This is a genomic window from Polynucleobacter sp. AP-RePozz3-80-G7, assembly GCF_018882145.1.
GTDB lineage: Bacteria > Pseudomonadota > Gammaproteobacteria > Burkholderiales > Burkholderiaceae > Polynucleobacter.
This window is the reverse complement of sequence record NZ_JACVPC010000001.1, coordinates 677,370-905,743: the sequence shown is the minus strand read 5'-3', so window position 1 is coordinate 905,743 and position 228,374 is coordinate 677,370. Positions and strand designations below refer to the sequence as shown.

General features: G+C 45.2%; 240 protein-coding genes, 1 tRNA gene and 1 pseudogene (2 of these 242 cut by a window edge). 97 read left to right on the top strand and 145 right to left on the bottom strand.

Going from position 1 to position 228,374, the window contains the following annotated elements:
* On the top strand, nt 1-55 hold the 3' end of the coding sequence (locus tag ICE90_RS04945) for an enoyl-CoA hydratase/isomerase family protein (RefSeq protein ID WP_216191217.1). 725 nt of this gene lie to the left of the window's left edge; 55 of the gene's 780 nt are visible here — the last part of the coding sequence; its start codon lies beyond the left edge, outside the window; the stop codon is at nt 53-55.
* 14 nt (nt 56-69) lie between these two features.
* Here the strand turns inward: ICE90_RS04945 and ICE90_RS04940 are convergent, their stop codons facing one another.
* The 3 genes from ICE90_RS04940 to ICE90_RS04930 are packed head-to-tail and all read right to left on the bottom strand — an operon-like array spanning nt 70 to nt 2,150.
* On the bottom strand, nt 70-1,119 hold the full coding sequence (locus ICE90_RS04940) for an alpha/beta fold hydrolase (RefSeq protein WP_216191215.1): 1,050 nt from the start codon (nt 1,117-1,119) through the stop codon (nt 70-72).
* Between the two features lie 21 nt (nt 1,120-1,140).
* On the bottom strand, nt 1,141-1,833 hold the full coding sequence (locus ICE90_RS04935; protein WP_216191212.1) for a fumarylacetoacetate hydrolase family protein: 693 nt from the start codon (nt 1,831-1,833) through the stop codon (nt 1,141-1,143).
* A 35-nt stretch (nt 1,834-1,868) separates the two neighbouring features.
* The gene (locus ICE90_RS04930) at nt 1,869-2,150 is read right to left on the bottom strand and encodes a SemiSWEET transporter (RefSeq protein ID WP_215321806.1); all 282 of its coding nucleotides are present in this window, start codon (nt 2,148-2,150) and stop codon (nt 1,869-1,871) included.
* A gap of 106 nt (nt 2,151-2,256) precedes the next feature.
* On the opposite strand from ICE90_RS04930, the gene ICE90_RS04925 reads away from it, so the two are divergent.
* Nucleotides 2,257-3,258, top strand: coding sequence for a tripartite tricarboxylate transporter substrate binding protein (locus tag ICE90_RS04925; protein ID WP_215321805.1), 1,002 nt, complete (start codon nt 2,257-2,259; stop codon nt 3,256-3,258).
* Nucleotides 3,259-3,260: 2 nt separating this feature from the next.
* On the opposite strand, the gene ICE90_RS04920 is transcribed toward ICE90_RS04925, so the two are convergent.
* The 3 genes from ICE90_RS04920 to ICE90_RS04910 are packed head-to-tail and all read right to left on the bottom strand — an operon-like array spanning nt 3,261 to nt 5,863.
* Nucleotides 3,261-4,058 (bottom strand): transporter, encoded by a 798-nt coding sequence (locus ICE90_RS04920; RefSeq protein ID WP_215321804.1) that lies wholly within the window; start codon nt 4,056-4,058, stop codon nt 3,261-3,263.
* 21 nt (nt 4,059-4,079) lie between these two features.
* Nucleotides 4,080-4,877, bottom strand: a complete 798-nt coding sequence (locus ICE90_RS04915; RefSeq protein ID WP_216191210.1) for a class II aldolase/adducin family protein — start codon at nt 4,875-4,877, stop codon at nt 4,080-4,082.
* On the bottom strand, nt 4,877-5,863 hold the full coding sequence (locus ICE90_RS04910; RefSeq protein ID WP_216191208.1) for a tripartite tricarboxylate transporter substrate binding protein: 987 nt from the start codon (nt 5,861-5,863) through the stop codon (nt 4,877-4,879). Before ICE90_RS04910 ends, ICE90_RS04915 begins: the two co-directional genes overlap by 1 nt.
* Nucleotides 5,864-5,976: 113 nt before the next feature.
* Here ICE90_RS04910 and ICE90_RS04905 point away from each other — a divergent pair, with 113 nt between their 5' ends.
* Nucleotides 5,977-6,864 (top strand): fumarylacetoacetate hydrolase family protein, encoded by an 888-nt coding sequence (locus ICE90_RS04905; protein WP_216191206.1) that lies wholly within the window; start codon nt 5,977-5,979, stop codon nt 6,862-6,864.
* Nucleotides 6,865-6,957: 93 nt separating this feature from the next.
* Here the strand turns inward: ICE90_RS04905 and ICE90_RS04900 are convergent, their stop codons facing one another.
* The 3 genes from ICE90_RS04900 to ICE90_RS04890 form a co-directional block, all read right to left on the bottom strand.
* Nucleotides 6,958-8,001: a fumarylacetoacetate hydrolase family protein gene (locus tag ICE90_RS04900; RefSeq protein ID WP_216191204.1), complete on the bottom strand. Its 1,044-nt coding sequence runs from the start codon at nt 7,999-8,001 to the stop codon at nt 6,958-6,960.
* A gap of 97 nt (nt 8,002-8,098) precedes the next feature.
* Complete coding sequence (locus ICE90_RS04895) at nt 8,099-10,012, bottom strand: ferrous iron transporter B (RefSeq protein WP_216191203.1); 1,914 nt, start codon at nt 10,010-10,012, stop codon at nt 8,099-8,101.
* A complete protein-coding gene (locus tag ICE90_RS04890; protein WP_215359742.1) occupies nt 10,005-10,250 on the bottom strand; it encodes a FeoA family protein in 246 nt (81 codons plus the stop codon). The genes ICE90_RS04895 and ICE90_RS04890 overlap by 8 nt, the downstream gene beginning before the upstream one ends.
* Nucleotides 10,251-10,341: 91 nt before the next feature.
* Between ICE90_RS04890 and ICE90_RS04885 the strand changes: the two genes are divergently transcribed.
* From ICE90_RS04885 to ICE90_RS04875, 3 genes are all read left to right on the top strand, one after another.
* A complete protein-coding gene (locus ICE90_RS04885) occupies nt 10,342-10,683 on the top strand; it encodes a cupredoxin domain-containing protein (protein ID WP_216191201.1) in 342 nt (113 codons plus the stop codon).
* A 2-nt stretch (nt 10,684-10,685) separates the two neighbouring features.
* Nucleotides 10,686-11,444 carry a hypothetical protein gene (locus tag ICE90_RS04880; protein WP_215321797.1) on the top strand — a complete coding sequence of 253 codons (759 nt, stop codon included), beginning with the start codon at nt 10,686-10,688 and terminating at the stop codon, nt 11,442-11,444.
* Between the two features lie 68 nt (nt 11,445-11,512).
* On the top strand, nt 11,513-12,139 hold the full coding sequence (locus tag ICE90_RS04875; protein WP_216191199.1) for an FMN-binding negative transcriptional regulator: 627 nt from the start codon (nt 11,513-11,515) through the stop codon (nt 12,137-12,139).
* Nucleotides 12,140-12,146: 7 nt separating this feature from the next.
* Here ICE90_RS04875 and modA read toward each other — a convergent pair whose 3' ends face one another.
* The 3 genes from modA to ICE90_RS04860 all read right to left on the bottom strand — a co-directional run bounded on the left by modA (nt 12,147) and on the right by ICE90_RS04860 (nt 15,686).
* Nucleotides 12,147-12,902: a molybdate ABC transporter substrate-binding protein gene (modA, locus tag ICE90_RS04870; RefSeq protein WP_216191197.1), complete on the bottom strand. Its 756-nt coding sequence runs from the start codon at nt 12,900-12,902 to the stop codon at nt 12,147-12,149.
* A gap of 72 nt (nt 12,903-12,974) precedes the next feature.
* Nucleotides 12,975-14,612 carry an OFA family MFS transporter gene (locus tag ICE90_RS04865; protein WP_215321794.1) on the bottom strand — a complete coding sequence of 546 codons (1,638 nt, stop codon included), beginning with the start codon at nt 14,610-14,612 and terminating at the stop codon, nt 12,975-12,977.
* Between the two features lie 51 nt (nt 14,613-14,663).
* On the bottom strand, nt 14,664-15,686 hold the full coding sequence (locus ICE90_RS04860) for a substrate-binding domain-containing protein (protein ID WP_216191195.1): 1,023 nt from the start codon (nt 15,684-15,686) through the stop codon (nt 14,664-14,666).
* Nucleotides 15,687-15,761: 75 nt separating this feature from the next.
* On the opposite strand from ICE90_RS04860, the gene ICE90_RS04855 reads away from it, so the two are divergent.
* On the top strand, nt 15,762-16,586 hold the full coding sequence (locus ICE90_RS04855; RefSeq protein ID WP_216191194.1) for a substrate-binding domain-containing protein: 825 nt from the start codon (nt 15,762-15,764) through the stop codon (nt 16,584-16,586).
* A gap of 84 nt (nt 16,587-16,670) precedes the next feature.
* Here the strand turns inward: ICE90_RS04855 and ICE90_RS04850 are convergent, their stop codons facing one another.
* Entirely contained in the window at nt 16,671-17,252 is a 582-nt protein-coding gene (locus ICE90_RS04850; protein WP_255533292.1) for a hypothetical protein, read from the bottom strand.
* A 162-nt stretch (nt 17,253-17,414) separates the two neighbouring features.
* Between ICE90_RS04850 and ICE90_RS04845 the strand changes: the two genes are divergently transcribed.
* The 4 genes from ICE90_RS04845 (at nt 17,415) to ICE90_RS04830 (ending at nt 20,308) form a co-directional block, all read left to right on the top strand.
* Nucleotides 17,415-17,846: a GNAT family N-acetyltransferase gene (locus ICE90_RS04845; RefSeq protein ID WP_251368530.1), complete on the top strand. Its 432-nt coding sequence runs from the start codon at nt 17,415-17,417 to the stop codon at nt 17,844-17,846.
* Nucleotides 17,847-17,858: 12 nt separating this feature from the next.
* Nucleotides 17,859-18,293 (top strand): YbgC/FadM family acyl-CoA thioesterase, encoded by a 435-nt coding sequence (locus tag ICE90_RS04840; protein ID WP_215321791.1) that lies wholly within the window; start codon nt 17,859-17,861, stop codon nt 18,291-18,293.
* Between the two features lie 20 nt (nt 18,294-18,313).
* The gene (locus ICE90_RS04835; RefSeq protein ID WP_216191192.1) at nt 18,314-18,892 is read left to right on the top strand and encodes a hypothetical protein; all 579 of its coding nucleotides are present in this window, start codon (nt 18,314-18,316) and stop codon (nt 18,890-18,892) included.
* Nucleotides 18,893-19,027: 135 nt separating this feature from the next.
* Nucleotides 19,028-20,308 (top strand): DEAD/DEAH box helicase, encoded by a 1,281-nt coding sequence (locus ICE90_RS04830; RefSeq protein ID WP_216191190.1) that lies wholly within the window; start codon nt 19,028-19,030, stop codon nt 20,306-20,308.
* Between the two features lie 68 nt (nt 20,309-20,376).
* Here ICE90_RS04830 and mmsB read toward each other — a convergent pair whose 3' ends face one another.
* Both mmsB and ICE90_RS04820 read right to left on the bottom strand, forming a co-directional pair.
* On the bottom strand, nt 20,377-21,255 hold the full coding sequence (mmsB, locus tag ICE90_RS04825) for a 3-hydroxyisobutyrate dehydrogenase (RefSeq protein ID WP_216191188.1): 879 nt from the start codon (nt 21,253-21,255) through the stop codon (nt 20,377-20,379).
* Between the two features lie 25 nt (nt 21,256-21,280).
* A complete protein-coding gene (locus ICE90_RS04820) occupies nt 21,281-21,550 on the bottom strand; it encodes a cupin (RefSeq protein ID WP_215321787.1) in 270 nt (89 codons plus the stop codon).
* 57 nt (nt 21,551-21,607) lie between these two features.
* On the opposite strand from ICE90_RS04820, the gene ICE90_RS04815 reads away from it, so the two are divergent.
* On the top strand, nt 21,608-21,901 hold the full coding sequence (locus ICE90_RS04815) for a DUF1330 domain-containing protein (protein WP_251368529.1): 294 nt from the start codon (nt 21,608-21,610) through the stop codon (nt 21,899-21,901).
* Between the two features lie 81 nt (nt 21,902-21,982).
* Here the strand turns inward: ICE90_RS04815 and ICE90_RS04810 are convergent, their stop codons facing one another.
* On the bottom strand, nt 21,983-22,171 hold the full coding sequence (locus ICE90_RS04810) for a hypothetical protein (RefSeq protein WP_028819023.1): 189 nt from the start codon (nt 22,169-22,171) through the stop codon (nt 21,983-21,985).
* A 160-nt stretch (nt 22,172-22,331) separates the two neighbouring features.
* Between ICE90_RS04810 and ICE90_RS04805 the strand changes: the two genes are divergently transcribed.
* Together ICE90_RS04805 and ICE90_RS04800 are read left to right on the top strand one after the other, a co-directional pair.
* Nucleotides 22,332-23,306 carry a tripartite tricarboxylate transporter substrate binding protein gene (locus tag ICE90_RS04805; protein WP_215321786.1) on the top strand — a complete coding sequence of 325 codons (975 nt, stop codon included), beginning with the start codon at nt 22,332-22,334 and terminating at the stop codon, nt 23,304-23,306.
* A gap of 35 nt (nt 23,307-23,341) precedes the next feature.
* Nucleotides 23,342-24,931, top strand: coding sequence for a rhodanese homology domain-containing protein (locus tag ICE90_RS04800; RefSeq protein WP_216191186.1), 1,590 nt, complete (start codon nt 23,342-23,344; stop codon nt 24,929-24,931).
* Nucleotides 24,932-24,970: 39 nt separating this feature from the next.
* On the opposite strand, the gene ICE90_RS04795 is transcribed toward ICE90_RS04800, so the two are convergent.
* On the bottom strand, nt 24,971-26,020 hold the full coding sequence (locus tag ICE90_RS04795; protein ID WP_216191184.1) for a fumarylacetoacetate hydrolase family protein: 1,050 nt from the start codon (nt 26,018-26,020) through the stop codon (nt 24,971-24,973).
* A gap of 143 nt (nt 26,021-26,163) precedes the next feature.
* Here ICE90_RS04795 and ICE90_RS04790 point away from each other — a divergent pair, with 143 nt between their 5' ends.
* A complete protein-coding gene (locus tag ICE90_RS04790; RefSeq protein WP_216191182.1) occupies nt 26,164-26,472 on the top strand; it encodes a hypothetical protein in 309 nt (102 codons plus the stop codon).
* A gap of 23 nt (nt 26,473-26,495) precedes the next feature.
* Entirely contained in the window at nt 26,496-26,717 is a 222-nt protein-coding gene (locus ICE90_RS04785) for a TIGR02450 family Trp-rich protein (RefSeq protein ID WP_215321782.1), read from the top strand.
* Nucleotides 26,718-26,768: 51 nt separating this feature from the next.
* On the opposite strand, the gene ICE90_RS04780 is transcribed toward ICE90_RS04785, so the two are convergent.
* On the bottom strand, nt 26,769-27,296 hold the full coding sequence (locus ICE90_RS04780; protein WP_215321781.1) for a hypothetical protein: 528 nt from the start codon (nt 27,294-27,296) through the stop codon (nt 26,769-26,771).
* 104 nt (nt 27,297-27,400) lie between these two features.
* Between ICE90_RS04780 and ICE90_RS04775 the strand changes: the two genes are divergently transcribed.
* Together ICE90_RS04775 and ICE90_RS04770 are read left to right on the top strand one after the other, a co-directional pair.
* Nucleotides 27,401-27,790: a group II truncated hemoglobin gene (locus tag ICE90_RS04775; protein ID WP_216191180.1), complete on the top strand. Its 390-nt coding sequence runs from the start codon at nt 27,401-27,403 to the stop codon at nt 27,788-27,790.
* 80 nt (nt 27,791-27,870) lie between these two features.
* Complete coding sequence (locus ICE90_RS04770) at nt 27,871-28,632, top strand: TerC family protein (protein WP_216157124.1); 762 nt, start codon at nt 27,871-27,873, stop codon at nt 28,630-28,632.
* 20 nt (nt 28,633-28,652) lie between these two features.
* Here the strand turns inward: ICE90_RS04770 and ICE90_RS04765 are convergent, their stop codons facing one another.
* The 3 genes from ICE90_RS04765 to ICE90_RS04755 are packed head-to-tail and all read right to left on the bottom strand — an operon-like array spanning nt 28,653 to nt 31,270.
* On the bottom strand, nt 28,653-29,870 hold the full coding sequence (locus ICE90_RS04765) for an NAD(P)/FAD-dependent oxidoreductase (RefSeq protein WP_216191179.1): 1,218 nt from the start codon (nt 29,868-29,870) through the stop codon (nt 28,653-28,655).
* Nucleotides 29,871-29,873: 3 nt separating this feature from the next.
* Complete coding sequence (locus ICE90_RS04760; protein WP_216191177.1) at nt 29,874-30,386, bottom strand: hypothetical protein; 513 nt, start codon at nt 30,384-30,386, stop codon at nt 29,874-29,876.
* Between the two features lie 26 nt (nt 30,387-30,412).
* Entirely contained in the window at nt 30,413-31,270 is an 858-nt protein-coding gene (locus ICE90_RS04755) for an LOG family protein (RefSeq protein ID WP_216157133.1), read from the bottom strand.
* 166 nt (nt 31,271-31,436) lie between these two features.
* Here ICE90_RS04755 and ICE90_RS04750 point away from each other — a divergent pair, with 166 nt between their 5' ends.
* Both ICE90_RS04750 and ICE90_RS04745 read left to right on the top strand, forming a co-directional pair.
* Nucleotides 31,437-31,640 carry a hypothetical protein gene (locus tag ICE90_RS04750; RefSeq protein ID WP_072582947.1) on the top strand — a complete coding sequence of 68 codons (204 nt, stop codon included), beginning with the start codon at nt 31,437-31,439 and terminating at the stop codon, nt 31,638-31,640.
* 139 nt (nt 31,641-31,779) lie between these two features.
* Nucleotides 31,780-32,517, top strand: a complete 738-nt coding sequence (locus tag ICE90_RS04745; protein WP_216191175.1) for an ABC transporter substrate-binding protein — start codon at nt 31,780-31,782, stop codon at nt 32,515-32,517.
* Between the two features lie 14 nt (nt 32,518-32,531).
* Here ICE90_RS04745 and ICE90_RS04740 read toward each other — a convergent pair whose 3' ends face one another.
* Nucleotides 32,532-33,947 carry an MBL fold metallo-hydrolase RNA specificity domain-containing protein gene (locus ICE90_RS04740; protein ID WP_215321774.1) on the bottom strand — a complete coding sequence of 472 codons (1,416 nt, stop codon included), beginning with the start codon at nt 33,945-33,947 and terminating at the stop codon, nt 32,532-32,534.
* A gap of 64 nt (nt 33,948-34,011) precedes the next feature.
* On the opposite strand from ICE90_RS04740, the gene ICE90_RS04735 reads away from it, so the two are divergent.
* Nucleotides 34,012-34,896 (top strand): NAD(P)H-hydrate dehydratase, encoded by an 885-nt coding sequence (locus ICE90_RS04735; protein ID WP_216191173.1) that lies wholly within the window; start codon nt 34,012-34,014, stop codon nt 34,894-34,896.
* A 6-nt stretch (nt 34,897-34,902) separates the two neighbouring features.
* Nucleotides 34,903-35,880 carry a DMT family transporter gene (locus ICE90_RS04730; RefSeq protein ID WP_216191171.1) on the top strand — a complete coding sequence of 326 codons (978 nt, stop codon included), beginning with the start codon at nt 34,903-34,905 and terminating at the stop codon, nt 35,878-35,880.
* A gap of 20 nt (nt 35,881-35,900) precedes the next feature.
* Here ICE90_RS04730 and ICE90_RS04725 read toward each other — a convergent pair whose 3' ends face one another.
* The gene (locus tag ICE90_RS04725) at nt 35,901-36,179 is read right to left on the bottom strand and encodes a protein tyrosine phosphatase (RefSeq protein ID WP_215321771.1); all 279 of its coding nucleotides are present in this window, start codon (nt 36,177-36,179) and stop codon (nt 35,901-35,903) included.
* An 81-nt stretch (nt 36,180-36,260) separates the two neighbouring features.
* Here ICE90_RS04725 and ICE90_RS04720 point away from each other — a divergent pair, with 81 nt between their 5' ends.
* Nucleotides 36,261-36,890, top strand: coding sequence for an FABP family protein (locus ICE90_RS04720; RefSeq protein WP_216191169.1), 630 nt, complete (start codon nt 36,261-36,263; stop codon nt 36,888-36,890).
* Nucleotides 36,891-36,975: 85 nt separating this feature from the next.
* Here ICE90_RS04720 and ICE90_RS04715 read toward each other — a convergent pair whose 3' ends face one another.
* The gene (locus ICE90_RS04715) at nt 36,976-38,124 is read right to left on the bottom strand and encodes an aminotransferase class V-fold PLP-dependent enzyme (protein WP_216191167.1); all 1,149 of its coding nucleotides are present in this window, start codon (nt 38,122-38,124) and stop codon (nt 36,976-36,978) included.
* A 115-nt stretch (nt 38,125-38,239) separates the two neighbouring features.
* Nucleotides 38,240-39,142 (bottom strand): DMT family transporter, encoded by a 903-nt coding sequence (locus ICE90_RS04710; protein ID WP_215321768.1) that lies wholly within the window; start codon nt 39,140-39,142, stop codon nt 38,240-38,242.
* 148 nt (nt 39,143-39,290) lie between these two features.
* Here ICE90_RS04710 and ICE90_RS04705 point away from each other — a divergent pair, with 148 nt between their 5' ends.
* The 5 genes from ICE90_RS04705 (at nt 39,291) to ICE90_RS04685 (ending at nt 42,264) form a co-directional block, all read left to right on the top strand.
* Nucleotides 39,291-40,436: an alpha-hydroxy acid oxidase gene (locus ICE90_RS04705; protein WP_215321767.1), complete on the top strand. Its 1,146-nt coding sequence runs from the start codon at nt 39,291-39,293 to the stop codon at nt 40,434-40,436.
* A 51-nt stretch (nt 40,437-40,487) separates the two neighbouring features.
* On the top strand, nt 40,488-41,237 hold the full coding sequence (locus ICE90_RS04700) for a hypothetical protein (RefSeq protein ID WP_370624639.1): 750 nt from the start codon (nt 40,488-40,490) through the stop codon (nt 41,235-41,237).
* A gap of 23 nt (nt 41,238-41,260) precedes the next feature.
* Nucleotides 41,261-41,452 (top strand): hypothetical protein, encoded by a 192-nt coding sequence (locus ICE90_RS04695; RefSeq protein WP_072582957.1) that lies wholly within the window; start codon nt 41,261-41,263, stop codon nt 41,450-41,452.
* 97 nt (nt 41,453-41,549) lie between these two features.
* Nucleotides 41,550-42,086 (top strand): cytochrome b, encoded by a 537-nt coding sequence (locus tag ICE90_RS04690; protein WP_215321766.1) that lies wholly within the window; start codon nt 41,550-41,552, stop codon nt 42,084-42,086.
* A gap of 1 nt (nt 42,087) precedes the next feature.
* The gene (locus ICE90_RS04685; protein ID WP_216191165.1) at nt 42,088-42,264 is read left to right on the top strand and encodes a hypothetical protein; all 177 of its coding nucleotides are present in this window, start codon (nt 42,088-42,090) and stop codon (nt 42,262-42,264) included.
* A 57-nt stretch (nt 42,265-42,321) separates the two neighbouring features.
* Here ICE90_RS04685 and ICE90_RS04680 read toward each other — a convergent pair whose 3' ends face one another.
* Entirely contained in the window at nt 42,322-43,422 is a 1,101-nt protein-coding gene (locus tag ICE90_RS04680) for an alkene reductase (RefSeq protein WP_216191163.1), read from the bottom strand.
* Between the two features lie 71 nt (nt 43,423-43,493).
* Nucleotides 43,494-44,399 carry a hydrogen peroxide-inducible genes activator gene (locus ICE90_RS04675; protein WP_216157161.1) on the bottom strand — a complete coding sequence of 302 codons (906 nt, stop codon included), beginning with the start codon at nt 44,397-44,399 and terminating at the stop codon, nt 43,494-43,496.
* Between the two features lie 144 nt (nt 44,400-44,543).
* On the opposite strand from ICE90_RS04675, the gene ICE90_RS04670 reads away from it, so the two are divergent.
* From ICE90_RS04670 to ICE90_RS04660, 3 genes are all read left to right on the top strand, one after another.
* Entirely contained in the window at nt 44,544-45,029 is a 486-nt protein-coding gene (locus tag ICE90_RS04670; RefSeq protein WP_216191161.1) for a rubrerythrin family protein, read from the top strand.
* Nucleotides 45,030-45,090: 61 nt separating this feature from the next.
* Nucleotides 45,091-45,258, top strand: a complete 168-nt coding sequence (locus ICE90_RS04665) for a rubredoxin (RefSeq protein ID WP_068321654.1) — start codon at nt 45,091-45,093, stop codon at nt 45,256-45,258.
* A 57-nt stretch (nt 45,259-45,315) separates the two neighbouring features.
* Nucleotides 45,316-46,485 carry an NAD(P)/FAD-dependent oxidoreductase gene (locus ICE90_RS04660; protein ID WP_215321762.1) on the top strand — a complete coding sequence of 390 codons (1,170 nt, stop codon included), beginning with the start codon at nt 45,316-45,318 and terminating at the stop codon, nt 46,483-46,485.
* Nucleotides 46,486-46,566: 81 nt separating this feature from the next.
* Here ICE90_RS04660 and ICE90_RS04655 read toward each other — a convergent pair whose 3' ends face one another.
* From ICE90_RS04655 to ICE90_RS04645, 3 genes are all read right to left on the bottom strand, one after another.
* Complete coding sequence (locus ICE90_RS04655; protein WP_215321761.1) at nt 46,567-47,388, bottom strand: hypothetical protein; 822 nt, start codon at nt 47,386-47,388, stop codon at nt 46,567-46,569.
* 107 nt (nt 47,389-47,495) lie between these two features.
* On the bottom strand, nt 47,496-48,278 hold the full coding sequence (locus tag ICE90_RS04650; RefSeq protein WP_216191160.1) for a hypothetical protein: 783 nt from the start codon (nt 48,276-48,278) through the stop codon (nt 47,496-47,498).
* A gap of 70 nt (nt 48,279-48,348) precedes the next feature.
* Nucleotides 48,349-50,613 (bottom strand): type II and III secretion system protein, encoded by a 2,265-nt coding sequence (locus ICE90_RS04645; RefSeq protein WP_216191159.1) that lies wholly within the window; start codon nt 50,611-50,613, stop codon nt 48,349-48,351.
* Nucleotides 50,614-50,852: 239 nt separating this feature from the next.
* On the opposite strand from ICE90_RS04645, the gene ICE90_RS04640 reads away from it, so the two are divergent.
* On the top strand, nt 50,853-51,689 hold the full coding sequence (locus ICE90_RS04640; RefSeq protein WP_216191158.1) for a DsbA family protein: 837 nt from the start codon (nt 50,853-50,855) through the stop codon (nt 51,687-51,689).
* A 23-nt stretch (nt 51,690-51,712) separates the two neighbouring features.
* On the opposite strand, the gene ICE90_RS04635 is transcribed toward ICE90_RS04640, so the two are convergent.
* The 8 genes from ICE90_RS04635 to ICE90_RS04600 all read right to left on the bottom strand — a co-directional run bounded on the left by ICE90_RS04635 (nt 51,713) and on the right by ICE90_RS04600 (nt 59,077).
* Nucleotides 51,713-52,267 carry a DUF1080 domain-containing protein gene (locus ICE90_RS04635; RefSeq protein ID WP_216191157.1) on the bottom strand — a complete coding sequence of 185 codons (555 nt, stop codon included), beginning with the start codon at nt 52,265-52,267 and terminating at the stop codon, nt 51,713-51,715.
* A gap of 188 nt (nt 52,268-52,455) precedes the next feature.
* Nucleotides 52,456-53,049 (bottom strand): urate hydroxylase PuuD, encoded by a 594-nt coding sequence (locus tag ICE90_RS04630; RefSeq protein ID WP_215321756.1) that lies wholly within the window; start codon nt 53,047-53,049, stop codon nt 52,456-52,458.
* A gap of 28 nt (nt 53,050-53,077) precedes the next feature.
* On the bottom strand, nt 53,078-53,656 hold the full coding sequence (locus ICE90_RS04625) for a superoxide dismutase (RefSeq protein ID WP_216157169.1): 579 nt from the start codon (nt 53,654-53,656) through the stop codon (nt 53,078-53,080).
* Between the two features lie 140 nt (nt 53,657-53,796).
* Complete coding sequence (locus ICE90_RS04620; RefSeq protein WP_216191156.1) at nt 53,797-54,573, bottom strand: 3-hydroxybutyrate dehydrogenase; 777 nt, start codon at nt 54,571-54,573, stop codon at nt 53,797-53,799.
* Nucleotides 54,574-54,700: 127 nt separating this feature from the next.
* The gene (locus ICE90_RS04615) at nt 54,701-57,097 is read right to left on the bottom strand and encodes a xanthine dehydrogenase family protein molybdopterin-binding subunit (RefSeq protein ID WP_215321753.1); all 2,397 of its coding nucleotides are present in this window, start codon (nt 57,095-57,097) and stop codon (nt 54,701-54,703) included.
* Nucleotides 57,098-57,117: 20 nt separating this feature from the next.
* Nucleotides 57,118-57,627 (bottom strand): (2Fe-2S)-binding protein, encoded by a 510-nt coding sequence (locus tag ICE90_RS04610; RefSeq protein WP_215359658.1) that lies wholly within the window; start codon nt 57,625-57,627, stop codon nt 57,118-57,120.
* Between the two features lie 42 nt (nt 57,628-57,669).
* Entirely contained in the window at nt 57,670-58,524 is an 855-nt protein-coding gene (locus ICE90_RS04605; RefSeq protein WP_216157175.1) for a xanthine dehydrogenase family protein subunit M, read from the bottom strand.
* A gap of 76 nt (nt 58,525-58,600) precedes the next feature.
* Nucleotides 58,601-59,077, bottom strand: coding sequence for a CoxG family protein (locus tag ICE90_RS04600; RefSeq protein ID WP_072582970.1), 477 nt, complete (start codon nt 59,075-59,077; stop codon nt 58,601-58,603).
* A 112-nt stretch (nt 59,078-59,189) separates the two neighbouring features.
* Here ICE90_RS04600 and ICE90_RS04595 point away from each other — a divergent pair, with 112 nt between their 5' ends.
* The 8 genes from ICE90_RS04595 (at nt 59,190) to ICE90_RS04560 (ending at nt 66,336) form a co-directional block, all read left to right on the top strand.
* Nucleotides 59,190-59,882 (top strand): TetR/AcrR family transcriptional regulator, encoded by a 693-nt coding sequence (locus ICE90_RS04595; RefSeq protein WP_216860970.1) that lies wholly within the window; start codon nt 59,190-59,192, stop codon nt 59,880-59,882.
* 14 nt (nt 59,883-59,896) lie between these two features.
* Nucleotides 59,897-60,355, top strand: coding sequence for a glyoxalase (locus ICE90_RS04590; RefSeq protein ID WP_215321750.1), 459 nt, complete (start codon nt 59,897-59,899; stop codon nt 60,353-60,355).
* A 9-nt stretch (nt 60,356-60,364) separates the two neighbouring features.
* The gene (locus ICE90_RS04585) at nt 60,365-61,606 is read left to right on the top strand and encodes an FAD binding domain-containing protein (RefSeq protein WP_216191154.1); all 1,242 of its coding nucleotides are present in this window, start codon (nt 60,365-60,367) and stop codon (nt 61,604-61,606) included.
* A gap of 75 nt (nt 61,607-61,681) precedes the next feature.
* Nucleotides 61,682-62,917 carry an ABC transporter substrate-binding protein gene (locus tag ICE90_RS04580; RefSeq protein WP_251368527.1) on the top strand — a complete coding sequence of 412 codons (1,236 nt, stop codon included), beginning with the start codon at nt 61,682-61,684 and terminating at the stop codon, nt 62,915-62,917.
* Between the two features lie 86 nt (nt 62,918-63,003).
* Nucleotides 63,004-63,888, top strand: a complete 885-nt coding sequence (locus ICE90_RS04575; RefSeq protein ID WP_215321748.1) for a branched-chain amino acid ABC transporter permease — start codon at nt 63,004-63,006, stop codon at nt 63,886-63,888.
* A 14-nt stretch (nt 63,889-63,902) separates the two neighbouring features.
* The gene (locus ICE90_RS04570; protein WP_215321747.1) at nt 63,903-64,862 is read left to right on the top strand and encodes a branched-chain amino acid ABC transporter permease; all 960 of its coding nucleotides are present in this window, start codon (nt 63,903-63,905) and stop codon (nt 64,860-64,862) included.
* The gene (locus ICE90_RS04565; RefSeq protein WP_216191152.1) at nt 64,862-65,617 is read left to right on the top strand and encodes an ABC transporter ATP-binding protein; all 756 of its coding nucleotides are present in this window, start codon (nt 64,862-64,864) and stop codon (nt 65,615-65,617) included. Before ICE90_RS04570 ends, ICE90_RS04565 begins: the two co-directional genes overlap by 1 nt.
* A gap of 14 nt (nt 65,618-65,631) precedes the next feature.
* The gene (locus tag ICE90_RS04560; protein WP_215321745.1) at nt 65,632-66,336 is read left to right on the top strand and encodes an ABC transporter ATP-binding protein; all 705 of its coding nucleotides are present in this window, start codon (nt 65,632-65,634) and stop codon (nt 66,334-66,336) included.
* Here the strand turns inward: ICE90_RS04560 and ICE90_RS04555 are convergent.
* A complete protein-coding gene (locus ICE90_RS04555) occupies nt 66,333-66,836 on the bottom strand; it encodes a YqaA family protein (protein ID WP_215321744.1) in 504 nt (167 codons plus the stop codon). The two genes, ICE90_RS04560 and ICE90_RS04555, sit on opposite strands and share 4 nt — an antisense overlap.
* Before the next feature lie 160 nt (nt 66,837-66,996).
* On the opposite strand from ICE90_RS04555, the gene ICE90_RS04550 reads away from it, so the two are divergent.
* Both ICE90_RS04550 and ICE90_RS04545 read left to right on the top strand, forming a co-directional pair.
* On the top strand, nt 66,997-68,166 hold the full coding sequence (locus ICE90_RS04550) for an acyl-CoA dehydrogenase family protein (protein WP_215321743.1): 1,170 nt from the start codon (nt 66,997-66,999) through the stop codon (nt 68,164-68,166).
* Between the two features lie 12 nt (nt 68,167-68,178).
* Nucleotides 68,179-69,363: a CaiB/BaiF CoA-transferase family protein gene (locus ICE90_RS04545; protein WP_215321742.1), complete on the top strand. Its 1,185-nt coding sequence runs from the start codon at nt 68,179-68,181 to the stop codon at nt 69,361-69,363.
* Here ICE90_RS04545 and cls read toward each other — a convergent pair.
* The 3 genes from cls to ICE90_RS04530 are packed head-to-tail and all read right to left on the bottom strand — an operon-like array spanning nt 69,360 to nt 71,748.
* Nucleotides 69,360-70,838, bottom strand: coding sequence for a cardiolipin synthase (gene cls, locus ICE90_RS04540; RefSeq protein ID WP_216157189.1), 1,479 nt, complete (start codon nt 70,836-70,838; stop codon nt 69,360-69,362). The two genes, ICE90_RS04545 and cls, sit on opposite strands and share 4 nt — an antisense overlap.
* Entirely contained in the window at nt 70,835-71,587 is a 753-nt protein-coding gene (locus ICE90_RS04535) for an endonuclease/exonuclease/phosphatase family protein (protein ID WP_216191150.1), read from the bottom strand. The genes cls and ICE90_RS04535 overlap by 4 nt, the downstream gene beginning before the upstream one ends.
* Nucleotides 71,587-71,748 carry a hypothetical protein gene (locus tag ICE90_RS04530; protein ID WP_216191148.1) on the bottom strand — a complete coding sequence of 54 codons (162 nt, stop codon included), beginning with the start codon at nt 71,746-71,748 and terminating at the stop codon, nt 71,587-71,589. The genes ICE90_RS04535 and ICE90_RS04530 overlap by 1 nt, the downstream gene beginning before the upstream one ends.
* Before the next feature lie 105 nt (nt 71,749-71,853).
* On the opposite strand from ICE90_RS04530, the gene ICE90_RS04525 reads away from it, so the two are divergent.
* Nucleotides 71,854-72,549: an ABC transporter permease gene (locus ICE90_RS04525; RefSeq protein ID WP_216191146.1), complete on the top strand. Its 696-nt coding sequence runs from the start codon at nt 71,854-71,856 to the stop codon at nt 72,547-72,549.
* A complete protein-coding gene (locus ICE90_RS04520; protein WP_216191144.1) occupies nt 72,542-73,249 on the top strand; it encodes an ATP-binding cassette domain-containing protein in 708 nt (235 codons plus the stop codon). The genes ICE90_RS04525 and ICE90_RS04520 overlap by 8 nt, the downstream gene beginning before the upstream one ends.
* Here ICE90_RS04520 and ICE90_RS04515 read toward each other — a convergent pair whose 3' ends face one another.
* The 14 genes from ICE90_RS04515 to ICE90_RS04450 all read right to left on the bottom strand — a co-directional run bounded on the left by ICE90_RS04515 (nt 73,250) and on the right by ICE90_RS04450 (nt 85,930).
* The gene (locus ICE90_RS04515) at nt 73,250-73,513 is read right to left on the bottom strand and encodes a hypothetical protein (RefSeq protein WP_216191142.1); all 264 of its coding nucleotides are present in this window, start codon (nt 73,511-73,513) and stop codon (nt 73,250-73,252) included.
* A 10-nt stretch (nt 73,514-73,523) separates the two neighbouring features.
* Nucleotides 73,524-74,579 (bottom strand): formate dehydrogenase subunit gamma, encoded by a 1,056-nt coding sequence (locus ICE90_RS04510; protein ID WP_216191140.1) that lies wholly within the window; start codon nt 74,577-74,579, stop codon nt 73,524-73,526.
* 47 nt (nt 74,580-74,626) lie between these two features.
* Entirely contained in the window at nt 74,627-74,863 is a 237-nt protein-coding gene (locus ICE90_RS04505) for a hypothetical protein (protein ID WP_215321734.1), read from the bottom strand.
* Nucleotides 74,863-75,519, bottom strand: coding sequence for a formate dehydrogenase FDH3 subunit beta (fdh3B, locus tag ICE90_RS04500; RefSeq protein WP_215321733.1), 657 nt, complete (start codon nt 75,517-75,519; stop codon nt 74,863-74,865). Before fdh3B ends, ICE90_RS04505 begins: the two co-directional genes overlap by 1 nt.
* 28 nt (nt 75,520-75,547) lie before the next feature.
* Nucleotides 75,548-78,526 carry a formate dehydrogenase subunit alpha gene (locus tag ICE90_RS04495; protein WP_216191138.1) on the bottom strand — a complete coding sequence of 993 codons (2,979 nt, stop codon included), beginning with the start codon at nt 78,524-78,526 and terminating at the stop codon, nt 75,548-75,550.
* Nucleotides 78,527-78,580: 54 nt separating this feature from the next.
* On the bottom strand, nt 78,581-78,802 hold the full coding sequence (locus ICE90_RS04490; RefSeq protein WP_215321731.1) for a formate dehydrogenase: 222 nt from the start codon (nt 78,800-78,802) through the stop codon (nt 78,581-78,583).
* Nucleotides 78,803-78,917: 115 nt separating this feature from the next.
* On the bottom strand, nt 78,918-79,568 hold the full coding sequence (locus ICE90_RS04485; RefSeq protein WP_216191136.1) for a molecular chaperone: 651 nt from the start codon (nt 79,566-79,568) through the stop codon (nt 78,918-78,920).
* Nucleotides 79,565-81,655 (bottom strand): 4Fe-4S binding protein, encoded by a 2,091-nt coding sequence (locus ICE90_RS04480; protein ID WP_216191134.1) that lies wholly within the window; start codon nt 81,653-81,655, stop codon nt 79,565-79,567. The genes ICE90_RS04485 and ICE90_RS04480 overlap by 4 nt, the downstream gene beginning before the upstream one ends.
* Nucleotides 81,656-81,666: 11 nt before the next feature.
* Nucleotides 81,667-82,233, bottom strand: a complete 567-nt coding sequence (locus ICE90_RS04475) for a DUF3306 domain-containing protein (protein WP_216157206.1) — start codon at nt 82,231-82,233, stop codon at nt 81,667-81,669.
* Nucleotides 82,233-82,748, bottom strand: a complete 516-nt coding sequence (locus ICE90_RS04470) for a DUF3305 domain-containing protein (RefSeq protein WP_323483452.1) — start codon at nt 82,746-82,748, stop codon at nt 82,233-82,235. Before ICE90_RS04470 ends, ICE90_RS04475 begins: the two co-directional genes overlap by 1 nt.
* A 32-nt stretch (nt 82,749-82,780) precedes the next feature.
* Nucleotides 82,781-83,869, bottom strand: coding sequence for an iron-sulfur cluster carrier protein ApbC (gene apbC / locus ICE90_RS04465; protein WP_216191132.1), 1,089 nt, complete (start codon nt 83,867-83,869; stop codon nt 82,781-82,783).
* A gap of 130 nt (nt 83,870-83,999) precedes the next feature.
* Nucleotides 84,000-84,941, bottom strand: coding sequence for an inorganic phosphate transporter (locus tag ICE90_RS04460; protein ID WP_255533308.1), 942 nt, complete (start codon nt 84,939-84,941; stop codon nt 84,000-84,002).
* 80 nt (nt 84,942-85,021) lie between these two features.
* Nucleotides 85,022-85,669 carry a DUF47 domain-containing protein gene (locus ICE90_RS04455; RefSeq protein ID WP_215362906.1) on the bottom strand — a complete coding sequence of 216 codons (648 nt, stop codon included), beginning with the start codon at nt 85,667-85,669 and terminating at the stop codon, nt 85,022-85,024.
* Between the two features lie 66 nt (nt 85,670-85,735).
* The gene (locus ICE90_RS04450) at nt 85,736-85,930 is read right to left on the bottom strand and encodes a heavy-metal-associated domain-containing protein (protein WP_215359601.1); all 195 of its coding nucleotides are present in this window, start codon (nt 85,928-85,930) and stop codon (nt 85,736-85,738) included.
* Between the two features lie 51 nt (nt 85,931-85,981).
* On the opposite strand from ICE90_RS04450, the gene ICE90_RS04445 reads away from it, so the two are divergent.
* Nucleotides 85,982-88,249 carry a cation-translocating P-type ATPase gene (locus ICE90_RS04445; protein ID WP_216191129.1) on the top strand — a complete coding sequence of 756 codons (2,268 nt, stop codon included), beginning with the start codon at nt 85,982-85,984 and terminating at the stop codon, nt 88,247-88,249.
* A 50-nt stretch (nt 88,250-88,299) separates the two neighbouring features.
* On the opposite strand, the gene ICE90_RS04440 is transcribed toward ICE90_RS04445, so the two are convergent.
* Nucleotides 88,300-89,097, bottom strand: a complete 798-nt coding sequence (locus tag ICE90_RS04440) for a DUF3047 domain-containing protein (protein ID WP_216191127.1) — start codon at nt 89,095-89,097, stop codon at nt 88,300-88,302.
* Nucleotides 89,098-89,144: 47 nt separating this feature from the next.
* Here ICE90_RS04440 and ICE90_RS04435 point away from each other — a divergent pair, with 47 nt between their 5' ends.
* The 5 genes from ICE90_RS04435 to ICE90_RS04415 are packed head-to-tail and all read left to right on the top strand — an operon-like array spanning nt 89,145 to nt 94,702.
* Nucleotides 89,145-90,641: a glycosyltransferase family 39 protein gene (locus ICE90_RS04435; protein ID WP_216191125.1), complete on the top strand. Its 1,497-nt coding sequence runs from the start codon at nt 89,145-89,147 to the stop codon at nt 90,639-90,641.
* Nucleotides 90,642-90,690: 49 nt separating this feature from the next.
* Nucleotides 90,691-91,734: a lysylphosphatidylglycerol synthase transmembrane domain-containing protein gene (locus tag ICE90_RS04430; protein WP_216191124.1), complete on the top strand. Its 1,044-nt coding sequence runs from the start codon at nt 90,691-90,693 to the stop codon at nt 91,732-91,734.
* Nucleotides 91,735-91,751: 17 nt separating this feature from the next.
* A complete protein-coding gene (locus ICE90_RS04425) occupies nt 91,752-93,011 on the top strand; it encodes a glycosyltransferase family 9 protein (RefSeq protein ID WP_216191122.1) in 1,260 nt (419 codons plus the stop codon).
* A gap of 5 nt (nt 93,012-93,016) precedes the next feature.
* Nucleotides 93,017-93,808: a phosphatase PAP2 family protein gene (locus ICE90_RS04420; protein ID WP_216191120.1), complete on the top strand. Its 792-nt coding sequence runs from the start codon at nt 93,017-93,019 to the stop codon at nt 93,806-93,808.
* Between the two features lie 6 nt (nt 93,809-93,814).
* On the top strand, nt 93,815-94,702 hold the full coding sequence (locus ICE90_RS04415) for a 23S rRNA (adenine(2030)-N(6))-methyltransferase RlmJ (RefSeq protein WP_216191118.1): 888 nt from the start codon (nt 93,815-93,817) through the stop codon (nt 94,700-94,702).
* Here ICE90_RS04415 and ICE90_RS04410 read toward each other — a convergent pair.
* The 13 genes from ICE90_RS04410 to ICE90_RS04350 form a co-directional block, all read right to left on the bottom strand.
* Complete coding sequence (locus ICE90_RS04410; RefSeq protein ID WP_255533290.1) at nt 94,699-95,346, bottom strand: heme-binding protein; 648 nt, start codon at nt 95,344-95,346, stop codon at nt 94,699-94,701. The two genes, ICE90_RS04415 and ICE90_RS04410, sit on opposite strands and share 4 nt — an antisense overlap.
* Nucleotides 95,346-96,290 carry an LD-carboxypeptidase gene (locus ICE90_RS04405; protein WP_216191116.1) on the bottom strand — a complete coding sequence of 315 codons (945 nt, stop codon included), beginning with the start codon at nt 96,288-96,290 and terminating at the stop codon, nt 95,346-95,348. Before ICE90_RS04405 ends, ICE90_RS04410 begins: the two co-directional genes overlap by 1 nt.
* Complete coding sequence (gene tadA, locus ICE90_RS04400; protein ID WP_216157241.1) at nt 96,287-96,745, bottom strand: tRNA adenosine(34) deaminase TadA; 459 nt, start codon at nt 96,743-96,745, stop codon at nt 96,287-96,289. Before tadA ends, ICE90_RS04405 begins: the two co-directional genes overlap by 4 nt.
* Nucleotides 96,746-97,210: a 6-carboxytetrahydropterin synthase QueD gene (queD, locus tag ICE90_RS04395; protein WP_216191115.1), complete on the bottom strand. Its 465-nt coding sequence runs from the start codon at nt 97,208-97,210 to the stop codon at nt 96,746-96,748.
* 35 nt (nt 97,211-97,245) lie between these two features.
* A complete protein-coding gene (queE, locus tag ICE90_RS04390) occupies nt 97,246-97,899 on the bottom strand; it encodes a 7-carboxy-7-deazaguanine synthase (RefSeq protein ID WP_216157247.1) in 654 nt (217 codons plus the stop codon).
* 28 nt (nt 97,900-97,927) lie between these two features.
* Nucleotides 97,928-98,656 (bottom strand): hypothetical protein, encoded by a 729-nt coding sequence (locus ICE90_RS04385; protein WP_216191114.1) that lies wholly within the window; start codon nt 98,654-98,656, stop codon nt 97,928-97,930.
* Nucleotides 98,632-99,333 (bottom strand): hypothetical protein, encoded by a 702-nt coding sequence (locus tag ICE90_RS04380; protein ID WP_216191113.1) that lies wholly within the window; start codon nt 99,331-99,333, stop codon nt 98,632-98,634. Before ICE90_RS04380 ends, ICE90_RS04385 begins: the two co-directional genes overlap by 25 nt.
* 64 nt (nt 99,334-99,397) lie before the next feature.
* On the bottom strand, nt 99,398-101,269 hold the full coding sequence (locus tag ICE90_RS04375; protein WP_255533289.1) for a radical SAM protein: 1,872 nt from the start codon (nt 101,267-101,269) through the stop codon (nt 99,398-99,400).
* Between the two features lie 36 nt (nt 101,270-101,305).
* Nucleotides 101,306-102,103 carry a ferritin-like domain-containing protein gene (locus ICE90_RS04370; protein ID WP_216191112.1) on the bottom strand — a complete coding sequence of 266 codons (798 nt, stop codon included), beginning with the start codon at nt 102,101-102,103 and terminating at the stop codon, nt 101,306-101,308.
* 30 nt (nt 102,104-102,133) lie between these two features.
* A complete protein-coding gene (guaA, locus tag ICE90_RS04365; protein ID WP_216191107.1) occupies nt 102,134-103,741 on the bottom strand; it encodes a glutamine-hydrolyzing GMP synthase in 1,608 nt (535 codons plus the stop codon).
* Between the two features lie 36 nt (nt 103,742-103,777).
* Nucleotides 103,778-105,241 (bottom strand): IMP dehydrogenase, encoded by a 1,464-nt coding sequence (gene guaB, locus ICE90_RS04360; protein WP_215359572.1) that lies wholly within the window; start codon nt 105,239-105,241, stop codon nt 103,778-103,780.
* Between the two features lie 26 nt (nt 105,242-105,267).
* On the bottom strand, nt 105,268-105,633 hold the full coding sequence (locus ICE90_RS04355; protein ID WP_370623839.1) for an RnfH family protein: 366 nt from the start codon (nt 105,631-105,633) through the stop codon (nt 105,268-105,270).
* The gene (locus ICE90_RS04350; protein WP_215359568.1) at nt 105,611-106,042 is read right to left on the bottom strand and encodes a type II toxin-antitoxin system RatA family toxin; all 432 of its coding nucleotides are present in this window, start codon (nt 106,040-106,042) and stop codon (nt 105,611-105,613) included. The genes ICE90_RS04355 and ICE90_RS04350 overlap by 23 nt, the downstream gene beginning before the upstream one ends.
* Nucleotides 106,043-106,067: 25 nt before the next feature.
* Here ICE90_RS04350 and smpB point away from each other — a divergent pair, with 25 nt between their 5' ends.
* From smpB to ICE90_RS04325, 5 genes are all read left to right on the top strand, one after another.
* Nucleotides 106,068-106,520, top strand: coding sequence for an SsrA-binding protein SmpB (gene smpB, locus ICE90_RS04345; protein WP_072583017.1), 453 nt, complete (start codon nt 106,068-106,070; stop codon nt 106,518-106,520).
* Nucleotides 106,521-106,653: 133 nt separating this feature from the next.
* The gene (locus ICE90_RS04340) at nt 106,654-108,066 is read left to right on the top strand and encodes a circularly permuted type 2 ATP-grasp protein (RefSeq protein WP_215322276.1); all 1,413 of its coding nucleotides are present in this window, start codon (nt 106,654-106,656) and stop codon (nt 108,064-108,066) included.
* Between the two features lie 26 nt (nt 108,067-108,092).
* Nucleotides 108,093-109,070, top strand: a complete 978-nt coding sequence (locus ICE90_RS04335) for an alpha-E domain-containing protein (protein WP_215321710.1) — start codon at nt 108,093-108,095, stop codon at nt 109,068-109,070.
* A gap of 17 nt (nt 109,071-109,087) precedes the next feature.
* Nucleotides 109,088-109,885, top strand: coding sequence for a transglutaminase family protein (locus ICE90_RS04330; RefSeq protein ID WP_215321709.1), 798 nt, complete (start codon nt 109,088-109,090; stop codon nt 109,883-109,885).
* 56 nt (nt 109,886-109,941) lie between these two features.
* Nucleotides 109,942-110,826, top strand: coding sequence for a peptidase (locus ICE90_RS04325; RefSeq protein ID WP_216157314.1), 885 nt, complete (start codon nt 109,942-109,944; stop codon nt 110,824-110,826).
* A gap of 89 nt (nt 110,827-110,915) precedes the next feature.
* Here the strand turns inward: ICE90_RS04325 and ppsA are convergent, their stop codons facing one another.
* The gene (ppsA, locus tag ICE90_RS04320) at nt 110,916-113,321 is read right to left on the bottom strand and encodes a phosphoenolpyruvate synthase (RefSeq protein WP_251368523.1); all 2,406 of its coding nucleotides are present in this window, start codon (nt 113,319-113,321) and stop codon (nt 110,916-110,918) included.
* A gap of 106 nt (nt 113,322-113,427) precedes the next feature.
* Between ppsA and ICE90_RS04315 the strand changes: the two genes are divergently transcribed.
* On the top strand, nt 113,428-114,255 hold the full coding sequence (locus tag ICE90_RS04315) for a pyruvate, water dikinase regulatory protein (protein ID WP_215321707.1): 828 nt from the start codon (nt 113,428-113,430) through the stop codon (nt 114,253-114,255).
* A 103-nt stretch (nt 114,256-114,358) separates the two neighbouring features.
* Here the strand turns inward: ICE90_RS04315 and ICE90_RS04310 are convergent, their stop codons facing one another.
* Entirely contained in the window at nt 114,359-115,468 is a 1,110-nt protein-coding gene (locus ICE90_RS04310) for a linear amide C-N hydrolase (RefSeq protein ID WP_216191106.1), read from the bottom strand.
* Between the two features lie 213 nt (nt 115,469-115,681).
* Here ICE90_RS04310 and ICE90_RS04305 point away from each other — a divergent pair, with 213 nt between their 5' ends.
* On the top strand, nt 115,682-116,101 hold the full coding sequence (locus ICE90_RS04305) for a carboxymuconolactone decarboxylase family protein (protein WP_216191105.1): 420 nt from the start codon (nt 115,682-115,684) through the stop codon (nt 116,099-116,101).
* A 128-nt stretch (nt 116,102-116,229) separates the two neighbouring features.
* Here ICE90_RS04305 and ICE90_RS04300 read toward each other — a convergent pair whose 3' ends face one another.
* From ICE90_RS04300 to rpsB, 16 genes are all read right to left on the bottom strand, one after another.
* A complete protein-coding gene (locus ICE90_RS04300) occupies nt 116,230-117,054 on the bottom strand; it encodes an RNA methyltransferase (protein ID WP_216191104.1) in 825 nt (274 codons plus the stop codon).
* Nucleotides 117,055-117,057: 3 nt separating this feature from the next.
* Nucleotides 117,058-117,651 (bottom strand): ribonuclease HII, encoded by a 594-nt coding sequence (gene rnhB, locus ICE90_RS04295; protein WP_215321701.1) that lies wholly within the window; start codon nt 117,649-117,651, stop codon nt 117,058-117,060.
* The gene (gene lpxB / locus ICE90_RS04290) at nt 117,648-118,859 is read right to left on the bottom strand and encodes a lipid-A-disaccharide synthase (protein ID WP_370624649.1); all 1,212 of its coding nucleotides are present in this window, start codon (nt 118,857-118,859) and stop codon (nt 117,648-117,650) included. The genes rnhB and lpxB overlap by 4 nt, the downstream gene beginning before the upstream one ends.
* A 4-nt stretch (nt 118,860-118,863) precedes the next feature.
* Nucleotides 118,864-119,661, bottom strand: coding sequence for an acyl-ACP--UDP-N-acetylglucosamine O-acyltransferase (gene lpxA, locus ICE90_RS04285; protein ID WP_216191102.1), 798 nt, complete (start codon nt 119,659-119,661; stop codon nt 118,864-118,866).
* Nucleotides 119,661-120,110 (bottom strand): 3-hydroxyacyl-ACP dehydratase FabZ, encoded by a 450-nt coding sequence (fabZ, locus tag ICE90_RS04280; RefSeq protein ID WP_216191101.1) that lies wholly within the window; start codon nt 120,108-120,110, stop codon nt 119,661-119,663. Before fabZ ends, lpxA begins: the two co-directional genes overlap by 1 nt.
* A 46-nt stretch (nt 120,111-120,156) precedes the next feature.
* On the bottom strand, nt 120,157-121,224 hold the full coding sequence (lpxD, locus tag ICE90_RS04275; protein ID WP_216191100.1) for a UDP-3-O-(3-hydroxymyristoyl)glucosamine N-acyltransferase: 1,068 nt from the start codon (nt 121,222-121,224) through the stop codon (nt 120,157-120,159).
* Between the two features lie 5 nt (nt 121,225-121,229).
* Complete coding sequence (locus ICE90_RS04270; RefSeq protein ID WP_216157329.1) at nt 121,230-121,757, bottom strand: OmpH family outer membrane protein; 528 nt, start codon at nt 121,755-121,757, stop codon at nt 121,230-121,232.
* A gap of 18 nt (nt 121,758-121,775) precedes the next feature.
* Nucleotides 121,776-124,106, bottom strand: coding sequence for an outer membrane protein assembly factor BamA (gene bamA, locus ICE90_RS04265; protein ID WP_370624648.1), 2,331 nt, complete (start codon nt 124,104-124,106; stop codon nt 121,776-121,778).
* Nucleotides 124,107-124,111: 5 nt separating this feature from the next.
* On the bottom strand, nt 124,112-125,245 hold the full coding sequence (locus ICE90_RS04260; protein ID WP_215321695.1) for an RIP metalloprotease: 1,134 nt from the start codon (nt 125,243-125,245) through the stop codon (nt 124,112-124,114).
* Nucleotides 125,233-126,429: a 1-deoxy-D-xylulose-5-phosphate reductoisomerase gene (gene ispC / locus ICE90_RS04255; RefSeq protein ID WP_215321694.1), complete on the bottom strand. Its 1,197-nt coding sequence runs from the start codon at nt 126,427-126,429 to the stop codon at nt 125,233-125,235. The genes ICE90_RS04260 and ispC overlap by 13 nt, the downstream gene beginning before the upstream one ends.
* Nucleotides 126,429-127,256, bottom strand: a complete 828-nt coding sequence (locus ICE90_RS04250; protein WP_216191098.1) for a phosphatidate cytidylyltransferase — start codon at nt 127,254-127,256, stop codon at nt 126,429-126,431. Before ICE90_RS04250 ends, ispC begins: the two co-directional genes overlap by 1 nt.
* A 28-nt stretch (nt 127,257-127,284) precedes the next feature.
* Complete coding sequence (locus tag ICE90_RS04245) at nt 127,285-128,058, bottom strand: isoprenyl transferase (RefSeq protein WP_215321692.1); 774 nt, start codon at nt 128,056-128,058, stop codon at nt 127,285-127,287.
* Between the two features lie 24 nt (nt 128,059-128,082).
* The gene (frr, locus tag ICE90_RS04240) at nt 128,083-128,643 is read right to left on the bottom strand and encodes a ribosome recycling factor (protein ID WP_215321691.1); all 561 of its coding nucleotides are present in this window, start codon (nt 128,641-128,643) and stop codon (nt 128,083-128,085) included.
* An 11-nt stretch (nt 128,644-128,654) separates the two neighbouring features.
* Complete coding sequence (pyrH, locus tag ICE90_RS04235) at nt 128,655-129,365, bottom strand: UMP kinase (RefSeq protein WP_215321690.1); 711 nt, start codon at nt 129,363-129,365, stop codon at nt 128,655-128,657.
* A gap of 185 nt (nt 129,366-129,550) precedes the next feature.
* Nucleotides 129,551-130,435: a translation elongation factor Ts gene (gene tsf / locus ICE90_RS04230; protein ID WP_215321689.1), complete on the bottom strand. Its 885-nt coding sequence runs from the start codon at nt 130,433-130,435 to the stop codon at nt 129,551-129,553.
* A complete protein-coding gene (gene rpsB, locus ICE90_RS04225; RefSeq protein WP_011903288.1) occupies nt 130,435-131,184 on the bottom strand; it encodes a 30S ribosomal protein S2 in 750 nt (249 codons plus the stop codon). The genes tsf and rpsB overlap by 1 nt, the downstream gene beginning before the upstream one ends.
* 205 nt (nt 131,185-131,389) lie before the next feature.
* Here rpsB and map point away from each other — a divergent pair, with 205 nt between their 5' ends.
* Together map and ICE90_RS04215 are read left to right on the top strand one after the other, a co-directional pair.
* A complete protein-coding gene (gene map, locus ICE90_RS04220; RefSeq protein WP_215322273.1) occupies nt 131,390-132,289 on the top strand; it encodes a type I methionyl aminopeptidase in 900 nt (299 codons plus the stop codon).
* A 4-nt stretch (nt 132,290-132,293) separates the two neighbouring features.
* Complete coding sequence (locus tag ICE90_RS04215; RefSeq protein ID WP_216191096.1) at nt 132,294-134,891, top strand: [protein-PII] uridylyltransferase; 2,598 nt, start codon at nt 132,294-132,296, stop codon at nt 134,889-134,891.
* Here ICE90_RS04215 and ICE90_RS04210 read toward each other — a convergent pair.
* From ICE90_RS04210 to smc, 4 genes are read right to left on the bottom strand one after another with little or no spacing between them, the layout of a single operon-like run.
* Nucleotides 134,888-135,379, bottom strand: coding sequence for an NUDIX hydrolase (locus tag ICE90_RS04210; protein WP_216157340.1), 492 nt, complete (start codon nt 135,377-135,379; stop codon nt 134,888-134,890). The two genes, ICE90_RS04215 and ICE90_RS04210, sit on opposite strands and share 4 nt — an antisense overlap.
* A gap of 11 nt (nt 135,380-135,390) precedes the next feature.
* The gene (ligA, locus tag ICE90_RS04205) at nt 135,391-137,406 is read right to left on the bottom strand and encodes an NAD-dependent DNA ligase LigA (protein ID WP_216191088.1); all 2,016 of its coding nucleotides are present in this window, start codon (nt 137,404-137,406) and stop codon (nt 135,391-135,393) included.
* Nucleotides 137,407-137,415: 9 nt separating this feature from the next.
* Entirely contained in the window at nt 137,416-138,486 is a 1,071-nt protein-coding gene (locus ICE90_RS04200; protein WP_251368522.1) for a cell division protein ZipA C-terminal FtsZ-binding domain-containing protein, read from the bottom strand.
* The gene (gene smc, locus ICE90_RS04195; protein ID WP_216191086.1) at nt 138,487-142,008 is read right to left on the bottom strand and encodes a chromosome segregation protein SMC; all 3,522 of its coding nucleotides are present in this window, start codon (nt 142,006-142,008) and stop codon (nt 138,487-138,489) included.
* A gap of 174 nt (nt 142,009-142,182) precedes the next feature.
* Here smc and dapD point away from each other — a divergent pair, with 174 nt between their 5' ends.
* From dapD to prmB, 3 genes are read left to right on the top strand one after another with little or no spacing between them, the layout of a single operon-like run.
* Complete coding sequence (gene dapD / locus ICE90_RS04190; protein WP_072583047.1) at nt 142,183-143,010, top strand: 2,3,4,5-tetrahydropyridine-2,6-dicarboxylate N-succinyltransferase; 828 nt, start codon at nt 142,183-142,185, stop codon at nt 143,008-143,010.
* A gap of 9 nt (nt 143,011-143,019) precedes the next feature.
* Nucleotides 143,020-144,171 (top strand): succinyl-diaminopimelate desuccinylase, encoded by a 1,152-nt coding sequence (dapE, locus tag ICE90_RS04185; RefSeq protein WP_216191084.1) that lies wholly within the window; start codon nt 143,020-143,022, stop codon nt 144,169-144,171.
* 46 nt (nt 144,172-144,217) lie between these two features.
* Complete coding sequence (prmB, locus tag ICE90_RS04180; RefSeq protein ID WP_215321682.1) at nt 144,218-145,114, top strand: 50S ribosomal protein L3 N(5)-glutamine methyltransferase; 897 nt, start codon at nt 144,218-144,220, stop codon at nt 145,112-145,114.
* A 4-nt stretch (nt 145,115-145,118) separates the two neighbouring features.
* Here the strand turns inward: prmB and radA are convergent, their stop codons facing one another.
* From radA to ICE90_RS04165, 3 genes are read right to left on the bottom strand one after another with little or no spacing between them, the layout of a single operon-like run.
* A complete protein-coding gene (gene radA / locus ICE90_RS04175) occupies nt 145,119-146,483 on the bottom strand; it encodes a DNA repair protein RadA (RefSeq protein WP_215321681.1) in 1,365 nt (454 codons plus the stop codon).
* Between the two features lie 38 nt (nt 146,484-146,521).
* Nucleotides 146,522-147,016: a hypothetical protein gene (locus tag ICE90_RS04170; protein ID WP_255533286.1), complete on the bottom strand. Its 495-nt coding sequence runs from the start codon at nt 147,014-147,016 to the stop codon at nt 146,522-146,524.
* An 11-nt stretch (nt 147,017-147,027) separates the two neighbouring features.
* The gene (locus ICE90_RS04165) at nt 147,028-148,971 is read right to left on the bottom strand and encodes a potassium transporter Kup (protein WP_215321679.1); all 1,944 of its coding nucleotides are present in this window, start codon (nt 148,969-148,971) and stop codon (nt 147,028-147,030) included.
* Nucleotides 148,972-149,126: 155 nt separating this feature from the next.
* On the opposite strand from ICE90_RS04165, the gene ICE90_RS04160 reads away from it, so the two are divergent.
* Nucleotides 149,127-149,203, top strand: a tRNA-Met gene (locus ICE90_RS04160).
* On the opposite strand, the gene ICE90_RS10880 is transcribed toward ICE90_RS04160, so the two are convergent.
* The 4 genes from ICE90_RS10880 to ICE90_RS04135 all read right to left on the bottom strand — a co-directional run bounded on the left by ICE90_RS10880 (nt 149,160) and on the right by ICE90_RS04135 (nt 154,209).
* Nucleotides 149,160-150,872, bottom strand: a complete 1,713-nt coding sequence (locus tag ICE90_RS10880) for a recombinase family protein (protein ID WP_370624647.1) — start codon at nt 150,870-150,872, stop codon at nt 149,160-149,162. The genes ICE90_RS04160 and ICE90_RS10880 overlap by 44 nt on opposite strands.
* Before the next feature lie 244 nt (nt 150,873-151,116).
* On the bottom strand, nt 151,117-153,099 hold the full coding sequence (locus ICE90_RS04145; RefSeq protein WP_216191081.1) for a DUF5906 domain-containing protein: 1,983 nt from the start codon (nt 153,097-153,099) through the stop codon (nt 151,117-151,119).
* A complete protein-coding gene (locus ICE90_RS04140) occupies nt 153,092-153,256 on the bottom strand; it encodes a hypothetical protein (protein WP_216191079.1) in 165 nt (54 codons plus the stop codon). Before ICE90_RS04140 ends, ICE90_RS04145 begins: the two co-directional genes overlap by 8 nt.
* Before the next feature lie 242 nt (nt 153,257-153,498).
* The gene (locus ICE90_RS04135; RefSeq protein WP_216191078.1) at nt 153,499-154,209 is read right to left on the bottom strand and encodes a hypothetical protein; all 711 of its coding nucleotides are present in this window, start codon (nt 154,207-154,209) and stop codon (nt 153,499-153,501) included.
* Nucleotides 154,210-154,343: 134 nt separating this feature from the next.
* On the opposite strand from ICE90_RS04135, the gene ICE90_RS04130 reads away from it, so the two are divergent.
* The gene (locus ICE90_RS04130) at nt 154,344-155,264 is read left to right on the top strand and encodes a DnaB-like helicase C-terminal domain-containing protein (protein ID WP_216191077.1); all 921 of its coding nucleotides are present in this window, start codon (nt 154,344-154,346) and stop codon (nt 155,262-155,264) included.
* Here ICE90_RS04130 and ICE90_RS04125 read toward each other — a convergent pair.
* Nucleotides 155,256-155,501: a helix-turn-helix domain-containing protein gene (locus ICE90_RS04125; RefSeq protein WP_216191076.1), complete on the bottom strand. Its 246-nt coding sequence runs from the start codon at nt 155,499-155,501 to the stop codon at nt 155,256-155,258. The two genes, ICE90_RS04130 and ICE90_RS04125, sit on opposite strands and share 9 nt — an antisense overlap.
* 97 nt (nt 155,502-155,598) lie before the next feature.
* On the opposite strand from ICE90_RS04125, the gene ICE90_RS04120 reads away from it, so the two are divergent.
* The 3 genes from ICE90_RS04120 (at nt 155,599) to ICE90_RS04110 (ending at nt 157,650) form a co-directional block, all read left to right on the top strand.
* On the top strand, nt 155,599-156,048 hold the full coding sequence (locus tag ICE90_RS04120) for a hypothetical protein (RefSeq protein ID WP_216191074.1): 450 nt from the start codon (nt 155,599-155,601) through the stop codon (nt 156,046-156,048).
* A 41-nt stretch (nt 156,049-156,089) separates the two neighbouring features.
* Entirely contained in the window at nt 156,090-156,764 is a 675-nt protein-coding gene (locus tag ICE90_RS04115) for a hypothetical protein (RefSeq protein WP_216191072.1), read from the top strand.
* 292 nt (nt 156,765-157,056) lie between these two features.
* Nucleotides 157,057-157,650 carry a site-specific integrase gene (locus ICE90_RS04110; protein ID WP_216191070.1) on the top strand — a complete coding sequence of 198 codons (594 nt, stop codon included), beginning with the start codon at nt 157,057-157,059 and terminating at the stop codon, nt 157,648-157,650.
* Between the two features lie 226 nt (nt 157,651-157,876).
* On the opposite strand, the gene ICE90_RS04105 is transcribed toward ICE90_RS04110, so the two are convergent.
* The 3 genes from ICE90_RS04105 to ICE90_RS04095 form a co-directional block, all read right to left on the bottom strand.
* Entirely contained in the window at nt 157,877-158,716 is an 840-nt protein-coding gene (locus ICE90_RS04105) for a hypothetical protein (protein ID WP_216191068.1), read from the bottom strand.
* A 103-nt stretch (nt 158,717-158,819) separates the two neighbouring features.
* Nucleotides 158,820-160,136 (bottom strand): alpha/beta fold hydrolase, encoded by a 1,317-nt coding sequence (locus ICE90_RS04100; protein WP_216191066.1) that lies wholly within the window; start codon nt 160,134-160,136, stop codon nt 158,820-158,822.
* A gap of 42 nt (nt 160,137-160,178) precedes the next feature.
* Nucleotides 160,179-161,045 carry a hypothetical protein gene (locus ICE90_RS04095; RefSeq protein WP_216191065.1) on the bottom strand — a complete coding sequence of 289 codons (867 nt, stop codon included), beginning with the start codon at nt 161,043-161,045 and terminating at the stop codon, nt 160,179-160,181.
* Nucleotides 161,046-161,249: 204 nt separating this feature from the next.
* Here ICE90_RS04095 and ICE90_RS04090 point away from each other — a divergent pair, with 204 nt between their 5' ends.
* From ICE90_RS04090 to ICE90_RS04075, 4 genes are all read left to right on the top strand, one after another.
* The gene (locus ICE90_RS04090; RefSeq protein ID WP_216191063.1) at nt 161,250-162,695 is read left to right on the top strand and encodes a sensor histidine kinase; all 1,446 of its coding nucleotides are present in this window, start codon (nt 161,250-161,252) and stop codon (nt 162,693-162,695) included.
* Nucleotides 162,692-163,336 (top strand): response regulator transcription factor, encoded by a 645-nt coding sequence (locus tag ICE90_RS04085; protein WP_216191061.1) that lies wholly within the window; start codon nt 162,692-162,694, stop codon nt 163,334-163,336. Before ICE90_RS04090 ends, ICE90_RS04085 begins: the two co-directional genes overlap by 4 nt.
* 46 nt (nt 163,337-163,382) lie before the next feature.
* Nucleotides 163,383-163,922, top strand: coding sequence for a hypothetical protein (locus ICE90_RS04080; RefSeq protein ID WP_216191059.1), 540 nt, complete (start codon nt 163,383-163,385; stop codon nt 163,920-163,922).
* Between the two features lie 145 nt (nt 163,923-164,067).
* Nucleotides 164,068-164,691 (top strand): DUF4239 domain-containing protein, encoded by a 624-nt coding sequence (locus ICE90_RS04075; RefSeq protein WP_216191057.1) that lies wholly within the window; start codon nt 164,068-164,070, stop codon nt 164,689-164,691.
* Nucleotides 164,692-164,903: 212 nt separating this feature from the next.
* On the opposite strand, the pseudogene ICE90_RS04070 reads toward ICE90_RS04075, so the two are convergent.
* Nucleotides 164,904-165,311 (bottom strand): annotated as a pseudogene (locus ICE90_RS04070) (hypothetical protein); the annotation flags it as partial.
* A 187-nt stretch (nt 165,312-165,498) separates the two neighbouring features.
* Entirely contained in the window at nt 165,499-165,837 is a 339-nt protein-coding gene (locus ICE90_RS04065; RefSeq protein WP_216191054.1) for a helix-turn-helix domain-containing protein, read from the bottom strand.
* A gap of 140 nt (nt 165,838-165,977) precedes the next feature.
* Between ICE90_RS04065 and ICE90_RS04060 the strand changes: the two genes are divergently transcribed.
* From ICE90_RS04060 to ICE90_RS04045, 4 genes are read left to right on the top strand one after another with little or no spacing between them, the layout of a single operon-like run.
* The gene (locus tag ICE90_RS04060; RefSeq protein WP_216191052.1) at nt 165,978-166,427 is read left to right on the top strand and encodes an Rrf2 family transcriptional regulator; all 450 of its coding nucleotides are present in this window, start codon (nt 165,978-165,980) and stop codon (nt 166,425-166,427) included.
* Between the two features lie 9 nt (nt 166,428-166,436).
* Nucleotides 166,437-166,859, top strand: coding sequence for a PAS domain S-box protein (locus ICE90_RS04055; RefSeq protein ID WP_216191050.1), 423 nt, complete (start codon nt 166,437-166,439; stop codon nt 166,857-166,859).
* A gap of 3 nt (nt 166,860-166,862) precedes the next feature.
* Nucleotides 166,863-167,261, top strand: a complete 399-nt coding sequence (locus ICE90_RS04050) for a group III truncated hemoglobin (RefSeq protein ID WP_216191048.1) — start codon at nt 166,863-166,865, stop codon at nt 167,259-167,261.
* Nucleotides 167,254-167,727, top strand: coding sequence for a hypothetical protein (locus ICE90_RS04045; RefSeq protein WP_216191046.1), 474 nt, complete (start codon nt 167,254-167,256; stop codon nt 167,725-167,727). The genes ICE90_RS04050 and ICE90_RS04045 overlap by 8 nt, the downstream gene beginning before the upstream one ends.
* A gap of 67 nt (nt 167,728-167,794) precedes the next feature.
* Here the strand turns inward: ICE90_RS04045 and ICE90_RS04040 are convergent, their stop codons facing one another.
* Nucleotides 167,795-168,691: a LysR family transcriptional regulator gene (locus ICE90_RS04040; RefSeq protein WP_216191044.1), complete on the bottom strand. Its 897-nt coding sequence runs from the start codon at nt 168,689-168,691 to the stop codon at nt 167,795-167,797.
* Between the two features lie 83 nt (nt 168,692-168,774).
* Here ICE90_RS04040 and ICE90_RS04035 point away from each other — a divergent pair, with 83 nt between their 5' ends.
* Both ICE90_RS04035 and ICE90_RS04030 read left to right on the top strand, forming a co-directional pair.
* Nucleotides 168,775-169,734: a sodium-dependent bicarbonate transport family permease gene (locus tag ICE90_RS04035; protein WP_216191042.1), complete on the top strand. Its 960-nt coding sequence runs from the start codon at nt 168,775-168,777 to the stop codon at nt 169,732-169,734.
* 15 nt (nt 169,735-169,749) lie between these two features.
* Entirely contained in the window at nt 169,750-170,604 is an 855-nt protein-coding gene (locus ICE90_RS04030; RefSeq protein WP_216191040.1) for a DUF6671 family protein, read from the top strand.
* Between the two features lie 283 nt (nt 170,605-170,887).
* Here ICE90_RS04030 and ICE90_RS04025 read toward each other — a convergent pair whose 3' ends face one another.
* From ICE90_RS04025 to ICE90_RS04005, 5 genes are all read right to left on the bottom strand, one after another.
* Nucleotides 170,888-171,310, bottom strand: a complete 423-nt coding sequence (locus ICE90_RS04025) for a thioesterase family protein (RefSeq protein WP_216191038.1) — start codon at nt 171,308-171,310, stop codon at nt 170,888-170,890.
* Nucleotides 171,311-171,429: 119 nt separating this feature from the next.
* A complete protein-coding gene (locus tag ICE90_RS04020) occupies nt 171,430-172,032 on the bottom strand; it encodes an FMN-dependent NADH-azoreductase (protein ID WP_216191036.1) in 603 nt (200 codons plus the stop codon).
* Between the two features lie 25 nt (nt 172,033-172,057).
* On the bottom strand, nt 172,058-172,747 hold the full coding sequence (locus ICE90_RS04015; protein ID WP_255533284.1) for an alpha/beta hydrolase: 690 nt from the start codon (nt 172,745-172,747) through the stop codon (nt 172,058-172,060).
* Nucleotides 172,748-172,749: 2 nt separating this feature from the next.
* Nucleotides 172,750-173,595, bottom strand: a complete 846-nt coding sequence (locus ICE90_RS04010; protein ID WP_216191034.1) for a class III extradiol ring-cleavage dioxygenase — start codon at nt 173,593-173,595, stop codon at nt 172,750-172,752.
* A gap of 77 nt (nt 173,596-173,672) precedes the next feature.
* Nucleotides 173,673-174,089, bottom strand: coding sequence for a DoxX family protein (locus ICE90_RS04005; RefSeq protein ID WP_216191025.1), 417 nt, complete (start codon nt 174,087-174,089; stop codon nt 173,673-173,675).
* A gap of 121 nt (nt 174,090-174,210) precedes the next feature.
* Here ICE90_RS04005 and ICE90_RS04000 point away from each other — a divergent pair, with 121 nt between their 5' ends.
* A complete protein-coding gene (locus ICE90_RS04000; protein ID WP_216191023.1) occupies nt 174,211-175,113 on the top strand; it encodes a LysR family transcriptional regulator in 903 nt (300 codons plus the stop codon).
* A 346-nt stretch (nt 175,114-175,459) separates the two neighbouring features.
* On the opposite strand, the gene ICE90_RS03995 is transcribed toward ICE90_RS04000, so the two are convergent.
* The 5 genes from ICE90_RS03995 to ICE90_RS03975 form a co-directional block, all read right to left on the bottom strand.
* Complete coding sequence (locus tag ICE90_RS03995; protein WP_215321678.1) at nt 175,460-175,831, bottom strand: glycine zipper family protein; 372 nt, start codon at nt 175,829-175,831, stop codon at nt 175,460-175,462.
* A gap of 17 nt (nt 175,832-175,848) precedes the next feature.
* Nucleotides 175,849-178,227, bottom strand: coding sequence for a DNA internalization-related competence protein ComEC/Rec2 (locus ICE90_RS03990; RefSeq protein ID WP_370624638.1), 2,379 nt, complete (start codon nt 178,225-178,227; stop codon nt 175,849-175,851).
* Between the two features lie 112 nt (nt 178,228-178,339).
* Entirely contained in the window at nt 178,340-179,185 is an 846-nt protein-coding gene (locus ICE90_RS03985; protein ID WP_216191338.1) for a TatD family hydrolase, read from the bottom strand.
* 11 nt (nt 179,186-179,196) lie between these two features.
* The gene (locus ICE90_RS03980) at nt 179,197-179,907 is read right to left on the bottom strand and encodes an ABC transporter ATP-binding protein (RefSeq protein WP_370624637.1); all 711 of its coding nucleotides are present in this window, start codon (nt 179,905-179,907) and stop codon (nt 179,197-179,199) included.
* Nucleotides 179,900-181,162 (bottom strand): lipoprotein-releasing ABC transporter permease subunit, encoded by a 1,263-nt coding sequence (locus tag ICE90_RS03975; protein WP_216191021.1) that lies wholly within the window; start codon nt 181,160-181,162, stop codon nt 179,900-179,902. The genes ICE90_RS03980 and ICE90_RS03975 overlap by 8 nt, the downstream gene beginning before the upstream one ends.
* 46 nt (nt 181,163-181,208) lie before the next feature.
* On the opposite strand from ICE90_RS03975, the gene ICE90_RS03970 reads away from it, so the two are divergent.
* The 4 genes from ICE90_RS03970 (at nt 181,209) to lysS (ending at nt 186,690) form a co-directional block, all read left to right on the top strand.
* Nucleotides 181,209-182,189 carry a hypothetical protein gene (locus ICE90_RS03970; RefSeq protein WP_216191019.1) on the top strand — a complete coding sequence of 327 codons (981 nt, stop codon included), beginning with the start codon at nt 181,209-181,211 and terminating at the stop codon, nt 182,187-182,189.
* An 18-nt stretch (nt 182,190-182,207) separates the two neighbouring features.
* Nucleotides 182,208-183,968, top strand: coding sequence for a single-stranded-DNA-specific exonuclease RecJ (gene recJ, locus ICE90_RS03965; RefSeq protein WP_216191017.1), 1,761 nt, complete (start codon nt 182,208-182,210; stop codon nt 183,966-183,968).
* A gap of 34 nt (nt 183,969-184,002) precedes the next feature.
* Nucleotides 184,003-185,107, top strand: a protein-coding gene (prfB, locus tag ICE90_RS03960) for a peptide chain release factor 2 (RefSeq protein ID WP_215321673.1) whose coding sequence is annotated in 2 segments (ribosomal slippage) — nt 184,003-184,074 and nt 184,076-185,107 — 1,104 coding nt in all. Because the reading frame shifts where the segments join, the coding sequence is not laid out codon by codon here.
* A gap of 32 nt (nt 185,108-185,139) precedes the next feature.
* Complete coding sequence (gene lysS / locus ICE90_RS03955) at nt 185,140-186,690, top strand: lysine--tRNA ligase (protein ID WP_216191015.1); 1,551 nt, start codon at nt 185,140-185,142, stop codon at nt 186,688-186,690.
* 76 nt (nt 186,691-186,766) lie between these two features.
* On the opposite strand, the gene ICE90_RS03950 is transcribed toward lysS, so the two are convergent.
* The 3 genes from ICE90_RS03950 to ICE90_RS03940 form a co-directional block, all read right to left on the bottom strand.
* The gene (locus tag ICE90_RS03950) at nt 186,767-188,458 is read right to left on the bottom strand and encodes an amidohydrolase (RefSeq protein ID WP_216191013.1); all 1,692 of its coding nucleotides are present in this window, start codon (nt 188,456-188,458) and stop codon (nt 186,767-186,769) included.
* A gap of 60 nt (nt 188,459-188,518) precedes the next feature.
* Nucleotides 188,519-189,490, bottom strand: a complete 972-nt coding sequence (gene cysK, locus ICE90_RS03945) for a cysteine synthase A (protein ID WP_216191011.1) — start codon at nt 189,488-189,490, stop codon at nt 188,519-188,521.
* Nucleotides 189,491-189,599: 109 nt separating this feature from the next.
* Entirely contained in the window at nt 189,600-190,082 is a 483-nt protein-coding gene (locus tag ICE90_RS03940; RefSeq protein ID WP_216191010.1) for a disulfide bond formation protein B, read from the bottom strand.
* Between the two features lie 168 nt (nt 190,083-190,250).
* Here ICE90_RS03940 and ICE90_RS03935 point away from each other — a divergent pair, with 168 nt between their 5' ends.
* The 6 genes from ICE90_RS03935 (at nt 190,251) to ICE90_RS03910 (ending at nt 195,150) form a co-directional block, all read left to right on the top strand.
* Nucleotides 190,251-191,027, top strand: a complete 777-nt coding sequence (locus ICE90_RS03935; protein ID WP_215359491.1) for a ferredoxin--NADP reductase — start codon at nt 190,251-190,253, stop codon at nt 191,025-191,027.
* Between the two features lie 112 nt (nt 191,028-191,139).
* Nucleotides 191,140-191,304, top strand: coding sequence for a hypothetical protein (locus ICE90_RS03930; RefSeq protein WP_192846858.1), 165 nt, complete (start codon nt 191,140-191,142; stop codon nt 191,302-191,304).
* An 18-nt stretch (nt 191,305-191,322) separates the two neighbouring features.
* Nucleotides 191,323-192,117, top strand: a complete 795-nt coding sequence (locus ICE90_RS03925) for a sulfite exporter TauE/SafE family protein (RefSeq protein ID WP_216191009.1) — start codon at nt 191,323-191,325, stop codon at nt 192,115-192,117.
* Nucleotides 192,114-192,842: a phosphoadenylyl-sulfate reductase gene (locus ICE90_RS03920; RefSeq protein ID WP_216191008.1), complete on the top strand. Its 729-nt coding sequence runs from the start codon at nt 192,114-192,116 to the stop codon at nt 192,840-192,842. Before ICE90_RS03925 ends, ICE90_RS03920 begins: the two co-directional genes overlap by 4 nt.
* Nucleotides 192,843-192,883: 41 nt before the next feature.
* A complete protein-coding gene (cysD, locus tag ICE90_RS03915) occupies nt 192,884-193,807 on the top strand; it encodes a sulfate adenylyltransferase subunit CysD (protein ID WP_216191007.1) in 924 nt (307 codons plus the stop codon).
* A complete protein-coding gene (locus tag ICE90_RS03910; RefSeq protein ID WP_216191006.1) occupies nt 193,807-195,150 on the top strand; it encodes a sulfate adenylyltransferase subunit 1 in 1,344 nt (447 codons plus the stop codon). The genes cysD and ICE90_RS03910 overlap by 1 nt, the downstream gene beginning before the upstream one ends.
* 10 nt (nt 195,151-195,160) lie before the next feature.
* Here the strand turns inward: ICE90_RS03910 and ICE90_RS03905 are convergent, their stop codons facing one another.
* From ICE90_RS03905 to ICE90_RS03880, 6 genes are read right to left on the bottom strand one after another with little or no spacing between them, the layout of a single operon-like run.
* The gene (locus ICE90_RS03905; RefSeq protein WP_216191005.1) at nt 195,161-196,231 is read right to left on the bottom strand and encodes a YeiH family protein; all 1,071 of its coding nucleotides are present in this window, start codon (nt 196,229-196,231) and stop codon (nt 195,161-195,163) included.
* 14 nt (nt 196,232-196,245) lie between these two features.
* The gene (locus ICE90_RS03900) at nt 196,246-196,965 is read right to left on the bottom strand and encodes a GntR family transcriptional regulator (RefSeq protein WP_216191004.1); all 720 of its coding nucleotides are present in this window, start codon (nt 196,963-196,965) and stop codon (nt 196,246-196,248) included.
* 10 nt (nt 196,966-196,975) lie between these two features.
* Entirely contained in the window at nt 196,976-198,148 is a 1,173-nt protein-coding gene (locus ICE90_RS03895) for a UxaA family hydrolase (RefSeq protein WP_216863823.1), read from the bottom strand.
* Between the two features lie 41 nt (nt 198,149-198,189).
* Complete coding sequence (locus ICE90_RS03890; RefSeq protein ID WP_215321663.1) at nt 198,190-198,471, bottom strand: flagellar biosynthesis protein FlgA; 282 nt, start codon at nt 198,469-198,471, stop codon at nt 198,190-198,192.
* Between the two features lie 33 nt (nt 198,472-198,504).
* Entirely contained in the window at nt 198,505-199,512 is a 1,008-nt protein-coding gene (locus ICE90_RS03885) for an Ldh family oxidoreductase (RefSeq protein WP_216191002.1), read from the bottom strand.
* A 1-nt stretch (nt 199,513) separates the two neighbouring features.
* A complete protein-coding gene (locus ICE90_RS03880; protein ID WP_216191000.1) occupies nt 199,514-200,443 on the bottom strand; it encodes a hydroxyacid dehydrogenase in 930 nt (309 codons plus the stop codon).
* 203 nt (nt 200,444-200,646) lie between these two features.
* On the opposite strand from ICE90_RS03880, the gene ICE90_RS03875 reads away from it, so the two are divergent.
* Nucleotides 200,647-201,633 (top strand): tripartite tricarboxylate transporter substrate binding protein, encoded by a 987-nt coding sequence (locus tag ICE90_RS03875; protein ID WP_216190998.1) that lies wholly within the window; start codon nt 200,647-200,649, stop codon nt 201,631-201,633.
* 50 nt (nt 201,634-201,683) lie between these two features.
* Here ICE90_RS03875 and ICE90_RS03870 read toward each other — a convergent pair whose 3' ends face one another.
* From ICE90_RS03870 to ICE90_RS03840, 7 genes are read right to left on the bottom strand one after another with little or no spacing between them, the layout of a single operon-like run.
* Nucleotides 201,684-202,394, bottom strand: a complete 711-nt coding sequence (locus ICE90_RS03870; RefSeq protein ID WP_216190996.1) for a sulfite exporter TauE/SafE family protein — start codon at nt 202,392-202,394, stop codon at nt 201,684-201,686.
* Between the two features lie 40 nt (nt 202,395-202,434).
* Nucleotides 202,435-204,156, bottom strand: coding sequence for an L-aspartate oxidase (locus ICE90_RS03865; protein ID WP_216190995.1), 1,722 nt, complete (start codon nt 204,154-204,156; stop codon nt 202,435-202,437).
* Complete coding sequence (locus ICE90_RS03860) at nt 204,153-204,764, bottom strand: fumarate hydratase C-terminal domain-containing protein (protein ID WP_216190994.1); 612 nt, start codon at nt 204,762-204,764, stop codon at nt 204,153-204,155. Before ICE90_RS03860 ends, ICE90_RS03865 begins: the two co-directional genes overlap by 4 nt.
* A gap of 11 nt (nt 204,765-204,775) precedes the next feature.
* Nucleotides 204,776-205,651: a fumarate hydratase gene (locus tag ICE90_RS03855; protein ID WP_216190993.1), complete on the bottom strand. Its 876-nt coding sequence runs from the start codon at nt 205,649-205,651 to the stop codon at nt 204,776-204,778.
* A gap of 10 nt (nt 205,652-205,661) precedes the next feature.
* On the bottom strand, nt 205,662-206,021 hold the full coding sequence (sdhC, locus tag ICE90_RS03850) for a succinate dehydrogenase, cytochrome b556 subunit (RefSeq protein ID WP_216190992.1): 360 nt from the start codon (nt 206,019-206,021) through the stop codon (nt 205,662-205,664).
* Entirely contained in the window at nt 206,018-206,368 is a 351-nt protein-coding gene (locus tag ICE90_RS03845) for a succinate dehydrogenase (RefSeq protein ID WP_216190991.1), read from the bottom strand. The genes sdhC and ICE90_RS03845 overlap by 4 nt, the downstream gene beginning before the upstream one ends.
* Nucleotides 206,365-207,096, bottom strand: a complete 732-nt coding sequence (locus ICE90_RS03840) for a succinate dehydrogenase/fumarate reductase iron-sulfur subunit (RefSeq protein WP_216190990.1) — start codon at nt 207,094-207,096, stop codon at nt 206,365-206,367. Before ICE90_RS03840 ends, ICE90_RS03845 begins: the two co-directional genes overlap by 4 nt.
* An 82-nt stretch (nt 207,097-207,178) precedes the next feature.
* Between ICE90_RS03840 and ICE90_RS03835 the strand changes: the two genes are divergently transcribed.
* Nucleotides 207,179-208,072, top strand: a complete 894-nt coding sequence (locus ICE90_RS03835) for a LysR family transcriptional regulator (protein WP_216190989.1) — start codon at nt 207,179-207,181, stop codon at nt 208,070-208,072.
* Between the two features lie 146 nt (nt 208,073-208,218).
* Here ICE90_RS03835 and fdx read toward each other — a convergent pair whose 3' ends face one another.
* The 8 genes from fdx to uvrB form a co-directional block, all read right to left on the bottom strand.
* Nucleotides 208,219-208,557, bottom strand: coding sequence for an ISC system 2Fe-2S type ferredoxin (fdx, locus tag ICE90_RS03830; RefSeq protein ID WP_215275308.1), 339 nt, complete (start codon nt 208,555-208,557; stop codon nt 208,219-208,221).
* A gap of 39 nt (nt 208,558-208,596) precedes the next feature.
* A complete protein-coding gene (gene hscA / locus ICE90_RS03825) occupies nt 208,597-210,462 on the bottom strand; it encodes a Fe-S protein assembly chaperone HscA (protein ID WP_216190987.1) in 1,866 nt (621 codons plus the stop codon).
* 28 nt (nt 210,463-210,490) lie between these two features.
* On the bottom strand, nt 210,491-211,018 hold the full coding sequence (hscB, locus tag ICE90_RS03820; protein WP_370624636.1) for a Fe-S protein assembly co-chaperone HscB: 528 nt from the start codon (nt 211,016-211,018) through the stop codon (nt 210,491-210,493).
* Nucleotides 210,996-211,319, bottom strand: a complete 324-nt coding sequence (iscA, locus tag ICE90_RS03815; RefSeq protein ID WP_012357505.1) for an iron-sulfur cluster assembly protein IscA — start codon at nt 211,317-211,319, stop codon at nt 210,996-210,998. Before iscA ends, hscB begins: the two co-directional genes overlap by 23 nt.
* A 26-nt stretch (nt 211,320-211,345) precedes the next feature.
* Nucleotides 211,346-211,732 carry a Fe-S cluster assembly scaffold IscU gene (gene iscU / locus ICE90_RS03810; protein WP_216190986.1) on the bottom strand — a complete coding sequence of 129 codons (387 nt, stop codon included), beginning with the start codon at nt 211,730-211,732 and terminating at the stop codon, nt 211,346-211,348.
* 38 nt (nt 211,733-211,770) lie between these two features.
* On the bottom strand, nt 211,771-213,030 hold the full coding sequence (locus ICE90_RS03805; protein ID WP_370624635.1) for an IscS subfamily cysteine desulfurase: 1,260 nt from the start codon (nt 213,028-213,030) through the stop codon (nt 211,771-211,773).
* 28 nt (nt 213,031-213,058) lie between these two features.
* Nucleotides 213,059-213,628 (bottom strand): Fe-S cluster assembly transcription factor, encoded by a 570-nt coding sequence (locus ICE90_RS03800; RefSeq protein WP_215321639.1) that lies wholly within the window; start codon nt 213,626-213,628, stop codon nt 213,059-213,061.
* A 151-nt stretch (nt 213,629-213,779) separates the two neighbouring features.
* On the bottom strand, nt 213,780-215,873 hold the full coding sequence (gene uvrB / locus ICE90_RS03795) for an excinuclease ABC subunit UvrB (RefSeq protein WP_216863822.1): 2,094 nt from the start codon (nt 215,871-215,873) through the stop codon (nt 213,780-213,782).
* Nucleotides 215,874-216,102: 229 nt separating this feature from the next.
* Here uvrB and ICE90_RS03790 point away from each other — a divergent pair, with 229 nt between their 5' ends.
* The 5 genes from ICE90_RS03790 to ICE90_RS03770 are packed head-to-tail and all read left to right on the top strand — an operon-like array spanning nt 216,103 to nt 220,429.
* Entirely contained in the window at nt 216,103-217,305 is a 1,203-nt protein-coding gene (locus ICE90_RS03790; RefSeq protein ID WP_216190984.1) for an amino acid aminotransferase, read from the top strand.
* 28 nt (nt 217,306-217,333) lie between these two features.
* Nucleotides 217,334-218,614, top strand: coding sequence for a polyhydroxyalkanoate depolymerase (locus ICE90_RS03785; protein WP_216190982.1), 1,281 nt, complete (start codon nt 217,334-217,336; stop codon nt 218,612-218,614).
* Between the two features lie 54 nt (nt 218,615-218,668).
* Entirely contained in the window at nt 218,669-219,355 is a 687-nt protein-coding gene (rsxB, locus tag ICE90_RS03780; protein WP_216190980.1) for an electron transport complex subunit RsxB, read from the top strand.
* A complete protein-coding gene (nth, locus tag ICE90_RS03775; protein WP_215322263.1) occupies nt 219,355-220,011 on the top strand; it encodes an endonuclease III in 657 nt (218 codons plus the stop codon). The genes rsxB and nth overlap by 1 nt, the downstream gene beginning before the upstream one ends.
* Nucleotides 220,004-220,429 carry a DUF1841 family protein gene (locus ICE90_RS03770; protein WP_216191332.1) on the top strand — a complete coding sequence of 142 codons (426 nt, stop codon included), beginning with the start codon at nt 220,004-220,006 and terminating at the stop codon, nt 220,427-220,429. The genes nth and ICE90_RS03770 overlap by 8 nt, the downstream gene beginning before the upstream one ends.
* A 72-nt stretch (nt 220,430-220,501) precedes the next feature.
* Here the strand turns inward: ICE90_RS03770 and ICE90_RS03765 are convergent, their stop codons facing one another.
* Nucleotides 220,502-222,106 carry a hypothetical protein gene (locus tag ICE90_RS03765; protein WP_216190978.1) on the bottom strand — a complete coding sequence of 535 codons (1,605 nt, stop codon included), beginning with the start codon at nt 222,104-222,106 and terminating at the stop codon, nt 220,502-220,504.
* Between the two features lie 23 nt (nt 222,107-222,129).
* Here ICE90_RS03765 and ICE90_RS03760 point away from each other — a divergent pair, with 23 nt between their 5' ends.
* Nucleotides 222,130-223,470, top strand: coding sequence for a radical SAM protein (locus ICE90_RS03760; RefSeq protein ID WP_216190970.1), 1,341 nt, complete (start codon nt 222,130-222,132; stop codon nt 223,468-223,470).
* A 2-nt stretch (nt 223,471-223,472) separates the two neighbouring features.
* Nucleotides 223,473-225,194, top strand: coding sequence for a hypothetical protein (locus ICE90_RS03755; RefSeq protein WP_216190962.1), 1,722 nt, complete (start codon nt 223,473-223,475; stop codon nt 225,192-225,194).
* A gap of 48 nt (nt 225,195-225,242) precedes the next feature.
* Here ICE90_RS03755 and ICE90_RS03750 read toward each other — a convergent pair whose 3' ends face one another.
* From ICE90_RS03750 to aceA, 4 genes are all read right to left on the bottom strand, one after another.
* The gene (locus ICE90_RS03750) at nt 225,243-226,205 is read right to left on the bottom strand and encodes a tripartite tricarboxylate transporter substrate binding protein (protein WP_216190960.1); all 963 of its coding nucleotides are present in this window, start codon (nt 226,203-226,205) and stop codon (nt 225,243-225,245) included.
* 19 nt (nt 226,206-226,224) lie between these two features.
* Nucleotides 226,225-227,010, bottom strand: a complete 786-nt coding sequence (locus tag ICE90_RS03745; protein WP_216190957.1) for a substrate-binding domain-containing protein — start codon at nt 227,008-227,010, stop codon at nt 226,225-226,227.
* 7 nt (nt 227,011-227,017) lie between these two features.
* The gene (locus ICE90_RS03740; protein ID WP_215321632.1) at nt 227,018-227,458 is read right to left on the bottom strand and encodes an HIT family protein; all 441 of its coding nucleotides are present in this window, start codon (nt 227,456-227,458) and stop codon (nt 227,018-227,020) included.
* Between the two features lie 103 nt (nt 227,459-227,561).
* A protein-coding gene (gene aceA / locus ICE90_RS03735; protein ID WP_072583092.1) for an isocitrate lyase crosses the window boundary here: on the bottom strand, nt 227,562-228,374 show its 3' portion. It continues 486 nt past the right edge of the window; the window shows 813 of its 1,299 coding nt (coding positions 487-1,299); its start codon lies beyond the right edge, outside the window — the gene reads right to left on this strand; its stop codon occupies nt 227,562-227,564.

The window sequence follows — 228,374 nt, the reverse complement described above, 5'->3', positions numbered from 1 at the left end:
AGAGGGTGTGAACGCCTTCTTGGAAGGTCGTCCACCTCAGTGGATTGGGAAATAAGTAAGACTGTTGGACTAGCCTTTAGAGTTTAAAAACTCCACCACGATTTTCAGGAACTGATCGGGCACCTCAACGTGAGGTACGTGCCCCACATTTTCAACTGGCACTAGCTTTGCATTCGGAATAGCTGCTTGCGCTTTCTTACCTAACTCAGGAAAGTTACCTAATGACTTTACAGCCTCTGGTGGCGCAAAGCGTCGACCAAATACCGTACGGTCATTTTGGCCAATCACCAATAACACTGGCATCTTTAATTGAGGCAAATCATTGACTACTGGTTTTTCAGCAATCATTTGGTATGTCAGCACTGAAGTCTTTGCATAGGCCGGATAGTCTGGACCTTTTTGTACGCGCACATAGACCTCTACAAACTTTTCATAAGCAGGTTGCCAATTTGGGAAATAACTTTGCAGAAAGCGGCGATAGCTCACTTCCGTTTGAGCCATCTCTAGCTTGAGCAAATCATCATTCCTCTGCGGAGGGATGTCTTTGCTGTAGTTCTCAAGTCCTAAAGGGTTCTCCAGCACAAGCTTTTGGACAGTCTGCGGATAAAGTCGGGAAAAACGAATGCCCACCATACCGCCCATTGAGTTGGCTATGACTGAAACCTGCTTGATATTGAGGGACTTCAGTAAGTCTTGCGTATTAGCAGCTAAATCATCAAAGTGGTATGCCACATCTGGCTTAGAAGACTTACCAAAGCCAATCTGATCAGGAGCAATCACACGATAGCCGGCCTTTGAAAGGCCCGCAATAGTGAAGGACCAATAATCACTGGAGAAATTCTTGCCATGAAATAACACCACTACACCCTTTTGCTTACCTAAGGCAGCAACATCCATATACATCATGCTTGCTGCCTCCCCTTGTAAAGAAGTTTTAAATTCTTTGAGTGGGTACGGGTAAGACCATTTGCTGATCCGTAAATCTAAAGGAGCCGCATCGGCATAAAGACTGGCAGGCGGAGTTGACGAGGTCTTCTCAGTACTGGCGCATGAAACCAAAAAAATAGGTGCAGCTAACATTGCACCAATCAGCAAAACTTTCTTGAGAAAACTTGTCATCAATCAGATCTTCTTTTTGATTTAGAGAATTTTTGTTTTTAAGTTTGGTAAACCGGCAACGCTACCCTCGAGCACATCCCCTTTTTTCACTGGGCCAACACCTGCTGGCGTACCGGAGAAAATTAAGTCGCCTGGCTCTAAAGTAAATAGAGTGGATAAATAAGCAATCGTGTCAGGAACGTTCCAAATCAACTGATTGAGATCGCCCTCTTGACGAACTTCACCATTCACCAAGAGCTTAACGGCGCCTTTAGCAGGATGACCACACTGACTAGCTGGCGTGATCTCACCGCAAGGGGCGGATTGATCAAATGCTTTGCCGGTATCCCAAGGGCGCCCCATCTTCTTAGCATCACCTTGAAGATCGCGCCGAGTCATATCCAGACCAACTCCGTAACCATAGACATGCTCTAAAGCTTTTTCTGCGAGAATATTTGCGCCGCCTTTACCAATAGCGACCACCATTTCAATTTCATGGTGAACATCCTTTGATAAATTTGGGTAAGCCATGTCTTTGCCATCAGTCACAATTGAATTAGCAGGCTTCATAAAGAAGAATGGTGGCTCACGATCAGGATCATGACCCATCTCACGCGCATGATCTGCATAGTTTCTACCAACGCAATAAATGCGATTCACGGCAAAGCGACGAGTATCGCCAGTCACAGGCAATGAAATCACTGATGGTGGATCAATCACAAATGCTGAAGACATAAAAACCTTTCTGGGAATTTTGATGAATGGGTGCTTTATTTCTGATGTTTAGAAGTATGACGCAATTTCAATAATAGGATGCTGAGTGCCAAGGCAAAAGTGAGTGCATTGGCTAAGATGAGGGGCCACTTTTCAATAATGAGGCCGTAAACCAGCCACAAACCCACTCCCACCGTAAATAAGGAATACATCCCCAAGGAGATGCCTGATAGGTCTCTGGTGCGCCAAGACTGTATCGCCTGGGGCAAAAAGGCTACGGTAGTCAAGAATGCAGCGCAATATCCAATAATCTCTATTTGGTGAGGCTCTAGGTTCATTTCTTCATTGTAATAAGAGAAATTTACAGTTCATTGACGCAGCGCATGAATTTTTAATCTGTAGATAATAGAAAATCGTAACTCAACCCACCATTAAAAATACAAAATGAGACAACATCTAATTCGAGGCTTTGGCCTACTACTTTGCAGTAGTCTGATCACCGCTCCACTGCTAGCGCAAACTAATAGCTCTGCCATTAAAAATTATCCTGACAAGCCTATTAAGTTGGTCATTCCATATCCACCAGGTGGTGCAACTGATGTGATTGGACGCATCATGGCGCAAGAACTCTCCAAGTCACTCAACCAGCAGGTAGTTCCTGATAATCGCGCAGGCGATAGCGGCAATATTGGTGCGGATATGGTTGCAAAATCTCCTGCTGATGGCTATACGCTCTTAATGGGTGCCCTTACTTCACACTCTATCAACGCGAATCTTGATAAAGATAAGATTCGATACAACCTTGAAAAAGATTTCACACCAGTGGACGTGGTAGGAGTAGTGCCTCTGGTTTTTGTAGTGAACCCTTCAGTCCCCGTCAAGAATATGAAAGAGTTCATTGCCTACGCAAAAGCGAACCCAGGCAAACTCACGTTCGCATCATCTGGAGCTGGTGCACCACAACGTCTTGCGATGGAAATGTTTCGCTATCAACTGGGTTTAGATTTATTACACGTACCCTATAAAGGTAGCGGCCCCGCTATGACTGATCTAGTAGGCGGTCAAGTGCTTACGATGTCTGAAACCGTACCAGCAGCTCTGCAATTTATTCAAGCCGGTCAGTTAAGGCCTTTAGCCGTGACAACCGCTAAACGGATTAGTCAATTGCCGGATGTACCAACCGTCACTGAAGCCACGGGCTTGCCTAACTTTGATGTAGTAAGTATGTTTGGTATTTTGGCTCCAGCAGGAACTCCTAAGCCCATCATCGATAAACTCAGCGCAGACATCAAGGTTATTTTGCAGCGCCCTGAAGTGCAAGATCGTATGTTGGCAGCAGGCGTATACGTGAACTATCTCTCGCCCGCAGATTCCAGCAAGCGCATTACACGGGAAATGACCATGTGGAGCAAGGTTATTAAAGACGCCAATATCAAGCCTGATTAAGGCTAATTTAATGGAATGGAAAAAATCGCTTTCAGCGTTAATGAATCCGTACTGTTAGAGAAGCCCTTACCTACCCCAGCCTGAAAAGAAAGTGGTTTGCCTTCGTAGTACATCATCAAGAAACCCAATTGCTGGGTATTTTGGTAATTGATGGGCTGACCAAGTTGATTCAGGTTGGAGTAATACTCTACCCCAAGCGCTAACTCAGGTGTTACCTCTCTAGATAAGCGAGTTGCCGTGGAAAAATAAGGTGACTGATGTACGTAGGGCTGTGAAAGCGGCATATCCACAATCGGATTAAATGAGAAAAGCCACTCATCAAAATGCTTACCGACAATGAAACGCATTTCACTGTTGTATCTAGATTCATCAAACTGCGGTTGCACGTTAGCTAACTCTAGATTGGCACCTGCGAAAAAAGAGTCGCCCTTATCTTCGCGTATTGGCAACCATTTCATACGCAATTTCGTTGCTGCATATTGAAATTTGTTGTCGTAGTTCACATAAGAGATATATAAGCCTGCCTCTAAATCATGACCTAAGCCATAAGCAAACTCTGGGGTCACCCGCACACCATTGTTGTTCATTACCTCTCCTGGATAGGAAGGGGTTTGAATACCTCGGGGAGTACTGTTTAAATGCACCTCTAGGCTAGCTTCACCCTTGGCATTAATTTCGTCATCGTAGACCTGAATTTCATCCTGCAGAACCGCCATACTGATAGATGGCGAGAGGATTAATGCGGTTAATAGCAACCCCTGAATGAGTGCTTTCTTGAGGGGGTAAGCTTGCATCTGCATGATGCGTGAGTTTAACAAGGATTAGGGTTTTTTGACGCGCTCACTCCAAAGCTGCCATGGGCGTCCAATGGTTTTCTCAATTGTTTCCTGCGAAGCGATAGCCTCACCAGGACTCAGGTACTGCACCTGCCCCATCTTCATTGCTTCAGACTGAATACTCGCATTCTGAATTGCATACACTGTTCTAAAGACCGCTTTCTTAATGGAGTCTGCTCCTGCAGCATATCCGTGGCCACGCATCAAAACAAAATATTGCAAACCCATAGTTTTAGATAAAGCATCACCCAAATCTCCATTGCTAACAAACATATCCGTATCGGGATTGGGCTTAGCAAAATTTCGGATTTCGAAAACCGGTGCACCCTCACCCAAAAAGGCACTCATGTGATAGACGGGCTTGAGTGTTGTGCCTGTTAAGCCGTAAGGTAGGATAGGTGCAGCATGGCCATGAATAACTGAATTAATATCGGGGCGATTTTTCAGAATGCCACTATGAATAAAGCGTTCGCCATAAGCTACTCGCGTATCACCATTTAAGGCCTTGCCATTCATATCAAATTCCATGATGTCTTCAGCTTTGACAACAGATGGCGCAACACTTCTTGCCAAAAAGAAGGTGTTGGGATTGATTGGGCTACGAACACTAATATGCCCATAACCATCTACTGCATTTTGGTCATACAAAATATGATTGGCAAGAACAAGCTCTTCAATCGCCGTTTTCACAGCTGGATTTTGATCCATCTGTTCCTGAACAGTTGCAGCAAGTGCTTGGGAAAAAAGCAGAATCAGAAAAGAAGAAAGGAATTGTTTTTTCATTATTCAACTTTGCCAATTTTTCTCACAACCTCACCCATCTGAGTAGATTCCTTATCCCAGTAGGTCTTAAATTCAGGCGCATCCATATATTGAATTGGACTTCCTGCTCCATTGATCACAGTGCGTACCCGCTCATCATTCGCAGCTTGTTTAGCAGCCTCACGGAGCTTATTGGTGATGTAGTCAGGGGTTGCGCTGGGCACAAATAAACCGGCCCATTGCGAGAACTCCACTTTCACTCCCATCTCTTTAAAGCTAGGCACCTCAGGCATGCTAGCTAATCTGCCATCACCCCAATGGGCCAATGCACGTACTTTGCCCGCCTTAATTTGCTGAACGATTGAAGAAGGTCCAGTAGCAATCGCATCCACTTGGCCGCCCAATAAACCCACAATCGCTGGCCCTGCACCTGTATACGGAATATGCACCATGTAGAACTTCTCTGAAGACTTGAGCATCTCCATTGGTACATGCATCGTGCCGTAATTACCCGACGATCCAAAATTGTATTTACCGGGATTGGCTCGCATTGCTGCCACAAAAGATTTGTAATCTTTCCATGGGCTATCCGCCCTCACTACTAACACTGTTGGGTCCGCTGTAAAGCGAGCGATCGGCTTGAGTTGGTTAAGCTGAAAAGATTGCTCTCTTCCCACTACTTTATCTGCCTCTGGAATAATTGAAATAGACGATAGGGCCATCAAAATCGTGTAGCCGTCAGGCTTTGCTCTGGCTACTGCTGCCATGCCAATGCCACCGCCAGCCCCAGCTTTATTTTCCACAATCACTGGCTGACCCAAGCTACGAGAAAGTGCCTCTGCCACCGGCCTACCAACAGTATCAGCAACGCCACCCGGCGGAAATGGCACAACCATAGTGATGGGCTTTGTAGGCCAGGCTTCTGGTGCTTGAGCAATAGCCCCCTGAGAGGCCAAGCAAGCACATAAAAAGACTAAGGTAGTAGCAAATGAATATTTTTGTCTCATTTTTTGTCTCAAATACGTAAATTAGTTATTATTTATACTCTTTATCCTACTACAAGATTCATCACAATAAACAGGGGTTAACGTAGACAAAACCCCAGCCGGAGACAGTAAACATGAGATATGCCGCATTTGTTTTAGCCAAAGAACCTACAAAAACTCGCGTTGGAATTGTGTCTGCTGATGGCACGACAGTTCAAGAGCTCGATTTGGGCGTTGACGTTAGTGAAGATGGCATTGTTGCCATTCTCAAATCTGACCTCGCAGGCAAGCTCCCAAAACCTATTTCCACGCATGCGTTTAGCGACATCCGTCTACTCGCTCCTGTACCTAGACCGCGTCGCAATATTTTCTGCGTCGGTAAAAATTATCATGAGCACGCTAAAGAATTTTCCAACAGCGGATTTGATGGCAGCGCTAAACCTGGGGAAGATATTCCAAGCCATGCAATCTTCTTCACGAAGCCACCCGAGTCTGTAACCGGACCCAATACTAACGTCATTATCCCCACTGCTGTATCCAGCTGCATCGATTACGAAGCGGAACTCACGATTGTGATTGGCAAAGGCGGCAAGGGCATTAGCGAAGCAGATGCTATGAAACACGTCTGGGGTTATACCGCCATCAATGATGTGACGGCGCGCGATTGGCAGCAAAGACATAAGCAATGGTTTTTAGGAAAAAGCTTTGATACCTTCTGCCCTATGGGTCCTTGGGTCGTTACAGCAGATGAAGTCGATGCTGAAAATATCCCAGTCAAGTGCTGGGTCAATGGTGAATTACGCCAAAACTCCAATACTAAAGATCTGATTTTTGACATCCCCAATATGATCGCTACGGTCTCTGCAGGCATCACCCTCTACCCAGGAGACTTGATCGCCACCGGAACTCCAGTCGGCGTTGGCATTGGCTTTAAACCTCCCAAGTACTTAGTAAACGGAGATGTTGTCGTTGTTGAGATGGGTGGTATTGGAAAGCTTGAGAACACTTTTATTGCTGAATAAAAAAGCATTTATTAGCCCTCTAAACAAGCTACTTGAGCAGAAGAAAAGCCACCCTCGGGTGGCTTTCTTTTAGATAAACAAACTCTGTAGTGATCAAGCCAAAGTGAACTTTAAATCTCCGAGTTTTTCTACTGAACTTACGATCTTATCGCCCTTCTTCAGCCATACCTGCTTGTCTTTTGGCATACCAGCAATAACGCCTTGCGGTGTACCAGTGAAAACAATATCTCCCGGCTCTAATGTCCAGTAGGTGCTGATGTAAGACAATATTTTTTGAGTGTTATGAATGAAGTCGGAAGTATTTGAGTTCTGACGTAACTCGCCATTAACCCAAGTCTTTACCTGAAGCTTATTAGGATCACCTACTAAGTCAGAAGTAACAAAATAAGGTCCAATTGGTGCATATTGGTCTAAGGTCTTGCCAATCATCCATTGCCCACTCGGCAATTCCAGCTGCAAATCACGTGATGAGAAATCATTTGAGGTGCAATAACCTGCCACATAATCCAAAGCAGCCGATTCGGGAACATTGCGCATCTGCTTGCCGACAACAATCAACAGCTCAGTTTCATAATCTAGCTTATAAGAAACTGATGGCGGTGGAATTTGCAATAAACAGTTGTGAGCCGTAAGACTATTGTTGTACTTATTGAATAGCGGCGGTACACGTGGGTGAGCCATACCAACCTCATCCGCATGCGCACGGTAATTTAAGCCAACGCAAACAATCTTTCCAGGGTTTTTAAACAGGCGCCCGAAAGTGATGTCGGATTCCTTTAAGTAAGGCACGCCAGATTTATCGGCGCTTGCTACTACCTTATTAAATCCCGCAGCATTACCCTCTTGCAATAATTGATCCAAGGTAGTCGGTGCTGCAATCCTCATTTTCTTAGCTACAGCACGAATATCGATAACACCTTTTGGGTTAACCACACCCAAGGTTTCTGTTCCATCCGCATTTTGGATCGAGAGAATTTTGCTGTTTTTCACCATCTCACGTGGACCGGTGTAAACCTCCCCTCCCCATACTGAGGTGGGATGAGCTGAAGCCTCCTTCATTACACCCATAGTAGAGGCAGCTACTAAACCGGCCCCAGCAGCTGAAGCAGTCTTCATAAATTGGCGACGTGAACTCATCTATATCTCCTTGTGTTGTTATCTATTTTTTAACTACAAAAGGAATACTACCGCACCCTTTTATGCGGTGCCGCAGCAAATATAAATGTCAGCAGGCTTAACCCAGACCCAGATAAATAGCTAAGTGATAGGTAATAAAGGAGGCGATATAGGCCAAGCCAAATAAGTAGCTCAGCATGATGATCGGAATCTTCCAGCCACCCGTCTCGCGCTTTACTGCAGCAATGGTAGATAAGCACTGGGGGGCAAATACAAACCAAGCCAATAGAGATAAAGCCGTAGCTAAAGACCAGCCATTGGAGATTAAAGGGATTAGTGCATCAGCCGCATCGACGCTCGAGCTCGACAATGCATATACCGTTGCCAACGAACTCACTACAACCTCGCGAGCCGCCATGCCGGGTACTAAAGCAATGCTGATTTGCCAGTTAAATCCAATTGGTGAAAACACATGTGCTAAGGCCTGACCCATCATTCCAGCAAAGCTGTATTGAATCGGCGATCCTGTTGCACCCTCAGACGGGAACGGAAAGCTAGATAACACCCACAAACCAATAGTCATCAGCAAAATAATTCCGCCAACACGGCGCAAAAAGATTTCTGCTCTTTGCCACAAGCTAATAGCTAAATTTCCTAAGCGAGGCAAGTGATAGCTAGGCAACTCCATCATGAGCGCGTTCATCCTAAATTGCTCACTCGTAAAGCGCTTCAGAATCCAGGCAACCGCCATCGCACCCAAAATTCCAGCGAGATAAAGTAAGAATAAAACCAAGCCTTGCAAATCAATACCCGCCCATAGCTTTTGCTCTGGAATGAATGCTGAGATCAATAAGGCATATACCGGCAGACGTGCAGAACAAGTCATCATGGGTGCAATCAGAATCGTCACCATGCGATCGCGCGCATTAGAGATGCTTCGGGTGGCCATAATTCCGGGGATGGCACAAGCAAAGCTGGAAAGGAGTGGAATGAAGGATCTACCTGATAAGCCAACAGAGCCCATTACCCTATCTAGTAGATAGGCAGCCCTTGGAAGATAACCCGACTCTTCTAGCAAAAGAATAAAGAAGAACAAAATTAGAATTTGCGGCAAGAAAATCACCACACCACCTAAACCTGCCAAAATTCCATTGATTAACAAACTACGCAGCCATCCATTGGGCAATACTTCAATGATCTGAGCACCCAGAAAGTCTACTGCGGATTTAATCAGGTCCATGGGTACCGTAGCCCAACTAAATACGGCCTGAAAAATACAAAAGAGTAAGGCCACCAAAATGATGGGGCCAAAAACTGGATGAAGTAATACGGCATCTAAGCGATCGCTCAATTGATCGGGAATGATTTGATCTAGCTTGAGGTTTTGCAGAATTCGTTGAACTTGAATATTGTCAGATTCAGTATGGGCAATATGAGAAGCGACATTCTCTAAGGTCGCATCACTAGTACCTGTGCGCAATCCATTGAGATTACGCCAGTCCAGATTCGATAAGAAATGCTTGATTTCATCAGCGCCATCAGATTGAATACCAATGCTAGTGAGCACCGGCAAACCCAATTCACTTGAAAGTGCAGCAGTGTCTATATGCAAGCCTTGACGCTTAGCAATATCAAGCATATTGAGCACCACGATACAAGGCAGCCCCAAGCGCTTTGCAGCAAGTACCAAGCGCAAGTTGCGACGCAGGTTCATGGCGCTCAACACGCAAATGACAAGGTCGGGACGCTTTTCACCTTCGGCTCGACCAAGGAGAACATTGCAGGTCACGCGCTCATCCAAGGATCTTGGATACAAGCTATAGGCGCCAGGTAAATCCAGTATGCGGATATTTTTGCCAGACTCAAGAGATAGGCGCCCTTCTTTGCGCTCAACAGTAACACCTGAATAGTTCGCTACCTTTTGACGACTGCCAGTCAACAAATTGAATAATGCCGTTTTGCCACAATTGGGATTACCCAATAAAGCTACGAGTGACTCACTCGAGAAAAAGTGAACTTTAGATTCAGACATGTGAAATGGCATCGACCGTGATCATGCGTGCTTCTGCTTGACGTAACGCGAATGTGGAGGCTCCGACGCGAACCATATATGGACCCTTACCAAGCAAACCTTTACGCAGAACAGTCACCTGCTCACCAGGTAAAAACCCAATGTCTTCCAGCTGCCCTTTAATTTGAGGGGCACCCTTAGGCGCGTTAACCGCGCTCACTCGGTAAAGAACTTCCAAATCAACCTGGTCCAAATGCATGGAGGATTGTCACTTTTATCAATAAATAGGAACGATTCTCATTATATACCTTATACTTGAGAATGGTTCTCATTAATATATACCTGAACTTATGAAAAATAACTATTTAAAACATACACTTATCAGTATTTTCTTGTTGTTAAATTTGACAAATATCTCCATTGCAGCAAGCAAAGATATCCAGATTTCAATTAAAAATGGGCGCTTTTCTCCATCAGAAATTGATATCCCCGCCGATACCAAAGTAAAGCTTACTATTGAAAATCTAGATGACACTCCAGAGGAATTTGAAAGTTATGACCTCAACAGAGAGGTGTTAATCAAGGCCAAAAGCAAGGCCTCTTTCTACATCGGACCTTTAAGTCCTGGCATCTATAAATTTGAAGGTGAATTTAGCCCTGAAACCGCTCAAGGCGTAGTAAGGGTTAAATGATAATGAGAAATAATTTAATGCAAGGCTTATGTTGCCTTGCCCTTCTCTCAGCCAGTGCATTGGTTCATGCTGGAGAGTACTTAAGTGGGCCAGCAGATTACATCTACACCCCAAGAGTGGAAGAGGGCGAAAGAGAGATCGATACCAAGTTTGGAACCCAGACTCCCAGAAGCGGTGAAGACAATAGACAATCAGGCGCTTCTATTGGTTTCGGTTATGGCGTGAACTCCTGGTGGTTCACTGAGATTTATGGAAAAGTCACTTGGGATGGTACTAACTCTCAATTTGATGCGGTGGAATGGGAGAATAAATTTCAACTAACAGAAACTGGAAAATACCCAGTAGACATCGGCTTCTTGCTTGAGTTAGAACGTCCTCAAAATCGCAATGAAGGGTATGAGGCCAAATACGGCTTCTTATTTCAAAGTGAATGGAAAAAGTGGGTCGCCAATCTCAACGTCTTGATGCAAGGACACTACACGGGCACTGAAAATCAGGGTACTTATTTCGGCTACCAGGGCCAGGTGAAGTATCGCCTTCAGCCAGAGCTGGAGCTTGGAGCTCAGATCTACTCATGGCTAGGACAGGTTAATAACTGGAACACCAATGAACAGCAACAATCTAGTGCGGGGCCAGCCATTTTTGGGAAAACCAAACTGGGCCGCAAGGAAGCTTTGAAATACAACGTAGCCTACCTCTGGGGAACCACCACCGCATCACCAAAAAACACCATCAGAATGCAGGTGGAGTACGAATTTTAAGAACAAGAGCTCAATCTCTGCTATGTTCTTATTAAATACAACCTTTTACCCATTCTGCCTAGCCTCTTATGTACATACCAAAACATTTTTTAGTTGAAGATCAAGCGGTATTAGCCCAGCTGATTTCTGAATATCCATTGGCGACTATTGTTGCGAATCTGGATAGCCATTTTGAAATCAATCACCTACCCCTCATGTTGAGCCCAGATAAAACCAAGCTTTATGGACATGTCGCCAAAATGAATCCGCTTGTTAGGGTGGCGAGCAGCAGCAACACATCAGTTACAGCAATCTTTAATGGACCGAATGCGTATGTAACCCCATCTTGGTATCCATCAAAACAAGAGAGTGGGAAAGTGGTGCCTACATGGAACTATGCTGCGGTTCATGCAGAAGGTAGCATTAAGTTGATTGAGGATGCACAGTGGCTAAGAAGTCATGTATCGCAAATGACCAACATTCACGAACCAACCTATCAATCTAACTGGAAGTTAGACGACGCCCCAGAAGAATACGTGCAAATGATGCTCAAGGCCATCATTGGCATCGAGATTGAGGTCGGTAGTTTGGTTGGTAAATTCAAGCTAAGCCAGAACCGGCCGGCCGAAGACTATGACGCAGTAGTAGAGCAACTAGAGAAGTCGCCGCAAGAAGCTTTACAAGAGATGCTGAAGTACATGAGAGCACCCAAGTAATTAGCTACTAAGGTGTGATGTATCCATACCTTTGCAAAATGGATTTGGCTTGGGGTCCCTGCATAAAGCGATACATATCCACTGATTCTTGGGGCGCACCTTTTATTAGCACCATGCGCTGCTTAATGGGCTCGTATAACTTAGCGTCGACCAAAAGGAGGCTAGTTTCTTTTGCGACCTCTGGAGATTTGGCCAAAGATAAGGCAGTAAAACCAATATCTGCCGCACCGCTCACCACATATGTTGTAGCTACGCCAATGTTGTCTCCATAGACAAGCTTGTCTTTAGCCAGATCCCATAGGCCTTCTGCCTTGAGATAATCAACCGCAGCTTTACCATAAGGAGCGAGCTCTGGCTTAGCAATTGCCACTTTGTTTGTTTGTGCAATTGCCCGAGCAATTTCTGTCTTGCTGTCAGCCAAACGAATCCCAGATGAGGTTTTGGCAATTAAGGCAAGCTTACCAATCGCATATGTAGCGCCCTCATCTACCGTCTTACCATTCTTAAATAGCTCCAACGGAAAATGCTCATCTGCCGCAATAAAAAGATTGAATGGAGCGCCGCTCATGATTTGCGCCGCGAAGTTACCGGATGAGCCATAGACCACTCTCATCTCTGCTTTACCGCTAGCCTTAAAGGCAACCATAATCTCGTTAAAAGCATCTTTCATATTGGCAGCAACGGCAACAGTTGAGGTCTGCGCAAAGGCAAGATTGGTAAATAAAAGCAGCGATGCGAATAGGGAAATCGGGCGAATAAACATGATTGAGTTAATTCTAGCGGATAGAAATAAAAAACCACCCCGAAGGGTGGTTATCGATGCTTAGAAACCTGATCAACCAAGCAACTTTAAAGCGCTTAAGAAGGTTTTATAGACACCCCAAGCAAGTGGTATGCCTACAAATGCCCACGCCAAAATGACTGTCAAAGTAGAGGTATGCTCATGGCCAGCTTCCCCTTTAACAATCGATCCCATTGCCTTTTCATGGGCAAGACGCTTTTCTTCTGCTAATTCAGCATCAGTCATAAACCACTTATCTGCAACTGGGCGAATCATCAAATTAGCAATCAAGCCGATAACTAACATACCTACAAGGATGTACATCGTCTGGTTGTACACCTGACTCTTCGCAATTCCAAGACTTAGTTGATAGTCACGCATGTAGTTCACAATCACTGGACCCAGGATACCTGCTGTAGACCAAGCAGTTAACAATCGACCATGAATTGCGCCTACGTTTTGAGTACCAAACAAGTCAGCAAGATAAGCAGGGACAGTAGCAAAGGCTCCACCATACATACTTAAGATAATGCAGAAGGCACCAACGAAGAGAACCAAACTACCTGCAGCAGCACTAGAGGGAATGCTGAAATACAACACCCCACCTAATATGAAAAATATGCTGTAAGTTAATTTACGACCCAACTTATCTGACAAGCTGGCCCAGAAGAAACGGCCGACAATATTAAACAAGCTCAGCAGCGCAGTAAAGCCAGCGGCAATACCAGCAATCGCCACTAACTGACCCTTATCGAGCTCGCCAAATTTCAATGCATTACCAATTAAGCTACCAGCAAAAATTTCTTGGAGCATTGGAGATGCCATGCCAATCACACCAATGCCAGCAGAAACGTTCATAGTTAGCACAATCCAAACCAACCAAAATTGAGGAATACCCCAGATTTTCTTAACACTAACGCTGCGTGTAGTGATCATCGCCTTAGATGTATCAGCAACAGGAGGTGTCCAACCAGCAGGCTTCCAATCGCTCGCCGGCACGCGATAGCTCATTGCGCCAATCATCATGTAGATGAAATAGATCACACCCATCACCACGAATGTTTGTGCCACACCGACACTAGTAGGCGTTGCAAAGTTCTTCATGAGCATTGCAGCCAATGGTGAGCCAATCATTGCGCCACCGCCAAAGCCCATAATGGCCATGCCAGTTGCCATTCCGCGACGGTCTGGGAACCACTTAATCAAGGTTGAAACTGGTGAGATGTAGCCCAGCCCCAAGCCGATACCTCCAATCACACCTGAGCCGAGAATCATCATCCAGAATTGATGGAGATAAATACCCCAGGCAGAAAAGAGCATGCCACCAGCCCAACAACAAGCCGCTACAACACCCGCTTTGCGTGGACCCGCGCGCTCTAACCAGCCGCCCCAAATAGCAGCAGAGATACCAAGGAACACGAAAAATAATGTATACATCCAACCTAAGGTCGAAATTTGCCAGTCACAAGTAGTTGTGAAAAGTTGCGCAAAGAAGCCAACATCGGCAGCACATTTAATTGCCTCAGTACCGCCTAGTGAAACACCCAATGCCTTAGATAGCGGTAACCAGAACACTGAGAAGCCATACGCCATACCAATACACAGGTGAATAGCTAACGCCGCCGGTGGCACAAGCCAGCGATTAAAGCCTGGCCCTGCAATCGTTCTTTCTTTATCTAATAGATGAAACATGTTGCCTCCTATTTATAGTTATATTTACTACACAGTAGCTACTTCTTTACGTTACAACCAACCCTCAATTTGTCGATTAAGGCCTACAGCCTTATATCCAGGCGTATCTCCCGAATAGCTTCTTATCTTCCTGATTAATTTGGAGGCCTCTGATTGAGCAACCATCTCCCTATGCATGGCGATGAAAAATAACTCATCTTTAAGCGGTATAAACCCCAAACCATTTTCAATAGCAATATTTTTCACGCCCAAACCTACATCAGCCTTGTCGGCCAAAATAGCATTCGCAACCGCTGAATGAGTGAACTCTTCATGCAGATAGCCATTCACTTCAGAAGGATCAATACCCTCCTCTATCAGCAGACCATCAAGTAGTAGTCTTGTGCCAGAGCCGATCTGACGATTAATAAAGCGAATTTTTGGATTCACCAAATCATAGAGAGCAGAGATGCGGAGGGGGTTTCCTTTTTTTACCAGCAAGCCTTGTGTGCGCTTCATCACAGGATATATTTGAATATCATTTTTTGACAAGCGATGATGAATAGCCTTTGAGCTTCGCTCATCTGATACATGGTATCCGGCAATATGAGCTTCGTTACTCAGAAGCTTTTCAAGGGACTCTCCCGAACCAGCAATCTTCAAATCGAAGCCTTTAATCTCTGCGGCGGCCCTTTGAATGATGGAATCACTGCTAGAGAGAAACTTCCATTTTCTACTATCAGTCTTTTGAATCTTTTTAATTTCTTTAAGTAAGGTATCTTGATATGCGCTTCCATGCTCAACATACCCCGCTTGCATCTCATCAATAAACTCAATTAAAAACTCGCCGAGTTTTGTTAACTTTGAGCCATGTCCTTTAGTCCTCGTAATGAGTGGCATGCCAAGCGCAGCTTCCACATCATTCATCTTGCCCCAGGCGCTTCGATAAGAGGTGCTGGATTTTTTACTTGCTGAAATTAACGAGTTACCGCGACCGATATCCCTTAACAGCTGAGACAGCCAAACCAAATCAATAGGGACCCCGCCTTTGGCTTGATTATTTAATACTAAGGTTGGTCTAACTTCAATTTGCATATGTAATTGATTGCATATTCAAGTGATAATAATTATGCGATGATATTACCTTAATAAATTACTCAGTGCACGCCTATGAAAAAATCAATCCGCAACCTACTTCTAGCGACCCTAACGGCCATTGCCCTCAACGGCTCACAGGCTTTCGCCCAAGAAAAAAGTATTGTGGTCTCATCCACTACCTCCACAGAGCAATCTGGCCTCTTCAATTACATGCTCCCTATCTTTAAGATGAAGACTGGTATTGAAGTTAAGGTTGTGGCTGTTGGAACTGGGCAGGCACTAGATATTGGCCACCGTGGTGATGCAGACGTGGTGTTTGTTCATGACAAACCTGCTGAAGAGAAGTTTGTTGAAGAAGGCTTTTCAACTAAACGCTACGAAGTGATGTACAACGATTTCGTACTCCTTGGACCTAAATCAGATCCAGCAAAAATTGCTGGTGGTAAGGATATTCAAGTTGCACTCCAAAAAATTGCTACTGCACAAGCTCCTTTTGTATCACGTGCAGATAAAAGCGGTACACATGCTGCAGAGCTTCGCTACTGGAAAGGTGCAGGCATCACCCCCTCTTCCAATCAGTCTTGGTACAAAGAAACAGGCTCTGGTATGGGGCCTGCTCTGAATACTGCTTCTGCAATGAATGGCTATATTTTGGCCGATCGCGCTACTTGGCTCAGCTTTAAGAATCGTGGTGACCTCGTGATCCTTGTGCAAGGCGATCCAAAGCTATTCAATCAATATGGTGTGATGTTGGTTAATCCAGCTAAGTTCCCTCATGTGAAAAAAGCACAGGGTCAAGAATTTATTGATTGGCTCATTTCGAAAAATGGTCAAGATGTTATTGCTAGCTACAAGATTGATGGCGAGCAACTTTTCTTTCCGAACGCTAAAAAATAATCTAGCCGCATCAAACAAAAAGCCCGCATTTGCGGGCTTTTTTACAACCGTCCTACTGACCAGTTATAGGCTACTTAGTATTGATTATTTCTTTGGTGTTACGAAGCCAATTGCTGTGTCGTCAACAAACTCAACCATGACGTCATCACCAGCTTTGAATTTCTCAAGGCCCAAAACAGCTGGATCTACTTTAACTTTTTGCTTCTCGCCACTTGGTAATGTGAAGCTTACGATACGTGTCTTTTGATCAATGGTTGAGATCTTTACAGTTGCATAAACAGTTTCTGCTGTCTCCTCAAAAGGCTTAGTAGCGCCTTTGCCGGCGATCACTACAGAACGCACACCTGAGACGCCTGGTTTTTGACCTTTACCAACAGCAGTCAAGCCAACCGCAACCGCTTGAGCATGCTCAACCAAGAATACGTCGCCCTTTTTAACTTTATCTAAATCATTTACTGACTTAGCGACGTTCATCTGCGCCAAATTACCGTTAGCATCTTTCAATACAACAATGCGCTTCTTTGCATCTACTGAATCAACAGTTGCACTCAAAACGACAACGTCCGCAGCTAAAGGCAACATCTTTGCAGGAAGCTGTGCAAAAACAGAGCTTGCAAAGGTAATGCCAACTGCAGCAAATAAACCAGCTAATAAAGATTTCTTCAAGATAACTCCTAATTGAGTAAAAGGTTACGAATGGGCTCAATCCAGAGCCACAATTCATTGTAACCATGGAATGAGGCGCTTTTTGTACAGCTTCGAACTGTGCTCATATTTACCTTTATTTGGTAAATTGGATGGAAACAGCATTTGGAGGCACTGGGCATCTTGGAAATACTAATAAAACCGTGGAAAGAGGCTGAAGTAGACGCCTTTTGGGTGCGCCAAGAGGTCTTTATCCTAGAGCAAAGAGTCCCAGCCGAGCTTGAATTGGATGAATTCGACCCTTCTGCCGCTCATGCCCTAGCCTATCTGGAGTCACATTGTATTGGCACTGGAAGACTGGTGGATCTGGGTGGCGGGCGATCCCAAATTGGACGTATGGCTGTCTTGACGCAATTTAGAAATCAGGGAATTGGAAGGAAGATCCTGGAAAAGCTGATTGACCTCGCTAAATCTCAAAGGGCAGAGTCTATCGTTTTGCACTCCCAAGTAGCCGCCATCCCTTTCTATCAAAAACTAGGCTTTCAGGTACAGGGGCCCACCTATGATGAGGCTGGTATTGCTCATCGTAATATGATTCTTGTATTGTCAAAATAAATTTAATAACCGATGACCTCTAACACCAATCTAAATACCAGCGCCTTTATCTATACCCATCGAGTCTGTTACTCAGATACAGATGCAGCAGGTTTTGTCTATCACGGACGTTATCTAGAGATTTTTGAACGCAGCCGTGCAGAGTGGCTTGCTCAAAAAGGCTTAAGCCCTACCAAACTCGAGAATGAATTTAATATGGTGATGCCGTTGCGCGAACTCACAATGAACTTCTATAAACCAGGGCGTCTAGATGACTTGCTTTACATAGACCAAGTGATTGAACATCGCGGCCGCACCCAGGTGAGCGTTAAACAGACTGCGCAAAGAAAGCTTCATGACAGCGAAGAATTCCAAATTATTGCGAGCGCCTTGCTGCATATCGTTTGCGTTGATACCAACACACTCAAACCTAAGGCATGGCCTGATTGTGTATTCCAAGATGAGTGATGTATGTAATGGAGCAAAAAATGTCTGACGGAAAATTACTGACCTTTATTCAAGAACTCAGTTTGCTACTCGAGAAAAAGCCAAGTGAAGAGATCGTTTTTACTGAAGGCAAGAAAATATTAGAGAAGCTGATTGCAGTGGATGATTGGTTGCCAGAAGAGTTCACTAAACCGCACCCGCAGTACTACCAGCAATATCTTCTCTATGCAGACCCATTGGATCGATTCTCTGTAGTGAGTTTTGTGTGGGGCCCCGGACAAAAAACGCCTTTGCATAATCACACCGTTTGGGGAATGATAGGTCAGTTGCGCGGTCAAGAAACCGGCACACCCTACTATCGCCAAGCAGATTCCAGCTTCAAAGCAGGCAATGCATGTGTCAGCCTGCCCGGGCACGTTGATACCGTATCACCAGATACTCACGACATTCATGTGGTCGAGAATAGTTTGCACGACAAAACTTCAATCAGCATTCACGTGTATGGTGGCAATATCGGCCGCATTCATCGCTCGGTATTTAACCCTGAAACCGGTGCAGAAAAGTCATTCGTCTCCGGTTATGCCAATACTGTCATGCCAAATCTCTGGAATCCAGCGTAATTCTCTAATTACCGAGCTTTTGAGGTTGATGACTTAAAATAGAGATTCTTACTGCAAACGCTCCAGCGTGGCAGCTCACCCCATTGACCGGGATAGTCGTTTAATTGAATACGGGTCAATACTTTATTGGCCCCTATGTTATTTACAGATCTTGGTTTATCAGAACCCATTCTTCGCGCTATTGCTGAAGAAGGCTACACCAGCCCTACCCCAATTCAAGCAAAATCGATTCCTGCCGTCCTAAAAGGTGGCGATCTTTTGGCTGCCGCTCAAACCGGCACAGGAAAAACAGCTGGCTTTACGCTTCCAATTCTGCAACGTTTAAGCAGCACCCCTAAATCTAGCGGCAAAAGATTATTACGAGTTCTCATTTTGACTCCCACTCGCGAGTTAGCCGCCCAAGTCCAAGAGTCTGTTGTGACTTATGGAAAATATACCGGCTTGAAATCCACTGTGATTTTTGGCGGAGTTGGCGCTAATCCGCAAATCAAAGCCATTGCTGGCGGTCTCGATATATTGGTAGCTACGCCAGGTCGACTGCTTGATCTCATGTCACAAAATTGCGTATCACTCAACGATATTGAGATTCTCGTATTAGATGAAGCCGATCGTATGTTAGACATGGGCTTCTTACGAGACATTAAAAAGATCTTGGCTGCCTTACCTAAAAAGCGCCAGAATCTTTTGTTCTCAGCAACATTCTCTACCGAAATTAAGCAATTAGCAGATGGCTTACTCAATTCGCCCGAGTTGATTGAGGTAGCTCGTAGCAATAGCGCCAATGAAGCAATTGCCCAATTGATTCATCCAGTAGATAGAACCAACAAGCATCCCCTGCTAGCCCATCTCATTAAGACTAACGACTGGAAGCAAGTACTAGTTTTTACCCGCACTAAGCATGGCGCGAATAAGTTAGTTACCCAATTAGAAAAGGATGGCATTACGAGTATGGCCATTCATGGCAATAAAAGCCAATCTGCTCGTACTAAAGCCTTAGCTGATTTCAAGGCAGGTAAGTTAACCGCATTGGTTGCCACCGATATTGCTGCACGCGGTATTGATATTGACCAACTCCCTCACGTAGTGAACTATGACCTTCCAAACGTTTCTGAAGATTATGTCCATCGTATTGGGCGTACTGGTCGCGCAGGTTCAAATGGCGTAGCAGTTTCCCTGGTGTGCGTTGATGAGCATCAAATGCTCAGAGATATTGAAAAACTGATTAAGCAAAAGTTGCCTCAAGAAGTGATTGCTGGATTTGAACCAGATCCAAATGCCGTGGCGCAACCGATTCAGCTGCGTAGTCAGCAACACCAGCAATCTCGCAAGCCAAGACCTGCCGGAACAGTTGGAGCTCCAGCGAAGAAGACTCCTGCCAAGCGTAGTGGCCCACCTAAAAGAAGCTTTAACCGCTAAACCAAGCTGCAATTAGGATTTTGAGACCCTCCAGAGTTGATCTGTCTGGGCTACGGAGCGTCTTTAATTTATTTTTTTAAATTAAAGACGCTTGAGAAATCCAGTTGGCCATTACCGGCTTTGCTGTGACTCTCATAGAGTTGTTGCGCTAATTTCCCAAGGGGAACACTAGCATCCAGATCTTCCGCATTCTCAACTGCCAGCCCCATGTCTTTGAGCATGAGATCTACACCAAAACCACCAGCATAACCTTTTGAGGATGGGACATTTTCCATGACGCCTGGACATGGGTTATAAAGCTCCAAAGCCCAGTTTCGCCCTGAACTCTTAGACATGATGTCAGATAGAACTTTGGGGTCTAGGCCATTTGCGATGCCTAATCGCAGCGCCTCACTTGTTCCCAGCATCTGAATGCCCAACATCATGTTGTTACAAACTTTAACGGTCTGCCCCGCCCCATTGCCGCCAGCATGAAAGATATTCTTGCCCATCTTTTCTAATATAGGACGTGCGCACTCCACTGCACTCGTTTCGCCACCGACCATAAACGTTAAAGTACCCGCTTGCGCACCTGCAGTTCCGCCCGAGACTGGCGCATCAATCATGGCAAAGCCTTTTGCTTTGGCGGCAGCGGCAGCTATTTGAGCTACCTTTGGCGAAATCGTTGAGCAATCAATGAGCAATGTTTTAGGATTCGCGCTTGCCAACAAACCGGCATCACCAAGATATAAGCCCTCCACATGACGAGAGGCGGGCAGCATGCTGATCAAAACATCGACATCTTTTGCAGTGTCGTTTGCATTTGCTGCAACGCTACCTCCTGCAGCTGCAAAAACATCAAGCTGATTCTTTACCAAATCGAAACCTGTAACTTGGTGTCCTGCTTTTAATAAGTTCAGGGCCATTGGTAAGCCCATATTGCCAAGTCCAATAAATCCGATTTTCATATCACTCTCAATTTCTTAATATTGTTTATTGTTTTCTAGAGGCTAGGTATTTCACCCCCTCAGGCCCATATGACTCGGAATGCACCTCTTTAAATCCCAACTCAAACACATCACCAGCCTGGTAGGTCCTACTCTTTCCATGAATAGTGATATCGATACTGCCTTGAATCACTAGCGCCCTTACTTCAAATAGATGCTCGTGATTACTAAGCTGACTATTGGGGGCTTGCTCAACCTCTACCGGCTCAGGAAATCCTTCCTGCTCAAGTAACCGTTGAAATTGCTCTGTATTCATGACCTAACTATAGCGTGGATATACTCTCTTAGCATTAGGTAATCTATATGAGGAGTCATGATGGTGAAGGTCATTGGGCTGATGGAGTTAATGGATCAAAGCGCTTTTGAGCAATACCGTTCTCAAGTTGGGCAAACGGTTGAGCTCTACAAGGGCTCTATCAAGAACCGTGGCTCAGTTGTAGAATTATTCTGGAATGAATTAGGAATTGCGTCCTTCAGATCTTTTGTGGAGCTCGAGTTTCCCAACGCGCAAGACGTTCATGCTTGGGCCAATAGCCCCGAATATCAAATGCTCGTTCCTATTCGTAGCAAAGCAATGAAACTAACTTTGTTTAGCATTGCTATTTAAGCAAAGTACTGTAAGTGCAAGTCACTAATAAAAAAGCCTAGCTCGCAAAAGCTAGGCTTATCAATCAGTCCGGAGTGAGAATTACTTCTTAGCTTCCATTGCCTCTTTAGCGGCAGTGATTTCTTTGCGGCGCTCTTTGCAGGCACCGGCGATTTCTTGCAAGGCCTTACGTGCGCGAGCAGCAGATGCCTTAATACCTTTTTCAATGAATTTTTCGTTTTCAGCTTTGTATGTTTCAAAAGCAGCCAACAATGTATCGTGTTGTGACATCTCGTCTCCTATTAACAAATGAATATTTATACCGACAGCCGGCTCAGTATATCCCTATAAAAACCATAGAAAATCGCCCCCTAAATCAGGGATAACTCTTATATTGGCGGCTTCAGCCAAAATAGCCCTACAAATACTATAAATAAACTAGAGACAAAAAATGATTAGAAATTTCCTTCTATTGCTTATTGGCAGCCTAATTGGACTCTCAGCAAATGCCCAAACCAGCTCTTGGCCAAGCCCCAACAAGCCAATTACTTTTATTAACCCCTTCCCACCAGGTGGGGCTGTGGACGCTTTTGGGCGCCCCTTAGCAAAGCAGCTTTCAACCCAACTGAATGACGCCATCGTGGTTGATAACCGAGGTGGTGCAGGTGGAACCCTGGGTGCTGCAGTTGCAGCAAAAATGGCGCCGGACGGCTATACCTGGCTTCTTGGTGCAGTGCATCACTCTATTGCCCCAAGCATGTATACCAACCTCTCATATGACATCACCAAAGATTTTGAGCCAGTCGCGATCATTGGTAGCGTTCCTCATGTCATTGTTGTAAACCCAAACAAGTTTCCAAAAAATGATTTGAAATCTATCATGGAAGAGATTCGTAAGCATCCAGGAAAATATAACTACGCCTCTACAGGCAATGGGACTTCGCAGCATTTAACAGGTGAGCTATTTAAGTTACAGAACAAATTATTTATCACCCACATTCCTTATCGTGGAACTGGGCCAGCCCTTCAAGACCTTGTCGCCGGTCAAGTGGACATGATGTTTGATACCTTGGCAGGTGCAGCACCATTCATTAAGAATGGGCAGCTTATTGCGGTTGCGGTTGCAACCTCCAAAAGAGTGGATGCGTTTCCAAATGTGCCAACCGCTCAAGAACTAGGGATCTCTAATTTCATTGTATCAAGTTGGTATGCTCTGTGGGCAATCAAGGGAACACCCAAAGACATCGTTGACAAGATGAGCGCAGAAACACAAATAGCACTTGCCTCTCCTGATATTAAGGAACGCTGGGCATCTATGGGCGCAAGCGTACCAAAAATGACGCGTCCTGAACTGGCTGCCTATATCAATCAAGAAGTTGTGCGCTGGGGTGAGGTAGTCAAAAAATCTGGCGCCAAGTTAGACTAAAAGATAATCATTCAATTAAAAATACAAAAGACAGTATGGCAATTCAAACTAAAAATCACTCATTCGTTCGCAATAAACTCCTCAACAAAGAAGAAATTGCATTTTTAGATGTGCGCGAAGAAGATCCTCATGCGCAAGAGCATCCCCTCTTTGCCGCAAACCTGCCTCTTTCCAGAGTAGAGATTGATGCTTACGCAAAGCTACCAAAGAAAAATGTACCTATCGTCACCCTTGATGATGGCGAAGGTTTTTCTCAATTAGCTGCGCAACGCTTAATCAATCTTGGGTACACCGATGTATCGGTTTTTGAGGGAGGTGTTCAAGGCTGGAAAGCAGCTGGCGGTGAAGTATTTAAAGATGTGAATGTTCCCAGTAAATCATTTGGTGAGTTTGTAGAATCCAAGGTCCATACCCCCTCTTTATCAGCGCAAGAAGTAAAACAATTAATCGATGACAAAGAAGATGTCGTTGTTGTTGATGTACGCCGCTTTGATGAATACAACACGATGAGCATTCCCACCGGTATTAGCGTTCCAGGTGCAGAGCTGGTTCTGCGCCTTCCAGAGTTAGCACCCAACCCAAAGACGAAGGTCATTGTGAACTGCGCCGGCAGAACTCGCAGCATTATTGGCACTCAGTCGCTGATTAATGCCGGCATTCCAAACAAAGTTAATGCGCTACGTAATGGCACGATTGGCTGGACGCTTGCCGGCCAAGAATTGGATAAGGGACAAAGCAGAAAGTTTCAGGAAGTGAGTGACGACACAAGAAATGAAGCAGCAGTACGCGCTCGCAGTGTTGCTGATCGAGCCGGCGTTAAGCGCGCTAGTCTTGGCGATATACAGACATGGAAAGCACAAGCCGATCGAACGACTTATTTCTTTGATACGCGCACTCCGGAAGAGTATGAAGCAGGTCATCTTCCTGGCTTTAGATCGGTACCAGGCGGACAGCTTGTACAAGAAACGGAGATGGCTGCTCCAGTTCGTGGCGCACGTGTAGTGTTGGTAGACCCAAGTGGTGGTGGCGTGCGCGCTAATATGCCCGCATCTTGGTTGGCGCAAATGGCTTGGGATGTTTATGTTCTTGATGGAGTCAATACCTCCGATCTCAAGGAAAAAGGAATCTGGAAAGCGCCCCTACCCGACCTTCCAAAAATAGAGAGTGTTGATGCTGCTACTGTCTCCAATTGGCTTAAGAGCGATAGCAATACCATTGCAATCGATTTCAGCACACATGCCAACTACGCGAAAGGACACATCCCTGGAAGTTGGTATGCACTCCGTTCTCAACTTACTGAAGCAATGAAAAAAATTCCTCAGGTAGATCGCTATGTTATTACCAGCGCACCAGCTGAATTAAGTCTTTTTGCTGCCCAGGAAGTGCAAGTCTTGACTAAAGCTGAGGTACTCGTTTTGGCAGGTGGTAATGCCGCCTGGGTAAGGGCAGGATTAGATCTAGAAAAAGGTCCGAGTCATTTAGCCTCACCTCCCCTGGATCGCTATAAGCGCCCTTATGAAGGCACTAGTGTAGATCCTGCAGCAATGCAGGCCTATCTTGATTGGGAGTTTGGTTTAGTGGAACAACTGGGCAAGGACGGAACTCATCACTTCTGGGTTCTCTAGGTCCTTGCTGTTGTTCTGAAAGCTTACTGAGTTAATCAGTTAAGCAATCTTGTTGCGGATGATGCCAATGCCAGTGATGTTTGTTTCCATAACATCACCTGGCTTCATAAACTCCTGAGGAGTTCTGCCTGCGCCTACCCCAGAAGGAGTGCCAGTTGCAATAATGTCGCCTGGCAATAATGTTAAGCCACGCGATAGCTCAGCAATAATTGCCGGGATCTTGAAATACATTTGCTTGTAACTAGCGTTTTGCTTTTCAACGCCATTCACACGGCAAATAATGCGAGTGTCATCTAAATTGACACCACCTGCAGTAACAACCCATGGACCCATTGGACCATGACCATCCAAGCTCTTGCCTTTAAACCATTGGCCGGACTGACGCTTTTGCTGAATATCACGCGCCGTAGTATCGTTGAAGGCAGAATAGCCAAAGACATAGTCCATTGCATTCTCTTCAGAAATATTCTTGCCTTTTTTACCAATCACCACTGCTAGCTCAGCCTCCCAATCAATCATGGTGGAGATGCCGGCATCATAAGGAATGTTATCGAATGGGCCATTCATAGTTTGCGTGCCTTTAGTAAAGAGCACAGGAACCTTTGGGTACTCCTTCACAGCAGTATCGGCGCGATGCTTGAGGCCTTCTTCAAAATGGTCTAGATAATTCCAGCCCACGCAATAAATATTGCTTTGTGGCTTAGGAATAGGTGATAGCAAAACCACATTATTCACATTGGCTAAATTACTTCCACGACCTTTAAATAATGTTGCCAACTCACTCAAGCCTTTGTTGCCAGAGGCAGCCAATGAAATCATTGAGGTAGGATCGAATGAGATCTGTACTTTTTGACGAGCCGCTTCCGCAAGGATATCAACCACCATACCGTCATTAGCAACCAATCCCAATCTTGAGGTGGCACCCATTTTTGGCAAATAGTTAGCAATTCTAAGACCTGCTTTACCGGTTAGCGGCTCCACCACAATCGGCGGCTGACCATCAGTAGCAGCAATGGCATTAGAAATAAACATACCGCTAATAGCAGCAGATGCACCTAATTTAAGCGCATCTCTCCGATTTGTATCCACAGCGTCTCCTTCAATATTTTGGTTTTTAAATGTCTTATTAAGACTAAGCGTTGTTTATTAAACAATCTGCAGTAAATATTAATACCAAACCTGATTCTTGGGCGAAATATTGGAAATATCGCTATCCTCTAGGGGTGCAATCCTTGAGAATCCCTCCCCAAATTCGTCTAGCCTTCTACCTTGCGATCCTTCTCGGGCTTAGTGCCTGTGGTCGAGAGACATACACCACTTGGAGTTGTAGCGCCCCTTCCGAGTCTAAAGTTTCCATGGTGCTCCGAAAGTCCCAAATGGAATTTAAGGGGGTGGCACTTGATTATTGCGGAAGTTTGGGCGCCCAAAGCTACTTTGATGAAAAATGCTCAGGTCAAACCGATCAATCGAAGACCGTATTCTCACCCTCCTCAGGTGCGCTCTTGATCAATGGTCAAGAATTCCAGTGCACTGCCTTATAAAAAAGAATGGGAATGTATTACCGATGAATCGACTCAGCCCTAAGAAATTACTCCTCACCAAATGGACCGCAGTTCAACCGATTGCTAAACAAAAGCATTTCTTGGTGAGTAAAGTAATTCTGCCAGAACCACCAAACGAAAAAATTGAGTTTGTGGAAATTGAAGCAGTCTATTCCAAGAAAACCACACAAATCGCATGGCGCGATCTCACTAATAGCGAATTATGGCTACAAGGTTGGAAATAAAAAACCGCCCCAGTTGTGAGGCGGCTTTGTTTTTCCTTGGCTTAATCAGGCCTATTCATCAGCCTTCTTCTTGCCCCCGGATTTTTTAACTAGTTCATCGATATTCTTTTCCGCAGTCTCGGCAACTTGGTTCACAATGCGGCGCCCTTCTTTGAACATATTTTGTCCTGTCGTGGACATTTCATGAACTACCTTGGATAACTTGTCAGCATGTGCTGGCATTTTATTTTCAGCATCCTCAAGCCATGTTACCAAAGAGCTACGAACCTTTTCTAAATGCTTTTCCGTTTCATCAGCAGCACCTTCGCCGAGTTCTTTTAAAACTGCTTTCACCTTCTTTTGGTATGCGGCTGCACGTTTCGCAGTTTCTTTTGTAGCTTCTTCCTGTAAGTCTTTTAATTTAGCTAAATCGTTCTTAGCAGCTGACTTGGCGCTATCGAGGGCATTTTTCATGCCCCACTCAATCTCCGCCATATGATGCTCGCTTAATTTTTTTGCCGCCTCAAGCAAAGTATGCGAGTAATCGAATAATTCTTTTGCTTTTTCACGCTGCCATTTTTGAAGTTCTTTTGCATCCATTTGTACACTCCTATAAACAAGGGTTAATAAAGCTTTGGCATTTAACTCTATACCGAAATAGAAGAACTGCCAATTCCCCGAATTTACCGCATTAAAATGACAAAATGAGTGAAAAAATATCCATTTATGAGTCCATTGGCGGCATGGACCAAATTGACGCGTTAGTAGATCGTTTTTACGATTTAATGGCCCTAGAACCCCATTTTGAGGATCTACGGTCCATGCACCCGCAAGATCTTTCCGGCTCTAGGGAAAAACTCAAGCTCTTCCTCACCGGCTGGATGGGCGGTCCTGATATCTACTCACCCAAATATGGCCACCCCATGCTAAGGGCTCGGCATCTGCCATTCAAGATTGGCTTAAAAGAACGAGATCAATGGCTTGCTTGCATGTATAAGGCCATGGAAGATTGCGGGATTGATGGCAACGTTGCCAAGCAATTAGAAGAATCCTTTTTCAATACTGCCGACTGGATGAGAAATCAACCCAACTAATGATGTGGTCATTAAATTGAAATAGGGGGTTGGTGTTATTCGCTAAACTCTCATCAATAGTTACATTAGTAAAGTAGAAAATGATCGAAAGCACGATGCAGCTCCTGAGTGATCCCAATACTTGGATTGCCTTTCTGACACTCTCTGCCCTTGAAATTATTCTCGGCATTGATAACATCATTTTTATTAGCGTTATCGCCAACAGACTCCCCTCTGAAATTCGGGAGAAGGTGCGCCGCTTTGGTCTTTTGTTTGCGCTTGTCACCCGCATTCTTTTATTGCTAAGTCTATCGTGGGTAATGGGCCTTACCAATCCCCTCTTAAGCATCTCCGACCACCTGATTAGCGGCAGAGATTTAATCTTATTGCTTGGTGGCTTCTTCCTGATCTGGAAGGCTTCTAAAGAAATTTATATTGAAGTAGAGGTGGGTGAACATGGTGATGAACAAATTGACTCTCAGGGGAAAGACCGCGCCAAGTCAATGCTCTCTTTATTTATTGGCTCTGTTTTACAAATTGGCTTGCTAGATATTATTTTTTCCCTAGATAGCGTGATAACAGCAGTAGGTATGGTGGATCAAATTAGCGTCATGATCGCAGCAGTCCTTGCTTCGGTGCTCATCATGCTGATTGCCGCTAAACCCATCGGGGATTTTGTTCAGCGCCACCCCTCTATTAAAGTGCTGGCCCTGTCATTTTTGACTGTTGTTGGTGTGGTATTGATCGCAGAAGGAATGGGCGTTCATATTCCTAAAGGCTATGTTTACGTTGCTATGGCATTTTCTTTATCTGTTGAGCTTTTAAATATCCGCTCGCGTGAAAAGAAGAAAAAACTGAAGTAAGCCCTGGTGCGATGAGAAATTTATAGGGATTGCGCACAAGCATAGCCGCTGGCCCATGCCCATTGGAAATTGTGCCCACCCAAATGACCAGTGACATCAACGCACTCACCTATAAAGAATAGCCCTTGGTGTTTGCGCGACATCATCGTTTGACCGTCCAACTCTTTTGTATCCACCCCACCCAACATGACCTCAGCTTTTTTCCAACCCAAGGTACCCGCTGGCTTTACAGACCAGTTCGTGAGCAGCTCCTTGAGAGCTTGACGATCCTTTTTAGAGACTTCGGCCCATTTTCGACCCATTAGATTGCGCTGCTCTGCAAATACTTTAGCTAAGCGCTGAGGAAGCACAGAAGCCAAAATCGTTTCGGTAAGCTTTAAGCGATTCTCTTCATTATTAAAAAGCTCATCACAGTTAAATCCTCCAGGACGCTCAATTGCGCCAAGCCAATCGATGTGAATCGGTTCGCCCTCTTCCCAATAACTGCTAGCCTGAAGAACTGCGGGACCAGATAAGCCCTTATGGGTCAGAAGTAAGTCCTCATTGAATCTACAGGCGCCATATCGATATCCCTTAGAGCCGGAGGCGATTCTGACTGGGACAGCTAGACCAGCTAATTCACTGAGATCGCCGAAGTTATCTGCAGTAAATGAGAGCGGTACTAAAGCGGGCCTAGGATCAATCACATTCAAGCCAAACTGCTTGGCAATATCCAATGAATAGGCCGTGGCTCCGATGGCGGGAACCGGCAACCCTCCAGTTGCCATAACGACTGACTTAGATTTTTCAGTGCCAGCATTCGTTTGAATGGACCATCGATCACCTTCTTGCTCAATCGCTTGCACTGAGACTGGATGACGAACAGTCACATTCCCCTTGGCGCACTCTGCAAACAATAGATCAATGATTTGTTTGGCAGACTCATCGCAAAATAATTGACCCTGATGTTTCTCATGGTAATTAATACCATAGGATGTCACCAGCTTGATAAATTCTGTTGAGGGGTATCTAGCGAGTGCACTTTTAACAAAATGCTGATTGAGAGATAAAAAGTTAGCTGGGCTACAATGAAGATTGGTGAAATTACAACGGCCGCCACCGCTAATACGAATCTTCTCACCCAATACCTCAGCATGATCCAGTACAAGTACTTTTTTTCCTAACTGGCCAGCAACTCCTGCGCAAAATAAGCCAGCTGCTCCACCACCGATAATGATGGTATCCCAAGTTTTACTCATGCATTACTCAAAACGATCAATGATGTCAGATGAGATATTGAGCTTTCTCATATGAAGCTTGGTATAGGCTTGGCGGAAGTTCTTAGTCATGGAGATCATGACTGATGCAGTCCATGCGAAGGAAAACATTCCAGAAAAAGCGATGATCACTGCCAGCATCTTCCAGCCATCAGGAAGGATATCTTCCATAAATCCCATTGCAGTATAGGTGCTACCACTAAATAGAATACTTTGCCCCAGAGCAGGCAACAACTTGAATGCATACAAAGCAACACCCCAAATCAGTATTTCAGCGATATGGGTTAAGAATAAGCAGAAGATGCTTGCGTAAAAACAGAGAGCTACGGCAGAGTATTTCTTTTCGGCCAAATATAGAAAAGTTTTGACTTCATAGCGCTTCGAAATCTGCAGCAGCACCACTCCATGAAAAATCATAACCAATAAAAGCATGGTGCCACCCAAGAGATAGCCCGGAAGATCTAGAGATGTGGCGATGCTAGTTTGCGCTGGATTCATAGTGGGATTTTACAGGCGAGTACTTGTTAACCCAATTGATACCAATCCTGAATCACCTGCCAAGCCTCCTGGGCAGTCTCTGAGAAGTGAATAGTTTGCATATCCTCTTGATCAATCACACCAAATTCCACCATGTGATCAAAGTTAATCATCTCATTCCAATATTCTTTGCCCACCAGAATCACGGGGATGGGGACGACTTTTTTGGTCTGAATCAGTGTCAACACCTCAAATAACTCGTCACAGGACCCAAATCCGCCAGGAAAGGCAACAATCGCTCTAGCACGCAACATGAAGTGCATCTTGCGCAACGCGAAGTAATGAAAGCGAAAACTTAGGCCGGGGCTGACATAAGGATTGGGGTGCTGCTCCCTAGGTAGACTGATATTAAAACCAATGGTTTTATCGCCCGCTTCAAATGCACCTCGATTAGCAGCCTCCATAATTCCGGGGCCGCCGCCTGTGCAAATATGAAGTTTATTAAAGTTATTCTCTTGAGTAGCGTTGTAATGAGCAACCAATGAGCCGAACTCTCGGGCTGACTCGTAATACTTGCTATGCAGAAGCGCTCTGTTCGCATCTGCAATCTTCTCTGGTGTCTTTGCATTTTCCTTCAGAGTTAATGCTTCAGCATGACTGATAAATCGAGTCGACCCAAATACGGTAATCGTATGTTCGATACCATGCTCCTTGAGTAGGATCTCTGGCTTTAATAACTCCAATTCAAAACGAATGCCAATCGTTTCCCTGCGCGACAAAAAAGCCTCGTCACCAAAAGCAAACTTATAAGAATCCTCGGAATCTTCTTCCGATATTTGATTCTTGTGTAGATTTAAAAACTCAGTAATCGTCTGTGAGTTATTAATGGGGAGTTTTGGACTCATATTGCAACCTTTTGACATCTATTTAGGGTCATCTTACTCTGTGAACTAAATCAGTATTAACACCTAGATTAACCAAGGATATGAGGGCTTAGGGCTTATCAGGATTTACCTAGCACTTAAGCAGAGTTAAGATTGGCTGAATCTCAACTAAATCGAAGGAAAAGCAATGAGCAACCGTTCAATTATCATCATGGTGCTAGTCTTAATTGGTGCCACCGCCTACTTACTCCTCAAAGGCGACGGCAACGTGGATATGGGCGGCGAGAAGCATGGTGCAGAAGCTGCTCATATGGAAGAAGCTAAGAAAGATGCTCCCGCCGCTGCTCCAACAGCACCTGCTGCTGCTCCAGCGGCTGACGCTAAGAAGTAATTCCTTCTTTTGCACAAAAAGCCGCGGTCCGCCGCGGTTTTTTTATCTCCATCTTTTAATGAAGCTGATATTTTCCTCACTCCTATCTCTGACGCTTTTGTGCTTATCACAACTCGCTATAAGTCAATCACCTAAGACTATGAAAACTATTGACCAATCCACCTTAACTTCTTTTGCGCCAAATGGCGTTCTGCGCGTCGGCATTAATTTAGGCAATCCGATTCTGGCCAATCAGGATTCAAACTCCAAAAGCTTATACGGAGTAACCATTGATATTGCCAATGAGATTGGGAAACATATTTCATTACCCGTCCAACTGATCCCATTCAAAACGGCGGGGGCAACAGTCGATGCAGTGAAGACCGGAGAAATTGATTTGGTATTTGTGGCGATCGACCCAGTTCGTGGCGCTGATATTAGCTATACCCCAGCCTATATACAAATTGAAGGCGCCTATATGGTGAAGGCCTCCTCTGCTTTAAAGACGAATGATGAAGTAGATGCTGCCGGCAATGAAATTGTCGTAGGCAAAGGCAGCGCTTATGATCTTTACCTTACGCGTGAGATTAAAAATGCCGCCCTATTAAGAGCCGCTAGCTCACAAGCCGTAGTGGATGACTTTATGTCTGGAACAGGCAATGTTGCAGCAGGTGTCAAACAGCAGCTAGAGAGTGATGCCAAGCGCTATGGGGGCTTACGGATGCTGCCCGGTCGTTTCATGGTGATCAATCAAGCGATTGGCATTCCCAAGGCTAGAGCCAATTATGAAAGTACAAACGCCTATTTAAGCAATGTCATCGCGGAACTCAAGCATTCTGGGTTTGTGGCGGACGCTATGAAACGTCACAATATCCAAGGCGCAAAAGTGGCCGACTAAATAAGATTATTGAGTTAGCACCGATAAGAATGCAAGCGTTCAGGAATAATGACCTTAGTCCAATGCAATTCGTCCCTGATGCATTGAGCTAAAACTGATGATGATTCTGGTTCACCATGCACAACAAAGACAGCACTTGGTTCCCGCTTGAATCCTCTAAGCCAGTCTAGTAAACCCGCCTGATCAGCGTGAGCAGATAAACCACCAATTGTGTGAATCGAGGCCTTAACCGGAATCTCTTCACCAAATAGTCGAACCTTCTCCACCTTATCCACCAATCGTCTACCCAGACTTCCATAAGCCTGAAATCCAGTTATGACAATGGCATTTTGAGCACGTGGCAAATTACTGGCTAAGTGATGAACAATACGACCAGCATCACACATGCCGCTCGCCGAAATAATGATTGCTCCACCTTTAATTTTATTTAAGGCTTTTGACTCTTCCACATCCGCAATAAAGCGAAGATCCACAGCCTCTGGGTTATTTTTGTACCATTCAAAAGTAGCTTGAGACTGGCCATCTAATTGAGAGAAAAAATGCTGTGTGAGATGTGTTGCTGCAGTGGCCATAGGCGAATCAACCCAAATACTTAAATGGGGTAGATGTCCTCTTCTCACTAAGTCGATTAAGAGAAATAAAATCTCTTGAGTGCGCCCTACTGCAAAAGCTGGCATTACTACATTGCCATGGGCGGTCATGGTTGAGGTGATAATCTCAACTAACTCATCCTCAGTGTCTTGCAAACTACGGTGTAAGCGATCTCCGTATGTGGATTCAACCACAACAACATCAGCCTCTTGAATTAAATCAGGGTCAGGCATTAAGACTTTACCCTTCATGCCGATGTCACCTGAAAATACACAACGCTTTTTCTGAAGCTCATCTTCTACAACATCGATAACAGCGATAGCAGAACCCAAAATGTGTCCGGCATTATGAAATTCCAACTGAATTCCAGGCATCAACTCTAATGACTGCCCATATGCCAAAGGCTCAAACTGAGCCAGAGTCATTTCAACTTCCTCCCTGGAATACAGGGCAACAGGGACCTCTCCACGCCACTTTCCAACCTTGATTTTTCTCTCGGCTCTTTCTACGTCTGCGCGCTGCAAATGGGCGCTATCGAGCAATAGAATTTTTATTAATTCAAAGGTGGCATTTGTACAGTAAATGGGCCCAGCAAAACCTTGTGCACATAGACGAGGCAATAAACCACTGTGGTCAATATGCGCGTGCGTTAGCACTACAAAATCGAGATCTTTTGGTGGAAATGGTAAAGGCTCGAGATTCTTATTTGTTGCCTCGCGGCCACCCTGAAACATGCCATAGTCAACCAGGAAACGCCTTGGCATGCCAGATAACATGACCTCAACCGAATGGCGAGAGCCTGTTACCTCACCTGCCGCACCAAGAAATTGGATCTTCATATACTCAGCATACTCTTTCCTGTAATTTGCTCAAGACCTCTTAAATCAGAGCGATACTATTAATATGACCATCAAACCAGACACCCTTGACGCTCTTAAATTGGTTAAATTTCTTGAGCGCGAGGCTTCAGAACATAAAGGCAATGCAGGCAAAGTTGTTTTAATAGGTGGCGCACCAGGAATGGCGGGCGCTCTGATTTTGGCGGGTAATGCTTGCTTACATCTAGGCGCAGGCTGGACTATCTTAGAAATCTTAGATCCTGCTTCAGCACACGCAGATTTCGATCACCCCGAGCTCATGATTCGTCTTGCGACAGACGATATTCGTCAAACACTGAATACCGCTCAGCCCGATGTTATTGCTGTTGGCCCAGGCCTTGGCAAATCTCCTTTAGCTATTCAATGCCTAGGTGCAACACTTTCATACTCCAACATTCCACTAGTAATTGATGCTGATGCTCTCAACTTAATCAGTGAATCTACTGAGCTACTCGAGAAGCTACAAGTTCGTAATCAAGCACTTCCAGGGTTGACTGTTCTCACCCCTCACCCCGGCGAAGCGGCAAAGCTTTTAATGACCACCACAGAAAAAGTGCAATCAGATCGTGTGGACGCCATTCAAAAGTTAGTTGAATTAACCCAATCGATCGTGGTTCTTAAAGGGCAGCACACTCTGATTGCCTCATCCCAACATTCTCCAGTTCAATGCCTTGCCGGTAATGCCGGTATGGGCACTGGAGGCATGGGAGATATTCTAACGGGAAGCATTGCCGCTATCGCTGCTCAAGGTATACGCCATCAACTGGATCTATGGCAAGCCACTGGGATTGCAGTTGAGTTGCACGCCAGCGCGGCAGATAGTCTAGTGAGTAAAGGGATTGGTCCTATAGGTCTAACGCCCTCTGAGACTATTTTAGAAATGCGAGCGCTACTCAATAAGCTGTTATAAATCGTTATGCATTCAGTAAGCGCAGCACATCACCACCGACGCTACCTCTATGGCATTTTGATAGCCGGAGTAGGCTCTATGCTATTTTCCGGCAAAGCTATTTTGGTTAAGCTCGCCTTTGGTTATGGTGCAAATGCGGAGACCCTCCTAGCCTTACGCATGCTCATGGCGCTCCCCTTGTTCTGGGGGATCTTTTGGTGGGAGTCGCGCCGCAAGGCGATGAGCCCCATCACCTGGCTTGATCGCTCCAAATTATTTTTCCTCGGATTTTTAGGTTACTTTTTATCTAGCTACATTGATTTCTTGGGACTTCAATACATCTCGGTTGGCCTGGAGAGAATTGTTCTCTACCTCACGCCAACCATTGTTTTATTAATCTCTTATTTTGTTTTAAAGAAACCGGTCTCTCAACTACAGTGGCTCTCTCTCATCGTTGGCTACATTGGCGTTTTCATTGTCTTTATTCAAGATACTAGCTCCACTGGTATTGGCGCTTGGTTAGGCATGGCTCTCGTATTCGGTAGTGCCTGCTCCTATGCAGCCTACATGATTGGCGCCGGAGAAATGGTGAAGCGTATTGGTAGCGTGCGCTTGGTTGTCTATGCCAGTTCAGCCTCGGCATTTTTGAGCATAGTGCAATCAACCATCCATAACCCAATGGCAATATTTGAACAGCTTCTACCTATTTATTGGTTTAGTCTACTGAATGCCAGCTTATGCACCGTTATTCCAATGTTGCTAATTATGATCGCCATAAACCGCATCGGATCTCCACTCGTAGCTCAAGCTGGAATACTTGGCCCAGTCTCCACTATCTTTATGGGATACCTCATTCTGGCGGAGCCAATCACTTGGACACAAATTGGTGGCATGACTTTGGTGATGGCTGCAATGTGGTTGTTAGTGCGCAATGATGCGCCAACAAAAAAGTCACCAAATCCCAAAGGATCTGATGACTTCGATAGTGCGGAGCCCCTCAACTAAGGGGGACTCATTTATGTGTATTACTGAGCTGCGGCGTCAGCTGCTGCTTTAGCCTTCTTTTTGGACTTCTTTTTCGCTTTTTTCTCAGCTTTCTTTTCTTTCTTTGCTTTTTTCTTTGCTTTTTTCTCAGCAGACTTCTCAGCCGGAGTAGTAGCAGGTGCAACCACTGGAGCGGCAGCAGGCGCAGCGACCGGTGCAGGTGCAGGAGCTGGATCAGCAGCCATCACAGAGATGGGGGCAATACCAATAGCAGCGGAAATCAGGGATGCTAGGCTCAAGCGCGCGATACGAGAAATCATGTAATTCTCCAAGATAGTTTGTGGATAATTTAATAATACTCAAAAATTTGAGAGAAATGCTTCATTTTTAAAAGGTTGCTGATGAGTAATTTTCCAAACGACATTTTTACCGAACCCCAAGGCTACTCCGTCAATACCCTAGAACAGCTTGGGCCCTTGACTGGCATGGCTGGCATCTGGGAAGGAGTTCGTGGCTTAGACGTAAAGCCCAAAGCAGAAGGACCTAAGAAGCAAGCTTATGTTGAGAGAATTGAGCTTCAGCCTATTGACCCCCAAACCAATGGCCCCCAGCTTTTTTATGGCTTGAGGTACCACACCCACATCACCAAGCCCGACCAAGTAAAGACCTATCATGATCAAGTGGGGTATTGGTTATGGGAGCCTGCAACTGGCAACATCATTCACACACTGAGCATTCCTCGAGGCATGATTACGATGGCCTCTGGTAATGCCGCTGAAAATGCAAAGCAATTTGAATTGCATGCAAAAGAAGATGATCGCTGCGCAGGCATCTCCTCTAATCCATTTTTAGATTACGCCTTCAGAACGGTTGAATTTCATATTCAGGTTTCGGTTCACGATGATGGAACTTGGTCTTACGAGCAAGACACGGTGATGAAGATTAAAGATCAAGTAACGTTATTTCATCACGTTGATAACAATATACTTCATAAGATTGGCGATGCCACTCCTAATCCATTAGCTAGATAAGCTACTGATCAATTTAATTTGTCCGATGTAATAAAGGCCATCATCTGATGGCCTTTATTAATTAATGCTGAACTACTTGAGTTGATTACGCAGGCTGCGCTTCAGTCTCGGTAATTTTTTCTAATGCGGTAGCAAGATGTCCAACTGTACGATCAACATTCGCCAACTTCTCTAAACCAAACAATCCAAGGCGGAAGGTGCGGAAATCTGCACGCTCGTCACACTGCAAGGGAACGCCTGCAGCAGTTTGCATACCCAGAGCAATAAACTTCTTACCAGATTGAATATCAGGGTCCTTGGTGTAGCTAACAACTACCCCAGGAGCTTGAAAGCCCTTGGCGGCAACAGAACTATAGCCTTGAGAAACTAATAGGTTGCGCACTTTTGTGCCCAACTCTACTTGCTTATCCTTCAATGCTGCGAAGCCAAGTGACTGAGTCTCTTTCATCACATTACGCAGAATCTTTAAGGCATCAGTCGGCATGGTGGTGTGATACACATGACCACCCTTTTCATATGCTTCCATGATCTGCAGCCACTTTTTGAGATCCATAGAAAAACTGCTGCTTTGGGTTGCATCAATGCGCTCACGTGCACGATCACCTAGAGCGATCAATGCGCAGCATGGGGAACTACTCCAACCTTTTTGAGGTGCAGTAATTAATACATCGACATTACAAGCTTTCATATCAACCCACATTGCACCAGAAGCAATGCAATCCAATACAAACAAACCATTTACAGAATGCACCGCTTCACCGACTGCTTTGAGGTAATCATCCGGAAGAATAATGCCAGCAGAAGTTTCTACGTGCGGCGCAAATACTACCGCTGGTTTTTCTTTCTTGATGAAGGCAACTACTTCTTCGATTGGAGCTGGTGCAAATACGCCCTGCGTTGAATCTTCTAATTGGTGCCCTTTGATAACCGTCACGTCTTTAGTAATGTTGGCCAAATCAAAGATTTGCGTCCAGCGATAGCTAAACCAGCCATTACGTAAGACTAAGCATTTTTCATTGTTAGCGAATTGGCGAGCTACCGCCTCCATACCAAAAGTTCCGCTACCAGGCACGATGACTGCAGAGCTAGCGTTATAAGCATCCTTAAGGACACTCGAAATGTCGACCATCACGCGCTTGAACTCTTCAGACATGTGATTTAAGGAGCGGTCGGTGTAAACAACCGAGAACTCTAATAAACCATCTGGATCAACATTGGGGAGTAAGCCTGGCATAGTAATTTCCTAGGGATTTCTGTGATTAGCCCTAAATGATACTGATTTAAGGCTTTCTTGGGGGCTGTGGTCCAAAACCCTGCTTAAAAGGGCGTTTTTGCCAGTTTTGGCAGTTTTACTTTTCCTTTTTCGAGGAAATAACAATACCCGCCACAATCAGACCAAAGGCGAGCCCATGAAATAGTTGGGGGGGTTCACCCAGAATGGCGGCCGATAACAGCGCAGTAAATAAGGGTATGAAATTAGCAAAAAAGGCGGCAACCGTAGGCCCCGCCCCATTCACACCTAGGCCCCAGCAACGATAAGCAATTAAGGACGGGCCAATTGCCACGAAGACAATTAAAGAGGCGGTCCACCAATTGAGATCCAGAAAAGCATGCCCAGCTGCAATTTCAAAACCATCAAAAAATCCCGTCCACAACAGACCCACTGTTACTTGCGCCATTAAAAATTCAGCCCATGGCCATTGACGCTCTGAACTAGAACCCGGACGACTCAACATCCAGCTATAAAAAGCCCACAAGATTGTGGCCAACATAATTAAAAGATCGCCCACTACCAATTGCATAGACAGTAAGGCCGCTAGATCTCCACGGGTAAGCACAATACCCACACCTAATAAGCTCACCACTGCGCCAATCATCTGCAAGATGCTAGGCTTTACTTGATAAAACACTGCACCAATGAATAGCATCCAGATTGGCATGCTAGCGCCGATCAAGGTGACGTTAATAGCGGTAGATGTTTGAAGAGCGAGATATAACAGTACGTTGTAACTACCTACCCCGAATAAACCCAAGAGAAGGAAACGTTTCTTGTTTTGCCATAAGGCACTTCCCGGCATCAGCACACGCCAACCCAAAGGAAGCAAAAGTAAGGCGGCTAATCCCCAGCGGACCGCACTTAAGGTAATAGGGGAGATACTTCCAACCAATACTCGCCCGGCGATTGCATTACCCGCCCATAAAGCGGTGGCTATGAGCAAGTAGGCAATTGTGGCGAAATTCAGTTGGTACATACAGAGGGGCTTAATGGGGAAGTAGTTATTTGAGGTCCCCAAGCAAGGGATAACCTAGCATTGTAGAAACAAATCCCCGGTATTGCTAAGATAGAGCTTAAATTAAGCTTTTGCTTCTACAAAATAGCATCAAAAAGAAGGATACATTGTGGCAATCATTACCAATATAGAAGACTTGCGGGTCCTCCATCAAAAGCGCACCCCCAAGATGTTCTACGATTATGCAGACTCAGGATCGTGGACTGAGTCAACATACCGCGCCAATGAATCCGATTTTCAAAAGATTAAATTGCGTCAGCGTGTAGCGGTCAATATGACTAACCGCACTACTAAGACAACCATGGTTGGTCAAGAAGTTGCCATGCCGGTGGCACTGGCACCTACAGGCCTTACTGGCATGCAACATGCCGATGGTGAAATTTTGGCAGCCAAGGCTGCTGAAAAGTTTGGTGTGCCATTTTGCTTATCTACTATGAGTATTTGCTCAATTGAAGATGTAGCGGAGCACACTACAAAACCCTTTTGGTTCCAACTTTATGTCATGAAAGATCGCGGCTTTATTGAGCGTTTGATTGAGCGCGCTAAAGCAGCCAAATGTTCAGCACTGGTTTTAACTTTGGATTTGCAAATCTTAGGTCAACGTCATAAGGACCTAAAGAATGGTCTGTCCGCACCTCCTAAGCTGACAATTGCCAATATGATCAATATGGCGACTAAGCCCCGCTGGTGCTTGGGTATGGCTATGACACCACGTAGAACCTTCCGCAATATTGTTGGTCACGCTACTGGTGTCGGTAATATGTCTTCACTGTCCTCTTGGACTGCAGAACAATTTGACCCGGGCCTCAATTGGGGTGATGTGGAATGGATTAAAAAACTCTGGGGCGGAAAATTAATTATCAAAGGTATCCTAGATGAAGGTGATGCGCGCTTAGCGGCAAACTCTGGCGCCGATGCTTTAATTGTTTCTAACCATGGTGGCCGTCAATTAGATGGTGCGATTTCTAGTATTCAGGCTTTACCTGGAATTGTGAATGCCGTTGGCAAAGATATTGAAGTGTGGATGGACGGCGGCATTCGCTCGGGTCAAGATGTTTTAAAAGCATGGGCCTTGGGTGCGCGCGGCACGATGATTGGCCGCCCGTTCCTATATGGCTTAGGCGCCATGGGTGAAGCTGGTGTCACTAAGTGTTTAGAGTTAATTCACAATGAGTTGGATATCACCATGGCATTCACAGGCCATCGCGATATTCAGAATGTGACTAAAGATATTTTGTATCCAGGAACCTTTTAAATTTTCCCCATCCTCAACCACCCTCTTGCTGTCTTTGGCATCTCACTTATAGTGTTTGCCTTTTCTGTTTGGTTTGGATATGCCGCACTGAGTCGCTATCGCACAAAAGATACTGAGACATCCGCAGATCTTGGCATTATTCAGACGGCTACCTTAACCTTGCTAGCCTTAATTATTGGCTTTACCTTCTCAATGGCTATCAATCGCCATGATCAGCGAGAGATCTTTGAGGAAGGCGAGGCAAATGCCATTGGCACCGAATTTTTAAGGGCTGATCTACTGCCACCAAAGGCGGCTGACGCAACGAAGGGTCTCTTGCTTCAATATGTAGATCAACGTATTTTGTTTTACTCCAAGCAGACCCCAGAAAAGATTGAAGAGATTCGCAGTAAAACAGATCAATTGCAAACTGCCCTCTGGAATGAGATTCTTCCAACTGTTCGCACGCATCACACTGCCTCTATTGCACTAGTTGCCGCGGGTATGAATGATGTTTTGAATTCTCAAGGCTATGTACAAGCAGCTTGGTGGAATCGTATCCCCCTTACGGCCTGGGCATTGATGGCAGCAATCGCTATTTGCGCCAATCTCTTAGTCGGATTTGGCGCTCGGAATTTTGAGAAGAACATCGCTCTATTTATGATCTTTCCTTTTGTTATCTCAGTATCTTTCTTTTTGATTGCTGATATTGATAGCCCACGAGGCGGCGTCATTCGCATTGAAGCGAGGAACTTAGTGGCACTAAAAATTAACTTAAGCCAGCAGATGAAGATTACCAGTCCATCTATCGGCAATCAATAAGCTTCAGCGCAAAGGCGGTCTAAATGAAACGAGTAGTCGATGTTTTTAAAAACCGGGGGCGTGAACTGGTGTGGACTTATGTCATCCACCTTCAGAATGACGAGGAATTCCATCCCGGGCAATTAGATTTCGAAGTTGAAGCTCTTAGACTCTCACAAATAGATAAACGCGGCTTAGTAAATGAGCTTAGCGCTAAAGTCAGACTTAATAACTGAGCTTGAATTCCCTTTTTAAGGGGTAAAGTCCCTGGCATTAATGCTGTTAATGAGATTCATTATCATTTGTGATGAGTCCACTTAACATTCTCATGTAATGCCTAAAACCAAATACCACCCAGCCTCCATATTCTTCCATTGGCTTGTCTTCTTCCTAGTTGTCGCTGCTTTTGCAGTGATTGAGCTCAAAGGACAATTTCCCAAAGGCAGCGAGCCTCGTGAGCTGTGCAAATCAATTCATGGCGTTATTGGACAGCTCATTTTTATAGCTATGGCTCTTCGCCTCATCATCCGTTTGACTTATGGTGTTCCCGAGCCCACAAACCCAAAGACTTTGTTCATCTCATTAGCCAAGGTCATGCATTGGCTGCTGTATGCCCTGCTCTTGATATCGCCTATTTTTGGCATCCTGTATTTTCAGTATGGCGGCAAAGAAATCTACTTTTTTGGCCTGGTGTGGCCTCAACTAGTCACCCCTAATCCAGAGATGAAAAAAGTAGTTGAAGGCATCCATGAATTCCTAGGAAACTCGCTCTACTTTTTGATTGGCATTCATGCTTTAGCAGGCTTGTGGCAACATTACGTCGTAAAGGACGATACACTTCGTCGTATGTTGAATAAAGTTGATGCTTAAAATGAAACCTCTCTCTAAAAAAGCCAAGATGGCAATAGGCTGGACAGTCCTAATGACGGTGGTGGGCACCGCAATGCTGCATCAATGGCAATTTTTTGCTATGGGTTGCGCATCTATTGCCTTTTTACTCGCAGCAAACCAATACGGTCTTCTTAAAGACCCTGAAGACAAAAAATAATCCCGCTTTATTAAGAGCGGGATTTATTAGCAACCCTCCCAGAATCTGGGACTTCTATTACAGAGTTGGGTAATCTGTGTAGCCCACTTCCTCGCCACCATAAAAAGTAGCGCGGTTATATGGATTTAGTGCGGCACCCTGCTGAAATCTCTCTGCTAGATCTGGATTAGAGATATAGAGACGGCCATAAGCTACCGCATCAGCCAAGCCATCTTCTAACACCTTTTCACCCATTGCCTGATCATAGCCACCAGCAGTAATAAATTGTCCTTGATAAGCGGCACGGAACATCTCTGAAGTAATCGGGGCATCTTCCAAGACCTGATCGCCACCACCAGCGCTAGTTGAACGTGGCTCAATCATGTGCACGTAAGCTAAGTTATAGCCATTGAGCTTCTTAATTGCAGCAGTGAATAACGCTACTGGATCGCTATCACCCATATCGTTAAAAGTGCCGTATGGTGAAAGGCGAACTCCTACCTTATCGCTCGGGAATACTTTACTTACAACTTCAATGACTTGACCCAATAGGCGTAGACGATTGTCGATCGAACCGCCATATTCATCCGTACGTTGATTGGTTTTGTCTTGCAAGTACTGATCTAACAAGTAGCCATTAGCCGAGTGAATTTCAATACCATCAAAGCCTGCAGATTTTGCATTTTGTGCCGCTAACTCAAACTCTTTGAGCAAGCGAGCGATATCTTCCAAACTCATCGCGGTTGGCATCTCATAATCATGCAACTTCCAGTCTGCGCCATAGGTTTGACCAGCCGCAGCAATTGCGGAAGGCGCCTCAGGTGCACCCTGCTCTGGATGCAAGGAAGAATGGGAGATGCGGCCTACGTGCCATAGCTGCGCAACAATCGCACCACCCTTGGCGTGAACTGCCTCAACAATCTCTTTCCATGCAGCGGTTTGCTCGGGCGAATAAATTCCAGGCGTCGCTGGGTAACCTTTACCCAATGGAGAAATCTGTGTTGCCTCAGTAATAATGAGTCCGGCACTCGCACGTTGTGCGTAATAGGTTTTCGCTAACGGGTTAGGAACATCACCACCAACAGCACGCATCCGCGTGAGCGGTGCCATCACTAAACGATTTTTTAAATGAAGTGCTCCCAGATTTACCGGGGTGAACATAATTTCTTTGCCTGACATTTGCTGCCTTTTAAATGAGTAAAAAGAGGATTGACTGTAACAAGGATTAACAAATTTTGCTGAGCATGTGATTATGCGGTTCCAAATTGTTCGCGTATGCAATCTGCCAGCGCATTAAATTCTTGAGTGTGCGCGGTAGAAGGTCTTGCAACTAAGGCAATCACTCTCTTGGGCGCTGGTGAGGCCAACTCTTTTGCCACTAACTCAGAGTTATTTAATAGACTACTTTTAACTGCCATTCCGGGAAGTAAAGCAATGCCAAGTCCAGACTCCACCATTTGCAACAAGGTCAACAAGCTAGTGGCTTCCATCCCCTCAGCCTTACGAATGTCAGTGCGCCTGCACGCTTGCAAACTATGCTCTCGTAGACAATGCCCTTCTTCAAGTAGCAAGAGGCGTTCGGCCATCTTGGCAGGTAAGGTCACTTCTTTTCCCTTCAAGGCGGGATCACCTTCTTTCGCAACCAACCAAAAATGGTCGTCAAATAATTCCTGAACGAGAAGACCCTCAACATCATATGGAAGTGCTATCAGAGCAAAATCCAATTTATGCTCAGCTAATCTGGAAAGGAGATTGGCAGTGAGATCTTCTCTAAGTGTGATTTTAAGTTCTGGAAAACGGCTACGAATTTCCGGAAGCACTGTTGGCAATAGAAATGGTGCAATAGTGGGTATGACGCCCAAACGAATTGTGGCAGTCATGGGCTTGCCGGTTGCGCCTGCATACTCCACCAAATCCTCAGATGCCGCCAAGATGAGCTTGGCACGCTCAAGAACCTCCAAACCTATTGGAGTGATGGATACATTCTGTCGATCACGCTCCACCAAATGGATTCCCAGCGCATCCTCCAACTCCTTCAGGCCGGCACTTAAAGTGGACTGGCCAACAAAACAAGCCTGTGCTGCGCGCGTGAAATTGAGTTCTTTTGCCAATGCAACGAAATACCCCAGCTGCCTTAAAGACGGTAAATAGGCCATTTTCCCTCCTTCATCGAATAATTAGATAAATACTATCATAATGATTCATTAGACTGATCAATAAATAAGGTGCACACTGCATCCATAGTTGAGAAAGCAGCAAGGAATACTCAACAAACCGTATGTCTTAATAAAGGAATCAAAATGACACGTCCAGAAATCAAAACTATCCAAAACTTAGAGTCCGCCTTCGCCGGCGAATCTATGGCTCATATCAAGTATCGTTATTTTGCAAAATTAGCTCGCGCTGCTGGTGACGAAGAAACCGCAAAGATCTTTGAAGCTACCGCTGACCAAGAAGTGATGCATGCCTTTGGCCACTTAGATTTACTCTACCCCGCTGGCACCATTACTCCTGCACGTGCCTTGGAGATTGCTATTGAAGGCGAAACCTATGAATACACCGAAATGTATCCATCCTTTCGGGAAACAGCAGTTCAAGAAGGCAATGCTGCAGCCATACAAGAAATCGATGAGCAAATTGCGGAATCTAAAGAGCATGCTGAGCAATTTCAGGCGTTATTGGCAAAAGCAGCAAAACGCTTCGCTGCGTTGGCAAACGTTGAAGAACGTCATGCAAACCATTACAAGCAGGCTTTAGAAAAAGCAAAGGTTTTTGCGGCCCAATAAGATGGGCCCAGAAATAATTAGAAATTAAATTTAAAATCAACAGACTATTTAAGGAATCAAAATGAAAACTTACCAATGTATCGTGTGCGGCTATATTTATGACGAAGCCAAAGGAATCCCAGAAGATGGCATTCCAGCTGGCACACTCTGGGCTGATGTACCAGAAGACTGGGAATGCCCTGATTGCGGTGTAGCAAAAGCAGATTTTGAAATGGTTCAGGTAAGCTAAGGCCACTTCAGCACCCCCTCACCCTGTTTACCTTTTCGTTATTTGGAGAGCCTAGCTTTGGATCAAACCACCCCTCAATTCCAATCCACAATTGTCATTATTGGCAGTGGATTGGCTGGCTACACCGTCATTCGTGAAATCCGAAAATTGGATAAAGCAGTTCCAATTACGCTGGTAACGCGTGAGCCTGGATATTTTTATTCCAAACCTATGCTTTCTACCGCTCTGGCAAGCAAGAAAGAAGCGGCGCAATTAATCTCTACGCCAGCTGATGGCATGGCAACGCAACTAGAAATGACTGTCTTGGGTGAGTGTGATGTCATCTCAATTAATCCTAGTGCGCAAACCATTCAAACTAGTAAAGGTGAAGTACCTTATGGAAAACTGGTAATGGCTTTGGGTGCCGATCAAATTCGTCTCCCACTTCAAGGGAGCGCTGCGAACGAAGTCATCACAGTAAATGATTTGGAAGACTACGCACGCTTTCGTAATGCAATCACCGGAAAAAAGAAGATTGCCATTCTGGGTGCGGGCCTGATTGGCTGTGAATTCGCCAATGATCTTGTGCTGGGAGGTTATGAGGTAGATGTGATTGACTTATCTCCACAAGCTCTGGGTCGCCTTTTGCCTGAAGCTGCAGCCCTAGAGCTGCAGGAGAAACTCAGTGCGGCTGGCGTGCATTGGCACCTATCTACAACCGTGCAAGCAATTGATCGTCATGGGGACGCTTTGCAGGTGACACTAGCCAATGGCAACACAATCTCTTGCGACGTATTTTTATCGGCCGTTGGTCTAAAGCCCAGAATTGAATTAGCTAAAGAAAGTGGCATGAATACAGGAGCTGGCATTCAGGTAAACCGCGAACTCGAAACCAACATTAAAAACATATTCGCAATTGGAGATTGCGCAGAGGTGGACGGCTTAGTCCTGCCTTACGTGATGCCCATCATGCAAGCAGCGAGAGCATTGGCGCCCACCTTAATTGGACAAACCACTGCTTTGACCTATCCTGCAATGCCTGTGATGGTTAAAACACCCGCATTGGCCACGATTGTTTCGCCCCCTGCTAAGGGTGCGCAAGGCAAATGGACTACAACACCAGTTGAAGGCGGTCTAGAAGCACGCTTTGAGTCTAACGATGGAAAGTTATTGGGCTTTGCACTCATGGGTGCAGCCACGGCACAACGTGGCTCCTTGACTAAAGAGCTGCCGTCGATATTAGGATAAATTCATTTAGTTAAGAAAAAGAAAACCCGCTACTTTTATAGAGTAGCGGGTTTTTTTGCAAACTGTCACAGCAAAAATAAACTAGTTGCTTGGTTGCGGGATCGCTCCTGAAACGGGGTACATGGAACAAGCACTTGAGGGATCAGAAAAATATCCACCTGCAGCAGTGAAATAAATTTCATTGCCACCAGCCTTATGACCCAAAACACCTTCATTAATTGGACAACGACAAGTCGCTAATTTGACACCATTCGCAGCAGGCTTTGCGTCAATCGTGCATAAGTAATTCCAACAATTGACTGTTTGGCTACCGGCTGGGCATTGCAGGCCTTTCGGAGCTAAAGTTTGGTAATTAGCGCTTTGTTGTGGCCATTCGGGTAAATTCATCTCGGCATATGACCAAATCGTACCTTTTGAAGGCGGCTTACATGAGCCCTTCATATTGCCCTCATTGACGGCTGCTACACCATGCAAAGTAACGCCTTGTTGGGCAGCCATTTCTCTGGTGATGATTGGACATTTGCAAATTGCCTCGTCATACTCTTTAGTCGTTTTTCCGCCATCTTCATTCACTTTGATTTTCTTACCCGTAGGCTTACAGATAGAGGCCCCACAATAAGCAAAATCACCACTACACTCAGTTAATCCTGCTTTAGTAACACCTTTAGAGGTGCGGGAAGCGTAATATCCTGGGCTGGCATTAGCACGATTATCCCGAACGACGTCATTCGGCTTATTCTCAACCCTATCTACTGTATCTCGGACATCACGATCCCTCGTATCGACTTGAGCAAGCATTAAAGAATTAGCGCTAGGATCGATAGAGGCTGCATTGGCAGACCCCCAAAATGATGTGCAAGTAATGCTCAGCAGGATAGCTGCAGCAGATAAAACTTTTTTCATGGGATTCTCCAAACAATTCATTTCTTAAGAGTAATTTAAATTAATACATTCGTAAGGCAACGTGCAGCAAAAAATCTTTTTTATTTAACTAACAATGAGCTGTGCACTTATTGCAGGAGTTGATCCGGGAAGCCGACTGGCAGCATCTTACATGCTGCTTTGGGATTACTCCAGGTGCTACCAGCGTAAGTTATATAACCTCGATCACCCTTAGCCTTTTGGCCAAATAAGCCCTCGCCATAAGGGCAGCGGCAAGAAGCTGTTTTAATCCCATTTGTTTCTTTTGGGTCTACGGTGCAAATATAACTCCAGCAATTAGATCCTTGAGCCGAGCCTTTGGCAGAACAATTCTGTGATTGAGATGCGGTGGGCCCCATAAAATCACCATTAGGCTGCTCCTGAGGGTAGGTAGTAATTGTTGTAGAGAAGTACGACCAAACCTTTCCAGTCCCAGGCGAGCGGCAAGAGCCCTCCATGTTTCCCTCATTTAGACCAGCAACTCCAACCAAGGGTGAGTTATTTTGTTGTGCAATTTGAGAGGTAATAACAGGACACTTGCAAATTGCTTCTGGATACTGTTTGGTAGTTTTTCCGCCATCTTCTTTAACGGTAATTGTTCTGCCGGTAGGCTTGCAAGTGGAAGAAGCGCATAGGGCAAATTCACCAGCGCAAACCGCCATTCCTCCTTTACCGACACCTCTTTTATCGCCACTAGCATTTCCATCATCACTGCTAATACTGCGGTTGCCATCAACCCTTTGCCGCATATCTCCATTAGAACGAATGTCCATGCGCTGGTCTACCCTATCCCTCAAATTAGGATCACTTTGCGCAACAGCGATCAAACTTAGACCAGCCAGAATGATAGAGAGTGTAATTTTTTTCAACATTTTTCTAACCTTTGTACATTAAGCGGCACGTCTAAAAATAAGGATTTAATAAGTCTAAATGGCAGCTTATTTACCTAGTGAAGTAGATCATATTTGCAGCATCATCAAAGAATTTATTGATTTTTGGCTCAGTCACCCAGCTATCTAGATTTTGATTTAAGGCCGAGCTTGCAAAAGTTCTAAAGTAACTACTGTCCCGATCCAGGGCGAGTAAAGTGCTGTCTAGATTCGTATCCGACTCAGAAGAAATTTGTTTATAAAGCTGCAACGCTCTATAAATGCTCTTTTCTTTGGGGGTTTGGGGTTGATCTTTGCCTGTGTTGGTAGCGGCTTTTGAAATCTCCTCTTCCGACTGTACTTTTCTTGGAGTGACCATGACCAAAACATTCTCCGAATAGAGTTGCTGACTTTTTTGACTAAACAAATATTGAATAATTGGAATGTCTTGAAGCACTGGCACCCCATCGGAATTATTGCCCACCTGACGAGAGGAAAGCCCATCTAAAATCAGTGTTTCCCCATATTTAATTTTTACATTAGCCGTAACTGCATGTTGCTCTTGAGATACGCTCGCATTAAATCCTCCGAGATTTGAGCTGGTACCGGTGACATAGGAGCGGGATACTTTAACAGCTAGCATCATGGATTCTTCGTCCACGAATGTAGGGGTTACTGATAAGCTAACGCCAGTTGGAATATTGGTAATTTGCGCCCCAGATACCCCACCACCATTTAAGCCGGCTGTAATTACCGCGCCCGAGTAGAAGGTAGAAGGTATACGGTCAAGAGCCGTCAAAGTAGGTCTCGCAATCACTTGAGAATTACTTGAGGTTGAATTGGCAATATTCAAGCTATAACTAACCAGACCACTCACGCTGTTAATAGTTGCGCTGGTTGCGTTACCAATACCAATGACACTATTTTGCACCACACCACTCACACTACTTCCGCCTGATGAACCAGTACTACGAAAGGATTGGCTTCCAGCAAACATAGTTAAGCCGGTAAGCAAATTAATCCCACTCTGACTGGATTGCGCATCAACCGTTCGAATTAGTACCGCATCAATTGACGCCATCTTTGGAGGCTTCTTAGCATTACAAGGGCTAGGTAATGGCTCTAAATAGAGCGTCTGGTCCCCAGAAGTCCCGCCTACTGGAACACCGTAACTTCCTCCAGGCGCTTTACCTAAACCAGGCTTTGTATCACAATCAAACCAACGCTGCTGCTGATTCGACATTGAAACCGCAGAATAGGTTCCACCGCCACCCCCACTACTAACCGGCGCAGCCGAAGCGTTAGGCTGAGAAGTTGGCATCCCTGGAGCGCTAGAAGAGCCCGATGAACCCGAAGAACCCGAAGACCCATCGTCACTCGAATCGTCGCTATTCTGATTGTTACTATAGGCGCCTGCTACTCCACTCCTAGAGTCGGAGCTTCTGCCCGCTGAACTAGAGCTATTGCCCTTAGCGCCCTTGGCCACGACAACTCCACCAGCGACCTTCATCATCTTGCCCTGTTGAGATGCGGGATCCTTAAGATTCGCGGGGTTTTGAGCAATATCTAAATCCATGGATTTGAGATTACTCAACTGAGTACCTATATAAGTAACTTGTTGCTTTAATTGGGCAATCTCCTTTGGGTTATCGGAATTTTCTTTTGCGTAGGCATCCAAATTGATGTTGGACTCCGTGGTTTTACCAACAGCTGCATACATTAAAGTCATCAATCGCAATTGATCAACATTCGTTGTGTTGAGCTTTTTCAAACTATCACCGGCCCAGAGCGCGGTCTTAAAGTCCTTTTGCCATAGAGATGATTGCAAGAGACCAAACAACGCATCCTGACTTGAAGGGCTTATGGCATAAGCGCTAATGAAATCCCTACTGGCTTTTGAGTATTCTCTGGAATCAATATGAAGCCGGCCTAATTGAATTAGTGGCAAAGTGTCTGTGCTGTCTAAGGAGGCGGCAAGACCATAGGCAGTTTCTGCTAGCTCTTTATTATCACCCGCATTATTCAAGTACTGTAAGTGGTAGCTAATGCCATTCAAAAGGTGGACTGTAGAATTGCTAGGACTCATCTTTACAGCCGCACTAAATACTTTTTGGGCGTTTTCATAATCACCCTCGCGCAAATACACAAGGCCCTGCTTCACCAACTCATGAGTAATATTTTGTTTTGGGGGGGCAATTTTTTGACTCGTTCCATTGCTGCTCATCTGAGTCATCTGGGTACTTCTTCCGCCCGTGCCAGCACAACCCGAAAGTAGTGTCAGGCAAGCCAATATAGCAATGGAGTGGGACGGCTTTAAAAAAGGTATCAACTTACTCATTTATATAAATTCAGTGCAAATAAAAAAAGGGGGCTCTAACCCGCTCCATTCTAGCTTCTTAATACTAAAAACATAACAAAGTTAAATAGCCTGAATTACATTACCGCTTGATGCCGAGTAAAAGATACGAATGAATAGACGACTTCTAGTTAAAAACAGTGTAATTGGAAAATTGTGAATTTGATGAAGAACTTATGCTCAATTAGCAATATATACTCAATATATCTCAAATAAACCACATGATTATGTCCTCAATTACCCTGAAATCCACAATGCATTTGGCGTGCGCACTCGCGACAGGCCTATTTCTCAATGCTGCCCATTCCCAGCCATCCAACCCCACCCCCACTACCGAGCAAATAATTCAAAGCCTTGAAAAATCAGGTGCATTGGATCGCGCTATCGATAGAGGCATTGAACGCTACAGACAAAAACAAATTAATGCCGCCCAAGCCAAACAACAAAAAGAAGAAGCTCAAAAAGCAGCAATGGCAAAAAATGCGCGGCCAGTTGATGCAAATAAAGACTTTATATATGGAAAGCCAGATGCAGTTATCTCCATCATTGAATATTCAGACTTTGAGTGCCCATTTTGCAAACAGTTCGGAGAGATACCAAATAAGGTAGTCGATTCAATGCCTGATCAAGTTAATCTAGTGTGGCGAAATTTTCCACTCTCGTTTCATGACCCGATGGCTACAAAAGAAGCTGTAGCTACCGTTTGCGCTGCTCAGCAAAGTGGCAATGCAGCCTTCTGGAAATACGCTGACAGCATCTTTAAAACTACCCGCTCTAATGGACAAGGCATGCCAAGCGCTAACGGCGTAGATCCTTTGCTAGCATTAGCAAAAGAGCAAGGTTTGAATGTTGAAAAATTTGATATCTGCCTGCGGTCAGAGGCAGTGGCAAAGCAAGTCAGTGATGATTTAGAAGATGGCTTGAATGCGGGCATTAGCGGGACCCCAGGCGTCATCCTTGTTAACCACAAAACAGGCGCCTTTAATGTTTTGGCTGGCGCAGTACCTGAGGATGTTTTAAAGCAAGAAGTTAAAAATCTATTGAAGAATAAAAAATAAATTATTTAACCCGAATATAGGCGTCACCATCTGCCAGGGATGGTGACGTAAATATTTTTTAAACGCAACTCCCCGCCCATATAGTTCATTGCAATTGGTCCTGCGTTGAATCGAGTGTCGCTCACTTGATGCGTTACCCCATTCAAAGTGATTGAAAGCTCTGTTCCAATGGCGCTAATCTGCATGTGATTCCATTGATTAGCCACCTTTGTTGGCTTCACTTTATTGAGCGACAAAATTGAGCCGGCACCAGAACCACCTGCCTGGTTAACTAAGGCTACCTCATAAGCTGTGTCCGTATTTATGTCACCTGGGTTGGCGCAACGAAAAAATACTGTCGCTTGCGCTTTGTCGGAAACCCAATAATCAAATGCCATTTGAAAATCAGGAACGCTTAAACGTGATACCAAAAGGCCCTGACCTTGCGTTACTTGTATCTCTTTATTATCAACCTGCCAACTTGCATTTCCATTCCTACCTCCATTCATTTTCCATGCAGAAAGATCGGAGCCATTAGTCATAGAAAATGCTGACCCAAGAGTAGTAATGATGGCCTGCGAATATACGGGCATAGGCATCCAAACAAGTACGCCTAATAGACTGAGACATGCAAAATAGTTTTTAACGGGGAAAGTATTTTTGAGCATAGAAGACTGAGGTAATGTGAATAAGTGTATAGCATCTCCATGCCCATCAGCAGAGCTTAAAAAGGGAGCAAGAAAAAAGCCCGCATTGCGGGCCTTTTTCTTTACATATCAAGCGGTGATTAAGAAACGATCACGAACCATGTAGTGTTGTGTGATTGAGCAACCATCAAGAACAACATTGGTACGGATAGCAATGTATTCAAACGAGATGTCAACATCGCAACGCGAGCAGATTTTGCCTTAACGTCAGCTTCAACAGCAACGATACCAAGAGCGCGCTTTTGATTTGGCCAAATAATGAACCAAACGTTAATAGCCATTACCAAGGCAATCCACATACCTAAACCGATTGCGCGGAACGGGGCTTGCAATGTGAAGGCTTGATGAAGGTAACCATTTAAAGCGGCCACAATCAAACCCGTTAGCACAGTAAACAAAGCCGCGTAACGAAACCAGAACAATGCTGCTGGAGCAATGACTTTGCCAATCGCTGGCTTTTGCTCATCGGGAATCTTTGGCATTGATGGAATCTGCACAAAGTTAAAGTACCAGAGCAAACCAATCCACATCACACCGCACATCACGTGCAACCAGCGGAAGACAAACGGAAGTTCAGCAGAACTAAAGTTGCCGCCTAAAGCCAAAATAATAAGGGCGAGCAGGACAAAACCGGCAAAAATAGTGCGTCCCAAAGAGGTCAAGATTGATGTCATTAGATTTTCCTAAATGAGATAAATTAAATTAAGCAAAATTTTGGCTAGCAAAATCCCAATTCACTACATTCCAAAAATTTTCTACATATTTTGGACGTGCATTACGTGTATCAATATAGTAGGCATGCTCCCAAACATCACATGTCATTAATGGCTTAGCATCTGTGGTGAGAGGCGTTGCAGCATTACTAGTGGAAGCAAGATCAAGACTACCATCTGCTTTTTTAACCAGCCATGCCCAGCCTGAGCCAAAAGTTCCCACAGCACACTTTGTAAATTCTTCTTTGAATTTATCAAATGAGCCCCACTTGGCATTGATAGCATCAGCCAATGGGCCGCTAGGTGCTCCACCACCATTTGGCTTCATGCTTGACCAATAAAAGGTATGGTTCCAGACCTGTGCAGCGTTATTAAATACACCGCCTGTAGATTTCTTAATGATGTCTTCAAGAGATGAATTTTCAAACTCAGTCCCTTTAATCAAATTATTTAAATTAGTGACATAAGCCTGGTGATGTTTGCCATAGTGATACTCCAAAGTTTCCTTAGAGATATATGGGGCCAAAGCATCGAGTGCATATGGCAACTGAGGTAAGGTATGTTCCATTTGTATTCCTTTTAATTACATTACGCCAAATATAGACAAATTTTGGATAACTATAGACTATTCTGCGGTTTTTGTTTGATCCAAGAAAAAGGCCAGTAAAGCAGCTTACTGGCATTAATTTCAATAGTGTTTACTAAGGATTATTGAGCAGTCCAACCACCATCCATATTCCAAGCTACTCCACGCACTTCAGAGGCATCTGGCCCACATAGGAAAACCGCCAAGGCTGCCAATTGCTCTGGGCTCACAAACTCTCCAGATGGCTGCTTTTCGGATACCAAGGCAATCTTAGCGGCCTCATTGGAAATGCCTTCGCGTTCTGCACGAGCATCTACCTGTTTCTGAACCAATGGAGTAAGAACCCAGCCCGGACAAATTGCATTACAAGTAATACCAGTGCGAGCATTTTCCAAGGCCGTCACTTTGGTTAATCCAACAATGCCATGTTTTGCAGCAACATAGGCAGCCTTCTGAGTAGAAGCTACTAGGCCATGTACTGAGGCGATATTAATAATGCGGCCCCAGTTACGTTTTTTCATACCAGGCAAGGCATGGTGTGTTGTGTGAAATGCTGAACTTAAGTTAATGGCGATGATGGCATCCCACTTATCTGTTGGAAATTCTTCAATGTTTGCAGTGTATTGAATGCCAGCATTATTGATTAAGATATCCAGCGAACCAAAACGCTTCTCTGTTTGCCTAATTAGATCTTCGATCTCAGCGGGCTTGCTCATGTCTGCGCCATGGTAATCAACCTCTACTCCGCAAGCTTTAATTTGAGCAATGGCTTCATCTTTCTCGCCAAAACCATTGACCATGATGTTGACGCCTTGTTTAGCCAGTGCAATAGCCATTCCTAAGCCAATACCGCTAGTGGAACCAGTAACTAGTGCTGTTTTACCTTTTAATGTGGACATATCATTTACCGTATCAAGTTAATTAAAAGGGCTGCAGACTGCTTTATGGCCCCAAAACTTGATGTTACAGGATGTGTTGAACTACCCCTGGAGGCGATGCACCAGGGGTAGTCAGAACCTATAAATATTAGATTTTCTTGAGAGCCCGCAGGATCTTTTCGCAGGTGATGGGCTGATCAAAGACGGATGCATTTAATGGCGCCAAGGCATCATTAATAGCGTTTTGAACTGCACCTGGCGCTCCGGCCGTACCAGCCTCACCCGCCCCTTTAGCACCCAATTTGGAAGATTGGGTAGGCGTCTCAACGTGAGCAACCTCAATATCCGGCATCTCATTAGCCATCGGCACTAAGTAATCTGCCATGCTGCCATTGCGCAACAAACCACTTTCGTCATAGAGGCACTCTTCAAACAGAACGCCGCCAATACCTTGAACGATTGCACCGCGCACTTGTTCATTGACCAACATTGGATTGATAACGCGTCCACAATCCTCTACCGCCCAATGCTTCAATAACTTTACAAAGCCTGTGTCTGGGTCAACCTCAACATAAGATGCTTGGACCCCATTCGTGAAGATAAACGGGTATTCCTTTTGAGTGTAGTGACGTGTCACCATGAGATCTGCAGAAAATCCTGCCGGTAAAGTATCAGTGCGGAAATAACCCACTCTACCCACTTCACCAAACGGCAACAATTGCTCACCAGTCGCTTTATCTAAGATGTATCCACGACGCGCAGTGAGTTCTGCAACAGGCCGATTCAAAATGGCGCCCGCCAGTTTAATAATATTTTCTTGTAGGGCTTGAGAAGCCAAGAGAACCGCTTCACCGCCAACACCTGCTCCACGTGAAGCCCACGTGCCACCGCCGTAAGGAGTCACATCGGTATCACCAGTAATAACGCGCACTTGGTCGATTGAAACACCGACAGCATCAGCCGCAATCTGGGTATAGATACCTTCAGTACCTTGACCTTGTTCACCAACACCAATCAAGACTGAAACCACACCACTAGGATCCATGCGAACGGTAGCGCCATCCTGAGAGGCAATGCGAGCACCTCCTACGCCATAGAAAGCAGGGCTTGGATTGGTTAGCTCAATTAATGTTGCAAACCCAATGCCGCGATAGATCCCTTTTTTGCGCAACTCAGCCTGCTCTTTACGCAATGCAGAATAATCCATCATCTTTTCGATGGTTCGCAAACATTGCTCATGTGATAGAACTTCCAACTTAATTCCAGAAATTCCAGAGCAAGGATAAGCATCATCCGGAATGACGTTACGTTTACGAAACTCGAGCGGATCCATTTGTAATTTTTGCGCAGCCAAATCCACTAAACCTTCGGTCACAGCACAAGCAATCGGATGACCTACCCCACGATACTGACAAGTGGGTGTTTTATTCTGAAAAACGACATTCAGCTTAGCGCGATAGTTTTGATGCTTGTAAGGACCACCGACCAAGTTCACGACTTGATTGCCTTCAATAGCGCTAGTTCTAGGGAACATGGAGTATGGGCCAATTGCAGTCAGATCATCGATCTCAAAAGCCAATATATCGCCTGCCTTATTGGCAGCTATACGTCCTTTAATACGATGCTCACGCGCATGAATATCACTGGTAAATGATTCAAGACGGTCTGCAACAAACTTCACCGGGCGCTCAAGCATCATGGCAAGCCCTACGGTAGCAAAGTCATCTGGATAGGCATGCACCTTAATACCAAATGATCCGCCCACATCCTTACAAATGACATGCACATCTGATTCCGAAAGCCCAAACTGACGACAATATAGATCTTGCATCATGTGTGGCGCTTGTTGCGAATGGTACACAGTGAGGCGACGATCGCCTGGGTTGTAATCTGCAATCTGACAGCGCGGCTCAAGTGTTACGCCGGTATGGCGCCCAAATCCAAAAGTAGCTTCTGCTACCACGTCAGCAGTTGCAAATACTTCTTCCACATTACCGACATCTAAAGTACGGGTGAAGCATAAATTGTCGCCAAGGTCGGGATGAATAACCGGAGTATCTGCATCAAGCGCGGTTTCCATGGAAACGACCGCCGGCAACTCTTCCCACTCAACATCGATATGCTGCAGAGCATCTTCCGCCTGCGCTCTAGTTTCTGCAACTACCGCTACCACCGGCTCACCCTGCCAACAAGCACGATCAATTGCTAAGGCGTGTTGAGGGGCGGACTTCATACCAGCTAGGTGGCCCAAAGTGGCTACCCAAGGCTTGCAAATTTTCGCCATTTGCACGCCATCTACAACTGCAAGAACACCAGGCATCTTACTGGCATGCTCTGTATGAATTTTGCCGATTTTCATGTGTGCTACCGGGGAACGCCAGAACACCACATGCGCCATACGAGGCAATTGAATATCGTCAATGTAAGTGCCCTGACCTTCAAGCAGACGACGAGCCCCATGTCTTGGTTCGCTATGGCCTATGTATCGCTGATCATTTGTTACGGGATCGAGCACCATTCCTTTTAAATCACTTGGCTTATTCATAATGCGTTTTCCTCAATACCTTAGGCGTTAGCAAGGACAGGTTTAATTTTTTGACCCTTGGCACGAGCATCCAATACATCGACGATTGCATCGACGATAGAGTGGTAACCAGTGCAACGACAATAATTACCTGAGATCCATTCGCGCACTTGTTCGCGCGTTGCTTTTGGTTGTTTCTCAATCAACTCTGCTGCAGCTAACAACATGCCAGAGGAGCAGAAGCCACACTGCATAGCGTTGTGGCGCATGAAAGATTCTTGCAGATCAGTCAAAACACCGTTTTTAGTTAGACCTTCCACGGTCTCGACTACGCTGCCATCGGCCTGTACTGCCAGAAATAGGCATCCGCGAATGATTTGTCCATCTACCTTGACGGTACAAGCTCCGCACGCGCCCTGCTCGCAACCCAAGTGAGGGCCTTTTAAATGTAAATCTTCACGTAAGAAATCCACCAAATGTCTGCGTGGCTCAATCTCTGCATTGACGAGTCGACCATTCACGGTCATTGAAATTTTTTTCTTCAAACTCATTTTGATCTCCGAATTCTTGTGCCGATGCTTGCTGTTTGAGTATTAAGCAATCATGTGCTTGAGTCCACGCTCAAGCAATACACCAATTAAATGTTGTTTCGCTTCTGCGCTATTGGTAATGTCTGCAATGGCTTCGATTTCATTACGCGCTTCGGCTACGGCCTTGGTAATTAACTCAACGTTGAGTTTTTGGCCATTGATTAAATCCTGCGCTTTAGTTGCCATTACTGGCGTAGCGCCAACAGAAAAGAATGTAAAGGCGCAATGAGTCAAAACATCACCCTGCTTCTCTGCAACTGCAGCTAAACCAGCAACCGCGTAGTCGCCATGACGTCTAGCCAGCTCATGAAAATAGAAAACTGCTTGCTTGCTTGCCATTGGAATCTCAGTCGCCACGAGAATTTCATCGGGCTCTAATGAGGTCGTATACAAGTCAATGAAAAAATCGTTTGCAGAAATTCGGCGCTCGCCCGCTGGACCATGAATCACCATGGTGGCACGCAGAGTCAAGCTACAAGCGGGCCATTCGGCGGCTGGGTCACCGTATGCCAGTGAGCCTCCCCAAGTGCCAAGATTACGAATAGCGCGATGGGCAATATGTGGAGCGGCAGCTTTTAAAAGTGGTGCATGTTTTGCAACTAATTCTGAATCTTCAATTTCAGTATGGGTCACTAGAGCGCCAATACGCAAACTATCGCCAACAACCGAAATACCTTTGAGCTCAGCGATATCAGTAATATCGATTAACACTTTGGGCTCAGACAAACGCATATTCAACGTGGCCAATAAAGTTTGCCCACCCGCAATTAATTGCGCATCATCGCCGCCCTGCTCAAGCAAAGATAATGCCTCTTGTAATCTTTTGGGCTTTACATAATCGAATGCTGCAGATTTCATTAAGTCTCCTCCACCACCAATGTATTAAGCTTTTCTAGCTTTTTATTTTTTTGCGCTACTTTTTTATTACCGCTCTTTATTTACCGCCAGCGTCTGACTCCAACGCCACTGTCTCCCCGCCTAATTCTTTTGCAAATTTCTGAAAAAAATCATCTGCAATCTTTTTTGCCGATGCGCTAATTAAGCGACCGCCAATTTGACCTAACTTGCCGCCAATCGAGGCTTCCGTCGTATAAGAGACCAAAGTACCTCCTTCGGCTTGCTTTAGCTCCACTCGTGACTTACCTTTGGCAAACCCTGCCGCCCCACCAGACCCTTCAAAGGCCATAGAACAAGACTGGTCCGGGATAATGTCACTTAGGAGCAATTTCCCTGCAAAACGGGCTCTAACGGGTCCAATTTTGAACATCACCTTGGCATGAATCTCTTCTGGGGAGATGCGACTAATCTCCTCGCAGCCAGGAATGGACTTGGCTAACACGTCAATATCGTTCAAACCCTTCCATACTTCAGGGATTGGAGCGGATATGAGTTGCTCGCCATTTAATTCCATTTGATCTCCTTGGGGTTTGTACGAATAGAGTCTTATCTACCAATTGTTCAACAATGTACCATTATTTAACTTTTGGTCAATAAGTCCAAATTCGGATAAACCCTGAGAATCCATGCGTTTTACTGAAGATAGTGTTTCCAGCCCAAATACTGCTGAAAGTTCAGAGGGCTCTTTGGCGCCCATCCGAAAAAGAATGGGTACAGCCGAGCGGAAACGCCAAATATTGGATAGCGCTATTCAGTTCTTTGCCAGAAATGGTATCGATGGCCAATTAAGAAATTTATCCAAAGAGTTGGGTATCACTCACACCCTGCTCTATCACTACTTCCCCACCAAAGATGCGCTGATTCAAGAAGTCTATAAAGAGGTCTTTGAATCTCGCTGGAAGCCAGAGTGGGAAGAACTGCTGGATGATGATTCCCTTACTCCCGAAGAAAAATTCAATGCGTTCTATTTGGACTACTCCAACACAGTCTTAACTTATGACTTTGTGCGCATTTTGATTTTTTCTGGCTTAAGTGATCACTCTATTAGCGATCGCTTCTTCGAGCTCTTGCGCACGCGCTTATTACCAAGACTCATTCGCGAAACTCGCAAGTATTGCGGCAGGTCTGATGCATCAAAGCCCACCCAGCGTGAACTTGAATTTCTCATGGGATTGCATGGTGGCGTTTTCTATATCGGCATGAGACGTTGGATCTACGGGCAAGCCATCTATGCCGCCGAAAGCCCCAATACAGAACAAGAGATCATTCGCGACCGAGTGCAGTCTTACCTTCACTCTGCTAAATCACTGTTTGCTTAATTCAAAAGGTATCTATGTCTAATCTAAGCCTAAATCACTTCTCCATCCGCAGTCTAGAGATTGAAAAAACGACTGAATTTTTTAGCAAGCTCCTTGGCTTAACTGTTGGTCCAAGACCTGAGTTTCCTTTCCCAGGCGTCTGGCTATACAACGGTGATGAGAGTAGTTGGGCTAATGCAGTCTTGCACCTCATTGCTATCGACAAAAATGATCTGAACGGACTGAAAAAATATTTAGGTGAACGCGACCCCAGCACACTCCATGGATCTGGCGCAGTAGATCACATTGCTTTTTTTGCGACCGGCCTAGAAGAAAAAATTGCTCTCCTAAAGAAACTCAATGTTTCTTATCGCGAGCGCACTGTACCTGTCCTGAAGCTCCACCAAATCTTTTTGGATGATCCTAATGGTGTAGTTATTGAACTCAACTACCCAGCTGAAGAAAAAGCAGCCCTGGATGCAAAAGCGGCTTAGGAGTTATTGATGGCAAAAATTCTAGTTGTAGGCGGCTCTCTTGGTGGTTTATTCGTGGCAAATATTTTGCTGCGCCAAGGGCATGACGTTACTTTGCTAGAAAAGACTATTGGATCCTTGGACGGTCGTGGCGCCGGCATTGTCACCCATGATGCTTTGGCTGAAGCACTACGCGCTGCTGGAGTGACTGTTGATGAAACACTCGGCGTACCCGTGACTAAGCGTGTCACTTTGGGTGCTGACGGTCAAAGCCTTGGTGAAATGGAGTTACCTCAAGTATTAACCTCTTGGAGCCGCCTTTATCACATGCTCAAAGAAAGTTTTCCAAGCGAGCGCTACCTTCAAGGCAAGACAGTGAAGTCGGTTACGCAAGATGCGAACGCCGTAAAGGTACTTTGTGAAGATGGCAGTCAGTATGACGCAGAGCTACTCATTGCATCCGATGGCATACGCTCTGCAGTGCGAGCGCAAGTCGCACCAAAGATTCAACCTGAATATGCAGGCTATATAGCTTGGCGTGGCGTGTGTGACGAAGCCTGCCTATCAAGGAACACTCTAGAGACTCTATTCAATCGCTTTGGCTTTTGTTTGCCCAATGGCGAGCAAATGCTGGGTTATCCAGTTGCTGGTTCTGGCAATGACACGCGTCCAGGCAAGCGTCGCTATAACTTTGTTTGGTATCGCCCAGCCTCAGAGCATGAGGAGTTGGTAAGCCTTCTTACAGACGATGATGGTCATCACTACCCTACCGGCATCCCACCACTCAAAGTGTCTTGGAAGCATATCGCTCGCATGCGAAAAGTGGCGCAGGAGATCTTGGCACCCCAATACGCAGAAATATTAGAAAAAACAGCCGCACCATTTTTACAAGCCATTTATGACGTGCGCTCCGAACAAATTGTCTTTGGCAGAATCGCACTCATGGGCGATGCCGCTTTTGTTGGTAGGCCGCACGTAGGTATGGGTGTTACCAAGGCCGCTGATGAGGCAATAGTGATTGCAAAGCATATTGCCGCACATGGCGCTACCCCAGCAGCGCTCAACGCATACAGCGAAGAGCGCTTAGAGCTAGGCCAACAAGTAGTGGCTAGAGCCCAATATTTGGGTCGCTATATGCAAGCCCAAGGAAGTAAGGGCAATAGGGATAACGAGAAGTTAAAAAGAAATGCCGATACTGTGATGGCGGAAACCGCGATTGATATCAGCGATCTATTAGCTCAAGGGAAAGCAGTGCCTGAATCTGCGCATTAAAAGGTGCATTCAGTTAAGATTTAAAACAATAAAAAGTATTCTTATTTAACAAAGTTTTATATGGAGGAGACAACCATGAAACAAAAAGTAACGAATCAAACAAGACGCAAGATGTTAATTGGTGGAGCCGCAGCAGCAAGCACCCCACTTTGGTTAAACGTGGCAAATGCTCAGACTGACACTATTAAGATCGGCTTTCCAACGCCGTTGACAGGACCCTTCTCAGCAGAAGCTCAGGATCAGGTGAAGGCGGCTGAATTAGCCATCAAAGAATTTAACGATGCAGGCGGCCTTAACGGACGTAAGGCAGAGCTTCTAGTGAGAGACACCAAGCTCAACGCTGGAGAAGCCGCAACTCGTACTTTGGAGTTGATTGAAAAAGACAAAGTTAACTTTGTCGTTGGCTCACTTTCAGCGGCAACACAACTTTCTATCAATGCCGTTTGCAAAGAGCGTAAAGTTCTCTTTAACTCCATTAGTCAATCTGATGCAATTAACGAAGCGAAAGACTGGAGTGTTTATACATTCCACGAAGCACTAAACCCAACAATGACTGCTGGCGCTGTAGCACGTTACTCTATTCCACGTTTTGGAAAGAAGATTGTGTTCTTAACAGCTGACTATGCTTACGGCCATGAAATGGTGCGCGCGTTTGAGCGTGCTGGTAAAGAAATGGGTGCTACAACCCTGGCTGATATTCGCCATCCATTGGGCACATCAGATTATTCAGCATTCTTACCGCGTATCAAAGCCTTGAATCCAGATATTTTAGTTTTATGCAACTTTGGACGTGACCTGGTGAATTCAGCAAAGCAGTGTACTGATTTTGGTTTGAAATCCAGCATGAAAATTGTGGCGCCTGTTTTGCTCTACACCTCACGCATTGCCGGTGGAGCAGAAGCATTTGAAGGCATTGCTGGTGGAACCTCCTACTATTGGGGTCTGGAGGATCGTATCCCGCAAGCAAAAGCATTTAACGATGCCTACAGAAAAGCATACAACGGCTCCGTTCCTTCTGATTACGGTGCATTAGGTTATGCAGGCGTTAAAAGCGTACTTGCATCAGTCAAAATTGCAAAATCTAGCGACACTATGAAGGTGGTCGCTGCAATGGAAAATCTCAAGTATGACTGGTACAAGGGTCCCGAATACTATCGTAAATGCGATCATCAAGCAGTTCAATCTGTCATCATCATCGAGTCAAAATCAAAAGATATGAAAGATAAGTATGACGTCTTCAAGATTTTGACGATTGAACCTACTACAGAGAAAAACATGCGTTCTTGTGCAGAGCTAGGTCACAAGGCCTAATCCAAAACTTCAGGGTGAATTTCTAATTCACCCTGATTCACTCCTCAAAACCACTTGGTGGAGGGGAGTTTTTTCTGAGTACATTTATGACCGGTCTTACATTCGAACTTCTCTGCATGCAATTGCTTACAGGTATCGCCTTAGGCAGTATTTATGCACTTCTAGCCCTTGGCCTATGTCTCATTTTTGGCATGCTGAACGTGGTGAACTTTGCACATGGCGCCTTCTTTATGGTGGGTGCATTTTTAGGCGTCTACTTCCTGGGTATCACCGGAAGCTTTTGGTTCAGTCTGGCACTAACACCCCTAATAACAGGCTGTATTGGTCTTGTAACCGAGCGTTTCTTAGTTAGGCCGCTCTATGGTCGCGGTCTCGATTACCCCCTTCTTCTTACCTTTGGTCTTTCTTATGTTTTGATCGAAGTTATACGTATAACCTTTGGCATCGAAGGCCTTCCGTCAGTTACCCCAGAGGGTCTTGGCGGAACAGTGAATGTAGGCATTGGTTATTTCCCTAAATATCGCCTCTTCCTCATTGCGGCTACTGCAGTCGTCATTTTGGGTGTTTGGTTCTTCATTCAAAAGACGCGTTATGGCCTCATCATTAAAGCCGGCGCTGCCGACCAAGAAATTGTGAAGGTCTTAGGCATCGATATTGCTAAGGTTTGGCTTTTGGTTTTTGGGTTGGGTTGCGCAATTGCCGGTCTTTCAGGAATTCTTGCCTCACCAACACGCTCAGTCAATCCAGAGATGGGTATTCCCATTCTGGCGGAATCTTTTGTGGTGACCGTTGTAGGCGGCATGGGCTCTCCAGTCGGCGCAGTGCTGGCTGGCTTGTTAGTGGGTGTGGTCTACAGCATGACCTCCCTCTTCTTCCCCGACTTAGCAGAACTTTCCATTTTTGTACTGATGGCTGTAGTGCTGTTAATTCGCCCACAAGGTTTATTTGGCAAAGCAGGAGCAATGGGCTAAGGCTCCGAATATTTATGAATTCATTTTTCCAACTCATTGCACGTCATCGCGTACTAGCTTGCATGCTGTTCTTAGCAATCTTTCCATTCATCATGCCGTATGAAGCCTTGGCGATCAATATTTTGATCTTTGGTTTATTCGCCATGGGCTTTAACTTGCTGTTTGGTTACATGGGCCTACTATCTTTTGGTCATGCAGCCTTCCTAGGCATTGGTAGCTATATCACCGGCATAGCCATTGTTCACTATGGTTTACCTTGGGGCGCCGCCATTCTGGTTGGCGTCATTGGCGCCGCTCTTGGCGGCCTCATCATGGGCTACCTGGCCATTCGCACTCGTGGCATCTACTTCTCCATGGTGACCTTAGCGCTTGGTCAAATTGTGTACTACATCTTCTATAAGGCAGAGAGCCTTACTGGTGGTGAGAATGGTTTACGAGGTGTCCGCGTAGATGAATTCAACATTTTAGGCATCCCAGTCGACTTCTTAAATCCATTGATCAAGTACTACATTATTCTTTTCTTTGTAGTGATTGCCATTTGGCTTATTTCCCGTATCCTAAGCTCACCTTTAGGTGCCGTAATGGAAGCGATTCGCGAGAATGAGAAGCGCGCAGCAGCTTGTGGATTTGATGTAGCCCGTACCAAACTATTGGTTTTCGTATTGTCAGCGGCGATTTGTGGCTTAGCAGGCTCATTGCGCGCCCTCCACCTCTCTATCGTGCCAATTGATTCTCTGCACTATCTGCAGTCTGGTCAGGCAGTCATGATGAGCATTCTCGGTGGAATGGGCACCTTCTTTGGTCCATTTATCGGCGCAGCAGTCATGCTCTACTTGGAAGACGTGGTCACCACCTTCACCAAGCATTGGATGGCTGTTGTTGGTTTAGTGTTCATGTTCTTTGTGCTGTTCTTCCCTAAAGGCATTTGGGGAACCATTCTGAGCAAGCTACAAATTAATCAGGATTCGAAATAATGAATAGCGCAACTACAACCCCTATTCTTGAAGCACGTCACGTTAGTAAGAGCTTTGGTAAGTTCAAAGCTTTGCAGGATGTGTCTACTTGCTTTATGCCTGGAACACTTACGGCCATTATTGGCCCTAATGGCGCAGGCAAAAGCACCTTCTTCAATGTCTTGAGTGGCGCATTCCCTCCAACAAGCGGTCAAATTCTATTTAATGGCAAAGATATCACTGGTATGCAGCAGCATGAATTTGCTCGAATTGGAATCTCTAAAAGCTTTCAAATTACCAATGTCTTTAAGCAGCTCAGCGTTCACGAGAATGTTCGCGTAGCAGCACAGATGGAAACGGCGCGCTACAACTTCCTCCGTAACGCCCAAAGCTATCCCAAGCCAATTGAGATCGCCGATGAATTACTGCATCGAGTTAATCTAGAGCACTTACGCAATAAGAAGACGGGTGACTTAGCGCATGGCCAACAGCGCGCCCTGGAAATTGCGATGGCATTGGCCTGCAACCCCAGCCTTCTATTGCTAGATGAACCCACTGCCGGCATGTCTCCAGAAGAAACTTTGGTCATGATGGAATTGATTCGTACACTTGCTAGTGAGCGCACGGTTATTTTGGTTGAACACAAGATGAAACTTATCATGGGCCTTTGTAAGCGCATCATCGTACTGCACCATGGCGAGTTCTTGGCAGAAGGCGCTCCAGAAGAAATCCAAAATAATGCAGAGGTACGTCGTGTGTACCTAGGTCAAGGTTAATCAGAAAGCAAACTATGTTGCGTGTAGAAAACTTAAACGCTTGGTATGACCGTAGTCACGTATTGCAAGGCATCTCACTTGAGGTGAACAAAGGTGAGATCGTTACTTTGATGGGCCGCAATGGTGCCGGCAAAACCACTACCCTACGGTCTCTGATGGGCCTGTTATCTAAACGCCAAGGTAAAGCATCCATTGATGGCACTTCATTTTTAGATTTACCTGCTCACGAGCGCTTTCATTTAGGTCTGGCATATGTTCCAGAGGATCGCCGTATCGTTCCCGGGCTGACTGTTAAAGAAAACTTAGAGCTTGGGGTGATCGCCAAGAAGAACTCAGGTGACATGAGTGCATTAGTTGATGAGATTGCTGAAACCTTCCCCAGACTAAAAGAGCGCTTACATCAAGACGGCACATCAATGTCTGGTGGCGAGCAACAAATGTTGGCTATTGCCAGAGCCATGATTGGTAAGCCTAAAGTCATTCTGCTCGACGAACCCTCAGAAGGCATCATGCCGGTCTTGGTTGAAGAGATGTTTGAGCTCTTTGCAAAACTAAAGCAAGAAGGTCTAACCATTCTACTGGTGGAGCAAAACGTACAACAAGCTTTGAAAATTTCTGATCGCGCCTATATTCTTGATCAAGGCGAGATTGTTTTTCATGACACTGCTCAGAACCTCTTAAACAATGACGAGGTTCAGCAGAAGTATTGCGCCGTTTAGATGAGATGAAGCCAGTGACCTAGCTGGTGCCAAAAACTTTCAGGGACCAAAGTAAGTAACCAGGTAATCGTAATAAAGCGCAAGAGCTTACCGATAAACATGTAAATCAGACATGGCTGCCACGGGAGCTTTAACCATCCCGCCGCTAGACATAAGGGGTCACCCAATACAGGCAACCAAGACAGCAACAACAACTTAGGCCCCCACTCTTCAAGCCAACGCTTTAGGCGGGTATTGCGGGGCTCATCCATTACCTTAAAGCTATTGCGTGCTATCACCCCCAGCCACCAATCTAGCATCCCCCCTAATGTATTGCCAACCGTGGCAACTGCAATCGCCGCCCAAAATAAGTGGGGGTTAAGAGTGATATAGCCAAACAGAATAGGTTCGGAACCAGCCGGTATTAATGTTGCGGAAATAAACGCGCTGATAAATACTGCCGGCAAGCCAACAGAAGGCATTTCAAACCACCCAAAAAAATGCTCGAATACCGTGTCCATTAAGTCATGGCCTCTAAGGAGCTGCCATACGAGTGAATTTTTTTAGATCTCATGAAGTCTATTTTGCCTTGTTTTAAGCAATCTCCAAGATTTTCAAATCTTGCTTAAACTAGTACCCAAATCAGCAAATAAACCATAAAACCTATAAATTGAGACTTTTATGAATCACCCTATTCCTAAGCCAGACCAATACCAAGAAATGCGTGAAGCATTGCGAGATCTCTGTGGCTCTTTTGATTCTGCCTATTGGCAAAAGATTGATCACGAACGAGGTTATCCAGAGGCTTTTGTGGATGCGATGACTAAGGCTGGCTGGCTGGCCGCCTTAATTCCGGAAGAATATGGTGGCTCCGGCTTAGGCCTTGCTGAAGCCTCAGTAATTATGGAAGAGATTAATTTTTCTGGGGGTAACTCAGGCTCATGTCACGGGCAGATGTACAACATGGGTACCCTACTTCGCCATGGCTCAGACGCGCAGAAAAAAATGTATCTTCCCAAAATTGCTTCGGGAGAACTTCGCCTTCAAAGCATGGCCGTTACCGAACCAACCACTGGTACCGACACCACTAAACTGAAAACGACGGCAGTTAAAAAAGGTGATAAGTATGTAGTCAATGGTCAAAAGGTGTGGATCTCCAGAATTCAACACTCTGACTTAATGATTTTGCTGGCGCGCACTACTCCACTTAGTGAAGTACAACGCAAGTCAGAAGGCATGTCGATCTTTATCGTCAATCTCGCTGACGCCATTGGCAAAGGCATGGAAGTGCGACCCATTGCTAACATGGTGAACCACGAAACTAACGAAGTGTTCTTCGATAACCTAGAAATCCCCGCAGAGAATCTGATTGGTACCGAAGGCCAAGGATTTAAATACATTTTGGATGGCTTAAATGCCGAGCGAGTCTTGATCGCTGCTGAATGCATTGGTGATGCGTACTGGTTTATTGATCGCGCCCGTCGCTATGCCAATGACCGAGTCGTTTTTGATCGCCCAATAGGTAAAAACCAAGGGATTCAATTTCCGATTGCTGATAGCTATATTGAAACCGAAGCCGCAAATCTCATGCGCTTTAAAGCTTGTGAGTTATTTGACAATCACCAACCCTGTGGCCCAGAAGCTAATATGGCGAAATACCTAGCCGCAAAAGCCTCATGGGAAGCAGCAAATGTCTGCTTGCAAACTCATGGTGGCTTTGGCTTTGCCAATGAATACGATGTTGAACGTAAATTTAGAGAAACTCGCCTTTACCAAGTGGCGCCTATTTCAACGAATTTAATTTACTCCTATATTGCTGAACATGTTCTTGGTCTCCCAAGATCCTTCTAGGAAGACGTTGATATGAGCATTCGCCCACTGGATGGTATTACTGTTGTTTCTTTAGAGCATGCTATTGCCGCACCTTTCTGTACGCGCCAATTAGCGGACTTAGGCGCACGAGTCATTAAAGTTGAGAGGCCTGGCGGCGGTGACTTTGCGAGGGGTTATGACACCCAAGTAGATGGACTCTGCTCTCACTTTGTATGGGTCAATCGCTCTAAGGAAAGTTTGACCCTAGATCTTAAGCAGCCATCAGCAATTGCAGCACTCAAGACTTTGTTGAAGACCGCCGATGTCTTAGTGCAAAACCTGGCGCCAGGTGCTGCTGCACGTATGGGACTCACAGCTGAGATTTTGCAGAAAGATAATCCAAAACTGATTTTGTGCGATATCTCGGGCTATGGTAGTGACGGCCCTTATCGAGATAAGAAAGCCTACGACTTACTTATTCAGAGTGAAGCAGGATTCTTGTCGATTACCGGAACGCCTGAAAACCCTAGCAAGGCTGGAAATTCCATTGCTGACATTGCTGCCGGCATGTATGCCTATACCAATATCTTAGCCGCTCTCTTGCAAAGAGGAAAAACAGGTAAAGGCTCGGTCATCGATATCTCTATGCTCGAGTCTCTTACCGAATGGATGAGCTTTCCTCTGTATTACGCCTACAAAGGTGCAGAACCGCCACCGCGCAATGGCGCCTCTCACGCCACCATCTATCCATACGGCCCCTTTAAGGCAGGCGATGGTAAGACAGTCATGCTCGGCTTACAGAATGAACGTGAGTGGGTGCAGTTTTGCGAAACCGTTTTAGAAAACCCTGCACTTGCCCAAGATGAACGCTTTGATCGTAACTTCAAGCGCAATGAAAAGCGCGCAGAACTTTTAGATATTATTGACACTTGCTTTGGCGGCCTTACTTCCGAGCAATTAATTGCAAGACTAGAAAAAGCGCAGATTGCAAATGCCCACCTTAATGATATGGAGGGTCTTTGGAAGCATGAGCAGTTTAAAGCGCGCAATCGTTGGACCCAGGTGGATACCCCCAACGGTGCGATTGCTGCCTTGCTGCCCCCAGGATTAAATAGCAGCTATGACTATCGTATGGACCCCATCCCTGCGATTGGAGATCATACCGACTCCATTCTTAAAGAATTAGGGTTGGGAGAGTCTGACATTGCTAGCATGAAGGCAAGCGGCGCGATTTAAAGCAGTGGTGAAGTAAGATGCGCTGCGTTTTCGAGATAACGATGCCAGCGCGGGCGCTTTGCCCAGGCCTTAGGATCAACATAATCTGATTGCTCTAAGTAGGACGCAATCAGCTTCCCAAGATTGGCGCAGAAGTCATCGTTATACACAATTAAGCTAATTTCAAAGTTCAGACGCAAACTACGTTGATCAAAATTCACTGAACCAAAGATTGCAATCCGCCTATCAATCAACAAACTCTTGGTATGCAAGAGGCCTCCATGGAACTCTGCGATTTTGACGCCTGCATTCATTAAATCACCATAGAAACTTCTGCTACTCCAGGCGACCAATTTGGAATCATTTAACTTAGGGACGATCAGGGTAACCTTTACTCCACGGGCTGAAGCCGCCATCAATGCCTGAAGCAAGCCATCATCTGGGCCAAAGTATGGCGTAGTAATGGTTAACTCTTGTCTAGCATCCATAATGGCTGACAAGAGCACTTGATAAAGAATATCGTCTCGGTATACCGGGCCAGATGAAAACTCCTGAGCTAAAACGCCACCCTCATGTGGCGATACTGGTAGCTCGCGATCATTGAAGTGGGTAATTTTAGGGTTATCAACACTCCAGTCAAAAGAAAACGTGAGTTCAAACTGAGATGCAACTGGACCTTCAATGCGCACCATGGCATCAACCCACTCTCCCACTCCAGAGTCCTGCTTAAAAGTACGAGGGTCGACCATATTCATACTGCCAGTCCACACCACGGATCCGTCCACCACAAATATTTTTCGATGCAAGCGCAGATCTGCACGGCGGAACTGGAAGCGGCCAATCTGAATCGGCAATGCCTCAGTGACTTGAATGCCAGCCGCTTTAAAACGTTTGGGCCAAGCAGACTTAAACCAATCTTTACTTCCGAGTGAGTCCAACAAAACACGGCATGCAACACCACGCTTGGCTGCGGCTATCAAAGCCTCGCAAACCCGATCCGCATCACCGCCCAATGCCCAGATATAGAACTCTAAATGGAGGCTTTTCTTGGCTGAGTTAATTTCATCAATGAAATTTTGTAGAATTTTTAATGATTCTGTGTGCAATTTAATCTTATTGCCAGCAACCACGGGTGAGCCGTTCTTAGATTCTGCAAGCAGACTCAAGGCCCTACCTTCCATTGGCAATTTCTCTCTATCGCCAATAAATTGCTTCCTCATCAGCTCAGTAGTTTCCTGGTATTCGCGATTCATCCGAATAATTTTTCGAGTCAAGACTCTTCCAACTGGGCGCTCACCAATCAAAATATACAAACTTATTCCCAATAGAGGGAACGTCATCACAATAAATATCCACGCAAAAGCTACGCCAACAGGTCTTCTTACAGAAATAATAAGGAAAATAAAATACGTTACAAATGAGAAATGGATTAATAAAATCAATCTCAAATTAAATGTAGATTGTGTATTAATAAAAAATCCTAAGAAGTCATTCATTCAAGTTCCAATTCAGCAGTAATACCTAGGTGATCTGATAGCTTTAACCATTCATACAAAATTTCCGCTGAATGTACTTTTATTCCTCGAACATAAATCCTATCCATTGAAAGCAATGGCTTCATACTAGGAAACGTTTTTGCTGGAGAGCCAGTCAGCAATTCAAATACTTCATCAAAGCCGGCAGCCTTCATGGGAGCGCTCACACGATTGCGCCAATCATTGAAGTCTCCAGCCACGATCGTAGGTCCATTTTGAGTGAGTTCCTGGATATACCCAATGATAGCCTCCAACTGTCGCTCTCTGCCCCGCTCGAAAAGCGCCAAATGCACACAGAAACAATGAATCGGTTGATCCATGCCATCCAAAGTAGTAACGCTATGTAGCAGGCCACGACTCTCAAAACGATATGCTGAAATATCGTAGTTATTTCCTTTTTGTTGAGGGTGCTTAGAGAGGATGGCATTACCATGATGCCCATCGCGATACTCGACATTTTTCCCATAATGCCAATCGCGCCAAAAGTCTTCCGAAAGAAAGTGGGTCAACTCTGTTAACGGCCATTGGCTAAAGCGACGCACTCTACCCCGATGCTCCTGTTGCAGCTCCTGTAAGAAAAGTAGATCTGGGTGATGACTACGCATTTTTTCTCGCAGCTGGTAAATCGTGGAATGTCTATGTAAGGGAGATACCCCCTTATGGACATTCATACTCAGCACCGTGAAACGAGAAGTTTTATTAGGACTCATTAAAACTGACCTGCGGCACGTTGACGTCGAACGCGCGCCAAGTAGATTTCGCTCTCGACTAAATCTTGACACTGCATGCATTTATTGCAAATGGATGCCCGCTCCCGCAACTCGTCAATCGAGTCTATCGGGTGAGTATCTAAATATTCGCGCAAATCCACGTCGAGGACCTCATTGCAGAGGCACACCACTTCAGCCATAGGTCAAAAATAGGGAAATCAATTTCATTACAGTCATTTTGCCATTGCCTTGATAGAATCAGGCGCATGTTAAAAGCTTTTCAAGATGCCCTTTCCTTGTTAGCCCACCTCGATGGCGGTGTAATGGGGATCGTCTGGGTTTCTCTACAGGTCAGCCTTACCGCCCTTCTGATTGGAACGCTTTTGGGTCTACCGATTGGCGCCCTTCTGGCCACCGAACGTTTTGCGGGCAAAAGGACCATCATTGTGATCCTGAACACCCTCATGGGTGTGCCTACAGTCATAGTTGGCGTATTGGTATATCTCATGCTGTCACGTACAGGGCCCCTTGGCATGTGGGGCTGGCTATTTACAGTAAAGGGTATGACTGTGGCTCAAACATTGCTCACAACCCCTTTAATCGCAGCCCTTAGCCGCCAAATCCTGGAGGACTCCTGGAAAATACATCGCGATTCCTTTCTGAGCCTTAAATTGCCACCCCTTTCCCGCATTAAATGGCTGATATGGGATTGCCGCTTCTCGCTGACCATTGCCGTGCTTGCCGGCCTAGCTAGAGCCATATCCGAGGTTGGAGCGGTCATGATTGTTGGTGGCAATATTGATCATTCCACCAGAACAATGACAACTGCGATTGCGCTGGAGACTAGCAAAGGCGACCTACCTTTAGCCCTTGCCCTTGGCATCGTCTTGCTCGCCATTGTTCTTCTGGCCAATTTATTTACCTTTGCAGTTCGCCAAATTGCGGAGCATCGCTATGGTTAATGCAATGGAAACTTTTGAAAAGTTCATTGAGCTCAAAGACATCATCGTCAAAAGCAATGGCAGAACCATTCTGAATATCCAGCACGCCCTCATTCCAGCAGACAGAATTACTGCTTGTATTGGCCCCAATGGCGCTGGCAAAACTACTCTTCTGAAACTTCTAGATGGGCTCGTTAAGCCAGATGGCGGAACAGTGAGTTACTCGTTTAAAACAAAAACGGCTTTGGTTTTACATCACACCCCGATGATCAAAGCCTCAGCAAAAACAAATATCGCAATGGTTTGTGATGCGGACGCGTCTATTACGAATGCTGATATAGACTCTGTGATTGAGCAAGTAGGCTTAAGCGAGCTAGCTAAGAGCCCAGCGCATAAATTATCCGCAGGCGAAAGACAAAAGGTTTGCCTTGGAAGAGCTATTCTGCAAAAACCCAATTTGGTTCTACTAGATGAGCCTACTGCCAATCTCGACCCCAAGACTACCGAACAGGTTGAAGAGCTGATTCGTCAATTTGACCGTCAGGGGGTAGATGTGATTTTTTCATCCCATCAACTTGCCCAAGTACAAAGACTAGCTGAGTACATTATCTTCATTGACCAAGGGGAAATAAAGGAAAAGGGACCCGTAGGCCCCTTCTTTAGTAATCCTCAAACTCCAGCAGCTAAACGCTACTTACGGCAAGAATTACTTTCCACCTAATTATTTAGCAACAGCTGCAACAGGCGGAGTAAATGGTGGTGGTGCAGTGCACGCTGCTGGCGCTGGAGCTCCAGAGACCTTAAATTGATCTGCCACCTTATTTTGGACTAAACACAATTTATATGCGCCAACCTTGTCCCCATAAGCGGCTTTAGCTTTAGCCAAATTAGCAGCCTCTTGTGCCTCTGGGCTCAATGGTGGCAAAGTCGCCAGTACTGAGGAGGCAGCAAATGCGCAAAACGTAAGAGCAATGATTCTTTTCATGGCCTTATCCTTATTTATTCAGTTTGTCATACCAGAGCTCATGGTGCTCTTTAGCCCAAGTAGCATCTACATAGCCGGTCTTCATGCCATCGATTGAACCTTGCATACCAATGGTGCCGATATAAATATGGCCCATCGCCATGGTAGTCATCAAGATTGCAGCGCTACTGTGAATGATGTTGGCAATTTGCATAGTGCCGCGCAGGTACTCTATCTGCATAAACGGCACAATCATATCGAGCACAAATCCTGAGGCAGAAATTACCAGGCCTAAGAAAGTCATACCGAACCAGAACCAAAACTTCTCACCCATATTGAAAAAGCCAGCAGGCACATGCTTGCCGCTAAACATTCCACCGAAAGTTAACAGCCAATTGAGATCGCCTTTTTCTGGAATATTTTTACCGACAAAGAGCAAGAAGAAAATCACAATGCTTAGGGTAAATAATGGGCCGGAAAAATTATGAATATTCTTGCAAACAAACAAGAAGGATCCATATGCGACACCGCCCATCAATGGCATTACAAAATATTTGCCATACAAAATCATCAAACCAGTAAACGCTAAGGCCAGGAAGCTAAAGGCCATAACCCAGTGAGTGATGCGGTCCAATGCACTAAAGCGCTTTACTTTAATGCCTGACAATGGCTCGTGTAGTTTGATTGAGCCTTTGATGGTGAACATAGCAATAATGCCAAAGAAGGCAATCGCCAACAACCAGCCTCCGTATACAGTAATGATGCCGTTACGAATTACGCGCCATTCTTGACCAGCACGCTGGATTAAAACACCTGCTTGTTTATCCGGAATACTGACGTAGTTTTGTGGATCACTGTTTGGCGCCGTGAAAATGGATGGATTAGCTGGCTGAGCCTGCGCTTGAGTGCCATTGGCCAAAGCGTTTGGATTTGCCGGCACAGATGCAGGAGGCACGTCTACTCCACTAGGAGAAGGCAAAGGCGCCATCGGTGCACGTTCAGCAAAGCTCATACCACTCGCTAGAGTTAGTGACAAACCTACAGCCACCACCAAAGTGCGTAGAACTTTAGAAAATGATCGTTTCATACACATGTCCTTAAACGTTTTCGTTTTATTTATTGTTATTTAGTTGATCACTTAACGCGACTGTATTCGTTTTGACCTTGATTGCGCTTGTCAATTGACTCGGTCCAACTAGCCAGATTGCCTGGCGTCCAATTCTTAGTCATAAATCCATCGTTAGCGCCCATATAAGGAGCTACATCTGGACGCTTAGCAGCTTTAGCAGCAATTTCTGGCGGCTCAGAGCAAGCCCCCAAGAAAGCAGCTACTGCAAAACACAAGCCGAGAGTTTTGAAATTGACTTTCATTATTGAGCTCCTGGAATCTTTGCAGCAGGCGTTGGTGTAGGCGCTGGGACATCTGGCCCACCGTAAGCAGTATTCCAACCAAAGGCTTTGGATCCTGGATACTTGCCATTCTTCTCACGGGTAGCAACGCGATTATTAAAGATGCCGCTAATGACATCACTATCGCCGCCAATCAATGCCTTGGTAGAACACATTTCAGCGCAAAGCGGTAACTTGCCTTCTGCCAAACGATTACGGCCATACTTTTCAAACTCTGCAACGCTGCCGTTCTCTTCTGGGCCACCACTACAGAATGTGCACTTATCCATTTTGCTGCGGGAGCCGAAAGCACCCTTGCTGAGGAACTGAGGCGCGCCAAATGGGCAGGCAAAAGAGCAGTAACCGCAACCGATACAGATATCTTTATCGTGCAGAACAACACCCTCGTCCGTGCGGTAGAAACAATCTACTGGGCATACGGCCATACATGGGGCATCGCTACAGTGCATACAAGCAACTGAAACTGATTTTTCTTGACCAATGATGCCGTCATTCACCGTTACAACGCGACGACGGTTAACACCCCAAGGCACTTCGTTTTCATTCTTACAGGCTGTGACACAACCATTGCACTCAATGCATCGCTCCGTGTCACAAATAAATTTCATTCTTGCCATTGTGTTCTCCTGACCTTATTTTTTTGACTTAGGCAAATTTCTCGATTTGACACATTGTGGTTTTCGTTTCTTGCATCATCGTCACCATGTCATAACCATAAGTAGTTGCAGTATTAACCGCTTCACCCTGAACTACTGGGGCGGCGCCTTCTGGGTAATACTTCCGAATATTTTCGCCCTGCCACCAGCCAGCAAAGTGGAATGGTACAAACGCGGTTCCTTGATCAACACGCTCAGTCACTAATGCGCGCACCTTAATCTTGGCACCCGTTGGCGATTTCACCCAAACGTAATCCCAGTTCTTAATGCCACGATCTGCTGCAGCCTTAGGATTAATCTCCACAAAGTTTTCTTGCTGGAGCTCTGCCAACCATGGATTAGAACGAGTCTCATCACCACCGCCTTCATACTCAACCAAACGACCTGAAGTCAAAATGATTGGGAACTTCTCATATAACTTCTGATTCAAGTTTTGATCTTGAACAGTCTTATAGAGGGTTGGCAAGCGCCAGAAGTTTTTCTTATCAGCAGCTGTTGGGTACTTACGCATCATTGGAGCGTTTGTACTGTAGAGCGCTTCACGGTGAATTGGAACTGGGTCTGGGAAGTTCCAAACCACTGCACGCGCTTTGGCGTTACCAAACGGATGACAGCCATTCTTCATGACTACGCGCTGGATACCACCAGATAGGTCAGTCTTCCAATTCTTACCTTCGGCGAGTTTTTTCTCGTCTTCAGTTAACTGATCCCACCAACCTAATTTCTTCACAAACACGTGGTCAAACTCTGGGTAGCCAGTAGTAATTGCGGCGCCCTTAGAGTGAGATCCATCTGCAGCAAGCAAGCTGACGCCTTCACGCTCAACGCCGAAGTTGGCGCGGAAGTTTCCACCGCCCTCCATAACACTCTTACTTGTGTCATACAGATTTGGTGAGCCTGGATGCTTAATAGCTGCTGTACCGTAGCAAGGCCAAGGCAAGCCATAGTAATCACCAGTAGTGTCATAACCAGTCACTGGATCAACACCACCGCGAGACTTCAAGGTCTTCGGATCAAAGGTTGCCACCATTCTCATATGAGCCTTAAGGCGCTCAGGAGTTTGGCCTGTGTAACCAATAGTCCAGCATGAGCGATTGATCTCACGCAAGATGTCTTCAATTTGCGGCTCTTTCCATTGCTTACCAGCAAATTTAGAATTGAGCATCTTATAGTTCTTAGATAATTCTTCCCCGAAACCTAAGCGGTCTGCAAAAGCTTGCATGATCACGTGGTCAGGAACAGATTCAAACAATGGATCGATGACTTTCTCACGCCACTGTATTGAACGGTTTGAAGCCGTTGCCGAACCGCACGTTTCAAACTGCGTTGCGGCAGGCAATAAATACACATTGCGATTCTTATTAACCGCTTGACCTTCTGCAGCAGGCATTGCTGCCATTGCAGCAGTAGCACTTGGATATGGATCAACGACCACCAAGAGATCCAGCTTGTCCATAGCACGCTTCATGTCGAGGCCGCGAGTTTGTGAGTTCGGAGCATGACCCCAGAAGAACAAGCCTTTTACGTTAGTCTGCTGGTCGATCATGTCATTCTTCTCGAGAACAGCATCAACCCAACGAGACACAGTAGTACCCGATTTCTCCATCATGTCGGGCGCATAACGGCCTTTAATCCACTCATAGTCAACGCCCCAAACCGATGCAAAGTGTTTCCATGAGCCAGCAGCCAAGCCATAGTAGCCAGGCAATGAGTCTGGATTAGGACCCACGTCAGTTGCACCTTGAACGTTATCGTGACCGCGGAAAATATTGGTGCCGCCACCAGACTTACCTACGTTACCTAAAGCTAATTGCAAAATACAAGAGGCGCGCACAATCGCATTACCGATGGTGTGCTGGGTTTGCCCCATACACCACACAACGGTACTAGGGCGATTCATGGCCATGGTTTTTGCGGCTTGATAAACTTGAGCCTCAGGCACACCACAAGCCTCCTCAACTGCAGCTGGAGTCCACTTCTCCATTACTTCCTTACGAATCTCTTCCATGCCATAAACACGGTCGTTTATGTACTTCTTATCTTCCCAGCCATTTTTAAAGATGTGATACAGCATGCCGAATAAGAAAGGAATATCAGTACCAGAACGAATTCGGATGTACTGATCTGACTTAGCAGCGGTACGGGTGTAACGTGGATCAACCACAATTACTTTGCATCCATTTTCTTTTGCATGCAAGAGCATCAACATTGAAACTGGGTGTGCCTCAGCCGCATTTGAGCCAATGTACAAAGCAGCCTTGGAATTCATCATGTCGTTGTAACTATTAGTCATCGCACCATAGCCCCAGGTGTTTGCAACACCGGCTACTGTTGTGGAGTGACAAATACGAGCCTGATGGTCTGTATTGTTTGTGCCAAAGAAAGAAACCCACTTACGGAGTAAGTAAGACTGTTCATTATTGTGCTTAGATGAGCCAATGAAGAACATCGCATCTGGAGAATATTTCTGGCGAATATCCTTCATCTGTGCGGTAATTTCAGTTAAGGCTTGATCCCAAGAAATACGTTGGTACTTTCCATCAACCAACTTCATTGGGTAACGCAAACGGTAATCACCATGTCCGTGCTCACGCAAGGCGGCGCCTTTGGCGCAGTGAGCACCCATATTAATTGGGGAATCAAATACTGGGTTTTGACGGACCCATACACCATTCTCAACGGTGGCATCTACTGCACATCCCACTGAACAGTGAGTACAAATAGATCTTTTAACTTCAATCTTGCCCTTGCCATCCAGCATTGCCTTGCTTTGCTCAGCAGATGCTTTTTGCACAAAGCTCAATTGACTAGCTGCGATACCAGCACCAACTCCCACACCTGAGCGCTTGAGGAAAGTGCGGCGGTCCATCGTTGGTACAGCAGCTTTTAAGCCGCGCGACAGACTACCGATCAGGCGCGATGTAGAACGACTGCTTTGTGGGGTATTGGATTTACGAGTCAGACTCATATGATGTCCCTGAGAAAGTTTTTTTATTTATTTAGAACAGTGAAACGATGATGGTTAAATCAGAGTGGATTCGTAGTACTTGCGCATGTGAGCAGTCATCGTTTGACCAACATCTTGCACTGCTTTAGCGCCAGTAATTTCTTGGATGACTGCTTTGCCAACTGGAGTTTGGCTCGCTACGGCAACGGCCCCAACTGCAGCGCCTGCACCAATAAAGAACTTACGGCGCGATGGCTTGTTTTCTTCGCTTAAAGCAACCTTGGATTTGGTGGTCATTGCATGCTCCTATGGGATTATTCTTGATTTGTATCAAGTGTAATAGGAAATCGCATTTTTGACATATTGGTGTAACCATTAGTTATTACGACAATATTTATATTGCGATGCAACATCAAATCATGTCGAAGCCCTGCCCTTCAATTGCTAGGAATTCTCTAGTGAGCGCGGCGATTGGGTGATAGAGATGCATTTCAGGAATACCTTCTATTGCGTCGCAAAATTCGTCATACCAGGGACGAATATGCTCATTGAAAAAAACCCTTTGATTTGTAAGGTTTGAGATCTCCACGTCATCCCCCGCAATGAGATAACGCATGACCTCACTGAGTGCCGAGATATGGTCTTCAGTTTCAGTCGCCTCTTCTGCGGCCTCAAGCCCAAAACCCTCTAAAGCCTTGCGAATATTCACCAAGGGCTTTTCATTTAGATGGCCTGCCATGTAAAAGGAGCCATTCAAAACGACATTCGGCTTGCCAACGCTGATGAAATTCAAATCAAACTCATCATACCAAGCTTTGGCGGGATTATTTTTAGCGACCTCTACTACATCCATCCAAACCTTAGCTAAAGGCGCCTCATCAGCAACATCTTGTTGATCAGCGGTAGCGGCAATTTGATCCAAAAGCTCTTGATCGGGCGGCATCTGAAAAAAGCGGGCAATCAAGCCATATAAATCGGCCCTAGCCAAATCCTCAGGCAAGCCTACATCGCCTACTTCGGCGGATAGATTCTCTTTTGCTGCTTCTTTCGCAATTTCACTCATGTTTCTTTTTTCACCATATCTACCACTCGACAATCACTACACATCTTCAATCGATCCATTGCAGCCCCAGCAAAAGCACCATGCGCTCCAAGCTTGCTGAGCATCAAATCAACCATCTTAAGTGTTCCAAAAGGCTTGCCGCAGCTGATGCAATGGAATGCCTGGGTTTCATTGAGGGTGGTTCGTTGCTTGCGCTGCTCAACGGTTTGTAAACGAGGCGCAAGAGTTAAAGCCTTCTCGGGACAGGTTTGCACACAGATGCCGCACTGAACACACTGCTTCTCAATAAAAGAAAGAATGGGTTCATCGGGATTGTCTAAAAGCGCGCCTTCAGGGCAACCGCTGACGCAAGACATACACAAGGTGCAAGCATCTTTGTTAATTGCTAGACCACCCAATAGGGAGGACTTTGGAAGTACAACACCCATCTCCGGCAACGGAGTCTTCGCTTGTTTTTGCAAATGCTCTAAAGCTGCCTCAAGCGTTTCGCGTTTCTGATTTGATAAACCAATACTTGCAGGAGTACAGATTGGACTGAGTGATCCACGCTGACGCAATATGCCCATTGCCTTAGAAACAGTCGCTATATCTTCAGCAGAACTAGCCAAGATCAAATGAACGCGATCGTCAAACCCATACGCATTGAGAATGCTGTTTGCTAAAACTACCTGCTCTTCAAGTACTGCACGATATGCGGGATCCTCGTCTCCACTTAACAACAAAGTCACTTCCGCAAAACCATACGTCAGCGCACCCAACCATAAGTCCAAGCCAGTGGAGGCGATATGCTCAATGCCATAAGGAATCACAAATGCTGGGAGACCTTCGAATTGCTTTGGCATGACATGCGCAGACCTACCCAAGCCATCAATCATTTGCGTACCCGCTTTTAGGGTATGCAAAAGTAAGCTGGGAGCCATCGCCTGATTGATCTTTTTAGCTTCGGCGGTAAAGGCGCTCGCTACCGTTTTGAGCTCTTTACCTTGATGAGCAACGCTTGGGTAGTTGTAACGCATTGCACCGGAAGGGCATGCAGTTGCACAAGCTCCGCAACCCATACAAAGATTTGGATTGACCTCTACAGAACCTTGGCCATTTTTAAAGATTGAACCAATAGCGCCTGTTGAACAAACATCAATACAAGCGCTGCAACCTACTTTGCCATTGCGGCCATGAGCACAAATTTTTTCGTTATAGGCAAAATATTTGGGCTTTTCAAACTCCCCCACCATCTCGGAGAGTTGATTAACTGCCAGCGCCTGCTCAAGGGGATCAACACCGGGAGCGAAGTACCCCTGCGGCGTTTGGCTCATGCGCATCTTGGGATCTACACGTAGGTCCAAAATTAAATCGAATTCTGAATTACGTTCACGCTCTTTGCGATCAAACGATATTGCACCAATGCCGGCACATGCAGTAACGCAATCGCGATGGGATTTGCATTTACCTAAATCAATCTGGAAGGAAAGATTAATGGCTCCCTCAGGACATACTTCAACACAGGCCCCACAGCGAGTACACATCTCTGGGTCAATCGGATTTTGCAACTGCCAATCTACTGAAAAGTTCCCTAAATAACCATCCAACTTGGTAACTGCTCCGGTAAAGATTGGGTAGCTTCGGGTCAGCGGTAAGTCACCGGGCTGTGTACATAAGACAGACACATCCAAAGATGGGCTTAATTTTTCAGCCCAAGGAATGGCTTGTGACCCAGCGCCGATAATTAACAACCTACCCTGGCTTTCGTAATTCACAACAGGAACAGGTTCAGCCTCTGGCATATCAGCCAAGGCCAACAGAGCCGCAATTTTAGGGCCGGATGTTTTAGCTTCTTGAGTCCAACCAGCTACTTCACGAATATTGACAAAACGCAGTGGCGCAACCAATGGCTTTTCAGCTTGGTCAGCTAGCTCACTAAAAAGTGCGCCCTCTTGCGTACACGCTATCACCAGAGAATCAGAGCCATCTAGGGCCTTTAAAAAAGAGCCGACCTCCTGCCTGCACAAGGATTGGTGAATCGGAACCCCGATAGTTTTTGCATCCAAAGGCATGGTGCCATTACAGTTGCAGACTAATTTTTGACTCATGCGCTATCTTCTTAGGTTTTTTTCTGTTCAGACTCTATTGAGACCTTATTGGGCACTTCTTCCAACTGATCTGTAGATTTTTGTTGTGTGGATGTTAAATCAGTTTGCTGTTGGGCTGTCACTGTGTCGCCCTCAAGTTGGGGGCTAGGCGCTTTGTTCACGCTTTGTTGTGATTCCTGAGTAAGCTCTTCGCTTGGTTTGCGGAAAAGGTTGAGCATATCGCTCTGCACCATTCTCTCAAGCATTCCAGGTGGCAGCGGATCCGGTTTACTGTAGTCATCAATATAAATATCCAATCCATCCATGATGTTGAAATGGGGATCGGTAAACATTTTCTTTAGGGCAGCCTGCTGAACAGCGGGGTCTACATCTGGCTTCATAAAAGCAGAAAAGTCTGGATCAAAACGATCGATCTTGACTACATCCTCTAGGGTAACTGGCGGAGGTGCGGCCTCTTGAGCGCCCTCAATGGATGTAGTCTGAGAAGCTTCTTTAGGAATCTCTACTTTTTTCTCTAGCGAGACATCTTCTTTACCAGCTTTACGCTTAGACCAACGCCCCAGAAATCCATCGGCCATTATTCCTCCATAGGGCGTTGAGCGCCCTTAAATGAAGCAGGCTTATGGCGTTTTTTAGGTTCCGGCCGATAGTTGTCATTGACATACTCTTGCAACCATGACGCATGCTGCTCACTCAGCGGAATCGTATCAACCGACTCACCGCCATCCAGCAAGCGAGCGGCTTCGTTATAACTAACACAAATACGATGGGGCACTGCAAACGAAGTCTCAGACTTTGCCAAGGAGAGTGATTGCTCATCGATATAGCGCTCAATATCTTCTTCCAAGCGCCACATGACAAACCATGCAGGAGTTGTAGCAGAAACATTGAGATAGTAGCCCTCAGCCTCGTCCGGAAAGAGATCAAGCTCATAACCTGTAAATAACCAGGATTCACCATCGGCATCGCGCCCAAGAAACTGACCCACAATGGATTTACTTTGCTGACTATTGAATTGCCCAAAATCAGGCAACACTTCCTGAGGTACCCAGCGAAACGAGACCCATGGGTTATCGATATTCTGTTTACGCATTAGTACTGCAAAGCGCATAAATGTTCAGAGCCTCAGGTGTTTTGAATCACAATGTTCGGAAATTTACTGCTCATATCCTTAGATAGAGTAGCAACACGGATAGCGACCTGTCTAGCAATGCCTTTATAGATTGCGCTAATCGCGCCGTCTGGGTCAGCCACTACTGTTGGGCGCCCAGCATCAGCCTGCTCACGAATCGAAAGGTTTAAGGGCAAGGAGCCCAAAAAATCTACTGCGTATTCTTTACACATTTTTTCACCACCGCCAGTGCCGAACACGTGCTCTTCGTGTCCGCATTGAGTGCAAACATAAGTGCTCATGTTTTCAATAATGCCAATGATGGGTACGCCCACCTTCTCAAACATCTTCAGGCCTTTACGAGCATCTAGTAGTGCAATGTCTTGAGGCGTGGTCACAATGACTGAGCCTGTGACGGGAACCTTTTGCGCCAAAGTCAATTGAATATCACCTGTGCCAGGTGGCATATCCACAATCAAGTAATCCAGATCACGCCAACGGGTTTGGCGAAGTAACTGCTCTAGCGCTGAAGTCACCATCGGACCACGCCAAACCATCGGGGCATCATCATCAATCAGAAAACCAATTGAGCTTGCCTGCAAACCATAAGCTTCCATAGGCTCAATCGTATTTTCTTCAATAGAGTCTGGTCTACCGGTGATGCCCAGCATCATTGGCTGGCTTGGGCCGTAAATGTCTGCATCCAGGATGCCGACCTGCGCGCCTTCAGCTGCAAGAGCTAAGGCCAGATTCACGGCTGTTGTGGACTTCCCTACCCCACCCTTACCGCTAGCGACTGCAATAATATTTTTTACGCCGGGCAATAACTTCACTCCCCGTTGTACCGCGTGCGCTACGATTTGACTCGAGATATTGACGCTCACATTTTTGACGCCTGATAATTCACGCAAGGCATTAATTACCGATTTACGAATCGAATCAAACTGGCTTTTAGCGGGATATCCCAGCACAATATCTAAAGAAATATCGCCGCCGTCTACGCGGAGATTTTTAATATTCTTTGCCGTAACAAAATCGATCTTCGTATTGGGATCAACTAAGTTTTTTAGCGCTGCTTGTACCAACTCTGGTGTAACCGACACTACATTCTCCTAATATGGATAACCTTAGAATGGACTTCTAGGTTTTTAGTATTTTTCTTAATTAGCGCTAGCTTACTCGTAGCTGCCAATATTTGCTGAAAGCGACCTTGATCACCTTCCGTCTACCGCATTAGAAAATCAGCAAACTCAGGTAATAAACTGCCATCGACATCAAAGCCGTGGCTGGGATGGTGAAGATCCAGGCCCAAACGATGTTTCCAGCGACACCCCAGCGCACCGCGCTGGCTCTCTGAGTTGAACCAACGCCGACAATAGCCCCAGTAATTGTGTGGGTAGTCGAAACAGGAACACCCAAGGCTGTTGCCGCAAACAAAGTGATGGCGCCACCAGTCTCAGCGCAGAAACCACCTACTGGTTTGAGTTTTGTCAGCTTTTGACCCATGGTTTTTACAATGCGCCAACCACCAAACATCGTGCCTAATGCAATCGCAATGTAGCAACAAATAATAGTCCATATCGGCGGCATGCTTGCGCTGGCATCTGTATAGCCAGTAATGATGAGTAGCAGCCAAATAATACCAATCGTTTTTTGTGAGTCATTACCGCCGTGTCCAAGACTATATGCGCCAGCTGAAACTAATTGCAGACGGCGGAACCAGCGATCGGTTTTAGAGAGAGTGACATTTCGGCAAACCCATGACACCAACAACATCATCAAAGAGCCCAAAAGAAATCCAACCAATGGGGAGATAAAGATAAAAGCAACGGTTTTTAAAATACCCGCCCAAACTAAGCCGGCAAGTCCCGCCTTAGGCAACGCCGCTCCTAGCAACCCACCAATCAAGGCATGAGAAGAGCTTGATGGAATGCCATAAAACCAAGTCACTAAGTTCCAGATGATGGCGCCAACCAACGCGCCAAAGATTACGTGGAGATCCACCGCGGCAGGAAGCACAATTCCCTTGCCCACAGTGGCGGCGACACTTAAATGGAAGATGAATATTGCAAGAAAGTTAAAGAAGGCAGCGAACACTACCGCCTGCTGTGGCTTTAAAACGCCAGTGGAAACTACGGTCGCAATTGAGTTAGCGGCATCATGAAAGCCGTTCATGAAATCAAATGCAAGAGCTAGCACTACTAATAGCGCTACAACCCAAAAGGCTACTTCTGTCTCTGGCAACTTAATTCGCCTTAAGAGTTTTCAAGAACGATGCCTTCAACCAAGTTGGCAACGTCTTCACATTTATCGGTAACTTCCTCGAGCAACTCATAAATGCGCTGGCACTTAATCAGCTCACGCACTTCGATGTCTTCACGGAACAACCTAGTAATAGCAGTAGATAGCAAGCGATCAGCCCCAGACTCCAGGTGATCAATTTCATCACATGTCTTTAATGCCGCTTTGGCTACTTCTGGATCAGAAATGTCTTTTAATGTGGCAACGGCATTCTTCATGCTGATGCAGCACTGATTGCAAAGCTCCGCCATTTGCAACATCTCAGGCGTCATTTGCTTCACATCATACAAATGCATTGCTTCAGTACCGTTTTGCAATAAATCAGCTACGTCATCCATCGTATTGATGAGCGAAAAAATTTGGTCGCGATCGATAGGTGTGATGAAGGTCTTATGCAAACGACGATGCACTTCTTTCACAACATCATCACAAGCATGCTCTGCTTTGTCGACCTCTTGAGTGTATTTAGCACGCAATACTTCGTCACTGTAATGCTCGACAAACTTTAAGAAAGATTCGGAGGCAGAAACGATATTGCTAGCGTGCTCATTGAATAGCTCGAAGAAATTACCATCGTGAGGCATTAACTTACTGAAGAACATAAATCACGATCCTTTAGGAGCAAAAACTACGGGTTTTGTTATGTTTGCCGACATTCTAAACAATTGCTATTGAACAACTGGAAAGCCGGCATCTGTGATGAGCTGGCTCGCCTGCGCGGCAGATAGAGTGGTTTCGAGAGTAATGGTCTGGCTTGCCAAATCTGCCTGCACTTTAGCCTGAGGATCCTGAGCCTGCACTGCCCGTGTCACAGCATTAATACAGCCCCCACAGGTCATTCCGGATACTTTTAAACTCAACATATAGGCCCTTTCGGTTTGAATATGGCTTGTATAGAGTAGATTATCTTCTATATGGATCCCCAAAAAGACACTAATTCAGAGCTATTTACTCTTGATATAGGCGGGATGACCTGCGCCTCTTGTGTTGGCAGGGTTGAAAAGGCTCTAGACAAGATTCCAGGGGTAGAGGCAGCCAGCGTGAATTTGGCTACCGATCAGGCCAAAATTCGCATAAATGCGGATTCTGGAGTCAAAATTGATGACATCATCGCTTTAGTACAAAAAACAGGCTATTCAGCCAAAATCAGCGCATCCCATGGCATTCCAGAATTAGCTCCCTCAAAATTGTTCTGGGGAACGGATGGTCTGGGTCGCGTCATTCTAGGCTTTGCCCTTTCAGCCCCACTCTTTTTACCCATGCTCCTCATGCCTTTTGGCATTCATTGGTCGTTATCGCCGATATGGCAACTACTGCTTGCGACTCCTGTGCAATTCTTTTTAGGTTGGCGTTTTTATAAAGCGGGCTTCAAATCTCTGATGTCGGGTGTTGGCAATATGGATTTATTAGTCGCACTCGGCACGAGTGCAGCCTATGGATTAAGCGTGTATCAAATGATTGCATCGCCCCATGCCAGTCACGAGCTCTATTTTGAAGGTTCAGCTGTCATTATCTGCATGGTCATGCTTGGTAAATGGTTGGAGGCCAGAGCCAAGCAGCAAACTAGTGAAGCAATACGCGCATTACAAAAGCTATGGCCGGAGCATGCCAAAGTCATCGATCGTAATATTGTTATCAGCGAGAACTCTGCATTAGACCAATTTCGCGATCTTCCTCTAGATCAAGTATTCCCTAAAGATCGCATCTTAGTGTTGCCAGGTGAACGTATACCGGTAGATGGAATCATCTTACTTGGCAACAGTCATGTTGATGAGTCCCTCCTCACCGGAGAAAGCGACCCCGTCAAAAAGCATCTTGGTGAAAAAGTTATCGGCGGCTCTCTTAATGGGGAGGGCCTGTTGGTGATTGAGGCCCAGGCGGTAGGTATTGAGAGCGTTCTCTCAAAAATTATTTCCTTGGTAGAGGATGCGCAAACTCAAAAAGCGCCTATACAAAAATTAGTTGATCAAGTTAGTGCGATTTTTGTTCCTAGCGTGATTGTGATTGCACTCATTGCCGGATTGGCGAATTGGTTTTATTTGGATTCTGCATCAGTTGCCATATTGCGCGCAGTTTCAGTTCTCGTCATTGCATGCCCATGCGCACTTGGTCTTGCAACACCTGCAGCCATCATGGCAGGGACTGGCGTTGCAGCACGCTTTGGAATACTCATTAAAGATCCGCAGGTATTAGAGTTGGCACATCGCTTAAATGTAGTGGCCTTCGATAAGACTGGCACCCTCACCATTGGCAAACCAAGACTACTAGAAATTATTCCTTTTGGTGATTCATATGCGGTTGATGACATTCTCGCGAGTGCAGCAGGTTTACAGCTTGGTAGTGAGCACCCTCTTGCAAAAGCACTGTTAGATGCTGCTAAACAAAGGGGCTTAAATCCCATCACGCCAACAGACAGCAAAGCCCTGCCCGGCATTGGTATTAGCGGTAGGCCAAGCGCTGGCGTTTTTCTGGGCCTTAGTCTGAACCTACAAAGCATTGCATCGTTAAAAGACAATCCCCATTACTCCGCAATACTTGCAAAGGCGCAAGCCTGTTTTGATGCCGGTCAAACTGTTTCAGTATTAATGAGTCATGAAAATCTTTCATCACCCATTGCAATCATCGCATTTGGTGATGAGTTAAAAGATAACGCTGAACAAGCGGTTGCTTCACTACATCATCTTCATATTCGAGCGGTAATGATCTCTGGTGACAATATTGCCGCTGCCAATCGTGTTGCCAACACGATTGGCATTCAAGAAGTGTTTGCACAAATTATGCCAAGTAATAAAGCGGAAATCATTCGCCAACTCCAATCAAAAGATGGTGAGCGTCAATTTGTTGCAATGGTAGGGGATGGTGTAAATGATGCCCCCGCTTTGGCAACTGCAGATGTGGGTATGGCAATGTCTACTGGCACTGATGTGGCCATGCAAGCTGCCGGCATAACCTTGATGCGAGGCGACCCCACTCTGGTAGCAAATGCTATTGATATCTCCAAGCGGACTTGGAAAAAGATTCAGCAAAATTTATTCTGGGCTTTTATCTTTAATGCTACCGGCATTCCCTTGGCCGCACTAGGATATCTTTCACCGATGCTAGCTGGTAGCGCCATGGCCTTATCGAGCTTTTGCGTTCTTAGCAACGCACTTCTACTCAAGCGTTGGCGCCCTACGCATTAACAAATAAGAAATATCGCTTACTTGCATGTTGTTGCCAACTTGAATGTTATTTATTTTTGAGTCTTGCGAATAAGTTCAATATCACCGTAATAAGCACGCGTTTCTGATTTGGTATTGTCTGTATCAGTCAATAAGGCGATACCGATGATTTGGCCGGGACTTTCACCGTAAGCACGCTTATAGTCAGCCGCTAAATCACGTTGATGCTTGTGCCACTGATCCAAATTATCCCAACCAGAATCCACCACAATCATTTTGATGCGAGAGGTATGCGCATTTGGAATGATGGTATCCACAGGGGATTTTCCAGACCAGATATACATCAATGTGGCATACGGCATTTCTTGCCCGCTAATGAGGTTGGCCATCTCAAAAGTCATTTTTTCTTTTAAAGGTAACTTTGACTTATTGCCATCAAATGCAACCAAGATACGCAGCGGTGCATCGTCCGCATAAGCATCAGCATTATCAGCATTGACGATTGAACTGATTGCCTTCCATTCCCACTGCAGCCACAAATTATTGACCTGACGAGGGCGCAACTTCACAGCCAATCCGGAGGCGGATGTTTTGGAATTAGCGCTCAGTACTGTTTTACCTTGATAGTTTTCCAAGCGATACACCGTGTTCTTTTTAAAGGGTGCAATGCGGTAAAAATTCCAACCATTAGGCATGCCAGCCCGCGCAGTTTCAGCCGAGAACTTTGGCAACTCTTCTTGCGCCGGCAATTGATCCACATTAAATGCCTGTCCTGCCTCGTTTTGTACAGAATCTCCGCCTAGCCCTGCACATCCAGCCAAAAATAGGACCGCACCAAGAACCAAAAGAGTAAGAGCTTGCTTAAACATGTTTCAATTGTCCCAAAGAATGGTCTTTGTAAGTCTAAAATCATCGTATGCGCCAACAATCACCTTCCAGCTGGGCTGCAATCTGCGTCCTTATTGCCGCGGTAGTGCATTTAGCGCTTGGCTTTTCAATAGAGTTTTCAGTTGATGAGGCCCACTATGCGCTCTATGCCCAACATTTAGCCTGGAGTTATTTTGATCACCCACCGTTGGTGGGTTGGATTCAGTGGCCTTTGGTAACACTCACTTCTTCAGAAGGCATTATTCGCCTCATTCCAGAGTTGTTGTGGATTCTCTCTTGTTACTTAGTTTATGAAGTTACGGTTGAAGTGCACCACTTTATTCGTGGGCGCAACGCTGGCTATCTCACCAGTGCACTGCCATCAGCAAACTTATGCGGACTAATGGCGGTCTTAACAGTTATCGCTGCACCCATGTTGCACATTCTGGCAATCGGTTTACTCCCAGATACATTGCTTGCGCCATTAAGCCTTGGTCTGATGTGGATGGCTTTGCGTTGGCTAAGCAAAGAACAATTTAGCATTGGCGATTGGATTATTACTGGCCTCCTATTGGGTCTGGCTGGGTTAAGTAAATACACAGCTGCTTTTACTGCGCTTGCATTGCTATTAGTATTTTTAAGTACACCAAGAAAACCATGGATCACAAAAGTAGGTTTTTGGATTGCCACACTAAGCGCTCTACTCCTGATCACCCCCGTCCTGTATTGGAATTGGGCTAACGATTGGATTTCATTCAAATATCAACTTGCCCATGGTGGCGGTGGAGAATGGCTCTGGCGCAGGCTAGGCGCTTATATCGGCATTCAAATACTGGTCTTTGGTCCTCTTTTTATTTTGGGGTCTGTTGTGTTTTTAAAAGACTGCATGCACGCCACAAAACAGTCATTGCTTGCGCTCTTCGGCTTCTTTTTGATTCCATTTGCAATCTTTGTCAGCCTCTCTGGCGGAGGTGGACTTCCTCACTGGACTTCACCGGCCTGGTTCTGTCTCGCACCATTTGCCGGAATTGGTTTAGCAAAAGCTTGGGCTACACAACATCGTTACTGGATTCGCACTGTATTTTTTATTCAAATTGCTCTTTGTTGTATCGGCTTTGGATACGTATTGTCAGGTGGCATTAGTTCGACCTCAATTAAATCCAATCCGATTGCTGATTTGTATGGCTGGAAAGTGGCGGGTCAAAAAGCAGCGGACCTTGCTAAGGCCACTCAAGCCAATGGCATTGCTGTTCAAAACTGGACCTTAGGAAGTCGAGCTGCTTGGTACGCTTCGCCTATGCCAGTTTATGTTTTAGACCAGAGACAGGATCAGTTTGATCTCTGGTTTGGGGATTTACCAAAAGGGGCAAATGTACTCCTGATTAACTGGTCTGGAATGTCATACCCTCTGCCTATAGGCAATAAATCTGCATTTCAAGCCTGCGAGCCCTTGGATAGCCTAGAAATCGTACGATTTGGCCGAGTTCTATCTAAATTTGACTTTAGCCTTTGCAGTCATTGGCAAGGCCCTGCCCAAGCGGAGTAATTCCCCCAAATTCAAGACCTTAGGCGCCCGAGGCATTATCCTTACGCTTATGAGTTCACAAGCCCAACCCGCCCCTAAATCCCAATCGGGGTGGAAATCCATTCTCAAGAAGGCTTGGCCTACTATTCGCGTGCTACTCTCCGTTGCTTTGCTTTGGAAAGCAACGAGTGGAATTGATTGGCGCTTACTATTTGATGCCCATATTCAGATGCAGCCTCTATGGTTCTTGGCGGCTCTAGCAAGCATGATATTGGCATTTATTTGTGGCGGATATCGCTGGGGCTTGTTTATGCAAAGGGTGGGATTTCCCCGCCGTATTCGCTCTTACATTGGCCTCTACTTTGCAGGCGGTCTCATTAACCAAGGTCTGCCTAGTACCTTGGGTGGCGACAGTTATCGCGCCATTACTGCAACGCATTTGACTAGCACCGGCAATCTCTCCGAAACCAAAAAATTAGACGATGAACTTCATCACTCAGTAGACCTTGAGCACGCCACCCCTAAATTGCGTTTAAGTTTTTCGATGGTGCTTGTCGACCGTCTTCTTGGCTTGGCGGGCAATAATTTACTAGGCGGAATTGGTTTGATATTGGGCGGCGCTACACTCGCAGCTTGGGGTCAAGATTTGGGCTACGCAGTAATGGCAGTCATGCTGCTAGCTGGTGTAGCGATTGCCCTGATACTCGCCTGGGGGCCTAGCAAGGAACTCCTGCAAAAACTCTTAGAGCGTTTCAATATGAACAACGCCATGCCTGGCATCCAGTTAGCATTTGCATGGCCCAATAATATTGCACAAGCATGCCTGGCAATTGGCATTCATTTCCTCACTATTTTGACGCTACTCTTTTGTCTTAAGGCTTACGGTGTGGATGCACCTATCGAAGGTTTAATGATTGGCTTACCTGCGCTCAGCCTGTTGCTCATGTTGCCAATTAGCATTTCGGGATGGGGCTTGCGTGAAGCCACCCTTTCATCGGTTCTGGCCTTATGGGGTGTGAATCCCTCATTAACAGTATTAGCCTCTATTAGCTACGGAGCAATTACTGTTTTATCGGTGCTACCAGGCGCCTATTTCTTATTAAAACGAAAATAATTTTTTAGAGCCAAAATATGACTATTAGTGTCAACACTATGCGCGCGATTGATCATTGGATCGGTGTACCTCTTTGTGCAATCGTTAGCCCATTTATCGCTTTGATCGATCGCATAAAGAATATATTCAATCACGGCCCAGAGACTCCAAAAAAATTACTCTTTATTGAACTCTCGGAAATGGGAAGCGCCATTCTGGTAGATCCCGCAATGCGTAATGCGAAAGCTCGTGGAGCGGAATTGTTTTTCTTGATCTTCAAAAGCAATCGCGCCAGCCTGACTTTGCTGAACACTGTTAAACCGGAAAACATCTTCACAATTGACTCATCTAGCTTAGGTGGCTTAATTAAAGATACGCTGCGCTTTCTGATACTTGCTCGCAAGCACCGCATTGATACCGTTATTGACCTAGAGTTGTTCTCTCGATTTACCGCCCTACTGACTGGCATGTGTGGCGCTCGTCGTCGCGTCGGTTATCACATTTTTCATGGTGAAGGATTGTGGCGCGGCTTCATGCTCACTCGCAAGGTGCATTACAACCCACATATTCACATTACCAAAAATTTCCTATCCTTAATTCATGCAGCATTTGCACAAAAAATAGAGGTTCCATTCAGCAAGATTGAGATTCTGGACTCTGAAGTACGCTTAGAGCAAGCCATCATCGACCCAAGCGCGCTCGAAAAGGTGCGCGAGCGTATTGAAAAAATGGCTAAAGAGGCCCGCATCAATTACACCCCGGGGAAGGATCGCCTTATCCTCATTAATCCGAATGCAAGTGATCTACTTCCACAACGTCGTTGGGCACAACAGCGTTTTTCTGAATTGATTCAAGCAATCCATCAGCAATATCCCTACGACCTCATCTTAATTACTGGCTCACCTGCTGAGTTTGTTTACGTAGAAAAAGTTCGCGCTATTGCCAATGTTAAAAATGCATTGAATTTTGCTGGACAGGTCGGCTTTGCTGAGCTGCCACCGTTGTACACGCTATCAGATGTTATGGTTACGAACGACTCTGGTCCTGGTCACTTTTCAGCCGTGACGCCATTGAGAACTGTTGTTCTCTTTGGGCCTGAGACTCCAGCCCTTTATGGATCAGTTGGTAACTCCATCGCGATCACCGCCAACCTAGCTTGCTCGCCCTGCGTAAGTGCTGCCAATCACCGTAAAACCCCCTGTCAGGACAACGTGTGCATGCAAGCCATCACCGTTCCACAAGTGCTGGATAAAGTGATTAAGCAATTGCAAGACGCTGATAAGGCAAAGGCTCGCTAAGCTAGATGAGCAAAAAAGCAATCCCCACGTTTGCGTGGTTCATTCCATTAGCCCCTCTTGCGCTTGCTTGCGCAATCTTCTTTGGCGAGTTTCAAAGCAGTACTTTTTTATTCATTAACCGCTTTACACAATTACTGCCAGACACCCTTTGGGCTTGGCTTACTTTTTTAGGTAATGGTTGGGGAGTGTTTGCGCTTACCTTTCCATTACTGTTGCTTGCGCCGAGGATGCTGACTGCTGGAATTTTTGCTGGCGGACTAGCTGCATTAGCAAGTACAGCCTTAAAGGGTTTGTTTAATTTACCCCGACCTGCAGGCGTCTTAACTGATGGCAGCTTTCATCGTATTGGTGAAGCGCTACTTTACAAAGCCTTTCCGTCTGGACATACTCTGACCGCATTTGCTATTGCAAGCGCCCTGTACTTTTCCGCAGCTAAAGAAAGGCGCATCCTATTATTGCCGCTATTTTTGCTTGCCACTTTAGTGGGTCTATCACGCAGCGCTGTAGGGGCTCATTGGCTTACTGACGTTTTAGGTGGCGCAGGTGTTGGTATTTGGTGTGGAATGCTCGGGGCCTTAGCGGCTAATCGATTTCCGGAAAATCAACTGGGACCAAGAAAAATCTGGTCGCATCTGATTGCTCTTGGAGGCGTAGTGGCAATTTATGCCCACCTCACCCAAATCATGGATCTAGAGTTAAATCTGCCATTGCAATATGTCTCAATCGTGATTCTAGCTTCTACACTTCTCTTTTATGTGAAGGCGCAATTTACTCAAGCGCCTCCCAAGGCAGAATAATTCAAGATGTTTAGCTATCGACATGCATTTCATGCGGGAAGTCACGCAGATATCCTAAAGCACCTGACCTTAATTCACTTGGTTCAATACCTTCAAGAGAAGCCTGTTGCCATTACCTTTGTTGATACCCATGCAGGTGCGGGCATCTACAGCTTGCAAGATGGCTTTTCTACAGTAAGCAAAGAGGCTGACGGCGGAATCTTTCGCCTCAAGCAATATGTGGAAGCTTGCCATCGCGCAAACACTCCAATCCCCGAGAGCATTCAAGAGTACCTGAAGTGCATTGATGCCGAGAATATTGAAGGGCAATTGAATACCTATCCTGGCTCCCCCTTTATTCTGGCCCGTCTGCTGCGTCCACAAGATCGACTTAAGCTATTTGAGCTGCACCCCAAAGAGATTGATATTCTGCGCCACAATATTGGTGAACTAAAACAGTCTAAACAGATTGATATTTATGCTGAGGATAGCTTTGCCAGACTCAAAGGACTGCTACCCCCTCCCAGTCGACGCGGCCTAGTATTAATAGATCCTTCTTACGAAGACAAGCAAGACTATCGTTATCTTGAGCTCGCCATGGAAGAGGCGTTGCAACGCTTTGCCACTGGCTGCTATGCGATTTGGTATCCGATACTACCCAGAAGAGAATCGGCGGCGCTGCCTGATCGTCTAAAGAAAATTGCCACCGCACATAAACGCTCTTGGTTACATGCAGAATTACGCGTTGAAAATGCGCCTGGCGAACGCCGTTTGCAAGCGAGCGGGATGTTCATCATCAACCCACCATGGACTTTAGAAAAACATTTAGCGCAGGCACTACCAACCTTGACGAAGGCTTTAGGCATCAATGGCGGCGGCCAATTTTTATTGAAGAGCTTCGAAGCTAAGAACTAGTCACGCAAAGTGAGCATGACTTCATTGCGACGCATGAAGGGCAAGGTCCAAGGCGGGTTATAACGTGCGAAATTAGGAGTGCCGGTACTTTGCAAATTACGAGACTTCATCCACTGCTCTAGTTCTAGCGTTTTCTCAGCCACTTTCTGGCTATTATAAAAACCACTAAAACTAATGACTGCCTTTTTCAACGCGGGAATTTGGCGTAATTGCACTTGCGGACTCATAGGCTTGGGTATCGATTCCATAGTATATTCAGCAGGCATCACGAACGACACTGTCCATTTTCCGGATTTAGACTCAATACCCACCGGTGCAGTCATTGCAATCTTTGCGCTCTTAACGGATTGATCTTCGACCGTCACTGGCGCAGTCATTGCAATTTTTTCGCTCACTTGATTCTGACCAAAAATATAAGCGGCAATCAAGCGAAATCCTTGACTCGAGGCCTCATCCAAATCACCTTCAACCTGCACCTCAGCAACAATCATTGGTGCATAAGAGCGGATTTCAAAAGGTGATTCTTTTTCGAGAACAGCATATTTTGGCTCTTCGGTTGCCATGACTGCTCCTGTAAGGGTGAGCGCAATGAAAAATAAAAGACTTTTAAACAAAGAGTTTCCCGCATGGGCCTCGGTAAACATTACCACTGCGCTTTAAGTTCAAATCCATATAAATTGCAATTTAAATCAGCTTGGGCACCAATAGGCAAGGTTAATTTATTGGCCTGATGCCCGAATGGCAGCCCAGTCAAGATTGGAATTGCTTCAGGCAGACGTTTGCGAATCGCCTCAATAGCGCGCTCGAACGAATACCCCTTATCGTTGTCATAAAGACGATAGGCAGAAAATCCACCCAACAATATGGCTGCTTGATTTGAAAGAATGCCTGCATCTAAAAGTTGCATCAACATTCTTTCAATTCGATATGGATGCTCATTCACATCCTCCAAAAATAAAATCCCGCCTTGCGTTTGCTTAGTGCTTGGAAGGTATGGAGTGCCAACTAAAGCTGCCAGAACCGTTAAATTACCGCCCCACAATAAACCCGCGATCGGGCGTGCATCTTTTTTACCTAAGAAAGACTGAGGGGTCGATACTTGGCAATCCAGCTTTCGGTCTAGCACTGCGGCCTGGAAATGCTTCCACATAAACTCATCCGGCACTACCGGTACACCATCATCACCCAACCTTCCAAAGTCATAGTTCAACATCGGACCAGCCAAAGAAATGGCGCCAGTTTTTGCCAGCAATCCCAACTGAAAGACAGTGAAATCACTATGACCACAGACTTGCAAGCCGTTTTTAATAGCCCTTTCAATTGCTTGCCACTCAATACCGGGTAGCAAGCGATGGAGACCATAGCCCCCGCGCATAGACATCACTACAGTCTGAGGCTCTAATTTGGATATGGCATTTAACTCAGTAAGACGTTCATCATCGTTGCCAGCGAAGCGCTCATGGACACGATGTATGCAATCTACGTTTTGGATAGCAATACCTTGACGTCCAAACCAGTCAATACCAGCTAATGGACTTTTACTATCTAAGCTTGCCCCAGAGGGAGCAATGAGGTGAATAGATTTCAACGTCGCCCCTTAAAAAAATCACGCAGCAATTGACCGCACTCTTCACTCATGATGCCACCTTCAACACTGGTCTGGTGATTAATCTGTTTTGAAGAAAATATATCTAGCACGCTACCAGCAGCGCCTGTTTTGGGATCTGGTGCCCCATAAACCACTCGATCAATCCTAGCATGGAGCATAGCACCGGAGCACATTGCACAAGGCTCAAGAGTGACATATATGGTGCTACCTGGGATACGGTAATTCTCTTCGGCTAGCGCCGCTTCTCGCAAGGCCAGCATTTCAGCATGAGCACTAGGATCATGGTTTGCAATCGGCTTGTTAAATGTCCTCGAGATGACTTGGCCATCCCGAACTAGCACTGCGCCTACGGGAACCTCACCTGATTGCGCTGCCAACTGAGCTTGCTCAATTGCCATACGCATATATTGCAGGTCAAGCTCTGTTTGCGTCATTTAGACAGAATGAACGTCAGCCCAGCAATTGGGCGTCTCATAAAGACGAATAGAAGAGAGTTCTAGGCGACCACTAAAAGCTTTGCTAAACACTGGCTTCAATATTGCAAAGGCCGCGTTAGCCAAGTTCTCAACAGTAGGAACGTGCTCCATGATGACGGTTTTGTGGCCAGGCAAAGTCGACAGGAAAGTAACCAAACCTTCATCCTCTTTGGCCACTAAAAATGCATGATCCCAAAGATCTACTACATATTGGTTTGTTAAGCGCTTGATATCGCCAAAGTCGAGTACCATGCCATCATCCGCTTTACCAGGATGATCAGCTACACCACCAGTTAGCGTAACTTCAATTGCATAACGATGTCCGTGCAGATGGCGACATTGACCATCATGATTGGGGATACGATGCCCGGAGTCAAACTCAAGGCGACGGGTAATGGAGATGGCAGGCTGTTTATTTGTCATTCGGTGCTTAATTAATCCTATTTGAGCTTGGTCAACTATCGAATCCCAATCAGCTTATGAGACTGCAGACTCAACCTCCACAAGGGACGCTTTTGACATAAGCTTACTGCTAACTCAGTATTACTTTTGAGGTTATGCCCATCCATGGGCTGCAAGAAACGATTGCGATAATCCATACCCTCAAAGCGGGCCATGAGTTTTTCTAATGCCTTATGGTCATTTTGCGGGATCACTAGCTTTAACTCATCCGCTTGAAGAACAATCAGATCAGAACCAGCTTTAGGACTTACACAAACCCAATCAACTCCTTTAGGAACTTTAATGGTGCCGTTCGTTTCAATCGCCACTTCGAAACCTTTTTGATGAAGTGCTGCAATCAACTCCTCGTCTAATTGCAAGAGCGGCTCTCCACCTGTGAAAACCACATAACGCTGCTGCGGACCAGCCGAAGTGCTACGCCATGAAGCCTCGATTGCATCAGCAAGTGAGGCAGCAGTTTCAAACTTACCGCCGCCAGCACCATCGCTACCTACAAAATCGGTATCGCAAAATTGACAAATAGCAGTGGCGCGATCTTCTTCACGTCCACTCCAAAGATTGCATCCAGCAAAGCGACAAAATACGGCAGCTCTACCAGTGTGGGTGCCTTCGCCTTGAAGTGTGGGAAATAGTTCTTTAACGGTATACATAGCAGTGCACCTATTTTAAGCGCAATGCCTATTTCCAGGAGATTAACTCCCACTCCAGATAATCCTCCCAGTAGGCATTAGCCCAATAGACCCCGGGAGTGATGTAACGGCCCGAAGAACGCCGAATAACCCAGCGCCCGATTTCTGGCGCAAACCACAAGTCCTCTTGCCGCTCATTGCCGACCCTAAATAGGTCGTTGCTGACAAAATTTGGGATTTCATTATGAATCTGAAATACCAAAAATTGCCCTGCAGGAGTCTGAATGTGCTCCCATTGCGATGCAGTCATGCCAAGACCCCAGTAATAACTGCCATCAGGGTATCCCGGCACTTGATATTGGGTTGTAAAGAATTCATTCCAGCCGGCCTGCAATTGTAGGGGCCATATCGGGATAGGCTTTGAGAATTTCTGAGCTGGCTTCCAATGGGGGTCTTGCACAACAAAACCCCAGGGTGATTGGATTTCATCAGGAAGCGATCCCGCCTTAAGACTCGTACGAGCAATACGTACTTCATTACCAACGGAAACTACTCTTTCGGTGACGGTATCTACAATCTCTTGATTAAATACATTTCGAACTTGATAAACCCATTCTTGACCAACCTTGGGTGCCCTTACAACTGGAGCCAGTATGGGCTGAGGCTCAAGAATACCCCGGGGGTAGGGCTGGGATGAGATGCATGCCGCCAGCAAGACGGGCAGCATCAATAAGACAAAGCGACGTAACGTGCTTACTTGTAAGAAGTCAGCTGCCATTGAAAACTATCCTCTAAATTTGGCATGCCTAACTGCCCCTGAATCATGTACGAACCAGAGGACTCTCGTGCTACCCAGCGCCCAATACTCGGCGCAAACCAAATCGTTTCTTTGCGAATGCAATTGACCTTATTGTCATCATTGCTCTCATAGTTAATGAGGTTTTGATAACGCAAGGTTAAGAATGTTCCTGCAGGCACAGTAATCTGCTCCCAGCCATGCGCACCCATAAATTCCTGCCAGCCATAAGCCGTATCGAAATAGCCCGCAATTTTGTATTTAGTGTTGAGTTGTTTATTCCAACTGGAAGTCAGCTCTGTTGGCCATAACGGGATAGCTGGATTAAAACTAATCGTTCGAGACCATTGTGGATCGGTCTGCACAACACCCCATGGGCCCTGCACTTCATTTGGCAGCTTGCCACCGGTTTCGTCCGTACGCTCAATCACAATGGCAGAGCCAACGCTAGCAACGCGCTCAGTAATAATTCCTAAGTTTTTTCCATCAAACACATTACGCTTGATATAAGACCACTCCTGACCTACTTGCGGAGCGCGAACTGTTGGCAGGGGGATTGGTTGAGTAACTGGCGTCCCGCGCTCATAGGAAAGAGGAAGGCCACAAGCTACTGGAGCTAATGCTGCTGACGCAATAAAAGTGCGACGCGATAAATTCATGGATTTCTCCTGCGTTAATTGAGAACTTGACAAAATAATTGTAAGTCTGATTTATAGAGGTGGGTTAGCGGTATAAAGCCTTCTCAATAAAACTCTTAGAAACTGTTGTCTTAGGTACCGCAACGCCCAAACCATCAAACCAAGACTGAGTTTTTATCTCAAATCCTACGCCATGCATATAGTTATAAATGGCCTTTTTTAGCCCCTGACCAAGGATGTCATGATCAACTCCAGTAGGATCAATAAAGGCAACATCATTCTTGGCAAAGGTGATTTCTGGCAAAGGAATGAGTTCAATTCCATACTCTTGTGGATTTTGACCTACAGGAGAATGTACGGTGCAGATAAAACGATGAAAGAATCCGCTTTGTATGCAGCCATTCTCAAATAACTGTCTCACATATTCCAATGCATCCACCGTCTCTTGGGCGGTTTGTGTAGGAAAGCCATACATTAAGTAAGCATGGACCAAAATGCCGGCATCGGAGAAACCCTTGGTAACTTGAGCAACCTGCTCAACCGATACGCCCTTTTTCATGAGATTGAGTAGGCGATCAGAGGCCACTTCGAGACCTCCAGACATCGCAATGCATCCACTCTTGGCTAACAGCTCCGCCAATTCAGGTGTGAAGGTTTTCTCAAAGCGAATATTGCCCCACCAAGAAATTAGCACCTTGCGGCGAATGAGCTCCTCAGCCAGTGCTTTTAATATTTTAGGTGGCGCAGCTTCATCGACAAAATGAAATCCTGTCTGCCCAGTTTCCTCAACAATTTGCTCAATACGATCTACCAATAAACTGGCTGACGCAGTTTCATAACGAGAGATGTAATCAAGAGACACATCGCAGAAGCTACACTTTTTCCAATAACAGCCATGCGCAACAGTCAGCTTATTCCAGCGGCCGTCGCTCCATAGGCGATGCATCGGATTGAGCATATCCAAAAGAGATAAATAAGAATCCAGCGGCAACCCATCCCAAGTGGCAGTACCAACCTCTTCAAAAGGCACATCAAGTTCTTGCCAATTGAGGTATTGCACTTGCTTACTAGCATTCCGCATAAAGGTGCGCACCAATCGTTCGGCGGAGCGTTTGCCACCAATGTGCTCGAGCAAAGCAAGCAGCGGTCTCTCCCCAGAATCTAGCGTAATGAAATCCACATAATCAAAGATACGAGCGTCGGATAACGCTCGAAGCTCAGTATTGACATAACCACCACCCAAAGCAATCTTGATTTCTGGATGTGATTTTTTAATTACCTGAGCTATACGCAAGGCCGCATACATTGCCCCGGGGAAGGGTACGGATAGGAGCACTACATTCGGCTGGTGACGCTCAATCGCTTTACTGGCTAACTCTTGTAAATGCAGGTCCATGAGCGTTGGTTTAGCCTGGAGCGCACCAGCCAAAGGTGTAAAGGTAGGCTGACTACTTGCCAAGGATTCTGCATAACGCACGAATTCAAAGCGGTCATCAACAGCATCACGCAATACATCAGATAAATCATTGAGATAAAGGGTGGCTAAATGACGCGCCCTATCTTGAGACCCTAAAGCGCCAAAGGCCCAAGACAAAGGATCGCCCGCCTCTTCATCATCAAATGCATCAAGAGAAGCAAAGCGTGGGCCCTCCGGTAAAAAATCCCGGGTATTGATGCGATGACTTAAAGTGCTATCGCGCCCCTGTAAGAAGCTAATCGTTGGGGCAATAGTAGATTGATAGGAATCAAAGTAGTCTAGGAAAAAATTGACGCTGGCACTGCGACTCTCCTCAGGAACATTGAGGGCTTGAGCATGAATCTCAGACATGCCCTCTGGAGTAAAGAAACTGAGCACTAAAGCTAAGGCAAGATCCTCTTGAACGGCGTCAACACCACGAGACCTCAAGAATCCCGTGAGATACGCCGTAGAAGGATACGGCGTGTTCAGTTGGGTCATGGGTGGAATGAGGCTCAATACCTTCATGTTCATCTGCTATGCCCCGAGAAGGCTTAACTCTTCGGATGTGAAACCAGCTTGCTTGCGGGCCTCCATATTAAATGGGGGCTTTAAAACAGGCGCACGATATTTGGCAGCCAACTCTCGATAAGTAGTGATTGGAGAAATATTATCTTGAGTACATAAGAAATTAAACCAACGATTGCCAATCAACACATGGCCGATTTCATCATTGAGAATAATTTCCAATATCTCCACCGCACGAACTTCTTTAATTTGTTTGAAGCGATCCCGAATCGCTGGTACCGCATCTAAGCCTCTTGCTTCCATTGTTCTGGGTACCAAGGCCATTCTGGCAATTACAGAATCCGTTGTTCGTTCGACCATCTCCCACAAACTATTGTGGGCGGGGAAATCTCCATAAGAAAACCCCAGCGCATGCAAATACTCATTTACTAAACTGAAGTGATAGGCCTCTTCTTTGGCAACCTTTAACCAGTCCTCATAGTATTCCTTGGGCATATCTGGGAAACGCCAGATTGCATCTAGCGCAAGGTTCATCGCATTAAATTCAATATGGGCGAGTGAGTGCAATAAGCCCGCCCTTCCTTCAGGGGTATCCATTCTTCTTTTAGGAACAAGCTTAGGAAGCACTAATTCTGGCTTTAGCGGACGCCCAGGCAAAGAAAGGCCTTGAGCATCTATCTTATGGGCAACATCCAGAGTAATTTGTTGTTTGTGATAGCTACCAAACAAACTGAATAACTGACTTACTTTGTTTTGTGCATCAGTGCTTACTAGGATTGCGAGTGAAGCTTCGCGTAACTCAAGCATGAATATTGGCAGGCTTAAATCGCCTACCCCTTATTCCCACTCGATCGTTGCGGGTGGTTTTCCACTGATATCGTATACGACACGGTTAATGCCGCGCACTTCATTGATGATGCGATTGGAAACCTTACCCAACAACTCATGTGGCAAGTGCGCCCAATGCGCTGTCATAAAGTCTTGGGTTTGGACTGCTCTGAGAGCAACAACATATTCGTAAGTTCTACCATCACCCATCACACCAACTGACTTCACCGGCAAGAAAACAGCGAACGCTTGGCTAGTAAGGTCATACCAAGATTTTTGACTTGCTTCATCAATCGTATTGCGCAACTCTTCAATGAAAATGGCGTCAGCACGTTGCAGCAAGCTCGCAAACTCTGCTTTGACCTCACCCAAAATCCGCACGCCAAGACCTGGCCCTGGGAATGGATGGCGATACACCATCTCACGAGGAAGACCTAAGGCCACTCCAAGTTCACGGACCTCATCCTTGAAGAGCTCACGCAAGGGCTCAAGCAATTTGAGATGCATGTCTTCAGGTAAGCCACCAACGTTATGGTGACTCTTGATCGTGTGTGCACCCTTCTTGCCCTTACCTGCAGACTCGATGACGTCAGGGTAGATCGTTCCCTGGGCAAGCCACTTAGCATTCTCGATTTTTCCAGACTCAGTCTGGAAAATTTCTACGAATTCTTTACCGATGATCTTCCGCTTAGCTTCTGGATCGGCAACACCAGCCAACTCACCCATGAATTTTTCTTTGGCATCAACGCGGATAACCTTCACACCCAAATTGCGTGCAAACATTTCCATCACCATATCGCCTTCATTTAAGCGAAGTAGGCCATGATCGACAAATACGCAAGTGAGCTGATCTCCAATCGCGCGATGAATTAAAGCTGCCGCAACACTGGAGTCGACACCGCCAGACAAGCCCAGAATGACTTCTTCATTTCCAACTTGCTTGCGAATATTCTCAACTGCTTCTGCAGTGTAGTCACCCATTACCCAGTCAGGTTTGCATTGGCAAATCTCGTGTACAAAGCGCTCAATGATTGCAGTGCCTTGAATGGTATGAGTGACCTCTGGATGAAACTGAAATGCATAGAAGCGACGCTCTTCATCCGCCATGCCAGCAATTGGACAAGACTCAGTAGAGGCCATCAACTTAAACGCAGGCGGCATTGAGGTGACTGAGTCGCCATGACTCATCCACACCTTCAAAATCCCATGACCTTCGCTGGTGGAGAAGTCCTGAATGCCTTTAAGCAAATTTGTGTGCCCACGAGCGCGCACTTCGGAGTAACCAAACTCACGCGCTTTACCTAAGGACTCTGCAGAGGCAACTGCACCACCCAACTGAGTAGCCATGGTTTGCATACCGTAGCAAATTCCTAAAACAGGAACACCAAGCTCAAAAACGATTTGAGGCGCACGGGGGCTACCATCTTCGGTTACCGAACTTGGACCGCCAGAAAGAATGATGCCTTTGCCACCTTGCTCCTGAACAAACTTACGAATGAATTCAGGATCGCAATCGTAAGGATGGATCTCTGAATACACACGTCCATCGCGCACACGTCGAGCAATAAGTTGAGTTACTTGTGAACCAAAGTCGAGAATCAGTATTTTGTCGTGCACGAAAAGATCAGCCTTTATTTCAGCTTTTTTTAGTTGTTAATCAATATGGTAATTTGGCGCTTCTTTAGTGATTTTCACATCATGAACATGCGACTCGCGCACGCCAGCTGAAGTGATTTCTACGAAGTTAGCTTTTTCATGGAGCTCATCAATGGTCTTGCAACCGAGATAGCCCATAGAAGAACGAATGCCGCCAGTGAGCTGATGCAAGATTGCCAATACGCTACCTTTGTATGGCACCTGACCTTCAATACCTTCTGGCACTAGCTTCTCTGCATTCGCAACAATATCGCTTTGGAAGTAACGATCAGCAGAACCATCCGCCATCGCGCCCAAAGAACCCATACCGCGATAGCTCTTGTAAGAACGTCCTTGGTATAAGAATACCTCGCCTGGGGCTTCTTCGGTTCCAGCGAACATACCACCCATCATGACTGAACTGGCGCCAGCAGCTAATGCTTTTGCAACGTCACCTGAGTAACGTATGCCACCATCAGCAATCAATGGAATGCCAGTGCCTTTAAGGGCGGTTGCCACATTCACAATCGCAGTGATTTGTGGAACGCCTACGCCAGCAACAATACGTGTTGTACAAATTGAGCCAGGGCCAATACCAACCTTGACACCATCAGCGCCATGATCAGCTAATGCCTTAGCAGCATCACCAGTAGCAATATTGCCGCCAATCACTTGCACATGTGGATAGTTTTTCTTAACCCACTTCACGCGATCCAATACGCCTTGGCTATGGCCGTGAGCTGTATCAACTACGATCACATCAACACCAGCGCGCACCAATAACTCAATACGCTCATCATTATCAGGACCAACACCTACTGCTGCGCCAACGCGCAACTTACCTTCGCTATCTTTACAAGCATTCGGATGTTCGGTTGCCTTGAGGATGTCTTTAACAGTAATGAGGCCACGCAGTTCAAACTTGTCATTGACAACCAATACACGCTCTAAACGATGATGGCTCATTAAGCGTTTTGCTTCATCCAATGAACAGCCTTCTTTCACGGTAATCAAACGCTCACGTGGAGTCATCTTGGTTTTTACTGGAGCATCTAAGTCTTCTTCGAAACGCAAATCGCGATTCGTAATAATGCCAACAACCTCTTTACCAACGAGCACTGGGAATCCTGAGAAACCATGTTCACGAGAAAGTTGGATCACTTGACGCAAAGTGACATCTGGACTAATCGTGATTGGATCACGCAGAACACCAGATTCATATCGCTTCACTTTAGCCACCTCACGCGCTTGCTCAGCAGGCTTTAAGTTTTTATGAACAATACCAATGCCACCCTCACTAGCCATAGCAATTGCCAAACGACCTTCAGTGACGGTATCCATAGCTGCGGACACCAATGGTGTATTGAGTGAAATATCTCGAGTTAACTTACTTGCCAAGCTGGCATCTCGAGGGAGTACCGATGAATAAGCCGGTACGAGGAGCACATCGTCAAAAGTGAGTGCTTTTTGAATGAGTCGCATGCAAAACCCCTAGTCGCAAAAACAGATTATAGCCTCCTAGCCTTTCTTTTAGCTGCGGCAGCCTGGAATTTGGCATCCTGGTTCTGATTAGCCTTCTTACGCCGAACCGTCTTAGGGTCGATTAATAGCGGGGAATAGAGCTCTAGACGATCTCCAGGATAAATGGGACTATCCCAGTCCTTGCGCTTACCAAAGACCCCGAAGCAGCCTTTTCTGGCTAAAACAGGGTCGTCTGGACCAACTGCGATTCCAGCTCTAATGAGGGCTAGACCAATCGTAGGTGACTCTTTGGCTGATAGAAGGAGCTTGAACGCCTTAAGTTCTGGCTTACCCTGCCTGGCATCACAGAGAATGAGGTCAAGCGAGCGCTCAGCCATAGAGGTCTTCGGCACGCTTTACAAAGCAGTCAACAAAGGTGCCGGCTATATGTCCAAATACTGGGCCAATAATCTTGTCCAGAATGACGCTCTTGAACTCCCAGTGCAGCTTGAACTCCACCTTACAAGCATCTTCCCGCAAAGGGATAAAGTTCCACTGCCCAGAGAAGTGCTTAAACGGGCCGTCTACAAAGACCATATCAATCGTTTCAGGGCGGTGATTCACATTTCGAGTATGAAAATACTGGGTAATGCCCTTGAAATGAATATTAATTTTGGCGTCGAGCACGGTCTCAGTCTGCTCAAAAATTTCTACCCCACCACACCAAGGCAGGAACTCAGGATAGCGGGCGACATCGGTCACTAAGCCGTACATACGGTCGGCTGATTGGCCAATTAAAACGGTCTTGTAGACGTCTGCCATAATCGTTCTTGAGAGCTAAATAAATATGAGTATCGTCGATAACAAAAAAGCCTTCTTTGATTATTTTATCGAGGAGCGCTTTGAGGCAGGGCTTGTGTTGGAAGGCTGGGAAGTGAAAGCCATCCGAGCAGGGCGCGTGCACGTCAAAGAAGCGTATGTCGTCATTCGCAAGGCGGAGCTATTTTTGATCGGCTGCCATATCACCCCCCTACTCTCAGCCTCCACCCATATCGTTCCCGATAGCACCCGCACTAGAAAGCTCCTGCTCAATGCTATCGAAATTAAAAAACTCATCGGCAAAGTAGAGCAAAAGGGCTACACCCTGGTACCGCTCAACCTACATTTCTCCAAAGGAAATGTGAAGTGTGAGATTGGTCTAGCCAGAGGCAAAAAGCAACATGACAAACGCGCAGCCACTAAAGAACGTGAGTGGGAAGTCCAAAAAGGTCGCATTGCCAGAGGCGATTTAAACGCTTAATCCCAGAAAAACTGGGGTAGACTACCCTTAGGAGCGAATATTTGAGCATTTATGCACCTTTATAGTGCAATTCGGCACCAAGCCGCTTCAAATGAGTCATTCCAGCTTTTATAAAGGCATTAGTTTGGTAACTATGAAATTGCCTTTTGACGAAATGCTCGACGCCGCAGGCAAAGCGCGTCCCCACTACCAAATCTTTCACAACTGGCTGAAGCAGCAAAGTGACACCCTCATGGGTCTCAAACGCGCTGAAGCAGATCTGATCTTTAGAAGAGTGGGCATCACCTTCGCCGTCTATGGAGATGACCTAGGTTCAGAAAGAACCATTCCTTTCGATCAAGTACCGCGCATCTTTACTGCCAAAGAGTGGGAGCAATTAGAAGCTGGATTACGCCAACGAGTCAAAGCACTTAATCGCTTTATCTACGACGTGTATCACGATGAAGACATTATTAAGGCAGGCATTGTTCCAGCTGAACAGATTTATAACAATGCGCAATATCGCCCCGAAATGCGCAACGTCAGCATACCGCGCGACATCTACGCACAAATTGCAGGAATAGATATCGTTCGCGCCGGCGAAGGTGAGTTCTACGTTTTAGAAGATAACTTGCGAGTTCCGTCTGGCGTGTCTTATATGGTTGAAGACCGCAAGATGATGATGCGACTCTTCCCTGACCTCTTTCAAAAATATCGCATTGCTCCTGTAGAGCACTACCCCGATCTTTTATTGGAATGCCTCAAGTCAGTTAAACCGGATGACGTTAAAAAACCAAACGTTGTTGTGTTGACTCCAGGCATGTATAACTCCGCTTACTTTGAGCACAGCTACCTCGCGCAGCAGATGGGTGTTGAGTTAGTAGAGGGTAAAGACTTATTTGTGAAAAATGAACAAGTCTTTATGCGAACTACTCAAGGGCCTGAGCGCGTTGATGTAATCTATCGCCGCGTTGATGATGACTTCTTGGATCCGTTGGCATTTCGCTCTGACTCCACCCTGGGTGTTGCAGGACTCTTATCTGCACACCGCGCTGGTAACGTGACACTGGCAAATGCAATTGGCACTGGTATTGCTGATGACAAATCTATCTACCCATATGTACCCGAGATGATCGAGTTTTATCTTGGTGAGAAACCGATTCTTAATAACGTTCCCACTTTCCAGTGCCGTAAGGCAGATGACTTAGCTTATACATTAGCCAATCTGGATAAGTTGGTGGTGAAGCTGACCCATGGTGCCGGTGGATATGGCATGTTAGTTGGTCCGGCATCAACCAAAGCAGAGATTGAAGAATTTAGAACTCATCTCATCGCTAATCCAGATAAATATATTGCGCAACCTACATTGGCACTATCCACCTGCCCTACCTTTGTTGAATCAGGCGTTGCTCCAAGACATATCGACTTAAGACCCTTTGTTCTCTCAGGCAAAACTATCAAGATGGTTCCTGGTGGATTGACTAGGGTTGCACTCAAAGAAGGCTCTTTAGTAGTGAACTCCTCCCAAGGTGGCGGAACTAAAGATACCTGGGTATTGGAAGAGTGAATGAAGAGTATGGGGAATAAGAAAATATGTTGAGTCGTACCGCTGATTGTCTTTATTGGATGGCCCGTTACACCGAGCGCGCAGAGAATACTGCCCGCATGCTCGATGTAAACCATCAAACCTCACTACTTCCACAGCCTGCAGAGTTTTTAGAGCAGAGTTGGAAAAAATTACTCACTATTTCTAAGTTGGAAGAAGCCTTCCTCAGCAAATATGATGTCGTTAATCGTGAGAATGTTTTGGACTTCATGATTTATGAGACCAGTAATCCCTCTAGTATCGTTTCTTGCCTTTTTGCAGCGCGTGAGAACGCACGCGTTATCCGCGGCAAGATTACTTCCGAGGTTTGGGAAACCCAAAACACTACGTGGCTTGAGCTGCAGCGCATCCTAGAGGCAAGACATCAAGCTGATCCTAGTCGCCTTTTGGAGTGGGTCAAGCACCGCTGCCACCTCTTTAGGGGTGTTCTATACGGCACGATGCTGAAGAATGAGGCCTTTTACTTTATCAATGTGGGAACCCTGCTAGAACGCGCCGACAACACCGCACGTATTTTGGAAACTAAGTATGAGGACCCAGCAGCCCTGAGAGTTCTTGGCGCCAAGAAATCCTCGGAAGATGGTACAGACGGTGAATTCTTTGACTTCTATCACTGGGCGGCGTTACTGCGCTCCGTCTCAGCATTTGAGATCTATCGTCAAATTTATTCTGATCAAGTCACACCAAAACAAGTCGCACAACTACTCATCTTCAATAAACAAATGCCACGATCCTTGGTATCCTGCGTCAATGAGTTAATCCCCCTCATTTCCGAAGTTAAGAATCAGCAATCCAAAGAAATTGAACGTTTGCTTGGAAAGCTCAAGGCAAGTTTGGATTACTCTGATATTGATGAGGTATTTGAGCAAGGCCTGGAAGAATTTATTGAGGCTTTCTTAGAGCGCATTAACTTCATAGCCGATGAGTTTAGCAATGCTTATCTCATTCCACTGGCTGTTGCCTAAGAAATCACAAAGACTATATGCATCTTAAAATTCGCCATCGCACGGAATATCGCTATGAAACACCGGTGCGTTATTCCATACAAGAGTTGCGCTTGACGCCTCCTACTCTCGCTGGCCAACAAGTCGACAAATGGAGAATTAGCACGCCAATTAAAGCATCTAGCTCTATAGATACTTTTGGCAATCTTTGCAGTGTATTCGTGCAGGAGAGCCCTTACACCTCAATGATGATTGAGGCTGAAGGTGAAGTGCATACACAAGATGCATATGAGTTTTTAGATGATGCTAAAGCAGTTTCGCCTTACTACTTACTGCAACAAACCAATCTGACTGAGCCTACAGACGAAATGTTGGAATATTTCTCTTATGGCATTCCAAAGAAAAATTCAGTTGATCAAATACTTAAACTTGCTGAGGCAGTTCAAGGCTTGATTGTGTATTCTCCTGGCCAAACGAACTTTGCCACTACTGCAGCTCAATCCTTCGCCATGAAATCTGGTGTTTGCCAAGATCATGCCCACATTATGTTAAGTCTCTGTCGCGCCTCTGGAATTCCCGCTCGATATGTCAGTGGTTATTTCTTTGCAGAAGAATCTCCAAATCTTGCTAGCCATGCTTGGATTGACTTTTGTAGCGATATCGATAAAGGCATCTGGACCGGCGTAGATATCACCCACGCCTGCTTAGTTGACTCACGTCATATTCGCCTTGCTATTGGTCGAGATTATTATTCCGCCGCGCCTGTTAAAGGGGTCCGCTCTGGCGGCGGTGGAGAAGAACTCAGCGCTAACATTTCGATTCAACAGCTGCTATAGCAACCCTCTGGGATATTTAAGAGATAATCCCAGGAAATAATGAAGAGGGTCTGTGTATGACGTATTGCGTTGGGCTTTGCCTAAAAGATGGTCTTGTTTTCTTATCCGATACCCGGACAAATGCTGGCGTCGACCAAATCGGCACCTTTAGAAAGATGACCTTGTTTCAAAACAAGGATCGCTTCTTTACCTTAATGAGTGCGGGCAATCTCGCCATTACCCAATCCGTTAAAGAAATCCTGCTGCAAGGACAGCTTTTTAAGGGCAAGAACCTCTGGACAGCCAAAAACTCCTATGAAGCTGCTGTTGTTGTGGGTGATGCTATTAAACAAGTGTATGAACGTGATCATGCCGCACTTGAAAAATCGGGCCTTGAATTTAACTGCAATATGATTTTTGGTGGTCAAGTAAAAGGTGAGAAACCGCGCCTATTTAATATTTATTCGGCTGGGAACTTTATTGAGGCTACACCCGAGACTTGCTATTTCCAGATTGGTGAATCTAAGTACGGCAAGCCCATCTTAGACCGAGTACTCAATTTCAATACACCGCTTAATCTGGCAACTAAGTGCGCCCTCATCTCCATGGACTCCACCTTGAAAAGTAATATTTCGGTTGGACTACCTCTGGATATGTTGGTTTACGAAATAAATTCTCTGAAAGCCACGAAGCTCGTGACTCTAGATGATGCAAACCCCTATTTCGCAATGATCCATCAAGCCTGGGGCGAGAAACTACGCGAGGCTTTTAACTCCATAGCGGAACCCAGTTGGAGCGGCGCTCATAAATCGAGTGATATCTCCACTCCTGCTAAAAAAATGGGGATTGTTCCTATCAATCATCCACCATCTAAGGCGAGAGCTCAAAAGGCCACAAGAACAACTAAGGCTACCCCCGTAAAGAAGATGGCACCGAAGAAGGTGGCTGCAAAGAGAAAATAATCCTCCATTAATGAAGTGTTGGATGCATTTACAAACAAAAAGGCCTAGAAAAAATCTAGGCCTTTTGCGTTAACGCTATCTGCTTTGGTTTAGGCTTTTAAATTCTTACCCAACATCTCCCAAGTAGCCACTACGCTATCTGGATTTAATGAGATTGAGGTAATTCCCTTTTCAACCAACCAACGGGCAAAGTCTGGGTGATCTGAAGGACCTTGACCGCAAATACCAACATATTTGTTTTGCTTACGGCAAGCATCAATTGAACGAGCAATCATGAACTCTACCGCTGGATCACGCTCATCAAAGTCGATAGCCAACAATTCCATACCGGAGTCACGATCTAGACCCAATGTTAATTGAGTCATATCGTTTGAGCCGATTGAGAAACCATCAAAGTACTCCAGGAACTGATCAGCCAAAATCGCATTAGATGGGATCTCACACATCATGATGAGACGCAAACCATTCACACCACGCTTCAGGCCAAACTTCTCCATCATGTCGATCACGCGCTTAGCCTGATTGATAGTACGTACAAACGGAACCATGATTTCTACGTTATCCAAGCCCATATCTTCACGAACACGCTTCATTGCTGCGCACTCGAGAGCAAAGGCTTCGCCAAAGTCTTCAGAAACGTAACGTGACGCACCACGGAATCCCAACATTGGATTCTCTTCATCAGGCTCGTAACGCGATCCGCCAATTAACTTCTTATATTCATTGGACTTGAAGTCTGACAAACGAACAATCACTGGCTTTGGATAGAAAGCAGCAGCAATAGTTGCTACACCCTCAACCAGCTTGTCTTCGTAAAACTGACGTGGGCTTGCATAGCCACGAGCAACACTCTCAACTGCACGCTTGAGGTCAGGGTCAATATTTGGATATTCCAATACAGCACGTGGATGCACACCAATGTAGTTGTTAATAATGAACTCAAGGCGAGCCAAGCCAACACCAGCATTCGGGATCTGGCAGAAATCAAATGCCAGCTGAGGATTGCCGATATTCATGGTGATCTTCACTGGAATCTCTGGCAATACGCCACGAGATACTTCAGTCACTTCGGTTTCGATCAAGCCATCATAAATATGGCCTTCGTCACCTTCAGCACAAGAAACCGTCACCATCATGCCGTCTTGCAAGTGCTCAGTGGCATCACCGCAACCAACAACCGCAGGTACGCCTAATTCACGGGCAATGATCGCTGCGTGACATGTGCGTCCACCACGATTAGTCACAATCGCTGAAGCACGCTTCATGACTGGTTCCCAGTTCGGGTCAGTCATATCGGCAACCAAGACATCTCCTGGCTGAACACGATCCATCTCGCTTGGGTCACGAATAATGCGTACTGGACCTGCGCCAATCTTTTGACCAATCGCACGACCTTTTGCCAATACCTTTGAGCTACCTTTTAATTTGTAGCGCATCTCCACTTGACCAGCAGCTTGACTCTTTACAGTCTCAGGGCGCGCTTGCAAGATATAGATACGGCCATCTTGACCATCTTTACCCCACTCGATGTCCATTGGACGACCGTAGTGTTTCTCAATGATCACTGCGTACTTAGCCAACTCAGTGATATCCACATCCTCCAAAGAGAAGCGGTTACGCTTTTCTGGAGTGACATCAACAGTTTGTACTTTTTCTGCAGAGCCTTTAGGGGCAAATTGCATCTGAATCAACTTAGAGCCTAAGGAGCGGCGAATGATTGCCTTCTTATCTTGAGCCAAAGTGGTTTTAAAAACATAAAACTCGTCTGGATTTACTGCGCCCTGTACTACGGTCTCGCCCAAGCCATAGCTTGAGGTAATGAAAACTACATCCTCAAATCCTGACTCGGTGTCCAGAGTAAACATCACGCCAGCAGCGCCCAAGTCAGAACGAACCATGCGTTGAATACCAGCAGATAAGGCTACTTCAGCGTGGGCAAAGCCCTTATGAACACGGTAGGAGATCGCGCGATCGTTATACAAAGAAGCAAATACTTCACGAATCTTCTTTAGAACATCATCAATACCTTCGACGTTCAAAAAGGTTTCTTGCTGACCAGCAAAAGAAGCATCTGGCAAGTCTTCGGCAGTAGCTGATGAACGTACCGCAAATGAACCTTTACCAGAGTCATCCAATACAGAAAATGCTTTACGAATTTCTTCGTCCAACTTTGGTTGAAATGGCGCTGTCTCAATCCAGCTACGAATTTCTGCACCAGCTTGCGCCAATGCGCGCACATCATCAATATTCAAGCCTTCCAAGCGCTGTTGAATGCGCTCAGTCAAATTGTTGTGCTTTAGAAAGTCACGGAATGCTAACGAAGTCGTTGCAAAACCCGTAGGAACACGAACCCCAGTAGACGCCAACTGAGAAATCATCTCTCCTAATGACGCATTCTTACCACCAACCGATTCAACATCAGTCATGCGGAGTTGTTCAAAAGGCAAAACGTAGGCATCAGCCATACTGCTATTTTGTTGCTGTTGGTTGGACATAAAATACTCTCAAAAGATAAGGAAACTGGTGTAGCGGCCACCCTAAAGGGGGCGTGCTTTAATATGACTCTATTGTAGTGCTGACCCTGACTTTTAAGCCAAATCCATGTCCAACGAAACCCGCATTGTTTTTATTGTCTCTGACGGCACCGGCATTACTGCCGAGAACTTCAGCCAGTCGATTTTGGCCCAATTTGAGGCTACTTTTAAGCATATTCGAGTGCCTTTTGTGGATAGCGTCGATAAGGCCTACGATGCCGTTAGCAGCGTCAATCAAGCGGCTACTAAATATGGGGTGCAACCCATCGTTTTCACCACTTTGGTGAACTCCGAGCTCAATGCAATCGTGGCCAAGGCAAATGGCCTTATTTTGGACATGTTTCAGACCTTCGTAGCCCCTCTAGAGGAGGCTTTAGGCATGAAATCCACCCATGCCATGAACCGCCTTCACCATAATGCCGATACCGAGGCCTATAAGAACCGGATTGAGGCCATTAACTATTCCTTGGCCCATGATGATGGTCAATCCAATCAAAACCTGGCTGAAGCCGATGTCATTCTGATTGGCATCTCCCGGGTTGGCAAGACGCCAACCAGTCTTTACCTGGCTATGCAGTATGGGCTCAAAGCAGCTAACTACCCACTCATTCCAGAAGACTTTGAACGAGGACAGCTCCCAAAAGATCTGGTGCCTTACCGTCAAAAAATCTTTGGCTTAATGATTGATGCAGAACGACTCTCGGAGATTCGTAATGAGCGCAGACCTGGTAGTAACTACGCCAAGCTCGAAAACTGCCGTTATGAAATTAACGAAGCGACGGCGATGATGAAAAAACAATCTATTCCTTGGGTGCTCACTACAAGCAAATCCATTGAGGAAATTGCTACAACAGTATTGCAAGCAATCAAATCGGATAAAACGATACTAGGGTGAAATAGTATTTTTCAATGTCTGCTTTCGACCCAAAGCAGTCAGTTGCAGCCAATAAAAAAACCCGCCGAAGCGGGTCTCAAGAAGAATATCCAATTAAAGCAATTTAATTAACAGGAATGGCCAATCTAGGTTGGTCTAATTTTGTATATTTAATTGCCTTGGCATTGACATCCATCTTCTTCAAGTCAAAAGTGTAGATATTTGTATTTGCATACATTTTGACGTTATAGACTAGGCTCTTGTTGTTAGCCACAATCGTCCACTCAGAAACCTCATATCCACCAAGACCGCCACCATAAGGATTGCTTGAAGGTAAAGTTACTGCGCCAGGAGGAATATCAAAACTACCAACGATATGCCACGCAGCGGCTTCCATTTCTTGAGTCGTAAAAGTTTTAGGAACTGAGTCGGAAAGAAATATGGCTCGAATGAAACGACTTGGACTTAGATAGTCACCAGGTAGTCCGTGCAACCCACTACCTGAACTAGGTGGAGCATATTTCGCCCCATTAATTACCAGTGGAGCTCTCTCTACTTTAGTGAGATTTGCATAGTTGCCGATATTATTCAGCTGATCTCTAAATGGAGGGTCATTCGTTAAAGCACCAACAGGATTGTCGGTAATAGCCAATTGCCCATTGAGGTACTCAACTACGATACTTTTTCCAGAGGCGTCATGAAATGAATAATGTACAGCAGCAATTTGATTTTTATATGGGCCAACAGGTGAGCGATTAACTTTAATCTTTGATAACCCTACTCTGATTTCATCCACAGTAGCAAAGTTTGTTAACACATAAGTCGGAACCTGTGCGGAGCTGATGCTATTTGCAGAATCTGCTGGAGCAACATCTTGAAATACGGCGCTATTAGGCGCATTAAACATAGCACCAATGAGGCCTTTTTCATTCATGCCATCTATTAATGTGGGCCAACCCAATGCATTCATTCCTACGGTGGCATATTTTGTTGTCCAGTTCAACCCTGTTCCTAGTTTGGCATCAACGCCTATACCTTGCATGGCAATGTTTCTGGGGATAGTCATCAACTCAGAATTCATGGGCATACCAAATTCCATGGTACGTCCCCATGCTAGCCCACCATCGGCACCTTTTAAAATGAAACTTGTACAGGCATTACTAACCAATGGTGCAAACGCCAAAGTCGCAGAGACTGAGGCGGCAATAATCTTTTTAAATATCTTTTGTTTCATAGTCGTCCTGTGTGAGGGTTAAATTAGACCTAAAAATCATAACATTACTATAGGGATGCAAAGTTTCAGTTGCATCTTGACCGTTATTGGCCGATTTGAGTCGCCTGTATCAATTTGAGCAATTGGGCACTATTCGACCTCTTTCAGACTCTCCAAAGCTAAGTAACTCGCCACCAAACAATACTGAAAAATTAGTTTTCTATAATGGGAAATATGATGAACAGCAAACCAATATTAGAAGAGAGCGAGAAATCTGCCCTCTACCAAAAAGGTATGGAAGAGTTGCATAATCAGCTTGGATCTTCGGCGGATGAATACATTAGGCAACTTAAGTCCATTTCCGAGGAGTTTGCATGGGTCAATGTTGCCTTTCCTTTTGGTGAGCTGTACTCCAGAAATATACTCGACTTAAAAACTAGAGAGTTATGTACTATTGCAGCTCTGACGGTTCAAGGTTTCGCCTTGCCACAATTAAAACTTCATATAAGGGCTGCACTTCGATGTGGTGCTTCACGCCCTGAGGTTGCTGAAGTGATCACGCAAATGACTGCTTACTGCGGATTCCCGGCGGCGACCAATGCACTTTTAATCATGAAGGATGTCTTTGATGATGAATCGAAACAGGAAGAATGATTGGGGTATTTAAACTCACTTCTTAAGCTTGTCCATTCAATCTCCTGAAGATAGTCATGACTTATTGATTAACAAAAATAGAAGGTCTCCTACTAGCCGAAAGCAGGCTATCGAGAAAAGACTGTTAATTAACCGCGTCTCATCCGCAGAGTCTCAAATAAGCACACTGCTGCTGCAGTGGATACATTGAGAGATTCCACTCTTGGATCAATCGGGATTGATACCCCCTTGGCTTGAGCCAGAAGGTCTTCAGACACTCCCTGCCCTTCACTACCCATTACCCAAGCAACTGGGTGGAGTAAATCTTTTTTAAGGGAATAAAGGTCTTGCTCTGCATCTGCTGTAGCCGCCAATAAAGGTGCAGTCACGGCACTCAGTAATTGTTGGTTAGACCAGCCCTCATATAAATCTAGAAGTTTGTGAGCGCCCATACCAGCACGCAATACTTTTGTAGACCATAGATGGGCGCAGCCTGATAAAGCAATCACTTGGGTAAAGCCTGCGGCTGCTGCAGTGCGCAGAATAGAGCCTACGTTACCCGCATCTTGTACTCGATCCAATATCACCACATCGCCATTAAAGGTTGCAACGGATTGAGGTGTTGTGAGCGTGGATCTAGGAAGATCGAGTAAGCCTGCAATATGTGGCGCATTCACCAAATCAGAAAGCAAGTCCCAGAGTACGCTATCTAACTGGAATACCTTGGCCTCTGGACAGATCTCGAGATGTTCGTAGACGGCTTGTGCGATCTCTACATTCTTGAGACCGACTTCTGATGTGAGGAGAGCTCTTAAAGCAGGATCACCCACCCAAGTTTGAACTAGATGAATGCCTTCCAATAATGCTTGGCCGCTAGCGAGCCTAGCCTTCTGCCCTTTAGATCCGGTGGCCTGTAGGTTGCGAATCTCCTTAAATAGCGGATTCTCTTTGGAGGTGATGAGATCGAAGTTCATGACTTAATGGTTTTGATTTTCGAGAACTTTGCGCACTGGTGAAAAACTTCTTCTGTGTTGATCGCATGTGCCATATTGTTTAAGTGCAGCAAAATGGGCTTCCGTTGGATAACCCATATGTTGTGCAAATCCATATTCTGGATGACGCTCATGCAATATTTGCATCTGTCGATCACGAGTAACTTTGGCGACTATCGATGCCGCAGATATTGCAGGCTCCTTAGCATCACCCTTAACAATTGCTTCTGCAGCAATTGGCAACTCTGGGCAACGATTGCCATCGATCAACGCTTTATCAGGCCAAGCGCCTAAGCGAGTGGTTAGATCTTCGATTGCCCTGCGCATTGCCAGCATCGTGGCCTGCAAAATGTTAATCTCATCAATCTCGGCTGGACTGGCTTCACCAACACCCCAAGCCTTTGCCTTTTCCATGATCTGCTCATAGAGATATTCACGACGAATAGCAGTTAATTTCTTAGAATCTTTTAAACCTTCAATTGGATTACTGGGATCGAGCACTACGGCACCAGCAACCACCGCACCAACTAATGGTCCTCGCCCTGCTTCATCTACGCCGCAGATCCAAATCAGACTCATATGCTTGTTTTGTTCTTGCGTTGATTGGCAATAGTTTGTGCTATCGCTTGCGCAACTAATAAACCCGTAGGACGACGCAAAGTTTCATGCATCTGGGCAAAGCGTTCTTTGAGCTTAGCAACTTTAGCTGGACGCTCTAACCAAGCCTGTACGGCATGAGCTAGTTTTTCTGGAGTGGCATCATCTTGCAGAAACTCAGGAACAATAAATTCGCCGCACAAGATGTTTGGTAGACCTACATAAGGCATATAGCCTTGGCGCTTCATGATCTGCGCAGTTAACCAAGGCACCTTATAAGAAATCACCATCGGCTTTTTCCACAAAGCCGCTTGTAAGGTAGCTGTGCCGCTTGCAATCAACACTACGTCTGAAGCTTCTAGCACTTCATCGGCCATGCCATCTAGCAGATGAATCTGAATATCTGGATTGCTGTTTTTTGTCTTGAGTAAAAGTTGCTCAAGAGGCTCGCGTAATTGTGGTGTTGCCACCGGAATTAAAAAGTTGAGCCTCTGCCCCTTTAATCTCTTGGCTAATAACTGCATCGTTTCAAAAAAGACGGGGGCTATGAGCTCAATCTCTGATCCACGGCTTCCAGGGAGCACTGCAATAACGAGACCGTCAAGGGATTCTGCCTGTAAATTCAGGTGTTCGCTTATCTTTTCTCGCGCTTGCTGAATATTTGGCTCAAGTGGAATTTCGCTGGCCAAGGGATGCCCCACATAAGTAGATGCCACACCAGCTTTGTCATAAATTTCAGTCTCAAAAGGGAAGATGCAAAGCATGCGTTCCACTGCTTGGGAAATTTTCTTGATGCGCCCTGCTCTCCATGCCCAAATAGAAGGTGAGACCAAATGCAAAGTTGGGATACCTGCTTTACGTAATTGCAACTCGACACCCAAATTAAAATCCGGCGCATCAATTCCCAAATAAACATCTGGGCGACCTTCATTGAGTAGATTTTGAATCAGCTCTTTACGCAGCTTCAGAATGGCTGGAAGCTGCTTAATAGCTTCAACATAACCTCGCACACTTAAGGTTTCCATGGGCCAATTAGAGCGCATGCCTTCAGCCTGCATGCGGGGACCGCCAATACCATACACCTCTAAACCAGACATGTCTGGAATTTGATTTAGCGCACTAAGAACTGGCGCCGCTAAAAGATCGCCAGAAGGTTCGCCAGCTACACAAGCTAACTTTGGCAAAGTAATTCCGTTACCGAATAATGCCGCGAGTAGAGGCGGCAATGAAATCATGGAACTGCGCGAGCTTTTCTGCAGTTTGAGTGTCTGCAGAGTTTGCAGCAACCATTTTCTGGATTTCTACCTTAGCCTCTTCAAAGCTGAGGCCATCTTTATAGAGAATCTTATAAGCTTGACGCAAGGCCGAAATTGTCTCGCTTGAGAAGCCACGACGCTTTAATCCCTCGACGTTAATGCCATGAGGAGAAGCCTTATCTCCAGCAGCAATCACAAATGGAGGAATGTCTTGCACTAAAGCGGATGCACCGCCAAGCATGGCATGTTGACCAATGCGCACAAATTGATGCACACCGGACATGCCACCCATAATCGCCCAATCATCTACTTGCACGTGCCCTGCTATTTGCGCATTGCTTGAAAAGATGGTGTGATTACCAACCTGACAGTCATGCGCAATGTGAACGTAAGCCATGATCCAGTTGTCATTGCCGATGCGAGTAATGCCCTCGTCTTGTGACGTACCCGTATGAATCGTCGTGAACTCACGAACAGTGTTGCGATCACCAATAATCAACTGCGTTGGCTCGCCACGGTATTTCATATCTTGCGGAGGACCACCAATGGCTGCAAAGTGGGCAAAGCTATTATGCGCACCGATTGTGGTGTAGCCCTCAATCACCGTATGAGACCCTACTTTAGTACCAGCGCCAATCTTCACGTTAGGACCAATGACAGAGTATGGGCCAACCTCAACATCACTAGCTAGTTCAGCCTTACTGTCTACTACAGCAGATGCATGAATCCGAGTCATTAAGCGCCTTTCGAACGAACTGCACAAGTAATATTAGCCTCTGCAGCAATCTCACCATCCACAGTAGCCTGAACCGTAAACTTGTATATGCCAGCACGTTCGCGCTCTAACTTGGCAGTCATGATTAACTGATCGCCAGGCAGTACGGGCTTTTTAAAACGTGCCCCATCAATGCCAGCAAAGTAATAGATTGCATCCTCGGCACGCTCTTCAGAGAAAGTAAGCAAAGCAGCTGTTTGAGCTAAAGCCTCAATAATCAACACACCAGGCATGACTGGGAAATCCGGAAAATGACCCTGAAAGAAAGGCTCATTCATGGTGACGTTTTTTAATGCGGTGATACTTTCACGCGGGGTAATTTCTAATACGCGATCTACCAATAGGAATGGGTAGCGATGCGGTAGCAATTGAAGAATCTTATTGATGTCGATTGCGATTGGTGTGCTCATAAATGACCCGCTGAAAAGTAAATATTAATTTTGGTTTTACAGAATCTCAAGATTCAGTAGTTTTGTTTTTATCTAACAAGCGCAAGCGCTGACGTATTTTATCTAGCCCACGCAAAATGGCCGCATTTTTCTCCCAGGCGCCGTGGAGCATTGATGGATAAACGCCTGTGAAATGCTGTCCAGGCTCTGTAATAGATCGAATAATGGAAGTATTACCAGACACCGTCGTTCTGTCGGCAATCGTGAGATGACCTGCAAAGTTTGCTGCGCCGCCAATGATGCAGAAATTGCCAATTTTGGTACTTCCAGATACAGCTGCACACCCAGCGACAACACAGCAATTACCTATTACTACGTTATGCGCTATTTGCACCTGATTATCAATTTTTGTTCCTGCGCCCACAACCGTATCACTCATCGCGCCACGATCAATTGTGGTTGAAGCGCCAATCTCGACATCATTGCCAATGACCACTCGCCCCGTCTGAGGAATCTTGACCCACTCACCGCCCGTAGCAGAAAAGTCTGGGGCAAAACCAAAGCCATCGGCGCCGATGACTGCGCCGCTATGAATAATGCAACGCTCACCAATCTGAGTGTTGTAATAAATAGAAACAGATGGATAGATCAGCGTATCGCTTGCAACAATGCTATCCCTGGCAATGATGGAATTTCCCAGAATAGAAACACGTTCGCCTAACTTTACGCCCTCGCCAATCTGAACAAATGGTCCGATGTGGCAGGAAGATGGAACGCTTGCAGTGGAATCAATAACTGCACTAGGATGTATTCCGGGGGCGTAGATTGGGCTAATCACTTTTGCAAAGTGTTGCGCCATTCTGGCAAAAGTAGCGTATGGATTTTTAGAAACAAAGTACACCCGCTTTGCGGAATGCGCACTAGGATTTGCCTGCAAAAACTCTAAATCAGACTTGCCAACAATCAATGCTCCAGCAGCGCTATCACTAGCTTGCTGTCTATAAAGCGGATTGGAAAGGAAGGAGATTTGATCTGGCTGCGCTCGCTCCAAAGGAGCGAGGCCAGTAAATCCATGGGAAGCCTCCCCCACCAAGCTTGCTTGAAACTGTTCGGCCAGCTCAATGGCGGTCGGCATAAAGCTTACTTCTGGCTATTTAAAGCCTTGATAACGTCATCGGTTACATCGGCCTTAGGGCTGACATAAGCTGCTTCTTGAACAATGACATCAATTTTTCTTTGTTCTGCAATTTGCTTCAACACTGCATTTGCTTTTTCTGCAATCTTGGCGCGCTCCTCAAAAGTGCGCTGATTAAGATCTTCAGTAAATTCGCGTTGCTTGCGTTGTAGTTCACGATCCTGATCAGCCAACTCACGTTGGCGACGCACGCGCTCAGCTTCATTCATAACCGCAGCATCACGATCTAACTTTTCAGCAGCAGATTTAATTTTTTGAGCGCTATCGCGCAAATCGTTCTGGCGCTTAGTAAATTCATTTTGCAAACGAGTTTGCATTGCTTTAGCTAGGTTGGACTCGTTGAAGACTTTCTCAGAATTCACAACCGCAACGCGCGTTCCTGCATCTTGAGCAAAAACTTGAGGGGCTGCGATTGCTGTCATGGCAGCAATCACGCCAACTTGAATCCATTTGGAAGATTGATAAAGCTTCATAAAACTTTCCTTAAACAATTAAAACGCTGTACCCACTTGGAACTGCAAACGCTGAACGTTATCCGTTGGTTGTGACTTATACGGAATACCGTAGCTAAATTTCAGTGGCCCTAAAGGTGATATCCATGATAAACCCAATCCATAGGAATATCTCAGAACTAGATTGATGTTTTCCCCAAACGCATTACCGCCGTCCACGAAGGTAAATAGGCGCAAGGTCTTATCAACGCCCGAACCTGGAACAGGGAAGGTGTATTCCAAATTAGTAACAATTTTCGACTGACCGCCCGTAGGCTGGTAGGAACCAATAATGGTGTTGTAGTACTGAGGGCCCAAAGAGCCAGGAGCATAGCCACGAACAGATCCAATACCACCCACATAGTAGTTTTTAGTAATCGGGAAGGGCTTGCTGCCATAAGCCTCGCCATAGCCAACCTCACCATTAAAGGACAAAATATTGCCTCTTGAGAATGAGTGGTATTTCTGGTACTGGCCATAAATACGATAAAAAGTGAGGTCTCCAACAGGGGTTCCCACTTCAGCAGAGAGCTGCTGCAATGAACCGTCAGAAGGAATCAAAGTGCTATCGCGACCATCACGCGCCCAACCGACTGTTAGGGGTACGTTGTATGTTTGCAAACGGCCTGGCACTGTTCCACCATAGCTAGTTACATAATTCTGATAAGGGATCGGCGTATTGGTGGTGGCATAAATACTGAACACCTCAATACCTGTTCCAAAGAACACGCGATCAACTTCGGTATACGGAACACCAAATTTAATGTTGGAGCCAACTGACTTAATTTGATAATCCGGATCGCCAGCATAGTACAAAGGCTTGGATGAACGATAGTAAAGATCGGTATAACGACTAATGCCATCTTCCGTAAAGTACGGGTCGTAATTTGAGAGCGTTAGATTTTGAGTAATCTTACCTAGCGACGCATTCAAACCAATCGCAGTACCAGTACCAAACGCGTTATCCTGATTAACACCGGCAGACAAAATCAATTTCTCAGTTGAAGAAAAGCCTGCACCAAGGGTGACGGCACCCGTTGGCTTTTCTGTAACCTTCACATTCACATCCACCTGATCAGGGGAACCCGGAACATCTTCCGTGGTGATATCAGTTTCAGTGAAATAACCCAAGCGACCCAAACGCTTTTTAGATAAATCGATTTTGTCGCTATCAAACCAAGAGCTTTCGAACTGACGCATTTCGCGGCGAACCACCATGTCACGAGTTTTTGCATTTCCAGAAATTGCCACTTGGCGTACATAGATACGACGCCCCGGATCAACCACTAATGTAAGGTCAACCTCGGCAACGTCACGACGAATATCTGGTTGCGGATTGATAGTTGCGAATGCATAGCCATAAGAACCCAATATCTCAGCAATTGCCTTGGTGCTCTCGGTTAATTTAGCTGATGAGAAAGTATCCCCAGGCTTCAAAACAACCAACTGCATCAACTCTGCTTCTTTGCCTAAAGTTTCTCCTGCTAAGCGCACATCCTTAACGGTAAATTTTTTACCTTCACGAATACTAATGGTGAGGTAGATGCCCTTTTTATCCGGGGTAATCGACACCTGAGTGGACTCAATTACAAACTCGAGATAACCACGATTAAGGTAATAAGATCGAATGGACTCTAAGTCGGCAGTTAACTTTTGCTTAGAATAAAGATTGTCTTTGCTGTACCAAGACAACCAACCGCCAGTTTTTAACTGCATCTCGCTTTTTAGCGTACCCTCGCTAAAGACTTCATTACCAATAAAGTTAATCTCTTGAATTTTGGCAACAGGGCCTTCATCAATATTAAAGTAAATAGCAACTTGGTTACGCTCAACCGGGGTAACCGTAGCGACTACCTCAGCCGCATACATACCTTTACCAACGTATTGGCGCTTTAATTCTTGCTCGGCCTTATCAATCAGGGCTTTGTCGTAAAAACGCGCTTCAGCAACACCCACTGTTTTTAAGGACTTACGCACGATCTCGGGATCAAACTCTTTCATTCCCGTAAATTCAATACGAGAAATGGTTGGGCGCTCTTCCACGATCACAATCAGAACGTTGCCCTGCTCTTGAATTTGCACATCCCTGAAGAACCCAGTGCTATACAAGGCCTTAATCGATTCGGCACCTTTTTCTTCGGTAAAGGTATCGCCTACTTGAACGGGCAAATAACTAAATACCGTTCCAGCCTCTACGCGCTGCAAACCTTCAACGCGAATATCTTTCACCACAAATGACTCGGCCGCAGAGGCATTCAAACTCAACCCAAGCGCAGAAAATACCAAGATATGGGTAATAAATCGGGCAAAAATACGGAAAGAACGTGTCAGAGGATTCAAGGCGAAATATAGCGTTGTAAATCGTTAAACAAGGCCAGTAATGACATAGAGATCAGCAAAATAAAGCCCACTTTTTGGAGGCGCTCCTGCGTTGATGTCGAAATCTGCTTACCAGCGACCAACTCCCATGCATCATACAGTAGCTGACCCCCATCAAGCATCGGAAAGGGGAGCAAATTCAACAAACCAATGCTAATGCTCATAAGTGCCAAAAAGGCCAAAAATGGCTGCCACCCTACCTGGGCTGATTTCCCAGCCATGTCCGCAATACTGAGGGGTCCACCCAGCTGCTTTAAGGAGGTATTACCGGTAAACAAACCAGCCATTAGCCTTGCAGAAACCTTCGTAATTACCCACACCCTCTTTGTGGCAAAAATGAGGGCGTCTACCGGCCCTAATTTCAGGTCCTGCCATTGCGCCAGCGGTGTTAGTGCAGGCAGAATGCCCAGGGCCAATATCGGATCCTGATGAGGGCTAATTTTGGGTAACTCATTAGCATGAAAGGACTTTATTGAGCTTCCACCAGTAGGCGTTTCTAACTCTAGAGCAAATCCTCCCGCTCCGGTAAGCGCATCCATCAAGCTCCAGCGCAAGGCATTCCAGCTCGGTACGGGGTCAAAATCCCCCAAAAGGGGCGTGCCACCCTCTTCAGACCCCAAATTCTGCCAACCAATTACCCGATCACCCGCTATTACCCCCAGCTTGGCAGCAACAGAATGCTCAGGGGGGTTTTGCAGAACGGCTGGTAATTGTGGGGCGCCAGAAATATAGATCAGGGCAAAAAAGACAATCGCTAAAAAGAAATTGGCTAATGGGCCCGCGGCCACAATCAAAGATCTCTGCCATAAGGACTTTTGATCAAACGCTTCAGATTCATCAGCGGGAGCAATCACTTGCTGACGATCTCGACCATCGAGCAATTTCACATAGCCGCCCAATGGGATTGCAGCCAATACCCACTCTGTTTTATTTTTTGCGCGGTAAGTGAATAACGGTTTACCAAAGCCAACAGCAAAGCGAAGGACTCGAACCCCGCAACAGCGAGCTGCAAAAAAATGGCCGAACTCATGAAAGCTAACCAACACGCCCAGGGTTAACAAAAAAGCTGCAAGAGTAATTAATGCCTGCAAAGAATATCCTTCACTACCACTTGTGCCGCCTGACGAGCACGAGCATCCACATCCAAAATTAATTCTAGCGAGTCTGCATTGACGGAAGAAATAGAGTTCAACACGCTCTCCACTACATGCGGAATTTGTAAATACGGCAGACCTTCATCTAAGAATGCTGCTACTGCAATTTCATTAGCAGCATTCAGAACAGCCGGTGCAGTACCACCAGCCTTAGCAGCAGCAAACGCTAAAGAAAGACAAGGGAAACGTTCTAGCTCTGGATCAGTAAAACTTAAGTTTGCCAACTGCGTCAAACTGAGCGGGGCTACACCTGCTTCGATACGCTCTGGCCATGCTAGACCATAAGCAATAGGGGTTCGCATATCGGGCTGACCCAGTTGAGCAAGCACAGAACCGTCACGATAACGAACCATTGAATGCACAACGCTTTGAGGATGGATTAATACTTTAATTTTTTCTAAAGGCAAACCAAACAACCAAAACGCCTCGATCACTTCAAGGCCTTTGTTCATCATCGTTGCAGAATCAACCGAAATTTTTCTACCCATCACCCAGTTCGGATGTGCGCAAGCTTGCTCGGGAGTAATGCTGGCCAATTGATCAAGTGGCGTATTTCTGAATGGTCCACCGGAGGCAGTCAACCATAGCTCTTCAACCCCCAAACTCGGATTAGGGGCTTTAGAAAATTGATTTGGTAGACACTGAAAGATGGCATTGTGCTCACTATCGATTGGCAGTAATTCTCCGCCCCCCGCCTTCATCGCCTGCATAAACAAATCGCCAGACATCACCAAGGCTTCTTTATTGGCGAGCAACACTCTTTTGCCAGCTTTTGCAGCAGCCAAGGTAGGCACCAATCCTGCGGCACCTACAATCGCAGCCATAACGGTATCGCAATTCGATTCAGTAACAGCGCCAACTAAAGCTTGCGGTCCATGCAAGACCTGGGTATTGATTTTTTTCTCGAGCAAAATCTTACTTAAGCGAGCGGCGCCATCAGCATCCGCTACTACCGCAATATTGGGTCTAAATTCAGCACATTGCTCAGCCAGCAAATCTACCTGCTTTGCTGCGGTAAGTGCGACTACCCTAAAGCGATCTGGGTGGGCACGAATCACATCGAGCGTATTAACGCCGATGGAGCCAGTAGAGCCTAGGATAGCGACCTGCTTGACTGGCATTACACAAATCCCGCCAAGAGCGCTGCGATGGGCATTGCCGGAATCAAAGCATCTACCCGATCCAATACGCCACCATGTCCTGGCAATAAATGACTGGAGTCTTTGACGCCAGCTAAACGCTTTAACTGAGACTCAAATAAGTCCCCAAAAATACTGAAGGCCGTTAATACCGTCACCATGAGGAACATGGGAACCCAACCAAAGCGAATGGCCCAGGCGCCAAACAAAGTCGATTCAAAAGGCAAAAAGTAAACGCACAAGAATGCATAAACATAGCAAAGTATTAAACCGCCGATAGCACCTTCAATCGATTTACCCGGACTAATTTGCACGGCAAGCTTGTGTTTACCAAACGCCTTACCAACAAAGTAAGCACCAATATCGGCAATCCACACTAGAGCCATACTACTAAGCAAAAAGACCAGGCCTAACTCACGTAAGAACACCAATGCAAACCAAGTGGCTGGCAATAAAATGAAGCCGAGCACCACATAAAAAGGTCGCAGCTTTTCCAGCGAAAGATTCATGCCTTTGGCTAATATAAATGGCGCAATAAAGAACCAGAAAATGACAGCTAGAAGTAATAAAGCGAATTGCCAGGAGGCATTCTGCATGCCTAGAAAAAACAAAATAATGGCCAAGCAAAATAATGCGTATAGCCAGGCAGCACGTCCTGCCTCAGGCGCTAATAAGCGACTCCACTCCCAAGCAGCGGCCAACAATGCCACCAAAAAGAATACGCCAATGTACATTGCGGGGAGTAAAAATAGAATAGGCAGCAATACCGCCAATAGAACAAGGGCGGTAATGACTCGGGTTTTTAACATGGGGAATTAAACTTAGTAATTAGCAGCGTCAAACTGCATCGCTCACGGCTTGAGATGCAAGCTGAGCACTGGTACGACCAAAACGGCGCTCGCGCTGGCTAAACCAGTCAAACGCCTTGTGCAATTCTTTTTCATCAAAGTCAGGCCACAAAATATCTGTGAAGTACAGCTCGGTGTATGCAAGCTGCCATAACAAGAAATTGCTTACACGCTGCTCACCACCGGTACGAATAAACAAATCCGGCTCTGGTGCGTAAGCCATTGAAAGATGTGGCTGAAGCAATTCTTCAGTAACCTGTTCTGGCTTTAAATTGGGATTAGCAGAAAGGCATTGGCGCATTGCCTGCAAGATATCCCAGCGACCACCATAGTTAGCAGCAATCGTAAAAGTTAACCCTTTGCACCCAGCAGTCTTTTGTTCTGAGAATTGCACCATCTCCTGGATAGCAGAATCAAAACGGCTCAAGTCGCCAATTAAACGCAAAGCAATATCATTTTCCGCCAAACGAGACACTTCACCCTTCAGTGACTTCAGGAATAACTTCATCAAGAAACCTACCTCTTCTGGTGGGCGTCGCCAGTTCTCTGAACTAAAGGCAAATACAGTAAGGTATTCAACACCAAGCTTGCGGCATTCTTCAACGATTTTTCGCACAGCGCTCAAACCTTCTGAGTGCCCCGCAACGCGAGGCATCATGCGCTTACTAGCCCAACGCCCATTACCATCCATGATGATCGCCACATGGCGAGGTATAGCACTTACCTCTGGGATGGCTAGGGTGGAACTAGAGTGTTGAGTCATGGGGGCTAAAAATACAAAACGGCCTTAAACCGTCATGATTTCTTTTTCTTTTTCAGAAACGATCTTATCGACATCGATCACTGCTTTATCCGTCATCTTCTGTATGTCATCAGTAGCGCGACGCTCTTCATCTTCGGAAATTTCTTTATCCTTAGTGAGACGCTTTAAATGCTCATTCGCGTCGCGACGTAAATTACGAACAGCAATCTTAGTTTCTTCGCCCTCATTCTTCACAACCTTAGTGAGGTCGCGGCGACGCTCTTCAGTCAAAGCAGGCATTGGCACGCGGATTACCGTGCCTTGAGAGGCTGGATTTAGACCCAAGTCTGAATCACGAATCGCTTTTTCAATAACCGCAACCATCGTCTTTTCAAATGGTTGAACATTAATGGTGCGCGCATCCGCTAAGCCTAGGCTGGCAACCTGACTTAATGGTGTTGGATTACCGTAGTAATCCACCTGAATATGCTCCAGAATTCCTGGGTTAGCACGGCCAGAGCGAATCTTGGCTAAATTGGTCTTCAAAGCCTCAAGAGACTTTTGCATCTTTTGATCGGTATTGGTTTTAATTTCTGCTGCGGACATCAGGCCTCCTATTAAACGTGTACTAAAGTACCTTCAGGTTCACCTTGCACTACACGCATTAATGCGCCTGGCTTGAGAATTGAAAATACTTTGATTGGTAATTTGCGATCGCGGCACAATGCAAATGCAGTTGCATCCATGACTTGCAGATTCTTGATTAATGCTTCGTCAAACGTAATGGTTTTATATAAGGTGGCAGTTGGATCTTTTACTGGATCGGCACTGTAAATACCATCCACCTTCGTTGCTTTGAGCATAATCTCGACACCCATCTCAGCCCCACGCAGAGCGGCAGCAGTATCAGTAGTGAAGAATGGATTACCCGTACCCGCTGCGAAAATAACCACTTTCCCTTCACCCATCGCGCGAATTGCGCGTGGACGAATGTAGGGCTCAACCACTTGATCCATACGGAGTGCAGATTGCACGCGCGCTTCAACACCCTTTTGACGCAACGCATCTTGCAATGCTAAAGAATTCATCATGGTTGCCAACATACCCATGTAATCGGCAGTTGCGCGATCCATGCCGGCGGCACCACCTGCAACTCCGCGGAAAATATTTCCGCCGCCAATCACAATCGCTAGCTCCACTCCGATATTCACAATAGCGGCGATTTCCTTAACCATGGAATCGATAGTGATTGGATTGATGCCAAAAGCATCATCGCCCATAAGGGCTTCACCAGATAGTTTTAGGAGGACTCGTTTGTAGGCTGGCATGTTTTTTATTTTCCGTAATTTGCCAAGTAATTTACTTACTTAGCTTATTGATCTTTAAGCACTTTTTAATATCTCTGCCAAATTATAAAGGGCTTGAGAAGGATGAAAGAAAAGGGCACAGAAACTAAGGTTTCTATGCCCTTTTGGGTATTACCAAGCAGTGGGGCAAGCCCCAAACTAGCCTATTAAGCTGTTGCTTTAGAAGCGGCAGCCACTTGTGCGGCTACTTCAGCCGCAAAGTCGTCTTGACGCTTCTCAATGCCCTCACCTACAACAAACATGGTGAAACCCTTGATTGTTGTATTTGCAGCCTTGAGCATTTGCTCTACAGATTGCTTGTCGTTTTTAACGAAAGTCTGATTCAACAAAGAAACCTCTTTGAGGTACTTCTGAATAGAACCTTCAACCATCTTTTCAACGATTTCTGGTGGTTTACCAGATTCAGCAGCTTTTTGAACAGCAACGCTTCGCTCAACAGCAATTGCTTCAGCAGGAACGTCAGCCATAGACAGGGCCACTGGCTTCATTGCAGCAATGTGCATTGCTACATCTTTAGCAGCAGTCTCGTCACCTTCGAACTCAACCATGACACCAATACGAGCGCCATGGAGATAGGAAACCAACTTGTTGCTACCAGAAAAACGCTTAAAGCGACGTGGCATGATGTTCTCGCCGATCTTACCGATCAGTGCGCTACGAACCTCATCAACAGTTTGACCATTCAATGGCAATGCTAACAATGCAGCAACGTCAGCCGGGTTCTTTTCAGCAACCAACTTCACGCAGTCATTTACAAATGCCAAGAAATCGTCGTTCTTAGAAACGAAGTCAGTTTCGCAGTTCACTTCTAACAAGGCACCAGTAGTACCATTGATAGAAGTAGCAACAATACCTTCAGCCGTAACACGAGAAGCTGCTTTACCAGCTTTGCTACCCAGCTTTACACGCAGAATTTCTTCTGCACGAGCCATATCACCATCAGCCTCAGTCAAAGCTTTTTTGCACTCCATCATCGGAGCATCAGTTTTGGCGCGTAAGTCGCCAACCATTGCAGCGGTAATAGCGGCCATTATTCAGCTTTCCCTTCTTCAACAAACTCTTCTTCGCCTTCTTTAACTGCTGTCAAGATTTCTTGAACAGAGTTAGCTTTGCCTTCGAGGATTGCATCTGCAATGCCGCGTGCGTAAAGGAGAACCGCTTTGCTGGAGTCATCGTTACCAGGAATGATGTAATCAACACCTTCTGGTGAGTGGTTGGTATCTACAACAGCGATTACTGGAATACCAAGCTTGTTAGCTTCAGTAATAGCAATCTTGTGATAGCCAACGTCCACTACAAAAATTGCATCAGGAACGCCATTCAAATCTTGAATACCGCCAAGTGCTTTTTGCAATTTGTCGAGATCACGGTCATTAGTCAAAGCTTCTTTCTTGGAGAGCTTTTCCCAGTCACCAGCTTCTTTAGCAACTGCCATGTCTTTCAAACGCTTGAGGGAACCTTTAACAGTTTTGAAGTTGGTGAGTGTGCCACCCAACCAACGGCTGTCGATGTAAGGCATACCAGCACGAGCAGCTTCTTCAGCAATGATCTCGCGTGATTGACGCTTAGTACCAACAAATAAAATAGTGCCACGATTAGAAGCAACTTGTTTTGCAAATTTCAGGGCGTCCTGAAACATTGGCAATGTTTTTTCCAAGTTGATGATGTGGATTTTGTTGCGATGACCGAAAATGAATGGGGCCATCTTTGGGGACCAGAAGCGAGTTTGGTGACCAAAATGGCAACCGGCTTCCAGCATTTGACGCATAGTTACTGACATAACTTCTCCTAAGGGTTGGTTCTAAAGTTGAGTCCTAGCTGCGCTAAAAAACGCCACCCTGGAAGGCTCAACTCGCGATTTCAAGTCCAAAATAGACCCGAGACCAAAATTATAGCTTAAATATCAATGCTCTAGCCACCCTCACCCCCAAGCAATAAAAGGGGTCAACTCTCAAAATAGGCCCTAGAAGCCCCAAAAATGGGATATTTGCCTAAAATTTAGGCAATATGACCAAGCCAAAACTATCCAAGTCGTTGATAATCAAGGCATGAATAGTGTATTTACCGCAGAAAAAGACATCCTTGGGATGCGCGAAGCTGGCCGCTTAGCTAGCGAAGTTTTGGACCATGTGGCTCCCCACGTTAAGGCGGGAGTTACCACGGGAGAATTGGATCGGATTTGTCATGAATACATGCGCGATGTCCAAAAGACCATTCCGGCTCCATTAAATTATCAGCCGCCTGGATACCCTCCCTTTCCAGCATCCATCTGCACTTCCGTGAATGATGTGATCTGCCACGGAATTCCAGGCGACAAGGTTCTCAAAAATGGTGATGTTGTGAACTTAGACATTACCGTTATTACCCCCGATGGTTACTACGGCGACACTAGTCGCATGTTCATGGTGGGCGAAGTTTCTGTCATGGCAAAACGCCTTACACAAATCACATTTGAGTGCATGTGGTTAGGAATTGCTCAAGTGAAACCAGGTGCATCACTTGGCGATATCGGTCACGTAATACAGACCCACGCTGAAAAAGCAGGTTACTCAGTCGTGCGCGAATACTGCGGTCATGGCATTGGCAAAGTATTCCACCAAGACCCACAGATTCTTCACTATGGCAAACCAGGTACTGGTGAAAAGTTAGAAGTCGGCATGACCTTTACGATCGAGCCAATGATCAACGCGGGCAAACGAGATATTCGCACCATGCCTGACCAGTGGACCGTGAAGACAAAAGACCGCAGCTTGTCAGCCCAATGGGAGCATACGCTGTTGGTTACCCCAACAGGCGTTGAAGTGCTGACTTGGTCAGAAGGAAGCAACCCACCTCCTGATTGCGTTAAAGGCCTTTCATTTAGACCGACATTAGTAAGCGCTTAATAGAATGAGTCAGTCGCAAGCAGTTGGCAATGTTATTGATGCAGCTAGTCTACGTGCCGCTCGCGAAATTGCTTACGACGAGTTTAGAAAAACACAGTCTGTTGGTAAATTAACTAAGCAACTCTCTAAATTAAGCGATCAGCTCCTTTCCCATCTTTGGAATAGCTGCGGCTTAAATAATGAAGCCACCTTAATCGCAGTTGGCGGATTCGGTAGGGGCGCACTATTTCCTTACTCCGATATTGATATTCTGATTCTGCTGCCTGCTGATGAAGGACAGGCTAGAGCCCTTTCAAAGCAAGTTGAGCAATTTGTTGCCAGCTGCTGGGATACTGGATTAGAAATTGGCTCCTCAGTCAGAAATGTTGCTGAATGCATCTCTGAGTCAGAACAAGACATCACAGTGCGTACCTCCCTTTTAGAGGCGCGACTCATTTGCGGCAAGAAGCAGCTCTTCAAGGACTTTGCCAAAGCTTTTGAAGCGGCGATGGATCCAAAAGCCTTTTTTCAAGCCAAACAAGCTGAACAAATTCAGCGTCATTACAAATATCAAAACACCCCTTATTCTTTAGAACCTAATTGCAAAGAGAGTCCTGGGGGCTTGCGTGACTTACAGGTCATCACCTGGGTTAGTAAGGCTGCGCTATTGGGGGACACCTTCAAGGACCTCAATGAAGCTGGTCTGGTGACGCAGCGCGAACTCACTGAGCTCAAACGCAATCAACGTTTCTTGGAAACCCTGCGCGCCAACCTCCATTTGTTAGCGGGACGTAGGCAAGACGTTCTTGCATTTGATTTGCAAGCAGCATTAGCAGCATCGATGGGGATTAAAGAGGAATCTTCACGTCAAGCCAGCGAAGCCATCATGCGTCGCTACTACTGGGCAGCTAAAGCAGTAACCCAATTGAATGACGTTCTCTTGCAAAACATTGAAGCCCTGCTCTTTCCGCAAGAGTCCAAAACGATTCTCACCATTCCAGGCGAAGGTAACGAGCACTTTATTGAGCGTCAAGGGGTATTGGATATTACCGATCCCCAGCTTTTTCAAAATCATCCTGAACAGATTCTGAGAACTTTCTTGGTATTTGCCCAAGCATCGAATGTAAAGAGTCTGTCCGCAACTATTTTTAGAGCTCTCTATAACGCTCGTACCAAGATGGATAGCAAGTGGCGTGCCGACCCGATCAATAGAGCCCTCTTTATTGAGTTGCTAAAGCAACCCGAAGGCGTCAGTCGCGCCTTCCATCTCATGAATCGCAGCAGCGTGCTAGGTCGCTACCTCCCAGCCTTCCGCAAGATTGTTGGGCAGATGCAGCATGACTTATTTCACGTGTACACCGTTGATCAACATATCTTGATGGTATTGCGGAATGTACGCCGCTTTATGGTGGTTGAGCATACACATGAGTTCCCTTTCTGCAGCAGCCTTATTGCTCACTTTGAGAAACCTTGGTTACTGGTCATCGCCGCACTCTTTCATGATATTGCCAAAGGACGTGGCGGTGATCACTCTCAATTGGGCAGAGCTGACATGCGCAAGTTCGCCAAGGATCACGGCTTAGATAAAAAAGATACTGAGCTATTAGTTTGGTTGGTCGCTGAGCATCTCAACATGAGTCAAACCGCTCAGAAACAAGACATCACCGACCCAGATGTAGTAAGAGCATTTGCTAAAAAGGTAGGTGATGAGCGCCACCTGACTGCACTCTATTTGCTGACTGTGGCTGACGTGCGTGGAACCAGCCCTAAAGTATGGAATGCCTGGAAAGGCAAGCTCCTGGAAGATCTCTATCGCGCGACCTTAAGAGTGCTCGGCGGAGCCAAGACAGATGCCTCATCAGAATTAGCGCAGCACCAAGAAGAATCCAAAGCTAAATTACGTCTGTATGGCATCAATGACGAATCTTATGAAGATTTATGGAAGCAATTAGATGTAGCCTTCTTCTTAAGGCAGGACTCATCTGACATTGCTTGGCTCACACGTCATCTATACAACAAGGTGAATAGCGACCAACCGATTGTGAGGGCAAGACTGTCCCCCATTGGTGAAGGTTTGCAAGTGGCTGTTTACGTTAAAGACCAAGAAGATTTATTTGCTCGTATCTGCGCCTACTTTGAAAGACATGGTTTCTCCATTTGGGATGCCCGCATTCATACAACACGGCACGGCTATGCTTTGGACACCTTCCAAATCTCAGGCAGTAACCTGGTAGATGAAGGTGGTAGCTATCGCGACATTATTCAACTCGTTGAATTTGAGTTGACCGAGGCTTTAACGAATGCGGAGCCATTACCTAACCCAAGCATGGGTCGCCTTTCAAGACAGTCGCGCACTTTCCCAATTCAGCCACGCGTGCATATGGTTCCGGATGATCGTGGCCGCTATTACACATTGGCACTCTCTGCAAGTGACCGTACCGGCCTGCTCTATACGATCTCCAGAGTGTTAGCGAAACATCAGGTCTCGATTCATACTGCTAGGATTAATACACTGGGAGAAAGAGTGGAAGATATCCTACTCTTGGATGCAGCAAACCTGGGTAAGAATCCAAAGCTGCAGATCCAGCTAGAAACTGAACTACTTGAGGCTTTAGGGGCTTAAGCCAATTTAGCTAAAGCACGTTGGATGCGAATGCTTTCAACCTCGCTAAAAGCAAACCACTTACATTCAATATCTTCTGCAGATTGCTCTTGTCGTAGGGCTCGCAACCTATAAAGTAGATCTATGTGCAAATGAGCGCCCTCACCCTTTTTGGAATTCTCAGGAATCTCGTGAATATCAATGTCAATGGGCTCTTGACTGTTGGCATCTAGCTCGCAGATATAACCAGTTTCCTCATATACCTCCCTAATAGCAGCCTCAATTGGTGAATCCCCTTCATCAATGTGGCCTCCAGGCTGAAACCAACGTTTTATATATGGATGAAAAATTAAGAGCACTTTGTCATCCTTAATTACTAAGCCACTGGCTGTAATGTGGCCCTGGGTTGTTGAGCGAGAAAATGGATTGGACGACTTAAGAACAGCATCACACTGAACATGATGAATAGTTTTGCGGCCCTGAATGGCAATTTCAGAAAAAATATTCATGCTGAAAGAAACTATTTAAGAAGTTTGAGCATTGCTGCTTCATCAATCACTGGCACACCTAGCTCTTCAGCCTTTGTGAGCTTACTTCCAGCATCCGCACCAGCAACAACATAGTCTGTTTTCTTAGAGACGGATCCCGCTACTTTGGCACCAGCTTTTTCCAGGAGATCCTTAGCTTCGTCTCTAGTCATTTTTGGAAATGTACCAGTCAGGACAAATGTCTTACCTGCAACTGCTTCACTAATAACTTTTGCTTCTACAGCGAGCTGCATTCCTGAGGCTAGTAACTGCTCAATGACTTCTCGGTTATGCGCTTCTTGCATAAAGCTCGTGATGGAATCCGCAACAACGGGGCCTACATCTTTAACGGTCAGCAGATCTTCAAGATTTGCATCCATTAAGGCATGCATGGACTGGTAATGATTAGCTAGATCCTTGGCAGTAGTCTCGCCTACGTGACGAATACCTAAAGCAAAGATAAATCTGGCTAAGGTGGTGTTTCTGGATTGATTGATTGCCTGAATGAGGTTATCAGCAGACTTCTCACCCATACGCTCTAGGTTAGCTAGCGCTGTGAATCCTAGTCTGTAAAGATCTGCGGGGGTTCTGACTAGACTGTGGTCGACCAATTGATCAACAATCTTCTCTCCCAAACCCTCAATATCCAGCGCTCTTCTGTGGGCAAAGTGAATTAATGCCTGCTTACGCTGTGCGCCACAGAAAAGACCGCCGCTACAACGGGCCACCGCCTCATCTGCCAAACGCTCGATATGTGAATCGCATACAGGGCAGCGGGTTGGCATTTGAAACTCTTGAGCATTTGCAGGACGACGATCCTTGATAACTAAAACCACTTCTGGAATCACATCGCCCGCTCTTCTTACGGAAACAGTATCGCCAATACGAACATCCTTGCGCCTAACTTCATCTTCATTGTGTAGCGTGGCATTAGTAACGGTTACGCCACCAACCTCTACTGGAGCAAGTCGTGCCACCGGAGTAATTGCTCCTGTTCGTCCTACTTGCACATCGATACCTAATACGGTTGTCAGGGCTTCTTGTGCTGGGTACTTATGAGCTAAGGCAAATCTGGGAGCTCTTGAAACAAATCCTAACTTAGCTTGCTCGGCAAAAGAATTAACTTTGTAGACCACGCCATCAATGTCATAGGGCAATGAATCCCTCTTGGCCCCTACATCGTTATAGAATGCCAAAATCTCCTCTACAGAATGCAATACCTTACGCTCCGAGCAAACCGGTAGACCCAATTCAGCATAAGCATTGAGTAATTCTGCATGGGTTTTAGGCAACCAAGACTGAGGCTCTAGAGCACCTAAGCCATAGGCAAAGAAAGAGAGTGGCCTCTTCGCAGTAATCTTAGAGTCCAATTGACGAAGACTACCTGCTGCTGCATTGCGAGGGTTAGCGAATTCTTTCTCACCCAACTCTGCCGCTTGTCGATTCATTTTCTCGAAGTCTTTGAGATACATAAAGACTTCACCGCGCACCTCTAGGACCTGCGGAATATTTTTTCCAGTGAGCTTGAGAGGAATAGCACGGATCGTTTTAATGTTGGCAGTGACATCTTCGCCGCTAGCGCCATCACCACGAGTGGCAGCAGTTACGAGCAAGCCATTTTCATAGCGAAGTGAGATTGCCAAGCCATCAAACTTCAATTCACCTGCATAGGTCACATGATCAGCATGAAGAGTCTCACGACAACGACGATCAAAGGCAATCAGCTCACTATCTTCAAATGCATTATTTAATGAAAGCATTGGCACTGCATGAGTAACAGAATCAAACTCTTTTAATGCTGCTCCACCTACCCGCTGAGACAAGGATTCTGGGGTAATCCACTCGGGATGAGCAGTCTCAATATCAATTAACTCTCTATAGAGGCGGTCGTATTCAATATCCGGAAGAAGCGGATTATCTAAAACATAATAGGCATGCTCTAGACGAGCAAGCTCTACTTGCAAGAATGCGTAACGCTCCGCTAAATTTGTCGGACTGGTGAACGACAAAGTGATTTCCTAGCTAAATAGTCTGCTAGCTGTAGAAGATCCAGCAGGAACGCCAGATTTCTCAAGATTGGCATAGAGAACATCGAGATGCTGACGAATGCTAATGACCGCAGCCTCACTCAAGTTGATACCATTGTCATCCACCAAGCGCCCATGAGCTGCTTGTGCAATCTCCACACCTTCAGAGAGCATTCGCTCAAATGCACGCTCTTCTTGCGGGACCAAGGGAACTTCAAGCAATAAGGTCACCTGAGTTACCGATTTATTTGGATCAAAATCAGTGCTACTAAAAAGTACTACGCCTTTGCTGAGATATTCATATTGGCGGCCATTACGAGATAACTTAAAGCCACGTTGACGCATGAGCGCATCAAAGTTACCCCATGGACATGGTTCATCAAACAGAACATTGATACTCAACTGAATATCGCTCTCAGCAGCCATGACATCTAATTCATTCGCACTTTCCAACATTGTGCTCACGCTAGGCATATCGATTTGGGAGCCCAAAGTTTCAGCAAGCGCTTGGGTGCGAGAGCAAAAATCAGATAGCTCTAGAACGCCGATAGCACCTTTGCGGCTTGCTAGCTGAATGGCTAGCTGTAAATCAGAATACTTAGAGTCAGGATGGAGTACTTCCCAGTCCTCAGCAACATCTAGATTGGCATTTAAGCCCTCACACATCCAGCGTGCAGTCGATTGCGCCTCAAGATCCGTCCAGGCATTAATTTCTTCTAGAATTTCTGAGCCGCTAATAGCCTCATCAAAGCGCAGTGTGATGACACAATCAATCCGTGGATCAATCGTAAACTTTTCTGGGGCAGAAATGGTTGTGATCACTTCGCCGAAACTAGGCTCAGTGCGCCCTGCATCGCCATCGGCAAAACCTTGACCAAAACTCGGCTCTTTTCCAAAGCGATCATCTACAGAATATTCACTGAGCTCTTTTGCCTTACGACGAGCACGAGCATACTTAATATTCAGAACCGCGACTGCTATCAGAATTAATAGCCCAATAACAGCCAATGCTAATTGCAAATCAGACAAACCCAACATCGTCATGATTTGTTCTATGTACACTTAGGCGGCCTCCACCATTGAAACAGCAGAAGAGATGTCTACCGCAACAATGCGGGATACGCCCTGCTCTTGCATCGTGACACCAATCAATTGATGTGCGATTTCCATAGTGATCTTGTTATGTGAGATAAACAAAAACTGTGTCTTATCTGACATTTTGGCTACTAGCTGTGCATAACGCAAGGTATTTGCATCATCTAATGGAGCGTCCACCTCATCGAGCAAGCAGAATGGGGCTGGATTTAAGAGGAAGAGCGAGAATACCAAGGCAATCGCAGTCAAGGCTTTTTCACCACCAGAGAGGAGGTAAATGGAACTGTTTTTCTTGCCAGGAGGCTGGGCCATTACCTGTACGCCAGAATCCAAAATCTCTTCACCAGTCATTACCAATTCAGCATGACCACCACCGAATAACTCAGGGAAGAGCTTACCGAAGTGGGTATTGACCTGGTCAAAGGTGCCCTGCAATAGATCACGTGTTTCAGCATCGATTTTGGCGATCGCATCTGTCAGAGTCTGCATTGCTTCATTCAAGTCGGCAGACTGCGCATCCAAGAACTGCTTGCGTTCACGAGAGCTTGATAACTCATCCAAAGCAGCCATATTGACTGGGCCTAAAGATTGAATTTCAGTATTCAAGCGATTAACTTCGCTCTGCAAGGCGCCAACTTTTAAGTCAGCACTGAAATTTGCTTCAAGTGCAGTAAGGTCAGCCTCTGCATCAGATAGCAATGTGGCAAATTGCTCAAAGTTCAAACGAGCAGCCTGCTCACGCAATTGCAAGTCCACCACTTTGTCACGCATTGGCTGTAGGCTGCGCTCAACCTGCATACGAGACTCATCGGCTTCACGCAGTTGATGCAATAAAGCATCCTGCTCAGTACGCGCATTTGCCAAAGCTGCTTCACGTGCACTGCGGGCTAGTAATAGACCTTGTAATTTATCTTGCGCCTCTTCGTCGCTCAAAGTTTCTAGTTCATGAGCAGCGGCATCATGCTTATCCTGAATTTCCATGATCTGAGTACGGGCGGTACTTTGGTCACGTTGCAAATCAGTAATGCGCTGTTGCAATGAACGCGTTGCAAAGGCCGCCTCTTGAGCAGCCATTTCAGCAGAACGGAGAGACTCACGCAAACGATCGCGCTCATCAGTGGATTGCTCTAATTTTTCTTGTGCTACCTGCAAAGCTTCTTGCAAGCCTTCTTTAGATTCTTCGGATTCAAGCAACTCAGCAGCAGACTGCTCTTGGGTCTGACTCAATTGCTCCATCTGTTGGCGCAACTCGCTTAACTCACTCTGAATCTGTGCTGCACGTTGACTGTATTGCTCTTCAGCTTGAGTTAATTGCATTCTTTCCACTTCAAAGCCGTGCGATTCCTGAACAGCATGTTCTGCATTCTCACGAGCATGTTCTGCTGCTTGGTGAGCTGCTTGATAGTTAGCAACACATTGATCCAACTCACCCTTGAGCTCACTTTGCATCAGTTGTTGTGCGCGCAATTGCTTCTCGAGACTTTCCATCTCTTGAGCACGCGCCAACATACCGGCTTGCTCAGAATCGGCTGCGTAAAGTTGTACGCCAACACGACTCACTAAATGACCTTGCTGGGTAACGAATGTGCCACCAGCCGGTAATTTTTCACGGCGATGCAAAGCATCCTCAAGACTGCTAGCAATATAGATATTATCTAACCACTCTTGCAATACAGATGTGAGTCTTGGAGCGCCCGCACTTTGCACGCGACTCAATAATAGTGTGAAGTCCGCAGGAGCAGAGGTATGCGCTGGCGTGATTTCTTCTGCAAGCAAAATTGCTAAACGGCTCGGGGGCGCATCATTAGCCAGGGCCAATGTTTCTTGCACACTCTTTGCAGTCACAGCAGCCAAACGCTCACGCAGTACGGATTCCAGCGCAGTTTCCCAGCCACTCTCTACTTTAAGTTCTTGCCAGAGGCGCTTGCTTTCTTTAAGACCCTTGCTTTCAAGCCAAGGTCCAATCTTCCCTTGAGCTTGCACGCTTGCCTGCAAGGCAGTCAATGCCGTCAACTTGGCTTCAGTTTGAGCAAGATCTTGATTGGCCATTTGAATCTGTTGTTGCGCAGTATTACGGGCTTCATCAGCAGCCGGAACGCGTTGTTGGGTTTCAACAGCGCGCTGCTTAGCCTCCTCCACTTTGCGGGCGGCCATGACCTGACGATCTATTGCTGTTTGTAAAGCTTCAGCATCAGGACGACGTAAGCCATCGAATTCACCAACAAGGCGAGTTTCGCGCCCCTTCAATTCATCTGATTGAGCTGACATTGAACGAAGACGTTCACCCAAACTGGCTAAACGTTGCTCAATAGATGCGACTGAATCACGTGCGCTATTGAGTTCGCGTGAGGCATTTTGATAAGCCTCTTCACGACTTGGCATTTGCTCTTGCAAACCATTTAAATCGGCTAAGAGTGTTTGTTCTTTTTCAGCAGCTAAAGACAACTCATGCTCAGTAGTACGCTGCGCTTGTGCTGCATCTGTTTCTTGCACGGTCCAGCGCTGTAACTGCGCTTGTAGATCCTGAGTTTGCTGCTGCAAACGTTGACGCGCCTCTTGCACATAAAGAATCTGTGCCTCAACCTGACTCACATCAGAATTGGTTTGATATAAATCACCTTGCGCTTGAGAAACTTTATCTTGTAATGCGTACTGTTGTGTACGCATAGTTTCTAGTTCAGCCTCGACATGGCGTAGCTTAGCTGTCTGTTCTTCCAGGCCAACTTGCGTATCGCGAATACCGTTAGCATGACGCTCTTGCTCTTTACCCGCCTCGGTCTGGCGCACAAACCAAAGCAATTGTTGCTGGGACTTCATCTGTGTAGAAAGCTCAGCATGACGCTCAGCAACAGTGGCTTGTTTTTCTAAGCGTGTTAACTGTTGATCGAGTTCACGCAAGATATCTTCAACGCGCGTTAAATTTTCTACCGTGTCTTCTAAACGTGAGGCGGTTTCTTTGCGACGCTCTTTATATTTTGAAACACCAGCGGCCTCTTCCAAAAACACACGCAACTCTTCTGGCTTTGCTTCCAAAATGCGGTTGATCGTACCTTGACCAATAATGGCGTAACCTCTTGGACCCATACCGGTGCCCAAGAAAATATCTTGAATATCTTTACGACGTACTACTTGGTTATTCACGTAGTAACTTGAATTTCCATCGCGAGTTAAAACGCGTTTAATACCCAATTCTGTAAAAGCACTCCACTGGCCTTGAGCGCGCCCTTCAGTGTTATCAAAAATGAGTTCAACACTAGCGCGCCCAGATGGCTTACGCAAACCAGAACCATTAAAAATAACGTCCTGCATCGATTCGCCACGCAACTCACTGGCGCGGGACTCTCCCAAAACCCAGCGGACGGCGTCAATAATGTTCGACTTTCCGCAACCGTTAGGACCCACGACACCAATGAGTTGGCCAGGCATTTCAAAATGGGTTGGGTCTACGAAAGACTTAAAGCCGGAAAGTTTGATGGATTTCAGTTGCACGGCGTACTTTGCAGGGAAAAAAGGGGTTCAAATAAAGGGGTAAAAATTAAAGCTAAAGTGGGAAGATGATAGCAAGCTCTTGCCTGCTTGGACGCGTTTTTGCCCCATCTATATAATGATAAATCTACCTCCCGGGACAAAATCCCTTAACAATCTGATAGTTAACTAAAAAGCATGAGCCAATCACCACAAAACATCATTGAACAAGCCTGGGAAAACCGCGCAAACCTCTCCCCAGATAGCGCCCCGGGGGATGTCCGTAATGCCGTAAATGCCGTTTTAGAAGGCCTCAATGCCGGCACTATCCGTGTGGCTGAGCGACGTGACGTCGGTAAATGGGAGGTAAATCAGTGGGTTAAGAAGGCTGTTTTGCTCTCATTCCGCCTAGAAGACAATCAACCTATGAGTGCTGGTGGCTTTACCCAGTTCTACGATAAGGTTCCCAGCAAGTTTGAAAACTACACTGCCGCCGACTTTGCTGCCGGTGGATTCCGCGTGGTTCCCCCTGCCATGGCCCGCCGCGGCTCATTTATTGGCAAAAACGCTGTTTTAATGCCTTCTTACGTCAATATTGGCGCTTATGTAGGCGAAGGCACGATGGTCGATACCTGGGCAACCGTAGGTTCTTGCGCCCAAATTGGCAAAAATGTTCACCTTTCTGGCGGCGTTGGTATTGGCGGTGTTTTGGAGCCAATCCAAGCTGGCCCAGTGATTATTGAAGATAACTGCTTTATTGGCGCTCGCTCTGAGGTGGTTGAAGGCGTTGTGATTGAAGAAAACGCTGTTTTATCCATGGGTGTCTATATTGGCCAAAGCACCAAGATTTATGACCGCGAAACTGGTGAAGTCCACTACGGCCGCGTTCCAGCTGGCTCAGTAGTTGTTCCAGGCTCACTTCCCTCCGCTTGCGGCAAATACAGCTTGTATGCCGCAATCATCGTCAAGAAGGTTGATGCTCAAACAAGAGCAAAGACAGCTATTAACGAATTACTCCGCGACTAAGTAAAATCCATGAGCGCCACACTTGAGCTCACCGAAGCTCTCATCGCCTGCCATTCCGTAACTCCGGCCGATGGTGGCTGCCAAGACTTGATTGCTAAACGCCTCCAAGCGATTGGCTTTCATACTGAAAGCGTGGTGAGTGGTCCTGAAAACTTCCAGGTAACCAACTTGTGGGCCATTAAAAAAGGTAAGTCTGGTGATCAAGGCAAGGTATTAGTATTTGCTGGGCATACCGACGTGGTGCCCACCGGCCCATTGGAGAAGTGGACAAATAATCCTTTTACCCCAACCATTCGCGACGGCATGCTCTATGGCCGTGGTGCAGCGGATATGAAAACATCCCTCGCAGGCTTTGTGGTCGCTACAGAAGAATTTGTCACTACACACCCAGATCATCAGGGCACTATTGCGTTCTTAATTACAAGCGATGAAGAGGGTCCTGCTAACGATGGCACAGTCATTATGTGCGATCGCTTGCAAAAACAAGGTCAGCGTTTGGATTACTGCGTTATTGGTGAGCCTACTTCAGTGGATAAGCTTGGCGACATGATTAAGAATGGTCGCCGTGGATCCCTTTCGGGCAAACTTAAAGTGAAGGGTATTCAGGCGCATATCGCCTACCCTCACCTCGGCAAAAATCCAATTCATCTGTCGGCACCAGCGATTTCTGCATTAGTAGAAACCGAGTGGGACAAAGGTAATGAATACTTCCAACCCACCAGCTTTCAGATTTCGAATGTGCATGCTGGTACTGGCGCTAATAACGTCATCCCAGGCGAACTCGTAGTCGACTTTAACTTCCGCTTCTCTACTGAGAGTAAGCCAGAGCAATTGCGTGAGCGTCTAGAAAAGATTCTGAAAGATGCGGGTCTTGAATTTGAGATTGACTGGGTATTGGGCGGTAGCCCGTTCATCACTGGTGATGGTGACCTGGCTGGAGCATTACGCAAGTCTATCAAAGCAGAAGTGAATATTGATACAGAACTCTCTACTACTGGTGGGACTAGTGACGGCCGCTTTATCGCCAAGATTTGCAAAGAGGTAGTGGAGTTTGGCCCCCTCAATGCGACTAGTCACAAGATCGATGAGTGCGTTATTGTTGATGATGTGGTGCCACTCAAAAATATCTATCGCAAGACACTCGAACAATTAATCGCTTGATCGATTAATTGCGCACCTGCCTTTTCTTCTAAAGAACCCCTCCATCATGGATCCTGAGTCTCAGCAACACGTCACAGTAAACCAGTGCGTTAATCAGATCGCACAAATGCTCGAAGCAGCAAACTTACATTATGGCCACGGGGCAATTGATGCCCAAAGTGAAGCCTTGTGGATTGTGAGCAAGCAGCTCAATCTCAGTCCAGCAGAAGCTTTAGATCATCTAGATGATTCAATCTCTGATGAGCAACAGCAAAAAGCATCCGCTATTGCCGATATCAGAATCTCGACACGCAAACCACTTGCCTACATCTTAGGTGAAGCATGGCTCATGGGTGTGCCTTTTTTCTGCAGCGAGCAAAGTATTGTGCCGCGTTCCTGGATTGCAGAGCTTATCGTAAATGGCTCACTAGAGACCTGGCTGCCAGCTGATGGCAAGGCGCTTGATCTTTGTACTGGCAACGGTTCGCTGGCAATCCTCTTAGCTCTGTCATGCCCGGATATTCATGTAAGTGCATGCGATATCAGCATGCCCGCACTCTCTGTGGCTGCCCGTAACTTAGATCGTCACGGTCTCAGCTCTCAAGTAGAGCTATTAGATGGCGATCTGTGGGATGCCCTACCAGAGCCTAATGAAGATAACCTCTTTGATCTCATTATTTGTAACCCACCATATGTAAACGCCGCTTCGATGAATGCGCTTCCTACTGAATATCACGCGGAACCAGAATTGGCTTTAGCTGGTGGAGAGGATGGGATGGACATCATCAGGCGAATTATTGCTTCAGCACCCGATTACCTATCTGAGCGCGGCGCTATTTTGCTCGAGATTGGTAATGAGTATGAGCATTTCAAAAAAGCTTTCCCACAAATTCCAGCAATCTGGATGGAAGTCTCCGCAGGAGAAGAGCAAGTCTTATTAATTCAAGCGGAAGACTTACGCTAGGGAATTAACTCAGCTCAGCAGCCGCAGCAATGGCTTGATCAATTCGCTCGACTGGAATTACTTTCAATCCCGGAATCTTGGTCTTGGGCATATTTGCTTTTGGAATAATGGCAACAGTGAAGCCTAATTTAGCAGCTTCTTTCAAGCGCTCTTGACCACGAGGACAAGGACGAATCTCACCAGCCAAACCTACTTCACCAAAGACAATCAACTCTTTTGGCAATGCGCGATTGCGAATCGAAGACTGAATCGCCAGAAGAACGGCTAAGTCAGCGGCCGGCTCAGAAATCTTGACGCCACCTACCGCATTTAAGAAAACATCTTGATCAAAACAAGCGACGCCAGCATGACGATGCAGTACCGCCAAGAGCATCGCTAAACGAGCTTGCTCCAAGCCAACCGCTAAACGACGGGGATTAGGCACATGCGCCGTATCTACTAAAGCCTGAATCTCAACCAGCAAAGGTCTACTGCCCTCTTGGGTCACCAATACACAAGCGCCCGGAACCATTTGCTCATGTTGTGACAGAAAAATTGCTGATGGATTAGTTACACCGCGCAGACCTTTTTCAGTCATTGCAAATACGCCCAGCTCATTGACTGCGCCAAAACGATTCTTAATTGAACGCACTAAGCGAAAAGAGGAATGGGTATCACCCTCAAAATACAAAACGGTATCGACAATGTGCTCTAAGACCCTAGGACCAGCAAGATGACCATCCTTGGTAACGTGCCCGACCATCAGCACACAGATACCACTTGATTTAGCGGCCCTAGTGAGCTGCGCCGCACACTCACGAACCTGCGCAACAGAGCCAGGAGCTGAACTTAACACCTCTGAATACAAAGTCTGAATCGAATCCACTACCAATACTTGCGGCTTCACGGTATCCATAATCGAAATCAGTTTTTCCAGCTGAATCTCCGCCAACACTTCAAGCTGAGGTGCATCTAAAGCAATACGCTTTGCACGCAGAGCAATCTGCGCAGCGGATTCTTCGCCGCTGCTATAGAGCACATTCATGCCCGCAGAACTCATCTCTGCTAATGCCTGGAGTAGCAAGGTAGATTTACCAATACCAGGATCGCCACCCAAAAGTACCACGCCACCAGGAACCAAGCCACCACCTAGAACGCGATCAAACTCTTCAACGCCTGTGCTAAATCTCGGCAGGTCTTCAGCACTAATAGCGGATAACTTTTGTCTTGGAAGAGATTGCGCCAAGCCCTGGAAGCGAGAATTAGATGTTGTTTCTGGCAGACCCTCTTCCAAAGTATTCCAAGCCTGGCAAGATGGGCACTGGCCCTGCCACTTAGCAGAGGTACCACCACAAGACTGACAGATATAAACCGATTTGACTTTAGCCAAGAGTTGCCTAATGAAATATAAAAATAATTAAATCGAAATTAATCGAGCTGAGTGCCCGCTTTATTTTCTTGTGCGCGCTTAGGGGCATCCTTACGTCGTTGCTCTAGATCAGCCGCTCTGGCTGCAGCATCTTTTTGCTTTTGCTCAAACTCACGTTGATTGGCTGCTCTTTCAGCCGCATTTTCAGGCGAGGCCCTCTCAGCAGCACGCTTAGCGTCTTCTTGAGTCTTTAAACTATCACGAAGCTTACGTTGCACTTCATGCAAAGCCACCTCTTGCTCACGAATCGGATCGATTTCCTTGCGATAGTCTGCGCGAGCACTTCTCAAGCAAGAGTTAACCCAGTAATTCTGGTAGCACTCAGAGGATGCTTTGCCCCAGCGATATTTAGCCCAGTCACGCTGCACCTCAAGCTCTTGCTCAATCTTATTCAACTGATCGAGGTCAGCCTCTTCTGCAGGAGTGGCCAATACAACACCGTTCAGTGCAGAAGCCAATAAAAATATTGAAATCAATATTTTTGATTGGAGCAAAAGACTCTTTCTCAAATCTCGACCTTCGCACCCATCTCAACCAAACGGTTTGCAGGAATTTTGAAGAAGTCTGACTGGCGACCGGCATTCTGATACATCCAGCAAAATAATCTTTCACGCCACATAGCCATACCCGGTATCTCAGTAGAAACTATCGTGTCACGCGATAAGAAGAATGAGGTATTCATCAAATCAAAATTCAATCCAGAACTCTTCTCGATTAATTCAATGATTTGACCCATGTCTGGAGTTTCATTGAAACCATAAACCGCACGAACAACATAAATGCCATTACCAAGATCGCGCAAGGTAATACGCTCACTGTCTTTTACGTACGGCACATCCCAAATACTGACCTTTAAGAAAAATACTCTCTCATGGAGTACATGGTTATGTTTTAGGTTATGCAGGAAAGAAACTGGTACGTAATCCACGTGCGCCGTCAAGAAAACAGCAGTGCCCTCTACACGATGCGGAGGATGTTTCATCAAAGCCTCAATAAAACTCTTCAGTTCAATACCATTATTCATTGCGTTGTGACGCAAAATCTTGCGACCTTGATACCAAGTCATCAGCAATAAGAAGCATGCGGCACCGAGTAGCAGCGGGAACCAGCCGCCTTCCATAATTTTTAAGAGATTAGCAGTTAAGAAAGCTAAATCCACGACCAAAAAAGCACTAATAACTAAAGTTACCAATAGAGTATTCCAACGCCACACAACACGCATCACAATAGCGGCCAAGAAGGTGGTTACGATCATCGTAGTTGTAACAGCGATACCGTATGCAGCCGCCAAATTTTCAGATTTCTTAAATGCTAAAACCACGGCGATCACTAGAATCAACAAAGCCCAGTTCACCAAGGGCATATAGATCTGACCAATTTCTCTATCAGAGGTGTGACGCACTTTCATACGTGGGACAAAGCCCAAAAGGATTGCTTGGCTGGTCATTGAGAACGCACCAGAAATCACCGCTTGCGAAGCAATCACAGTTGCAGCAGTGGCCAATATCACCAAAGGAAATACCAGGAATTCGGGAACCATCAAAAAGAATGGGTTGGTAATCGTCTCTGGGTTGTTCAAAAACATGGCGCCCTGACCAAAGTAATTCAGGAGCAAGCAAGGCATAACAATGAAGAACCAACCCATACGAATAGGCTTGAGTCCAAAGTGACCCATGTCGGCATATAAAGCTTCAGCACCAGTCAATACCAGGAAGACCGCTCCCAAAACAATAAAGCCTTGCAATGAATGTTCGATCAAGAATCGAATAGCAAAAAGAGGATTAATGGCAGCAAAAATAGCTGGGTTTTGAATAACCTGATGCACCCCCATCAATCCGATAGCAATAAACCAGACCATCATGATCGGGCCAAAAAGTTTGCCAACTAAATCGGTTCCGGTCTTCTGAATAAAAAACAGGACGACTAGAATAAAAATAGTGATCGGTATGACATAACGCGTTAAATCACTGGATATCACCTCAAGACCTTCAACAGCAGAAAGCACAGAAATTGCTGGGGTAATGATGGCATCACCATAAAACATACAGGCCCCAAAGACGCCAGCCATGATGATTACCAAGGAACGCTTTGAGCCAGTCTTTACAGTTCTCAATGCCAAAGCCATAAGCGCCAAAATACCGCCCTCGCCATGATTGTTTGCACGCATCACGAATAAAACATACTTCAGCGAGACCACAATCGCAAAAGCCCAAAATACCATCGAGATCACGCCATACACAGCATCTGCAGAAAACGGAATGCCATGCTCGGGACTAAAACATTCTTTTAACGCATATAAGGGGCTTGTACCAATGTCGCCGAAGACAACGCCGATAGCCGCGAACATAAGGGAGATCGAGGCACCTTTTTTGTGAGGATGATCCTCTCGAGAAATCTCTACAGGCCGCAATAAGGATGATTCTGAAAACTCAGGATTGCTAACTGACATTATTAAACCTTGGCGTGATGTTGCGTGGCAATATGTTACTCCTTGCCGGCAGCGATTAAAACGAGAATTTCTTCGATAAAACGCCTTATTTATGCGTTATTTACAGGAATATCTCGACAGGGACCCCCAAAAAATGGTAGAATTTCAGCTTCAGACGCGGGGTGGAGCAGTCTGGCAGCTCGTCGGGCTCATAACCCGAAGGTCGTAGGTTCAAATCCTGCCCCCGCAACCATCAATACTTTAAGTTTTTCAGCCTCTTCTGAGGCTCCAAGACTTAAGCTTTTAGCCCAATCTATACGCAATTCGGCCTCCAGGCCATGCTTTTCTGGGCTTAACTGAATATCCCCTAATAAATCCCTCAAAATGGTCCTAGAGTGTTCTAGATTTGACCCTAGGACTGTTTCTAGGCCATCAACTGTCTGGCAATAGCGCTCCAGAGCCTTGGGCAACAGATCCATTAATCGTCCGACAGCCCTCTCATCCATTAAAGAGGCGGTCTCTAATCGCTTTTGGGCCTGAGCTTTTCTGCCTTCGGCTGCTAACAACCCCTCTCTTGTGGATTCAGTCAGAACCCCAGCTTTAATAGCCGCCATGATGTTATCGATCTCTCGTTGAGACTTTTTGACCTCAGTCTGAGCTTGTTCCACATCCACATGAAACTCTTTAGCTTTGCTCATCAATTCATTTTTAACTTCAACCGCAAATTGCTGACTAGCCTCAGGAGTTAAAAGCTCCTGCTTAATCACTTCCAATAATCGCTTCTCCACTTTGCGCCTTGGCAACCGATAGTGATTTGAGCAAGCTGCATGACCGCCATTGATATTTTTTGCGCAAGCATAAGAAGTTGCGCTGTGCATTACAAAATTTGCGCCACACTGAAAACATTTCAGCAAGCCTGAAAATAAATATTTAGAGCCTCTACCTGTTGAGCATCCTGAGGCACTTGCACTTGCAGCGCGAAGCCCCAATCTCACTCTTTCACCTTGTTCACTTCTTAGAAAGGCCTGACGAGCTTTGACCTTATCCCATAATTCCGGAGAAATAATTCGTAAATCATCCATTTCCTTAATTACCCACTCTGACTCTGGGCGCTGTACATAAGTGCGCTTACCTGTGTCAGGATTTTTGCGCCACTCACGTCGATTCCAAACACAACGACCGCAATACAACCAGTTATTCAATATTCCCGTTCCCTCATCTTGATCCCCATAAATAGCTGACTGCAACCACTTGCCACCGCGCGGAGAAGGAATGTCCATTTCATTGAGCTCACGCGCAATTGCTCTAGGCGACCAACCCGTAGAAAAGCGTTCATATATATGAACAATAATCTTTGCTTGATCTGGATTAATTTCACGGCGGACTGCCACAACCATCGGTCTTCCATAAGCGTCAGATTTGGACGCATCTTGAATCGGGCGATGCTCATAACCATAGCAACGACCTCCTGTGCTATAGCCACGACCCGCCTGACCCGCCATGCCGCGATGCGTCTTTTCACGTAAGTCATCAAGATATAGCTCATTCATCAAGCCACGCATGGAGGTTTGGATTTTTTCTCCCTTGCCTGAACTGTCGTAGCCATCACTAACGCCAATAATCCTTAAACCCTGATACTTGAAACGTCTAATAACCTGCTTAGTTTCAATATCATCACGACTCAGACGCGACAAGTCATCAACCAATAAAACGTCAAACTCCTTGCTCTGCGCTGCCTTGAGCATTTCCTTAAATCCTGGACGATCTTTAGATGCACCACTAATAGCGCGATCTTCAAAATGATGAACCATCGTCCATTTATTTTTTTGGGCAAAGTTCATGCAATTACGTCTTTGATCCTCAATAGATGAGTCTCTTTGTTTATCGGTAGAAAAACGGGCATAGGTGGCGATGCGGGTCATGATGGAGGCGCTTATATTTAATGATTGAATGTATGGTGCTTTATGGGCTTCGTACATAAATAGGTGGGGAAATTCACAAGATTTATCGCTATGCGGCATAAACCGCTGACCACATTGACCGTAATGACCCCATGTTTTAGATTGTGATTGGAGGCATAGACCACACCCACCACCACAGTCTTCACCAATTTAAAAATGGAGAAAATGTGGTCAGCGCGGTCAGCAATCAACATTTTGACTTACATTAATGAGTGTTTCGATGAGTTGCTTGACGAGATCTTGATTCTCCAATCATATGCCATTCAATTTCAGAATCCATATATTTTGAAAATAAATCTCGACACTTTTCCAATGCAGGAAAGCACCAAACATATTGGCGAATTAGATTACTCATTGGACGCTCACGCCGTAAATCAAAAATTTTGATAAGCCGTTTACCAAATTTATTTTTGTCTGCATGCCAGCGTTCGCCAGTTCTATTGGCCGAATCTATGTAATTCTGATAAAGCCTATCAACCGGGACTTGTAAAGTCCAGGCAGAATCATTATTTGACCCATCCATGAGCGCATCGTAAATAAAACGATCTACAGAGTCCATTGACTCCAATTTTTGATCTAACAAAGCTTTTGTTTTAGGAGGGGATCGTAACTCAATTTTTGATATGTCCAATTTCAATAAATGTTCAGCCCATGCTTGCAAACCCCCACTATCAATGTGAGCTATCAGATTATTAAAATAGGCTTGATCGCCTTTGTATTTACTAATCACATCTAGCACAAAAAAACGACGTGCACCTGGACCCGCAGGGACTACCCACTCATTATTGGAGGCCATTAGGATTCGAGAATAATTAGTCAATCGAATAGGCTCCTTACCCTTATATTCGATAACCAACTCAGATTCAGTAATCATTCCTTTAAGGGTGCCCTCTGATTGTTTATCTCCAGCCCAAAAAGCCTCATCCAAAAAAACTAGAAGCTTACTCTTCAAAATGCTATTAAAACGTCCGATCACTTGATGACCCTGAGTAACCTGAACAGAATGTGGACTTGTCAATCTCAGCAAGGATTGAGCAAAAATCCCCTTACCAATACCCTCTTCTCCGCGAAGAACAATTGCAATGCCTGGGCGATTTGCAGGACTTCTGATTATGTCCGCACACCATGCCTCAAGATATTTAAAAGCAACCTCATCACTCCCGCATATAACTTCACGAATATGCCGGCGTAATAAACTGCAATCCCCCTCTTTAGGGGTGAAGCGCAACCCCTGCCATAAGTTATATTCCCCATCCTTGCATCCAAGAGGTTCAAATACAACGCGACTATATTCACGGCGCTGGGGATGCTTTAGCCAAACAATTGAAGCGTTAACTACCTGTCCGCCAATATCAATTGCGTAGCGATTTCGCATTCGCAAATTAAAATCAGCTAAACGCAAATACATTGTCTCTATGAAATTTTCAGAAGTCTTAATTTCCTCCTGTATCAATGTTTGACCATTTACATTAACTATGCTGAAATTCTCATTCAAGTCACGAACCAATTGATCAGCCTTAGGTAGCAAAGGAATCGGTTCTGCAACCAAACTCTCAAAGGCAGCCTTAGCAGCCTTTAAATCCCCCCTACCCAAACCCCTATCAACCAGGAAATCATCGAGACCCACTTTTTTATCACTTTCACTACTGAGGCGCACGCGGCGAACAACCGCTCCACGTTGGGTGAGCATATTGGCAAGTCGTCGCTCGGCATTTTGTACTGCAGGCTTATTAATAATATCGCTGTCATAAACAATTGAAACATCCCGATCTTTCAGATCAAAATCGCCCCATTGAGCAATGGGCTTTCCTTTTTGAGACCAGCACTCAACACCGCCCAAACCTACACAAATCAGGCCCGTCTTACATGCAGAAGCTGCTTTTTTTTCACCTTCAGTGATTATTAGGGGTATACAAGGGCTTTTCTTTATCTTTTCCCAATCCAAGCCGCCGATGCGAGGCAAATAAAGCTCAGGTGAACTCCCCTTGGGTTGCGAATATCGCATTTCCTTGTTACCAATTTTTTTGGGATGGGTGTAGCGAGTGCGACAAAATCCCGATCCATTTCTATATGGAAGCAATAAATCTCCATTTACCTCCAAAAAGCCCAACTCCACAGCGTCTTCAGGTGATAAACCGCTTTTGAGCAAATCCTCCCTAATCGCCTTCGAAAATAAATTCTTACTCATGATCAAAATCCTTATTTAATTTGATCAAACCCAGGTTATGGATAAATTTTTCCCCAGGATGATCGATTGATTTCAGCTCCCCGTGCAGCTCTGCAGTCATCTCTTCAATAACTGTTTGTGCAATAAGGCGCACCAATTCTTGAAAAGCCAGATTCATAACCGGCCCCAAAAGAAACATGGGTGGCAATAACGGAAAACTCTTAAACAACACGCCACAAACGAAGTAGAGATGACGAATCCACCAAAAGACACTAGTTGATTTATCAACCGCCCTTGAGGTTGGAAACTGGATAGAGAGATTATGAAATTGCTGCCCATTAAGCAGCTTTGTAAACCCCTTAGAGCGATTTCTCCAGGGGTTAATTCTGGGGAAATTACATCCCCGAATTGAAAATATTATTACTTATTTAAAGCAATGCGCTTTGCCATGTTGCAGGCTTGTTCAAATTTCTCATCAAGTAATTTACTTGTTACTGACTCATCTAGTTTTTTATCAAAAATCTTTTGCGCAACGCTCTTTTTCTCGCCGTGATCCCATGATTTTGTCGCACGCATCCCAACTTCATTAAAAGCATCCATAACCCTTAATAGCTTGATGATTTCGGCCCTATTCTCAATGGGGGCCTTAATTAAAGAGGATTGCATTTCACTTAATTTTTTCTCGGCAATTGCGGTTTGACCGCTAACTTTAATATTCGGATCAAATAGAAAAAGTTCATACTTCCTATTGAGCAAAGAAATCACATACTCCCCTATTTTTCTTTCAATTTCCTCTTCTGAAAAATTTTTACTCAATTCGACTAAATACCCACGATCCAACGTTTGACCATCAACTGAAAGGGGCATACCTAAAGCAATACCATCCAAAAAAATAAAGTCTCTAGGAAGCTCATCCCCACGAACTCTCGGGCTATACATTTCTCTCAGCCCAAAATCTAAGTCACTTGAATAATCGCCGGTATCCCAGCTATTGCGATAAAAAAGTGTACGACGCAAGAACTCCCAGCGGATTCTATCTGCCGATAACTTTATAACGTACCCGTATTCATCTAGATTGCGCCAATTAGGGACATTCCAATCTTTTATTTTTATGTTTTCATCCATATCCATGACGCACTCCGTGTTTGTATCCCTTGCGCTCATTTTGCAATGCGAAATTTAAGCGGTCAATAAAACTAAAAATCCATGTATTTAAAGGTTAAGCCACATTAAATTATCAATACGATATCTACCCTGTAAATAAAATGCCGCCAACCCAAACCAATCAACCCAAGCCCCAATTGCTTGTAGATGCGATTAGAAATTTCATGATGCAAGCTAGGCACATGAACAACAATATTGAAATTACAAACTGGCTAAAAACAGGGTTAACAGATTTTGATGAGGCTTTTGGCGGAATTCGATTGGGCGCAATAACCGCCTTAGCTGGACGAGCCTCCTCAGGCAAGTCTTCGCTTGCGCTAAATGTCGCTCTCAATGTGGCCATATCTCAAAACTCTTCATCTCTTTATATAAGCCTGGATACACCAAACCAACAATTGGCGGAAAGAGCATTATTCCAATTGTGCGATATTGGGGAAAATTCACCATCGAAGCATCGAATAAACCTAGATCAGAACGCACTAATAAATCGAGCCATCCAAGAAATTAGTGGCATACCTCTTTCTTTAATTTACCTACCTTACTCCAACATAGCAGACATTTACCGGACTATAAAAGAGTTCTCAGAGGGAAAGTCAACGTCACTAGTCATTGTGGATAACCTCGATCACATGGATATCAAAACGGAGGTACATATAGATACTGCATATGCTTACGAAATCAAACTACTAAAGAAATTAGCCCAAGAACTCAATATTGCCATATTACTAATAGCAACAACTAACAAACGTGGGGAAGAGCGAGAAAACAAGCGCCCTATATTTTCAGATTTACCTAGTATAGAAATAGCTAAAAAATGCGATACGCTTTTATATCTGTATAGGGATGAGGTATACAACCCACAAGGAGAGGATTGCAATCAATCAGAGTTAATTGTTGCCAAAGATATTCTTGGTCGAACTGGGGCCGCCTACTTGTCGGGGTATCCCTCCATCAATCCTGATTCAACAAAAGGCACTCGTGAATTGAAAACGAGCGCATTAAAAGTTAAAAATCTATCTTAATTTAGACTTTTCTATTCTTATTTTTACAACTTCCATTAAGTCAAAAATAGACAATTGAAGCGCCTTTGCTATGACTTCTATCGCATTAATGGTTGGATTTGCGCTTCCATTTTCAATGCGACTTAAATAGGTTTGATAAAAGCCGCACCTTTCTCCAAACTCAATTTGGCTCATACCAGCCTCTTTTCGTAGATCACGGATTGCAGATCCTAGGTGGTGAGAAAGGGTATGGCGCATACCCCTCAATATCAATGATATATTCTAATTCACATAAACACTAATTCATATATTTTTTATCACAGTCATAGGAAATTATTTCTAACTAGGGATTCCAATGAAAAGATTGCTTCCAATTACCCTCTATTTAAGTATTGCAAATGCATCGTCAATGCCTTTCGATAAAACCGGGCTAATAGACTTAAAAAATGAAGGTACGAGAAGAGGTTCGTGCATAAGTATTAGCACTGGCGCCGACCTAGCTTCAAATATGTTGGTTTTAGTAACCACACAGATGTCCGTCAAAACGAACCAAGCAAAGTGGCAGAAAGAAAAGGATATCCAAAAATATACGCAACTTGGCAAGTTAAGCGAATATTTTAGCGACGCCCTAGTTAGAAACGAAGCTGCTGACATTCCCCCAAACCAAATGGAGGATTACACAAAAGCGAGACTAAATCCCAAACCTATGGAATTAGCTAGCAAAAACCCTCAATTAGTTCTCGACGCGTTTGATCAATGCCTAAAAGGTTACAACATAAATAAAGAACGCTTTGTTAGGTACTAATGCAAATACTCTTTTTGTAATTAAAAATCAGGAAATTTAAGATGCGCTATCTCAAATTGATTTTAATATTGCTTATTCTCAATGCCTGCTCAAGCGCAAATGAAATTAGCTCAAAGCTGAATACAATAATGTCACCAAACACTATTGGCATTCAAAAAGAATTTTTTGAAAAAACTTATGGGCCAGCCAAGAGGGTGTTGTTCGATATGACCAATCAGTATGAAATTGGCAAGTGCAAGATTAATATTCAATTTGATCAAAAAAACTCCATCTCTTCAATTGAACTAGAAAATTTATCTAAAGAATGCTCATTTAATTCGAAAAACATTTATCTTGATGGGCAAGCCAATCAACTGACCTATGGGGATCTTGCAAGCAAAGGCATCTGGCAAGCAAAATTTTCCTGCTACGAATCATGCGGTAACGCTTCAGACCCCACGTATGGAATTTTTGTGAAAACCGGTCACGCAACTATATTCATTGAATATGAGGCAACATCAAGCTACTCAAACGAAGATTCCTCAAGATACCAAAAAGCCTCAAAGGGCTCGAATGCTGTTCTAGACTTTTTTAAAAATAAATACCCAAAGATTGAAATGAATGGCTGGACTCCAGTTCCCATGACAGCAGCCGAATACAATCAAATCTGGTTAGAAAAATTTAAAGATGTACCAATTTCATCGTTAAAGTTTGGATATAAACTACAACCTCAGTGAGTAATGTCAAAAGGTGTCATTGGATTTATTACCCGGCTTGTATTTATCTAACAAATTAATACAAATTCATTAGAGTCCACAAATTAATTTGCGCTCGTGATTGACCAGTGAGAACATGAAGAAAAATCAATCACCGCATTACGAAATATCTAACCAAATATGTTTACTAACTGTAATTTGTAAACATTGCCAATAGCTATATGGCTCCAGCGGTGTACGAGAATAATTATGCGCCCTATTATGTTTATAAATCACTATTTACAGGCACTTTATAAACATTTTGGGAGTTTGGATGAAAGAAGGCAAGGCAAAGGTATTCACCGAACAAGAATTACGGCGCACCCTCAGAGTCATTAGTAAGAAATCGCACGCGAAGCGCAATACTGCTTTGCTATGGTGCTCATTTGGCCTTGGTCTGCGAGCCAAAGAATTGGCCAGCCTTCGCGTGGAGAATGTATTAGGCGCAGATGATCAATTGCTGGAAGAGATCAACTTAAGCTCTGCTATGACCAAGGGAGCCAAGCAACGGTTTGTTTACCTGACCAATTCCAGCCTAACAGAGGCCCTTGGGAGCTATCTTGCTGAGCGACAAACTCAAGAGGGCATCTTATTTAACCCCCAAGCAGCATTATTTATATCGCAGAAAGGTGGAGCATTTACACCCAATACCTTGCAGCAGTTATTTCATAGATTATTTACGGAAGCAAAAATTCAAGGGGCCTCAAGCCATTCTGGGCGCAGAACTTTCGCAACCACCTTGATTGAGAAAGGCGCGGATATTAAGGCCGTATCAAGATTAATGGGGCACTCGTCTATATCAATGACAGCTCAATATGTAGAGGATAATCCTTTGCGACTTAAAGAAATTTGCAGAAAATTGTTTTAAGCACTTGTCACCCACTCAAAAAGCCAGCAATTTTTAATAAATGTACACCACCCATTGGTTGCATCGGCAAAATTATTACTGTCACTCCCAGCTTATATTCAAACATTCGCCCAGTTAATATGTGACAGACTGAATACGACCCAAAGTGGACAACCAAAGCATAAACCACTTGAATGAGCTAAAAAGCTAATAATAGATGGGTCATTAAATTAATTAACCATTCAAATCAAAAATGAAAAGTGGCGCCAAGATTTACCCCTTGAAAGGTAATCTTTTGTAACGAACCAGTGCTGTTCATATCGTAGTAAAGGACCCTATAGCCTAGCGTTAAATCGCCCCAACTATATGCCCTACCCACCCCCAACATTGCCTGCCAAGTTAGGTTGGTAGTACCCCCACCAGACCCAATGTCAGCATAGTAAGGAACATACCAAGCGCTATCAGCAATTCGATATCTACCTTTTAATCCAATAATTGGATCTGTTGTATTTGTTGTCATAGATGGATTGCGAACGATATTTTTACCGCCAACGTATTGTCCATTGAGGGTGCCCGTTAGGTTCAAATTAGCATTGATTGTCACCGTAGTACTAATGTATCTCGCACCAATAAGTCCATCCATATAAAGCGACTGATTATTTAACAGGGTATACATGCCTGCCGCTGTAATAGCCGTATCCTTTAAATTTGCTTTAGTGGAGAGGTCTGCATTAACGGCAATACCATTAGGCAAAGTTCCAGTAGCAGTTTTACCGGGTTGACTTCCTAAATTGGCATTTAGTAAATCCAGTCCAAGACCCCAGTCCCCCTTATGCGCTTCACTCGCAATCATTATCCCGCCCTTGAGATCGCTGATGACACCGCTGGGACTTAGGTTTGTTGATTTGCTGATGCCATCGTTCGTATTAACTGTGCCATTTACTCCAACAGCCCAAATATATGGCGTGACATTAAAACGCCATCCCCCCGATACATCTGGCATCGGATTTTGCTGTGCAAAGACCAAAGATGGTGAAAGCACATGCAAAATTAGCAGCAATGGGATGTGATGCAGTCTGATCATCATAAATTTACTTTTCAAGAACTTTGTGCTTCAAGCGAAATGAATCCCACAATAAATAAGACCCCAGAGGGGCCTTATTTATTCAACAAGTGACGTCAATAGATAATTACATTACATTTTCAGCGGAACAACCATTTGCAGCAGGCTTACCGGCTAAGCGATCTTTAATCCATGGAATGTAGAATGGTGGCGCAGCTCCTGGGGTTGTAAAGTGATTTAAATCTCCAGGCAATTGAACGCGTGCTACATTGGCCCCAATTTCGCACATCCTCTTGCGGTAATAGTCGCCCATAACTTGAGGCACAGTTACATCTTTATTGCCGTATAAAACCAATACTGGTGCAGCAGGCTTAACATTTGGATTAGGTGCGCCGTCAATGATGGCATTGGTCCAAGCTAGTGTATTTTGAGCTTGTGGCCTCAGAAGATCTTTATAAGAGGTGGAATACGCAAAATTAAATGTATCAATACTCACATGAATACATTTATTGAGGAATATTTCATCAACTGCCTTTGCGCCTTCATCGGTAAAAATATCTGTTAGCTTTAACTTATCAGGATTTGCTGCTTGAGTACCCCACATATTCATAATGAAGTGGCCAAAATCGAAGCTATTGCCAGACCAACCGGTTGCGAAATCATTAATGAATTTATCTGCGCCAGCTTGGTCAAGCTTGGCAGGCCTATACATCTCAAGATCTTGGGGGGCCATAGCCACAAAGCCAACCATGTCAATGCCATCAAAAGCAGTGCCTGTCTGAGAAATGTATTCAGACTGACCCGCTGCGCCAAGTGTAGAGCCGCCACCTTGTGACCAGCCATAAACAACAGCCTTTTTTCCAGCTCCGGTTTCTTTCATAGATCCAGCAGCACGAATAATATTAATCGCATCACGGCCATTAGTCTTGGCTACTGCATATTGATGACGATCACCACCACCTAAACCTTGATAGTCAGTTGCAACCACTACATAGCCCTCTTTAATAAATTGCTCCAAACTTGGTAAGCCATAGTCAGTCCAAGAATTGCCGCCAATCAAATAATATAAATTTAATGGTTGGGCAGGATTTTCAACCTGCGAAGGACCGCAGTTTTGTGCGGAGCCGGTTGTGCCATGGGACCATGACATTACTGGCCTACCTCCAGTAGGCGCAACGCCAGTTGGCGCTACCACCAATCCAGTTGCTATCGTTTTTTGATTATTTACATCTGATGAGATGTATGCAATACGCCATGCCTGAGCACCTTTAACTGGGGTTGAAATTTTTTCCTGTTTAATGATCTGACCTAACTTACCATCAGCCTTCATCTGCATGATGGACTGATAAAAAGGAGCTACCGCAGGATCGGCAACTGCGACTTGCGATGAAAGACTAAAAACAGCAAGACCAGTAATTAAAGCTAATTTAGACCTTAAGAACATTATTAAATCCTTACTTAATAAAGGGTACTCATTTGAGAAAAACTACTTTGGAAACACAAAAGTTACTATTGCTCTACCACCCCATCCAGATGGGCCACCAGGAGTGTTGCTTAGATAATAGGTTGGGCCAATACCAAATTGAATTGGTTGCCCATCAATGACCTCAAGTTTTGAAATGCCGAGATACAAGGGGTTGGTAGTTCTGTGGGAGTCATAGTTGTACTGCGCCTGAGACTCCAACATAAAGGTCCAGGCCTTAGCGCTTGTATAAGAAACAAAAGGCTGCCCGTATAAACTATTTTGAGTGCCAAACGCAGCATTACCTCCTACATTCCATGACTGGTAGCCCAGCAACCCATATGTCCAAGGACCATCGCGGTTTAAGACAACTGCAGTAACACCAGCGCCAGTTTGCTGAGATCCAAAATGACCGCTATTTCCTGCTGGAGAGCTTAAGTAAGGACCAATCCCCCAGATCCAAGAAGAGTTGGTATTTGGGGCGTAAAAGGATTCAATAACGACGTTAGAAATTCCATAGCCAGAGTAAGGAGCCCCCGATGGGGCTTCAATGCTGACTTCCCTGACACCGGTCACAATTGGACGAAATATGAAGCTATCGCCGCCACCAAGATTAAATGGCATTACCGGCTGGAATAGAAGAGTTTGCTCACTACCGCCCTGACTCTTACCTAAACCTCGACTGAAGTTATATTGAAGGGGGGCAGAGATCATATTTGCGATTGGATTGGCTAATTTTTTTGCAATTTCAACGCTTGAGAGAGGTACAACTTCTCCAGATTTGACATTATCCGCAAGCTCAGGACGCGTCAATTCCTGATTGGCCATCGAAATAACAGGCAACAAACTGAAAAGTAGAAGCAAATAGAGGTTTTTAAATGCAAGGGTCATGAGATCAATTTAATTGCGTTAGTGAACTCGATACTAACGAAATGACCTAAGAAAAAATACATACTTTGGTATGTAGTGATGCAATTTAAAACTGGGATATAAAGTCAAAAATTACATTGCTTCTAAAGCGCAATAAATATTAGGCGTATAGCCAAACCAAGACCTATATGATAGATATCTATAAATTTATCTAATCAGAGCCACATGAATTCTATAGTTACGCTTGCGAGCCTATTTGGCCTAATGACATTACTATCAGCAAGCGTTTTGTATTTTTCTTTTAAAGGGAAAATGGATGGCTCTGGAAAATATTTTCTAGCAGCCGAATTGTTGATGCTCTTCGCCTTAAGTCAAGTCATTACCACCAATCTAGCTCCTGCCACACGGCAACCTATTGTTTTTCTCCTGGGCACAATACTAATTACCGCATCCGATATTTCGGTTTTATTCAGCATTTTTTCACTCACTCGTACCGTCAAATTTAGAACTTACATTTTTACAGTTTTGATGGTCGTAATATATTGCATGCTGATTGAGTATGCGCGTATTAAAATTGACTCAAATCTACCGGCATTACTTACTGCAATACCATCCGCTCTTATTGCTCTTGTCACCTACATGGTTTGCACCAAACCTCTAGATCATGAGCTTAAGAGCAACATATTTTTAAAATGGATAACCTACACTGAAGTTATTCTTTTATTGCTTGCACTAACACGCATCGCTAGTTATTTTTATGGCGCACCTATACTGCCGCGAAATCCACCTGCGCCGGCAATTCTGATCTACGTCCTTTTTACAGCTACATGTATATTTCGCTATATTTCATATCAGTCCTTGAGAATTAGCTGGATCAATGCTGATGCGGATCGAATAAACCCACTAAATCAGAATTTAGCTAAGGCGATTCAAGAGAAAAATAAATTATTAGAAGGGCTAATATCATCTAATAGAAAAATTGGGATTAGCGCTCTAGCGAGCTCGTTAGCTCATCAGCTTAGTCAGCCAATTACAGGGCTATCCTTTCAAATCCATACTGCAAAATATGATTTGCTAAAGCTGCAAGAAGCCCAAAACTCTGTTCGCATATTAGATAAAGCTAGCCTTGAACTAGAGAAGTTAACTGATCTAGTGAATGGCTTAAGACGGCTATTCGGACGACAAGAAACTGAATTTGAGAAAATAAATGTTGTCGATACTTGCAATAAAGTTATAGAACTTATTAAACCAACGCTTGAGGCCAACGGTATTTCCCTCGCAACAAACTTTGAATCGAGGCCAATAATTATCGGCAACATGATTCAGCTGCAACAAGTTCTAATCAATATATTTAACAATGCCATTTATTCAATCGGCACAACTAAGCATGAGTATAAAAAAATTGTTATTGAGGTATCTGAGGGGAGTAAGCTGGCTTCTATATCAATTGGAGATAGCGGACCAGGGATAGATCCAAATATTCTTCCCGATATCTTTGAGCTTTATAAGACAACTAAAAAAGAAGGTCTTGGTGTAGGCTTATGGCTAAGCAAAACCATTATCGAAAGGCACAAAGGGTGCATCAAGGTTGCTAATGATAAAAACCTTGGTGCGATATTCAATATTGAAATTCCTTTGGCGGGCCACGATGAAATCCAAGGGAATAAATGATTAACAAAAGAATTCATATCGTTGATGATGAGCTCGTCATTCGCGAAAGTATTGGTGGATGGCTATCCAAGAAATATGAAGTTTTCTCTTATGCTTCTGGTGAAGAATACTTAGAAGCAACTAAAAAATTTAATCCTAAAGATCAAACATTAACCTGCCTCTTATTAGATTTCCAGATGACCGGAATCAATGGTGTTGAGCTACAAAATCAACTTAAACATCTAGATGCTAATTTTTCAATTATTTTTATGAGTGGGAATGCCCATCAATCTGACATTATTGACGCATGGCATGGTGGTGCAATTGATTTCCTTCTTAAGCCTTTTTCACCCATCAAGATCAACGAGCTTCTAGATAAGCAATTTAGCCTTATGGAGCAACGGACTGATATCGACTCAAAAATTGAGAGCCTAAGTCCTGATGTCAAAATTTCCATCACTAGACGAGAGGCAGAAGTTCTCCTTCTTCTTGGAAGTGGTAGCTCTCAACGTGAAGTTGGCCACCAACTTGGAATATCGCTTAATACGGTAAAAATGTATCGATCATTTTTAAAAGACAAATTAGGGCTGAATACATTAACCGAGCTTATTCGCTATTACGATAGCCACCTTAAAGCTATTGAAAAAATTGCAGGTCAATAAACCCAATAGAAGCACTACACTTCGATTCCACTATAAATAAGAGTCCATGTCAACAGAACCAATCAAAGAAATTCATCAGCCAACACGATGGGATAACCTAAATAAGCTACTCAACAGTAATTTTTTCATTTGGTTTTTATCTTCAATTATCATTTCAGGCGGGGCAACGCTCTATCACACCTCTCAACAACATTTTGAAATTGAATCGAACAAGCAAAAAGAAATCATTAACTGCCAGTTCGAGATCGTCAACCGGCTCAATAGCATGGACTACTTAATACGCCGAGCAAAATCCATGGGGGATTTGAAGTATGCCTTATCAAGTATGCATAAAAGCCTAGGGCCTGTTATTCCTGAATATGAAAATGTAAATATTGCGGCACTATATTTCAAAACATATCAACTTAGTGGCATTAGAAACTCCAACATTGGCGAGCGTTTGCGCGAGCTAGAGGAAATGAATCTAACCTCTCAGACTGAAGATCCCGCAACCCCCCTCACGGAGTCGGATAAAACCAAAATTCTTAACTTAATTCATACCCTTAAACAGTATGAGACTGAACAAATAATTAAATTAAATGGATAATTTCCTCATTCAAGATCTTCGTTTTATAGTCATTAGCATTACAACTGGCGTTTTAGTTGTATTGACAATTTTTTGGTTCCTAGACAGATCGCCTTTTTCTAGCTGGTTCAAAAAATCAGAAGGGATAGTAGCCTCTTTTATCAGTGTGCCAGCATTTCTTTTTGGCCTTGTGATATCTACATTTGCTACTGGGGTATGGAATAACCATGTGGCGGCAAACTCCAGTCTCATTAATGAGGCAACCGCCATAAGAACCTTAATGCGAATTTCGCAAACACTCCAAACCCAAGATGCTCAAGAGTTGAAGTCGGCGACAAATAACTATGTGACCTTTATTGTGGATACCGAATGGCCCTCTATGGCCAATGGAAATCGAGAAAGCAATGAAGATTCCTTAATTCAGCTTGAAATCTTAACCAACCAGATTAATGTCATTGCTAATACACTCAATCAAAGCAGCTCAGTTGTGCATCGACTCTACTCATCAATTGATTCTCTTCATCATGAACGACTCGTTCGGCTATCCTTGGCATATGATCGTATCAGCTTTGTGAGGTGGCCATCAATATATGCGCTCGCTTTTTTACTGTTATTCACAGTTGGATTACTTCAACTTCGAAGTCCTCGGGCAATGAAAATTACATTGACGATGGGTGCCTTGTGCATTGGATCATCAATGATTTTTTTATTTTTAAATACCTCTCCTTATCATGGCCCCACCTCTATTAAACCTACTTTACTAATAGACTCCACCAAATTGAGCAAGTAAATGGTTTACATAATTAAATATATAATTCATCCCCTCAAAACTTTTGAGCCCTTAGTGTCGTTAAAGGGGTGATATTCTAAAGGTCTCAAATTGGCCGTTTTGAGACATCTGAGCCTGTTTGGCCAATTAGACAGTTACCGACCCAAGGCAGACTTTCGCAGACAACAGAAAACCCGCCAAAGCGGGTTTTCTGCAAAGCTTGGCAGAGGTACTTACAAACCAACCGTATAAGTCGCCATCACAGTAGTTGAAGAAACTGACTGATATGGCTCTTGGCGATGGATACCCGTGACACCTAAACGCTGATTCTTCTCCACATCGTAGGTGGTACCCACCATTGCTGTTGGACGAGTCTTCACAGGATTAGCATTGAAGTTAATCGGGGTTAAACCAGTTACTCCAGTTGCAGAATAAGAGCCATTAGCGGTATTAGTGTCTGTTTCTACACCAGCACTAGCAAACAAGGTTGTTTGCGGGATGCCTTTGTATTGAGCGCCAACACCAGCCAAAGCAGTTGTTGCGTTTGTGTTTAATGCTGAATATGTCAATGGAGCTGTAATAGTGCTTGATGCGCCTTCTGTATAGCCACCCATATTGTTTTGTGTATAACGAATCCCAACATATGGAGAAACTACTCAATAGAATGAGAGTTTTACTACGAAGCAACATGTTTCAAATTCTATACCCGAATAGTGGGTTTGTCGTTTTGGACATATTGGAACATCCCAGGATGTGAGCCTTATACGCCCTCAAAGAAGCAACCGAAGGTTTGCTTAGAAACTAAGATGCAGCCTAAATACAGCCAGACTATGATTTTATTGCATCCTCAAGACACTTAGACATAAATTCATTGTATTTAATCGCCATCTTTGTTGGCACCACGAACTTTTTGCGACCATCAACCTTGTCTGAGACAAGTTTTAAGTAACCCTGTGCAACAAGATTTTTCACTCTTCCATGCAGGGTTGCTTGCGAGCCAAGTTGGCTTAGTTGAATTAAATCACCTACAAGTAATTTCTGACTCTCCTCAGCAGAACGCAAGATATGCTCAAGCAGCCCTCTTTCTATTTCATCCAAAGGCCTTCCTGGATTCATACGATCCAGTGAGTCAATTAGGTTTAAAAACCGTATATATGATGTGCTCATATTAAATCCCCCTACCCCATTAGCTCGACAGCTTCAATAGCGCGTCATTTTTTAGTGTCGATACGTTAATAACATGTATAATTTATACATCTTTTAAGGGTAAACGTCAACAAGTCACTTTTATTGGAATTGGATAAAAAATGCGATTTACGACCTACACAGATTATTCGTTGCGCGTCTTAATGCATCTTGCTCAAAGCAATACTGGCACTACCACCATTTCTGAATTATCTGATTTTTATCAGATTTCACGTAATCACTTGGTAAAAGTAGTCCATCACCTGGGATTGCTGGGTTACATAGAAACGACTCGCGGTCGTGCGGGTGGACTTAAATTGGCAAAGCCAGCCAATCAAATCAAGCTTGGTGATTTGATTGAGCAAACCGAGCCTGATGACAATCTCTTAGATTGCCTTACCCCTGGAAATACTAGTTGCGTCATTGATAAACAATGTCGACTCAAAGGAATCCTCTCTTCCGCAAAAGCAGACTTTATTAGGGGACTTAATAAGTACTCATTACAGGATTTTTCCAAACCAAGATTAAAAACAGAAAATCTTTTTAAAACAGTAGCGATTGAGGCGATATAAAGACTTGATATGGAAATTAATTTTGCAAAGTTAGTTGAATCTATTGGGGATGCTGTAGTGATCTCTGATGCTCAGGGGATTATTATTTATTGGAATCCTGCTGCCGAGCGCATATTTGGCTTTAGTAAAACTGAAGCGATTGGCTCAACCATGGATTTCATCATCCCCGAGAGACTTCGTCATCGCCATAACGAGGGTTACGAACATTCAATGCAAACAGGCACAACCAGATACGGCGATAAGCTCCTGACGGTACCTGCCCTACACAAGAGCGGCAAACCACTCTCCATTGCTTTTACCGTCTCCATGATCTTTGATGAAAATCATAAAGCAGTAGCAGTCGCAGCAGTCATTAGAGATGATACAGAGCGCTTTACAGAGCAAAGGGCCCTCAAAAAGCGAATCGCTGAATTAGAGGCTCAGCTTCAATAAACTATGTCAGCATCTACTCACAAATCTATTTCGATTGCGCAGCTCATAGGCAAAGATCAAATTGATCAAGTAGTCGATGATTTTTACAACCGCGCTCGCAACCACCCCTCTTTGGCCCAGCCATTCTCGGTTGTGCACAATTGGGCAGACCATAAAGTAAAAATTGCCCAATTTTGGTGGGTAGTTTTAGGCGGAATACCTAAGGCCTCACACAAGTACGATCCAGTTGGAAAACATTTTGCTGCAGGATTTAATGCCTCACTACTCTCAGACTGGAAATCGCTTTTTAAGATAGTTCTCCAAGATCACCTAAACCCTGAACTATCTGAAAAATGGTACTCAAGAGTTGAAATGATCGGTGACAACCTACTTATTCAGGATCAACGCTTACATCATGAATGACTTAACTCTAGCAAGGGCGGTACATATTCTTAGCGTGGTCATCTGGATGGGCGGAGTGACTTTTGTCACCCTGGTGCTGATTCCCACATTAAGACGCTCATCCTTTCGGATTGACCAACTCACTATCTTTCATGCAATTGAAAATCGATTTGCCTCTATAGCGAGAGTTATGGTCTTGCTAGCTGGTATCTCTGGCTTTTACATGACCTACAAACTCGATGCTTGGGGACGTTTTACGCAAATACAATTCTTCTGGATGCATGCGATGGTTTTTGTATGGTGCCTATTTTTTCTAGCACTCTTTGCGATTGAACCCTTTATTCTGAAAAACCATGGTCGTATAGTCAAGGATAGGCATAACATCACCAACCTTAAAAAGACTTACATTGTTCATTCAGTTATATTAGTTCTAAGCCTAAGCACAATCCTTGTTTCGGTATTAGGTGCTCATGGTTTTTTCTATTAATGCGTCTATCTCTTAGCGTTACTTAAAGTAACGCTCAAAAGATAAAACCCCTTCGATTGTATTAAATTCAAATCCAATCCCTCGCCTGTTGAGATAAGTGCTTCTTGAATATGGTTGCTATTGGAGATAACTTTTTGCCTTTAGGGCTCACAATGTGCCAGCTTGATTGAATGGGAAATTCTTTACATTTCAAGATAGCAACTTCTTCTTGGTCCGATTTATCGCCAAGGGAATACCTAGACAAAACTGCTATGCCTAGGCCGCCTATAACCGCCTGTTTAATTGCCTCATTGCTCCCTAGCTCTAACCTAACATCAGGCTTGAACTTGAGTCTTTTAAGGTGCGCATCTGTTGTCATTCTGGTACCAGAGCCCTTTTCTCTAAAAATAAATTTTTCATTCCTTAATAAGCTGATGTCAAAATTCTTTTTCTTAGAAAACGCATGATTTTTTGAGGCAACCAATAACAAAGGATTTGGCATAAACACTTCGTCTTCTAAATCCAAATGCAGTGGCGGCTGGGACATGATGTAAAGATCATCTAAATTTTCTTCTAATCTTTTCACTACACCATCCCGATTAAGAACCTCTAGAGAGATATCGATTTGAGGATACTTTGCGCAAAAGGTGCCTAATATTCTGGGAACAAAGTATTTGGCAGTACTCACCACCGCAACCTTTAACTTGCCCTGCGTTAATCCCTTTACTCCATGAACCTCTTGCTCAAAGGATTCCCACTCGGTAGAAATCGCTCTAGCCGTTTTAGCCAACTCCTGACCCATCGCTGTTAGATGTACTTTCCTAGCAACCACTTCGTAGAGCGGTACTCCAACAGCATCCGTGATTTCTTTTAAGCCCATAGAGGCCGTTGGTTGGGTGACATGAACCATCCGCGCCGCCGTACTGACGCTTCCAGTCTCAGCCAGCGCTAGAAATAGTCTTAACTGCCTAAAAGTAATATTCATCAGGATTTACCTATATATAAACGTATTAATATCGATTTTACTTTACATATAAATTTCCCTAAGATCGCCTCAAAGGACAATTTATGAATATCTTGCTAGATCCCACCATCCTCTTTTTCATCTTCGGCATCTTTGCGGGCCTCGTGAAATCCAATTTAGAAATTCCACAGCCCATTTCTCGATTTCTTTCGCTATATCTACTGATGGCTCTGGGATTAAAAGGTGGATTTGCTTTAAACAAATCAGGCTTTACGCCTGAGATTGCTATTAGTCTTGGTCTGTCGATCACTTTAGCAATAGCCATTCCGCTATTGGGCTACAACTTTCTTAAATACAAACTAGATAAACTGAATGCCGCCGCGATTGCCGCTACTTACGGATCTATTAGTGCGGTTACTTTTATTACTACTACACAGGTCTTAGATCAAAGCGGTATTAGTTATGGCGGACACATGGCCGCGGCAATGGCCCTCATGGAGTCACCCGCCATCATCATCGCCATCATTCTTGCCAACAGAATTCGTCAACAACGCTCAGGCAATGCCAGTAGCCACACTTCATTGGGCAAAATACTTCACGAATCATTTACTGATGGTGGGCAACTACTCTTATTGGGAGCCTTAGTAGTAGGGCTCATTTCAGGTGATTCGGGCCATAAAGTCATGGCGCCCTTTTCGATTGATTTATTTAAGGGTTTATTAGCATTCTTCTTGCTCGATATGGGATTGCTTGCCGCCAAGAGTTTAGGGGAGCTCAAAGGCAAGCCTTCGGTGACTTTAGCTTATGCCTTCATCGCGCCACCTACCCATGCCATGATTGCCTTGGGTTTATGCCATATATTTCATATCTCTTTGGGAGATACAATCCTTTTGATGATTTTGGCGGCAAGCGCTTCTTATATTGCGGTTCCAGCAGTATTACGCCATGCCATGCCCGAGGTAAGTCCAGCCTTGTATATGGGCATGTCCCTTGGCATCACCTTCCCTTTAAATATTATCTTAGGCATTCCAATCTATAGCGCAGTAGCCAAATATTTTGTTTAAAAACATCCAAATAAAATGCTAATTCATCCAAAACCCTATTCTGGACTCAAGGCGAGTTTGCTAACCCAACATGGCAAAGAGTCGGTCATTTGCCCACAACTCCTTGACTCTAATGGCTTAGAAGTTGTCCATATCTCCGGGTATGACACAGACAAACTAGGTACCTTTACTAGAGATATTCCAAGATATGGCTCCCAACTAGATGCCGCCAGAAAAAAGGCTAGGGTTGGAATGGAATTATCAGGTTCTATGCTTGGCATTGCCAGCGAAGGTGCTTTTGATAATGATCCCTATACGGGCATGCTTCCTTGGAATTACGAGTTAGTAGTTTTAATAGATGACATACGCAAACATGAAGTTATTGGTTTTTTTGGCGGTCACGCTCAAAGCACCAGCCGGCAAGTATCAAGTTGGGATGAATTAAATGCGCTTCTTTCAGAGGCACAATTTACTACCCATCAATTAGTCGTTCGACCTGATGATGAATATCACCCAGAGTGTCGTAAAGGAATCAAAGATCTTGAGTCTTTGAAAGAAGCCTTCGATTGGGCAACTAACCTTTCAAAAAAGGGTAATGTAGTTGTAGAGAATGATTTAAGAGCTCATACCAATCCCACTCGTATGGCCAACATATTGAAGGCTACACAAGATCTCTCAAGAAAGATGAATTCTTTATGCCCAGAGTGTGAGTCACCTGGCTTCTGGATCACAGAAAGAAAGAAGGGCTTGCCATGCTCTAGCTGTGAAGCGCCAACAAATCTGCCAATAGCTAATGTATGGTCATGCGTAAAGTGTGCGTACAAAAAAGAAGAAATGTTGCTGGATCAAATCAAGGCGGATCCATCAAAGTGCGATTACTGTAATCCCTAAATATATTTGTCGTTTAAAACGACATTGCCAACACAAGGATGAATAATTGACTTGTCCTTTTAAAGGACATTTGATGACCCTGATATCCCAGTCTAGAACCAGAGTGGCTGAATCCTGATTGACGGATTAAATCTATGGGATTTGACCAAACACGCTAGGCTCTAGGTATAAGCACCATTGAGGACTTCTAATAAAAATAGCCCAACAAGTGGGCTATTGAGATTCTTGGTGGCCCGGGGCGGAATCGACCAGGGCTGAGGATGCCAAATCCTTGAGCAATAAATTAATCCTGAACAAATTTTGACCTAGCCCGCTCTTCAAATTGCTTTTTGTTGATAATCATTCTCTCGTGGCGACCTCGTGAGATTAAGTCCACCTCATCGTGAGCCTCTACCTGAAAAATGAGCTTTCTACCTTCTACACCAATAAGTTCAACATTCGCAGTCACCTCCATGCCCACAGGAGTGGCGGCCTCATGAGTAACGCTAATGAATGTTCCAACAGCTTGTTCTTCTGGCCAATCTAAATGGGGAATAATCGCCCTCACACAAGCTAACTCAAGGAAGCCAACCAAAAAGCCTGTGGCAAATACTTCTGGCCTTACTGCAGCCTCACCAGACTCGGGATACATGGCAGGAACGGTCTGACTATCTGTAACTGTAAATTTACATTGATACTTAATGCCTGGCTTTAAGGTGTCTTTCATAAAAGCAATCCATATAAGTTATTAATCAATTTATAGCAGATTCTAATGAATAGAAAAATTTACTACTTAAGCTAGTTAGGAACGAACGTTACTTTAGATAAAGCTTATATGTACGGCCTTTATAAGCTCATTGCTGTAATAACTTCACTAGCCCCTTCAATACTTTTTGCTTTTTGCTCCGGTGAAACAGCCAAACCTTCTGCGTAAATAAACTCCACATCAGTAATGCCGATAAAACCTAAAAAGTCTTTGACGTATTTTGTTTGCGTATCTTTGTCAGTTCCAAAATAAAAACCGCCACGAGTCGCCAAAACAATCGCCTTTTTACCGGTTAGCAAACCTACAGGGCCTGTAGCTGTGTATTTAAATGTCATACCCGCTCTAGCTAAATTATCAAAGTAGGATTTAAGCTGCGATGGAATCCCAAAGTTATACATAGGCAAACCAAGCACTACCGTATCGGCATCACTGATTTCTTGAACGAGATCATCAGACTGGGCTGCCAGTACTTTTTGCTCTGCAGTGCGCTGCTCAGGCGGCGTAATGAACGCACTAAATTGCGCCCCACTTAAATGGGGTAATGGATCTTTTGTCAAGTCTCGCTCAATAATCTTGACGCTAGGATGGGCTTTTTTAATACGCTCAAGCAGTTGATTGGAAAGCTGTCTGGATTGGCTGTTATCGCCCAAAATGCTGCTATTAATACTGAGTACTGTTTTCATATTTAATTTCCTTTGAAATAATTCACTAAAAGTTACTGATAGTTGACTCAAACTGCTCATTAAGCCATTGCACAAAATCTTTTAACTCATTTTCTGAAATCTCATGATCCATCGGATAAATTTTAGTTACATGAGGCACGTTCAAATCGTTTAATAATTCATCAGCTTGAAATAGAAAGCTAATAGGCAACTTGCTATCAAACTTACCGTGAGCTAAATACGCTTGCAGTTGCTTCAAACCCTCTAGGTTATTAATGTGCGGCTTAATTTCAGGCAGAATCCTTCCAGAGAGAACGCCAAAGCCTTTAACTGTATTAGGGAAAGTCAAAGCCACGCTAGCACTCATGATGCCTCCCTGACTAAAACCAGCCACAACCGTATTGCTGCTAGTTACTTGATATAGACCTTGCATTTCTTTAATAAACACCAATAAACGCAATCGACTCTCTTCAGCTTCTTGCTCATTAATTTGCGGGCCATCTTTGGTAAACGCAACATGAAACCAAGCAAATTGATCGCCACTATTGCTTAATGCAATCGGGCCTTGAGGCATGATCACCAAAATTGCTGGATCAATCCATTTACTGATTTCTGAAAAATTACGCTCATTTCCGCCCACCCCATGAAGTAAGAGTAAGCAGCCCTTTGGTGGACTGACACTAGCTAGTCGCATACGATAGGCGAACTGAGCGCCTGGTAATAACTGACTAATCATCTTTAAATCTCGCTTCCTTCGTGTATATCTTCTTCAACCAAATTACTTACAATAGATTTATTCAAACCCCATGCGAAAGAATCCATTGACAAGATGCCGTATTCAATGCCACCTTCAATGGTTTTTAAATTAACATCACCCAGGCGGGCCCCCAAGGCAATAAATAGTGGTAAGAAATGCTCATCGGTAGGATGTGCTCGCATTGCACCAGGCGCAAACTCTCGATACGCCAATAATTGATCTAATCTTTCAGATTGAACTGCTTGTTTGACCCAATCGGAAAAAGAGCTGACATAGGGCAGATCTCCACCAACGCCTTGACGAAAATCATGTAAGTTGTGCGTCATACTGCCTGAAGCAATAATCATCACACCCTCTTTTCTTAAGGGGCCTAGAGTCTTGCCTAGTTCATAGGCACTTTGTGGATCCAGACCTTTTGGCATAGAAACTTGAAATACCGGAATATCACCATTGGGTAATAAGTGCATCAATGGAACCCAAGTGCCATGATCCAAACCACGAGTAGGATTTTCTTGAACGATGAAGCCTGCCTGCTTGAGAGCATCAATTGCTTTCTTTGCCACATCTGTTGCACCCTTAACTGGGTATGAAAGCTCATACAAAGGCTTTGGAAAACCATAAAAGTCATGAATAGTCTCTGGCTGAGGATTAGTCATTACCTCAATATCAGCAGTCTGCCAGTGTGGCGACACAACTAAGATAGCTTTGACATCACTAAGATTTTGGCCGATATGATTTAACTGCTCACCCAAGATGCCAGGCTCAATAGCAAAGGTCGGCGCGCCATGAGATATGAACATAAGAGGGGCAGCAACTAAGGTTGTCATTTTTTACTCTTTATCTATATATAGAGTGAATGCGCCCCTACCCCATCAACGAAAGTAGAGGCGCTCCGACTCAAGAGTTAATCTTGTTTAGCTTTCAAGCCATCGATACTGAACTTGCCTGCACCACTTGATGCCAATACCAACAAGCCACCCATTACGGCAATATTCTTAAAGAACAAGAGTTGTGCGATGAATGCCGCATCTGCGGGAGCTGCCCAAAATGCGTGGCCAGTAATCGAAGCGGCCAATGTGAAGACAGCTAACAGAACTGCGACGATACGAGTTTGAAAGCCTACGAGCAATGCAATACCGCCTAAGACTTCAGCAATGATGGCAACGATTACGCCCAATGTGGGAGCCGACATACCCAAAGAAGTGAAGTAACCAACGGTACCTTCAAAACCAGTGATCTTCGATAAGCCAGCCGGTAAAAATAGGGCAACAATTAAAAGTCGTCCAAACAGATTTAAAGCGTTTTCATAAGTGTGTTTCATTTAATACTCCTTGTTTAGTAAATTAAGCGGAAAGACTGCTTTCCTTAGGTAGAACTTTACTGTTCCATAATTAATAGATAAACTAGCATTTATAAGATTAACTGTTCAATAAATCGAAACAATGGATAAATTCCAAGAAATCACCACATTTACCGCTGTTGTAGATGCAGGGAGCTTTGTTAAAGCGGCTGATCGACTTGGCATGTCTAAGGCTGCAGTCTCAAGACATCTCGTAGATTTAGAGACAAGACTGGGCATTCGCTTACTTCACCGCACTACCCGCAAACTCTCCCTCACAGAAGAAGGTGAGCTCTTTTATGGTCGCTGTAAAGAAATCTTGGAAACCCTAGAGAGCGCCGAGAATGAAATCACTTCACATACAGATGATGTGAGCGGGCATATTCGCATTAATGCACCCTTTAGTTTTGGCATACGAAAGCTTGCGCCACTGTGGGGAATCTTTCATCAAAAGCATCCAAAAGTCACTTTAGATGTCGCGCTCTCAGATCGGTTAGTGGATGTCGTAGATGAGGGGTATGACATTGCCATTCGAATTGCTGCACTAACGAACTCTACTATGGTGAGTAAAAAGCTCACTACCACTCGAATCGTTTTATGTGCCTCACCAACATACCTAAAACAATATGGCATCCCAAAGAAACCTGCTGACTTAGTAAACCACCAGGTAATTAACTATAGCTATTGGGCGGGAAAAGAAGAATGGAGCTTTGATGGGCCTAAAGGCAAAGAGAGTGTGAACATCAAACCCTTTATGCAAACCAATAATGGGGATACCTGTCTTGTTGCAGCTCTAGCTCATCAAGGCATTGTTCTGCAACCTAGCTTTATCGTAGGCGATGCCATACGAGCAGGTGATTTAGTAGAAATCATGCCTCAATATAAATCGATTGAATTAGGTATCTACGCCCTCTTTCCCACAAGGCAACATATTGCACCTAAGGTAAGAGTGTTAATTGATTATCTGGTGGAGTATTTTTCTAAGAAAGACTTAGATAACTTCTAGGGACTGGAGGTCAGTTAATGGCCGGATTCTGACAGTCAAGAGATCTAAAACAACTTATTTCGAACAACTGAAATGAGCTCAATACTAGATAATCGCCGTTTAAAGACGCACTACTTGAGGGGTTTGAATATCCGCCAAACCTATTCCTGCCACTTTTGAGGCCTCTACTTTATGCCGATAAACCTATGAACCAATGGCTGACCGAATGCAGAACTTAAAGCAATGAACAAATCGCTCCCCCGCAACCAAAATTTACGTACTAAGCCCTTAATCTTTAAGGGCTTTTTGCTTTTCTGGGCATAAAAAAACCCGATTACTCGGGCTTTTTAGCTATTTCAGGGTGGCTTTAGTTCAAAACCTTGTAACCGCGACCACTCAAACACCTCTTCACAACAGCCTCTTGAGCTTGGTTTCCACTAAACGCACCACCTGCGCCACCAATTACGGCGCCAGCTCCAGCAGCCTGCGCAATTCCTGATCCGTTGCCGCCAGTAACCAATCCCAGCAGACCACCGACTACCGCGCCAGCACCAGCTCCTTTGGCGGCTGTAGAACCCATTCCTGATTGTTGTTGAGCATAATTTTGACAGTCTTTTAAATCGCTCTCATAAGTAGCCTCATTGACGCCCTTCATATCTACGAGGGGGCGAACATTCGCACCAGCGCATCCAAATGTCACAGCAACCACCAGAGAACATAGGACAAGTAACTTATTCATCAGCAGAATCCTCTTACTCAATTTGACATCGATCGATGCCATATCCGTTTTATATCATGCCGCAAAAACTGTGTCGAAGATTTTGAATTATTTTTAAATAGCCAAGTCTGGGCACCTGTTTTCGGGGTTTGATGAAAAGGAATCCCCAAGCCTTGATAGCGTGCCGTGACATCTGGATGTGGATGCCCATAACGATTGCGATAGCCATTTTGTGCAAAAGCCTGATGAGGCTCCAATCTTTGAAGGAGCGCCAAGGAAGAGGAGGTTTTGCTGCCATGATGTGGTGCCATAAAAATTAATTCTCTATCGCCAATTTCATGCAACATTTTTTCATCTAAGCGCTCGGTAATTTCTGCTTCACCTTGCTTTTCAACATCGCCTGTTAACCAAATCGAGCTTTGTTGATTGCGTACCTCAAGCACACAACTCATTTCGTTAGGCTTCCCAGGATATTGATCAGTAAATACTGTCTCTTCATGAGGGTGCCAGATGACAAACTCGACACCGTCCCATTTCCAGCTCTGACCGAAGCGACAGGGAAGGGCTGGAATCTTTCTTTTATATAAATTTTGAAGTAGTGGATTAGCGCTGGGTAAAGATCCCATCATCAAATCAAATTGAATACTCTTCAGAAGTGTTGCAGCCCCACCAATATGATCACTATCGCTATGACTAATTACCATCAGATCAATGTGATTAATTCCCTTGCCACGTAAATAGGGGAGAATCACTCTCTGACCTGCATCATCTTTCTTGCCTTGAATAGGCCCTGTGTCGTATAACAATTTTCTATTAGCGGTTTCGATGAGAACTGCTGTGCCCTGACCAATATCAAAAACGCTAGCCCTAAACTCTCCTTGAGCGCGATAGGCATCTCCAAATAATTGGCTTGGCCAAAAAAATAAGGGGCCAGATAAACAGATGCCAAGCAATCGACCTTTCCACGTTTCACCAATCGGACCAGGTCGAATTGCATACACAATTCCGCATCCAGCAATCACCAGCATCCACCACTCAGGCTGCTTTGACCAAGCCACAGACCAACTCCAGCTCGCCATCCACTCCAAGATGACTGCAAGATATTCCATGGATGCATGCGCCGGCAATAAGAGCCAGCGGCCGATAAATTCCGGAAGTAAGGCGCCGGCAATTGCCAGCGGAGTCACGATATAACTTACCAGCGGAATAGCAAACGCATTTGCCAATGGTGAAACAATTGAAATTTGGTAAAACCAATACAAAGTCAATGGCAGCAGCGCCAGTGTGACAACGGCTTGGACACGACATGCCTCACGAAGGGCTTGCCCGATGCGATACATCCAATGCGTTTCTAATTCTTTACCCGTAGGGATGCCCAATAAACCAGACGAATCCCCCATGGCATAGAGTATGGCAGCCACTGCACCGAAAGATAACCAAAAGCCTGGTGTGTAGGGCGCCATAGGATCAATGAGCAACACGAATGCCAGGGCCCACCACCAGATATCAAAAGAACGTGGATTTCGGCCAGTCCATAACGCAAATGCCACCACCCCAACCATATACATCGTTCTTTGCGCCGGAATCTGAAAGCCCGCCAACCACGCATAGATAAAAGCAGTTACAAATCCCGCTACTGCCGCTACCTTGCTGACTGGAGCAATCAGAGGCCAAGTGCGTCTACGCCATATAAATGCAGCACATGAAGCACCAACACCCGCCAACATAGTTACATGAAGCCCAGATATAGAGATGAGATGCCCAATGCCCGTTGCATTAAATACTTGCCAGTCATCTTGATCGATGGCGTTCTGATCACCCATTACCAAAGCAATCAAAACACCGACATACCTTGCATCATCCGGCAGCATAGACTGAATCTTTTTTCGCAGATGCCATCTAGCAAGCTCCATACGTAACTCAAGCTCTGTCCAAAAGATATCTTTATCCAGCAATAACTCCCCAGACCTTACTGATCCACTAGCTCCAAAGTCTTGATGAAAAGACCAACGCTCAAAATCAAAGGTATGTTGATTTAAGGAACCATAAGGACGCTTTAGCTTTGCCATGATCCTCCAGCGCTGCCCAGGAATTACCTCTGGAATTGCTTGAGGATTTCTCCAGGCAGGCTGCCAACTCAAATAGATTCTCTCTGGAAAGTGATTCAGGGCTTCTTTTCCAGAGAAGGCCTCATCGACCTCAAAGGCAAACTTGGCACCCGATGAATTACTTTGCGGCAATGCTACAACTCTTCCCTTGAGCGTTAACTCTTTGCCCTCCAACTCTGTGGCGAGAACATTCTTTAAGCGATTTTCAGCATACAAAGCATTCCATGCAAACCCCACTACAAATAGCAGGCCAATCACTGCAAATTTCTTAAGAAGAGATCCTTGATTAGAAAGCAGGATTGTCAGCAAACAAACTACGCTAAAAGTAATGCAGGAAATGAGCCAATATTCTGGCAATTGCGGCAAAAACAAAAGGAGTAATCCCCCGGCGATGAATGCCGTAATAGCTAATCGCAAGTAATTAAGAGGCTAAGTTGAGACTTGAGAGCTGAGGAATACCTGCGCAGAGGGCAGACCAGCGTGGCAACACTTGCATTGCATTAGCCCATACCGCCGAGGTAAATTCAGCGTCACTTACACCCCTAACTAAGGCGAGTTCTTTTGCAATCCGCGGCAGAAAGGCGGGCTCATTAAAAGCAGTGCCCTCCCCCCTAAGCCATGCCGGCGGGATGTCGGGAGAATCTGTTTCAGTCACAATACTGTCAAGCGGCAACTCTTTTAAAAGTCTGCGGATTTGTAAAGCGCGCTCATACGTCGCGGCTCCTCCAAATCCCAATTTAAATCCGAGTTCAATAAATTGCTCGGCCTGCTGAAAGCTGCCATTAAAAGCATGCGCTATTCCGCCAGGGATATTGCGGCGACGTAAAGCCTTCAGAATCGTATCCTGAGAGCGACGCACATGCAGAATTACGGGCAATTGATATTTCTGAGCCAAATCCAATTGCGCATTGAAAAAGAACTCCTGCTTATGAGGGTCTAAATCCTCTACAAAATAATCCAAACCAATTTCACCGACACCCACAAAGCGAGGATCAGATAGGGATTCGACAATTCTTTTCTCAAGTGTTTCCATGTCGCCCTCTTGGGCTTGATTGGTATAGAGCGGGTGTATTCCTAGGGTATAAACCAAACCCGGGATTTGTTGACTATATTGATGGGCTAACTCTCTAACATGAGCACAGTCTGCCACCTTCACAGCGGGCAATAGTATTGCTTTAACGTTTTTTTCAGTGGCCGCCTGAATAATTGTCGGCAATGAAATCGCAAACTCAAGAGCGTCTAAATGGCAATGGGTATCGATCCACATGGGATGTCCACTCACACTGAGAATGGCTTTAATACTCCACGCTCTAAATGCAAGATCCGATCACAACGCTTGGCGCGCACCGGGTCATGCGTCACAATCACAAAGGCTGTGCCTTGATCTCGAGCGATGTTCAACATCAAATCAAATACGCCGTCTGCAGTCTCGGTATCGAGATTGCCTGTTGGCTCATCCGCCAGAACGCAAGCGGGATTACCAACCAAGGCACGAGCTACTGCCACACGTTGACGTTCTCCTCCAGATAATTCACCTGGAGTGTGGAGTTCACGTGCAGCCAAGCCAACCGCTTTAAGCATCTTGCTAGCGCGATCCATTGACTCATCATTACTAAGGCCACGAATACGCAAAGGCAAAGCCACATTCTCTGCAGCACTGAATTCGTCTAAGAGATGATGGAATTGATAAATAAACCCAAGACTATGGTTACGCAGCTGATCTAACTTCTTCACTGATAAGTTATTTAAGTTAGAACCAGCCAACATGACGGAGCCAGCGCTTGGAGTATCTAAACCACCCAATAAGTGAAGCAAGGTGCTCTTGCCAGAACCTGAAGAACCGACAATAGCCACCTTCTCCGATGTAGAAATATCCAAATCAATCGCTTTTAATACCTCTACGCCAGTGGGTCCTTGACCATAGGTCTTAGCTAAGCCCCTGGCCTTCAGCACTAAGGTATTTAAATCACTCATAGCTGAATTACTCATAACGCAGGGCCTCCGCAGGCTGGACCTTGGCAGCACGACGACTTGGGTAAAGGGTCGCTAATACAGAAAGACCAAATGCCATTAACCCCACTGTCAGCACATCACTTGCCCTAACATCAGAAGGTAATTCGCTAATGAAATACACCTCACGCGGCAAGAACTGCACATGGAAAATGGCCTCAATGACCGGCACGATGACATCAATATTCAGCGCAATCAACAGACCTAATGCAACACCAACCAAAGAGCCTAAAAGACCAATCGCCAATCCCTGAATTAAGAATATTCTTTGAATGAGTCCAGGGCTTGCACCCATAGTTCTCAGAATGGCAATGTCAGCTTGCTTCTCGTTCACCGTCATGACTAAGGTGGACACCAAATTAAATGCGGCTACGGCAATAATTAAAGTCAGAATGATGAACATCATCTTTCTTTCAGTCTGAACTGCTGCAAACCAATTCCGGTTAGATCTTGACCAATCAGTGACCCAAAGCGCCTGAGGAACAATCGCTGCTAACTCATTAGCGACTTCTGGGGCCCGCTGCATATCATCCACCTTGACGCGCAGACCAGATGGATCATGTAGGCGTAACAAGGCAGCAGCATCCTTCCAATGCATGATGGCTAGAGAGCTGTCGTATTCATAATGACCGCTATCAACAATGCCGACTACCTGCAAAGTACGCATCCGCGGCATAGCACCTGCTGGAGTTAAATCACTTTCAGGAACAATTAAATTAATACGATCGCCGACATGTGCACCAACAATAGCTGCAAGTTGTGCGCCCAGAGCAACACCAAAACTACCGGGCTTTAGATCATCAATATTGCCGGTAACAAATTGTTTTGGTAAATCCGAAACCTTACCTTCTTCGCTAGGCAAGATGCCACGAATAGCAACGCCGCGCATTACCCCTTCGCGAGTCAATAAACCTTGCGAAGTCACCATGGGTGCCACACCAATAACGTGTGGTTGAGTTGCAACCTTCAGCGCCAGTGGCTCCCAATTTGCCAAACCATCAGGAGCAGTAATTTCCACATGAGATAGCACCGACAACATGCGATCACGCACTTCCTTTTGGAAACCATTCATCACCGAAAGAACCACAATCAGCGCAGCAACCCCTAAAGCGATACCAGCAGTAGAAATCCCAGAGATAAAGGATAGGAAACCATCGCGCTTTCCCACGGTCTTACGACGCTTGGATCGGGTGTATCGCAGGCCAATTTCTAGCTCAATAGGAAGTCTCAACATAGCCACAGTTTAGTGAATCGCGCGGACAAACTGATGGAATACTTAAATGCCACCTAAAATCAGGGGAATGACTGCGAATTTCACCTCCCCCAAGGCCCCGCTACGCCGCTTCACCCTGATGCTTTCAGGGGAAGATGCCTTGGATGAGCTCGAAAGTAGAGATAGCCCCCACAAGGGACTACCTCATGAGCGCTTTTTGCTCGGCGAATTACTCCCTCTTGCACCGATCTTACTGCTCGGACAAGCCAATCAAGTCGTTAACCCAAACGAAGTCATTGCCTGCTTACAACCCATTCATCTGCATGCCACTCGAGATCACCTCATTTTGATGGGTCAAAACCAGATTGATCTGACCCCGGAAGAGTCAGCCGAGCTTCTTCAAGCAGCGCTACCTTTTATTGAAGAAGATTTTCAGGGTTCCGTACTTTTTCATAACCAGCATTATTGGTTTGTTCCTGCCGGCCCATTTTCTAGCCTAGCAAGTTACAGCGTGGATCAAGCTCATGGCCGAAATATTGATTGGTGGATGCCGCGTGATACTCAAGAAGAAGGCATCGCGAAACGATGGCGCAAACTGCAAAATGAAATCCAAATGCTTTGGCATATCGGCCCCGTCAATGAAGAGCGCGGACAACGTGGCATGCCCAGCATCAACTCAATCTGGATTAGCGGTATCGGTAAGCTCAATGATGTTCAAGCGCCTGTACTATTAAAACAATCGCAGCGCCTCATCGGCTCACACCCTATACTGGCTGGTCTATCAAGGCTATTAAACCTTCCACACGAAATCGTTGTAGATGAGAAATCTTTGGTTGGTTCATTTGCCTGGCTTGATCAACCGGAAACTGATTGGCCACTGTTAAGCGCAGCACTGCATAGCATGCAATTAGATGAGGTTGTCATCATTGACTTTCCCAAGGGTAAAGTTCGTGAACGTATTTTCACCGCTACAGATCTCAATAAAAGATCTTGGGCCTTCTGGAAAAAAGCAGAGCCTCTGACTTGGAAGGAAATTAGTCAGTCATGAGTTACGCATGAATTTCATATGAGCTTATTTTCACAACGTCCTTTCTCAGAACGCACTGCTACCTGGTTAGCGCAGAGTGGCTTACACCCACTACTGGCTAGACTCTATGCCGCTCGAGGCCTGCAATCTCCAGAAGAACTCTCGCTCGATTTAAAACAACTGATTTCACCAGTTGAACTAAAGAATTGCATCAGTACCGCCTCTTTACTCGCTGATATACTTGAGAAAAAAGAGCCTATGCTGATCGTCGCAGACTATGACTGTGATGGCGCAACCGCTTGTGCTGTTGGCCTGCGGGGCCTACGCATGCTCGGCGGACCTGACACCCCAATTCAGTTTCTGGTTCCGAACCGCTTTACGATGGGGTATGGCCTCACGCCTGAGGTTGTTGAGTTAGCAGCACAGCAAACGCCTAAACCGAAATACCTGATCACTGTCGATAACGGCATTGCTAGTGAGGCTGGCGTTGATCGTGCTCGTGAATTGGGTATGGAAGTGATTGTGACCGACCATCATCTACCTGGAGATAACTTACCGAAGGCGCTGGCAATCGTTAATCCCAACCAACCAGGTTGCAGCTTTCCAAGCAAAGCTCTTGCTGGTGTTGGCGTGATGTTTTATGTGCTGGTGGCATTACGCGCTGAACTTCGCAAGCGCGGAAAATTAACCAATGAAACTCAACCTAAAGTAGAAAACCTCCTCGACCTTGTTGCCTTAGGAACAGTTGCTGACGTAGCACAACTCGATCGCAACAATCGAGTATTAGTTTCTAATGGCTTGAAGCGTATCCGCGCTGGGATATCCCAGCCAGGCGTTCAGGCGCTATTTCAGGCGGCAACACGAGATCCACGTAAAGCGAATACCTTTGACCTAGGCTTTGCCATCGGCCCCAGACTCAATGCTGCTGGGCGTCTAGCGGATATGACTTTAGGCATCCGCTTGCTCCTCACTGACAATATAGATGAGGCTCTTAATCTTGCGCATGAACTCGATCGCATTAATCGCGAACGCCGCGTGATTGAAACGGGGATGCAAGAAACTGCCCTCTCTCATCTTGCAGAAGATCAACTTGATGGCACTATGACTGAGCGCTCTAGCATTTGTTTATGGAATCCCGAATGGCATCAGGGAGTTGTTGGCATTGTGGCTTCACGACTGAAGGAGCGTTTTAATCGCCCAGCGATTGTGTTTGCTCCTGCCGATGGCAGCACCGGTGAAGAATTACGTGGCTCCGGTCGTTCACTGACAGGCTTTCACTTGAGAGATGCCTTAGATCTTGTTTCTAAAAAAGAGTCCGGACTGATTTTGAAGTTTGGCGGTCATGCGATGGCAGCAGGCTTGACGATTCGAAAAAGTGATTTTGAAAAGTTTGATGCGTGCTTTCAGGAGGTAGCAAGTAGCCTATTAACGGATGAGTTACTAGAGCGTCGCCATGCCCACGATGGCACGTTGGAGCCCTCTGAATTTACCCCTGAGATTGGTGATCTACTTGCTGAAGAGATCTGGGGTCAGGGCTTCCCTCAGCCCGTTTTCTATGGGGAATTCGAGATTACCCAGCAAAGCCTCATGAAAGAAAAGCATTTACGACTGATGGTTCGCCCTATTAGCGGCTCTGAACCCAAGCCGACTGGCAAACCACTCACCGCTGTTTGGTTTAACCGCACTCAAAGCCTGCCCGCTAAAGCCAAATTAGCCTATCGCCTTGTCACTGACCGGTATCAGGGTCAAGCCCGAGTACAGATCATGATTGAAGCCTATGATGAGGCGACCAGCACCTAAGGGTCGAAGGCAATAACCCCCTTATAATCAAGGGATGGAAGCTGAACAACTAAATACTATTTCGAATACCTTGTCCGATCTGCTCACCCGTGAGCAAGCTCTTCGGGGGTATCTTTGACTTCGAAGTAAAGTCACGTCGTCTTACCGAAGTTAACTCCATTCTGGAAGATCCCACCATTTGGGATGATCAAAAGAAAGCGCAAGCACTGGGCAAAGAAAAGAAATTGCTTGATGGCGTAGTGGCGACTCTTACCGATCTCAATACCAATATTACTAGCGCGCTTGAACTGTTTGATATGGCCAAAGAGGAAAGCGATTTTGAAACAATCGGCGCTATTGAGAAAGATGTTGAGAGCTATAGCAAGACTATCGGTGATCTAGAGTTCCGCCGCATGTTCCACAACGAGATGGATTCATGTAATTGCTTTATCGATATTCAAGCTGGAGCTGGTGGTACTGAAGCCTGTGATTGGGCTAGCATGCTCTATCGTCAATACCTCAAGTATTGCGAGCGTAAGGGTTACAAAACAGAAATTCTCGAAGAGTCTGATGGTGATGTTGCAGGCATTAAGAGTGCGACGATTAAAGTCGATGGTGAATACGCATACGGACATCTTCGCTCTGAAACTGGCGTGCATCGTTTGGTGCGCAAATCCCCCTTTGACTCCTCTAACGGTCGTCATACTTCGTTTGCCTCTATCTACGTGTATCCAGAGATTGATGACTCGATTGAGATCGACGTTAACCCTGCCGATATCCGCACTGACACCTACCGCGCCTCTGGTGCGGGTGGTCAGCACATTAATAAAACAGACTCAGCCGTCCGCTTAACCCACATACCAACGGGAATTGTGGTGCAGTGTCAGAACGACCGTAGTCAGCATCGCAATCGCGCTGAAGCGATGAGCATGCTGAAGTCTCGCCTCTACGAACATGAGATGCAAAAGCGCCGTGCCGAACAAGATAAGTTAGAAGCCAGCAAGACCGATGTGGGTTGGGGACATCAAATCCGCTCCTACGTCCTTGACCAAAGCCGCATTAAAGACTTACGCACTAACGTCGAAATCTCCAACACTCAAAAAGTATTAGATGGCGATCTCGATGCCTTTATTGAAGCCAGCCTAAAACAAGGCGTGTAATAACTAACACCCATTACTGCACCACTATAGATATGAACGATAAAACCCATTTAGATAATGCCCCAGCTACTGAAGTAGTTGATGAAAATCACATCATTGCGGAGCGTCGTGAAAAACTGGCCAAGCTACGTGCTGGTGGTGTTGCATTTCCGAATGACTTTGTTCCTACTCATTTAGCGGCTGATTTACATGCTCATTACGACAGTCTGACTAAAGAAGAATTAGCCGCCAAGAAAGTTCATGTCAAAGTAGCCGGACGCATGGTTCTCAAACGCGTGATGGGTAAAGCCAGCTTTGCCACCATTCAAGATCGCAGTGGACAGATTCAGTTCTACATCAATGATGAGCTCAGCGGTGCCGACATTCATGGTGCTTTCAAGCATTGGGATATGGGAGACTTTATCTCTGCTGAAGGCAATCTCTTTAAGACCAATAAAGGTGAATTGTCTGTTGAGTGCAGCAACTTACGCTTACTCAGTAAATCACTGCGTCCGCTGCCTGATAAGTTTCACGGCCTCTCAGACCTAGAGACTAAATACCGCCAGCGCTATGTAGACCTCATTGTGAACCCAGAAAGTCGCAATACATTTAAAGCACGTAGTAATGCAATCGCATCTTTACGTCGCCATATGTTAGATGCCGACTTCATGGAAGTAGAGACACCAATGCTCCACCCTATCCCTGGTGGTGCCGCAGCGAAGCCCTTCATTACTCACCACAATGCACTCGACATGCAAATGTTCTTGCGTATTGCTCCAGAGCTTTACCTCAAGCGTTTGGTAGTCGGAGGCTTTGAGCGTGTCTTTGAAATCAACCGCAACTTCCGTAACGAAGGCGTAAGCCCACGTCATAACCCTGAATTCACCATGATGGAATTCTATGCGGCATATACAGACTATCGCTGGTTAATGGACTTCACAGAAGGCTTAATTCGTGCAGCAGCAATAGATGCCCAAGGCACTGCTGTACTAACTCACCAAGGTCGCGAACTTGATCTGAGCAAACCATTCCAACGCCTAACTATTACTGAGGCCATCCTCAAATACTGTGGCCAGTCAGGCAAAGACTATGATGCATCTCAGTTGGATGACATCAACTTCATTCGCGCTGAATTGAAAAAAGGTGGTGAGAACCCAGACGCCCCAACCCTCAAGAATGCAGGTATCGGCGCACTTCAACTTGCTTTATTTGAATTAGTTGCTGAGGAACATCTTTGGGAGCCAACTTACATCATTGATTACCCAATTGAAGTCAGCCCACTCGCCAGAGAATCCGATACCCGCCCAGGCATCACTGAACGCTTCGAACTCTTTATTACCGGCCGTGAAATTGCCAATGGCTTCTCTGAGTTAAATGATGCTGAAGATCAAGCGAACCGCTTCCGTAAGCAAGTAGAACAAAAAGAAGCTGGTGATGAAGAAGCCATGTACTTTGACCATGACTTCATCCGCGCCCTCGAGTACGGCATGCCTCCAACTGGTGGTTGTGGTATTGGCATCGATCGTTTAGTTATGCTACTGACGGATGCACCTAATATTCGCGATGTGATTCTATTTCCGCACTTGCGGCGCGAAGAAGAATAAATTCTTCAGCAAAGAAAAAGAGAGGCAACTACCTCTCTTTTTTTAACTTCTTTTTTACTGCCATACAAGCAATCACTTAATTGCCATAGACCTCAACGCCGCCTTTAATGGTTTTAAGGACCTGTATACTCTTAATATCATCTGGCGCAACCTTTAAGGGGTTTTGATCAAGAATTACTAAATCAGCCAGCTTTCCTGGTGCTAGCGATCCCTTGCTGAGCTCCTCCTTATATTGATAGGCTGCATTGCGAGTAAAGCCCTGTAGAGCCAAATACGGAGTAATCCGCTGTTCAGGCCCCAACACTGCACCAGAGAATGTCTTACGGTTCACGGCACTCCAAACCGAAAAGAGCACATTCGGGCCGGATGAAGGAGTGTCATTATGTAGAGCAAGTGTTATACCTTTTGCATTAGCGCTATTCGCAGGGCTTAAATTAGCCGCTCTTTCACCACCTAAGACCTTGTTATAAACATCACCATATAACCAGGTATCGTTTGGCATCATTACCGCCATAATATTTTTCTTCTTGTAATCATCTAACTGATCATCGCGCGCAAAGAAAGAATGGGCAATCACGGTACGACGATCTTCTGTGATGCCAGTCTCCGCAATCGTTTTACTTAAAGCAGCTAGAGTCATATCAATGCCAGCATCACCATTGCTATATCCAAAGTATTGAATATTTTTCTCGTAAGCCATCTTGGTGTACTTATCAAACAAGGCTTGTGGGTAGTAGGAAAAGCCACGCCAATCTTTTGGAAAGCCTGTGGTATCAAGATAGGGCTTGGTAAAGTAGGCCAAACGCAGTTGCGGCGCTCCATCCGTTGGCACCTGAATTCCGGCAACTTTAAATCCTCCATCTCCGTGGCTATAAACGCCAAACTGGGTATTTGGATTAGAAGCCAACATTTGATCGACGATATCGAAAGTTGGTAAAGCAATTAAATCGATAGTGACAATTTTTCTATCGATAGCTAAGCGCATATTGTGCATATCCGCAATACTGGCTTCGTAACTTTGTGCCGTTGTAAAACCATTGGAGACATAGATCTTCTCGGCTTTGCGGTAAGTTTCAAACGTCAGCTCTTGTGAATACTTACCAACCGCCTTAGCAACCGCCTCTAAATAAGGCATGCCAATCAATTCACCTGTGAGTTGACCAGTTTTAGGGTTCACCGGAATAAACCCAGATACAGCTTTAGTGGCTTTTGTAATTCCTAACTTCTTTAGGCCAGCAGAATTCACCATGCCAGTCAGCGTAGAGATATTCTCCAGCAACACCGCTTGGTTTGGAAATGCTACATCAAGATCCGCGATTGTTAATCCACCATCAGAAAGCATTGCTTCAGCGTAACCTGTACCAACAATCCAACCATTAAATACTTTCGCCTCTGAACGCAGCCTGTTAATTAACTGGGCTCTAGTCTGCGGAGGATTTCTAGAGAAGTAGGCAAGATTGACGCCGAGCGTATCTTGGGCGATTAATGCAAAGTGGCCCCAAGTGTCAATAAAGCCAGGCAATAAGGTGTGCCCTTTTAAATCCTGTAGAGCGGCATTAGATCCAGCCTGAGAAAAGGCTTCGCGCATATCACCGGCGTAAGTAATCTTGTTGTCTTTGACAACAACCGCTTCAACATACTTAGGGGTGTCCCCCTCCATCGTGAGGATGTCCCCGTTGAAGTACACGGTGGGCACAGTGACATTAGCAGCAGAAGCTAATGAAAATGTGGTTAAAAGGAGAGCAAAAAACTTATAAGTATTTTTCATAATCTCTTTATAAACCATTCAGACTAAAGAGCCTACCGACAGTAATATTGAGGGAGCCGCTTAGGTAGGCAAGCCTTTTTCGTCAAACATTCCCTCGAATAAGGCAGAGCTTAAGTAACGCTCAGCTGTATCTGGAAGCACCACCACGATTGTTTTACCCGCGTATTCAGGCTTCTTAGCCAAACGAACCGCCACTGCAGCCGCAGCACCGCAGGAGATGCCTACCAAAATACCCTCTTCTTTGGCAATACGGCGGGCAAATTCAATAGCTTCTTCATTGCTCACCTGCTCAACTTTATCAACCACCGATAAATCCAGATTCTCTGGAATAAAGCCGGCACCAATACCCTGAATCTTGTGTGGGGCAGGCTTGATTTCTTCGCCATTCAGTTTTTGCGTGATAACCGGGCTTGAGGTTGGCTCAACAGCGACTACCTCAATGTTTTTCTTCTTAGTGTTCTTGATGTAACGGGCAACACCGGAGATTGTTCCGCCAGTTCCAACACCCGCTACAAACACATCAATCTTGCCATCAGTATCTTCCCAGATTTCTGGGCCAGTGGTCTTTTCATGAATCGCTGGATTCGAGGGATTACTAAATTGCTGTAGTAAGACGTATTTGGGGTCTGACTCTGCAATCTCTTTAGCCTTAGCAACCGCGCCATTCATGCCTTTAGGACCTTCGGTCAGGACAATCTTGGCACCCAAAGCCGTAAGCAACTTGCGGCGCTCAATACTCATGGTCTCCGGCATGGTCAATGTCAAAGGGATGCCGCGAGATGCCGCTACAAAAGCCAAAGCAATGCCAGTATTGCCGCTAGTTGGCTCAACCAACTCTTTACCAGGCCCCAAAATACCTTGTTCTTGCGCATCATTAATCATGGCCACACCGATACGACACTTCACCGAATAAGCCGGATTGCGACCCTCAATTTTGGCAAGCACAGTTGCTTTAGCACCATCGGTTACGCGATTTAAACGAACTAACGGCGTCTTGCCAATGGTTTGGGAGTTATCGGTAAAGTAAGTCATCAGGATTCCTTGTTACAAAAAATGAGCTTGATAGAGATCTTAAGTGTTAAAACAATACTTGTAAAAGAAGGCATAGTTATTAGTTAAGCACTAATAATTCTATGGAATATTAAGCTTGTGACTTCTTAAAGAAGGTGATTAGCAAAACCAGCAGCAATATCGCGAACCAAACCAAAGACCACTCTGGAACTTGCAGACCAAGAATTGCCGGGAGCTTTGCAGAGCACAATCCATCGGCCTTAAATAGCCAAGGCAGCTTATTAGCCACCTGCAACTGGTTGATCCATAGCTCCAAGGGATCTATTCCACAAGATTCGGCAGGGTGAGATAAAAGCCATACATGATGGCCAGCTACCGCCACACCATACCCCGCAGCAAGCATGGCTAAGCCATGAAATAACTTTCTCAATATTGGAATGCCGGCTGCTAATAGGCATGAAATAGCGACCCCAAGATAGCCAACCCTCTGCAAAACACATAAAGGACAGGGCAAAAAACTGACGTTTTGGTATCCAACCTGCTGCAAGATGACGGCAAATATAACCAAGCTCAAACTAAAAATAGACAGGATTAGGTACGGAGTTCTTTTCATTACTAGATGATAGTCAATAGGCTACCGAACCTCTTTAAACTAGCGCTTTATTACTAAAAGTCTGATCTATATCACTTCTGAGTCCTATTTTTTGGGGGTTTAACCTCAAATTAGAGCCTCAAGAATGGGATAATTATCGTTTTGCTATCTACTAATTCATACGCATTTATGGCCGCATACAACACCGAAACCGTTCTTACCGTTCACCATTGGAACGACACCCTCTTTAGTTTTACCACCACCCGCAATAAGGGTCTGCGCTTTCGTAGCGGCCACTTCTTGATGATTGGTCTCGAGGTTGAAGGCAAACCTTTGGTGCGTGCCTATAGCGTTGCCAGCCCGAACTATGAAGAGCATTTAGAATTTTTGAGTATTAAAGTTCAAGATGGTCCATTAACATCGCGCCTCCAGAAGATTCAAGTTGGAGATCCAATCCTAGTAAGCGAAAAGTCTGTTGGCACTTTGGTATTGGATGATCTAAATCCAGGAAAGCATCTCTACCTATTTAGTACTGGTACTGGTTTAGCTCCATTTATGAGCATCATCCGCGATCCAGAAACTTATGAAAAATTTGAGAAGGTTGTTCTCATTCATGGTGTTCGTCTAGTTAGCGAATTGGCTTATGCCGATTACATCCGTGACGAACTCACTCAAGATGAATTCTTGGGTGAACTCATTCGTGAAAAACTAATCTATTACCCAACAGTGACGCGTGAAGCATTCAAACACACTGGTCGCCTAACGACTGCAATTGAATCTGGTCAACTGTTTAAAGATATTGGCTTGCCTCCTCTCGATCCAGCAGTGGATCGTGCCATGATTTGCGGCAGCCCTTCCATGCTCAAAGAAACCTCTGAAATGTTGGACGCCAAGGGCTTCAAAGTTTCCCCAAGCCTTGGCCAGATGGGTGACTACGTCTTTGAACGTGCGTTCGTAGAGAAGTAATAAAGTCACCTCTATATATCTAGAAGTTATTTAGATATCGCTATATATTCCTTGTGGATATATAGACCCCTTGGTACATTGTCTCTAACGAGATATTTACCAAGGAAATGCAATGTCACCCGTCCGAGAGCATTACAACCCTGTAATTACCCAATTATTGCGTGAACATGACCGCCTCCCCCATGAGAAGGTCTCCGAGCGCAAAAGCTTTCAGCGTCAAATTCTATTCCTTATGAATGCCATCAAGCTCGAAGAGTTTGAGCAGTCCTTTGCTTAAGCTGAACGGAAACAGATAATGCTGCAATTCTTCTTGGACTCGTCTCACTTTATTATTTCCGGCGCACTTGTTGGCCTACTGGTCGGTATGACTGGTGTTGGTGGTGGCTCACTGATGACGCCACTACTAACCATTATTTTTGGTGTAGCGCCAACAACAGCGGTTGGAACGGATCTAGCCTTTGCAGCGATTACCAAGGGTTTTGGAACGGCTGCACATAGATTACATGGCAATGTGCGTTGGGATATTGTTCGCCTCCTTTGTATTGGAAGCATCACTACTGCAGTAATTTCAATTCTTGTGTTGAAGTTGATAGGGCCTGTCTCAAAAAATTTCAACCATTTCATCAGCCTTTCTATCGGTATTTCAGTTCTTTTAACGGCTGTTTCACTACTGTTTAGAACCAAGCTTTTGAAATGGGCACAGGATAATCCAGCATTCCTACCAACTGGGTCACGCCTAAAACTGGCTACTATTATTGTGGGCGCTGTCATTGGAGTACTCGTAACTATTTCCTCCATTGGAGCCGGCGCTATTGGCGCAACACTCATCCTCTTACTTTACCCACACCTTAAGCCTTCACAAGTTGCAGGAACAGACATTGCATACGCTGTACCACTTACAGCTTTGGCAGGCATTGGCCACTGGTGGCTTGGTAACGTACATTTTGTCTTACTCTTTGGGCTATTAATTGGGTCTGTCCCAGCAATTTGGTTAGGCGCAAAACTCTCCAGCATTTTGTCAGAGCGAATTACCAGGGCAACGCTTGCAACTACACTTTTTTTAGTTGGTATTAAATTGGTTTGCTCGTGATTACACCAGAATTTTGGGCGATTCCAACAGGCGCACTTCAACCAGCTGAGCTTGCTGAAAAATCTGCTGTTTTAAAGTGGCGCCTAGTGGATATTTCTAAACGCTTTGCTGATGTACGCTTTGCCACTAGCTTGGCGGCAGAAGACATGGTGATTACAGATGCAATTAACAAAGCACAGGCCAAGATCAAGCTATTTACTTTAGCGACTGGACGCCTGCATCAAGAAACTGTTGATATGGTCAAAACTACAGAAGATCACTACGGCATAGCTATTGAAAAGGTGTGCCCACAAGAAAGCGATGTTCAAGCTTTTATTGATCAATATGGGATGAATGGTTTTTACGAAGGCGAAGAACCCAAGAAAGCATGTTGTAGTGCTCGCAAGATCAAGCCACTAAATGCTGCACTCCTTGGCGCTGATGCATGGCTAACTGGCCAAAGACGTGAGCAATCGACTACGCGCACTGAACTGAATTTAGAGGAACTAGATGATGCCAGAGGCATCGCAAAGTTCAATCCTTTATTTGATTGGACTGAGGCAGACATTTGGACTTACATCAAACAAGAAAACGTTCCTATTCACCCATTGCACCTTAAGGGCTACCCCAGCATTGGCTGCGAGCCTTGCACCCGTCAGGTAAAGAAGGGTGAAGACATCCGCGCTGGTCGCTGGTGGTGGTTGCAAAGCGATAGCAAAGAGTGCGGTTTGCACGTCAACAAATAGTTCAAATTCAATATCAAAACTTAGTAGAAACAACTTACAGAATGTCAGAACAAAAATTACTTGATGATCACTTAGATTGGCTTGAAGCCGAATCGATCTACATCATCCGCGAAGTAGTGGCGCAGTGCGCTAATCCAGCTATGCTGTTCTCTGGCGGCAAAGACTCTATCGTGATGTTCCACTTAGCGCGCAAGGCATTTCAATTTGGCGATCGCCCTGTAAAGCTGCCATTTCCAATTTTGCACATTGACACCGGTCACAACTATCCTGAAGTGATCGCCTATCGTGATGCTGTAGTGGAAAAGACTGGTGTAAAGCTGATTGTTGGTCACGTTGAAGACTCCATCAAAAAAGGAACTGTTCGCCTGCGCAAAGAAACTGACTCACGTAATGCTGCGCAAGCCGTAACCCTACTCGAGGCTATTGCTGAATATGAATTCGATGCCCTGATGGGCGGCGCCCGCCGTGATGAAGAAAAAGCCCGCGCTAAAGAGCGCATCTTCTCCTTCCGCGATGAATTCGGGCAATGGGACCCTAAGGCACAACGCCCTGAACTCTGGAAACTCTATAACGCCCGTATCGCCAAAGGCGAGAACATGCGCGTGTTCCCAATCTCCAACTGGACTGAGCTCGATATCTGGCAATACATTTCTCGCGAGAAATTAGAACTTCCAAGCATCTACTACACACACAAACGTGAAGTGGTGAAGAAAAATAATTTATTAGTTCCGGTAACTGATGTAACGCCAAAAGCAGCCGGTGACATCGGCGAAATACTAAATGTACGTTTTCGCACCGTAGGTGATATTAGTTGCACCTGCCCCGTGTTGAGCACTGCAGCCACCCCACTGGAGATCATTGCCGAAACTGCCATTACTGAAGTCACTGAGCGTGGCGCAACCCGCATGGACGATCAAACCAATGAGGCCTCCATGGAGCGCCGCAAGAAAGAAGGTTACTTCTGATGACTACCAATCAAAATCAAAACGTTGTTCGCTTCATTACCGCTGGTAGCGTAGATGATGGAAAAAGTACCCTGATTGGGCGCCTGCTTTATGACACTAAATCTATTTTGGTGGATCAACTGGAATCTCTTTCAAAGACTAAGCATGCACGCGTCACCTCATCTGATGCAGGCGTTGATCTAGCATTGCTAACGGATGGCCTAGAGGCTGAGCGTGAGCAAGGCATCACTATTGATGTGGCTTATCGCTACTTCTCTACCCCAAAGCGTAAGTTCATTGTTGCTGATGCTCCAGGTCACGAGCAATACACTCGTAACTTAGTGACTGGTGCATCTCAATCTGATGTTGCCGTCATTTTGGTTGATGCAACACGTGTTGATCTCAATACCACTCCAGCTACTTTATTGGCGCAGACTAAACGTCATGCAGCGATTGTGCATTTATTGGGACTACGTCATGTGGTATTTGCCGTCAATAAGATGGACTTATATGAGTTTGATGAAAAAGTATTCAATACCATCAAGACTTCCATTGAAGATCTCACCCAGAAAATTGGTCTACCTAAGTCAACCTTGATTCCAATCTCCGCATTACTTGGCGCCAACGTCGTTACTGCCAGCAAAAATACACCTTGGTATAAAGGACCCACCCTTTTGGAGTGGCTAGAGAGTTTGGATACTAGCCCCGAGTCTGAAAAGTTAGCACTCCGCCTCCCAGTTCAGTACGTTGCACGTCAAGATGGCAGTGCTTCTGATGACTTCCGTGGCTACCTTGGCGAAATCGAGTCTGGCACTATCCGCAAGGGCCAAAAGATTAAAGTTCTGCCAAGCGGGTCTGAAGCGACTGTTACCGAGATTTATTTAGGCAATCGCTCCAGTAGCAAGCAAGCTAATGGCAATAATGCGGTGGATTCTGCCGAAACAGGTCAAGCGGTAGCCATTCAATTATCTGAAGATATTGATGTGTCTCGCGGCTCTTTATTTATTAGCGCCGAAGATAATCACCCGCCGGTACTAAGTAAGCAACTTTCTGCTGATTTATGCTGGTTAGATAGCGAGCCACTTTCATTGAGTCGTAAATATGCTTTACGTCACACCACTAATACTGTTGGTGCGAAAGTAAAGAATATTCAACAGGTTCTAGACGTGCAAACCTTATCTCAAGCAAGGGATGTACAAACACTATCTACCAACGAGATTGGCCGTATTGATTTTATTTTGCAAAAGCCAATAGTTGCGGACCTATTTGATCAATCTCAGCGTACTGGAGCCTTTATCTTAATTGATGAGGCCACTAACCATACAGTTGCGGCAGGCATGATTCGTGAGGTAGCACCTCAGTAAACCGATCGATTTACAGGTACTTACTGACTGTAATATTAATTATCGCTCCACCAAGCACTAGCCACAGGAATAGAATGGCAGCCAACTTCAATGGCCTTGTTCCTGCCTTGGCTATTGCGGAAAGATGGGTTGTCAAACCAAGGGCACCCATAGCTAATGCCAATAAAAAATTATCTAGATAGATAAGGCCAGTACGGACATTTTGGCTGATGTAGCCCGTTGAATTAATCCCAATAGCAATCAAAAAGAAGATTGCAAATACTGGGAAAAATTTACCGATAGACTTTTTTGTATCGCCACTGGTCGCATTTCCAGTCGCAGAGGTTTTTCCTGTCTTTTCAGAAAACGATAAAAAGGCTGAAACGCCAATTAAAAATGGTGCCAACATCATGACTCGCACCATTTTGGCAATTACAGCTGTATTAGTGACATCATCACCAATTGCACCTGCTGTTGCGACTACCTGAGCAACCTCATGAATAGTGGAGCCAATATAGATGCCAAATTTTTCTGGGCTGCAATACTCGGGATAATGAAGTAAAGCGTAAGAATAAATTATTGGATAAATAAAAATAGAAATAGTTCCAAAAATCACAATGGTAGAAATTGCAACGGCAACCCGTTCATTGCTTGCCTTCAGAATAGGTTCAGTCGCTAAGATGGCGGCCGCACCACAAATTGAACTACCCGCACCAATCAAAATCGAAGTATCTCGGTCTAGTTTGAAATATTTCACACCCAGATATACCGCCAAGATGAATGTGGATGTCAGCATGACCGCATCAATCACAATGCCGCCAATGCCGACATCACCAATATCTTGGAATGTTAGTCTGAAACCATACAAAATAATCCCTAAGCGCAGCACTTTTTGCTTGGAAAAATTAATTCCAGAACCGCAATAAGAAATCAAAAATTTATAAATTGGCATATTGCCAATTGCAATGCCAATCAAAATAGCTAAAGTAAGAATACTTAAGCCATTTCTTCCCAAAGCAGGGTACCTACTAGACATTTCTATAGCCACCAAGGCAACTATGGTTGCGAATAATATTCCTGGGATATTTTTAATAAATGACATTACTGAGGTGGTATCTATGCAATCAACTCACTGAAATACTCATGTTGATCAGTATTCAGGGTGGATACTCGCCATTCAATAGGATCATCCTGGATACCAAGCGCAACTCTACGGATCACCAATACAGGAGAGTTGGACTTTATGCCAAGCCACTCAGCATGTTGCTTGCTTGCAAGCCCCGCTCTTAAACGTTCGCTACTACGAACTACGGTCTGTCCATATTTCATTTGATACAGCTGATAGATACTTCCCTCACGATTGATGTAATCAGCCCGTGTGAGCTTCTGAAAGCGTTTCTTATCTAATGTGATCTGGTCAATCATCACACATTTATTTTCTAAGTAAAGGCAATTGACTAGACGCCATACTGCTGCACCTTCCTTAATTGCAAGCTTACTAGCCTCTTCTTTATTTGCAATAGCACTCGTTAAAGAAACAAGATCAACCCTGGGGTGACTCTTTTTATCGGCATCATGTTTTACAACGTGGAAAAAGTAATACAACAAACGCTTGAGATCATGCTCAGCAACATAGGTACCCCTGCCTTGGCGACGAACCACAATACCTTCAGCAACTAACTCGTCCACCGCTTTACGCAGGGTTCCTATAGATACATCTAATTCTTTAGATAGATCCTTTTCAGCAGGCAAGGCCTGCCCCATAGGGTATCGACCCCTGACCAGATCCTCGGTGATCTTTTGCTTTACCTCTTGATAAGCGGTCAGGGACTTCATACTTTAATACTTATGCTGATTCGTATAAACGAGTTAATACGAATTCACGGTGCCCGAGAATCTCGGAAGCAGTTAATTCACCATCAGCCGTACGTACAAGGCACTCTAATAGTTTATTACCAGCATCATCCATATTCTCTTCACGACGCAAGAGTCCAGACACATCAACGTCAATGTGCTCACCCATCGTACGAACTGTTTTCGGATTAGCGCAAATCTTAATCACGGGAAGAATTGCATTACCGATCACGTTGCCCTGCCCTGTTGGGAAGAAGTGAGCAGCAAATCCAGCGGCAGCACACAAGGTCACCATTTCAGCAGCAGCTGATGAGGAATCCATAAAGTGCAAACCCGGGATCTTAGGCTCTTCACCCTTATCTAGGACGCTATCAACGATACATTTCTTACCGATCTTCTGAATATTGCCCAAGGCTTTTTCTTCAATCGTAGTCAATCCACCGGCAATATTGCCTTTAGTTGGCTGTGAGTCAGATAAGTCGCTTGTTTTATGACGCTCAATAACATCCTGATAACGATCAAACATTTCGCGGAACTTTTTCTTTACTTCTGGAGTGCGGCAACGTGCTTCAACCAAATGCTCGCCACCTGTTAACTCTGTAGTCTCACCGAAAACCAAGGTAGAACCAATGCCATAGAGCTTGTCAAATGCATCACCAACGGTTGGGTTAGCACCGCAACCAGATGTTGTATCAGACTCACCGCACTTGGTGGATACCCATAATTCAGATAAAGGTGCTTTAACCCGCTTTTGCTTAGAGGCATGCTTCATCATTTGGTATGCAACTTTGCTAGCAGAAGCAATCGTAGCTGTATCGCCATTACCTTCAATCCAGAAACCTTCAACTGGCTTACCGGAAGCTTTAATGCCATCCACTACAATTTTTGTCCATTGTGGTTCAATACCGATTACCACTACAGCGGCTACGTTTGGATTAGAACCCGTACCAATCAAGGTGCGAAAGTGTAGATCCAAGTCGGCACCAAACTGCAGGCGTCCATATGAGTGAGGAATAGCCTGAGTTCCTTTGATGTTGTTTGCCACAGCTTCGCAAGCTGCATTGGACAAATCATCTAAAGGCAAAATTAATACGTGATTACGAATTCCCATGCGGCCATTTTCACGGCGGTAACCCATGAAGCTCGCGTCTTTCAAATTAATCATCTTGTTTTCTTTCTAAATGAATGGGTGAATAAGAGTCTGGATTACCAGCGCTTAGTTTTTACGTTTTGGACATGAAGGTGCTCGCCTTTTTTAATGGGAGCTACAACCTTGCCGATGTCCACGCCATACTTCATCACCGTATCGCCTGACTTAAATTCATTTAATGAGATTTTGTGACCGATTGGAATATCACTCTCAGATTTCATATTGAGCGTTAAATCTCCGTCCATCACCCAACCAATTAAATCGTCTCCAGCTTTTACGCCTTCAACAACCACTACACCTACGCCATCTCCTGGCTCATGCACGACAAAATGGATCATTATCTTCTCCTCATTAATCCCATTGATTGACTGCTAACTCCATGACTGGCGGATGCCAGCCCGAATTTCTTCTACGACTACATCAGAAACATTCACACCCTCTTTAAAGCCTGAGGCTCGCTGTTTAAAACGTCTTTGCCCTGGAACACGGGTTCCCGAATCGGATGCCATGGTTTTTAAAAGCTCTTGCATCTTCTTTACAAATACCTGACTACCTGCCAAGCCTGGATCAATAGTTAGCAAAAGTTGGCCGATACGCGGACGATTACCTTTAGCATCAAAAAAGGAATCTGCCTCGTAGGAAAAACGGCTTCCGGATAGACCAACCACTAGCAACTCAATAATTAACGCGAGCAAGGCACCTTTATCACCGCCTAAAGGAACCATCAATCCCTTGAGCCCCTCATTTGGATCAGTCGTTGGTTTGCCTTCAGCAGTTAATGCCCAGCCTTCTGGAATAGATTCACCTTTTTTAGCGGCAACCAACAATTTGCCTCGAGCCACTGCGGAGAGCGACATATCAATTACTAACGGGTCATGCTTAACAACCGGAAATGCTGCCGCCAATGGGTTAGTACCAAATAGCGCTTTGCTGCCACCAACCATTGGCATAGCTGCTGGCGTATTGCCAAACAGTAAAGAGATATAACCAGCGCGCGCTGCTGCTTCAGCAAAGTGCCCAGCAACCCCAAAGTGATGGCTGTTGGTAACGGCAACAAGGCCCACTCCAGTCTTAGAGGCTAAATTCACAGATAAGTCAGTAGCAAATCGTAACGCCGGAAATGCGAGACCATCACACGCATCCACCAATGCAGCAGATGCCTTATAAGGTCGCACCTTCACTTTTGGTGATAACTCAATTCGACCATTTTTAGCATGCCCAGCATACTGAGAAACACGCGCCAGTCCATGAGAAGCCAATCCGTCAAGCTCAGCTAGAGCTAGAAATTGCGCAGTCTCAAAGGCTGCTTTTTCTCCAATGCCCGCTGCCTGCAATCCAGATGAGGCTAGCTCAACCATCTTTTGATAAGACAAATTCATCTTATGCTCCTAAAAACTGATTAACTTCATCAGCAATCATTTGACTAACGCGCTCATTACTCTCATGAGTCACGCCTGCAATATGAGGGGTAAGAATGAGATTTTCAATTCCAGCAAAGTGACTTAAATCTTTAGCCGGTTCACTCTCAAACACATCAATCGCTGCTCCACCTAGACGCCCAGAGCGCAAGCGTTCTGCAAGCGCCTTCTCATCAACAATGCCACCACGCGCAGTATTAACCAGGCATGCACCGGACTTCATTTGATCGAGAATTGAAGCATTAAATAAGTTCTTTGTTTCTGGCAGAAATGGAAGATGCAAAGTGACCGCATCACTTTTTGCAAGCAGCTCTTGTAAAGAGAGCAAAGGTACTGTGAACCCATCAAGCTCAACAGATTCTCCAGATAGCATTGGGTCATAAGCAAGACACTGCAAGCCAAAAGCATGTGCTTTTTTAGCCACCACTCTGCCTATGCTTCCAAAACCAACGATCCCAATAGTCTTACCCAAAAACTCATGGTAACTAGAGAAACGTGGGCGAGGCCACTCGCTATTCAAAGTTGAAATTGTTGCCGGAATAAACCCTCTAGTTAATGCAACCGCAGCACCTACAACGTACTCAGCTACAGACTCAGCATTGGCACCTGTCGCAGGAATAACCTTGATATTGCGTTTGGCACAAGCAGGCAATTCAATATTTTCAAGACCGACACCGAGTCGACCCACTACCTTCAAGTGTGGCGCGCCAGCCAAAATCTCTTCATTCACCTGGGTAAGGTTGCGAACAATCAACCCCTCGATATTTTGCAGTGCAGCAATAAGGGCTGGACGGTCTTTATATAGCTCTGGCTCATAAACCACTGCATGTTTAGAACGCAGGGTTTCTAGGGCTTGACTTGTGATGAACTCGGAGATCAAAATAGATGACATATCTAAATCATATAGATGATTTAGATATCTTGCAAGACCCCAATTATTGTGTAGTGCGATTATGAATAAGATTGCATCAGGCAATGGCTGGAGGAGACACTAGAAATACATAAGCTTATAACTAACAAATAGAGATCGCACCATTTTTTAGATGCATATGCAGATAAGATATTGAGATCAAATTACCATCGGAGATAGTAAGCATGTTTAAGCAAGATATCAGCAAGCTAGGGAAAAAATTTCTATTAATTGCAGGCTCACTAGCACTGCTAGCCTCACCTTTGGCGAATGCGCAAAACTGGCCAACAAAACCCATAAAACTTGTCATTCCTTTTGCTGCTGGAGGTACTACCGATATACTCGGGCGCCTACTAGCTCAGCAACTGACAAAAGATCTTGGTCAAAACGTCATTGTTGAAAATAAGCCTGGCGCTGGTGGAAATATAGCGGCTGAATATGTTGCTCAGTCATCTGCTGACGGATATACCATCATGCTTGCTTCGGGCAGCATGCTTACGGTAAATCCATCGCTCTATAAGAAATTGCCGGTTAACTATGCCAAGGACTTTGTCTACATTACCAACGTAGCAAGTGGACCCATGCTCTTATCCGTTAGCAATAAGATTCCCGTAAAGAATGTCGCTGAATTCATTGCTTATGCCAAAACTAAAGATCTGAACTTTGGCTCAGCAGGTATTGGCAGCCAGGTTCATATGGCCGAGGAAAACTTTACCTACACAGCAGGAATTCCTGCTACACACGTGCCTTATAAGGGCGAATCAGCAGCACTGAATGATCTGGTTGCTGGTCAGATTGACTTTATGGTGGGCAACCTAACAGCAGCAGCAGGTTTTGCGAAGGCCGCTCAAATTAAACCTTTGGCAGTCACCAGCTTAAAGCGTTCCAAACAATTGCCTGATGTTCCCACTGTCGCTGAATCGGGTATACCTGGATATGAATCTACTGGCTGGTTTGGATTGGTTGCTCCAGCAAACACCCCAAAAGTAATCACCGATAAGATTTATGCAGCCACTGTTAAAGCCGTAAATTCAGAAGCATTACGAACTAGCTTAGATTTAAACGGACTCACTGCAGTAGTCAATAATCAGAAGGAATTTGAATCCCAAGTGAAAGCCGAATCAGTGGCCTGGGAGAAAGTGATTAAGGGCAGAAATATTAGTGCCCAATAAGATATTGCACCATCCCAAAAAAGCGAAGTCAAAAACTTCGCTTTTTTGTTTTAAAGCTGACGAGTCAACAGCATCGTTCCAGCAAAAATTAGAATTGATCCATAAGCCACCCTCATAGCAGCGTTACTCAATTTAGTATGAACATGGGTCCCCAACCAAATGCCAAGAAAAGTTGCAGGCATGAGACAAATTGCCAAACCAACAACCGGCCAACTTAGAATCAAACCGGTCACCAACATTAAAGTCAGACGCAAAAATGTCAACATGAAGATTGCAAACGCCATGGTAGCGCGTAATGCCTTAGGATCATTGATCCGTAAGCCTAGATAAGAAACGTAGATCGGACCACCCGTGGCAAATAATGCTGTAAAGGTGCCTCCAAAAAATCCAAATGGTGCCGCCCACCATTTATTAATTGGCTCATGCATTTCTGAATTTCTCTGCCACAGGACCCGAGCTCCATTAATCGCAGCAAAGCAACCTAATGTGATTAATAGCGGCTCACTTGGTGCTTTGACCAACAAATAAATTCCTAGAACCATGCCAATTAGGCTAAATGGGAACAGCCATTTAAGCTCCTTGAGATTGGCATCTTGAGATGATTTTCTGCCGACATATAAAGAGGCGCAGATATCAATAATGACCATCATTGGGACCACTGTTTTTAATGGAAATATCTGAACCAGTAGTGGTACAGAAATGATTGATGACCCGAATCCTGAGATGCCAAAAATGAAATATGCAACAAAAATCACCAGCATCGCTATTCCAAACTGGATGGGGTCGATCAGATCAAAAATATTAAGCCTCGACTAAGATAGTTTGACCCGGCTTAATCATCGTAAATTGAACAGGACGATTTTCAATCTTTAACTCTTGGCAGTTGAAATTAACTGCAGTGAAATAGGAGTCTTCAAGTGATCCTGGCTCTGGAAAGTCATCCCGATAATGAGCGCCTCTAGAATTCTCCCTAGCAATAGCTGCCTCAGTGACAGCCTGACTCACCAAAATCAGGTTTTGTAAATTCATCCAATCTTGCCAAGTATTGCTATATTCCCGCTGAATGTCGCCCACACCCATTTGATTTAACTGGGCAGCCAACTGCTTTAAGGTTTGACGTGCGCGTAATAAGCAATCTTTTGTTCTCGAAATACCAACGTCATCCCACATACATTCTGCAAGCGCCTCGCGGACTGCTTCAATATCACCAGCCGCTTTTTTCAATGGTGCTTCATGCGCCTCAATACTTGCCGCGACCTCATCCATATTACAGGCGCTTAGCTGTTGAGAGGAAACCCAATGAGCCATTGCCTCCCCTGCAATTCCGCCAAATACTGTTGAATTAGCAACACCATTACCGCCCAAGCGGTTGGCGCCATGTACGCCACCTGTATCTTCACCGGCTGCAAATAGACCCGGAAGATCCGTGCTGCAATCTTTCCTGAAAACTAAGCCGCCGATCATGTAATGCGCAGTTGGGACAACCTCTACCAAATCATTTGCAAGATCAAATCCACTATCAGCGCAACGCTCAACCATACCTTTAAATTGCTTACGTACATTATCGGGGCCTAAATGGCTCATTTGAATATAAACACCACCATTCGGAGTAGCGCGCCCTGCGCGAATTTCCGAATTAATCGATCGAGAAACAATATCTCTGGTAGCGCGCTCATTACGTGGATCGTAATTGCCCATAAAGCGCTCTTGATTACCATTCAATAAATACCCACCAGCGCCACGCAAACCTTCTTCTAGCACTGTTCCCGTCATCCGAGTGCCAGGCCCCGCCAATAAACCGGTAGGATGAAACTGGACCATCTCCATATCACGCAATGTTAGGCCGGCCCGTAATGCCATGGCTAAACCATCGCAACTCTTATCGCCAGACGGTGTGTGGTACTTATACATGGTTGGACCACCCCCAGTTGCAAGCAGTACAGCCTTAGCGCGCACTAATACAAACTTACCCGTCTGCATATCAAGCATCAATACACCTGCAAGTGATTTTCCATCTTGACTATGAATCAACTCAATCGCGCGATGCTCTTCAAGTCGATTGATTCCGCGAGACCAAACTTGTTCGGCGAGACGATTGATAATCTCAATGCCCGTTAGGTCACCCTTATGAACAGTGCGGTCAAAAGTTTGACCAGCAAACGCTTTTTGATGAACTGTGCCGTCAGGATTGCGGTCAAAAAAGCAACCTAATTCATTTTCTAGTTCGTGAATACGCTCAACCGCTTTGCTAACTAGCGTCCAGGCTAGATCTTGATCGGAGAGCCATTTACCGCCCTCAATCGTATCCATAAAATGTCGCTCAACAGAATCACCTTTTGCCAGAGCCACGTTGTAACCACCCTGCACCATCCGAGTACAGCCACACTTTCCTAATAATCCTTTAACTGCAATCGTGATATTTAAACTAGGGTTCGCCTGATGTGCGTGCAAAGCCGCAAAGAGGCCGGCGCCTCCTGACCCCAAAATCAAAATATCGGTATCTATTATTGGGATCGTGTTCATGAAGTAATCCCAAGACTTTTTAGCACCGCTTCTTTTTTGTTGGCAACATCACTTTTTACTTCTTGATAGATACTTCCACCATGACTATCCATTGCCACCAGCAATGGACCAAAATCCTTAATCCTGAAGCGCCATAAAGACTCTGGATTGAGATCATCCATATCCACATCTTCAATCTGCTCGATCCAGGTTGTCTCCAGGGCCGCAGTGCCACCAATAATAGCCAAGTAAACACCGCCTAACTCTTTAAATGCCTCTGCCGAGCCCTCGCGCATACCGCCTTTGCCCACAATCATGCGCACACCGTTTTGAGTCATCAATGGAAGAGTAAAGCGCTCCATACGATCCGATGTAGTCGTGCCAATGCAGATAGGCTCATATCCCGCAGGAAACTTATCACTTACCGGCACCTTACGAACATTTGGAGCTGTATGAATAACTGCATGGCCATTCAAATCAAATCGCGTTTTACGATCATGGTCAAACATATGGATCTGAGTCGCATCGCGAATGCCAAATAAAGTAGTTTGCAAAGTCACGGTATCGTTAATGCGAAGTTTGCGAATATCTTCTTCACTTACGGGTGTTGCTAGGTTGTAATGTGCCATCCGTCGTCTTCCTAGAATCCGTAGGTTACGCCAGCAGGCGTAAAAGTTGCGCGTGCTCTACGAGCTGAGTGACATTGCATATTGACTGCAACAGGATTCAAAGTAATGTGAGTATGAGCTAGCTCAACTTGCACTGCAAACGCAGTTCCATCGCCGCCGAGCCCTTGTGGACCAATTCCAAGTTGGTTAACAGCAGCACTAAGCTCTTTCTCCAGCTTGGCACCCTCTTCATCACTGCAAACACTACCTAACTCACGGGTTGCCGCTCGTTTTGCCATAGCAACGCATTGATCTGATGTGCCGCCAATGCCAATACCCACAATCGTTGGCGGGCAAGTCTTACCCCCAGCAGAGACGACACTCTCTATCACAAATGCTTTAACTCCCTTAATGCCATCTGCAGGGATCGCCATTTTTAAAAAGGAATTATTCTCCGAGCCACTTCCCTTTGGCACCATTTCAATTTCGACTGATTCTGCTTCATCAAAAAAATCAATATGAATGGCCGGCATATCAATTCCACAAGAGGTGTGATTATTTTTACGAGTAATCGGATGTACCACCGAGGATCTCAGTGGATACTCTTTAGTGGCACGCTCACAACCCTTGCGAATAGCCGCCTTTAATGCCATGCCATCAAATTGCACATTGGCACCAATCTTCACGTTATAAATCGGTAGACCCGTATCTTGGCAAAGAAGATTGTCTTCGCGCTCGGCTACAGTGATATTGGTAATCATGGTCTTCAAGACCACTTGAGCGCGCGAATCTGTCTCAGTCTTATCCAATCTATTAATGCCGGCCTTAATATCATCAGGCAAAACCTTCAGAGCGCGAATGTAGAGCTCTTTACAAGCCTCTTCCACTAAATTCATTTGTAATTGCATATCAGCCTAATCAATTAGCAAAATATAAAAATAAAAGTCCACAAGCAATAGCGAACAAGATAGAGAGCTGTATCCAACCCTTGCGTAAACCCTTCCAAGGGCCAAACTCAATCATCAGAAGACGTATTCCACCAGCCAAATGAACGGCTAGCAAAATCACAAGAACCCACTCTCCAAACTTAAATACCCAGAAATCCGTTAAAGCTAAGGATTTTTCAAAGCCCTGTGCACCTCGCAAGGATTGGGAGAGCATTAAAAAGTGTAGTGGAATAAAGCATGCCAATAACAGACCAGAAAAGCGATGGCATACATATGCGAAATAAGACAAGTGACTTTTAGCACGGTAATCCAATTTGGGCCTGGAGTTCATGACTGACCCCCTGTAAATACCCCAATGACTGCTAGAGTACCAAGAACCAAAATTAGCAAAGCCAGAATCCAAGATACGGGCCTAGCTAACCCACTGTTAGGATAAGTCTCCTGCAAAATATTCGCAACGCCGATTGGCGCATGTACAAAACAGGCAATAACAAACACTTCATAAAAAATGGCAAATAGGACGTTGCCTTGAGTGCGGCCTAATATCTCTTGAGCACTTAAGCCACCTCTAATGGCGTAAAAAATGATCAGTAAGTGAATCGCTACACAAAGTCCAAGCACCATAGCACTAATTCTTTGTGCATACCAAAGCTTTGCCTGCAGGATGCCCGTACTCATAACTTGCCCCATCTACTTCCGCGGACAGCAGCCTTTGCCACCAACTTTTTCAGGCCGGCAATGCTTGCTGTCGGCTCAATAGCCTTCGGACAACGTTCTGTGCAAGAGCCTTGTGTATGACATGCATGGCAGCCAGCATCGCCTGCTACGGCACGCATACGCTCAACTTGCTGAATATCCCTTACATCATTCGTTAGTGTCCAGGCGCGATTTAATGCAGCCGGACCCAGATAATTTGGCCTAGACTCTACAACCTCACAAGAGGCATAACAAACACCACAACCAATACATTCAATTCCTGCATTAGCTAACTGACGCTCTACAGAATTTGGTTCGACCTTAGCAAAATCATCATGGCGAGTTTGATTGCCTTTAAAGAATCCAACCGCACCTTTCCACTTATTAAAAAACTCTCGCATGTCTGTTGCGAGGTCTTTAATAACGGGTAAGTTGTTCAAGGGGGCAATCTCTAATGAATCACCTTCAAGAATTTGAGAGACGTGCGTACGACAAGTCCAGCGAGCTACACCATTAACAGTCATAGCGCAGGAGCCACACATACCTACCCGACAAGCAAAGCGATAGCTAAGGGTGGGATCGAGTTTCCTCTGAATATAGGTAACTACATCCAAAACCGTTTGATTTGGGTTGCGAGGCACAAGGTATTCAACAAACTCCCCTTCCTGGGAGCCGCGCCACACCCTTACTTTGAGATCAGTATTTGACATACATCCATTATATTGACGAATAGTAAAAAATAAATCGAATTAATTTTTCTTTGAGATAAAGTATTTATTTATAATAAAACCCATGTCTAGCATAAAAACCCTCAAAAACTTCCTTTCAATCACTCGCCATAAGAGTGTTGCTGCAGCAGCCAGGGAAATTGGTCTTACTGCTGCCGCTGCCGGTCAGCAATTACAACAACTAGAAAAAGAAATTGGTCTTGAGCTATTTGATCGGACCAAGCGGTCTCTTACGCTAAATGCGCACGGCAGATCTTTGATCGAGCCCATCCAAGAAATTGTGGCTCGCTATGAGACCCTTGGCTCCCACCTAAAATCAGATCTTAGCGGCACCATTGTTTTGGGAGCGCTCGTATCCACTTTGATGGGCGCATTCGGCAAAACCTTAAATGAACTAAAACAAAGCTTCCCTAGTCTAGAAGTAAAGTTAATCGCGGGCTTATCGAGTAATTTTCTTGATCAAGTCTTAGATGGCAGCCTGGATGCGGCAATTGTTACAGAGTCGCCATATGCACTACCTCAAAATGTCCAATGGACCGAGCTTTACAAAGAGCCGATGATCTTGATTGCGCCAGCATCTCCATCAAAACGCAATGCAAGCTTAGTGAAATTAGAGCCTAATCTTCCCTTCATTCGATTTGAAAGAAATACCTGGACGGGACACCTAGTTGATCAAACCATTAAAGCCAATAAGTTAATGATTGAAGAGGGCATGGAACTTAATTCCGTTGAAGCAATTATTGAGCTAGTGAGACAAGGGCTTGGCTATTCAATAGTTCCACAGCTTGCCAATATCGCCTGGGAAAAAGATCGACAACTATCGATTAAAGAGTTATCAGGAAAAACAATCTACAGAAAAGTAGGCTTACTGGAACGTAAGAAGCACAGTCGACAAAACGTTACCCAGCTAATTAAACAGCAATTTTTATTGAGCACGGCAAGAGAACTTAACCCCTAAAAGAAAAGCCACCCCGAAGGATGGCTTAAAAGATTTTTTTGGAGGTACTACCTAAAGAATGAACTACAACTTCATATTAGTCCCGCCAGACATCTTTCTGAACTAGGCATGCATGATTGAAGGCATTAATGCATTATTTTGGTGCATTAATGATTTTCTTTGGCGTGATTGATTGAATATTTAGGGATTTCAATCACTAAATCTTGTTTAGCAACAATGGCTTGACAAGATAAACGGGACTGCGGGTTTAGCCCCCATGCACGATCAAGCATGTCTTCCTCATTCTCATCGGGAGGATTAAGGCTGTTAAAGCCCTCTTTAACGATCACATGGCAAGTAGTGCAAGCGCACACCATATCGCAAGCATGTTCAATGGGAATGTCATTCTCTAACAAGGCTTCACAAATCGAAGTGCCTGGGGCAACCTCAACAACTGCACCCTCAGGACAATACTCACTATGCGGTAGTACAACGATTTGAGTCATGATTCTTTTCTATTGGTATTCGGTTTGTATTTTATTTACTTAAATTTCAGCAACATTCTTGCCAGATAAAGCCTTCTGAATACTAGCGTTCATGCGTTTTTGTGCGAAGTCATCAGTCGCCTTGGCGGCATGATCAACGGCCTTGCGAACAATAGCGCTATCAGTTTCTTCATTTAAGATCTTTTGTAGGATTGCCATCTCTTGATCAACCTCTTTCTGCTCTGCCGAACTCAGTAAAGAGCGATCACTTGCTAGCGCCGTTTGCACTGCATCTAATAAGCGCTGCGCATTTACCTGCTCTTCACGCAATGATCTCGAAAGCAAATCCTCTTTAGCAGATGCAAAACCGTCTTGCAGCATGCGAGTAATTTCTGCATCAGTTAGGCCATAAGAAGGCTTGATATCAATGGATGCTTTTACGCCAGAGCCTTGCTCTACCGCGCTTACAGACAATAAACCATCGGCATCCACCTGAAAGGTGACCCGGATACGGGCTGCGCCTGCAGCCATTGCCGGTATGCCGCGTAATTCAAACCTACCTAATGAGCGACAGTCTTGCGCAAGTTCGCGCTCGCCCTGCACCACCGCAATAGCTAAGGCAGTCTGTCCATCTTTAAAGGTCGTGAAGTCTTGCGCTCTAGCTACCGGTATAGGTGTATTGCGTGGAATGATTTTTTCTACCAAACCGCCCATGGTTTCAATACCAAGCGATAACGGAATAACATCCAATAGGAGCCACTCATCATCTTTGCTTTGATTGCCAGCTAATAAATCAGCTTGCATCGCCGCACCCAATGCAACTACTTGATCGGGGTTCAGATTGTTCAATGGCTGGGTGCCAAAGAGTTCGCCAACAGCGCGTTGTACATTTGGCATACGGGTTGAGCCGCCCACCATTACTACACCTTTAACATCTTCAGCTTTAAGACCAGCATCACGCAAAGCTTTTTTACACGCTATCAAAGTCTTGGTTACTAGATTTTGGGTTATCTCAAAGAGCTGCGCCTGACTAACGCCAACATTAACTACCGTACCATCTGCCAGCGTCTCGTGAACGCGCGCCAGAGGGTTGTGGCTTAGTAGCTCTTTGGCATGCTTACAGGCCTGTAGCAGCGTACGATGATCATGAATGGATAAAGGGGGAAGCTTGGCCTGCTCAATTACCCAGCAGTACAAGCGGTGGTCAAAGTCATCACCACCTAAAGCAGAATCACCGCCTGTAGAGAGCACCTCAAAGACACCGCGACTCATGCGCAGTATCGAGATATCAAATGTTCCGCCACCTAAGTCATAAACTGCATAGACGCCTTCAGAGGCATTATCTAATCCATAGGCAATCGCAGCAGCAGTCGGCTCATTCAATAAACGGAGAACTTCGATGCCAGCTAACTTAGCAGCATCTTTGGTTGCTTGACGCTGTGCATCATCAAAGTAAGCAGGGACTGTAATCACAGCGCCAACAATCTCATCAGATACAGAATCTTCCGCTAATTGACGCAAGCGCGCCAAGATTTCTGCCGAGACTTCAATTGGACTCTTATCCCCAGCAACTGTTCTGAGTTTAAGCATGCCCGGTTGATCAACAAAGTCGTATGGGGCGCTTTCAATATTCTCGACATCCAACAAGCCGCGACCCATGAAACGCTTCACTGAAACAATGGTGTTTTTTGGGTCAATGACCACGCTCTCAAGCGCTTCAAAGCCAGCTTGAGTTCTACCATTAGGCAAATAACGAATAACGGATGGAAGTAGCTCGCGCCCCTGCGCATCTGGTAACACCTTAGGCAAGGCATCACGCACAATGGCTACTAAAGAATTAGTGGTCCCCAAATCAATGCCCACAGCAATACGGCGCTGATGGGGCGCGAGTGATTTACCGGGTTCAGAGATTTGTAATAAGGCCATAGGAGATAGAGTTTAGCTTGAGTGGGGACTAGATTAAGGCTGCGATGGCATCATCAAGCTCAACCGCAAACTTATCAATGAAGAGCAAGCCACGAAGTAGCTCCGCGGCACGTACATAGTTTTTGGCGGCATCAATGGCTTGGGCGATTTCTGCAAGCGTATCTTGTTTTGATTGCTCTACTTCAGCCATCAAGACTTCAAGTGCAGGCAAGTCTTCCGCTTGTTCATCTAAATTCTCACGCCATTCCATTTGCTTCATCAGAAAAGCAGCAGGCATGGCAGTATTGGTTTCTAGCTTGGCATCAACGCCATGAAGCTGGCAAATATAGAGGCCACGTTGGATGGGATTCTTTAGTGTTTGAACAGCAGTATTAGCAAAGGTAGCCATCTGCATAGCAAGGCGTTGCTCTGCATCACTACCACGCGCATGGCGATCAGGATGAACTTCTTTCTGAATTGCCAGGTATGCCTGATCTAGAGCAGGCAAATCGATTTTGAACTGCTGATTTAATCCAAAGAAGCGGAAGTAATCGTCAGACGCGGAAGGATTCGCCACAACCACACTCATCTTTTACGTTTGGATTTTGAAACTTAAATCCTTCATTCAAACCCTCGCGCACAAAATCTAGCTCCGTTCCATCCAGGTAAGCCAAGCTTTTTGGATCCACAAATACCTTAATACCATTAGACTCAAATACTTGATCTTCAGCAGCAGGCTCATCCACATACTCAAGCTGATATGCCAAGCCAGAGCAACCTGTTGTGCGAACGCCCAAGCGTAAGCCACAACCCTTGCCGCGTTTCTCAAGATTGCGGTTTACGTGTGCAGCTGCTTTGTCAGTTAGGGTAATTGCCATAGTTATGCCTGCTTATTCTTTACTCTTTATTTCGCTGGGTGCTTTTCTTTGTAGTCAGCTACCGCCGCTTTAATGGCATCTTCAGCCAAGATAGAGCAGTGAATTTTTACTGGCGGTAAAGCCAACTCTTCTGCGATCAATGAATTCTTGATCTCAAGTGCTTGATCTATTGTCTTGCCTTTAACCCACTCGGTTACTAGTGAAGAGGAGGCAATTGCAGAGCCGCATCCATAAGTCTTAAACTTAGCATCTTCAATTACACCTTGATCGTTCACGCGAATCTGTAACTTCATTACGTCGCCGCAGGCTGGAGCTCCAACCATACCAGTACCTACGCTGTCGTCGCCTTTTTCAAATGAGCCAACATTACGGGGATTTTCATAATGGTCGATGACCTTTTCGCTATATGCCATGGTATTTCCTCTTTAATTTCTTTATCTTTAAATATCTTTTAGTGTGCAGCCCATTGAATCGTGCTGATGTCGATTCCATCTTTATACATTTCCCAGAGCGGAGATAACTCACGCAACTTGGCAATCTTCTCTTTTACCAACTTGATAGTGAAGTCCACCTCTTCTTCAGTCGTAAAGCGACCCAAGGTAAAGCGTATGGAGCTATGTGCCAATTCATCGTTGCGACCCAAGGCACGCAATACATAAGAAGGTTCTAACGATGCTGAGGTACACGCTGAACCAGAGGAGATCGCCAAATCTTTGAGTGCCATCAACATAGACTCGCCTTCAACATAGTTAAAGCTAATGTTGAGGTTATGCGGAACACGATCATCCATGTCGCCGTTGACGTAGACTTCTTCAATATCTTTCAAGCCATTGAGTAAGCGGTCACGCAGTCCGCGAATACGCTTGTTCTCTTCGATCATTTCAACACGAGCAATACGGAAGGCTTCGCCCATACCAACGATTTGGTGAACCGCCAAGGTTCCAGAACGCATACCGCGCTCATGGCCACCGCCATGAATCTGCGCCTCAATACGAATACGTGGCTTACGACGCACAAACAAAGCGCCAATACCTTTAGGGCCATAAGTCTTATGAGCAGAAAAGCTCATCAAATCCACTTTGATCTTTTCTAGATCAATGTCCACTTTGCCAGTTGCTTGCGCTGCATCCACATGAAAAATCACACCACGTGAACGGCACAACTCACCAATTGCAGGAATATCTTGCACCACACCGATTTCATTATTGACATACATCACTGAAGCCAAAATTGTGCCTGGCTTCATTGCAGCTTCAAGCTGCGCAAAATCAATCAGACCATTAGGCAATACATCTAAATAAGTCACTTCAAAACCTTCGCGCTCAAGTTCACGACAAGTATCTAAAGTCGCTTTGTGCTCGGTCTTGACGGTGATGATGTGATTACCGCGATCTTTGTAAAAATGTGCTGCGCCTTTTAATGCAAGATTAATACTTTCAGTAGCACCGCTTGTAAACACAATCTCTCTTGAATCAGCGTGTACTAATTGAGCAACCTCTGCACGCGCCCACTCAACCGCCTCTTCTGCAGCCCAGCCATAAGCATGACTACGGGATGCGGCGTTACCAAACTGCTCGCGCAAATAAGGCAGCATTTTTTCAACCACACGCGGATCAATCGGCGTTGTAGCTGAATAGTCCATGTACACAGGGAAGTGCTTAGGGCTAAACATTGGAACCGGTTGCTTAGGAAGGTCTTGTGGTGCGTTCATGATTTATTTATAGGTAGGTAATACGTTATTAACTTTGGCGCGCCAAATTGAATACAGAATTCACTAATGGTGCTTTAGGTGCCACTTCTTTTTTAGCTGCAAGTGCTGTAGCAGGCTTATCTGCTTTAGAGCTTTCAACTTTAATTTTCTTTTGACGCATATCTTGAATCACAATGCCGCGCCCTTCTTGTTGATGAACCAAGTCTTTCAAGCTCACCGAACTCAGGTACTCAACCATTTTGGAATTGAGATTGCTCCAGAGATCATGCGTCATACAGCGACCATGATTTTCTTCATCGGTATGACAGTTACCTTTGCCACCACATTGGGTTGCATCGAGAGGTTCATCGACAGCAACAATAATGTCAGCCACACTCACCTCAGAGGACGGACGCGCCAAGGTGTAACCACCACCAGGACCACGAGTGCTCTCCACGATATTGAAACGGCGTAATTTGCCGAACAATTGCTCGAGATAAGACAGGGAAATCTTTTGTCTTTGGCTAATTCCGGCCAAAGTTACGGGGCCATGCGTTTCACGCAGGGCTAAATCAATCATTGCGGTTACTGCAAAACGACCTTTGGTTGTAAGTCTCATATGTCACCTTGGTAATGGATTGTTATGGACAGCTAACAGTCGGGCGGGTAATACCCGACCATTCCACTCAACTTTACCATATTCCCCATCAAATTGCTCGGGAATTATCCCAAAAAACCTCAATGGAAGCCAGGAATTAGCCGCTCAATCTTTAGACAGAGTCCCTAGATCTGGCCCCAAAAGCCATTTCTTTGACTTTGGTTAGCCTATCGCGGGTGCTGGCAGCCTTTTCAAACTCCAAATTCTTGGCTTCAGCGTTCATTTGCTTCTCCAGACGCTTAATTTCGGCTGCCAAGTCCTTCTCACCCATATCTTCGTAGTGAGCCCGCTCCTGCTCAACCTGCATCTCCTGACGCTTCTCTTTAACGTCATAGACGCCATCAATAATGTCTTTAATACGCTTTTGGACACCTTTAGGCTCAATACCATGCAGCTTATTGAAGGCAATTTGCTTGGTTCGCCGTCTTTCGGTCTCGCCCATTGCGCGTTTCATGGAGTCGGTAATGCGATCAGCATACAAAATTGCCTTGCCGCGCACGTTACGAGCAGCGCGGCCAATGGTTTGAATCAAGCTGCGTTCTGAACGTAAAAAGCCTTCTTTATCGGCATCCAAAATGGCCACTAGAGAAACTTCAGGAATGTCCAAGCCCTCGCGCAATAAATTAATGCCGACCAGCACGTCAAAGACACCCAAACGTAAGTCACGCAATATTTCTACACGCTCAACCGTATCGATATCAGAGTGAACGTAACGCACCTTCACACCGTTATCGGAAAGATAGTCTGTTAATTGCTCCGCCATCCGTTTAGTCAACACAGTCACTAAAACTCGCTCATGTACTTTGACGCGTGCATGAATTTGATCGAGCAAATCATCAACTTGTGTGCTTGCTGGCAAAACTTCAATTTCTGGATCAACTAAACCAGTTGGTCTAGCTACTTGCTCGACAACCTGTCCTTGATGTGTTTTCTCATAATCCGCCGGTGTTGCAGAAACGAAAACAGTTTGACGCATTTTGGTTTCAAACTCAGTAAATTTGAGTGGGCGGTTATCCATCGCTGAAGGCAAACGAAACCCAAATTCCACCAAAGTATGTTTACGAGATTTATCCCCGTTGTACATCGCATTCAACTGCCCAATCAGAACATGGCTCTCATCCAGGAACATCAACGCATCATTGGGCAAATAGTCCACTAGCGTCGGCGGGGCCTCGCCGGGGGCAGCTCCTGAGAGGTGGCGTGAGTAGTTCTCAATCCCCTTGCAGAAACCTAACTCATTAAGCATCTCTAAATCAAAACGCGTGCGTTGTTCGAGGCGCTGTGCCTCGACCAGTTTACCATCCTTCACGAACTCATCTAAGCGCGTGCGCAACTCTGCTTTGATGGTTTCGATTGCCTTCAAAACAGTATCACGAGGCGTGACGTAATGTGAACTTGGGTAGACAGTAAAGCGTGGAATCTTTTGACGAATCTTGCCAGTGAGAGGATCAAAGAATTGCAAACTCTCCACAACATCATCAAACAACTCTACTCTTACTGCCAACTCATTATGCTCAGCCGGGAAAATATCAATCGTGTCGCCACGCACTCGAAACACACCGCGCTTGAAATCTGTTTCGTTACGATCGTATTGCATCGCAATGAGGCGCATCAAAATATCACGCTGACTCATCTTGTCGCCAGGACGTAATGTCATCACCATGCTGTGATAGTCGCCAGGATTACCAATGCCATAAATTGCAGATACGGTCGCAACAATAATGACGTCTCGACGCTCTAATAAACTCTTGGTTGCCGACAAGCGCATCTGTTCGATGTGCTCGTTAATAGAGGAATCTTTTTCGATAAAGAGGTCGCGCTGAGGAACATAGGCCTCTGGCTGGTAGTAGTCGTAGTAACTGACGAAGTATTCAACCGCATTTCTCGGAAAAAACTCCCTAAATTCGCTATAAAGCTGAGCCGCCAAAGTCTTATTGGGGGCAAAAATGATGGCTGGACGACCCGTTCTAGCGATGACATTAGCCATCGTGAAGGTCTTTCCGGAGCCTGTAACCCCTAAAAGCGTCTGGAAGGTCAACCCATCCTGAATACCCTCAACGAGGGCGTCAATAGCCTGGGGTTGGTCCCCAGCAGGAGGAAATGGCTGATAGAGCTGATAAGGTGAGTCCGGGAAGGTCACAAACTTGGCCGGATCGAGGTCGTGGCCAGCCTCACCCAAGGGATCTGCCACAGGGGTTTTTGGCATTTCTTTCACTTCGGCTTTTGAACTAGTTTTGGGCAACTTAGGGGGCATCTCGGCTATCATTTCATCTGTGAGACATCTTCACAGCGAATTTTGTACAAACAATGATTTTGCCGTTTTTCTTAGGAAATAGTTGATTCTGGCTTCAAAAACCGACAATTAAACTGAATTTAACGTCAACCAAATACAAAACCTCTACTTATTACCCTCTAACCACTACTTTCGACCTCAAATGACCCTGTTTGCCTCAGTCCAGCTAGCCCCTAAAGATCCTATTTTTGGCCTCACAGAAGCCTACGTTGCAGACCAACGTGCTGACAAAGTGAATTTAGGTGTTGGCGTTTATTACACAGACGAAGGCAAGGTGCCACTTCTTAAGGCGGTGATTAAAGCCGAAGAGGCGATTGTTGCAAAGCAGTCCCCGCGTAGCTACATTCCAATAGAAGGCCCAAACCCATATAACAGTGCAGTGCAAAATTTATTGTTTGGCGCCGATTCTGCACTAATTAAAGATGGTCGTGTTGTCACTGCTGAGTGTCTTGGTGGAACCGGCGCATTGCGTGTTGGTGCGGACTTCATTAAGCGCTTGAACCTCAATGCACCATGCGCTATTAGTAACCCAACCTGGGAAAACCATCGCGGCATTTTTGAATCTGCCGGCTTTGACGTTATCGAGTACACCTACTTCGATGGCAAAACTCGCGGTGTAGATTTTGACGGCATGGTGAAGTCTTTAGAGTCCTTCCCAAAGAACACGACCGTGTTGTTGCACGCTTGCTGCCACAACCCAACCGGCGCAGATATTACTGAAGCGCAATGGCGCCAAGTGATTGACATCTGCAAAAACAAAGACCTCATCCCCTTCTTAGATATGGCCTACCAAGGCTTTGCTGATGGGATTGAGAAAGACGGTATTGCAGTTCGTCTCTTTGCTGACTCAGGCATGTCTTTCTTTGTATCAAGCTCTTTCTCTAAATCATTCTCACTCTATGGTGAGCGTGTTGGTGCATTGTCTATCGTGACCCAAACCAAAGATGAATCCACTCGCGTACTTTCACAATTGAAGCGCGTCATTCGTACTAACTATTCGAATCCTCCAACTCACGGCGCTGCTATTGCTGCTGCCGTTTTGAATTCACCAGAATTACGTAAGCTCTGGGAAGATGAGTTAGCAGAAATGCGTGACCGCATTAAAGCGATGCGTCATGGCCTGGTTGAAAAACTCGCCGCTGCTGGAGTAAAGCAAGATTTTGCTTTTATCGAGAAGCAGCGTGGCATGTTTTCTTACTCAGGCTTAACAGCTGAGCAAGTTGATCGCTTACAGAAAGAGGATGGCATTTATGCTCTCTCGACTGGACGCATTTGTGTTGCAGCCCTCAATACCAAAAACATTGATAAAGTGGCTAAAGCAATCGCCCGCGTATTGGCGCAATAAGCGGATACACTGAATTACCGGAGGTACCATGCTATATCAGTTACATGAATTTCAAAAAGCCTTACTTCAACCAGTTAGTTCCTGGGCACGCGCTGCTTCAGAAGCTTTTATCAATGCTTCAAATCCCGCCTCCAAGGTTCCGGGATCGGATCGATTGGCTGCTAGTTATGAACTCCTCTATCGCCTAGGTAAGGATTACAAAAAACCGGAATTTGGCATTCGCTCTGTTAAAGCACATGGTCACGAAGTTGCGATTCATGAAAGAACGGTCATCTCAAAACCTTTCTGCAATCTAATTCGTTTTAAGCGCTTTTCTGATGATGTGGAAACCATCAAGAGCCTCAAAGAAGATCCAGCTGTACTAGTAGTTGCCCCAATGTCTGGTCACCATGCCACCTTGCTACGCGATACAGTGCGCACCCTTTTGCAAGACCATAAGGTTTACATCACCGATTGGATCGATGCTCGTTTGGTGCCGATAGAAGATGGTGAATTTGGTCTTGATGACTATGTTCATTACGTACAAGAATTTATTCGCACCATTGGCGCTAAAGATTTGCATGTGATTTCTGTTTGCCAACCTACGGTTCCAACTTTAGGCGCAATCTCATTGATGGCTTCTGCCGGTGAAGCAACACCAGCCTCCATGATCATGATGGGCGGTCCAATTGATGCCCGCAAGTCGCCAACTGCGGTAAACAACTTGGCTGATCAGAAGTCTTTTGAGTGGTTTGAGAGTCACGTAATTTATAACGTGCCGCCCAACTATCCAGGCGCCGGTCGCCGTGTTTACCCAGGCTTCTTGCAACACACTGGCTTTATCGCCATGAACCCACAGAACCACTTGCAGTCTCATTGGGATTACTTCCAAAACTTAGTGCGTGGCGACGAACAAGATGCTGAATCCCATATTCGCTTTTACGATGAGTACAACGCGGTATTGGATTTGGATTCTAAGTTCTATCTCGACACTATTAAGACCGTTTTCCAAGACTACTCATTGCCAAACGGCACTTGGGAAGTTTCTGGTGAGCTTGTAAAACCACAAGATATTAAAAAGACCGCCCTCCTCACTATTGAAGGTGAGCTTGATGACATCTCTGGAAGTGGCCAAACACGTTCAGCACATGCCTTATGTGCCGGCATTCCAAAAGATAACAAAGACCACTATGAAGTTGCTGGTGCTGGTCACTACGGTATCTTTGCCGGTCGTCGTTGGCGTGAAAAAGTTTATCCAAAGATTAAGACGTTCATTCGTGAGCATCAGAATACAAAGAAAACTGCTACACGGACTACCAAGTCTGCATAAATTAAGGGCTCTTCGGAGCCTTTAATTTTAAGAAGAATCCAACCAGCCTTTTTCATGAACCAAGCAAATAACCTCATCGACCAACTTGAGGATATTCTTCCGCAAACCCAATGCACTAAATGCGGCTACCCAGATTGCCATGGATACGCAGAGGCAATGGCCTCCGGTGATGCACTACCAAATCGCTGCCCACCTGGTGGGATCGAAGGCATTGAACGCCTGAGTAAGGTTTTGATACCCATCTACCCCCAAGATGCCTTTGAGCTACACCCAGTCATTGATCCAGAGTGTGGCGTTGAACGCCCAAGACCAGTAGCATTTATTGATCCACAGAAATGTATTGGCTGCACTCTCTGCATTCAGGCATGTCCTGTTGATGCGATCGTTGGCGCCTCTAAGCAAATGCATGTGGTAGTGACTGAGTGGTGTACTGGATGCGACCTCTGTATACCGCCATGCCCAGTAGACTGCATCAGCATGATTGATGTCACCGATAATAAAACTGGTTGGGATGCCTGGTCTCAAGACTTGGCGGATATCTCCCGTCAGCGTTATCACGATCGTGAACAACGACTCGATAGAGAGCAGAAAGATAATGATGATCGCTTAGCCAAAAAGGCTGCAACTAAATTAGCGGCGGTCAATGCTGAAAGTCCATCATCAGCAGATGAGCTTAAAGAGCAAGAACGTAAGCGTGCCATCATTGCAGCGGCCATTGCACGTGCCCAACAAAAGAAATGATGAATCTAGAAAAGCGTCGTGCTTTTTTTGAGCAGCTCAAAGCCAACAACCCCAAACCAGAAACTGAGCTGGAATATAGCTCGCCATTTGAGTTACTGATTGCGGTATTACTATCAGCACAAGCAACCGATGTCTCCGTTAATAAGGGAACACGTAGGCTCTATAAAGTTGCCAATACCCCGCAAGCCCTTTTAGATCTTGGCGAAGATGGTGTTAGGCCCTATATTCAGCACATTGGATTGTTTAATTCCAAAGGCAAACATATTCAGGAAACCTGTCGACTACTCCTAGAGAAGCATGGCGGAGAAGTTCCCCAAACCCGTGAAGAATTAGAAGCTCTACCCGGTGTAGGCAGAAAGACTGCAAACGTTATCCTCAATACTGCCTTTGGACAAATTGCCATGGCTGTTGATACTCACATCTTTAGAGTCTCTAACCGCACTGGCTTAGCACCTGGCAAAGATGTGGTGAAAGTGGAAGAGCAATTACTGAAGCGTGTACCAAAAGAATATCTATTGGATGCACATCATTGGCTTATTCTGCACGGTCGATATACTTGTAAAGCACGTAATCCAGATTGTGCGCAATGCATCGTGGAGCCTCTATGCGGCTTCAAACAAAAAACTGGCAAAGGAAAAGTTCGTGGCGATATTTAATCCAACCCGTGAAGAAGTGCGTCGCTTTTTCTGTGACGCCTGGAAAAAGAAGACCGAGAACCATATTCTCGATCCGATGGAGACGTTGGCCAGCGATTGGATGGTTGAGCATCCCGAATATCACGACTTACTCAAAGATCCAGAGGGCGCTCTTGCTCAGGACTACACGCCAGAACGTGGCGAAACCAATCCCTTCTTGCATTTGTCGATGCATCTATCGATCAGTGAGCAGATCTCTATTAATCAGCCGCCAGGTATCAAAGAGATCGCAGACAAACTATCTCTAAAGTTAGGTTCTATGCATGAAGCACAACACGTCATGATGGAATGCCTGGGTCAAGTAATGTGGGAAGCGCAAGGTGAAGGGCAGCCACTTAATCCAGAGAAGTATCTGGAGGCTTTGAAAAAGCTGGCCTAATTATTACAAAACCCGTCTTTGATCCTAGGTGCATTAATCCTGTTGATCAAAGCTCGCTAAGATAAATTACTATTAGAATGATTTGCGAAGTCTTAAGCTGCCCTGGTAAATCGAATAAGCGCTAGAAAACTCTGTAGAAATTGCTGCCGATAAGCTTAAATCTTTTTGCAACTCATAATTAGCGGAGGAAATTTCAATCACGGTAGCACGTGCGTTGGTCAAGGCTATCGGCAATCCGAACTGGTAGCTCGGACTTGATTGAGTTGACATATTCATAGTTGTAGATTTTCCAAAGTCATACTTATAGCCTACGGATATTGCTCCAAGACTGACCTTATTAGATGAGTCCATGAGCGAATATCTCAAACCAAGTGTAGTAGGCATGGAAACATAATTCATCGATGATGTATTGAGTCCAGCACTTGGATTACTGCCTGAACCACTTACAGACTCATTCATGCCTTTGTAGGCATAGTTAGTCACTGCAACATTTAAAAAACCATCAAGATTTGGTATGGCGGCCGCTAAAGGAAGCGATCCCATGACATTAACCCCATAGGTATTGACGTTAGTATTTCCGGTAGCAGATTGGACGTTTGAAGATGTGCCAGAAACGGTACCCTGGCTAAGATTCTGTCGAGTGCTGTTGTAGTTATAGTTACCAAAGAGCAATGTGCCAACAAATTTGGCTGTTTCGATCTGTAGCTTTTTAAACAGCCCAATACTCAAACCAAGGCCGTTACCACTTCCATCTGAACCAGCTGAATAATTAGCTGACGTCACATTCGCCAAAACTCCAGCAGGTTCATCCTTGCTACCAAAAATATTACCCGAGAGATTTAATCCCCAAAAAGAAATATTTTGTCTAGCCCCTGAAGATTGCCCGAGTTGATCTACCGAACCACCCTGGTAGTAGAAAGTGGACTTGATAGTTGAATCACCTTCAGCATCAATCATCGAAGTCGCATCTCGAATACTCGCTTCGTTAGCACGAATGGTTGAGTTCAGCGGGCCCGCCATCAAGCCTGCAGGTACCTGGCTCGAGGCGCCAGGAGCATATGTATAGAAACCTGGTGAAACTTGAGTTGCTGATGCTTGACCAGTGGAGGCAACATAACTTCCAGCGGATGCCAAAACGGCAGCCGAAGCCCCAGCGATAGATACAAAAGAACCTATTGGGGCTGCTGTAGCAGACGTTGCACCTGCATTAGCAACAAAATAACCAGGGGGAGCTAGCGTAGCTGCAGATGCCCCACTATTTGCAACATAAGTTCCCGGTAGCGCTGCCGTTGCAGACGTTGCACCTGTATTAGCAACAAAGTAACCGGGAGGCGCAAGCGTAGACGAAGATGATCCACTGCTGGCAACATAAGATCCAGGCTGCGCAATGTTTGCTTGTGTGGCGCCTTGAAAGGGGACATAGTAGCCAGGCGATGCTAGGAGAGCACTGGTCTGACCCGGATTTGGCTGATATCGTCCAGGCTCAGCCAAGGTGGCAGCTGTAGAACCAATGGTATTAACATAGGATCCTGCAGGTGCAGGAATACACCCTCCGGAGGCAGTATCTTGACCATTTGAGCTGTACGTTCCGAGACCACAGGCTGCAGCCATGGCGCCACTTGAGGCAGACATTGCAACAAGAAAAAGGCTGAATGAGGAGGATTTAGACGATTTCATAGTGTTAGCAGTAAATTAATAGAATGAGCGCCCAAACATTAAACCAACTACTTTCAGAAGCCTCTGAGTGCTATCGACTTAATTTAACAGAAAAGGCCGAAAGTCTCTATAGAGCAGTGCTACAGATAAACCCCAATCAAGCAGGCGCCTTATTTAACCTAGGAACACTTTTATTGCGAAGGGCTGATCTCCAAGGCGATCAACTTGTTAAAGACTCTTTTCGGCAAGATTTAGCGAACGAAATAGATCAAAAAAAAGCTGTTGAGCTTGTAATACAAATACATCTTTCAAATACATATAAAAAGCATGCTCAGCAATGGCTGAGATATGCCGAGCTTAATAAGCTAACATTCCCAACTTTAAGTGAGCTCAAGAGACAAATTGAGATCCCAGCCCATTTAGAAAAAATAATTTACATCCCCACAGAAAAGAAGTCATTAGAGCGATATCATCCGATCGAATCCTCTTCATATGTTTATGCAGTTGATGTTGTCGGTGGATGTAATTTACGTTGCCCAACCTGCCCTATTGGCAACCAAAAAGAGATGCCGAAGGGGATCATGGGGCCAGAATTATTCTCCAAAATACTCAAAAAAATATGCGAAGAAAATCCAGTTCATAAGCCAGATATTTGGCTTTTTAATTGGAGTGAACCCCTGCTTAACCAACATTTACCAGATTTCATCAAAGAAATTCGTAAGGCTAACTTAACGTCGTTCATTTCGAGTAATTTAAATATCTCAAATCGAATTGATGCAGTGATAGAGGCTAATCCGGATAGATTTAAGGTATCTATTTCTAGCCTACAGCAAGAGATATATGGGGTAACTCATGACCGTGGAGATATTCAAACAGTGATTCAGAATTTTGAGAAGTTGGCACAAGCAAGGGATAGCCACCAATCTACAACTGAAATATGGATTGGGCATCACCTTTATAAAAATACCATTAACGAGATGGATCAAATAAAAGCTCTTGCCAATCATTACGGTTTTGGCTATAGACCTTCATATGCAATCATGGCGCCAATTGAAAAGGCTCATGCCTTACTTAAGAGCATCAATGGAATTGAGTCAGACATTGAAGAACAGCTTTTCTTTCACCCGAAAACAATAGCTGAAAATATTAAATCGAGAAGATCGGGATCGATGGATTGCGAATTACGCTTTAATATGACTGCAATTAATTATGATGGGTCGATTTCGCTGTGTTGTGGCACCACTAAAAATCTATCAGATGAAATTGGCAAGAAAACCTATTTTTTAGAGAATAGCGCTTCTGAAATAGAGAGCTTGAAATACAAGCATTCTTTTTGCTCTACTTGCATAGAAAATAATCTGCACCTCACCATTCAGGACCTTTAGGTATGCAACTTGACGTTCAGACTGCCCGCAATACATTAAGGGCAAAAAACTTTTACTTGGCTGCCACCCAATATCAGGAACTTATTTCTGCCGCCCCTACTGATTACACCCTCTACCTAGAGCTTTCATCAGCCCTAATGGGATTGCAAAAATTTGATGAAGCGCTGGTGGTAATAAAGCAAATAGATCTTGCCGGATCCAATATCAAGGATGAGGTGCAGCTTCAAAAAGGCAATATTTATCTTGCTCAGGGTCGCTTTTTAGAATCCATTCAAATTCTGCAGGGTTTAATTCCAGGACCCTGTGAGGATCGCGCCAGAACCTCTCTATCTGGAGCCTATATTGGCCTAGGTTTACCAAGTAAGGCTCTGGCAATTTTTAATGATCTTGCCAGAGAGAAATTAAGTATTGGCGATACGAATAACTTAGCAATCAGCCTTTGTGAGCAGATGGAAATACCTGAAGCGCTGGAAATATTGTGGAATCGTATTGCCATAAATAATTATGATCAGAGCACAATCTCGAACTTATTAATGCTATCCAATTATGACGCTGAACCTGGAAAATATATTCAGATTGCCAAAGCAGGAATAAAGAAAATTTCTGAAAAAATCAGATCTCAAAAATTATCTCAATCAAAAAATAGGGCTCCTAAGATTGGTTTTGTCTCGGGAGATATGAATCAACATCCGGTTGGGTGGTTTTCTCTTGGGCTCTTACGGGAATTAAGTAAAAATTACTCAATTTCAATTTACTATACAGGCCATAAAACAGATCAATTAACAAATGAACTTATTTCTATCGTCTCAGGATTTTCTTTTGTAGAAAGTTTAACGGATGGCGATTTAATTAATCAGATTCAGTCCGATAAGATAGATGTCTTAATTGATCTATCTGGTCATACAGCTAATAGCAGAATATCGATCTTTAACCAACGAATTGCACCTATACAGCTAAGTTATTTAGGCTACTTTGCATCAACCCATGCGCTACAAATGGATGGGGCTATCTTTGATGAATGGCATTTGCATAATGTTCCGGATGATTTTTTTTCTGAAACCATCTACAAATTACCCTGTTCACGTTTTTGCTATACGCCTCCATCTTACGCACCACAACTTAATCCACTACCCGCAATTGCAAACGGTAGTATCACGTTTTGTAGCTTTAGTAGTACATCAAAAATAAATAACGAATGTATAGAGATGTGGTCAAAAACTTTAATGGCCATACCGCATTCTAGAATTCAATTACGATGGAAAACCTTACGGGATCACCAAGTCAGAAATCATATTAAAGAATTATTTTTGTCTTATGGGGTCGCGAATTCAAGAGTTGAGCTTTATGCAGACTGCGATCATGAGTCACTATTCCACTTTTATAATGAGGTAGATATAGCCTTAGACACATACCCATTTTCTGGGGCAACTACAAGTTGCGAGGCCCTTTGGATGGGTCTTCCCGTTATAACCAGAACCAGCATAACTCCAGCATCCAACCAATCAGCAAGCATTCTTCATGAAATTCATCTTGGTGAATGCGTTACAAACAGTATTGATGAGTTTGTAGAGCAGGCAAAAAGACTATCTAATGATCTGGACAAGCTATCGCATTTGCGCACGACAATGAGAAAGCGGATCTCCAATAGCTCCTTAGGAGACCCTAAAGTCTTTTCCACGCATTTTTCTAAATTGATTGAAGATATTTACCTTAAATTAAGATAGAGCCTACGTTATTTGAATGACCTCGATTGGTCCATTGAGGAAGTCAACTCAATCCTCCTTCATATTGGCACGCTTCACTATTGGCTCTAGCCTTGCCTTTTCATCAGCCAAGAATTTACTAAATGAAGCTCTTGAACCTGGTGACGGTTCAATACCTTGCGGTGTTAAGCGACTTTGTACAGCATCTGTTTTGAGGCCCGCATTAATCGCCTGATTCATTTTCTCTAAGATCGCCTCAGGCGTTCCCTTTGGAGCAAAAACGCCAGCCCAGTGGCCAATAAAAACTTCTGGGTAGCCCTGCTCTTTGGTTGTTGGAACATTGGGGAGTGCAGTAATTCTTTTATTCCAGGTGGAAGCAATAGCTTTTAATTTGCCGCCTTGAATTTGCGGAATCACCACAACACTTGCCTCTGAAGTAGCATCTACTTGATTGGAGATAACGGCTACCATTCCTTCGGAACCACTCTTGTAAGGAATGATTTCATATTTACCGCCTGCTTTCACTTTCAACATCTCTGCCACAAAGTGTGGGGTGCTACCAGTGCCAGCAGTAGAGAAGTTGAGGCCTTTTGGATCTTTCGCCAACACCAGCAGATCCTTCATGTTATTAATTTTTGAATCTGCCGAGACAACAATAATGGATGGGCTTATAGCAAGCATTCCAACGGGCACTAAATCACCTTCCTTATATGGCATGGATGACTTAATCATTGGGTTGGTAACGATTCCACCGGCACTAACAAAAAAGGTGTAACCATCTGGCGCGCTCTTGGCTACAAAGTCCGCACCCAATACAGAGCCAGCACCTGGCTTATTCTCCACAATTATGGGTTGGCCCAATTGCTTTGAGGCCGCTTCAGCAACCACCCTGGCAACAGTATCGTTAGCGCCACCAGGACCAAACCCCACAACAAACTTAATGGGATGATTAGGCCAAGGATCGGCAGCAAACACTTGCCCAAATGTGATGCCTAAAAATGCAGTTAATACGGCTTTGGTGAAAAACTTCATTTCTATTTTCCTTTTTATCCTACCAAGTTAAGGCTGGTAACACTGGCTTTAATCCAGCTCTTTGAATCGTTGGAACAGCTTTTGTTGAAGCTAAATACTTGATCAAGTCTTTTGATGCAGCGAGATTTTGTGTATCAGTAGTAATGCCTGCAGAAAATAGTACCGTCTTTTGCGCTTCTGGCGGCAACTCACCAATAAACTCTACTCCAGGAATAGGAAGCAGCTCACTCACTTGCTGAAAGCCTAATTCTGCATCCCCTCTAGCTACAACAGAAGCGACTCGCTCGCTATAAATTTTTCTTGCAGTTTTATCCATCTGCTCTGAAATTCCCATTTTGGGAAAAAGTTCAGTTGATAAATAAACGCCGCTAGCACTTGCTGAATATGCAACTGTCTTTGCATTTAATAAGGCTGATTTCAGGCCATTCATTGTGCTGATATCAGGCTTTGGTGCACCTGCCTTTACTACCGCACCCATTACCGAAGCTACTAAATCAACTCGCGTCCCAGATTGAAGCTCTCCGCTCTTGATAAACCCCTCTAAAGACGGTGCAGCCAGGATTAATACATCAAACTGTTCACCTTTAGCCAATCTTGAGGGGATGGAGTCGGGTGCAGCGCCCATTGATGAGCCATAAGAAATAATGACTTTATTAGGAGATTGTTTTTCATACTCAGGGACTAACTGCTTTAACGCCTCAGCGAATGCTCCTGAGGTAATCACCTGAATATCTGCCGCATAAGAATGGTCAACATGCAATACATTAGTTGCAAGTATTATAAAAATAAAAAATAGTTTACGCATTGAATCCCTAGGACAAATTTGCAATGGCAGCCTTAATTATGGCTGGCAATTCTTGAGCCTGTTTTCTTCTGACCTCTAATACAGCTTCTTTTGTTTCTTGCGTTTTTTTGGACCAAGCTGATCCAGGGAAGAATGCGTCGTCCTTAAATCTAGGAATGATGTGCCAATGAATATGCGGAACCATATTGCCTAAGGCGGCAATATTGACCTTATCTGGATGCATCACATGACGGATTGCTTCTTCAACGGCAAATACTAAAGTCATTAGATGATCGCGCTCACCATGGGTCAGCTCCGTCATTTCGCTTACGTGGCGATTCCAGATCACCCTGCAGAAACCAGGTAGCTCAGGGTCGTTCACTAGAATGACCCGGCAGTCATCGCCGCGCCAAATGAGCTGCCCCTCTTCAGGCTTGAGTTCGTCTTTACAGAGTACGCAATTAGTCATAGAAAGAATGTAAACGAAAACGGCACCTAAGTCACCCTTGTGGGGTCATTTAGGTGCCGCGGCAGTATGGTGCTACTGCTTACAACGTGCTACTTAGGGATTCTTAATGGAACTGCTCTTCTTCGGTAGAACCAGTCAATGCTGTTACAGAAGACTTACCACCTTGAATAACAGTAGTTACGTCGTCGAAGTAACCAGTACCAACTTCTTGCTGATGTGAAACGAATGTATAACCACGGTCACGAGCAGCAAATTCTGGCTCTTGTACTTTCTCGATGTATGCAGTCATACCGCGTTGCATGTAGTCCTGAGCCAAATCGAACATGTTGTACCACATAGAGTGGATACCAGCCAATGTGATGAACTGGTACTTGTAACCCATTGCGCCTAATTCACGTTGGAATTTAGCAATGGTTGCGTCGTCTAAGTTTTTCTTCCAGTTGAAAGATGGTGAGCAGTTGTAAGCCAACATCTTGCCTGGGAACTTCGCACGAATTGCTTCAGCAAACTGACGAGCAAACTCAAGGTCAGGCGTACCAGTTTCACACCAAACCATGTCAGCGTATGCAGCGTATGCCAAACCACGAGAAATAGCTTGGTCTAAACCTTTACGTGTTTTGTAGAAACCTTCAGGCGTGCGCTCGCCTGTCAAGAATGGCTTATCGTTTGCATCATAGTCAGATGTCAACAAGTCAGCAGCTTCAGCATCAGTACGGGCCAAGATGATAGTAGAAACACCCATTACGTCAGCAGCCAAACGGGCAGAGATCAACTTCTGGACTGACTCGGCAGTAGGCAACAATACTTTGCCACCTAAGTGACCACACTTTTTGACAGAAGACAATTGGTCTTCAAAGTGAACGCCAGCAGCGCCTTGCTTGATCAATGCTTTACTTAATTCAAATGCATTCAATAC

What these genes read in the sequence shown, in the direction of transcription:
- ICE90_RS04940 (WP_216191215.1), bottom strand. Translation starts at nt 1,119, where the DNA reads ATGACAAGTTTTCTCAAGAAAGTTTTGCTGATTGGTGCAATGTTAGCT.
- ICE90_RS04935 (WP_216191212.1), bottom strand. Translation starts at nt 1,833, where the DNA reads ATGTCTTCAGCATTTGTGATTGATCCACCATCAGTGATTTCATTGCCT.
- ICE90_RS04930 (WP_215321806.1), bottom strand. Translation starts at nt 2,150, where the DNA reads ATGAACCTAGAGCCTCACCAAATAGAGATTATTGGATATTGCGCTGCA.
- ICE90_RS04925 (WP_215321805.1), top strand. Translation starts at nt 2,257, where the DNA reads ATGAGACAACATCTAATTCGAGGCTTTGGCCTACTACTTTGCAGTAGT.
- ICE90_RS04920 (WP_215321804.1), bottom strand. Translation starts at nt 4,058, where the DNA reads ATGCAGATGCAAGCTTACCCCCTCAAGAAAGCACTCATTCAGGGGTTG.
- ICE90_RS04915 (WP_216191210.1), bottom strand. Translation starts at nt 4,877, where the DNA reads ATGAAAAAACAATTCCTTTCTTCTTTTCTGATTCTGCTTTTTTCCCAA.
- ICE90_RS04910 (WP_216191208.1), bottom strand. Translation starts at nt 5,863, where the DNA reads ATGAGACAAAAATATTCATTTGCTACTACCTTAGTCTTTTTATGTGCT.
- ICE90_RS04905 (WP_216191206.1), top strand. Translation starts at nt 5,977, where the DNA reads ATGAGATATGCCGCATTTGTTTTAGCCAAAGAACCTACAAAAACTCGC.
- ICE90_RS04900 (WP_216191204.1), bottom strand. Translation starts at nt 8,001, where the DNA reads ATGAGTTCACGTCGCCAATTTATGAAGACTGCTTCAGCTGCTGGGGCC.
- ICE90_RS04895 (WP_216191203.1), bottom strand. Translation starts at nt 10,012, where the DNA reads ATGTCTGAATCTAAAGTTCACTTTTTCTCGAGTGAGTCACTCGTAGCT.
- ICE90_RS04890 (WP_215359742.1), bottom strand. Translation starts at nt 10,250, where the DNA reads ATGCATTTGGACCAGGTTGATTTGGAAGTTCTTTACCGAGTGAGCGCG.
- ICE90_RS04885 (WP_216191201.1), top strand. Translation starts at nt 10,342, where the DNA reads ATGAAAAATAACTATTTAAAACATACACTTATCAGTATTTTCTTGTTG.
- ICE90_RS04880 (WP_215321797.1), top strand. Translation starts at nt 10,686, where the DNA reads ATGAGAAATAATTTAATGCAAGGCTTATGTTGCCTTGCCCTTCTCTCA.
- ICE90_RS04875 (WP_216191199.1), top strand. Translation starts at nt 11,513, where the DNA reads ATGTACATACCAAAACATTTTTTAGTTGAAGATCAAGCGGTATTAGCC.
- modA (WP_216191197.1), bottom strand. Translation starts at nt 12,902, where the DNA reads ATGTTTATTCGCCCGATTTCCCTATTCGCATCGCTGCTTTTATTTACC.
- ICE90_RS04865 (WP_215321794.1), bottom strand. Translation starts at nt 14,612, where the DNA reads ATGTTTCATCTATTAGATAAAGAAAGAACGATTGCAGGGCCAGGCTTT.
- ICE90_RS04860 (WP_216191195.1), bottom strand. Translation starts at nt 15,686, where the DNA reads ATGCAAATTGAAGTTAGACCAACCTTAGTATTAAATAATCAAGCCAAA.
- ICE90_RS04855 (WP_216191194.1), top strand. Translation starts at nt 15,762, where the DNA reads ATGAAAAAATCAATCCGCAACCTACTTCTAGCGACCCTAACGGCCATT.
- ICE90_RS04840 (WP_215321791.1), top strand. Translation starts at nt 17,859, where the DNA reads ATGACCTCTAACACCAATCTAAATACCAGCGCCTTTATCTATACCCAT.
- ICE90_RS04835 (WP_216191192.1), top strand. Translation starts at nt 18,314, where the DNA reads ATGTCTGACGGAAAATTACTGACCTTTATTCAAGAACTCAGTTTGCTA.
- ICE90_RS04830 (WP_216191190.1), top strand. Translation starts at nt 19,028, where the DNA reads ATGTTATTTACAGATCTTGGTTTATCAGAACCCATTCTTCGCGCTATT.
- mmsB (WP_216191188.1), bottom strand. Translation starts at nt 21,255, where the DNA reads ATGAAAATCGGATTTATTGGACTTGGCAATATGGGCTTACCAATGGCC.
- ICE90_RS04820 (WP_215321787.1), bottom strand. Translation starts at nt 21,550, where the DNA reads ATGAATACAGAGCAATTTCAACGGTTACTTGAGCAGGAAGGATTTCCT.
- ICE90_RS04815 (WP_251368529.1), top strand. Translation starts at nt 21,608, where the DNA reads ATGATGGTGAAGGTCATTGGGCTGATGGAGTTAATGGATCAAAGCGCT.
- ICE90_RS04810 (WP_028819023.1), bottom strand. Translation starts at nt 22,171, where the DNA reads ATGTCACAACACGATACATTGTTGGCTGCTTTTGAAACATACAAAGCT.
- ICE90_RS04805 (WP_215321786.1), top strand. Translation starts at nt 22,332, where the DNA reads ATGATTAGAAATTTCCTTCTATTGCTTATTGGCAGCCTAATTGGACTC.
- ICE90_RS04800 (WP_216191186.1), top strand. Translation starts at nt 23,342, where the DNA reads ATGGCAATTCAAACTAAAAATCACTCATTCGTTCGCAATAAACTCCTC.
- ICE90_RS04785 (WP_215321782.1), top strand. Translation starts at nt 26,496, where the DNA reads ATGAATCGACTCAGCCCTAAGAAATTACTCCTCACCAAATGGACCGCA.
- ICE90_RS04780 (WP_215321781.1), bottom strand. Translation starts at nt 27,296, where the DNA reads ATGGATGCAAAAGAACTTCAAAAATGGCAGCGTGAAAAAGCAAAAGAA.
- ICE90_RS04775 (WP_216191180.1), top strand. Translation starts at nt 27,401, where the DNA reads ATGAGTGAAAAAATATCCATTTATGAGTCCATTGGCGGCATGGACCAA.
- ICE90_RS04770 (WP_216157124.1), top strand. Translation starts at nt 27,871, where the DNA reads ATGATCGAAAGCACGATGCAGCTCCTGAGTGATCCCAATACTTGGATT.
- ICE90_RS04765 (WP_216191179.1), bottom strand. Translation starts at nt 29,870, where the DNA reads ATGAGTAAAACTTGGGATACCATCATTATCGGTGGTGGAGCAGCTGGC.
- ICE90_RS04760 (WP_216191177.1), bottom strand. Translation starts at nt 30,386, where the DNA reads ATGAATCCAGCGCAAACTAGCATCGCCACATCTCTAGATCTTCCGGGC.
- ICE90_RS04755 (WP_216157133.1), bottom strand. Translation starts at nt 31,270, where the DNA reads ATGAGTCCAAAACTCCCCATTAATAACTCACAGACGATTACTGAGTTT.
- ICE90_RS04750 (WP_072582947.1), top strand. Translation starts at nt 31,437, where the DNA reads ATGAGCAACCGTTCAATTATCATCATGGTGCTAGTCTTAATTGGTGCC.
- ICE90_RS04745 (WP_216191175.1), top strand. Translation starts at nt 31,780, where the DNA reads ATGAAAACTATTGACCAATCCACCTTAACTTCTTTTGCGCCAAATGGC.
- ICE90_RS04740 (WP_215321774.1), bottom strand. Translation starts at nt 33,947, where the DNA reads ATGAAGATCCAATTTCTTGGTGCGGCAGGTGAGGTAACAGGCTCTCGC.
- ICE90_RS04735 (WP_216191173.1), top strand. Translation starts at nt 34,012, where the DNA reads ATGACCATCAAACCAGACACCCTTGACGCTCTTAAATTGGTTAAATTT.
- ICE90_RS04730 (WP_216191171.1), top strand. Translation starts at nt 34,903, where the DNA reads ATGCATTCAGTAAGCGCAGCACATCACCACCGACGCTACCTCTATGGC.
- ICE90_RS04725 (WP_215321771.1), bottom strand. Translation starts at nt 36,179, where the DNA reads ATGATTTCTCGTATCGCGCGCTTGAGCCTAGCATCCCTGATTTCCGCT.
- ICE90_RS04720 (WP_216191169.1), top strand. Translation starts at nt 36,261, where the DNA reads ATGAGTAATTTTCCAAACGACATTTTTACCGAACCCCAAGGCTACTCC.
- ICE90_RS04715 (WP_216191167.1), bottom strand. Translation starts at nt 38,124, where the DNA reads ATGCCAGGCTTACTCCCCAATGTTGATCCAGATGGTTTATTAGAGTTC.
- ICE90_RS04710 (WP_215321768.1), bottom strand. Translation starts at nt 39,142, where the DNA reads ATGTACCAACTGAATTTCGCCACAATTGCCTACTTGCTCATAGCCACC.
- ICE90_RS04695 (WP_072582957.1), top strand. Translation starts at nt 41,261, where the DNA reads ATGAAACGAGTAGTCGATGTTTTTAAAAACCGGGGGCGTGAACTGGTG.
- ICE90_RS04690 (WP_215321766.1), top strand. Translation starts at nt 41,550, where the DNA reads ATGCCTAAAACCAAATACCACCCAGCCTCCATATTCTTCCATTGGCTT.
- ICE90_RS04685 (WP_216191165.1), top strand. Translation starts at nt 42,088, where the DNA reads ATGAAACCTCTCTCTAAAAAAGCCAAGATGGCAATAGGCTGGACAGTC.
- ICE90_RS04680 (WP_216191163.1), bottom strand. Translation starts at nt 43,422, where the DNA reads ATGTCAGGCAAAGAAATTATGTTCACCCCGGTAAATCTGGGAGCACTT.
- ICE90_RS04675 (WP_216157161.1), bottom strand. Translation starts at nt 44,399, where the DNA reads ATGGCCTATTTACCGTCTTTAAGGCAGCTGGGGTATTTCGTTGCATTG.
- ICE90_RS04670 (WP_216191161.1), top strand. Translation starts at nt 44,544, where the DNA reads ATGACACGTCCAGAAATCAAAACTATCCAAAACTTAGAGTCCGCCTTC.
- ICE90_RS04665 (WP_068321654.1), top strand. Translation starts at nt 45,091, where the DNA reads ATGAAAACTTACCAATGTATCGTGTGCGGCTATATTTATGACGAAGCC.
- ICE90_RS04655 (WP_215321761.1), bottom strand. Translation starts at nt 47,388, where the DNA reads ATGAAAAAAGTTTTATCTGCTGCAGCTATCCTGCTGAGCATTACTTGC.
- ICE90_RS04650 (WP_216191160.1), bottom strand. Translation starts at nt 48,278, where the DNA reads ATGTTGAAAAAAATTACACTCTCTATCATTCTGGCTGGTCTAAGTTTG.
- ICE90_RS04645 (WP_216191159.1), bottom strand. Translation starts at nt 50,613, where the DNA reads ATGAGTAAGTTGATACCTTTTTTAAAGCCGTCCCACTCCATTGCTATA.
- ICE90_RS04640 (WP_216191158.1), top strand. Translation starts at nt 50,853, where the DNA reads ATGATTATGTCCTCAATTACCCTGAAATCCACAATGCATTTGGCGTGC.
- ICE90_RS04635 (WP_216191157.1), bottom strand. Translation starts at nt 52,267, where the DNA reads ATGCCTATGCCCGTATATTCGCAGGCCATCATTACTACTCTTGGGTCA.
- ICE90_RS04630 (WP_215321756.1), bottom strand. Translation starts at nt 53,049, where the DNA reads ATGACATCAATCTTGACCTCTTTGGGACGCACTATTTTTGCCGGTTTT.
- ICE90_RS04625 (WP_216157169.1), bottom strand. Translation starts at nt 53,656, where the DNA reads ATGGAACATACCTTACCTCAGTTGCCATATGCACTCGATGCTTTGGCC.
- ICE90_RS04620 (WP_216191156.1), bottom strand. Translation starts at nt 54,573, where the DNA reads ATGTCCACATTAAAAGGTAAAACAGCACTAGTTACTGGTTCCACTAGC.
- ICE90_RS04615 (WP_215321753.1), bottom strand. Translation starts at nt 57,097, where the DNA reads ATGAATAAGCCAAGTGATTTAAAAGGAATGGTGCTCGATCCCGTAACA.
- ICE90_RS04610 (WP_215359658.1), bottom strand. Translation starts at nt 57,627, where the DNA reads ATGAGTTTGAAGAAAAAAATTTCAATGACCGTGAATGGTCGACTCGTC.
- ICE90_RS04605 (WP_216157175.1), bottom strand. Translation starts at nt 58,524, where the DNA reads ATGAAATCTGCAGCATTCGATTATGTAAAGCCCAAAAGATTACAAGAG.
- ICE90_RS04600 (WP_072582970.1), bottom strand. Translation starts at nt 59,077, where the DNA reads ATGGAATTAAATGGCGAGCAACTCATATCCGCTCCAATCCCTGAAGTA.
- ICE90_RS04595 (WP_216860970.1), top strand. Translation starts at nt 59,190, where the DNA reads ATGCGTTTTACTGAAGATAGTGTTTCCAGCCCAAATACTGCTGAAAGT.
- ICE90_RS04590 (WP_215321750.1), top strand. Translation starts at nt 59,897, where the DNA reads ATGTCTAATCTAAGCCTAAATCACTTCTCCATCCGCAGTCTAGAGATT.
- ICE90_RS04585 (WP_216191154.1), top strand. Translation starts at nt 60,365, where the DNA reads ATGGCAAAAATTCTAGTTGTAGGCGGCTCTCTTGGTGGTTTATTCGTG.
- ICE90_RS04580 (WP_251368527.1), top strand. Translation starts at nt 61,682, where the DNA reads ATGAAACAAAAAGTAACGAATCAAACAAGACGCAAGATGTTAATTGGT.
- ICE90_RS04575 (WP_215321748.1), top strand. Translation starts at nt 63,004, where the DNA reads ATGACCGGTCTTACATTCGAACTTCTCTGCATGCAATTGCTTACAGGT.
- ICE90_RS04570 (WP_215321747.1), top strand. Translation starts at nt 63,903, where the DNA reads ATGAATTCATTTTTCCAACTCATTGCACGTCATCGCGTACTAGCTTGC.
- ICE90_RS04565 (WP_216191152.1), top strand. Translation starts at nt 64,862, where the DNA reads ATGAATAGCGCAACTACAACCCCTATTCTTGAAGCACGTCACGTTAGT.
- ICE90_RS04560 (WP_215321745.1), top strand. Translation starts at nt 65,632, where the DNA reads ATGTTGCGTGTAGAAAACTTAAACGCTTGGTATGACCGTAGTCACGTA.
- ICE90_RS04555 (WP_215321744.1), bottom strand. Translation starts at nt 66,836, where the DNA reads ATGGACACGGTATTCGAGCATTTTTTTGGGTGGTTTGAAATGCCTTCT.
- ICE90_RS04550 (WP_215321743.1), top strand. Translation starts at nt 66,997, where the DNA reads ATGAATCACCCTATTCCTAAGCCAGACCAATACCAAGAAATGCGTGAA.
- ICE90_RS04545 (WP_215321742.1), top strand. Translation starts at nt 68,179, where the DNA reads ATGAGCATTCGCCCACTGGATGGTATTACTGTTGTTTCTTTAGAGCAT.
- cls (WP_216157189.1), bottom strand. Translation starts at nt 70,838, where the DNA reads ATGAATGACTTCTTAGGATTTTTTATTAATACACAATCTACATTTAAT.
- ICE90_RS04535 (WP_216191150.1), bottom strand. Translation starts at nt 71,587, where the DNA reads ATGAGTCCTAATAAAACTTCTCGTTTCACGGTGCTGAGTATGAATGTC.
- ICE90_RS04525 (WP_216191146.1), top strand. Translation starts at nt 71,854, where the DNA reads ATGTTAAAAGCTTTTCAAGATGCCCTTTCCTTGTTAGCCCACCTCGAT.
- ICE90_RS04520 (WP_216191144.1), top strand. Translation starts at nt 72,542, where the DNA reads ATGGTTAATGCAATGGAAACTTTTGAAAAGTTCATTGAGCTCAAAGAC.
- ICE90_RS04515 (WP_216191142.1), bottom strand. Translation starts at nt 73,513, where the DNA reads ATGAAAAGAATCATTGCTCTTACGTTTTGCGCATTTGCTGCCTCCTCA.
- ICE90_RS04510 (WP_216191140.1), bottom strand. Translation starts at nt 74,579, where the DNA reads ATGAAACGATCATTTTCTAAAGTTCTACGCACTTTGGTGGTGGCTGTA.
- ICE90_RS04505 (WP_215321734.1), bottom strand. Translation starts at nt 74,863, where the DNA reads ATGAAAGTCAATTTCAAAACTCTCGGCTTGTGTTTTGCAGTAGCTGCT.
- fdh3B (WP_215321733.1), bottom strand. Translation starts at nt 75,519, where the DNA reads ATGGCAAGAATGAAATTTATTTGTGACACGGAGCGATGCATTGAGTGC.
- ICE90_RS04495 (WP_216191138.1), bottom strand. Translation starts at nt 78,526, where the DNA reads ATGAGTCTGACTCGTAAATCCAATACCCCACAAAGCAGTCGTTCTACA.
- ICE90_RS04490 (WP_215321731.1), bottom strand. Translation starts at nt 78,802, where the DNA reads ATGACCACCAAATCCAAGGTTGCTTTAAGCGAAGAAAACAAGCCATCG.
- ICE90_RS04485 (WP_216191136.1), bottom strand. Translation starts at nt 79,568, where the DNA reads ATGAGTGAAATTGCGAAAGAAGCAGCAAAAGAGAATCTATCCGCCGAA.
- ICE90_RS04480 (WP_216191134.1), bottom strand. Translation starts at nt 81,655, where the DNA reads ATGAGTCAAAAATTAGTCTGCAACTGTAATGGCACCATGCCTTTGGAT.
- ICE90_RS04475 (WP_216157206.1), bottom strand. Translation starts at nt 82,233, where the DNA reads ATGGCCGATGGATTTCTGGGGCGTTGGTCTAAGCGTAAAGCTGGTAAA.
- ICE90_RS04470 (WP_323483452.1), bottom strand. Translation starts at nt 82,748, where the DNA reads ATGCGTAAACAGAATATCGATAACCCATGGGTCTCGTTTCGCTGGGTA.
- ICE90_RS04460 (WP_255533308.1), bottom strand. Translation starts at nt 84,941, where the DNA reads ATGAACGGCTTTCATGATGCCGCTAACTCAATTGCGACCGTAGTTTCC.
- ICE90_RS04455 (WP_215362906.1), bottom strand. Translation starts at nt 85,669, where the DNA reads ATGTTCTTCAGTAAGTTAATGCCTCACGATGGTAATTTCTTCGAGCTA.
- ICE90_RS04450 (WP_215359601.1), bottom strand. Translation starts at nt 85,930, where the DNA reads ATGTTGAGTTTAAAAGTATCCGGAATGACCTGTGGGGGCTGTATTAAT.
- ICE90_RS04445 (WP_216191129.1), top strand. Translation starts at nt 85,982, where the DNA reads ATGGATCCCCAAAAAGACACTAATTCAGAGCTATTTACTCTTGATATA.
- ICE90_RS04440 (WP_216191127.1), bottom strand. Translation starts at nt 89,097, where the DNA reads ATGTTTAAGCAAGCTCTTACTCTTTTGGTTCTTGGTGCGGTCCTATTT.
- ICE90_RS04435 (WP_216191125.1), top strand. Translation starts at nt 89,145, where the DNA reads ATGCGCCAACAATCACCTTCCAGCTGGGCTGCAATCTGCGTCCTTATT.
- ICE90_RS04430 (WP_216191124.1), top strand. Translation starts at nt 90,691, where the DNA reads ATGAGTTCACAAGCCCAACCCGCCCCTAAATCCCAATCGGGGTGGAAA.
- ICE90_RS04425 (WP_216191122.1), top strand. Translation starts at nt 91,752, where the DNA reads ATGACTATTAGTGTCAACACTATGCGCGCGATTGATCATTGGATCGGT.
- ICE90_RS04420 (WP_216191120.1), top strand. Translation starts at nt 93,017, where the DNA reads ATGAGCAAAAAAGCAATCCCCACGTTTGCGTGGTTCATTCCATTAGCC.
- ICE90_RS04415 (WP_216191118.1), top strand. Translation starts at nt 93,815, where the DNA reads ATGTTTAGCTATCGACATGCATTTCATGCGGGAAGTCACGCAGATATC.
- ICE90_RS04410 (WP_255533290.1), bottom strand. Translation starts at nt 95,346, where the DNA reads ATGTTTACCGAGGCCCATGCGGGAAACTCTTTGTTTAAAAGTCTTTTA.
- tadA (WP_216157241.1), bottom strand. Translation starts at nt 96,745, where the DNA reads ATGACGCAAACAGAGCTTGACCTGCAATATATGCGTATGGCAATTGAG.
- queD (WP_216191115.1), bottom strand. Translation starts at nt 97,210, where the DNA reads ATGACAAATAAACAGCCTGCCATCTCCATTACCCGTCGCCTTGAGTTT.
- queE (WP_216157247.1), bottom strand. Translation starts at nt 97,899, where the DNA reads ATGTATACCGTTAAAGAACTATTTCCCACACTTCAAGGCGAAGGCACC.
- ICE90_RS04385 (WP_216191114.1), bottom strand. Translation starts at nt 98,656, where the DNA reads ATGGCAGCTGACTTCTTACAAGTAAGCACGTTACGTCGCTTTGTCTTA.
- ICE90_RS04380 (WP_216191113.1), bottom strand. Translation starts at nt 99,333, where the DNA reads ATGAATTTATCGCGTCGCACTTTTATTGCGTCAGCAGCATTAGCTCCA.
- ICE90_RS04375 (WP_255533289.1), bottom strand. Translation starts at nt 101,269, where the DNA reads ATGACCCAACTGAACACGCCGTATCCTTCTACGGCGTATCTCACGGGA.
- ICE90_RS04370 (WP_216191112.1), bottom strand. Translation starts at nt 102,103, where the DNA reads ATGCTTGAGTTACGCGAAGCTTCACTCGCAATCCTAGTAAGCACTGAT.
- guaB (WP_215359572.1), bottom strand. Translation starts at nt 105,241, where the DNA reads ATGCGACTCATTCAAAAAGCACTCACTTTTGACGATGTGCTCCTCGTA.
- ICE90_RS04350 (WP_215359568.1), bottom strand. Translation starts at nt 106,042, where the DNA reads ATGGCAGACGTCTACAAGACCGTTTTAATTGGCCAATCAGCCGACCGT.
- smpB (WP_072583017.1), top strand. Translation starts at nt 106,068, where the DNA reads ATGAGTATCGTCGATAACAAAAAAGCCTTCTTTGATTATTTTATCGAG.
- ICE90_RS04340 (WP_215322276.1), top strand. Translation starts at nt 106,654, where the DNA reads ATGAAATTGCCTTTTGACGAAATGCTCGACGCCGCAGGCAAAGCGCGT.
- ICE90_RS04335 (WP_215321710.1), top strand. Translation starts at nt 108,093, where the DNA reads ATGTTGAGTCGTACCGCTGATTGTCTTTATTGGATGGCCCGTTACACC.
- ICE90_RS04330 (WP_215321709.1), top strand. Translation starts at nt 109,088, where the DNA reads ATGCATCTTAAAATTCGCCATCGCACGGAATATCGCTATGAAACACCG.
- ICE90_RS04325 (WP_216157314.1), top strand. Translation starts at nt 109,942, where the DNA reads ATGACGTATTGCGTTGGGCTTTGCCTAAAAGATGGTCTTGTTTTCTTA.
- ppsA (WP_251368523.1), bottom strand. Translation starts at nt 113,321, where the DNA reads ATGTCCAACCAACAGCAACAAAATAGCAGTATGGCTGATGCCTACGTT.
- ICE90_RS04315 (WP_215321707.1), top strand. Translation starts at nt 113,428, where the DNA reads ATGTCCAACGAAACCCGCATTGTTTTTATTGTCTCTGACGGCACCGGC.
- ICE90_RS04310 (WP_216191106.1), bottom strand. Translation starts at nt 115,468, where the DNA reads ATGAAACAAAAGATATTTAAAAAGATTATTGCCGCCTCAGTCTCTGCG.
- ICE90_RS04305 (WP_216191105.1), top strand. Translation starts at nt 115,682, where the DNA reads ATGATGAACAGCAAACCAATATTAGAAGAGAGCGAGAAATCTGCCCTC.
- ICE90_RS04300 (WP_216191104.1), bottom strand. Translation starts at nt 117,054, where the DNA reads ATGAACTTCGATCTCATCACCTCCAAAGAGAATCCGCTATTTAAGGAG.
- rnhB (WP_215321701.1), bottom strand. Translation starts at nt 117,651, where the DNA reads ATGAGTCTGATTTGGATCTGCGGCGTAGATGAAGCAGGGCGAGGACCA.
- lpxA (WP_216191102.1), bottom strand. Translation starts at nt 119,661, where the DNA reads ATGACTCGGATTCATGCATCTGCTGTAGTAGACAGTAAGGCTGAACTA.
- fabZ (WP_216191101.1), bottom strand. Translation starts at nt 120,110, where the DNA reads ATGAGCACACCAATCGCAATCGACATCAATAAGATTCTTCAATTGCTA.
- lpxD (WP_216191100.1), bottom strand. Translation starts at nt 121,224, where the DNA reads ATGCCGACCGCCATTGAGCTGGCCGAACAGTTTCAAGCAAGCTTGGTG.
- ICE90_RS04270 (WP_216157329.1), bottom strand. Translation starts at nt 121,757, where the DNA reads ATGAAGCTTTATCAATCTTCCAAATGGATTCAAGTTGGCGTGATTGCT.
- ispC (WP_215321694.1), bottom strand. Translation starts at nt 126,429, where the DNA reads ATGCCAGTCAAGCAGGTCGCTATCCTAGGCTCTACTGGCTCCATCGGC.
- ICE90_RS04250 (WP_216191098.1), bottom strand. Translation starts at nt 127,256, where the DNA reads ATGTTAAAAACCCGAGTCATTACCGCCCTTGTTCTATTGGCGGTATTG.
- ICE90_RS04245 (WP_215321692.1), bottom strand. Translation starts at nt 128,058, where the DNA reads ATGACTCAACACTCTAGTTCCACCCTAGCCATCCCAGAGGTAAGTGCT.
- frr (WP_215321691.1), bottom strand. Translation starts at nt 128,643, where the DNA reads ATGTCCGCAGCAGAAATTAAAACCAATACCGATCAAAAGATGCAAAAG.
- pyrH (WP_215321690.1), bottom strand. Translation starts at nt 129,365, where the DNA reads ATGCCAGCCTACAAACGAGTCCTCCTAAAACTATCTGGTGAAGCCCTT.
- tsf (WP_215321689.1), bottom strand. Translation starts at nt 130,435, where the DNA reads ATGGCCGCTATTACCGCTGCAATGGTTGGCGACTTACGCGCCAAAACT.
- rpsB (WP_011903288.1), bottom strand. Translation starts at nt 131,184, where the DNA reads ATGTCAGTAACTATGCGTCAAATGCTGGAAGCCGGTTGCCATTTTGGT.
- ICE90_RS04215 (WP_216191096.1), top strand. Translation starts at nt 132,294, where the DNA reads ATGAGTCAGTCGCAAGCAGTTGGCAATGTTATTGATGCAGCTAGTCTA.
- ICE90_RS04210 (WP_216157340.1), bottom strand. Translation starts at nt 135,379, where the DNA reads ATGAATATTTTTTCTGAAATTGCCATTCAGGGCCGCAAAACTATTCAT.
- dapD (WP_072583047.1), top strand. Translation starts at nt 142,183, where the DNA reads ATGAGCCAATCACCACAAAACATCATTGAACAAGCCTGGGAAAACCGC.
- dapE (WP_216191084.1), top strand. Translation starts at nt 143,020, where the DNA reads ATGAGCGCCACACTTGAGCTCACCGAAGCTCTCATCGCCTGCCATTCC.
- prmB (WP_215321682.1), top strand. Translation starts at nt 144,218, where the DNA reads ATGGATCCTGAGTCTCAGCAACACGTCACAGTAAACCAGTGCGTTAAT.
- ICE90_RS04165 (WP_215321679.1), bottom strand. Translation starts at nt 148,971, where the DNA reads ATGTCAGTTAGCAATCCTGAGTTTTCAGAATCATCCTTATTGCGGCCT.
- ICE90_RS10880 (WP_370624647.1), bottom strand. Translation starts at nt 150,872, where the DNA reads ATGACCCGCATCGCCACCTATGCCCGTTTTTCTACCGATAAACAAAGA.
- ICE90_RS04145 (WP_216191081.1), bottom strand. Translation starts at nt 153,099, where the DNA reads ATGAGTAAGAATTTATTTTCGAAGGCGATTAGGGAGGATTTGCTCAAA.
- ICE90_RS04140 (WP_216191079.1), bottom strand. Translation starts at nt 153,256, where the DNA reads ATGAATCTGGCTTTTCAAGAATTGGTGCGCCTTATTGCACAAACAGTT.
- ICE90_RS04135 (WP_216191078.1), bottom strand. Translation starts at nt 154,209, where the DNA reads ATGGATATGGATGAAAACATAAAAATAAAAGATTGGAATGTCCCTAAT.
- ICE90_RS04130 (WP_216191077.1), top strand. Translation starts at nt 154,344, where the DNA reads ATGCCGCCAACCCAAACCAATCAACCCAAGCCCCAATTGCTTGTAGAT.
- ICE90_RS04125 (WP_216191076.1), bottom strand. Translation starts at nt 155,501, where the DNA reads ATGCGCCATACCCTTTCTCACCACCTAGGATCTGCAATCCGTGATCTA.
- ICE90_RS04120 (WP_216191074.1), top strand. Translation starts at nt 155,599, where the DNA reads ATGAAAAGATTGCTTCCAATTACCCTCTATTTAAGTATTGCAAATGCA.
- ICE90_RS04115 (WP_216191072.1), top strand. Translation starts at nt 156,090, where the DNA reads ATGCGCTATCTCAAATTGATTTTAATATTGCTTATTCTCAATGCCTGC.
- ICE90_RS04110 (WP_216191070.1), top strand. Translation starts at nt 157,057, where the DNA reads ATGAAAGAAGGCAAGGCAAAGGTATTCACCGAACAAGAATTACGGCGC.
- ICE90_RS04105 (WP_216191068.1), bottom strand. Translation starts at nt 158,716, where the DNA reads ATGATGATCAGACTGCATCACATCCCATTGCTGCTAATTTTGCATGTG.
- ICE90_RS04100 (WP_216191066.1), bottom strand. Translation starts at nt 160,136, where the DNA reads ATGTTCTTAAGGTCTAAATTAGCTTTAATTACTGGTCTTGCTGTTTTT.
- ICE90_RS04095 (WP_216191065.1), bottom strand. Translation starts at nt 161,045, where the DNA reads ATGACCCTTGCATTTAAAAACCTCTATTTGCTTCTACTTTTCAGTTTG.
- ICE90_RS04090 (WP_216191063.1), top strand. Translation starts at nt 161,250, where the DNA reads ATGAATTCTATAGTTACGCTTGCGAGCCTATTTGGCCTAATGACATTA.
- ICE90_RS04085 (WP_216191061.1), top strand. Translation starts at nt 162,692, where the DNA reads ATGATTAACAAAAGAATTCATATCGTTGATGATGAGCTCGTCATTCGC.
- ICE90_RS04080 (WP_216191059.1), top strand. Translation starts at nt 163,383, where the DNA reads ATGTCAACAGAACCAATCAAAGAAATTCATCAGCCAACACGATGGGAT.
- ICE90_RS04065 (WP_216191054.1), bottom strand. Translation starts at nt 165,837, where the DNA reads ATGAGCACATCATATATACGGTTTTTAAACCTAATTGACTCACTGGAT.
- ICE90_RS04060 (WP_216191052.1), top strand. Translation starts at nt 165,978, where the DNA reads ATGCGATTTACGACCTACACAGATTATTCGTTGCGCGTCTTAATGCAT.
- ICE90_RS04055 (WP_216191050.1), top strand. Translation starts at nt 166,437, where the DNA reads ATGGAAATTAATTTTGCAAAGTTAGTTGAATCTATTGGGGATGCTGTA.
- ICE90_RS04050 (WP_216191048.1), top strand. Translation starts at nt 166,863, where the DNA reads ATGTCAGCATCTACTCACAAATCTATTTCGATTGCGCAGCTCATAGGC.
- ICE90_RS04045 (WP_216191046.1), top strand. Translation starts at nt 167,254, where the DNA reads ATGAATGACTTAACTCTAGCAAGGGCGGTACATATTCTTAGCGTGGTC.
- ICE90_RS04040 (WP_216191044.1), bottom strand. Translation starts at nt 168,691, where the DNA reads ATGAATATTACTTTTAGGCAGTTAAGACTATTTCTAGCGCTGGCTGAG.
- ICE90_RS04035 (WP_216191042.1), top strand. Translation starts at nt 168,775, where the DNA reads ATGAATATCTTGCTAGATCCCACCATCCTCTTTTTCATCTTCGGCATC.
- ICE90_RS04030 (WP_216191040.1), top strand. Translation starts at nt 169,750, where the DNA reads ATGCTAATTCATCCAAAACCCTATTCTGGACTCAAGGCGAGTTTGCTA.
- ICE90_RS04025 (WP_216191038.1), bottom strand. Translation starts at nt 171,310, where the DNA reads ATGAAAGACACCTTAAAGCCAGGCATTAAGTATCAATGTAAATTTACA.
- ICE90_RS04020 (WP_216191036.1), bottom strand. Translation starts at nt 172,032, where the DNA reads ATGAAAACAGTACTCAGTATTAATAGCAGCATTTTGGGCGATAACAGC.
- ICE90_RS04015 (WP_255533284.1), bottom strand. Translation starts at nt 172,747, where the DNA reads ATGATTAGTCAGTTATTACCAGGCGCTCAGTTCGCCTATCGTATGCGA.
- ICE90_RS04010 (WP_216191034.1), bottom strand. Translation starts at nt 173,595, where the DNA reads ATGACAACCTTAGTTGCTGCCCCTCTTATGTTCATATCTCATGGCGCG.
- ICE90_RS04005 (WP_216191025.1), bottom strand. Translation starts at nt 174,089, where the DNA reads ATGAAACACACTTATGAAAACGCTTTAAATCTGTTTGGACGACTTTTA.
- ICE90_RS04000 (WP_216191023.1), top strand. Translation starts at nt 174,211, where the DNA reads ATGGATAAATTCCAAGAAATCACCACATTTACCGCTGTTGTAGATGCA.
- ICE90_RS03995 (WP_215321678.1), bottom strand. Translation starts at nt 175,831, where the DNA reads ATGAATAAGTTACTTGTCCTATGTTCTCTGGTGGTTGCTGTGACATTT.
- ICE90_RS03985 (WP_216191338.1), bottom strand. Translation starts at nt 179,185, where the DNA reads ATGTGGATCGATACCCATTGCCATTTAGACGCTCTTGAGTTTGCGATT.
- ICE90_RS03980 (WP_370624637.1), bottom strand. Translation starts at nt 179,907, where the DNA reads ATGAGTAATTCAGCTATGAGTGATTTAAATACCTTAGTGCTGAAGGCC.
- ICE90_RS03975 (WP_216191021.1), bottom strand. Translation starts at nt 181,162, where the DNA reads ATGTTGAGACTTCCTATTGAGCTAGAAATTGGCCTGCGATACACCCGA.
- ICE90_RS03970 (WP_216191019.1), top strand. Translation starts at nt 181,209, where the DNA reads ATGCCACCTAAAATCAGGGGAATGACTGCGAATTTCACCTCCCCCAAG.
- recJ (WP_216191017.1), top strand. Translation starts at nt 182,208, where the DNA reads ATGAGCTTATTTTCACAACGTCCTTTCTCAGAACGCACTGCTACCTGG.
- lysS (WP_216191015.1), top strand. Translation starts at nt 185,140, where the DNA reads ATGAACGATAAAACCCATTTAGATAATGCCCCAGCTACTGAAGTAGTT.
- ICE90_RS03950 (WP_216191013.1), bottom strand. Translation starts at nt 188,458, where the DNA reads ATGAAAAATACTTATAAGTTTTTTGCTCTCCTTTTAACCACATTTTCA.
- cysK (WP_216191011.1), bottom strand. Translation starts at nt 189,490, where the DNA reads ATGACTTACTTTACCGATAACTCCCAAACCATTGGCAAGACGCCGTTA.
- ICE90_RS03940 (WP_216191010.1), bottom strand. Translation starts at nt 190,082, where the DNA reads ATGAAAAGAACTCCGTACCTAATCCTGTCTATTTTTAGTTTGAGCTTG.
- ICE90_RS03935 (WP_215359491.1), top strand. Translation starts at nt 190,251, where the DNA reads ATGGCCGCATACAACACCGAAACCGTTCTTACCGTTCACCATTGGAAC.
- ICE90_RS03930 (WP_192846858.1), top strand. Translation starts at nt 191,140, where the DNA reads ATGTCACCCGTCCGAGAGCATTACAACCCTGTAATTACCCAATTATTG.
- ICE90_RS03925 (WP_216191009.1), top strand. Translation starts at nt 191,323, where the DNA reads ATGCTGCAATTCTTCTTGGACTCGTCTCACTTTATTATTTCCGGCGCA.
- cysD (WP_216191007.1), top strand. Translation starts at nt 192,884, where the DNA reads ATGTCAGAACAAAAATTACTTGATGATCACTTAGATTGGCTTGAAGCC.
- ICE90_RS03910 (WP_216191006.1), top strand. Translation starts at nt 193,807, where the DNA reads ATGACTACCAATCAAAATCAAAACGTTGTTCGCTTCATTACCGCTGGT.
- ICE90_RS03905 (WP_216191005.1), bottom strand. Translation starts at nt 196,231, where the DNA reads ATGTCATTTATTAAAAATATCCCAGGAATATTATTCGCAACCATAGTT.
- ICE90_RS03900 (WP_216191004.1), bottom strand. Translation starts at nt 196,965, where the DNA reads ATGAAGTCCCTGACCGCTTATCAAGAGGTAAAGCAAAAGATCACCGAG.
- ICE90_RS03895 (WP_216863823.1), bottom strand. Translation starts at nt 198,148, where the DNA reads ATGATTAATTTGAAAGACGCGAGCTTCATGGGTTACCGCCGTGAAAAT.
- ICE90_RS03890 (WP_215321663.1), bottom strand. Translation starts at nt 198,471, where the DNA reads ATGATCCATTTTGTCGTGCATGAGCCAGGAGATGGCGTAGGTGTAGTG.
- ICE90_RS03885 (WP_216191002.1), bottom strand. Translation starts at nt 199,512, where the DNA reads ATGAATTTGTCTTATCAAAAGATGGTTGAGCTAGCCTCATCTGGATTG.
- ICE90_RS03880 (WP_216191000.1), bottom strand. Translation starts at nt 200,443, where the DNA reads ATGTCATCTATTTTGATCTCCGAGTTCATCACAAGTCAAGCCCTAGAA.
- ICE90_RS03875 (WP_216190998.1), top strand. Translation starts at nt 200,647, where the DNA reads ATGTTTAAGCAAGATATCAGCAAGCTAGGGAAAAAATTTCTATTAATT.
- ICE90_RS03870 (WP_216190996.1), bottom strand. Translation starts at nt 202,394, where the DNA reads ATGCTGGTGATTTTTGTTGCATATTTCATTTTTGGCATCTCAGGATTC.
- ICE90_RS03865 (WP_216190995.1), bottom strand. Translation starts at nt 204,156, where the DNA reads ATGAACACGATCCCAATAATAGATACCGATATTTTGATTTTGGGGTCA.
- ICE90_RS03860 (WP_216190994.1), bottom strand. Translation starts at nt 204,764, where the DNA reads ATGGCACATTACAACCTAGCAACACCCGTAAGTGAAGAAGATATTCGC.
- ICE90_RS03855 (WP_216190993.1), bottom strand. Translation starts at nt 205,651, where the DNA reads ATGCAATTACAAATGAATTTAGTGGAAGAGGCTTGTAAAGAGCTCTAC.
- sdhC (WP_216190992.1), bottom strand. Translation starts at nt 206,021, where the DNA reads ATGAACTCCAGGCCCAAATTGGATTACCGTGCTAAAAGTCACTTGTCT.
- ICE90_RS03845 (WP_216190991.1), bottom strand. Translation starts at nt 206,368, where the DNA reads ATGAGTACGGGCATCCTGCAGGCAAAGCTTTGGTATGCACAAAGAATT.
- ICE90_RS03840 (WP_216190990.1), bottom strand. Translation starts at nt 207,096, where the DNA reads ATGTCAAATACTGATCTCAAAGTAAGGGTGTGGCGCGGCTCCCAGGAA.
- ICE90_RS03835 (WP_216190989.1), top strand. Translation starts at nt 207,179, where the DNA reads ATGTCTAGCATAAAAACCCTCAAAAACTTCCTTTCAATCACTCGCCAT.
- fdx (WP_215275308.1), bottom strand. Translation starts at nt 208,557, where the DNA reads ATGACTCAAATCGTTGTACTACCGCATAGTGAGTATTGTCCTGAGGGT.
- hscA (WP_216190987.1), bottom strand. Translation starts at nt 210,462, where the DNA reads ATGGCCTTATTACAAATCTCTGAACCCGGTAAATCACTCGCGCCCCAT.
- iscA (WP_012357505.1), bottom strand. Translation starts at nt 211,319, where the DNA reads ATGGCAATTACCCTAACTGACAAAGCAGCTGCACACGTAAACCGCAAT.
- iscU (WP_216190986.1), bottom strand. Translation starts at nt 211,732, where the DNA reads ATGGCATATAGCGAAAAGGTCATCGACCATTATGAAAATCCCCGTAAT.
- ICE90_RS03805 (WP_370624635.1), bottom strand. Translation starts at nt 213,030, where the DNA reads ATGAACGCACCACAAGACCTTCCTAAGCAACCGGTTCCAATGTTTAGC.
- ICE90_RS03800 (WP_215321639.1), bottom strand. Translation starts at nt 213,628, where the DNA reads ATGAGACTTACAACCAAAGGTCGTTTTGCAGTAACCGCAATGATTGAT.
- uvrB (WP_216863822.1), bottom strand. Translation starts at nt 215,873, where the DNA reads ATGCCAAAAACCCCTGTGGCAGATCCCTTGGGTGAGGCTGGCCACGAC.
- ICE90_RS03790 (WP_216190984.1), top strand. Translation starts at nt 216,103, where the DNA reads ATGACCCTGTTTGCCTCAGTCCAGCTAGCCCCTAAAGATCCTATTTTT.
- ICE90_RS03785 (WP_216190982.1), top strand. Translation starts at nt 217,334, where the DNA reads ATGCTATATCAGTTACATGAATTTCAAAAAGCCTTACTTCAACCAGTT.
- rsxB (WP_216190980.1), top strand. Translation starts at nt 218,669, where the DNA reads ATGAACCAAGCAAATAACCTCATCGACCAACTTGAGGATATTCTTCCG.
- nth (WP_215322263.1), top strand. Translation starts at nt 219,355, where the DNA reads ATGAATCTAGAAAAGCGTCGTGCTTTTTTTGAGCAGCTCAAAGCCAAC.
- ICE90_RS03765 (WP_216190978.1), bottom strand. Translation starts at nt 222,106, where the DNA reads ATGAAATCGTCTAAATCCTCCTCATTCAGCCTTTTTCTTGTTGCAATG.
- ICE90_RS03760 (WP_216190970.1), top strand. Translation starts at nt 222,130, where the DNA reads ATGAGCGCCCAAACATTAAACCAACTACTTTCAGAAGCCTCTGAGTGC.
- ICE90_RS03755 (WP_216190962.1), top strand. Translation starts at nt 223,473, where the DNA reads ATGCAACTTGACGTTCAGACTGCCCGCAATACATTAAGGGCAAAAAAC.
- ICE90_RS03750 (WP_216190960.1), bottom strand. Translation starts at nt 226,205, where the DNA reads ATGAAGTTTTTCACCAAAGCCGTATTAACTGCATTTTTAGGCATCACA.
- ICE90_RS03745 (WP_216190957.1), bottom strand. Translation starts at nt 227,010, where the DNA reads ATGCGTAAACTATTTTTTATTTTTATAATACTTGCAACTAATGTATTG.
- ICE90_RS03740 (WP_215321632.1), bottom strand. Translation starts at nt 227,458, where the DNA reads ATGACTAATTGCGTACTCTGTAAAGACGAACTCAAGCCTGAAGAGGGG.